This window comes from Flavobacterium sp. N3904 (genome assembly GCF_025947305.1).
Classification (GTDB): Bacteria; Bacteroidota; Bacteroidia; order Flavobacteriales; family Flavobacteriaceae; genus Flavobacterium.
Genome location: NZ_CP110009.1, coordinates 3,738,164 through 3,968,849 on the forward strand (window position 1 = coordinate 3,738,164; position 230,686 = coordinate 3,968,849).

Genomic DNA, 230,686 nt, shown 5'->3' on the forward strand with positions numbered 1-230,686 from the left:
CGATGGAAACGGGAAGCTGATAACAAATATAAAGGCTGCGAAGTTGCCCATTTTATAAAAGAAGAGTTGGAATTGATAAAAAGAACGGGAGAATCTAGAAATGCAAAAAAGGTTATGGAAACCTATTTTAAACTATCAGATACCTATCACAAAATCACGAGCAGTGTCAAAGGCTCTAAAAAGCAAGTGGCGTTACAAAAAGAAAAAATAGTCAATGCCATCGAAAAGGCAAAAGAGTTTGTGCCTATTGCAACAGCGTTAAAGATTTTCAATATTTCGAGAGCCACTTATCATAATTACAAAACAATTGTCATTAACAAATGTGATGCTTCTTATTTTTTATGGTGTATCAAACAATATCCACACCAATTATTAAAAAAGGAAATTTTCCAAATCAAAAACTATATGGAAAACAAAACGTATTCACATTGGTCAAAAGCTTCCGTTTATTTATTGGCATTACGAAATAAAGAAATTTCCTTTTGTCTGACCACTTTTTACAAATATGCCAAACTTTTAGGGTATGCCAAACCAAGGCACTTGCAACCTAAAATAAAATATTCCTCGTTTAAAAGTTTGAGACCTAATGAAATATGGTGTGCCGATGTGACAATATTAAAAACATCTGACGGTAAAAAACAGCACATTCATTTCCTGATGGACCATTATTCCAAGATGATTTTGGGTTACAGCGTTGAAAAGAGCTCCAGCCCAAAAGCCATTAAAAAGCTATTGCAAGAAGCTTATTTAAAATACAAAAACAAAGACCCTATCACTCTTGTAACTGATGGTGGAGTAGAGAATTTAAACAAAACGGTTCAAAATTTTTTACGCACTACCGATCCAGATATAAAGCACCTTATTGCTCAAAAAGATATTCCTTTCTCCAATTCTAAAATAGAAGCCTTTAACAAAATTATCAAACACCAGTTTTTATTACCTCGTAATTTAGAAGATAGAAAGCAACTTATAAATGCTTTAGCGGAAGATGTTCCTACTTACAATACAATCCGTCCACAATATTCCTTGCAGGGTAATACCCCAGCTGAAACATTCTCGGGAAAACCTTTGGATATAAGCCATTACAAATCCCATTTTGATAACCAAAGGAAATTGAGAGTAACCCAAAATCTAAAAAATAAATGCACAGGATGCAAATAATATTAAAAAACAAAACCTAATGCTAGATAATTCCAACTTTAGGTTTTTATTATTTGAACAATTTTTAGTAATGTTACTTTATTTAAAACGATTTGTAACACCCTCATCTTTAAGAACAATTCCTTATATGGGACGATTTATTATAAAAGAATCGCGTTATTAGCAGGGCACTTTTTTTTAAAAAATATTTTTTTTGATGGTTTAATTACTGCTTCAAAGTGAGACAGTGTTCCGTGAGATTTCAAAAAATGTGGAGTTTTCGATTGAAACCTCGATGGTATTGATTGGAGTGTGTAAATAATACGTTAGTACGGGGAGGTAATTTGATGTTTAAATCGGGGAATTTAGCATTGAAATAGCCGATACAGGGAGGAAGTGGGTCGTAAATTTTGATTACGATTATTTTTGACACTTCATAACAAATGCAGGAGCATCTTGCCAAATAACTCGATGTTTAGGCACAATAAAAGCACAAAAAAAACAACCCGAAGGTTGTTTTAGTTTTGACTGTGATAGTTAATAAATAGTTGTTGATTTTCAAAATGGCATAAATAATTAAGTAATAATATTACCGTTGTATCTCATCTCCATAGGTATTTCCTAACTCATCCTTTAAATAAACACTAATAGCTTCTAAATATTGTACCATTTGATTGTCATTAAGATTTAAATAATCCACAGCGTCTAAATATTCTTTAAGAATACCTTTTGGATTTGAGGCTCCATCATCTTTAAAAATATAAATTTTTTTATTATTAAAAATAAAAATTCTACGTGAAAAATGCGCACCCTGACCCTGAAAAGAAAAAACTCCATTCACAAATTTAAAGTTTTTTCTATTGATTAAATTGAATACATTTTTCCCTGCATTAACATTTTTTGTATTGTAAGCATTTTCTAAACTTAATGCGATACTATCTGGAACGTTAACTCTTTGAAAGGGATTCTTTGCTTTTTGACCTGAAACGGCAATATGAATAAGCAAAAACAATACGATAAAATTTTTTCTCATAATAATTTACAATTTAAGTAATTTTGATTGCTCAATTATCTTCTTTTCTACTTGTACAGGTTTAACTTCTCTATCTTTACTGACTTTTCCAGTTTGTTGTGCTTTTAAATCCTTATTGATTTCTGCTTTATTAGTTCCGTGTACTGCCTCATGTCCAGCGATAGCCCCAATTGCTTCATCTAGACCAAGACCTTCTAGTCTTTTTCCAGAACCTTCCTTAACTGCATCTTTTATTGAGCCTTCATAAATAGTTGTAGTAGCTTCTGTAATTCCATAAGTCCCGTCTGCATTAACTTTTCGTCCGTAATTATCACTCTCGTTTAGATTACCTTGTACCGTTTCTCCATAAGTAGTATGTACTCCATCAGACTTGGTTTCAATCTTTGCTTCGGAACAAAACTCTAGGTTTACCTTAATGTCAGATTTTGACATATTTGCAAGCTGTGAAGAGCCTTCAGCGGTAAGTGCCATTGAATTTCCAATTCTTTGCGTATCATAAGAAGCATTTGCACTCCATTTTAAAGAACCATCTGAATTAGTTGTGTAAGTAGCTTTTTTTCCATCAGTACCAACAATCCACGTTGGCGCCATCCCATCTGGGTCAATAAACCTTATAGGATTATTAAAAGCATAGTTGTAAGGACTAAATCTCCTCATTTTCTCCGCTAACGGGTCAATATTCATCCATCTACCAATTGCAGGGTCGTAATTCCTTGCCCCATAGTCGTACATGTTAAGCCCCAGCTCGTCTTGTAACTCTTTTCCGTTGTACTTATACTTATAAGGTTTTATGAATTTTCCTTAAATAGGAATTAGTGCGATTTGCCAATGATTCTATAATTCAAAGAACTTTCTTGGTTACGAAAATAGAGGTAATTCTGTAATAATCCTAACCAATGGAGCATAAAAAAGCCCTATCAAATTAATGATAGGGCTTTGAACATTATCTTCCTTTTTCGTGGTGATGAGGTTTTAACTTTGGATGCTTCGGTTATTTTATTTTGGAGTTTGGAACATCAATTCCTTTAAAAAACTCTTCCAAACTAACATCCAGCACTTTACATATTTTTATTAATGTTTTTAACTCAAAATTAGCTCCAGTTTCTAATCTCCAATATGCTGAACGACTCATTTCCAAAGCAAATGCGATGTGTTCATAATTCGAGTATCCTTTTGCTTTTCTTAGTTCTTTTAGTCGCATTGCGATTAATCTAAGCTCTTCAATATTGTCTTTTGGAGTTGAATCTTTCATACTCCAAATCTCATTATTTCGTCTGTTTTGTGGTACTCTTAAATAAAGTACACTATATAATAGAATTTTATTTATATTTGTCTGAATTTTAAACCATACTAAAAACACAAAAATGAATAAACCATTCACAATTCTTATTAGAATTTTCATACTTGGTGTAACGCTTATTTGCGCAGGAGCCTACATGTTCCGTAATCATTTAGACAATGAATACGCCAAAGACCACCCAAAAACAAAGAACATTGAAGAATTAAAAACATGGGCGCAAACAGCAATTATTCAAAAATATTGCGAAGACTACTCTTATGCAAAATCCATTCAAAATGAAACAAGCCAACAGCGAGAACTAAGCCGTGTCAATAACAGCAGATATTTATCTGTACCGCAATTAGTTCGAAATGTCATTGAGGACAATGATTTACCCGACAGTTACGCTGACGAATTATTCCATTACGTTGACAAAGAAATAGATAAATGCGAATAATCTAATTATTGAAATAAAGGAGTCTTACTATAGGCTCCTTTATTTTTTTACAACGGAAAGAACTTATTTATCATTTCCCGCTGTTGAAGACTGTCAACTTTGATATACTTTTCAGTGGTTCCAGGCCACTTATGCCCCGCTAGTTCCTGAACTTGTTCCAATGGAATTTTCTTTTCATTGAGCCAATTGCAGATAACACTGATGCGAATGGTTCTTGGGTTGAGGCTTTTATCTGGAAACAATGGCTTTAACGGCTCGATAATCGCATGGATTCCATCAACTGAAATCGGTTTCCCCAGTTTGCTCAACAGTAATTTATCGGTGTTGCATCTCAGTAATTCAGGTCTGATTTCATTGATGTATTTGGAAAAAACTATCATTTGCTTATTGAGTAATTCTAGGGTTCTGCGGTTTTGGTTCGTTGAAGCTTTGACATAGACCGTTCCTGCATCCAAATCAATGTTTTCAACTGTTAGTTCTGCCAGTTCTTCGCTGGTCAATCCCTGATAAATGAGCAGTGACAGCAGTACGCTGTTTCTGGAATCTAAGAACTGATAGCGGTTTTCACGGGTCAAAAGCAATTGCAGTTCTTCACTGCTGAACAAATCCTGAACCTGTACCGTTTGATTTTGCTTGTTTTTGATGGTCAGCTGTTTGCAGGGATGTTCGTTTCTAAGTCCTGCCATCACTAGGAAATCATAATACTTTTTGATTGCTGACAGGATTCTGACCCTGTACTGGATATTGGTCTGCTTTCGGCTCACTTCTTCCATGTAACTCACAATATTTTGAAACGTATATCTTTTGGCTTTGGGATTGGTTTTTAAAAAGTGGTTAATGGTGTACAGATAGCTGTCTGCTGTTTTGGTTGTAAAGTTTTGATTAAGATATGTTTCCAACGATAATTTTGTCATAGGCATTTTAAAATGTTGTTATTGGTTTTCTTTTTTTGTTTTTGATAGCGTATAAATAGGTGGTGTTTATTTGGGAATGTCCCAGAAAACCCCTGATAAACTCAATTCCTGCGTTATTTTCCCCTAAGTGGTACGCAATGCTGTGGCGTAGGCAATGGAGCGTTATTTCTTTTTGGATTAGGTCATATTGCTGGGTTTGTTCTATCATTCTCTTAAGGATTTCGTTCAATTGTTCACCGCTGGTGCGCTTTCCTTTGGCATTCACAAACAAAGCGTCTTCCAGTACCGTTTTTCCCGCTAATAGCTGATAACGCTCTTCAATTATGTATGTCTTTAGGTGGGCTATAATGCTGTTGCTCATGGGAACTTCACGTCTTTTGTTTCCTTTTCCCTTTCTGACAATGAGCATTCCTGAACTCAGTTGAATGTCCTTTACATCCAAAGCCTCTATCTCGGAACGTCTGAGACCACAGCCATAAGCAACCGACAGCAAAGCTCTTTCCAGTCCGCTCTGGCAATGTTGATATACCGTTTTGATTTCTTCTACAGTGAGGACATTTCTTGATTTTTGGTTTCCGTTACCATAGGTTGGAATGAAAAACCCCTTTTCAATAGCTTTGTTTTCCAATAGATTCAGAACAAACAATCCCAAAGCGAATACGTGAAATTTGATAGTCTTTTCCCCTAATGTTCCCGTGCCTCGCTTTTTGGGTCTGGTGGTCAAATACTCAAAATAGCTTACGAATTCTTTGCTGGTCACTCTTTTGATTTTAGTAATTCCCGATTCCTCCAGCCAGATAAGAAACTCCGATACTACATTCTGGTACATTTCGGTGTTTCCTGTTTTGTAATTCCTGACTTTGATAAAATGGTCGTAATCGTTGAGGTGGTTCTGAAATGCTGGGGTCTTTATCGTTTTTTTCATATTTCTTTTGGTTTTTAAATTATCATTTCAAAACTTTCCTTAAGCGCACTCTCCAAATCTGCGAACACTAGCGTTATATCACCTGTAATTACTGGGCTTCCCGTGTTCTTTTAGGTGATTTTCAACTGGTCTAACTGTTCGTTGAGGTCTTCCTTAATCTTGAATTTCAGCTTTTCCATATTGTCCCAGTAGCTAATCACATACTTAAATCCTTTGTTTGGAGAACCTTCAACAGCTTGAATGTATTCCAATTCCTGCAAGGTCTGAACGTATTTGAAAGCTGAGGTCTTGCTGATATTGAGTTCCTGTCTGATTTCACGGGTCGTAAAACGGTGCGTTGTTCCGCCCGTCTGGCTTCTAAGAAATCCTTTGAGCTGTTCGAAAAACCCTCTGGTGCTTTTATCGAGTTCGTCCACTTTGATGATGATGGGACTAAAGAATATCTCAACAGCCTTTCTTATGTCTTCTTTGGTGGCTATCAATCTGCCTTTACTGTCCTTTTTGCGTTGGTACTGATTTAAAATGGTTATTTGGGACACAAAGTTCTGGAACTGAACATTTAACCTTCTGAGCATTTTTGCCTCCAGCGGGAGCATCAGTTTATCAGCAAAGGGATTGACCACTTCGTAGGATTTCAGTACCCGCATAGCATTTCTAAGGAGCTGTTTTGCCTGCTGTTCACTGTCTGAATTGCTCACGCCTGATATTTTCAGGTTTTGCGCCTTGATAATCCTAAGGGTCTGCTCTTGGCTTTCGTCCACTCCCAAAACCACCGAACGGCTCATATTGTCATAATACACCTCTGCTTTGGTCGTGGCGGTAAGGCTTGCAAAATGGGCTTCAACCTTTTTCATCTTTCCTCTGGTGTTGCCCAGCATATCCTTTACCACCGTTGAGCTGGTCAGAAACTTAGCCGACTGCATTTCACGAAAAGCAAATTGCGCTTCTTCGTCCAATCCATCAAAATCCTGAATGACAATGAATTTGTTCATTAGTTCCTTATCCCTGTAATGGTAGAGTGATTTGCTGGTAATTCTGGTCATGTTCATTACGTCCTCCTGTGGCATGCAGTCTGCTATTGCGTTGATGAGGTGGCTTTTACCCTCTCCACTGCTTCCCTGTATCAGTCCGTGCATCAGATACGGCATTTTGTAGCTCGATGCCAGTACAAACATCAGGAGTCTGTTTTCTTCTTCCCCTACGATTCCGCTTTGTCCCAGCAGTTTGTCCACACTCTCAAAAAGACGGGGTTTGGAAAGGAATTCTATTGCTTTCTCGCTTGCTTGGGGTGTTAGCTCCTTTTGAGAAAATTGGTCGGTTACGGGGTTCATTTCAGCGTTGAAGAGTGATTCCCTGTAGTTTTCCAAAAGGTCTGTGAACTGCACCAAATCGGCTTCCAAGAGATTCCCGTCAAATCCCTGTTTCTCATTTAGTTCCCTGCACTGGTTCTGGACATTCGTAAAATCAAACAGGTCAATTTTCAATCGGTGTTTCTTTTGGCTTTCCTTTTCCACTATTTGAAGCGATACCCTGAGGTTGCCCAAATCCATCGGCAGACTGCCAATCACGTAAAAGGTTCCCGTTTTTCCTTTGAAACTGATTTTGTAATCTCCCAGAATCTCCAGCGTTGGAATAGTTTTTTCTCCTTTTGGGTTTTGCAGTAACTCGATGATTCCATCAGCTCCGTAATTCAGCCACATATCATTCATGCTGTGTCCCTCTGGGAGCTGAATCATCTGTATTGGCAGTTCTGGTCTTATGTTCTGTATTTGTGTTCTTATGTTTTTCATGGTCTTAACGTTTAATGATGATGATTTCTTCCAATTCGTGCAGGGCTTTGATGGCTTCTAGGTGCTGGGGCAGTAACTCCCCGTTGTGCAGGGCTATGACCGCCTCTCGGTTCTCCAGTGTCTTGGACTGCATCAGACTGGCGCAGTCGATTACCGTAGGGGCGATATACAGCCTTTTGGTGAGCGTATTTGGATACGTTGGATAAATGCCTTCGCTGTTGAGGTATTCTTCCTTAGGTGTTTCGAGCTTGAAGCGTAAAGCAAAATAATTTACAATCCTATTTTCTTTGTCCACCAGCGGAAAAATCAGTCCGTACCTTCCAAAAGCAGTGTACGGTGTCATTGTATCATCTCTCACGCCTGCATCGCTCTTTTTAAGCATTCCTAAAGCCTCAAACCTGTCTTTGAACTCTTGGTCTCTGTTATGATGGAATTGTCCTGAATTGAAGCCTATTCTTAGCTCTGCGTAATCCAGTCCTATGTTTTTTAAATATTCTTTTGGCTTGGTTGCCTTGGCACTTCTGATGCCAGTTTCAAAGGACTGGAACAGCATTTCTAAATTTTCCATAAACTTCATTTTTTAAGATTTTGACACGTAATTTTTTGGCACAAGAAGACACCCTCGGGTATTGCACCGAATCTGTAATCTGAAATAAAAATTTGATTTTTGAGCTTGGTTGTTCAGCTTTACAACCTACTCATTTTCCAGTCCTTAGCTTTCGGAATGGAGAAAAGATTCTTGCAATAATCTTTTCCTTTATTTTTGTTTGACAAAGGTAGGTGAATAAAATGTAACTCAAAAATATGTAAAAACTTACAAATATTGTTTTACTAATTTGCTAACTTAATTAAGTTATGAAAATTCATAAAAATTAGATAAATAGCTAATAACCAGTATTTTAACCAAAATACATAACTTAATCTAGTTATGTATTTTTCTTCTTTTGAAGAATTCTCAAAAAATAATTAAAAAGGCACTTAATTTTTGCGAATAATTTTTTGACTATATAATTAAATAATAGCCCTGCTGTACAATTGAAGAACCGTAGGAGCATAAAACTTATTGCCGTGTCTGGTTTTGAAGTTGAGTTGGTTAAGATAATCTGCAATTTGTCTATAGCTCATTTCTTTCTCTTTGCAATTAAGGATTATTGACTGAGCCTGACGATTTCTGTCGTTGTTCATGGCATTTTCCTTGATTTTATTAACTCCTTTGGCTCTCGCTTCACTAGTTAGATTTTGCGGATTCCCCAATTTTACCCCTTTTTTCTTAAGTTCTGCAAGCGCAACCTTAGTTCTGGAGCTGATAAGCTTGGCTTCCTGCTCGGCAAGTGCCGAAAAAATATGGATGGTGAAGTTATTGGCTGATGGCATGTCAACAGCCAAAAACTCGATTCCTGCATCCATTAGAGAACTTACAAAGCTTACGTTCCTTGCTAATCGGTCTAATTTTGCTATGATGAGAATTGCCCCTTCATTTTTTGCTTGTTGAATCGCTTTGTGAATTTCTACTCGTTCACGTTTGTTTGTTCCTGTCTCAATCTCAGTATATTCGTTCAAAATAATTCCTTCTTGACCAATTACGTATTTTTCAACGGAACTTTTTTGCGCTGACAACCCTAATCCAGAGATTCCTTGTTCTTTTCTGCTCACACGATAATAGGCGATAAACTTTTTCATATTGTTATGCTTGATAAAATCTTAAACGGTCGTTTGTGATTTATTACACTCCAAATGTCCAGGTCTAATTTGGATTATCCTAGAAAAATCCTGGATTTCCTGGGCTTGCGGGATTTTTGGAGAATTTGGAACACAAAAAAACGAGGGGATTAGCCTCGTTCTTTGGATTGCAATAATTTTTGAAACTCTGAAAATTCTTGGTCGGTCAAATCTTCCATTTTAAAGTGGATGGGTAATTTTAGCGGTTGGGACACCAAAATCCTTTTTAGCTGGGAAAGCTTAAGCTTAATTCTCATCGGTTGTGATGTTTTTGCTATTACTGATAAAATCCCAGTCTTCTCCAGTAAGTCCGTCCTTTGACATATAGAACAACCCAGCTTTGTATCGGTCGTATTTGCTCACATCAACTCTGTCATAGTTGAAGTAATCCTGAATATCCGTTACAATCTGCTCATGGAGCTTTTTGTCTTCAATATGGATTACAAAATGATTGTGATAGCCTTTTCTGTTTGTGAACGACTCTGTGGTAAAAAACAGTTTTATTTCGGTTGAAATACCATATTTATCAGTCAAATAATCATACAGACCGTGCATTTGCTTGAAACAGCTATTCTTGTTGCGCTCCGCTTTATAGGCTACTGTAAAGAAAAATGACCATTCCATTTCCCAAAATGTATTCTGAAAACTGTTTTTCTCTGCCAGACAATCGATAAGGTTTCTCATGGATTGGTTTTCTTGTCTTAGGATTTTGTTCTCATCGAACATGACTTCGCTGTCAAAATATCTGGCGTGGTCAACTGGAAACAATCGCTTTCCATTTGGTTTTTTAGTTTCCGCAAATAAATCTTCATTCTTTTTGTAGAATCGGTAAATCGTACTTTTGCTTGCTTTTGTGCTTTTTATAAATTTCTTTAAATCATCATATTTCATTTTATTAGTTGGTTAGTATCTCGTTATTGTCAGATACAGGAACTCCATACAAGGTAATTAGTCAAGCATCTTTACAATAAATACTATCAAACTTTGAAAAGTGTAGCCTTTTGGCACTTTTTTTTGAAAAATATTTTTTTAACTGGAAAATAAGTGTTCCAAAATGAGACACTGGTCGGTGGGATTTCAAAAATTGGGAGATATTTCATTTATCACACAGTAGGTACGGATTGAATATGTGTACATTTCGCATGGTCGGGGAGGTAATCTGAGGAACTAAATCGGGGAATTTAGTATTGAAATAGCCGATACGGGGAGGGGGTGGTCTATCAATTGTTTTCCGAATCACGTTTGAGACCACAGAACAAATACAGGAACGTCTGATTGAATAACTAGCTGTTTTGATACATTATAAAACAAAAAAACAACCCGAAGGTTGTTTAGTTTTTGACTGCGATAATAATGTAAATTATTGATTATCTACAAATGTCTTTCGAAATAATTATGTACCAACACATCTGGAACATTACCAACTCTTCGGAGAGCTATGAGTATTGAATGTATGATTATCGTTTCCAATTGTCACTTATTGTGTCAATTTGTATTAACACTATTTTTTTGTTCTTAATTTGATATCTATATAGTGGAGGAAAATCTTCTCTTGAAGAAAAATTATTGACTACAAAATTATTAACGTCTTTTCTTTTCATTTGATAGTAACTTTTTCCCAACTTATTTTTATCTAGAATCGCTAAAGGTTTAAGTGTTTCGTCTTGGTAAATCCCTGAAATACTGTCGAATTTAGAAACCCCAGGGCACCTAATAAGGTTAAACAACGTATCATTTCCTTTTTTCTCAAAATTAACTACATATAAATACGTATCATCACCTGAATTTTTTATTTCAGGCAGAGGAACTTTATTTTGATATTCTATAATAACTTTTTTAAAATCCATTGATAATTCGTCTTTTTTACATGATATCAATAGTATTTGCAAGAGTAAACAAAGTGTTATCCTTTTCATTTTTTATTTTTTTAAATCTTTAGGATTATTTATTCTTTTTATATAATTAATTGTAGTAGGAGTCACATTATACAATCTTGAAGAATTTGGAAAATATATATAATTTGGATAATTTCGCTTTTGATAGTAAGAATGACCATAATCACTATCTCCAGTATTCCCCTGAATGCTAAATTCTTCAACAGAACGATATGTTCTTATGCCAGGATGACTATGGTAACTATATATTACATCTGAATTTAGTATTCCAAAAGCATTAGGAGAAAATACTGCTCCAGTATCTGCTTTAGTTACAAATCGCATCATAGTATTCCCTTTATCATTATACGTATGTAATCCAAATTCAGCATTCGAATTATCAGATGCGTATTTAAAAAGATTTAGATATGCATCTTCATTTTCTTTACTATATTCACTTTTTGAGGAATAATAATCTTGACCATCAATTTTTCCAGAACTATTTACCATTTGTCCAATCAGTCCTGATTTTACCGTCACACCGTCATCTTTAGTAAATTGTCCATCACCATTAGTGTCTTTCATATCAAATATAGAAGTAGTGTCCTTCGTTCCACTTGAAGAAGTTATGTCGGTTATACTACTATTTTTAACAGCATACATTGTATCTGTTTTTTTATCTTTTTCTTTTAGAGCTAATATAGTTCTTCCAGATTCCGTAAGCAAATATATATCCATACCATCGGGGTCAATTGCATTAACAGGATTATCCAATACATAATTATATGGAGTAGCTCCAAAATACTTTTCCGCCAGCGGGTCAATATTCATCCAGCGACCAAGTGCAGGGTCGTAATTCCTTGCTCCATAGTCATACATGTTAAGCCCCAGCTCGTCCTGCAGTTCTTTCCCGTTGAATTTATACTTATTATCCGTTCCCAAAGCAGTAACATAACCTATATGTTTCAGCCCGAACGGATAATAATGACTTTCGTCTAAAATTTCAGAACTTACAATTACTCCGTTTTTATCTGCATCACTGTAACTCAATCTCACATTCCCCAAATGATCCGTATAGTTAAACACATAGCTGTAAGTATTGGCACTATTGACTACTGTATTTTTAATATACCCTTCAGCTGTTGGAAAAAACTGCAATGTCCAAGTTCCCAAATGGGGTTTGGTGTATTGAAAACCGCCCAGATAATTGGTACTGGTTACCGTTGTGCCTTGGGTCACAATTTTCTCTAACTTTTGCCCTGCAGCGTTGTAAATATACTCAATTGTACCTGTTGTACCAAAAGTTATTTTCGTAGGTAAATTGAGTTGGTTATATACAATGGCAGTGATGTTTTTGTTCTTGTCCGTTATCAAATTTCCGTTGGCATCATATGTATAATCATCGCCTGATTTGTTACCGTCAACAAATCCACTGATATTATTATTAGAATTGTCCAAAACATTCAATAGCATATTAGAGTTGGTCTGATAGGTATAAATCAAATTGTCAATCCCGTTTGGTGGTAGTGCACCTTCCATATCTCCAAATCTTACCAATGTACGGATATTCCCATTTTGATCATAAGTCAAATTCTCATCATAAGATTGAGGAACAGGATTTGCATTCCCCGGTTTTTGGAAAATGGCATTTTTAAGGCGATTCAAGTTGTCATATTTATACCCATATTTTCGCAAAACATTATCTGAAGAAGTACGCCAATACGTTTCACTTATATTGCCATTGTATAATTCTTTACCTGTATAACCTGTTTCGTTTTTTACGGTATTGTAGTTTATCTTAAACCCAAACAAATCTTTCTCGGTAGTATTTAAGACCAAATTGTTGGTGGGGTCATTATTGATTCCGGTCATCCATCCTCTTATATTATAGGAGTAATCTACTTTTTGCAAAGGCACACTACTGGTATTCCCCACTTTTTTACAAGTCAATTGTCCCAATTCATCATAGGTATTGTCTGCCAATAGCTGTTCTACAACAGCAGTTCCAATCTTATGGGTATGGGTACGCAAACGTCCTTGCGGTGAATAATCAAATACTTCTTTTACAACAATCTCCACATCGGCAGGGGCGCCTGTACGTTTGTGTTTGGTGATCGTAGATTTCAACTGCCCTGAAAACGCATCCAATTCACTGTCGGTGTTGGTATACCCGGTCAGATAATTGGTTACTGCACTACGTATGGGTCTGGCCTTGGCATCATAATAAATAGTGGTCGTTTCTCCCGCTATAGATGATGGAGTGGTTACGGCTCTTGTCCAAGATCCGGTGGCTAGTGTTTTAGTATTGGCCAAAACGGTTTGTCCTAGTACTGTGCTCGAAACATCGGCATTGGGAAAATCATACGTATCATAATAATTGACGGTAAGGAGTTTGATACCCGTTGGTGCTGTATCAGTAGTATAAAAAGCTGGGATCAAATCAATCACTGCATTGGTTTTTTTGCTTTCAAACAAATTTGAGGAATTGTTTTGTGCGACTTGCATTGAGCTACGGGTTGCAGAACTTGCCGCTGCGTTCAACCAGCCAGTGTAAACCGGTCTGCCAAAAGCATCGTACTTGGTAACCAACCAACCCACAGCCGTGTCGTTTTTGAAGGGTGACTTGGCTGGTCCGGTAGCCACGGGGCGATCCAATTTGTCATAAACGATAAACTCCCATTGCTTGCCCGGCAGTTTTTTCTCGGCAAGGCGGTTACGGCTGTCATATTTGTACTGGTAACACAACCCATCCAATTCTGCACTAGGATTGCTCACTAGGGGAGGCAAAACATACGTCAGGTTTCCGAATTGATCATACACATAATAGGTATCGTGCTTTGTACTGGATTCATAAGTCCGTTTCAAAACAACTTGTCCTTCTTTATTTTTAAATTCCACGGTACTCCCTAATTTTTCATCTGTGCTGCTTGGATTAGCGATAGAATTCTCATCGTAAGTAATGGTTTTGTATAATTCATTTGCCGAATAATTTCCCCCGTCTGAAAAAATAGGCTCGTACAAACCGGATGTGGGCCCTGTTGCGGTTGCTTTGTACAATTTTACTTCCGTCTCTGTATTGGTTTGGTAATCCAATTTTATTTCGTGACCGGCATCCATCGCCCAGTCAGCGCCTGGAGCGGCCTGCTTCAACACTTTATTGAGTGGCGAAGATTCTAGTTTTTTCTCCGAAAAAGGATTATCAGTATTGTCATAAATCGCTGTGTCATAATACGAAGAGGTGTTCGTTAAAGCATTTGGGTCAAAGACCATATTGCTTGCCGTACTCACAAATGGTAAATAATCCCTGATTTGTCTTCCAAAAGGATCATATTCAATATGGGTGATAATATCCTTTCCAGAATTGGACTGTTGATTGGCAATCTGCTGCATGGGTCTGCCCAATCCATCAAAATAGGTAATATTCACCTGGGCTTGAGTAGGATCGGGATTTTCATAAACAGTTGTTGTCGCTTTCTTATAAGTAGAGGTAATAACATAGTTATGATCCAGTGAAGGCGCTTTTATATTTTCGCAATTAGCAATCGACCCACTAACCAAAGGACAATTATCGGTATTGTCTAACACATAGCTACCTCCTGGATTGGTACATTGCTGCAGAAAACTGGCAGGATCTCCCAATCCATCAGCGTCAGCATCTGCATACCATTTGGTATTCGGATTTACGGTTGCAGCCGCATCATTACAGTCAGTTGAATTACGAACATACTGCACTCCGCCAGCTACGCTTGGATTGGCGCACTGTGTTTTATTTGTTGTGACGTTTGATATTCCGAAGCTATCTTTATCCGAATCAAGATACCAAACTGTATTGGGGGTCAAAGTTGCATCTCCGTCATTACAGTCATTTGAATTACGAACATACTGCACTCCGCCAGCTACGCTTGGATTGGTGCACTGTGTTTTATTAGTCGTTACGTTTGATATTCCGAAGCTATCTTTATCCGAATCAAGATACCAAACCGTGTTTGGATTTAAAGTTGCATCTCCGTCATTACAGTCATTTGAACTACGAACATACTGTACTCCGCCAGCTACGCTTGGATTGGCGCACTGTGTTTTATTAGTCGTTACGTTTGATATTCCGAAGCTATCTTTATCAGAGTCAAGATACCAAACCGTGTTTGGATTTAAAGTTGCGTCTCCGTCATTACAGTCATTTGAATTACGAACATACTGCACTCCGCCAGCTACGCTTGGATTGGCGCACTGTGTTTTATTGGTCGTTACGTTTGATATTCCGAAGCTATCTTTATCCGAATCAAGATACCAAACCGTGTTTGGATTTAAAGTTGAATCTCCGTCATTACAGTCATTTGAATTACGAACATACTGCACTCCGCCAGCTACGCTTGGATTGACGCACTGTGTTTTATTGGTCGTGACGTTGGATATTCCGAAGCTATCTTTATCCGAATCAAGATACCAAACCGTATTGGGGGTCAAAGTTGCATCTCCGTCATTACAGTCGGTTGCATTACGAACATACTGCACTCCGCCAGCGACGCTTGGATTGGCGCACTGTGTTTTATTAGTCGTTACGTTTGATATTCCGAAGCTATCTTTATCCGAATCAAGATACCAAACCGTATTGGGGGTCAAAGTTGCATCTCCGTCATTACAGTCATTTGAATTACGAACATACTGCACTCCGCCAGCTACGCTTGGATTGACGCACTGTGTTTTATTGGTCGTGACGTTGGATATTCCGTAGCTATCTTTATCTGAGTCAAGATACCAAACCGTGTTTGGATTTAAAGTTGCATCTCCGTCATTACAGTCATTTGAATTACGAACATACTGCACTCCGCCAGCTACGCTTGGATTGGCGCACTGTGTTTTATTAGTCGTTACATTTGATATTCCGAAGCTATCTTTATCCGAATCAAGATACCAAACCGTGTTTGGATTTAAAGTTGCATCTCCGTCATTACAGTCATTTGAATTACGAACATACTGCACTCCTCCAGCTACGCTTGGATTGACGCACTGTGTTTTATTAGTCGTTACGTTTGATATTCCGAAGCTATCTTTATCGGAATCAAGATACCAAACCGTGTTTGGATTTAAAGTTTTATCTCCGTCATTACAGTCAGTGTTATTGGTAGCATACCCTGTAGCAGGTTTTACACTATAATATATCGTTACGGCGGCATTTCCAAATGTATCCCCATCTGCATCCCTGTAAAAAGTTTGTGGAGCAATGTTGGTTATATTAGCATTATTGTCATCTCGATCGAGAGAATTTGCAACATAATCTGCGGGTTGTATTATAGCATATAATTCGGTATCTATATTGCCCCATCCATCCTTATCATGATCCAAATACCATGCAGTACCGCCCCCTTCTCCAGGGTCAACTATTAGTAAAGATATATTTTTATTCGGTTGCAGTTCTTCATTTGGCGTTTCAACTTGCGCATACCCAAAAAAAGAATACAGAAATAAAACGCTAAAAAATAATATTTTATTCATTGTAATTTTAATTTTGGGTTTGATAATTGTATTCAAAATGTTGTAAAATAGTATTGTCATCGTCTTTGATACTCTCTAAATGATGAAGCTTGTCATATACATAAGTTGTCTTTTTACATTTAGAATCAATAATACTACTGATCTGATTGGTTATAGCATCATAATTAAAAATGGTGACGAATGAGGTTGGATATTGATTGATAAAATCACACGGATTTGTTGAACCAATAGGATTGGCAAAAACATTTAAGGCTCCAATATAATTCTCTATTTTAACAATTATTTGATTGTAATCATTATAAAAATATTTGGTTTTTGATCCGTTGGTATACGAAACTATCGAAGGATTTCCTTTTGTATCGTACTCAGTAAAGTCCACCCTGGTTTCAAGATTTTGGCCTCCTTTTGAAATTTGAATATTCTTTTGCAAAATTTGATTCGGATTGGTTGTCGATTGTTCATATAAAAGCCTTTGAGTAGCAAGCAATTCTCTGCTTGCGCCTTTGTCTTTGTATTGACTAGTTTGAATTGGAGTTGCAACACTATTTTGTGCCAATAAAGCTGAGTACGCATTCTGTTGCAGTGTAGTCAAACCTGTCAATGTATTGGCCTGATTAACATATACGTATTCAGTACTATTTTCGATTTTTTTACTGTCTGTTGTAGTGACTTTGGTTGGTAATCCATTCAAACTTCCATATTCGTAATCCTTGTTTGCAATAACTTTTTTATAAGTTGCCTCCAATTGCTCCTGACCCACAGGATCTTCAACCGCATCATCACTATTCCATGAAATCAAATTGGCTGGTACGGGATCTACGTAAAGTATTTCTTTTTCTGCTTTTTTATTAAACAGATACGAATTGGTATAGTAACTTCCAATGAAATAATTGGATAAGGAATTGCCTCCGGTACATAAATAAACCTTTTCTTTTAGAATTATCCTAGCTGTAGTAAAATCTGATGAAAACGTATATTCGATTACATATATACCAGATCCCAGTTTAGAATTAAAATCAGCAATAATAGGGTCATTATTTGCTATTAAATAATTTGTAATTTCATTTGTCATATAATTTTTAATACGGGCATTGTACGTAGCCACACTACCCCCACAACATCTGTTGTTTTCATCTGGATTTAAGTCATCCGTATATCCATTATGATTATAATCGATCGGATAAATTTTTATCACTTTATAAACATCAGCTATAATTATCGGATTATGATAAGTCTCAAAACCAAATACATTCAATTTTTTGCTTTTCAGCGGATGTTCATATTGTGTTTGTTTTTCTTGAATTTTAAATACTGATCCATTTATATTTTTAAAAGTTCGCTCTTTGAGCAACAATCCATCCAATGAAAGTACGTTGTCTTTGGCATCTGGAATAGTATAAGGAATACTATACGCTGTAGGTGTAACAGGTACCAATTGATTAAAAGTAGATTCCTCAGAAAGCAGAAATGTTTTTTCGATACCGCCATTTTCAAAATGGTCCCCGCCATAACTCACAGTGACATTAGCATACTCTTTGGCTCTAAAATTCGAGTAAGTGTAATCCGAATAAATATAATTAGAATGGATGGTTTGTGTATAATATGGAAAGGTTTGGAAGGATACGAGACCCATAGCACAATTTTTATAACCACCACTATTACTAATGTTGATTCTGGCGGTGAAAACATCTGCAAAAAGATCCTGCATCTGATAATAAGAGGTGTAGTAAAAGCTCTTCGATGTTGCAATCGTCCCTGACGTGGCAAAATCCTTAATTCGTTTTATCCGCACTCCTGTACCCTCAACTCTATCATAACCAACATGCAAATCAAAACTAAATCCTCCCGTAGCACTATAACCAGAATAAGTGGCGGTAGGCACAGCTATATCAATTTCAATTTTATACAAATTGTTTCCTAAAAATTTAAATAAAATACTTTTACTGCCAGTCGAGCATTGGTAAGTATCAGTTACATTTGGATTCTTGGTAAGATTGGTGATTTTTAAAGTAACTGCTGCGTAATGGTTAGGTACATTATTCTCTGTATTAGCCTCCAGAGTAATAGTTACGTCCTGATCATAGAGTACTGCCATTTGAAGGATTTCATCATGCAACTTGGTTTGCGGAGTCACGCTATTATCTTCTGTAAACGAATTGATGTAAACACTGCCTGATATTGGATCATACTTTTTAACAACCGTAGGCTGTGACTCATATTCAAAATTAGTATAACCGCCTGTAGGATAATAAATATTTTTTAAAACTCCTTTACTGGCATACTCAAAATTGGCTTTTCTGTTGGGGCAAGCCAAAGGATTGTTTTGCATGTCAAGTGCCGAACACGGCACTAATGTTGAATTATTGACATTATTAAAATACCCCAATACATCAATATTTTTTGAGAACCGACCTGGCAGGAGTTCAGCATTATTATACTCCATTCTGTATTCCTCATATTTTTTGCCGGTACTTTGTGCAGGTATAAAATCTTTATTAAAAGAAATTTTATCCAAAAAAAAGCGGTTGGTATCTGTAGGGCTTTCCAATCCAATGTAGGTTAAATCTATTTTAGAGAATAAATTATTACCTTTCTTAAAATCAATTGAATTCAAAAAATATTTAAAATTGATATTATCGATGAAAGTTCGGTTAAACTCAAGAACGTCACTATTATTTAAACTATAAATCTTCTTCAAATATTTTTGATCTAAAATAGTATTCCGCATGCTCGATTGACTGCTCGATTGACTATTAGGCGTACATTCTTGATAATTTGATGTAGTAATACTCAAACTATAACTGCTGCTTAGGGGTACTTCATAAACAGGTTGACTGCCGTATTCGAATAAAACGGTGCCATTTACTGGATGCTCCATTTTATAGAGATAAAAAGAGGTAGGTCCACCTGTATTCAATTGATTTCCGGAGCCACTTATAAATCGGGACTGCGTACTTTCTGTAGCGGTAACACCCCCAAAATAATATTTCACACCATAAGGATCAGTGATCACAATAGTTTTATCGGTGTAAAATGTTTCAGTAATTTCTATTTTTAAATGCTGTTCATTTTTAACCATTTGTGCCTTAAAATTATCATCCAGATAAAAACTTCCGGAATAATTTAAAAAATGAAATTTAAAAATATCTACTTCAGTATCATAATTCTGATCAATGTAGGATCTTAATTGGCCTGCTTCCGGACTGCAGTCTTCCTTGTTCAGATTAAGTAAATCGGTATCCGTTAGATTCAGCCTTGTACCGCTGGACCAGGCCTGCTCATCACATAAATCTCTTATTTCTCTACTAATTACTCCTCCCGCATCTAGCGTCCAATTAATTCCGGTCTGGGTTGCAATATCACTTACCTTAATGCCAGAACCATAATAATTTAAGCTTACTGGAACTTTCAACTGCCCCGCCTGATATTGAAACAAAGGTATATTCAGGTTTACCTTACCGTTATATTCATCAACGGGTACATCACCATATTTTGTTATTTGAAAGGCTTCTGGTGAAGGTGGTGTGAAATTTGGCAAATCAACTTTACTAATTGGATTATCTTGTCCGTAAGCGACTATATTTATTAATACTATGAGTAACAGTATTGTCTTATTTATATTTAATTTATTCATTATACTCTTTTTAATTATTACTCCCCTTAATGACTTTCACACCATCCGTATGCACATTGGTCTTGATGCTTACGATATAAATACCTTCAGAATACATACTTAAATCAATCGGTACGGTTCTGTTATGTATTTCAAAACTTTGCAACTTCCTGCCCCGAAGGTCATAAACCGTTGCTGTACCTTGCTCAAAGTCATAGCCCACAATAATGTTGGTAAAAGTGTTAGCCGGATTTGGTATGGCTTCTATCTTAACTTTTACTTCTTCCGGTTTCTGCTTGTCTTTCAATTTGACAACCCAAAAATCGTTTCCGCCAATGGTCGAGTTTTTGTCTTTAGAAGATTTGGAGTTAGAGGTTCCGGCTAGCAAATACCCTCCATCTCGGGTTTCTATTAGTTTTCTTAGAATGTCTTCGCCTTTACTTCCTACGGTCTTTTTCCAAAGTTCTTCGCCAGAATCACTAATTTTCAAAGCGATATAATCATTTATTCCATCTTTGTCTCCAGTTACTTTTAGCAATTGCAAACCACCGTTGCCTTGCTCGCTTTCACTCTGAGCGTACCCGCCAACCAGAAAAGTATGGTCGTCATTTTCTACCAGTGAGGTCAGGATATCAACTTTACCAAAATCGTAAGTCTTGCTCCAAACCACTTTTCCGGTTTCATCCATTTTCATTACCCAGTAATCGGTTCCGTTACTGACGGTTCCACCCAGCAAAGTGAGGGCAGTAGTACTGTTGGAATTCCCCCCCGCTATATAACCGCCATCTTGGGTTTGGTGAATCACATACAGCTGATTGTCCCCATTGCCACCGTATGTTTTTTGCCACTCTATTTTGCCTTCCATGTCAATTTTCAAAATCCAGTAATCGCCAATTCCAGAATTGGCCTCCGTTTTATCACCGGAACGAGGTGAATTAGAGTAACCGCCCAAAATGTAGCCGCCATCCACCGTTTGTTCCATGCTTCGCAGTACATCGGCGTATTCGCCTCCGTATGTTTTTTGCCATACTACAGCTCCGGTATTGTCCAGCTTTACAATCCAGTAATCCATATTGCCCCTGCATTTTTCGGTCTTGCCTGTCAAATCGGGTTTCACATCTATAGTTCCTTTTTCAGTGAGGTCTTTTTGCGGAAGCAGGGTACTGCTGGAAGAACCGCCAAGCATGTAGCCGCCGTCGGTGGTTTGAAATGCACACAGCAATTCATCCTGACCGCTGCCACCAATTGTTTTTTGCCATTGTTCGTCACCTTTAGCATTGAGTTTAATCACCCAAAAATCGGTAATACCTTTGCAGTCCTCTTTTTTATTGCCTATACCGCCCTCTGGAGTTTTCGGGCTATTGGAAGTACCAGCCAAAATAAAGCCTCCATCCTTTGTATTTTTGATGCTTTGAAGCAAATCAAAACCACTGCCTCCAAGGCTTTTCTGCCAATCGAGATCGCCTTTTTCATTCATTTTCCAAATCCAATAATCCAGATCGCCACGGTTGTTCTCTTCCTTATTTCCTGTTTTTTCAGACAAGGAACTACCAGCCAGTATAAATCCATAATCGGCTGTGGGTTGTGCATCAAAAAGATAGTCGGCATGGAGTCCTCCGTATGATTTTTCCCAAAGAATATCTTGGGATTGGCCAAGACAAGAATAAAAAAGTAATAGTAGAAGTAATTTTCTTTTCATAAATTTGATTTTGAGGACGATAGCAAATTGAGCTGCTGTTTTTTAAGAGCTATAAATAATTTTGTGTTAATTTATGTTAATTTATAACAGAGCCGCCGCAATAGTAAGCTTTCAATTTCAACTGTGCAATACCCACTTTTGGTGATATTTCAATCAAAATTGTGTTTTATTTCTTATAAAAATTGTGTTTTTGGCAATTTTCCTCCGAAACTTACATTTTTTTATGAAAAAAAGATATATTTTTCAAACAGCTATAAATTCATAAAAAAAATTACGCTTCATAACCAAAATAAATTACCAAATGAATAGTATCAGGCGTTCCAAAAATAAAAATTAACTCTTTTTTATTACGCGCTAAATCTATATTTATCTATCCCCGCTCCCTATTCAATTCCCGAATCACACACCACACTTTTAGTTTCAAAAAATTATATGATATAGTTTTGTTCCTCTTTACAAAGGATATTCAACTTCCATCACTATAGTTTCATGAACAACCAGTCGATCCAACAAAAAGTAAAAAACATGTATCAGATGCTTTTCGAAATGGCTACTGGCAACCTGACATTCAGGTTGCAACGGGATGGAGAAAACAATCAGTTGGATGAACTGATAGTCATGCTCAATACTACTGCCGAAAAATTGCAATTGCTAACGGCAGACTTAGGCTACATAAACCCACATTACACTTACCAAAGTTTGGTGCAGGCAACACTAATTCTGGACAAAAATTTTACAATCAAAAGTTTCAGCGCTCCAATACCGGTTCTTTTGGGTCACGAACCCCAGATGCTCTTCGAACAGGATTTTCACAAAGTACTCGCCAAACAATCGATACCTTTATGGGAAATCGTCATAGAGCAAATAGCAACCGACAAAACAGCACTAGCCACGGTACAATTATTGTTTGTCACGTCAAGTCAGCACCTCGTACCATCCTTTTGCACTGTTTCAAGACTATTGTATAGCAACAGCATTATCATCAATTCCATAACCACTATTCTTCAGGATCTCCTTCCGGAAACAACTACCAAACCAAATACAGTAGACCAACATCAATCAGACACCGTTCTGGTTCAAAATGTTCGAGAATACATTTTAAAAAATTTAGAAGCCCCATTACCAAGCACAAACGAATTGTCAAAAATATTCAATGTAAATGAATTCAAATTAAAAGATAGTTTCAGACATTTTTTCAACACCAGCATTTATAAGTTTTATACCGAAGAAAGATTAAAAAAAGCCCATTTGATGATCCAGCAAACTGTCATTCCAATTAAGGAAATCGCTATTATCTGCGGATACATTAACTATACCAACTTCTACAAAGCATTCAAAAAACGATACAACTATTCCCCAAGCGAATTGAAGCGCGACGATGCAGTAGATAATAGCAGCGCTTAAAAACACCGCCATGGCTATAATCCACGACCAAATAAAATATTCTTCATTACCGTCCTCTCCCCGCCCTTATAGTTTTACTCCACAAAGCACGATAGAAATTTGCTCATTAGCTGGCAGAAATGATAGTTAGCATCTGAAAATGTCCACTCCCGCCCTAATATTTTTAAAGACAAAATAACGATAAGGATTTTAGCGTTGGCCGCAGGGAGCGACCCCCTAGCGAAGCGGCTGGGGTCGGGATAGGAAAATCTGTTCGATTATTTTATCTTTAAAAATATTGAGGCTTGATTTTTTGTTTCTTTTGTATCAAGACAAAAGAAAAAATATTCTTCAAATAAAATTAGTGAGGCTATTAGACAAAAAAGGCAAATCAATTCATTATTCAAAATTTATACCCGAGCGAGAACGAACAGGTGAAGCAATTCAAAATTCAAAATAAAAAACTTTTTTCTGTTTTCTGCAATCTGCCTCCTGCAATCTTCCCTCTTGCTTCTTCCCATTTGCTTCTTTCCTCTTGTCTCTTACTTCTTTCCTCTTCAGAGCGACTTCCCCTTTTGCATATCGATATTCCCAATTTGCAAACTGTTTTCATTTTAATAAACAGAACTTTACAACACAAAACCAAAGAAACAACACCATGAAACTATCTGTCTCACAAACAAATAAAATTGCAGCATGCATCAGTTATCTCTACATACTCTTATTTACTTATGCAGCAGTAAGCAAACTACTTGATTTTGAAAATTTCAGCGTGCAACTGGGACAGTCCCCATTACTAAGTGCTTTTGCTGATGTTATATCGTGGTTAATTCCCATTATAGAACTCCTCATAGTAGTAATGCTACTTTTCCCTCGATTTCGTCTTACAGCACTTTTTGCTTCTTTTAGCCTAATGCTAATGTTTACAGCTTACATTTTTATTATTCTAAATTTCAGCTCATTTATTCCTTGTTCCTGCGGGGGAATCCTCGAAAAAATGGGATGGAACGAACACTTACTATTCAATATAATATGCATTATTTTAGCTATAATAGGTATTCTGATACTACGCAACGCAACCCCAAAGGAACATCAGATTATAAGCCCTAGTAGGCTCATCATTATTTTCGCGATTTTAGCTGTAGTAGCTATAGGCATCGTATCGGGACTATTCTTAGCCTCCGAAAACATAACACACTACCACAATAAATTCACAAGACGCTTTCCCCATTTTCCAGCTGTAAAAGCGAGGGAAGCCGACATTCAGTTAAATTCCTATTACATTGCCGGTGTTGACCATCATAAAATATACCTCGGCAACACCACCGCACAACTACTGGTAACGGTACTCGATTCTACTTTAAAACAAAAAACACGATACCAAATTGAATTGGATCACAAAAACCTCCCTTTCAAATCAGTAAAGATAAAAGTCGCAGCTCCCTATTTCTACGTATACGATGGCTCCGTACCTTGTATATTCAAAGGTAACATCAAGGATTGGAAAGCAAAACTGGTTAAAAAAGGAGGCGAATACTTTTCACTAGCAGAGCCGATGGATTCCACTGTAATGGTGGTACGCACACAAAAGCGCGGTAGTGGTGAAAGCATTATGGCAGCATTGGATTTACATGACACCACCAAGACACGACTGAATCCGGCATTTTTGCAAAAACAAATCGACGGCATTTTTGACACAGATGGTCAAATGGCCTACAGTAAACAGTTGAACCGATTGGTTTATGTATATGCCTACCGCAACCAGTACACTGTGGCTGACGGTAATCTCAACATCGATTATAGAGGAAATACAATCGATACGATGAGCCATGCGAACCTCAACATTATTACAATTAAAAGTCACAACCAAAAGAAACTGGGGCGGCATCCCCTTATTGTCAATAAAAACGGTGCAGTATTCAATAACCTGCTGTTCGTCAATTCCGGGATACCGGGACGCTACGAAAATATCAAAATGTGGGAACAAGCAAGCATTATAGACTTATATGACCTTTCAGGGAATAGTTACCTATTAAGCTTTTATATCTATAATGAAGAGAATACTAAAATGAAAAACTTTATGGTACAGGATTCGACATTATATGCTCTGATTGGCAATCGCATTGTCAGGTACAAGCTAGGCAAAACAATCACCAAAAATTATCAAAACAACATAAGAGGTATAAACTAGCATACAAGACTGAATCGAATTGATAACGTAAATTAATTTGTGAAAATTTGTGCAATTTGTGGCTAATCATTTTTTTTTTAAGCTAAGACAAAATACGCTAAAGTACATAGTCAAACCCATTTAAGTCAAATAAAAATATAAAAATCTATTGGCCAAGTAGCAGGACTAAGATCGAAAACCTGTAAAAAAGAGTAGATCATCAATTCTAATTTTTTTTTATTATGAAAAGTACATTTTTAAATTTAGTAATGCCAATAGCCGCAGCTGCGGTTGGGTTGGCAGGGGCATTGACAACCAATGCCGTGGAAAACAGTAATAATAAGTTGGCTCCCGTATTGGGGTACAAACATGTAAGTGCGGCCATACCTTGTCAGCAAGTACAAATGTGTTCCAACAGCGGAACTTTTGTCTGTACATCAGACATCGATGGTGCTAATCTCTATGCAAAACCGGGTGCAACCTGTCCGAATCAGCTCTTTAGAGATACACAATAACTAAAAGCTTTTTCAATTACAATGCCGTCTGAATCAAATTCAGGCGGCATTGTTTTTTATATGCACTAACCCGTTGGCTGCAATTAGTTTTTGATGACAATTTTTCGTCAGTTCGAGTGATCCCGCTTTTGGGCGGGATCGTATCGAGAACAAGAAAAATTAGCATTAAAAACGGTTCTCGATACACGTCACTTCGAGTGCGAATCGTATAGAGAAGTTTGTTCTGTTTTACTTGTCAAAAAACACTCTTCCAATAGCAATCGGAATTGCCGTTTTTAATAATTACGCACAACGGGTTCATAATCATTTAAAGTACGAATCATCTATGAGAATCTGCACCCATCCACGCCTTCAAAGGCTCATTTTTCAAATAATACCCAAACCACTCTTCAGTGCGTTGCGTCAGGTCTTTTTGATTCGATCCATCCATCAATGCGTGACCATCCCCGGGATAAATCAATAACGTGTGTGTTTTCTCAAGCCTTCGTAAAGCAAGATAAAATTCAATGCTCTGGTAATAATTAACATGTCGATCTTCCGCACCAGTCCATGCTAATAAAGGTGTGCTTACCTTTGCGGCCTGCAGCACAGGTGAATTTCTAAGATAGCTGTCTGTACCTTCAAACAGCGATTTTCCAATCCGCAATTGGTCATATTCCGACCGCCAAAAATCAGGCTTGAGATAATTCCCGCCTATATACAGATAGGTACTGACCAAATCAGTCCATGCCGCTCCAGCTATAGCCGTGGCAAATCGATCGGTTTGGGTAATAATGAAATCCGTTTCATATCCCCCAAACGAATGCCCAATCAAACCAATCTTAGACGGATCAACTAAACCGGTTGCTAGCACCGCATCGGCTGCGGACAATACACAAGCAGTCGCCGATGCCCCCACTTCTCCCAAGTCATAAACAATATCAGGTCGCAGCACAAAATACCCCTGTGTGCTAAAATTGCTGATATTAAATCCTCCCTCTTCAAACACAGTCGGATTAACATAATCGTGCAGATACTGAAACTGACGCTGGTAAATTTGAACCACCATCGGATAGCGCTTTCCAATCTGATAATCCGCAGGATAAACAAGCACTCCAGATAGTGCTTTTCCCTTTACGATATAATCGATTCGCTCCGATTTCCCCCAGTAATAATCCTGCTGTTGTGGATTGCTTTGAACTAGTTCCCTCCCAGGAGTTTTAAAATCTGGGCGAAATACAATCCGAGGTGCGCAAGCATAACTTTGCTCCACATACAAAAACGCATCACTGTTAGCCGCTTTGAGGAATTGATTTGTTTTCTTGGCTTCCCAAACCAAAGGCTTTACACCTTCCCTCCTATTCCATGAATAATAACCACTCGATCCCGTACTTTTTTCGTGTGCTTCCAGAATCAGCGTGTCATCGGGATTAAACTGTCCAGTACTCCATTCAAACGCATCAGTTTTAGTTCCCTGCTGGGCGGTTAACGACTTAATTCTAAAGCTAATTCCCTTTTCCCTCCCACGAGTCAACCGAACGCTGGAAGAGCCGTCAGCCGAGAGTTCCCAAATATCAAACTCGTCATACAGCAGCATCGAGTGGTCATTAGCCATCCAACCCGGATTCCCATAGGCCATTGGACCACTCGGTCGATCATAATCTTGGTTAAAAAAAGATGTTGCCAAATTTTCAGTAATGTTGGTATGGGTATCTTTCTTGATGTCATACACCCACCAGTTCCCCGACTTAGGATACGAAATGTATTTCCCATTTGGAGACATTAGCAGCGTCATAATATCCCCTGAATGCTTTTCAAGGATCCGTTTTCTTTTGCCAGTCAACAATTCGGTAATAAATATATCCCGTACCCCATCATAATTAGACTGGGGCTCATAGGCAATCGGATCATAGCTTATGGCATAAGTAAAGTCCCCGTTCAAAGCACCCACTGGCAGTTGCTTATCCGTAATCTGAAAAAAACGGTTGCTTTCCGGCCACCATACCGCTAATTTATTCCGATCTGCTGGCGCACCAAAAAGCTGTTTATTGGGATAAAGCAACTTATCCGCCGCATTCCATACCTGAACCCCTGTTCCCGATGGGACTGAGTTAGCACTATTTTCCTCTAATTCAAAAAAGACGCGGGCACCATCTGGAGATAACAGTATAGTACCATTTCTCATCGAAATTTGCAGACCCCGCGGAAAATCATCCCGTCTTTCTGGATCAAAAACAATTAACTTTTTATCATCGGTACTATAGCAAAAGACTTTCGCATTACTAATATCCTGTTGCATAAAAGCAATCCGATTCCCCCTCCAGCTAAGATTCTGGAATCCATTACTGCTATCGGTGGCAATCGTTTGTTTCTCAATAGTATTTCCTAGCTGCAAAATTCCAACGGAATAATTGTCAACCGAATCCACACAAAAAACCAAAGCGTTCCCTGTATCATCCAGTTTCCAACTGCTCACATCCCCAATACGCCCTGCTATTTTCCCTTTCCTGTCTTTTATGACCAACTCGATTTTATCCTCAGCTTGCTTTAAAAACAGCAACAGGTATTTCCCATTTTTAGTAAAAACAAAACTGCTTACGTTTGAGGTATACTGTAGGTCTCCAGTCTCTAAATTTTGCATCACTAGTGTATCGTGCCTTTTACAACCAAACCACTTTTCTCCGCCAAAACGTCCTTCATACCCTCGTGGATAGGCATAGCTAATATTCCCTTTCGTACTTTTCACAAACAGCGTATCCTTCTTCGATTCATACTGCAACTGGTAACTCACCCAATGTCCTTTATCCGAAATGGTTTTGGCTCGTAACGTACTCCACAAATGGTAATCGGCATCGGTAAGTTGTCTTTTTTGTTTTTCCTGCCCCATGATGGGACAGGAAAGGAACAAAAAATAAATACCGCTAAACCACAGGACAAACTGATGATTGGTAGTTAATCTTTTTCTCATGGTATTCCTTTTAATAACCATCATTCTGTGGCGCTAGATTAGGATTTAGCAACAGTTCCGATTCAGGTATCGGAAAATTACGGTCGGTAACATTCCATCCTGCTTTTTGCGGTGATAGAACTACTTCAAGCTTCCCTGTTCTTTTCAGGTCAAAAAAACGATGCCCAAACTCCGTAAACAATTCCAGCCGTCTTTCCGCTATTACAGCCTCAATAATAGCAGCCGCGGTTATGGCTTCCGTATCCGCCAATCCCGCTGTTTGTCTGATTTTGTTAAGATCTTCCTTCGCGCCAATCAGGTCACCTTGATGCGCCCGCGCTTCTGCTCGAATCAAATATTGTTCGGCAAGTCGAAAAACAATCGGATATTCCACAGCACTTCCCGTATTAGCAATAGCTTTATACTTGCTGGCATGATACCAAACATCCGTGCCATCTGTTATGGCTGTCGTCCAATGTACTTTTCTTTGGTCGTCTGCCGTAAATGCTTCCATTAGCGTATTCGATAATGCCGACAGTGGCGGTGGCCCACTGACAAAGCTAAAGGTCGCCGCTTCCAGGGTATTGTCACCGGGTATTCTGGGCATCAGCTGCCAGATGGTTGTAGTGCTTTCTTTTAGGAATATTTTATCAAGATCGGCCTCCCAAACATACAGCCCCGTTTGGTTCAGTACCGCCGAAGCCGCATTCGAAGCTTCATCCCATGCCCCAGCATAAAGGTTCACTCTTGCCAGTAAGGCTTCGGCAGTCCATTTATTAGGGCGAACCCGCTCCGCACTGACATAATCCTCTGGCAGTAGGGCAATCGCCTCTTCAAGATCAACTTTTAGCAACGCATAGACCTCATTTTCGGGCAGACGCTTCACAACGCTATTTTGCTCATAATCGGTCGTACGAACATAGGGTATAGCGCCAAAGGAATTCATCAAATAAAAATGAAGCAAGGCGCGCACAAAAAGGGCTTCCCCTTTGAGCTGGTCTCTGTCGGCTGTGGTTAGGGAAACAGAATTTTCCACTCCCTCCACAACCGCATTGGCTGCATATATCTGGTTGTAACTGCTGTTCCATAATTCAGCAACCTCACTCCCCGAAGGCAATAAGGCATTGTTATAAAAATTGACTTCACCTCCATACAATGCAAGTTCATCGGCATAAAGTCCCAACTGGCTCGAGAGTCCCGACAAAGATCCCGTGAGCAATCCGTTATCACGAATTTTAGAATAAATTTCAACCATAGCCGCATTGGCCGTGGCTTTGTCTTCAAAAACGGCCGCAGCCGTAAGTTGCGAGGCAGGAAGACCCACTTCGGTAAATCCATCACAGCCAGTCATAAGACACGGACTGACAACCACAAACAGTGCAATTTTAAAAGTCAAGGTTTTGCATAACCTCTTGCAGCCAGATAATCTAGTAGTATTTTTCATCACGATATTTTTTTTTGGTTAAAAAGTAACTTGCAAACTGCTGGTATACATACGAAGCGGCGGCAAGTACCCCGCAGTCCGGAACTCAGGGTCAGCACCTTTATACTTCGTAAAAGTCATCAGATTCTGTCCCTGCAGACTAAACCGGAATCGCATCTTTCCACTCCACTTTTCTGGCACGTCATACGATAGCGAGATGTTTTTCAATCGGATATAAGACGCATCGCTAATCCCCGCATCACTCTGGGCATATCGGGTGTTGGCTCTTTGTATCGCCGGTGTAATGCCGCTACTATACACCTGATAAGGCCCGACATCACCTGCCTCCTGCCAATGTTCTGTCACGGCCGAGGGCTGGTTGGTCATAGTGCCAGGCATACCAAACATAAAGGTGGGATTAAAATTCTGCTGCTTCACAAACTGGAAAAGGAAATCCAGGGTAACCGGGCCATAATGCAGCTCGTTTTCCAGTCCGCCAAAAAATTGGGGATTGAGATCCTTTAGGGTTCTTCGGTCGTCAGCTGCTGTAATGACTTTGTCACCGTTCACATCTTCAAATTGATAAACACCCGTATTAGCATCCACCCCGAGCTGATGGTATACCTTGGTGATATTCAAGGGCTGTCCAATTACATATTGGTTGCGATACGGAGAGCCTTCCAAATTAGGAAACGACAAGAGTACATTTTTAGACTGGGTAAAATTCAGGTTGCTGATCCATTTAAAAGTAGCATTGCTGATATTGACAGTGCGAACAGTAATCTCCACTCCTGTATTTTGTACAGTGGCATCAAGGTTAGACTGTATCGAGGTAAACCCTGTCGTAGCCGGCAGCGGAGTTCCCACAAGCTGATTGGAAGAACGGTTGCGGTACCACCCGACAGTGGTAAAAATACGGTCATTCAGGAAGCCCGTCTCCAGCGCAAATTCCAATTTAGCATTGGTCTCCCATGCAAAATCCGGATTAAAAAGCCGTGAGGGACTCAATCCGCTTACACCTTGGTAAACTTCTCCCGAACTGCTGTAGGTATCAAGATACTGATAGTCCCCGATCTGGTCATTTCCAGTGGTACCGTAACTAGCTCGTAATTTTCCAAAACTCAAAAATCCAATAGTATTTTTTACAAAGGATTCATTCCCAAAAAGCCAGGCAGCACCCACAGCACCAAAAGTGGCGTATTGTTTGCCCGGACCAAAACGGCTCGAACCGTCTCTTCGTCCAGTAACATTGACGATATAGCGTTCCAGCCAGTTAAAATTGAGACGTCCAAAAAAGGCCTGATATTTATAGACAGTTGGATTACTGCTCAACACCGTATAACTAGCGGCAGAACCTGGATTATCCATCTGGCTGTTACTGGCAAATCCCGAACCCATCGTTACTAACTGGTCACTACTCTGCTCTAGGAAAGTACCACCCGCCAATGCTTCTATTTTACAGTCGCCAACCTTTCGGTTCCAGGACAGCTGCGGCTCAACAATCCACGATTGACGGTTAGTATTGTTTTCAAAAACAAGCGAAGCTTCACTGCCATATCCGTACGCAGGATTGTAAATGGTCGAGGGCTGGCTGTTGATTTCGGTATGCCTCAGGTCAGTGTATCCAAAATTCGATTTGACCGCCAGTCCCTCAGTCAATGCATAGGACAGCACCGCGTTGGCAATGAGGTCATGGGTAATGCTGTTAAATTTTCCGGCTAAATTCCCTAGCGGATTATTAAAAGTGTTATACTCCCAGTTCACATTTTCGGCAGCATCATACAATGCAGGCGCATTGGGAGAAAGCAGCAGTGCCTCTTTGGTAAAATCGATGGGCGGCAGAAAATTATCCTGCACAGTATAACCGCCTGTAAAATTAATTTGGAACTTCTTGTTTTCCGCAGCATGGTTTAGGTTCACATGCATATTGCCTCTTACATATTGATAATCCCCCGGATAAACAGTGGTCTCCTTATTGTAATTGCCCGACAGCAGGAATTGGGTCTGTGCCGATCCTCCAGATACCGAGGCCTGTACAGCAGTATAACGCGAAGTGCCGCCTATCAGTTCTTTTTGCCAGTCCGTATCACGGTTGGGATCCCAGCTACCGTTTACGTCATAAGCATCTGCAGGATAGTCCGTAATGCCGTCATTGGCATAAGCTTCCCTACGCATTTGCAGATATTCAGAAGTGTGCATCAAATCCACAAAACGGCTTACCTGCCCAAAACCGCTCGATACGTTGGCAATAAAACGAGTAGTCCCCTCCTTCCCTTTTTTAGTAGTAAGCAGCACTACCCCGTTGGCACCCCGAGAACCATAGATCGCTGTCGCATCCGCATCCTTGAGCACCTCAATACTTTCAATGTCACCGGGATTAATGCTGTTGAGCGGACTCGTTTGTCGTGGTGTGGTACTCGAAGTATAAAAACTTCCTATAGCGTCCGAGGCATAAGGAACACCATCAATAATGTACAGCGGCTGGTTCGCATCGGCACGCAGGCTGTTCAGTCCTCGAATCTGGATTTCAAATCCGCTTCCCGGCACCCCCGAGTTTTGGATAACATTGACCCCCGCCATACGTCCCTGCATAGTGGCAAGCACATTGATCACGGGTTGTTTCTCAATATCCTTGGCGCTAATTTTAGAAATACTCCCAGTGCGCTCGCTGTTCTTTACGGAGTAGTACCCCGCGTTGATCTTGACCTCCTGCAGTTTGGTGGTGTTTTCCTGCAGGCTGATGTTGATGGTACTGCGCCCCTGCACATAAACTGTCTGCGTTCTAAACCCTAAATAGGTAAAAACTAAAATAGCATCAGGCATTGCAGCAAGCGAGTAATGACCACTATAATCGGACACAGCGGCAGTACCCGATTTTCCTTGTATCGAAATGCTTACGCCCGCTAAAGGATTGTTGCCGTCGGTGACAATCCCTTGTATTTGATGTTGTTGTGTTGTGGCAGTAGGTTGCCGAAGAGAATTTTTGGCTTGTAAAGGTGTAAAAGACAACATCATTCCCATAAAAAACAGGAAACAAAAAGCCCTTCCACCCTTAGAAAATGAAAAATTATTCATAATATTGGGTTGGTTAAATAGATTTATATAAGTTTTGTTTAGCTACGGCTCTCTACGCAGTTGTCCAGACGGTTAGAGGGCCTTTTTTTTTTAGTTTTCTTAATTCATAGGCAATTTTTAGTTTTTAGTTAAGTATTTGTTTGTTTTACGTCATTGCGAGGAGTTGCGAGGAACGTGGCAAAGCAACCTCACTATTATCATTCAATCATAGGCACATTTTTTTAATTGTTAAATCGGTATTCTTGTTTATTGCTTCTTTGCTCTTTTTTCTTTTTTCTTTTCTGCGTTCTGAGATCTGCGTTCTGCAATCTTGCCTCTTTCTTCTTGCTTCTTTGCTCTTGTTTCTTTGTTCTGCAATCTGCTTTCTGCCTTCTGCCTTCTGCTTTCTGCCTTCTGCTTTCTGCTTTCATCAATCTTGCTTCTTGCTACTCAATCCTCCATCCAAAATTTATAATTCATCATTCAAAATAATTAAACATAGTCTGCACCGAAACACTAATTCAAAATAAAGAATCAGCACAGGCATTAATTAACAGTGATATTTCGTTTTATACCATAGGCAACGTTATTTATGAGCACTAGTTTTGAATCAATGATAAAATAAGCAATTGCGAAACTTGAAAAATGAAGAAAAAATCGCTAAGAATAAAAGCAGGAGTTTTTTACCAAAATAAGAGGCATAAAAAAATGGCATGGAACTCAGCTTACTGCCCTTGAGGTACTGGTATACCGTGCAACAATAAGTGAGCCCACGCCATGGGGCGTGAGCATCATACTTATTATCTAGTTGCAAAAATTACCAGTTTTCAAGAGCTAGATTCTAAGCGAATGCTTCAATATTTTGATATGAAGAATCGCAAATATAAAAATTCAAAACAAATATAAGAAAAGTTTTTTACAATCGGACAACAGTCCGATTGAATTTAATTGTTAGTATGTTAATTTGTTACTATGAGTGATTTAAACAGAAAAATATGTGACTATATAGCAACTGAGTGGATTGGAGAAATTCAACCTAAAACGGAGTTTGCTTTAAATCACAATATTGACGAAAAAACTGCTCGAAGAATCTCTAATGATAAAGACTATACAATAACTCTTTATACTTTGAATAAGATTTGTGAGGCAAAAAATATAAAACTTTCGGAGTTTTTTAAATTGATAGATTGTTAAAATAAATGACCAAAAATAAGATTTGACCTAAATCCAATACCACCCAAAAGATGCTTTACAGCATCTTTTTTTTGTTTGATAACAAAAAGTTGTCAAATCGGGAGTAAAAGTTGTTAATTTGGGAGTAATTAACTTTGAGATTAAAAAGTAACTTTTCATACCTTCTATATCTGAGGTATGGAATGGTATGGAATGGTATGGAATGGTATGAAATAATAATAGTGATAGTGATTATCCCAGTTGGAGTTTACATTAGAGGAAAAATATATGAGGTTAGGAAAAACTCACATTTTAATGAAAGAGGGAAAAACAGGAATAAAAAATAACAAAGACGCTATATAGTGTCTTTTTTTATGAGAAAATTTTGAAATACGGGAAACCGTAATATCTTATTAAAACTATTTTGTATGTTTGGTATTGTCTAGTAAAATGGAAACAGACCTTCGCTTTGATTCAAAAATAAAAACACATTATGGTCTGTTTCACATTATATATAAATTCAAAAATTCAGGAAAAAACTTCAAAGATATCAGTATAGAATATGTAAGTCTTAAGTATACAATAGAAATCAATCAACTTAAGACCATAAAGAATTGAAAAATTATATTATATCAAAAGTTGGGTGTTTATTTGAGTTTAAAAATTCTAGAAAGATTTTTTTAAAATTTTTCCGCTAACTTAAGCGTCCCTCTTTTTGAGAGTGTAAAGGTTGAAATAAATTTAAATTATTATAAATTTTAAAAGTAAAATAAAAAAATGATAAATTATCACGACCCATTAAAGCATATAAAATTTTTAAGACAAACTTTATCCCAAGACAAGAAACCAATTGGTTTTTTTATTTCTGCAGGTTGTCCGTTATCAGTAAATATGCCAGAAAGTCAATGGCCATTAATTGCGGATGTTGCAGGGCTTACCAAATATATAAAAGAAGAATTATCATCAAAAACTGGAGGTGAAAACACTTTTGACAAATTACTCACGGAAGTAACATTATCAAAGAAAAGTGTTGATAATATAGAAGATATTTTAAGTTTTATTAGAGGTTTAAAAGAAGTTTCAATTGGTAATACTGTTAGAGGATTTACAGAGCAAGACTTAATTACTTTAGAAAAAGATATTTGCAGTAAAATAGTAACGAAATTAGATGTAATTCTTCCAGATAGAGAATCACCATATCACAAATTAACAAAATGGATATCAATAGATAGAGAAAAACCTATTGAAGTCTTTACAACAAATTATGATTTATTAATAGAACAAGCTTTTGAAGATTTATCAGTTCCATATTTTGATGGTTTTGTAGGTTCGCGCCAATCTTTTTTTGATTTAAGAGCAGTTGAGGATAATTTGATACCAAAGCATTGGACTAGATTATGGAAAATTCACGGTTCAATAAATTGGTTTCAAAAAGAAAATAGAGAAGTTTTTCGTTCTAGTAAAACAACTGAAATTAATGCCTCTCATTTGATCTACCCTTCACATCTAAAATATGAACAAAGTAGAAAAATGCCTTATTTAGCATTAATTGATCAATTAAACCGTTTTCTTAGAAATCCAAATTCATTACTTATTCTTTCTGGATATTCATTTAATGATGAACATTTAAATGATACTATTGTTAGTGCAATGAAATCAAATCCTAATACTATGGTTCTTGCTTTAATGTATGAAACTTTGACTTATACGGATACAAGTGATAATATTATTGAACGATATCCAAAAGCTATTCAACTAGCATTGAACAGAAATAATTTAGCTTTATGGGGATTCGATGAAGCAATAATTGGAACTGTTAGAGGACAATGGAAAACATTAGCTCCAATTGAAGAAGAGGACAACTTAGCTAATTGTGTAGTTAAAAGTCCAAAAGAAAAAGTTGATGGCGAGGAACAAAAAGATTATTTAAAATTGGGTGATTTTTCAAAATTGGGTGATTTCCTGCAAGCTTTAATTGGGTTTAATCAAACAAAATTAGATGATGAAAAATAACTCTACATATTTAGGATCGGTTCAAGATGTTAGTGGAACTACTATTAGAGTAGCTATGGTTAATGATTCATTGTCAGGATTAACATATGTTGATGGAGAAGGATACAAAATTGGACAAATTGGAAGTTTTGTCAAAATTCCAATTGGATATAACTATTTATTTGGAATTATAACACAAGTTGGAGCAAGTGCTGTTCCTGAAAATCAATCTTCAAACCAACCATATGGTAATCGATGGATGACAATACAACTTGTTGGGGAAGGTCAAAGAACAGGAGAGTTTCAGAGAGGAATATCTCAATACCCTACTATAAGCGATGAAGTACATTTAGTTTCTGAAATTGATTTAAAAAGAATATATGGTCAACCCGACAAACCTTATTTTGTAAATGTTGGTCATATTGCTGGCGCTGAATCGATCCCCGCTTTAATCGACGTCAACAAACTTATAACTAGACATTCTGCTGTTGTAGGAACAACAGGTTCAGGTAAATCAACTACTGTAGCAAGTTTACTAAATGCTTTGTCAGATACTGAAAAATATCCATCATCGAGGATTTTGGTTTTTGATCTTCACGGGGAGTATGGAAAAGCACTTAAGGACAAAGCTCATATTTTTAAGGTTAATCCGGATAAGAGTGCTGGAAGTGAAGAAAAGGAATTATTAATTCCTTTCTGGGCATTGAATTTTGAAGAATTAGTTGAAATAAGTTTTGGGAAATTTAATAATGATAAAGATCAAAATGCAGTTTTAGAAAGAATACTTCAAGAGAAGCTTAAAAGTATAACTAACTACCCCAAGTCTGGAATACAATCCGATTCATTAAATGTTGATTCCCCAATTCCTTTTAGTTTAAATCATCTTTGGTATAACCTATACACAGAAACTCTTGGTAAATTTTATCGAGATAGAAACAATAACCCATTAGCTTATGAAACTAATGCAACTGGAGTCGAGATGATAGGTAATCCAACCACTGCATCACCACCCATTTTTAAAAATATTCTTACTTCAGGTACCGACAGGATTCAATATCTTCAAGATACCCCTTTAACTAGCGGACAACAATTACATTCTCTGGGCTCAAAATTAAGAGTCCCTAGATTTGATTTTATATTTAAACCTGGAGATTGGACACCTAATGAAGATGGTTCAACGGCTAAAGATTTAGATGAATTAATAAAAGACTGGATAGGAAGCGATAAACCAATAACAATATTAGATTTATCAGGTGTACCTATAACTATTTTAAATACAATTATTGGTGTATTACTACGAATAATTTATGATGGATTATTTTGGGCTAGAAATCTATCTCAAGGAGGTAAAGAACGTCCATTGTTATTGGTCATGGAAGAAGCACATAATTATTTAAATTCTGAAGGTAGTGCATTATCAATTGTTCAAAGAATAGTTAAAGAAGGTAGAAAATATGGCATTGGAACTATGATTGTCAGTCAAAGACCTTCTGAAATAAACTCAACAATTCTTTCTCAATGTGGTACTTTTTTTGCCTTAAGACTTTCAAATTCTGCTGACCGTTCACATATCACTAGTGCGGTAAGTGATAATTTAGAAGGATTAACTAGTATGTTACCCATTTTAAAAACAGGTGAAGCAATAATTATAGGAGAATCTGTAAAACTACCCATGAGAACAATAATTAAAGCACCTCCGAGAGATAAAAGACCCGATAGCCAAGATCCAATAATTTTTGATGAAGTAGATACTAATGAATCATTACTTCCAGGTGGTTGGGGTAATATGATGGAAAAAAATCCTAATTACGAAGAATTTATTGAAACATGGAGAGCTCAAAACCCTAAAATTAACAAAATAAAATAATATTATGAACAGAAAATCAGTAACATCGTCAAACATAGCTTCAATTGGCTATGATGACTCTTCAGAAACATTAGAAATTGAATTCAAAAACGGTGGAATTTACCAGTATTTTGATGTCCCTGAAAAAATTTACAACGGAATAATGTCTGCTAGCTCACATGGAGAGTATCTTGCTCAAAATATAAAAGGTTATTACAGATACTCAAAAGTATAATTTAAATGATAAGTCTAAATCAACAGCTAAAAAGAGTAGAAATTTCAAATTTTGAAATTGAAAACCAAATAGTGTTTAACTACTTTGACAACCTTCCTGCGACTGAAAGAGACGAAAAATTACTTCGTGCTGTTTACATTGGAATTTTGGCTTTAATGGAAGATCGTATTTCATCTTTTTTAGCCAAAACCAATAATGAATTAGGCACGGAGTTAGAAAGTCTGAAAATGATCTTTGAAATGAAAAAAGAACTTTTTTATAAATCCACAATAAAAGGTTCTTTGGCTGAAGATGATATTGCTGAATTTCTAAACAATTACTTTTCAGAAAAACGATTAAAAGACAAAGCATTTTTAACTGGAAATACGGCAGGAAACATACCAAAAAATAAAACCGGTGATATTATTTGCGAGATAAATGGAAATCCAGATTTGAAAATTGCCATTGAATGTAAGTTTGATAAAAGCATTCGGTTTGGTGACATTCAAACCAAAGATGTCTTTAATCGGAAATCAGATACTGCTTGGAGCCAATTAATAGAGGCCCAAGCTAATCGGGATGCTAAAGTTAGTTTAATAGTTTTCGATATTTCATTAGTCGAAAACTCTATTCTGAAGAATTTTGAGAATGTTGGTTACATTCCAGAAGTTGGTTTTGTTGCTATAATAAATTCTCAAAAAGGAGATTATTCAAACTTGGCAATTGCATATATGTTAGCCAGAGATATCGCTTTAAATTCTAAACCTGTAGAATTAGAGAAAGATTTATTAGCAATTTTAGTTAACAGAATTATCAAAGATATTAATGAAATCTTAACTATAAAATTATTAGTTCAAAATAACATCGATAACAATAAGGCTATTTTAAAACAACTTGAAAAATCAATTTTATTAATGGAATTCAATCAGGAATATTTAAAAAAATTCCTCAATGATGGTACTTTAACTAAAAGAGATTTATTAGATTACTATTTAGCTGACGAAGTAAAGGACAAGTATAAATTAATCGAAACTGAAATTAATAAAATATAATTTACTTGATGAGAACAGATTTAAATAATGAATTTGATAGTAAAATATTTAATCTCGAATTTGAAACAATTAGGCAATGGGCAAAAGATAATCTAGAAATTGGTAATGTTCTTAGAGGGCTAACAAATGAATGTTTTGCTTTATCAGCGAATTTTGAACAATCTTATGAAATTCAATTTGTGTACGTTCAATTTTCAGATGAACATCCAGGTTACATGTTAGAATTAAATTTTAAAGAAAATAATTTTTACAATATTTTACTTCTCTTTTCATTGGAAATTACCAAAATTAATAAAAAACTAGAAGTCTTATCAGTCTACAATACATTCATACATCAACTACGAACCTTCTTTGAAGCAAATGATATCATGACGGTTACCACATCTGCTCTTCAAAGATCAGGAAAAGGAATTTTGATTTCGCCTTCAGAAATAGAAATTATAAAAACATACGATCAAGTAAAATTTTACAGAAGTTTTTTAGCAACAGAAAATTATAAAAATTTGGCTACTGATTTGGAATATGTATATATAATGATGAATTGTGATGACTTTACTTTTAAAATCGGACAAAGTAAAACTCCTACATATAGAGAAAGGACATTACGGTCTAAGGAACCAAATGTTGTTCTATTAAAAGCATGGCAATGCGATAAAAAAATTGAAAAAGAACTTCATAAAATGTATCAAAAAAATCGTGTAAGAGGAGAGTGGTTTAAATTTGATTTTGGCGAATTCTGCGAAATTAATGGCAAAATACTTCGTTTAATTGAAATAAGTAAGAACAAATAAGTAAGATAAAAATTTATTGTGTAGGTGATTCAATTGCGTGGATTTGCAATCCGTTCCCGCAACGTAAATCCCCTGCCGACAAGAGCGTCCCGCTCGTGCCTCCAATGATTGGTATACACAATAATATATAAAAAAGAAATCTCGATTAAAATAACTTAGACGAGATTTTAAACAGTAAAAAAAAAATCCGCAGTATTATGTTTGTTTTTTTTATTTGAAAGAGTAGTTTAATATTGCCGCTAATCGAATGCCAGCTTTTTGAATTTGTGCTTCAATTATGATTACACTAGCATCAACATAGTTATCCTTTATTTTTGCTCCTCCTGTATTGTAAATAGTATCGAGTAAGCTTCGAGATTCTTTAGACCAAGCAATAACATCTATGGTTTGCAATTTAGTCATTGCTGCAGGAGAAAATTTATTAGCTCCCAAACAGTCCTTTAAAGTTACATTCCTGTCATATATAATGCCGGAATCCCAAAAAGAATGAAGGTTTGACCCCTGCCCTTTATAATTGACCTGCACGGTATTACCTCCTTTATCAGAACCATACCCCACATGCAAGGGTTGATGCAAGTCACCAACTAAATGAAAAACAATTAGCATTTTGGTTTTAACCTCTTGTTTAGTCAGGTTTTTATTATTTTGTAGCTCTTTAATGGTTTGATTCAAAATGAAAATAATGTTACTTCCAGATCTTTCAAACACTTCTGCTCCTTTATCAATATTAACATAATGATAGGGTTTCATAAAATCATAACTATGATCGTCCTTTATATCATCCATCCAATTGGCAGCATCTTCAATACTCATACCGTCTAAATAACCCAAAACGATATCTTTAGTTTTTTTATCCAAATAATTAAAAGCAACTTCGGCTACCAAAGCATGACCCTTTTTACCCCATGCCAAAGTTTTAGTTGGCATTACCAAAAGAGCGCATAGAATAGTAAATAAAATGTATTTTTTCATGAACATATATTTCATTAATAAATTTTAGATGCAACAAATGTATGTATTTTATTATTTTCAATAATATGGAAAACCGTAAAGAAAAATGGAAATGGTTTTGTACGTTTGATATTGGATAGCAAAAAACGAAACAAACCTTCGCTAATCAACCCAACTAAGAAATGTATACACAAAGGTTTGTTTCGCATATATACTAATTAGCCACCATTTTAAAACACCATAGCAAATAGACAATGAAAATATTTTTATCATCGACCTGTTACGACCTAGTTGACATAAGAGCGGAACTTGAAAGATTTCTAAAAGAAAAAGGGCACGAATTACTTCTAAGCGATCGAGCAACTTTTCCAGTTGAAATTGGAATTCACAGACACGATGTTTGTATAAACAACGTACAAAATTGTGACCTTTTCATCTTAATAGTTGACGGAAGATTTGGAGCCCCTTATTACAAAGACGAAAATTTATCGATTACTTGGGCAGAATTTAATGAAGCATTAAGAACAGAGAGAAAAATAATACCATTTGTCAGAAAGGATGTTTTTAATGAAAGACAATCTTATCGTCATAATTTAAAAAAAGGTAATTCATTCGAGCCTTTTTTTGCAGACACAATAAGGGTTTTTGACTTAATGGGCGAAATTCAAAGGCACGAAGGCGGATTTTGGATAGAACAATTTGAAAATTCAGTTGAAATCAAAGATAGACTTGAAAACTTAATTAAAACAGGACATTCGTTTTTAAATGTCGGTCCACAAGCAATCGTAAGTTATTACGACCAAATACCACTGACAGAAGTTAGTGGTTCAACAGCATCATATATCACCAAGTTCGTTACGAATGACAAAGTTGAAGCGATAAATGAAGAGTTACTTAATAAAGCAATTAGTTCAATACCTGAAGGAACAAAACCATTTGGTGAACTTTTAGGTTTTGAGCAAATTCCCGGTGGAAATGACTACTATTATTATAGACCAATGAAACATTCCGGAGATGAAGGGGAAATTATTATTGGTATAACCCCAACAGCATTAGGCGACGCAGTAAGAAAAGAACTGATTGACTTGAAAGCTAACCTGAAAAACAAAAACGGTGGCTAACAGCATTTTGGCAATATGGCTGGTTTTGGACTTAATTTAAAAATGGTTTTGCATAGGGATGTTTTTGCAAATCCGAAGATAAGTCTTGATTTACCCCCGCTCCATGAAGTGTTCATCTCTACGCTACGCAAATGTCTCATGACTTTGCGTATTTTTAAAAGTTCTTAAAAATCAAAAATACGATAAAAGTCTCACGACTTTTTCTGTGAATGTTTTAAGAACAAGCCTCGCTCACGCTCAACATATTTAGTAATACACCTATGACCTTCTGAGAAAAAACGAACCTAAATATAACAGGAAATACACAATGATTATGGAGTCCTAAGCTATTTACTATTAAAATAACATTTCAATTTGGTTTCTGTCATGTCAACAACCGTTGAATATACAGAACTTAAAAAATCCGTCATCTCACCATTTAATTTTTTAACGTTTACACCTGGCTGCGCAACTGCAAATTCAAACTTTACCTCGCTATATCGAAGTGCCTTTCTAATATTCTCAATATCAGCTTTAGTTCCATAATAAAACCTTCTTCCTTTTAAGACACCTGTATTATCACGCCTTTCCATATGCTTTAACAGCTCTTCTGGTTTCCATTTATATCTTAAGGACACAATAGCCTGTCCGCAGACTTCATATAAATCTAAAAGTCTGGAACCAGCAGTATTTTTTGAGTATTTACAATGAACCATTTCAAATCTGATGGTATCTGCATCATGAAATATTGCAACTATATCAGCTGACTCGCCTGAATTATCATCATTAAAAACTACTTTTGCTCCTTGGTTAACTAATCTCTTCATCATATACTCCTGCACAGAATTTTCACGCTGCAAACTGCCCTTATACATCGACTCAGCACTGTATTGGACTTCTTCCCATCCTAAGGATTCAATTCTGTCATCAGGAATCCTGACGGCAGCAACTTGGGCATATTGAGTCCAAATACATCCCGAGATAGTGTCGCCATTTAACAGGAACATCGTTGGCGGATACTTTTCAAAGAATTCTTTTAACTCCATTGGCTCGCTTCTTAATCCTTCAACAAAAAAACGACTCTTATCCAATCCCTCAATACTATGCCCTCTTTCACCTCCAAGCCTGATGCTAAACTCTATTTTCTCATTCTGTAGATAAAAAACAAACTGAGCCTTATCATCCTTAACACTTAAAAGCTTAATATATGCCTCACTAAGCAGATAAGAAATTGAACCTGAACCCACTATAACTTTATGTATTTTATCATAAAGATCCTCTGACCAATCACAAGCCATTACAATTAAGTTATCAGGATAAAGCTTTAACTCAGTCTTTTCAGCAGAATCTTCTAATAATTTATTCGAATCTATCGACTCATCAGTAATAAGCTTACCTACCTGAATGCACCATGATTTCCATTGTTTTAAATCACCAACTCTTGCCGGGCTCCAAATTTTCCCTTTAACCGAGGCGCCGACACTCACAGGAAAACCATCTCTAAACCCCACTCCTACAAAATCGGATTTCTGGCATCTTGTCCCGCTCTTCCACCTGCTTAGTTCTGTGGTAACATCTGAACCGCTTAATCTTGAATAACGATGCAAATGACTAGCCGGCTTAAAAATCCCTGCATGCACTATACTTAGTCGATTTATAGAGTCAAATGCTCTGAAAACAGGATCTCCTGACACGCGATCTGGCTTGGATCCAGTGAGGCATTCTACTACTTTATCTATTTCAAGAGTTTTTTCTGAAAATCCGATATAAAGCAATTGCGACACAGCATCAAAATAGATTACTATTAAATTCCAAGTCTGATCACGCAGCTTATCTGTTCTGGCCCATTTTACCTTCTCTCTTTTCTGAGTGGTAAAATAAAAAACGTTTTCATCAGGGTTATAATATGGTTGGGTAAGAGCGTATTTAGAAAGATTGAATGCAAGCTTAAAATTATTCCAATCAACCTTCGCTGCTCTGTAGCACATACAGCTCAAGGCAGGATAAACAAGCTTCGGGTTTAACTCTGTATCAGGAGAATCAAAACCTGAAAAAGGTTTACAGCCCTGTAAAAAAGATAACAAAGATTCCGCATCAGCTTTTCTGGCATCAGCTATTTCACTGATAACTTCTTCCCATCCAGAACCTTCCTGCAATAAATTCTCCAATTCCACAGATAAGTTTTCATCTGCAAAATTTACAACAAATGAGGCATCTCCCAAACCTTCCTGCGTTCTGGTAAATCGCCCAATAAACTGAAGCAGGACCGCCAACGATTTATGAAGCTTATGCACAGCTGCAATTTTAAAATCAGGATAGTCAAAACCCTCTTTAAGCATATCAACACATATGACAATATCATATAGGCCTCTTTTTATCTCTTCAACAATCTTTGCCTGCCCTTTCGTCTCATTGTGAACTACAACAATCCTCTCATCAGGAAACCATTCTTTGTAGCTCTTATATAGTTCTTCCGCATGTTTGCTCTTTTCTGTCCTGACCATAACCTTGTGCCTAGTCCATCCATTTGTCCTGTCTTCTTTCAGCCTTTGTATTGCGGCGTCAGCGATTGCTTTATCTTTTCTTTTAGGATGTCTTTCATCAACCGATATCAAAGAAATTTTTGAAAAACAATTATCCTTTAGTGCTCTTGCTAAAGAATAATTATAGAGAATTTTGCCCTCTATTGGCTTCTTGTCATTTCTAAATGGAGTTGCCGTAAATTGTACAATTTTTGAATCTTCAAACTGTGTTTTTATTCTTTTCCAGCCCGCCGCTGCAACATGATGCGCCTCATCAAAGAAAATATGGGAAAAAGTACCTTTCAGTGCGTCCAGTAGTGAGAAACTTGCCCTCGCAATTAATCCCGGAGTAGTGACAATTATTTCTGCTGATTGTATATCCAATATATCCTTAGAACTGGAAATAATTTTATCCAATATAAGCACCTTAGGGTTTGAAGTAGCACCGCTTATTACTCCTAGTTGTCGCAGCATACCCCAAGTTTCAAATTTTTGAGACAACTGCTTTTTTAAATCCTTTGTCGGTACGACTACCAATACCCTTTGCGCATTATCCGCTAATACCGCCACCAACATGGTTTCCGTCTTTCCAGTACCAGTTGGAAGTACGATAGTGCATGCATCATAACTTAAAGACCAATGGGATAATAGAGAATACAAAGCTCCAGACTGAGCAGGTCTTAAAGAATAACCATTTGTTCCATTCCTGTATAAATTAAAATCTTGTTTCGAATATTCAATAGAATGTTCGGCTAAGCCACTAAATTTATAAATCCCTTGTTTGAAAGTAACCGAAGCTGTAAAGGAATTTCCTTCAACATCTTGTACTAGATAAACAGAATCTTTCTTATGGGTTAATGTTAAATTATGCGATCCAGCTTTAAGGGCAACTTGGCGAAAGCTGCCGCAATCTTTAGAATCTTTAAAATAATAAAGCGGTTCATCTAATTTAAAACTTGCCTCAAATGGTATTTCGAGGCTAAACTGTTGCGGTTGGTTCATCGTTAGAAAGTTAATTGGTCCTGCTAAATTAAAAAATTATATATACTATTACTAATTAATACATTAGCCATAAAATCACTTAAAAATTCAATAAATTTATTGAATTTTTAATCTCTTCTTTAGTGAAAAGTTTATGCTTTTATCGAAAATTTGGGAGCTGAATTAGTACTGCACCATGCTGGTGCGAGCGTCCCGCTCGTACCCATAAACAGAGGATCCAGTTGTTTTGTTGAAAAAGTATAACACCTTTCAAGATGCTATACTCCTAATTACTCTCGATAAAGGAATTACTTCTCTTTACGAACTCCTTTAAAAGGACTACCATCTTGCTTAACATCCATAAAACGACCTGTGTTAGCATCACGCTTAACCCATTGCTCGGTTGTTGGATTATAAGTCTGACTTCTTTCCTTAACGGCACCATTACGATGCCCATCTCCGGGTTTACCATTTTTGGCCATGGCGATCAGATTTAGTTCAATCAAACAATTTAAGACTGAGGCGTTTGATTAAAAACCCAAGAAATAATTAGGTAAAAAATAGAAATCTATTACTTTTGCAGAAGAAATCAAATACCGTCCAAAGTTTTAATTTCAACTGACCGAAGCGCTATTCCAGTTTGCTTCGGTTATTTTTTTAGATATTTTTTATAATCTTCAATACTTTCAACACCTTTTATCAGCTTGCTGTCCTTAGATTTTACTTCCTTGATAAAATCAATACATTCTTGATCACTCATTAAATTTAGAGTATTAGCCTCTAGCAAAATATCCATTGTCGTCAAGTATTTAATATCATGCTCAGCACAATAAGACACTATATCACTAAGATTACTGCTGGCTATATAATCCTTTGAAAATCTTGCCACAGCCATACAAGCCGCTTCACCCTCACCCTTACTTTTCTTTAATACTGAATATTCTTTAATTATATCTATGCTTCTGGGCATCTCCATTATATCAATTTTAGCGTAAGCTATAAAATTATTAATAGAAACTATGTTTGACTTTCTTTTATCAAGCTCACTTTTTACCTTATCCAGTATCACCATTTGGTTTGGATATATCTTAGGTAAAAGAAGTTGCTTTCCTGCTTTTATAAAATGTATGATAACATCACAATCCAACAATATTTTGGGTAAACTAGATATCTTTGTCATCCTCATCCAAATTTAAATTGTCGATATCAATATTGATGTCGTACATTAGAGAATGATAATGACTTTCCGATATAATTCCTTTATCATACAATTCCTTTGCTTTGATGCCATAATTACCAACAACTCGCTCTTCAGAACTCTTTTTGTACAATTTGTCAGTATATCCAAACTCAACTGCACTCTTCGCTATTCCATTCAACCAATGGGAACAATCCTTTCTAATTAAGCCAATTTTATCCAGTCGTATCATTAAAGCTCTTCGGGAAACTCCAAAATACTGTTCTAATTTTATAACTGTACCTAACGAAATTTCCCCTCCCCAGGCCAATTCTTCTTCTGGTATTTGCTTTATTATTGCTGGCTCCGGCAATAACAGGTAAGAACTAAAGACATCAGCATTAAATTCCTCTTTGTCTTTTTTATCAAACTTACCGGCATTACACATTTGAAAACTAAATCCGGTTTGGATAAATAAATGATACAATTCATGTCCAATTGTAAAGTGTTGCCTTCCTCTAGAAACATTGGAATTAATAAGCATAAAATTATTGTTCTGGGTTTTCAAAGCCATCCCTGAAAAAGCACTGTTTAAAGGCCTGAAAACCGTAAGAACATCCAATGATCGCAATAGATTTTCGAAATCAATCGCAACATCAGACGCAATTCCATTTTCTCGTCTAAACTTATTCGCACGTGCTTCTAATATTTTATCATTTACTGTTACCATACAAATTATTAATCTTTAAATAATTTTTTACAATTTTGCCAAAAGCAGCCATGTTTTCCATGTCATCCCCTTCAAAATCATCCTTCCTAAAAGCAAAAACAACTTCCGCTACTGCCTCATCTATATCATCAACAAAAAAAACATCCAACTCAACACCAAATAAATCAGACAGTTTTTCTAATACTTCAAGAGGAACTTCTCTTTCTTCATTTTCATAAAAGCTAATCATTTCTCTATTTTTCAATCCTAAATAATCTGCAACTTTATCCTGCGTATATCCATATTTCTCTCGCAAACCTTTCATTACCAGTCCTGTTGTTGCTTCCATCATTTTTTAAATTATAAGGTTAAGTAATTTTTTAAAATCCTAAATATTGTTACAAATATACATATTTTTTTAAAATTACACGTAATTGTACAAAAAGTTTGTAATTCAATTAGGTAACATATATATGTTATGGAACAATTATTACCACTATGCAATTCGGGAATCAAACAGCACACCATTTGCAACCCTAAGATCCATCAAATAGATTTGCCTCGGCGGTACAATTATTGAATCAGTCCAATTGTAAATCTAAAACAGCACTAATGAAATTGTTTACTGGAATATTGCTGCCCAATCGCGGATTTACAATCCGTACTCACAAACAAAGTTAGCATCACCATCCAATATGCTCTAAATTCCTTTTAATTAAATTAAGGTTTGCAATAAATATAAACACTATCAACACCTGCTTCTTTACAGCTGTTTATAAATGATGAAATAAACCATAAAATCTGTATAATTTCATTTCTTTCAATAAAATATTCTGCATCTCGCAATTGCTGAAGTTTAATTTCTAAATTGCTCTTTGAAATAAAATTTAATACTAGGCATACTTCCCTTTGGTGATTTGGTTCTAAAATTGTATTCTTAAATTTTTCTGTGAAATCTGCTACCGAATTACCTTTACGCAACCTTGCTATTTGAGTTTGAATTCCATCATTATTGTAATTACTGCTCCAAAAATTTTGTTTGGAAGCTAATTGAAAATCTTGAGGCATCAGATTTCCTAAATTCTTCAACGCTTGTCCTACAATATCTTGAAATGCAGATGCTGAAAAATTCACTTCTTTATATTTTGAATGAATGAACTTTATTTTATTTCCACTGATACTAATATGATCAGCCCACTCTTTACCAAGATCATCACATACCACATAATCTGAATACGGTAAAAATATATCTTCGACAATATTAAAAACTGATCCAGCACTGAAATTTGAAGCTGCAGCTGTAAATATGCCTTTTTCACTACTTGCATTTTCAAGTCGTGGATCAGGACGAAATATTTTAATAAAATTATCAATGTTGCCTAAAAGTCTATTATCTTTAAATAACTTTCTGTTGGTATAAATTAGTTCACAATTGTCAAAATTAACAATGAATTGATTAGAGACATTGATATAATCTATTAACTTTTGCATTCTACCATTATCTTTAAAAAGAACAATATTTCTTAATTTTTGTGAACTAATTGAAATAGATTTTTCATTGATTTTAATTTTCAAATCTTTCGCATATGGATTTAGGATATCATAAGTATTGAGACCAACTTCATCGTTGTTAATGACCTGCAATAAAGTTTCAACCTTTGATATGTGTTTAATTAGATCAATTGTCCTTTGGCTACCATCTTCTAAAACAATTCGAGTCTCGTGAATTACATTTTGTTCCAAATCTTCATATAATTTTGAGAATACAAATAAAATTGCAATTGGCATTAGATTATGTTTATGCTCTTTAAATTCTATAGACTCCGAAAATATTGAAAGAAAAGTTTCTCTATCCGAGTGTGCCCTCAATTTCTCAACCTGAGAAAATCCCCACCTGATAGTTTCTTTTATAGAGCATTTTTTTCCTAATTTATTTATTCTTGAAGTATTAAAAGAGAGTGATGTTTTTTCCTCGTCATTTTTAACCCTCATATTATTTACCACATAATTACTTGCGCCTAAAGGAGAAAGATTCTGTTTTAAGTTAAGTGATTCAAGTGACTTTTGACGCATAGCTCTATCGGAAACATTCATATTTTGCATGTTTAATTTTTCGATTTGTGTATCTTCATCAACATATAAAATTGAAAGCACTTTGTAATCAATCGGATCAAATTTTTCAAGAAATTCTCTAAGTTTAGCTACATTACGCCTAACCATCATTATGTAATCTTTAAAATCTACTATTAGGATATATGCAAGTTTTATTTCTTCCCAATTTTCTAAATGCTCTTCAAGAATTGAAGGAATAGCAGTATAACGAAATATACAAATCGAATAATTGAAACTCTGCTCATTAATTACAATCTCTTTATTGACCACTCTTAAAAGATAGTTCCCTATTCTTCCAGTAGAAATGGTTTTAAAAAGATTTGTAATGAGAGCTCGAGATAAATTTACTTCATCTGGATTAGAATAAAAGTAAGCATTCTCGTTTAATACAATTTGATTTAAAATCTCATCTTCAGTTAGTTGCATTTTTTATCTTTAGTTATATTTATTCTTAATCAGTTCTTTTAGTTTATTGTCATTTATCCGTTTTATTAACCATGATTGTGCGGATATGTCTACGTACGATAGCGTGAATTTGCTATCCGTGCCCACACAGCAGGTTAACCAGATAACAGCAAATTACAATGCTACATGACTTTATTCAGTTGGCTCCCAAACCTTAACCAGGCTCTTAGAAGTCTCCTAGCTTAGTGTTTTATACATCTTTAGTGTTTCTATATAGTTTTAAGAAATGCTGTAAAACAAAGCCACTCCTTTTATAGAATGGCTTCTCTAAGATATTCTTAATCCTTTGGCTTATGAATATGAGGTTTTAAATCAGGATATCTAGGCTGATTTGGAGGATTTACCCTTCTTCTTTCATCTGGTGTTCCATCTGGTGTTTTGGGTTTTGGACCTGGTTTGATTGCTTGAATGTTTTCCATAATACTTGTTTTAAATTAAATGCTTTTTTGTATAGTTGGCATAAAGTCAAAATACTATCACAAATATCATTAACAAATTAATCATTTCATTACGGGAAACCATAAGGCATTCAAATAAAAAGTTAATAGAAAATGTTCATATTACAAAACTTACACATATCAATGAGTTCTACATCAATCTTCCCAACCACAGAGCGTTAGTCCGTAGCTCTGAGCTTGAGTAAGAGATGTTTTTATAGTTCCATGAGTACAGGCAGATAAACCACGGCAGTTTTCGTTATAATGGTATTTTTTTGCTCCTGTTGGCCCGCAGATATAGACTTTAGTTTCTACTGGGTGAAAATAGGTGAGAAAAATAAAAAATAGGATTATAGTAGCTTTCATTTAAATTATTTTGGCGTTAGTAGGATTAATTCACTTCTAGATGGTATTCATTTCCTTCTTTGTCAACAGCTTTTAGCATACCATAATCAATCCATTCTGCTGTGATCTCGATTTCTTCATCGTTTGTATTGGTGAGTACGCCAGCACCATATTTCCCTTGAACATTGATATTCCCATATACCGTATCCCCCATAGCATCATATCCACTTACATAATAATTATACTCATAATGACCTGGTTTACCAGTGCGGTATTCGTATTGACGATGGGTATCATTATGATACGTTTTAGCTTCTTCGGGAGTAATCGTTTTTCGATCATCCGGTTGGACAACCTCCTTATAAAACGTATTAATTTTTTGAGGAGGCTTTTCTTTTTTGCAACCAAAAATTCCAAAAGCTATTATTACAAATACAAATCTAAAATTACTGAGCATTTTCATCGAGTTAAAATAAAATATTGATATGAAATGGTTAATTTCTATTAATAAATTTGGCTTAAGCAGTAATGTGATCCACTCCGGTTATTAAGGTTCTATAAGTTTCAAAAGCATTTCCGAATTTTTCTGTAAATTCATAATTACTAAAGTGATATTTTTCATTAAGCCCAGTATTTGTGCTTAAGGAAATCTCTCCGTATCGAACAATCGGTATTTGATAATTTCCTTTGAATCTTTTATCAGGAGAACCATTTTTATTTACTTTAGCCCAAGTTTTATCTATTATTTTTGTATCTCTTGGAATAGTCCCAGTTTCTAAAAATCTGGAATAACTATGAAAAAAACGTATCTCATTTAAGCCTATAATTGCAAATTGTGATGATGAAGAATGCATTATAATAAAGTTTGGATAGATATATAAATCTGCCCCATTAGCATTTTTAAGCCACAGCACTTCGAATCTGGTTTTTATAAATGGTAATGGTTTTATACCAAATCGCACTTCTCTTTTATTAATTACTGTACTTGCGGCAGAACGAGTTACTTTTTGGTCGTTATAATGCGAACCGGTAACGTCCCATATTTTTTGTGACGTGGCCAAATTTTTGAAAGCCAAAATCATATTTTCATATTGTTTTTGTATTTCGTCTTCAAATTCAACGTCAAGTTCTACATAGGATGTGTCTATTTTTTGTTGAATTTTAACTATCACTTCTTTTTGTAAGCGAATGTTTGCCTTAATTTTTTCGGAAGTATCTTTTTTAATCAATCCATAGAGTAAAAAATAACTTGTAATTAATTTTAACTTTGTGATTCCTAAGGTTCTTTTGATTTGTATTAAATCATTCCTCAACTCTACAGTTTGTTTTTGTGTAGATAAGATTACATCTTTACCCCCTTGCAAATCTTGACTGGTTATCTCTGCTACATCAGAACTAAAAATATTGTCTTCAATATCATAAAGTATCGGATCTAAATTTTCAGGTAAATTCGGAATGGAACTATGGCCTAATTTCTGTCTATTATGCAATCCTAATCCCGGAATAGTTGTATTTAAATAAGTACCCGTTTTACCAAAATTAATATTTGCTCCACGTACTCCAATTGAAGTACTAATGCCATTCTTGCCGAAGTTCAAATGAACCCCAGGTATAATTTTTACTCTTTTATGATAACTCCATGTCATAATACTATGTGTTTATTAATGATTTTTATCCAATATAAAATCTTTTATGATTGTATCCATATTAGAAGGCAAGTCTGCTGTTTTGATTTCAAAATGCTTGATTTTCATTGCCGCAAACCAGTTACTCCAATAGGCTCTGATTACTTTTTCTTCATAAGGATTATTTTTATTTGGGTTTATTCCCAAAACGAGAACTTCAAGATTGCTTAAGTCATCGTTTGCCTTTATAAAACCATAATTCTTATTTTGAATTTTTTCACTCCAATCTTTATCATTCAATTCGTTTTTGCGAATGAGTTCCGGTGTGATATAAGTAGTCAAGTTACCTTCTATCATTCGGGTGTCTTCATAAAACAGATAGCCATCTGTTAATATGATAAGTAGGTTTCTGTGTTTGTTATCGATACACTGATCTTTCACTTTGCTCTCAAAAAAACGCCATATATCCGAGCCTATATAATTATTGTCTTTTATGGCGGACTCATAAATTTTTGAAGTCTGGGAAGCATAATTTGAAGTTATTGAATTCAAATAGTCTCTGGTCACATTGTTTTTATCAATAACAATTCTTAATTTTTTAGAAATTGAATTAATTTCGGGATCCAGAGGCTCTGGATTGAAAAACAACTGCATTTTGTCATCAATCTGTCTGATTTTTTTGGATCTCAAATGCTGTGTAAAGGCTTCAGAAATGGATTTTATATACCCCAAATCTCTTTGGTAATATTCCATTGCTACATTAGGATTTTTTTTGACACTAATTCTGTCGGATAAATCAAGAAGAATACTAATGTTATAATTATCTTGAATAGGATGATTGACAATCGTTTTATCATTCTTTTTTTCAGAATTATGTTTGCAAGAAGATACCGTAACAATACAAAAGGATACTAAAATGGTTTTTAAAATAATAGCTTTCATATAACTAGTTTTTAGAATATACCAAATGTTGAAAATCAGGATCAATTAGATTTAGTTTGTCCAAATGCTCCATTGATAAAAGATCACAGTTTTCTAGCAATGCTGTTTTTTCTTTATGAGGTAAAGCAATTTCAGTATTAATGGCTTGAAACCAGCCTTCTTTGTATTGATGATGATAATGAAGGTATTCTTTAATAGGAAAGACAAAACCATCTATTTTAGATTGCAATTCTGCAATTTTTCCTGTAATGCTAACGATCTGCTGTTTAAAATCATTGACTTTATTACTATATTCCGTTTTTAGTTTTTCTAAATCAATAAGTTTCTCTTTTTGCCCTCGAATGTAAGCCCTAATTTTATCAATGTTTTCAAATTCTTTCATTACAAAATCAAAAACAAGGCCCCAGATAACATACACTACAAATCCAGCAAATATGATCATCCAAAACTCAGCTTCGCCCAATGCTATATTCAAATTATAAGGAGAGGAATCAGGAGTTTTATTGAATTCATATATTTTCTTTTCAATTTGGTAGGCCAAAAGACCATCAAACAGAAAGGTGGTAATAAATAAAGCAATGATTCTTAAAATATTTTTTATTCCTTTCCCTTTTTGAACCATATGAATGACATAGCCCAATCCCATAAAAACAAAAGGGATAGTAATAACTAAAACACCTTCTAACCAACTTGCCTCAAAAGAATTTGTAAAAGAATTTGCATCAAAAATAGCGGCAGTCAAACTATCATTTGAAAATTCTTTAAAAAAAGCAGAATAGGAAGCCGAGATATAAAATACCAATAAATAAAGTGTTATTGGCAGGAGCAAAACCAGTCCAATATAAAAATGAGCTTTCAGACCTTTGCCGTCTTCAATTCCAAATTTATCGGGATTGCGTTTTACTTCACTTATTTCACTTTTTATCTGAGTAATATCTGCATTGATATCTTGCTCTTTTTTTTCATAAATTCCTATTGCGGCTTCACATTTTTTTAGTTCGGTTCTGCTTTTTTCTTGCTCTTCTCTGTAAGGCTGTTTTAAGCTGTCTTGTTCTAATTTTTGTTTCCGGCATTGATCTTCAAAACTCATGTATAAATTTTGTAGACATGCTTTTAATACGATTGGTTTTCCTGTTGCCTTTATTGATGCGGCAAAACCACTTTGATAGTAAGTGATTCGTATTTGTTCCCTATCATTTTCATTTTCATCAATACTCTTTTTCGGAGCTTCATCAACTTTTTTTAGACTAAATAACTGCGCAAGTGGTTTCATAATTTAAGAGTTAAGTTGATTAATAATTTCTTCCTTACTAATGCCTTTTTGTACACAATCAATGAGATAGTTGGTTAAGTCGTTGATGTTCTCATCCAAAAAATCAAATTTCCGACAGTATTTCTTGAGCATATTTACTTCATCATCTGTTATCTTTCCATCTGCCCAAATAATTCTTGCAAAATCATACAAGTACTCAATTCTGGTATCCAAATTTTCAGGAATACTCAACTCGGTATTGATTGGATTCAGAAATAGTTTATCAAGTTCTTCTTTGGGAATCCCACGTTCATCTGCAAAATGATAGAGCATTTGAAGCTCTAACACGTCAAATTGATCATCGGATAGTGCTATTTGATATAATCTCAAAAAATGGCTTTTTAATTCTAGTGTTATCATTTTTTTTTATTTTTACTTAGACAAATTTTCACATGCAATTCCATCTCCGTCGGCATCTAAATTTTTATAACATTTTTTATCGCTGTCATAAGCAGACTGCGCTTGAGCCTGAGATGAAAAATCACCACAGGTTTTTGTAGGACAGTCTGCCACTGCAGATTTTGTTTCTGATGTTTCTGAACAAGATATAATTAAACCTACCAGTAATACTGCTATGAATGCTTTCGTAGCTATTTTTTTCTTTTTCACGATTTTGACTATTTTAGTATATAAATTAAAAATGTTGCAACACCTGTAAATACAACCAACAACATACAACCACTATTTTTTGCTTTACCAAAATTATTTTGATAATTAACTCCAGATATTCCATTTCTAACAGAGAAGCCTTTGGAGCTTATCGTTCCTCTACCGGTTTTTAAACTTGGAGAAATTCCTGATTTGCTAATGTTCAATCCAAGTCCTCCTCCAAGGTTAATTCTTTTTTGAAATCGAAAGCCCATGATTTAACTAGTATGGCAATCGTCACTGCACGTTTTACAACCATTGGACTTTGAATACGTTTTCTTGGCCTCCATAACTGCTGATTTGCAGCTTGAGTGTTCTCCTAAATCTTTTCTATTGAATACACTTGGCACATAACGGCAGTCAGCAGTATGAACTTCGTGGTCTCCATTTAGTTGTGCATTTTCGTTTACATAATACTTTTTCATAATTTTTAAATTTTAATTGATTAATCTTTTCGCTATTCCCCCTCCGCTCTTCGAGCTCTCCCGACCTTAAACATGCTCTTGAACCGCATTTATTTCCATCCAAGATTAGTAAAGTTGTTTATTAGGATCAATAAAAGCAACAAATGGTACTACTTTATACTCCATTATTTCTTTCTTTTGTAGTGATCGTTTGTACTTGAATTTTTATAGGTTCCTCCTTTATGGGAACTTCCTTTTCCGTTTTTATAATGTCCGCTTTGGGCATCAATAGAAATACTTAACATAAAAAAGAAAAGGGTAAACAGTAGTGCAATTTTTTTCATAGGGGTTGTATTTTTAATTAGTAATACCCCAAACTTAAACCCAATAAAAATCAATTCCTTACGGGAATCCGTAAAGAGGCTTTTTTCGAAACATAATTAAGTAATCTTGAAAAACTAGTCTTGGAAGAAGCTAATGGTTTCTATATTTAAAGAATGGTGGGCTAGATTTTTTTGAATCTATATTTCAAAGCATTCAAGAGAAATAGGAATAAGAAAGCTACCATAAGAGGAATAAAACTGATTTTCCAATTGAGAGAGGTTAAATAATTGGTCAGCCCTAAAATGAAAAGACTTGTGATGCAACCAGCAGCTATAATAATGGACTCTAAATACGTATTGCTTTTAGATAAATGTTTAACATAGGAATTTGATTTATGAGCTACTATTTTTAGTTTGTTTTTCCTTTTGACATTGTATTTTGTAGCAGTAGGCTTTGTTTGATTATTGGCTCGCATATTAATTTGAAATATAAAGCAAACTTAAAATTGTTGCAGAGAACTCTTTTACGAGAAACCGTAAAAAAGTGAAATTTTAAACTTAGAATATATGCCTAATTTAATATCATACCAATCCTAAGTCCTTGGCTATTGCCACAAGATGTGTCGGATTGTTTGCCTTGAAGTAAATTTTGAGTTTGTTGAGGCGCTTTTCAATAGTGCTTTTGCTGTTTGGTGTAATACCAGCATTTTTAAACGTGGATTCCATATTTTCCTGGGTCACACCTATAGACAGGTATTTGAGCAGTTGAATGTCATAATTATCGATTTCGTTGACGGTTTTGTCCTGTAGAATATAGTTCAATTCGGGAGACAGATACTTTTGTTTGTCTTCATAAACAACTTCAATTGCTTTTTTGAGTTCGGCAATACTGTTACGGCCTTTCATGACAAAACCGTTGATGCTGTATTTCTCAAACAATGATTTTATGCGATAGGATTTGTCCTCGATTGAGAAAGCAATGATTTTTATTTCGGGAAACAATTGCTTTACTGACGCTATTAATTCTTCGCCAGACTTGAGGATGTTTTCCCTGTAATCGGCTTTAAACGACAAATCGGAGATCAGCAAATCATAAGGCTCGTTGTCTTTGAAGCCTTTTTTTATTTTTAACAACGCATCATCACAGTATTTGGTAAAAGCAATTTCAGGAACTCCAAGTTCTTCAAGAACTTGTACCGCTGCAATATCATTAAAATCGATGTCATCTACTATCAAAACCTTTTTGAACATACTCAGTAATTATTTAGGGATTGTTATTTTTACTTTAAAACCCGTATTGGTTTGTTTGTCAAAAGTAATAGTTCCTTTTATCGCATGAATACGGTTTTCCACATTGTGCAGCCCGTTTTTTAAAATTACTGCACTGTCTATTCCAATTCCATTATCCGAATAATTGATTTCAATACATTTGGAAGTTGATTCAAAACTAACAACGGCAAGTGAACATTGACTGTGTTTTTTCATGTTGACCATTAGTTCCTGCAAAACTCTGTGAAGGGCAATTTTCTTTTCGGATTGAATTTTTAGCCAATTGATATCACCATTATCCCTAATAATTACTTGTATTTGATCGCTGGAATAAGCCGAAATCATTTCTTTTAATTCTTCCCCAAACGTAGTGCCCGTTTCAATTTTACTGCTTTCTCTGGAAATGTTTCGGGTTCTGGCGTATATTTTGTCAAGATTGCCCAAAAGGGTTTCTTTTTTTATTGGATCTTGCAGATCTTGCGTTTCTGCAAAAGTCATTGTTTGATAAACATCGTTGGCTAGTTCATCATGCAGTTTTTTGGCCATTCGGGTTTCACTCTCGTAAATAGCCTTTTGACGCTCCTTTTTTAAATAGTAAAACACAAAGGAAGCAGATATGAATCCTATAAATATCAGAAAAGATAAAACATAATTGCCATTTTTTTGCTGCTCCAATTGCAATAAATTTTCCGTTTTTTGAGCCTTCAATTTCAGGTTTTCATTCTTTTCTTCAGTAGAATCATATTTGATTTTGGCAAATTGGTTTTTTGCTTTTTGCCTTGCCTGAGTCAAACTATCATTGATTCGGAGATAGGTCTCAGTATGTTTTTTATAATCAGTCCCCACACTATTTTGTATTAAAAGGGTCAAAGATTTCAATCGGTCGTCAACATTATTTGTTTCAGTGGCTTTATCATAAGCTTGCCTAGAATAGCGATAGGAAAGTTGTTGATCTTTGCTTTTATAAAATTCAGATAAATGGATATAACTTTTAGTTAATCCGATATTATCTTTAATGGAATCTCTTATTTGTAAAGACTGATTTAAAAAGTGCAAACTTTTTAAATTTTTCAACCGGAAATAGGAATAGCCCAAATTGTCAAGGATTCGGGCATAATTTTCCTTATTTTCTGTTGTCCCTTTTTTGAAAGTTAATGGCAAAAGTATTGAAATTGCCCGTTGGTAATTTTGTTGTTCTAAATAAACAACTGCTATATTATTTTTAAGAATTGTTTTTTGGAGTTCATCATCAGCAAGTTTTAACGATAGTCTGTAATAATAAACTGCATTTTCATAATCGTACAATCGCTGATAATTATTGGCAAGGAGGTTAAAAATGGCACATTTGTAATAGGCTTTTGTTGAGGAGTCAAAAAAAGAAATTGCTTCGGTTGCGCTAGTTTCAGTGCCCGTAAAATCACCCTGATCTTGTTGAATTATTGCTAAATTTAAGAAAGCATATATAATTTTGTTATTGTCCTGTGGAATTTCACAAATTGATTTTGCCTTATTATAATAATAAAAGGCACTATCGTAATTTTGTTTTGCGGAATATTTTTCTGCATTGTCAATAAAAGTATTGTATTGAGAATCATTTTTAGCTTCAGTCTTTTTTACCGTTTTTTTGTTGCAGGAAACGATTGCAGAAAGACAAAGCAGTATTAAAATAAAAATCGGGAAATATAACTTTTTTGTTATCATTTCCCGAAATTACATAAATAATTTAAAAACAATTAAGAATTTGTTTTTATCTTATTATTAGGGTCTGGGAACTGGTATATTTCCCGTAGAACCATCTCCTGGTGCATCTGCGCTGACTTGTTGTTTCTGGGTTTGTGGAGTTGTTTCAACATCATCACTGGTACAAGAGGTCATTGCTACACTTGCAATGATAAAACACGATACTAAAAATATTTTTTTCATGGTTTTGAATTAAAAATTAGACATAGGTTTGGCCGTTCGATTTATAATCGAATCATTACCTGAATAGGCAAGCCGTTAAAAAATGATTTTACTTGTGGGAAGTGTAGTGCGCCTAAACCGTAAAGAATATTTTATACTTCCCGGATAAATTATCAGTGCGATTCGGCTACACTATTAGGAACTAGTTTTGTACATTTGTCCATATCGCGAAATAGAACAGGAACTAATTCTGAGGCAAAGTAATGATGCATTTCCGCATATATTAACTCGGAATTCCTAGAATTCCTGCAATACCGTAACATTCCTTTATATTCCTGAAAATTCCAAAAGCGTATGGAGAAAAATACTTTAGAAGATTATAAAAAAGCTATTAAAGCAAAATATGAGATAGAAAAAAGAGGGGTAAATTCGAGTGTTTTAATGAATCCTTCTCGGGCCAGATTAAGAAGTTTGTGTTTAGAAATTTTCAAATCTAATCGGGATCAAAACGATTTAAATGTTTTTTCTTCCTTCTTTAGATTTGATTTTAATCCAACTAATAGCGGTAAATTAAGAGTCCAAACGGATAAATTCCGGCCTATAGAAACTTTCTTTAAAGGGGAAACCAATCTAGCTGATGTAGAAGCAGTAAATCTGGCTGCAATCTTGGTAGATTTTCAACCTAGACCATTTTTAAAATACTCAAAAAGTGAAGGATGTATTCCCACCGAAAAAAGTGAAGAAGTTGAAAAAGTACAGGAAATTGTTGGAGAAGTTGGTATATATACCAATACAACGCAATTTTTCAATAAGTCCTTTTACCCAAAAAAATATGAAAAAAACATATTAGTACTACTATTGTTTGTTAGCCTGATAACTACTTATTATTTTGCATTTCAAAAGAAGCAATGTATGCAGTGGTCAGGGGATCACTTTGAGAATGTTGATTGCGATTTACCCAATAATTCAGCAAAATTTAAAATAATTCCTCTAGATAAAAGTCTTTTACCTCTTAAAAAGGTTCGCGTTTGCGATACTACCACCTTTTTTAAAAATGGTGAGGCTATAATATGGTATGCCAAAACAGAAAATGGGATTGATTTTTTTAACACCCATGGCAGGCATCCTGAAAATGAGCACGCTTTAAAACCTGTAACGCATTATATTGTAAACAAATACGTAAAGTGATTTATAGCTTTGCGTTGCAGCATACTTATAGTTCTGATTCAGTAGTCAAACTTGAACGGGTTTATACCTCAAGAACCCCGAAGTCTCATGCCCTTTGTGTATTTTTTTTAAGTTATTGAAAGCCATAAGCATAATAAAAGTCTCCTGACTTTTTCCCGAAATATTTTTAGAATTCTATGTTATACCATTAGTAGATATAAAATAGACCAAAGATCCGAAGTTATTTTTTTTCAAGATGACGATAAAAATCATTGCATAGCCTTCGCTACGGAATTATTTTTTGAGGAAATATTGGAGAAAAAGAACGAGTAGATTGGTCTATTTTATATGTGCTAATGGTATTATTCCGCTACTACAACGGATTTGGGTAATTGGCTTAATGGAAAGTTGGTTTTGTATTTGAAAGTTTTGGCAAATCCAAATAATAGGCTTAATTTAGTACCTAATCACTTGTTGTACAGGAACGTAGTAGTCAGGCAAGCGGCGACTGTCATACATTGTTATCAAACCTTAAAAATATAAGATGAAATATGATAGTAACTCTGATTATCATTTCTGCTGTAATAACTAGTTTTCTAATTGTTTACCTACAATTAAAGGAAAAGAAAAAATATCAAGACACTACTTACCTATCCAACGTACAACAAATTGCTGCGTTTTTCGATACGATTCAAAGATTGGACGACTACATTACTTGGGTTCATCGTGATCACATAAAAAAACAGTTTTCTGCTGTTGGACAATACTTTAAAAACAAATCTAAATCGTATAAGAAAGAAGAAAGTATAAAAAAATTCAATGACATCTTTCAAGATTTTGACAACTACATTTTGACTTACAACAAGAACTATGTTCAATCTCAAAAAGAAAAACTAAACCTGTACTTTGACGACATTGAAGGCAAAAAATTAGACGAACAACAACGGACTGCAGTAATAACAGATGAATATTCAAACTTAATAATTGCTGGTGCAGGTTCAGGAAAAACTTTGACAATTCTTGGAAAAGTAAAATACCTAATTGAACAAAAAAATGTTGAACCGGAAAACATACTTTTGCTTTCGTTTACAAAAAAGACCGTTGAGGAATTAAATGAAAGACTAAAAAACATCGGACTTGTCGCGCGAGCAACTACTTTTCACAAATGGGGCTACGACACCATAAAAAAATACCAAGAGAGTGTTCCTGCCCTTACAAACGAAAACACATTAAGTAAAGTAATCAAAGAGTATTTAGAAAATGAAATTTTTGAGGATGCTGAAGCATTAGAAGCTTACATCGTTTACGTTTCGTGTTATATAAATATTCCGGAAGAACTGGAAAGCTACGAATCCCTTGGCGAAAAATTAGACACAGAAAAAGGCATTGATTTTCAAACTTTAAAATCCAAATGCGAACCCGAATCATTAAATAAAGTGGAAAAAAAATCGCTTGACACCATGCTAGGCGAAAAGGTAAAAAGTGTCGAAGAACTAACTATAGCAAATTTTTTGTATTTGAACGGTATAGAATACGAATATGAAAAGCCGTATCCATTTGGCAATACAATGTATCGACCTGATTTTTATCTAAAAGATTACGACATTTTTTTAGAACATTTTGGTATTGACGAAAATAATGAAGCAAAATGGCTTACCCCATTTAATGAGATTAAATATGTCGAGGAAATGGAGTTAAAAAGAGAAACTCATAGGACGTATAGGACCAAACTTTTGGAAACTTATTCCTATTACAATCGCGACCATGTTTTGCTTGACAAACTGAAAGAAATGCTGAAAAAAGAAAGTGTAGTTTTTAAACCAAGAGATGTAAAAAGTATCTACGCTCAAGTTACAGATACCGACGAGAATTTTGGAAAAGAAATTAGGAAACTCATTGAAACTTTTATCAACCTCAGCAAATCACGAAAATTAAACTATGATTCGATCACAAACTTGTTTTTAGACAGAAGTAAAAAGGGAAATGAATTTATGTATGAAAGACAAGAGATTTTCTTAAAATTTTCACTTAACATTCTAAAAAAATACGACAGTAAGCTCAAAGAATTAAACGAAATTGATTTTAATGATATGATAAATCAGGCAACTGATCTCATAAAAGAAAACAATGCATATTACACTTATAAGCATATTATCATTGACGAATATCAAGACATTTCGTATTCACGATTTAATTTAATCAAAGAGATTCGAGAACTATCTGGTGCGAGATTAATTTGCGTGGGTGATGATTGGCAATCAATTTATCGTTTCGCCGGTAGTGACATTTCATTGTTTAGCAATTTTGAAAAATATGTTGGTAAATCCGAGCAGTTGTTTATTGAACAAACGTATCGCAATTCACAATCGCTTATTGACATAACTGCTAAATACATTCAAAAGAACAAAAAACAAATCCAAAAGAATCCAAAATCTAAAAAAGAGCTATTAGAAAACCCAATCAAGTTTGTTATTTATTCTCAAGACAATGCCCAAGAGGTTTTAATCAAAGAAATTCAAGCATTAATTGACAAAAATGGCAACAAGCCTATTTTGGTTTTAGGTCGTCATAGCTTTGATATAAATGAATTTATAATGCTCAAACCAAACAGCAAAATAAAGTATTACGAACGTAGCGATAAATTAGAAATAAAAGGATTTGATGACATGGACATTAAATACTTAACGGTACACAAATCAAAAGGTTTAGAAGCAGACAATGTAATTGTACTAAACCTAAAAAACCACTTACTTGGTTTTCCAAACAAAATGACAGACGACCCGATTTTGTCGTTATTACTCAATGATGACGAAGAATATAGTTTTGCAGAAGAACGCAGGTTGTTTTATGTTGCTCTAACAAGAACCAAAAACGAAGTGGTATTACTTATTCCATCAGAAGTTTCATTATTTGCAGAAGAATTACTAAAAGATAATAATTACTTATTAACTAATGCTGACGGAGCATTAAAAACAACAAATTGTCCATACTGTAAAACAGGGAAACTTGTAATTAGGCAAAATGTATCAAATGGCACTCAATTTTTAGGGTGTTCACATTATCCTATTTGTAATCAAACATTCAGCAATATTGAAATTTTAGAAGATAAATTCCTTTGTCCTGAATGCAAGAGTGGCTTTATGACAAAGAGGGCAGGGAAATTTGGAAACTTTTTAGGGTGTACAAATTACCCTAAATGCAAGAACACGATAAATTTGAAATAATGCCAAGTGATAATACTACGCAATAACTACGCCCAATATTGTCATTCCGACGGAGTAGAAATCCCACAGGAAAGTGAAGAAGTAATCCATGCAGAAACAGTAATTAGTCAACCATGCTCCCCCTCCTTTCCGGAATCAATCCAATATAATTCTATTGTTATTTTGTAAGGATTAATACGTATATTTGATTTCAGGAAAGTGTGAAGCAAAGCACACTTTTGCACCCTTTTTTGGGTGGATATCTGTGACTCAGTCACACATATATACTAGTTAGCAGTAATTCCCCATACTCGCGCCCAAATTGACTCCTTCAGCTAACGAAAGAAAGTGAAAATTAAGGCAAATATTAAAAATACAAATTATTGATTTTCAAAACATTAAAAAAACGTTAGATAGAATTGTACCGCAGATGGGAGAAAAATCAATAAAATGACCAAATAGAAATTATCAATACTTAATTTTATCAAATAATTATATAAGATTTTATCAAACCTTTTAAACCTATTTCATCATGACCCTAAGAACAATTAAAATGTTATGTTATTTAACAGCGCTTTTGTCAAGCTTAAATTTGTCAGCTCAAGGAAAAGATATTTTAATCGGAGCTGAATATGTAGATCAATCTCAATATAAAAACAGGGAAATACTTCCTGATATTTATGGAGTTCCAGATGTGAATTTAGAAAAAAGCTTAGTTCAAGTCAAAGGAAACCTCTACAGACACACCAATGGAACTCTGCCTGCATTACATAGCGGATTGGTACTCATTACAAAAGAAGGTGCAATCGTAATCGACCCAGCACTAACACAAGCTGCTATTTGGCTAAATGAAGAAATCAAAAAGAGATTCAATGTTCCTGTAAAATATGTAATCTTAACACACGGTCATTATGACCATGCTGGAGGTTCTCAAATATTTCAACAAGCAGGAGCTAAAGTCATAATTCAAAAAAATGGATTGGAAGCCATAATTGGTGAGAAATTACCAGTGGCAGTGCCTGATATTGTTTTTGATGACCAACTAACTATGAAATTTGGAGGGGAAACTATTGTTCTCAACCATATTGCAGCAAGTCATTCAAACAGTTTGACAGTAGTAACATTACCAGATTACAAAGCAATGCAATTGACAGATATTGGAGAATCGAACACTATGCCGTACAATGATTTCCTTGATTTCTATTACGATGGATGGATTGAAACATTAGATTGGGCTCTGAAACAAGATGTAAATTATATAGATGTTGGACACTATACGCCAGCAAATCTTGAAAACATAAGAGACTTACGAGAGTACATGATTTCTTTGCACGATCAAGTATTGTCATTAGTTCGTCAAGGGCAAAGTTGGGACCAATTATACCGTAATGTCAAGTTCTCAGATAAAGTAAAAAAATGGGGAGGCTTTGAAGCAATGAATAAGCTTAATATTCTAGGTATGTATCGCTGGGTCTCTAATCACAGACGAGGAGTTTGGTAAATAATATAAAAAGGGGTATTCTTTCTGAAGAAGTAATTTTTTCACATGATTAAAACAACTACTGCTAACACACGCTACAAGCAATTTGGGCATTAGGCTTAATTTAAAAATGGTTTTATATTTGGAAGATTTGGCAAATCCGAATAATGGGCTTAATTTAGTCCCAAACTGCTTGTAGCGCGGGGACGTTGGCAGACATTTTAACCTAAAAAATTGTGAAAAGACTAATATTAAGCATTTTACTATTCAATTTTATTAATTGTAATTCTCAAATATCGAAAGAATTAGGCAGTTTTATTAAACCTTTTGAGGATTATAAAACTTTCAATGCAATGGGTTCGAAAAATGATTCAATTTCAAAATTGCTAGATAAAAAAGCAACTGAAGAAGAATTAATTTATCTTTCATTAAATGGCAAAAACACTTTTACAAAAGGAATTTCAATAGAAACGCTAATAAATAGAAAAAGTAAAAAAGTGTTTGATGTTTATGATAATTTGATTGATTCAAAATACACATTAGTTTATGCAACTGAATGTTTGTCAGATAGTACAAGTTTTCCAAACTTTATGTTTCAACGATTAACTTTTAATCGAAACTATTCAAAAGATGAAATAACCTCAAACAAAGAAATATTAATTCGTAAAATATTAAATAAAAATCCAGTAAATATAAAATTATTGGAAAGCATAAATTATTGGATTCCGCAAAATGAAGAATTCTATGAACCAATAAGAAAAATTGTGATAGAAAATAAGTCTTCTGCCCTATTAGTTACTATTGCAAAATATAAAAAAGAAAATGATATAGAATTAATTAAAAGCTTCGGAATAGATGCTTTGCCAGCAATTGAAGAATTTCCAAACGAACAATTTAGAGAAATATTAGAAACCAATATTAAGTTTGATGATTTTCAATATATGTTTGCTTTAGCAAAATCTTGTACTCCAGAAACTGTTAAAACAGTTGAAAAAGCTATTCACCTCAAAATTGAAGATTTGAAGAATAATGATTGTGGGAATTACTGTTTAAGCACAATTTACAATCAAATTGAAATGAATAAATGTGAATTATTTTATCCAGCATTAGAAAAATTATGGCTTACAAATAAGGTAATCTCATATAATATCCTAGATAATTATAAAAAAAGACATTCAAAAATAGAAACAAAAAATTTCCTATTCAATGGTTTAATGCTAAAAGGAAAAGCAGAAATTATTCATAAAAATATTTACGATGATAGTGATTTCGTAGACAATATGCAAAGTGGTTTGACTTGGAATAAAGAAGCAAAATTAATCCATATCTTAAACGAGTTAAAAAAATTATCTAACGAGGAATATTTAAAAGCTTTAGAAAGTAACATAATAGAAATCGAGGATTTAGGTTTGTCAAATTTTGTTGAAGAATTAAACGACAACAAAAGTTTATTGATCGTTAAAAATTCATTCATTGAGAAACTTAAAATAAATAAAAATGCTTATGGTTTGTTATTAATAATGGAAGCAATTAAATTATTAAAAGATAAAGAAACTTTTAACAAAGGTTTTGAGGTTATAAAAACCAGAAAAGAAGAATTTAAAAAATTCCCGGGTTGGGAAAAAGACTTGAAAGATTTTGTAAAAGAGAACAACTTATCATTAGAATAAAAAAAACGTCTGCCAACACACGCTACAAGCAATTTGGGTATTTGGCTTAATTTGAAGTTGGTTTTGTATTTGGGTCCCGATAGCTATCGGGATTGGCAAATCCGAATAATGAGCTTAATTTAGTCCCAAACTGCTTGTTGCGCGGGAACGTCGGCAACCCTGAAAAACCGAAAAGAGAAGAATATGAGAAAATTAATTTTACTTATTTCAATTATTATTTTTAGTTGTTCTCAAAAAACGAATGAAATTGATAGCATCGAAATTATGTCCTATTACTACAACCTAAATGATAGTCAAACAGAATTTAAAACGGAGCCTGTTACTTACTCCATAATTGACGGAAATGGAAATGTCGAAACACTTCAAAAAACTCCTTTTTCAAAAAATGAATATTTGAAATTTAAATCTACTGTTGACAGAAAAATAATTGACAAAATATCTTTAAATAGCCAAAATAAAAGCGAGAAGTTTTATAATGAAAAACCTAAAAATCCCATTGTGGAAATTTCTTGTGGTCCGATAATTAGAATCAGAATAAAATATAAAAATCAAAAAGAAATTACATTTAATTTTTCTGATTTTAAAACCAATTCAAAACATAAAGATTTTATAGAATTGCAAAATTTGATAAAAAATAATTACTCAGAAAAGAAATTTAATAAAATTGAAAAATCTGCCGAATTAGAAAAAAAACTGAAAACTTTTGAAAAATATTCGATGAATAAAGACACATTAGAATTACCTTTTCCATCTATGCCAATGCCAAATAAGAACCTGATAAAGTTTACTAAATAAAATTACTACTGCCAACACACGCTATAAGCAATTTGGGGATTTGGCTTAATGGAAAAATTGGTTTGTATTTGCAATGATTTGGCAAATCCGTAAACAAGTCTTAGTTTAGTCCTAAACCCGCTGATTACCAGAACGGTTTCGACAACTCTTAAAACCCTAAAGTACCTATAAACAGACGACATGAATAGAGATTTAAATTACGAGTTAATTAAACCCGACAAATCGATTACCGAATTTGTAGAAAGTTTTTGGTTGTTGCAAAATCTAACCGAAAACGACAAAGAAATTATGGTATTGCCTGACGGTAGAATTGACTTAATTTTTATAAAATCTGGAAGTGCTCCATTTCAAACTACCCTTTTAGGAATTGGGACGCATCCCGACAATGCAATTCTTAAAAGTAATACAACAATGTTAGTCGTTAGTTTCAAATTACTTGCGATTGAATATGTATTTAAAAATTCAATTTCTAACTTATTAAATAATGCCCAGAATTTATCTTCCGACTATTGGAATTTTAGTTTAACAGAATTGAATGATTTTACCCTTTTTTATAAAAAAGCGACACAAATAATCCAATTACTCTTACCCACAGAAATTGACAGTAGAAAAGAAAAACTGTTTGACTTAATTTATTCTTCAAATGGAGAAATGACTGTAAAGGAACTCTCAGAAAAAGTATTTTGGAGTAGCAGGCAAATCAATCGTTATTTCAATCAGCAATTTGGACTTTCATTAAAAGCATATTGCAATATTCTTCGGTTCCGTGCTTCTTTTCATCATATAAAAGAGGGTAAAGTTTTTCCACAACAAAATTTTGCAGACCAATCTCATTTTATTAGAGAAGTGAAAAAACTTTCTGGTGCATTGCCCAAAGAATTGAGGCAAAATCAAAACGACCGATTTATACAATTTTCTACCCTGCAATAGAAATAATTTTGCCTCATAAATTTTAAACTTAATAAAATGATGCAGAATAAAAAAACAGCAGTTGTCAACGCAAATGTGTTTGACGGTATCCAAATGCTAGGGCAAAAGAATGTAGTCTTTCAAAATGGAAAAATCATTAGTGTTTCAGATGAAGTTCCAGTTGATGCAGAAGTTATAGACGGAAAAGGATGTACATTACTTCCCGGGTTAATAGATGCACATGTACATACTTCGGAAGATTCATTAAGAGATGCTATACTTTTTGGAGTAACCACCGAATTAGAAATGCAAGGTGGTATGACAAAAAAAGGTCGTGAACTACAACTAAAAGACAAGGATAATGTTGCCGATGTTCGTTCATCTGGTATGGCGTTAACAGCACCCGGTGGACATCCAGATGAATTGATTCCTAAAGAGGATGGTATTCCCAGTTTCATCTTGAAAAAGATGGAGAAAATGACAGAGCAAGAAAAACAGGAATTCATTGCAGCCTTTGCAGAAAGGGAAAATAAAGAGGGTAATAAGCTGGATGTTACAACCAAAGATGGTGCTGTGCAGTTTGTAAGACAACAAATGGAAAACGGTGCAGACTACTTCAAAATAATGATTGAAGAAGGAACGGTTATGAATGCTCCAGGTTTGCCAATGATACAACCTGAAGTATTGAAAGCCGCAGTCGATGAAGCTCACAAGTTAGGAAAAATAGCAATAGCCCATGTTTTGACAGCCGAAGCTGCAAAAACAGCTGTTGAAGTGGGTGTAGATGGCTTGGCTCATTTATTTATCGATAGACCTGATTGGACTCCCGAACTTATTAAATCAATTGCAGATAAAGGAATTTTTGTAACACCTTGTTTAGTACTTAATTCATCAATAATAGGAAAGTCGGCTTGTCATGTAGCTAAAGATGTGCGTGTGGAATACAAACTAAATGAAGACTGGAAGATGACGATGTGTTCCTGTTTCAATACCTTTCCATCTGGCAATATGGAAGATAATTTCAATAATGTAAAAGATTTGTTCGATGCAGGTGTTAATATTCTTGTTGGAACAGATGTATCTGTTCCAATGGCACATTTAGGAGGGCTTGCACACGGAGTAAGTGTACATCATGAAATGCAATTATTAGTTGAAGCTGGTTTAACTCCTACAGATGCTTTAAAATCAGCCACATCATTAATAGCCAAAAGATTTAGCTTGACAGACAGAGGACAAATTGCAGAAGGTTTGAGAGCTGATTTAATATTAGTAAAAGGAAATCCTTCTGAAAATATTTCTGATTCGCTTTCCATTCTTAATGTATGGAAAGAAGGTGTTGCAATTAATTTGAATGGTGATATCAATAAAATTTAATATCTAAAATGGCTTTACTTAATCCAATTATTGATATTCATCATCATGCAATATTTCAAAGTCACAAAGCAAATTTGAAATTACCACAATGGAGTATAGAATCTGATCAGGAAGCGATGGAAAGAATGGGCATTAGCGGTGCCCTTCTTTCTTTGCCTATTTCTGGTCCTACTGATGTAATTAGAAAACTTAATACTTCATTGGCTGATATAAATAGTTTTAATCCCAAAAAGTATGGAATGTTGGCTTCACTACCAATGAGAGATATTGATGGTGCATTATTAGAAATTGACTTTGCAATAAATGAACTCAATGCTGATGGGTTCATTATTCCGACCAACTATCAAGGTATATATCTTGGCTCTGAAAGTTTAGTTCCAATTTTGGAGGAGTTAAATAAACGTAATGCAACAATACTTGTACATCCAACTTTGCCAGCAGGTGATAATCTGCCAACTTTTGAAAGAGATTTATCAGTTTATGAATATCCATTAGAGACAACAAGGTCAGTAATGGATATGATTTATAAAAATAGGTTGACTCAATTCCCTAACATCAATTGGATTATTTCTCATGCAGGTGGAACAATTCCTTATTTAGCATACAGATTAAGCATTGCTGGTGAATGGCAAGGTATTACACAGACAAAAGAAGAAATAATTAATTCGCTTCAGACATTGTACTTTGACCTTGCATTATCTACGTCACCGTCTGTTTTTTCAGCTTTACAACATTTGGTATCTTCTGACAATTTGCTTTTTGGCACTGACTTTCCATTGCGATATGAGGAATATGTGACAAGAAGTATTAAAGAAATTAATGATTACCAAAACTTCACAGATAGTGACAAATCTTTTATCTTTTCAAACACTGCAAAATCACTCTTTACTCGTTTTTGAGAATTTGCTGATATCTACACCAACAGAAGGGCAGCCGATAACAGCGGTTTTAAGAAATTGGGGGTTTCGGGATTAATTTAAAGTTTGTTTTGTAGTTTTGAACTTTGGGCTTAATCGAAAGTTTCGGGCTTACAAATCCCCAACTTCTTAAAGCCGCAAAACGTTAGTAGCAAGCTTCGAAAAAACTGTGCGAAAATATTACGAATGAATTTTAAATCTGATTTTATAGCATTATTAAAATACAAAAAAAACGAAGAAGGAGGACGTAATAGTTATACCTTTTCTGGATATAGACCTACAATAAAGTTTCCTTTTTCTGAAATGCAAACTTCAGGTATTCAAACTTTTATTGATAAAGAAAAAGTTTTCCCAGGTGATACAGTAATAGCTGAAATTAAAATACTTGCTGAAGAATATTTCAAATATCAACTTTGCGAAAATTTAGAATTTGACTTTCGAGAAGGACCAAATATAATTGGAACTGGAAAAATTATATCAATACTAAATCCTAAATTGAAATCAGAAAAAAATACAATTATGGATTCAAGAATAATTTATGAGGCAAATAAAACTTATCATAACAAAATAGAATGGTTAATACCATCTAATAAATCTGAAAGTGAATGGATTTACTTCGATTTCGAAGAAACCAACAGTGAAAATTTTATTCAAGAAATAATAGAAAGTTTTTTTGAAAGCGAAATATTATTCGTCTCACTTACAAGAAACGAATCTTTTCAAACAGAAAAAACTAATATTGTCGCAAAAACAAAAGAATACCTCAGAACTCACGATTTTTCAATTTGGAATCAAGAATTTAGCAAAGTTTTAGAGTTTAATAAAATTGGGATATTAAGAAAGGGAATAAAAACCAGCCACTAACACACGCTACAACGGATTTGGGCAATTGGCTTAATGGATAGTTGGTTTTGTATTTGGGAATATTTGGCAAATCCGAAAATAGGGCTTAATTTAGTCCCAAACCCGCTGTAGTAGCGGGACGTTAGGTAGCATAACACCAAAATTGCGGATATGAAGAAATTTTACTTTTTACTTTTACTTTCTATTGGACTTTCAAACTGTCATAGAAAGGAATTTGCTAAATGTGATTCTTTGAAATCTTACATTTATTCAGATGCAACCGAAAAAGAAGTTTATACATTGAAATTAACTTGCAATGACACAGTATTTCTAACAGAATATTTACCTAATCAAAAATCGTTTTTCGCTATAAATAAGACAAAACATAAAATAAAAATAGATTCTTTAGTTGACAACATTGATTTTTCCAATTTAGAAGAATCATATTCTGAATCATCTTTACAAGACAGACACGCCTTTAAATTATTGATACAAAATGGAAAAAAACTTGATTCTGTATTCGTTTATGGAAAGAAAGCTCCAACCAATATCTATAAAATATCTGCTGAATTCAGGAAAATAATTAAATCATTAAAATTTTCTCCTTACACGAAAGATATAGATTACGGAAAACATATTGTTAGATTTCCTCCACCACCACCACCGCCATCTGACAAAGAAACTGTTAATCAAACTATATTTAAAACTTGGAATTAGAAAAATGTAAAAAGTTACGCTACCTAACACACGCTACAAGCAATTTGGGTATTAGGCTTAATTTAAATATGGTTTTGTATTTGGAAGATTTGGCAAATCCGAAAATAGAGCTTAAATTAGTCCCAAACTGCTTGTAGCGCGGGGACGTTGGCGATAATGCAAATGGAACCGAAGAGAATTCAACGAATAAAATTTATTTTTGGAAATTAAAAAAATATATAATCTATTATTTTACCTTAACACTAGAGCGAAAGATCCCGATCGCGCTACACGTTTGATTTCTATCTATGAATCATTTCTATTAGTGGTAATTTGTGCAATTTTGAAGAAAGTTTTACTACCTAATTTAAAAATTAGTCTCAATTTTAGTTTTCTGGTTTTTGTTGTTATCTCTTTAATATTGAAGTATTTTAACGATAAAATATTCAAAAAAAACAACAATTATATGGTTTCACAATGGAAAAAAGAATCTTCGAAAAACAAAATAATCTATAAAATTAGTAACATCGCATTTATTATGATTGTGTTTTTGATGTGTGTCTACATTTTGAGTTGTTTAGACTAAAATGCACTATCGCCAACACACGCTACAAGCAATTTGGGGATTTGGCTTAATGGAAAAATGGTTTTGTATTTGGATCCCGATAGCTATCGGGATTGGCAAATCCGAAAATAGGGTTTAATTTAGTCCCAAACCCGCTGTAGTAGCGGGACGTTATATGATATGCTCCCACAAAAACCTGCTAAAATGAAACAAAACCTCTTAATTTTTATTTCTCTTTTGATTTTTCAACTAACATTTGGACAAAGTGCAGATGAATTAAATCAACAATCAAAAGCATTAGTGCAACAAGGAAAATATGATGAAGCTTTCCCAATTTTAAAAAAATCAGCTGAATTAGGAAATGCTGAAGCTCAATATAATTTGGGATATTTTTTGCAAAACGGAGTAGCTGGAATTAAAAACGAAAAAGAAGCTATCGAATGGTATAAAAAATCATCTGACAATGGTTTTAATGATGGACATTATGCATTGATGATGGCTTATGGTAATGGACAAGGAATCGAACAAAACTCTGAAAAGGCTTTTGAATATGCTCTGAAATGTGCAAACAATAATGACGCTACTTGTATGTGGAATATTGTAGATTGTTATCTGACAGGAAATGGAGTAAAAGCTGACACATCAAAATTCAAAGAATGGATAATAAAACTTGCCAAACTCCCCAATCCTGAAAATCTTGCGCTGAGCGGAAATATAACTTCCGCAAGATTAGAATTAGCCAACTTTTATGGAAACGGAAAATATTTTGAAAAAGATATTTATCAAAGCTATTTATGGTACTTAATCTACAATGAATCAAAAATTGATTTTAGTATTTTAAAACAGGAAGAAGCTATTAAAGACATCAAAGAACTTGAGAAAAGTTTATCTAAAGAACAAATCGAAAAAGCACCAAAAGATGCTCAAATATTGTTAGGACGAAAGCTGGACAAAGTAAGTGAACTTTACAAAAACTCTCTCTAATAAGCACATCATATAACACACGCTACAAGCAATTTGGGTATTAGGCTTAATTAAAAGTTGGTTTTGTATTTGGGTCCCGATAGCTATCGGGATTGCTTCGCCTGTTCGTCCCGATAATTATCGGGACTCGGGTGGCAAATACGAAAATAGGGCTTAATTTAGTCCCAAACCCACTGCAGTGCCAGAACGTTATATACCATTTTAGGACGACACCTCAACCATAAATCAAACAACTAAAAATAAAATTACAAATTGGACAAATTATGACAACCAAAATAAAAAAAATGCAATTTGCGAGACTTATTTTATTGACGATTATAACTTTTAGTGTTATACAAGACAGTATTGCGTGCAGTGGATATAAAATTACAATTGGCAACAGAACATTTTTCGGAAGTAATCACGATGCTTGGTTTACAACACCTCATATTTGGTTTGAAAACGCAACTATAGATAGATACGGTGCAGCATTTACAGGAGCAAGATTTGACGGAGAAAACGGATACGCACCGCAATCAGGAATGAATGAAATGGGTCTCGCATTTGAAAGACTTGTCGCATACCACCCAAAACAAAAAAGCTTTGCAAACAGAAAAACCATATCCAACCCGACAAAATATTTGAAAGACATTTTACACAATTGCAAAACAGTAGAAGAGGTACAGGAATATATCAGCAAATATGACCACAGCTATTTTATCGAAGATGTTTTTATTTACGTTGACAAATCCGGTAAATATTTAATTGTAGAGCCATACAAATTGACTATCGGTAGTAAACCAACATACGTTATATCCAACTTTTGTCCTTCCATAACTCCAGAACAAAATGCTAATAAACTTGACAGGTACCGAAACGGTGTAGCATTTCTGAAGAACGGCATTGACACTACATTAGAGTTCTGCACCGCATTGTCAGACAAAATGCACGTTTGCAGAAAAAAAATTGGAGATGGAACTTTACTCTCATCTATATGGGACTTAAATAGAGGGAAGGTGAATTTGTATTTTTATCACGACTATAAGACAACTGTGCAATTCAACCTAAGTGAAGAATTAAAAAAGGGCGACCATATTATTGCGATAGAAACACTATTCCCGAATAACCCTGAATTTGAACAATTACGCAATTACAAAACCCCAAAAGACAGCATTTTAATAGGAGTATTTATAGTTGCTTCTGCTGGATTTTTTTTACTGACTTCGATATTCTTTCTAATTCAGTATTTCAGAAAGAGAGAGAGTAAAAAGTATTCTTATGTTCAACTATTACTGTTTCCAATTGGTCTAATTTTGTTCTATTATATGTATGTATTAAGCGGACCTGTTAACGTTTTCTACTTTCCTGCACCTTATAAAGACCCGACAAATATTTTTATAAGTTTAACCTCATACATTCCATTTCTACTGCTACTACTTATACTGCCTTTTTCTATGATTAATTACAGACTAATAAAAGAGAAAAATTGGAGTGTACTTGCCAAGTGGCTACTTACCTTAAACAATCTTATTTACATTATACTAATCGGACTATTTTTCTATTGGAGATTTTATGACATTTTCAACTAACAGACAGAATGAAAAAAAAAAGGCATATAACAGCTACATCAGATTTGGGCAATAAGCTTAATGGAAAGTCGGTTTTGTACTTGTGTCCCGATAGCTATCGGGATTGTTTTGCCTATTCGCTATCGCTCGGGTGTTTCGTCTATTCATCCCGAAAATTATCAGTACTCAGGTGCCAAATTCGAAGAATGCACTTAATTTAGTCCCAAAGCCATAATACCAGAACATCGGCAGAAATTGACACTCAAAACGAAAAAAAGCGAACAATTTTCTTAAAGATCTTTAAAGTAATAATTTGAAATAAAATGGAAAACAAAATAAATATTCCAAAACCTTGCAATCAAAATTGGAATTCAATGACACCAAATAAGAATGGAAAATTTTGTAATTCTTGCAATAAAACAGTTGTGGATTTTACAAAAATGGAGAATCTTGAAATTCAAAAATATTTGATTGAAAATTCAAGTAAAGAAAGCATTTGTGGTCATTTTAAATTTAATCAAATTGAAACTAAAAATAGTATCAAATATTCTAATTTGAGAAATCGAATTAGCCGAATTAAAATTAAACCGATTAAAAAAGTTGCATTATTTTCCTTGAGTATTCTTTTTACTTTATCAAGTTGTATGGGAAAAGCAGTAATAGATGGGGAACCAGCGGTAATTGAAAATGATACAATTAATGAAAATGAAGTTATTAAAAAAGAACAGTATACAGAAAAACAGAATGATTCTATAAAAAGTAAAATTATTCAAGTAAAGAAGAAATAACGCATACAAAAGCTAGTTGAAAAGAAGTTTCAACCAAAAATTAATACAATCATTATGAAAACCAACTTAATATTCAAATCTAGTTTTATTATTTATCGATTTATATTGATAGTAAGTGTTCCTCTCTTTTTTACGGCAGAATTTCTAGTTGGAGCTGGAGGCCATAATAGTGACCCTAATAATACAAATTATCTTTTTTATCTTTTTGCAATAATCACTTCAGTTCTTTTAACAATCTTTAAACAAACTGATAAAACTAAATTTAAATTAAAAAAATCACTTTGTTATAGTAATAGTATTTTAGTTTTAATAAGTAGTGTTTATGTAATATATGAATTAATCGAAATGATTCAAGAATACAGTTTTTTAACTGAAGAGACTATAACAATAGCATTGGTGATTACATTTGCAATAATAAATTTGACACTATTATATGGATTATTTAGAGATAAAATTTAACCAACATAATACTTTTTTAGTAAACAAAAAAAGTTAGAAACGTAAAGCGAAATCTGTAAAGCAGTAGCGTGAAAGTTGAATTTTGTTGACAGAAACTTGGAAACCAAAAATAGAAATTTAAAAATAATACACCAGCTCTTCGAGGTCTCATCTAGCCTAACAACCATCCATTATGCTTGAGAATTCGTTTGTTCCTTAATTACCGAAACTTCCCGTTTCAATTCCAATAAAATTTCTCGTAAACTTTCAATTTCTGTTACTGGTTCTTTCTTATCCGTTCGTCCAATATTACATTCGAATTCCCAAATTTCTAGAATTTCAGAAAACTTAACTTCATAATTGGGGTAGAATCGATTATCCGATTCCAGAACCAAAGCATTTTTTTTATTTTTATTCAAACGCTTATAAACCATCCCTTGGTTTTTAGTAATCAATATATACGTTTTGCCGTCCTGCACCTCCCCTAGCCTTTCAACATAGCGACCAACAATAATAGAACCTTCCTCATGCGGTGGCATAGAATCGCCTTCAACTGGAAATCCTCGATGTTTTCCTGGTCCCAAAAAGGGTAAAGAAATTTGCTGTAAACTTTCAATATATTCGGGATCGGCATAGCCACTCAAATAACCGGCTTTCACTTTTTGAGTTACAATTTCAATAACATTCTCCCCAATGGTATCAACTTGAATGGGTAATATCAATCGGTTGTTTTCTAATTTAATTAAATCCTGAATGTCTATTTTACGCACATCAACAGCTAACAATAAATCAATACTGATGTGAAAATGATGAGCAATTTTCTTCAAAATATCATAAGGAGCTTCTGAGGTTCCATCTTCATATTTAACATACCTCCCTCTGGTAATTCCCAACTGCTCCGCTAATTTTTCTTGGGAGATTTTATCCTTAATGCGCAGCGTTCTGATATTGTCTGAAAATAACGACATAGTGATTTTGTTATAATTTGTAACAGCAAATATACAAAATAATGTTAGTATCTGTACTAATTTTGTAACCTATAAAATTAGTAAAATGGCTAGGGCAATTGTACATCTCGATATGAATACTTTTTTCGTTTCCTGCGAAAGAATCACTAATTCTCAATTAGAAGGTATTCCGCTAATTATAGGCGGCGGTGACCGTGGTGTAGTCGCATCCTGTTCCTATGAAGCACGCCGTTTTGGTGTGCGTTCCGCTATGCCTATAAACATGGCTTTAAAGCTTTGTCCACAAGCCAAAGTGATGAAAGGAGATATGGAATTATACTCAAAATTCTCGCATACTATTACCGAAATTATTCAAGAGAAAGCACCTATAGTGGAGAAAGCCAGTATCGATGAGTTTTATTTAGACATTACCGGAATGGATAAATTTTATGGCAGTTATAAATGGACAGATGAACTCGCTAAAACGATTACAAAAGAAACAGGTTTGCCCTTAACTTTTGCCTTATCCGTTAATAAAACGGTTTCAAAAATTGGCACTGGTGAAGGAAAGCAAAAGCAAAATCTAGAAATACCAGAGCACTTGGTAAAGGCATTTTTAAATCCATTATCCATTCAAAAAATCCCAATGGTGGGTGATGTAACTTTTAGGTTATTATCAAGAATTGGAATTCGAACAATACAAACACTCTCTGAGATGCCAGCTGAGGTCCTTCAACAAATGATTGGTAAAAACGGTGTGGAGATTTGGAAAAAAGCAAATGGAATAGACAACAATCCGGTAGAACCCTACACGGAAAGAAAATCAATATCAACCGAACATACTTTCTCTCAAGACACTATTGATTTAATCAAATTAAAATCAATTTTAATAGGAATGGTCGAAAAACTAGCTTTTCAACTGCGTTCAGAACAATGGCTAACTTCAACTATAGTGGTCAAAATACGATACGCCAATTTTGATACCGAAACGAAGCAATGCAAAATTGCTTATACTTCAGCAGATCATGTACTCACCAAAAACGTAATGGAGCTTTTCGACAAATTATACCAAAGACGAATGAGATTGCGATTAATTGGCATTCGTTTTAGCGGTCTGGTGAGAGGAACCTATCAAATCAATCTGTTTGAGGATACCGAAGAAATGTTGGCACTCTATGAAGCAATGGACAAAATGAAAAGCCGCTATGGATTTGATGCCGTAATGCGTTGTGCCGGCGCATCCTTTAAACCCAACACCAAAGACGAAATTTTAAGAAGACTCCCCAAACCCTAACCCTTAAACCTTAAACAATTAAACAAATAAACCCTTAAACATTAAACAATTTAAACCTTAAACCTTAAACCTTAAACAATTTAAAACCTTAAACCTTAAACAATTTAAAACCTTAAACCTTAAACCTTAAACAATTTAAACCCTTAAACAACTCCCATGTACCTCAACTGCCACTCCTTCCACTCCCTCCGTTACGGCACCATTCCCCTCAATGATCTTATAGGGCAAGCTGTTACTTGTGGAGTAAAAGCAATGGCATTAACGGATATTAATACCGTAACTGGCATTTATGCTTTTATCAAAAGCTGTGATGCTGTAGGGATTAAACCGCTTGTGGGTATCGAATTCCATTCTGAAAATAAAATGCGTTACATCGGTTTAGCCAAAGACGCAAGTGGACTGGCAGAAATGAATCGTTTTTTAACAGCTCATAACTTCAGCGGAGAACCATTACCAAAGCAAGCACCAGAATTCGTTTCTGTTTTTATAATCTACACCATAGAAAATGCACCACTTTCGCTACGAGAGAATGAATACATTGGTATTCGCCCCGAAGAATTGCCCAAACTTTTTGCTGCAGAACTTAAAAGTAAAATAGCCAAAATGGTCGTGTTGCAACCAGTGACTTTTAGAACAAAAAAGGAATTCAATCTACATAAAATTTTAAGGGCAATTGATTCCAATATCATTCTATCAAAACTAACAGAAGCCGACTATTGCAAAACCACTGAAGTCCTAAAACCGTTAGAAGAACTTTTAACTCATTATACGGTATATCCCGAAATTATTGCCAATACAGAAAATGTAATTGAACAATGCAATTTCAAATTTGAATTCAATACGCCTAGAAATAAAAAATACTATACCAACAATCGTCAAAGCGATATCGAATTACTAACTTCTTTGGCCCATCAGGGCATGTTATGGAGGTATGGGAAAAAAAATACAGAAGCAAAAGCAAGAGTTGCAAAAGAACTCAAAGTCATTGACCAATTAGAATTCAGTGGGTACTTTCTAATAACCTGGGATATTATTCGCTACAGCAACAGCCGCGGTTTCATGCACATTGGTCGTGGAAGCGGTGCCAACAGTATCATTGCCTATTGTTTAGGTATTACTGATATATGCCCTTTGGAACTAGATCTGTATTTTGAACGGTTTCTAAATGAAAATCGAAAAAGCCCACCTGATTTTGATATTGATTGGAGTTGGAAAGAACGGGATGTAATCCTGGAATACATCTTCAATCGGTATGGCAAAGAAAATGTGGCTTTTTGTGGTACCAATGTCGAATTCAAATACCGTTCAATTTTCAGAGAAGTGGGTAAAGTTTTCGGTCTTCCAAAAGAGGAATTAGATATGTTGGCTAAAAACCCCATGAAATTGCATGATAAGAACCACATTGTAAAGTTGGTACAAGAGTATGGAATGTTACTGGAGAAATACCCCAATCAACGAAGTATGCATTCCTGTGGCATTATAATTTCCGAAGAACCGATAACAAATTACACACCTCTTGAGTTGCCTCCAAAAGGATTTCCAATTGTGCTTTTTGATATGCATGTCGCCGAAGATATTGGTTTTGAAAAGTTCGATATTTTAAGCCAACGAGGAATTGGCCATATTGATGATACGGTCAAACTGATTGAAAAAAACAAAGGGATTCGGGTAAATATTCGCGATACATCAATTTCAAAAAATGAAGCATTAGCCAATAATTATTTGGCTCAAGGCAAAACGATTGGTTGTTTTTATATCGAAAGTCCAGCAATGCGGGGTTTATTAAGAAGACTCAAATGTGATAATTACAAAACATTGGTGGCAGCTTCTTCTATCATTCGCCCGGGAGTAGCCAAATCAGGAATGATGAAAGAATACATTTTCCGCCACAACAACCCATCTAAATTTGAGTATTTCCATGAGGTGTTCAAACAGCAATTGGGCGAAACCTACGGAATTATGGTGTACCAAGAAGATGTTATCAAAATAGCATTACACTATGGAGGTTTACCTGCTGCAGACGGAGATATTCTAAGACGTGCCATGTCTGGCAAAGGACGTTCGCTTGCAGCGTTACAAAAAGTGAAAGACAACTTCTTTGCATCATGCGCTCAAAAAGGACATCCGCCTAACCTTAGCGAAGAAATATACCGTCAGATTGAATCATTTGCAGGGTATTCATTTTGCAAAGCGCATTCAGCATCCTATGCAGTTGAAAGCTATCAAAGTTTATACTTAAAAGTCTATTATCCTGTAGAATTCATGGTAGCAGTAATTAACAACCAAGGAGGATTTTACAGAACAGAAGTCTACGTCCATGAAGCAAGAATGGCAGGTGCTACAGTTCACAATCCTTGTGTAAACAAAAGTACTTTCGAAACGAATCTCTACGGTACTGATATCTATTTAGGTTTTATGCACGTTCTTAGTTTAGATAGTAAAATGGCTCTATTTATTCAATCCGATAGAGAAAAAAACGGAAACTTTATTTCTTTAGAAGACTTTATAAATCGCATTCCAATGGGAATAGAAAGCATTAAAACATTAATATTCATTGGTGCTTTTCGGTTTACCAATCAAACGAAGAACCAACTTTTAGTAATTGCTAGTCTATTGCTTAATAATTTAAAACCGGAGAATAAAAATTTGATGCTGATACAAGAACCAGTGAAAGAGTTTAAACTCCCAAATTTGGAACGCTCCCTACTCGAAGATGCTTTTGATGAAATTGAATTATTGAGTTTTCCAGTATCATGTACTGTTTTTGAATTGCTTCAAACGAAGTATCGTGGTGATATTATGGCAAAAAATTTAGCCATTCATCACAAAAAGCAAGTCAAAATGTTAGCCTATCTCATCTCGAGAAAACAAGTGCCAACGATAAAAGGAAATATGTATTTCGGCACTTGGATAGATTATGAAGGCACGTATTTTGACACCGTACATTTTCCTGATAACCTATTACAGTTTCCTTTTCAAGGTGGTGGATGTTATTTGTTATTGGGAATTGTCGAAGTAGATTATCATTTTCCAACTGTTACGATTTCAAAAATGGCGAAGATGCCATTTGTCCCAGATCCACGTTATATGGATGCCAAAGACCAATATAGAACCCAACAACAGATAAGGGAGGATATAAGTGGAACCGACAGAGAACCATATCCACAAGCACATGAAATTAATTTGCCAAGACACCGAATGAATGCTTAAATAATGCACGAACAGGATGAAATTCACGTTATACAATAGAGATGAAAAAGATAGAATACGCTATAGTAGATATTGAAACCACGGGAGGAAATGCCCGTGGCAGTCGCATTACAGAAATTGCAATTATCATCCATAATGGTACTGAAGTAATAGAACGCTATGAAACATTGGTCAATCCACAAAAAGAAATCCCAATTGCTATTTTTGCGCTAACGGGCATCAATAACGAATTGGTAAAGAATGCACCCATATTTGATGACATTTCCGAAAGAGTTTTAGAATTACTGACAGACCGAATATTTGTAGCTCATAATGTTAATTTCGATTACTCATTCGTTCGGCACCAATTAGAAGAATCGGGCTTTAAGTGGACGGCAAGAAAATTATGTACGGTTCGCGCAGCAAGAAAGATTAAGCCAGGACTAGCATCATACAGCTTAGGCAGACTTTGTAACTCTTTAAATATAGTTTTAGAAAACAGACACCGTGCTGGTGGTGATGCAGAGGCAACAGCTATACTATTTGCACTATTATTAAAATGGGATGAAGAAAAAGTAATAGAACAAATGCTCAAAAAAACAGCACAAGACCAACGTTTACCTCCAAATCTACCTCCTGATGATTTTAATCAATTACCTGAAAAACCTGGTGTTTATTATTTCTATAATGAGTTCAAAAAAGTGATCTACGTAGGTAAAGCAATAAATATAAAAAAACGGGTGACTACACATTTCACTGGTCATAGTGTAAATGCTCAAAGACAAAACTTTTTACGTGACATTCATTCCATTTCATTTGAAATTTGTGCTACCGAACTAATGGCATTAATACTGGAATGTACCGAAATCAAAAAACTTTGGCCAGCATACAATCGAGCATTAAAAAAGTACGAACCCAAATTTGGCTTATACCAATACGAAGCCAGAAATGGATATAAATATCTAGGAATTGGCAAAGTAACAAAGTTCCAATCGAACATAGAGCATTTTAGCAGTTTGTATGAGGGTATAAATGTACTACAAAGCTTGGCAAGACAATTTGAAATTGATTATCGCTTTTGCAAATACGACACCACTACTTCCAAAGGTATAATACAGGAACAGCAGGAAATAAATTTACCTGAAATTGAAAATCATAATGAAAAAGTTGAAAACGCATTGGAGTTTTTAAAAAGCAATAAACAGAGTTTTGGTATAATAGACAAAGGCAGAACTGAAGAAGAACGCAGTTGTATTTGGGTTGAAAACGGACACTTTTACGGGATGGGATATTTTTCAATCGATGAAGCCATAACCGAACCCTCAGACTTAAAACATAACGTCACTTTATACAAAAGCAACAAATACATCATGGAGTTAATCTATAAATATGTAGAGAAAAATCCACGTAAAATGTATTTTAACCTGTAGGGTGCAATTATTAAAAACGTCAGTTCGAGTGTTTTTTGTGGAGTAAAACGCAACAAAAAATGTATTTTAACCTGTAGGGCGCAAGTATTAAAAACGTCAGTTCGAGTGTTTTTTTGTGGAGTAAACGGAACAAAAAATGTATTTTAACCTGTAAGGTGCAATTATTAAAAACGTCAGTTTGAGTGCTTTTTGTGGAGTAAACGGAACAAAAAATGTATTTTAATCTGTAGGGTGCAAGTATTAAAAACGTCAGTTCGAGTGTTTTTTTGTGGAGTAAACGGAACAAAAATTGTATTTTAACCTGTAGGGCGCAATTATTAAAAACGTCAGTTCGAGTATTTTTTGTGGAGTAAACGGAACAAAAAATGTATTTTAACCTGTAGAGCGCAAGTATTATAAACGTCAGTTCGAGTGTTTTTTGTGGAGTAAACGGAACAAAAATTGTATTTTAACCTGTAGGGCGCAAGTATTATAAACGTCAGTTCGAGTATTTTTTGTGGAGTAAAACGTAACAAAAAATGTATTTTAACTTGTAGGGCGCAATTATTATAAACGTCAGTTCGAGTGTTTTTTTGTGGAGTAAAACGTAACAAAAAATGTATTTTAACCTGTAGGGCGCAAGTATTAAAAACGTCAGTTCGAGTGTTTTTTGTGGAGTAAAACGTAACAAAAAATGTATTTTAACCTGTAGGGCGCAAGTATTAAAAACGTCAGTTCGAGTGTTTTTTGTGGAGTAAAACGGAACAAAAAATGTATTTTAACCTGTAGGGCGCAAGTATTATAAACGTCAGTTCGAGTGTTTTTTTGTGGAGTAAAACGTAACAAAAAATGTATTTTAACCTGTAGGGCGCAAGTATTAAAAACGTCAGTTCGAGTGTTTTTTTGTGGAGTAAACGGAACAAAAAATGTATTTTAACCTGTAGGGCGCAAGTATTATAAACGTCAGTTCGAGTGTTTTTTGTGGAGTAAAACGTAACAAAAAATGTATTTTAACCTGTAGGGCGCAAGTATTAAAAACGTCAGTTCGAGTGTTTTTTGTGGAGTAAAACGTAACAAAAAATGTATTTTAACCTGTAGGGCGCAAGTATTAAAAACGTCAGTTCGAGTGTTTTTTGTGGAGTAAAACGTAACAAAAAATGTATCGAGAACCGTTTTTAATGAAATAGTACTAGAATAAAATGGAATTATAACTTTTATAAAAATCAATTCTATTCACTAAATTTGACAGTATTACAATTTAATGATTTGGCATATGTGGTACCATACCGAACAAATCCCAATCGCGTATTTCTACACGAACGAAGTGAACTTACGAAGTAATCAGTGCCCATACAGTAGATCAACTATCTAAAACATCCGAGGCTTTAGTCAAACTGACAAAGTAAACCCAATCACAAGGATTTGCACTCAAACGAAGGAAAGTGAAAAAGTAATCCATGCATACACAGTAATTAGACAACCAGTACCCCCCGCTCCCTAAATCAATTCAAAATAATTCGATTTCTATTTTGTAAGGATTAATATGTATATTTGATTTCAGGAAAGAGTTTGTAAAGCACGCTTATACACCATTTTTTGGGTGGATGTGTGAGTACGTAACATATATACTGTTTATAACTCGTTGGGTGCAATTATTAAAAACGTCAGTTCGAGTGTTTTTTGTGGAGTAAAACGTAACAAAAAATGTATCGAGAACCGTTTTTAATGAAATTTTTCTTGTTCTCGATACGATTTTCTTCCGAAATTACTTGAACTGACGAAAAGTTATCATAAAGATCTAATTGCACCCAACGGGTTGTTTATAGGCAATTTTAACAGATAATACATTGCAAAATGAATACACATGCTGACAAAACATCCGATAACAAAAGCCTGGCTGTTGCTAACAGTTTACCAAAACAGCAAAGCAGTAGCGAATCTGCTATTCAGTTTGTAAACAACAGACCAGAAGCGATTGCGCAAAGAAAACTTCAAGAAGCTATTAACAATAGCCCTCGGGTACAGCAATTCAAGGCCTATCAGCAAATTGCAAATAGCAGCGCACAGGTAAAACAACTTAGAGCATATCAAGCGATGGCTGATAATTTCACCTCTCAAACTGCACAACAAAAAGAAAACGTAGAAGAAGAAACAGGGCAAGGAAAATTTGAACCCATACAGAAAAAAGAAAACAATACTGGCTTGCCTGATAATTTAAAATCAGGTATTGAAAACATTTCTGGTTATTCAATGGATGATGTAAAAGTGCATCGCAACTCAGGTAAACCTGCTCAATTACAAGCTCACGCTTATGCACAGGGAACGGATATTCATCTAGCACCTGGACAAGAAAAACACCTACCTCATGAAGCATGGCATGTGGTACAGCAGAAGCAAGGGAGAGTAAAACCCACCATACAGAAGAAGAGAGATCTTACTATTAATGATGATGCCGGTTTGGAGAAAGAAGCGGATGTGATGGGTTCGAAAGCCCAGGGTTTTAACAATTCTAATTTGGACACAAATAAAAAGTTAAGTCTCAAGACTAATTCTTCTGCGCTCAATTCAAATAGCAATTCGATACACCAAAGAGTTCGATTCTCCAATTCGAATAGTTTCTACAGAGCCCCCATCGATCCCAATCTCCTTCCATTAGAGCTTAAGAAAGATTTTATGGATCATTATAAAGCGGATCAAGATGCAATTTTTATGACAAAACTTTCACCAAAAACAAGAGCTTGGGTAGCAGAAAATTCTAGAATACCTGGTGCACCTGCACAAGTAGGCGAATTAGTATGGGTTGAAGTTGGGGCTGCTGATTGGCAAAGCATTACCACAGGAGCAGAAGCAGGCAGTTTAGAAGGAATATCAGCCCCAAAGGTGGAACAACTCTCCCAAGAACATTTTGCCTTACAATCAGATATTATGAATGAGTTGGATCACTTGGTTTCAGCGATAGATGCTCCTAATCGCAAACAAGTGTACCGTCTGGGAACCGTTGAAATAAATTTTGCTGATGGAAACCCGACTTTTACTATGGGAGCTCCTGTTTTAGTAGTTCCTTCGGGTGTTGCTAATGGATATTTTTTAGTTAGCGAAAACAATGATATTAAACAAAATATAGCTACAAATGTTCGCAACACCCTCACTACATCCGATCAGTTGAAATATATTCAACAAAATGAATTAGTTAACCAAGAATGGAAAATTATAGTCGATGTAGATTTCTATTATGAACGCCCGTCAAATTCTATTGGCTTTCATAAAGATACTGTTGGCCGATCGCTATTCGTTAACTTGAATTTCAACAATCTTGATCATGAATTGGTTGGACCAGAATACATACTTAATCCTCCCGCTATCCAAGAACACGACCAACACATTGGCAATAAGTTGCCAGATGAATTTAAAAAAGATTTGGCTAGAGAAAGAAAAAGAATTCCTACTCCTACAGAAATTCAAGGAACAAGGATACCAAAAAGGGGAATGGTAAGTTTTGTTGACGAGATGATTCACCATTCAACCCCTTTCATTGGACATCGTGGAATTTCAAAAAACAAACTTATAGATATTGCTAGAAAAGCAAAAACTTCTTATAGGCTCAAAACATTAATTCGTGGCACGTCAAAAGCCAAAGGAAACGATCGAGTTTTCTTAAGCGATTATATTGGTATGGATGCAGGGCTCATACATACGCTGTTTACCCGTGTCATAAATGACTCGGTTCCAACTGGCTATATTAGTACCAAGCTGAAAGATAATCCAGACTTTGTTGCTTTGATGAATCTAAATTGCAATAAACATGACTATGAGCTGCTTGAAAATTTATCAGCAACCGATCATCCTTTGTATTCTACAGATGAACTGTATCAAGCTGGTGTGCGCGTTCAATTTTTACAATCCATAATAAAAGTATTTAATATACATGAATTAGATACCGTTTCTTTAGCTGGTTGTGAAGATCATTGTGATCTTGATGCCAATATAGCAACTCATAAAATTATGCCGCCACATGCCCCTCGACTGACCCGAAGCATGAGTTTTGACTTAGATCATGGGTTACTTCCACCTCCCGCCCCAGTAAAGCGACAATTCCTTCGAACATGGGTTCAAGCAATTCGAAGAGTGTAGGTAGTTTGGTTCAAAGCATTACATTAACTTAAGATATTCAAAATTATAAGAAGTTTGACAAATAAAATCACCTCCTCTATATATTTATTATACCCTTCTGGCGAGAGCGTCCCGCTCGTGACCAAATGTGCTCACGAAGGAACAAAAACACAAAATTCATGGTAGATTTCTTCGGACTTACTATGTGTCTCTTTTGTAAAAAAAGTAATATAAATAATATCAAGCGATAATACTAAGCAATAACTTCCCCCAATATAGTCGTTCCGACGGACTAGGAATCTCCATTACTAGAACCCGATTGCAAATTTGCACACGAACGAAGTGAACTTACGAAGTAATCCGTGCCCTAACAGTAGATCAACTACCTAAAACACTCGGGGTTTTGCCTAACTGACAAAGCAAACCCAATCACAAGGATTTGCACTCAAACTATGTAAAGTGAAGAAGTAGTCAAAGCATACACAGTAATTAGATAACCCAGTTCCTCCTCTTTTACGGAATCATGCAATAATCCTATTGATATTTTGTAAGGATTAATATGTATATTTGATTTTAAGAAAGTATGTATCAAATACAGATATACTGGTTACCTCCATTTTAACGCACGAAACTGCTAAAATCACAATCACAAAAAAAACAATCATCACATTTAACAATCATCAAAAATCATCAATCAAAATCATCAAAATCAATGAAATCAAAAATCACTACTTTAGCATTAAGTGTGCTGACATACTTGAATGTGTCTGGACAAACAAACGAATTTATAAAAAGCGATAGCATAATTTATCCAATTCACAAATCAAATATTGGTAAAATTGTCTTTATGGGACAAGCAATTGCAATTGAAAACTTTAAAGAAACCGATTTTCAAAAATCATTTGAATTAAAAGAGAAAACCGATTTAAATATCAGAGTTTTTTTAGACAAATCTTTGACAAATTATCTTCATTTGCTGTCACCTCAATCAACAGTTGAAGAACTATCTAAAAACGGGAATTATCAATTTACATTTAGTATTGACGGCAAAAAAATTTATGTTGAAAACCTAAATAGTGGAGCTGGAAGTGCAGAAAGCAAAAATCAGAAAACAATTTTCAGAGTTCCATTAATAAGTTCTACCAACGAAGATTCCTGGGGTAAATTTCTTTGGAATAGATTTATCGGCAATGGCGGACAAGAATCATTATCAGAGGGAGAACATCTACTGAAAATTGAAATCAGACCCTATTTAAAACGGACCGAAGTGTTGACAGGAAACATAATTGCCGAAGGACAAATAAAAATTATAGTTCCAGAAATTAAAATCGATGAAAAACTGGTCAAAGTTCAATCGATAAAGCCAATTAAAGAGTGGCAGATTTCCACAGAAGAAATTGATGTCACTAAAATTGAAGAATTAAACCGAAAAATTGCAAAGAAAACCTATAAAAATATTACCAGTATTATTGTAATAAAAGAGGGGAAAGTTCTAATTGAAGAGTATTTCAATGGAGTAAATAGAAATACACTTCATGACACACGTTCTGTAAGTAAATCATTTGCATCCACTCTTTTAGGCATGGCAATCAAAGACAAATACATAAAAAGTGAAACGCAAACTTTAAAAGAATTTTACGACCTAAAATCCTTTCAAAACTATTCTACAGCAAAAGACAGTATTACTTTAAAAAGTTTACTGACAATGAGTTCAACTTTTGAAGGTTCCGATATGAATTCTGAATCACTTGGCAACGAAGAAAATATGTATCCTACCAAAAATTGGGTTGCCTTTACATTAAATCTTCCTGTTGACAAAACAAAACAGGCTGATAAACAATGGGATTACTTTACGGCAGGCTGCATAGTATTGGGGGACATAATTGATAAATCTGTACCAAATGGCTTAGAAAAATATGCTGACAAAAATTTATTTCAACCTTTGAACATAGTAAAATACAAATGGCAATTCACACCTCAAAAAGTAGCAAATACAGCAGGAAGTTTGCAATTAAGTTCATTGGATTATGCTAAATTCGGGCAATTATACAAAAATCAAGGAACTTGGAATGGAAAGCAAATTTTATCACAAGAATGGATAGAAAAAAGTTTGTCACATCAAATGACAATAGCAGAGAATGAATTTTATGGTTATCTGTTTTGGAATAAAACGTACAAAATAAATGGCTTGGATTATGAAGTTTACTATTCCAGCGGAAATGGTGGTAATAGAATTTTTATTTTCAAAGACCAACCAATTGTACTGGTAATTACCTCGATAGCATACAATACGCCATACGGTGAAAAACAAATTGAAAAGATAATGCAGGAATATTTGATACCAGCAATAACGAAATAACAAAATAACGGCAGTTAACAAAATGATTTTGCATTTGGGATGATTTACTTCGCCTATTCCCTGCTCTCCGAAGTCTCCTGACTTCGGAGTTCTTTTTTTAAGTATCGGTAATTACAATACAAACACTTCCCTAGCGATTTATAATAAAATTAGTTGGTTCTTCAAAGTCATTTTAATAAATATGGAAAATCAGCTCTTCGAGCTCTCCTGACCTCACAGCTATAATTGTTATTTCATTGCTTTTCTAATGCTATTTTAAATCCATCCCATTTTTAAAAACGGCAGGTAGCAATCTCCCACCTTCGTCAATACGTTTCAGGAGAAAGGATTGTTGGATCTAATAAGTGTAAAGTAAAAAAATACAATTTATAGGTTTAAAAAATAGTACCCCAGCGCTAAGAGACTTCAATGGTTTTAATCAATTATCTATCGATAGGAACCCCAAAACCTGATCGCGCGAATTTGTAATCCGTGCACCTGATCGCGCGGATTTGTAATCCGTGCCCAAACAGTAGATTAACTTTGATAAAAAATTAGCTCGATGACACTGAATTACATAATTTTGTAGTGCATTAAATAACTGGCTTCTTGATATCATACTATGGGTAATACATTTTCTGTCAGCAGCCAAATTGGAATAGTATCCACTTTTTCTGAACTAGTAAATATCAATTTTAATGGAGAAATGAATGCACTATGCTGGTACCGAAATTTGGAAGGCGATTTTGCAGCGATTGTAGGTAAACCGCAGATAAAAGAAAATATAACGGAAGTTTACCCTAAAAATCTATTGGCACTCCAACTATCAGAAAAGGGGATTATAGCAAGGGAAATTATCTTAAATGATTTACGATTATTAGCCGATTTCGGCGCTTCCCCCTCTCTTAATTTACTTAAATGTTATGATCGGGATGATGAATTTGATTTCATATCCACTGATGTGTATTCATACCATGTTGATCGCTCGCCCATTGCAACGGATACTTTTTTATGTACCTATCACGGTATGGCAAGTGACATTATTTCTAATGAACAAGCGGAGCAAAAAATTCTAATTCTTGCAATTCGAAAAAAGCTTAAAGAGCTACATAATGGACCATTGGAGGAATTTGAAAACTTTTTGAAGGAAAATTATTTTGATTTGCATTATCAGGCGCAACCTCATGCAGTGCCTATTAATTTAGGATTAGGCCATCTTTGGCGCCTGGCGGTGGATCATCCAAAACAACAGGTCCTACCTTGTATTCACAGAGCACCAATAGAAAATGAAGGAGAATATCGTCTATTACTGATTTGCTAAACAAGGAATTGCATACCCATGCTAGCGCGAGCGTCCCGATCGTGAACACTTTGCCTTCTTTGCTCTTTCTTCTTTACTCTTTCTTCTTTACTCTTTCTTCTTTACTCTTTCTTCTTTACTCTTTCTTCTTTTACTCCTTCGTCTTTGCTCTTTCTTCTTTGCTCTTTTTTCTTTGCTCTTTCTTATTTACTCCTTTGTCTTTACTCTTCTATGCAATTCGGGAATATCGCTATTCAATTCGGGAATCACACAGAGCAATATTTGTAACCCCAATATCCATCAAATAGATTTGCCCCCCGATTCATTTACCGAATCGGTCCATTTGTAAATCTAAAAAAGCACTAATGAAATTGTTTGCTGAATCATTGCTGTCAGAACTGGAACAACAACTAAAGTTTATCCATCTGGAAACAGAAAACCCTATAGAGGTATCGGAGCAGGCAATTAAGAGCTGCCTCGCCACCTTAGATAAATTGAAGACTTTTTCCATCAAATATAAATTCCCCAACAAGAAAGAGGAAATCGAATTCTTTCGGGATATCAAACCAAAGTTTGTTAGCAAATTAATTTACTGCAACGAAATCTATAATATAGAAATCAAAAGCCCAATGGGTTCTAAAAAAACAATACGCTCACATTACAAAAGAGAGCTCGCTAAGTTAAAAATCTTTTTCAAGGAGAACCAAGAATTTTATCGTTACTACCGCACTGGCAACAACTACCTAGATGTCAGCTATTTCACACGTTTGAAATACGACCTTAAACTAATGTTGGACATCACCTATTTTCAGGCTGATCATCGCTTCACTACATCCCATGACTACAAAGTGGCACAAATATTAGCCAACCAAGAGATAAGAATTTTTCTGGAAGAACAAATTGAAAAATTAAAAAGAAAGCCAATAAAAGCACAACTATCTTCCCTACATCATAAAGGTCCAAAATGGACAGGATCAAAAGTAGAACTGATCGAATTAATTTACGCACTTCATGCAGAAGGTGTCTTCAATAATGGTAAATCAGGACTCAAAGAAGTCGCAACAGTTTTTGCATCAGCATTCAACATTGATTTAGGACAGTTCAACAGGGTCTTTCTCGAAATCCGAAACAGAAAATCCGACAGAACAAAATTTCTGAATACACTCAAAAACAAACTCATTATCCGTATGGATGATGCAGATGAAAATTAAAAGAGGCTACTCATTTAAGTAGCCTCTTATCTTTATAAAATTTGCGCAAAGTTTTATAAACACTTAATCTTTTTGATCTGATCCTTCAATACTACAAGTAAAATGGGTTACAAATTTCAACCAATCAGGATCAATATCGATCCCCGTTTTAGTCAAATAAGGCATGTTCCGTTCCAAACTATTTGTCGCAGGATAAGACAAGAATAATTCATTCGGAATCCGACCACAGGTCACAAAGATCTTCGTGCTGTTCATTAATATTTCATTATCATTTATGGAATTATAACTGATCTTATTTTTAGAAACTATACTCGCTTGAGTAATACCCAATCCCAAAGAGGCATTGGCACTATAAGAATCAAGTAAAAATATAAAAGCAAAAAAAACTAAAGCGACTGGACATAAATTGATTTTTTTCATTGTAGTTAATGTTTTAAATGTTACTGATAATTGTTTTAATCAGTTCATTTCTCCCGGGGTAATCTGAACAGTGTTGGTGTTGGCAATGCTCATAACAAAACCATTTGAATTCAGGGCAAAACTAATAGCCAATTTTGCCTCCCACAAGCCAACAACTGTTCGATTCCGGAATCAACACTATGCAATTCTCGAATTGAATACAAACCTTTTTTGCAACAAACAGCGACAATTCAAGAAGTTAGTTTCGGAGATAAAAAAAATTATATACTAGGGTAATTCTTGCACTTAATAATTTATTTTAGCTGTTTTTATTTTACAATGAACGGAACCTTAAACCGGTAATCTTGCATTTTCAAATCAGCAAAATCCAATCTCAGAAATATGACAAAAAAATACCTACTCATACTATGGCTATGTTTGTATAATTGTACACAGGCACAACACAGGAATTTTGCCATTCCGGACAGTCTTTGCGGTAAAGGCTATGAATATTTTAGCAAAAACATACTTTATCAGGAAAAAGACAGTCTTAAAGAAAAACGGTATGCAGTATCATGGTTAGCAAAGGCCAAACTGGAAAAAAACTTCAGTCAAATGGTATTGGCCTATAAAGCCTTACTTTATATAAACAATAAAAAAGTACAGCTTATCTATGCTGATAGCATGGCAACTGCCGCAAAACAAACAGCTGATACCGAATTAATTGGGTCGGCTTACATGACAAAAGGAATAGTGTATTATGAAAATAGAGAGCATATTAAAGCACTGGAAAACTTCCTGATAGCGGACGAATACAGTTCAAAAACAAACAACAAATACCTTATTTACAAAGTAAAATACGGTATTGGTCAGATCAAATATTATCTTGGATTTTACGATGAGGCAATTTCATTATTAAAAGAATGCGTCAACTATTTCAGGCAAGAAAATGAACGGGCTTATCTGAATTCACTGCATACTTTAGGTCTTTGTTACAACCGCATAGGTAAATATGAATTGTCTAGCCAGACCAATCAGTTGGGGCTTAGCGCTGGTCAAAGCTTCAAAAATTCAGAAATGCAATCGTATTTCATCCAGTCCGAAGGAGTGAACCAATATTTTAAACACAATTATAGTGATGCCATAAAGAAATTAACAACAACATTGCCTGCAGTAAAACATAATAAAGACTATGCAAACGAAACGGTGGCCTATTTTTATATTGGTAAAAGTTACTGGTCACAGAAGTTGGAAGAAAAAGCTGTACTCTACTTTAAAAAAGTAGATGACGCTTTCCAAAAACAAAATTACATACGTCCGGATTTGAGGGAAGCATACGAAGTATTAATCGATTATTATCAGCAACGAAACGACAAGAAACAAGAGTTATACTATGTCAGTACCCTTTTAAAAGTGGACAGATTGTTGTATAAAGATTTCAGATACCTTTCTGGAAAAGTATACAAAGAGTACAATACAAAAAAATTACTGCAAATTCAAAGAGATAATGAACAACACTGGGAAGTTATAGGATGTGTTATAATTATAATAATGACAATCACTATAGCTTTATTTGTGAATAGGCATTACAGAAATAAAAGGTTGTTCAAAGAATTGATGAATCGCAAACCAGAAACAATCTCATCGCCAACTTTCGAATGCACCGGCAAAGAAATAGAGCTGGAAATCAGTCCTGAAGTAGTGACAGGAATTCTGAAAAATTTGGAAAAATTTGAGCACAAAAAAAAGTACCTCGAAAAAGACATGACTTTGGCAAAAATAGCTTCCATAGTAAACACCAATACGAAATACGTTTCAAAAATCATTGCACGCTACCGCAACAAAGGCAGCATAGAATACATCAGCGATTTAAAAATTGATCATATTGTAGAATTACTCAAAAACGAAAACAAATACCGCAATTACACCAACAAGGCACTGGGTGATGAAGCAGGCTTCGGTTCCACTTAAAACTTCACACGGGCATTCAAAAACCGAACAGGCCTCTCTCCCACTTATTTCATCACTGAATTAAAAAATCAACAATAGAAATCAACTCATAAAAATGTCTCCTTCCATGTCCCAATATTTTTGCAAAAAATATAAGGACTTGTTTTTTCTTTTAAACCAAGTTAAATCGAAGATACAGAGAACTCCACTTTTAATAAAAATTAAGTGAGCTAAATGTATCAACAAACACCTCTAATAATAGAAACCACTGACCTAATGAAAACGTCTTCCCCTCGCCCTTATATTTTTGTGCTAAAAATCACGATAAGGATTTGCGCACTGGCCGATGGGAGTGACCCCCTAGCGGAGCGGCTGGGGTCACGATAAGAAGATCCGTTCGATGATTTTTTGTGCAAAAATATTCAGGCTTGATCTTTTGTTTCTTTTGCATCAAGGCAAAAGAAAAATCTAGGGTCAAGATACGAAAATCTGTCGATGATTTTTGGAGTAAAAATATTCAGGCTTGAAATCGACGATTCATGAATACAAAAAAACAATATTAAACCATGTATATTTTTTGCTTCTTTTGAAATCAAAGATTCAGCAAACACCACTTATAAAAAATTTAAGCGAGCTAAAAAATGAAAAAACTCCAAATAAAACAACAATGACCTAATGAAAAACGTCCTCTCACCGCCCTTATATTTTTGTGCTAAAAATCACGATAAGGATTTGCGCGCTGGCAGATGGGAGTGACCCCTTAGCGGAGCAGCTGGGGCCACGATAAGAAGATCCTGTCGATGATTTTTTGTGCAAAAATATTCAGGCTTGATCTTTTGTTTCTTTTGAAATCAAAGATTCACGAACTCCATTAAATCAATAATACAGGAGTAATCAAGACAAAAGAAAAAGATTTAGAATAACAAACGGTATTTCTTATGTATCAAGACAAATCGAAGATTCAGCGAACACCACTTAGAATAAAAATTAAGTGAGCTAAAAGAAAAGTGTTCCTATTTAATTAAAAATTTAATGCTTATACTTTTAATCTTCTATTACTTTTTCATCAAGACAAATCGAGGATTCAGCGAACACCTCTTAAACAAAAATCAAGTGAGCTAAAAGAAAAAATGCGATTAATAACCGTTCCTCCGCCGCCCTTATAGTTTTACTCCAGAAAATCACGGTAAGGATTTGCGCGTTGGTCGCAGGGAGTGACCCCCTGGCGAAGCGGCTGGGGTCACGATAGAAAAATCCTTTCCGAGGATTTTTGGTGTAAAAGTATTCAGGCTTGATCTTTTGTTTCTTTTGAAATCAAAGATTCACGAACTCCATTAAATCAATAATACAGGAGTAATCAAGACAAAAGAAAAAATATGCTTAATCAACAAAAAACATACAACAACCGTAAATACTTTACTTTTTGTTTCTTTTGAAATCAAAAATTCACGAACTCCAATAAATTAGTAACACGCTATTAATCAAAACAAAACACTTCATTGTAATAAAAAAATCTTCACAACTTGTGAACCACTTGTGATATAAAAACCACCAATACCTACAATTTTGTGCCATAACACTATAAAATAAAAATTATGGCAATCGAAATTCTTACCAAAGCAGACCTCTATGAATTCCGTAAATCTCTTTTAGAAGACATTAAAGAATTATTTAATGAAAAAAATCCGCACGCCAAAAAATGGCTAAAATCAACCGAAGTCAGGAAACTACTCAATATCTCCCCTGGAACACTCCAAAACTTCCGCATTAACGGTACACTAACCTACACCAAAATCGGCGGCACTATGTACTACGACAATCAAGACATCGATAAATTGCTGGAAAACAACAAAGTCAACACCATTCCTAATTTCTTTAAATAGACACTCCCATTCTCCTCCCGATAGCTATCGGGATTGGAGAGGTGCCCGTAGGGTGGGGTGGTAAAACTAAAACCGAAAACTCACAACTCACAACTCACAACTCACAACTCACAACTCATAACTCATAACTCAAAACCAACAATGAACTACATCAAACACCTCACTGGTTTCTTCGACCGTATAATCCAGGATCCAAACCTCAACCCTACACACGTCAGTCTATACATGGCATTATTCCAATTTTGGAATCTAAACCGTTTTAACAATCCAATCAGTATAACGCGGGAAGAAGTAATGCACATCAGTAAAATTTGTTCCAAAGCAACCTACCACAAATGCATGAGGGAATTAAACGAAAAAAAATATATAAAATACATGCCCTCATTCAATCCATTTAAGGGAAGCATGGTAGTCCTTTTCGATTTTTCGGAAGACTTAAAACCAATCCTCAAAAAAGCAGGAAATAGCCAAAAAAGAAAACCAAATAATGAACAGCCTCTGAACACGCAAGGAACAAGTAGTGAAACAGGCACTGAACAAGCACTGGTATCTTCTATAAACTATATAAACAAAACAAACCATTTAAACATTTCAAACGTGGATGAGCCATCACAAAATTTTAAAATGCACGTAGCGTTCTCCAATTATGAAAAAAAGAAAAAAGAAAAAATCCACCCTACTTTTGATGAAATCAAAACCTATTTTGCACAACAAAACTTCCCCGAACTCGAAGCACAGAAATTCTTCAATTACTTCTCGAGTAACGGCTGGCTTGTTGGTGGCAAAACTCCGATGATCGATTGGACAGCAGCAGCACAAAACTGGATGTTGAATGCTAATAAATTCAACCCATCTGCAAAACCAAACAGGGCAAAACACCTCAACACCACCACCGACAAAAACTTTTCAGAACCTCTTTAGTTATCGTTGCAAATAGCACTTTGCGAACCTTGCGTCCTACCTTTGCTCTCTTTGCGGTTAAATTCTAAACTATGGAAACACAAATAAATTCACACTACAACTACGGTGAAGTAATCATCTGGCTAGAAAAAAAAGGTGTTGCATTATACGGTAATCATTTCAAAATCCTGGACAGCGACCACCCCATAATATTCAAACTAATTGCCTATTTTCTAAAAGACGAATCAACTTGCAATCAATTTAACATCGACCTAAACAAGGGAATAATGGTATCGGGTCCTGTGGGCTGTGGCAAAACGGCATTGATGAATCTAATGAAACACCTCACACCCATTGCTCACAAATTCTCCGTAAAACCATGCCGGGACATTAGTTTCGAATTCATAAAGGAGGGCTACGAAATTATCCACAAGTACAGCAAGTCTGCACCTAAAACAATATGTTTTGATGATTTAGGCACTGAAAACAATCTCAAATACTTCGGCAACGAATGCAACGTCATGGCCGAAATCCTACTATCACGTTACGACCTATTCATCAGTCGCAAACTCCAAACCCACATCACCACCAACCTATCCGCCTCAGAAATCGAACACGCCTACGGCAACCGGGTACGCTCCCGAATGCGTTCTACACTAAACCTCATAGCCTTCGACAAAGACACTAAAGACAAACGATAACATTTCACAACAATATTGTCACCTCAAAACGAGAAGTGAACGATTGAGAACTAGCAAGCAGCTTCCAAAATCGAAGTCATAGTAAACAACAGAAATAAACTAATGAAACCGTCCTCTCCCGCCCTTATAGTTTTACTCCAGAAAATCACGGTAAGGTTTTACGCGCTGGCCGCAGGGAGTGCCCCCCGAGTGAGTGCTCAGCACGAACGGCTGGGGTCACGATAGAGAAGCCGAAACGTAGTGAGGCTCATCGAACCCCGATAACAATAAGGAATAAGTGAGATAAATGCTTTCCGATGATTTTTGGTGTAAAAGTATTGAGGATTGAAATCGACGATTCATGAATACAAAAAAACAATATTAAACCATGAATATTTTTTGCTTCTTTTGAAATCAAAGATTCAGCAAACACCACTTATAAAAAATTTAAGCAAGCTAAAAAATGAAAAAACTCCAAATAAAACAACAATGACCTAATGAAAAACGTCCTCTCACCGCCCTTATATTTTTGCGCTAAAAATCACGATAAGGATTTGCGCGCTGGAAGATGGGAGTGACCCCCTAGCGGAGCGGCTGGGGTCACGATAAGAAGATCCTTTCGATGATTTTTTGTGCGAAAATATTCAGGCTTGATCTTTTGTTTCTTTTGTATCAAGACAAAAGAAAAAATCTAGGGTCAATATACGAAAATCTGTCGATGCTTTTTGGAGTAAAAATATTCAGGCTTGATCTTTTGTTTCTTTTGAAATCAAAGATTTACGAACTCCATTAAATCAATAATACAGGAGTAATCAAGACAAATTGAAGATTCAGCGAATACCAATTATAATAAAAATTAAGTGAGCTAAAAGAAAAAATGCTCTTAATCCACAAAAAATTTCTTTATTACCCTCCTCTCCCCGCCCTTATATTTTTGTGCTAAAAATCACGATAAGGATTTGCGCGCTGGAAGATGGGAGTGATCCCCTAGCGGAGCGGCTGGGGTCACGATAAGAAGATCCTTTCGATGATTTTTTGTGCGAAAATATTCAGGCTTGATCTTTTGTTTCTTTTGTATCAAGACAAAAGAAAAAATCTAGGGTCACGATAAGAAGATCCTTTCGATGATTTTTTGTGCAAAAATATTCAGGCTTGATCTTTTGTTTCTTTTGAAATCAAAGATTCACGAACTCCATTAAATCAATAATACAGGAGTAATCAAGACAAATCGAAGATTCAGCGAACACCACTTAGAATAAAAATTAAGTGAGCTAAAAGAAAAAATGCTTTTAATCCAAAAAAAATATCTTCATCTCCATCCTCTCACTGCCCTTATATTTTTGCGCTAAAAATCACGATAAGGATTTACGCGCTGGCGCAAGATAGTGACCCCTAGAATCACCAAACGACCAATCCAACAATCCAACAATCTAATAATCGAGCATCCAACAATCGAACAATAAAAAAGCCCAATCCTTTACGGTTTGGGCTTCATTTAGTTAATCGTTAAACAATTAACACCAATAACTACTTCTTCTTGTGCTTCTTGACGATAAATTTAAGAATAATCGACAATACAAAACTGACTATCGCTCCAATAGCAGCCAATAAAACAGTTTTCAAAACATCCTCCGAATGCAAATTCGGGACTATACTCAAAAAAGTACCGCCGGCAGTACCAATTAATGTTGGATTACCGCTAGTCATCCACAACTTCTTGAAGGATTCCTTCTTTAACGGTAGTAATCTGGCTCACCGCCGACAATACGCCCCCGGCAACTGCTAGATAACCTCCGATAGAACTAACTACTATTGGTAAAGCTATAGGCGCAGCCACGATAGTTCCGCCAACAGCTGCCAAAGCGAGTCCAATATTTCGAAGCACTTTGAAAAATTTTGGAGTTGGGGCTATCACCCTTTTTACTATATTCATAATTTATGAAATTAAGATTAAACAATTAATGAAACCTTTTTTGAACAATCCAAAGCTTTATAAGCCAAATTTTTAACTATAGCAAAAGCTTGTTTGGACTGCAGACCTATACCAGATACAGAAGGTTATCTTTTATAGAAGCAATACAGCCATTAATTCTTATGGATCATTATTGGCAGGATGAAGCAATATAACACTTCTGTTTTTCTCATCAAATACCGCCATATGCCGTTGCTATTTCCGACTGTAACGCTGTCTCAATAAATACTCCCCCTCTGGAATACAGGAAAACCCTTTCTCATTATTGAGTCAAGGCAATTCAATGGTATAACAAATGATTCTGTCCTCACATTTGAGTTTTCAGATAGTTCCATCAGGGAAATAAGTCTAGAAAATACTATATACAGCTACAGTCCACTGACCTGAACCAATGACAATGGATTGTAGGCACCATTTTTCAGCGTATACATTTTACCGTTCACAGCCTGATAAAACTCCAGTCCCAGAGCCAAAAACAAAGGTTTTGTGCTATTGGCAGTCACAGCATTTAAATGAGTGATGGCCGCTGTAGGGGTATTGTCCCACGGCAAAATAGCCGTTTCAGACGTGGCGGTAACGAATGTTTCTGCTTCAAAATCAATTTCAGCACCAGCCGATATGATTTTAAAATGAGTGGTACCACTTGGTGCAGCAATCATATCGGCAGGTATAAACGATTCCAAATCAACGGTGATTTCACCGCTAACACGATCAATTCCTCCCACAAAAGGAGCAAATAGCGTCGTCCCCAATTTTCCTGTGATATTAAAATCAAAGCCATTAAGTAATTCGGCTTCGCCATCGATAACGTTTCGAAGTCCACGGTCATTCGTTGCATCGGCCTGAATCACTTTTACCATCAGCTGAGTAAGTCTGCTGACCATTCTGCTGTCTGAGGAATTAAGCAGTAAGGTACGCAATGCCAAACGCAAGGTTTTTCCAGCCTTGCCCGCTCTGCCAAATTCCGACCCGTTCTCGCGGGTACGCTGAAACGCAGGATCGCTGGCAATTCGTTTGGCATCAATGCCACCTTTTTCACGGGCAATATACCCATCCTTTGATTTATAAAAAGTAATATCTCCGATAGTACCTTTCAATTTAATTATGCCTTTCTGTTTTGCCATAATTGTTTAAAATTTAAATTAAAAAATGATTGATCTACTCTTTCATCCTGAATATTCGTTGCAACTAAATCGGGAATGATCTCAGCAAATATTTCAACAATTAAAGCACATTTCAAAAGCACAGTGTCAAAAACGGTACTAAAAAGCCTATAATAACCGCTTTTAGTCAATCAAAAACAAAATATTTTTAGTATTTTTGATGTGTACAATAAGGGTACTCAAAGCCGTACCCTAAGTATAGATAGTGTATTAAAAAGAGTAATGTGATAACAGCAAACATCAGGGTATGTATTTATCCAAAAGATGTACAACGTATTACTGGTAAAACATACAGACAGGCAAGGTTGTATTTAAATAAAATTAAAGACAACTTGAATAAAGAACCACATCAGTTAATTTCGATAGAGGAATTCTGTAGCTATTCTGGCCTTCAGCTGGAACATGTTTTACGTTGTATAATCGGATAGCATATTAGGCAATAAAGCCTCTGTCCAATTCCTCTAAAATAACAATACCTGTTCAATAAGCAGTTCAAATAAACACACAAATTAGTCTGTAACAGATACAGCACCTATGGAGTGGTATTTTATTAGATAAATATTCCAGTTTAAAAAATCGAAGATTCATAAATACCCCGCTCCACAAAGAGTTCGTCAATAATCCCTCCCCACCTGCTCCGCAAAGTCAATAACTTTGTTTTTTTTTAAATAAATCTTGAAAACAGAAAACAAGTCAAAAGTCCCTCTGCTGGTGCGAGTGCTCACGAAGCAACAAAAACACAAAATTCATGGTAGATTTCTTCGCACTTGCTATGTCTCGTTTTTTCTCAAAAAAAGTAATATAAATAATATCAAGCGATAATACTACGCAATAACCTCCTCCAATATTGTCATTCCGACGGAGAAGGAATCTCAATTGTTAGAACCCAATCGCTGATTTGCACACGAACGAAGGGAACTGACAAAGTAATTCATGCTCACACAGTATATCAACTTTCTAAACTCCCGCTCATCGAGGTCTTTTTACCTCGCTATCGGTCGTATTTTCCTTCGTGAGAATGAGAAGTTTGGTTGAGTATGGTATCTCACAAGGTAATTAACTTGAAATCCTGTGTAGAAAGGAAAGGTTAGCATCCTCATTAATTTCTGATTATGTCTATCAACTACGCTTTTACTATTTTTTTTACTTTCTTTTTAAAAATATAGTGATTAACGATCAAAACAATAGGAATTAAAAAATAACAAAGACCAGCATATAATTCAAAGTCAAAATAAGCAAAGGTCAAGGCAAACAATCCAATAAAGCTGTTCAACAAAGCACCTTTAACTTCTTTTTTTGTAAATAATAATTCAAACTTAGAAAAGCCAAATTGATCAGCTAATTGTATTACGTGTTGATGCAGTAAAAAAATGATAAGCCAAATCATGAAATAACCTAAACTGAATAAAATTATTAATTGCGGAAAATCATTATTAGAAAGTATTACAAGGCCTTCATGTTTTGCTTTTGCAAATAAATCGACACCAAACCATGATGAAATAAGAAGAGAAAATAGAAATTTTAATGGATAGAGATAGAATATGACTATTGCCAAATAGGCCAAATTTAATATAATAGTAATTAAATCATTAAGTCCATATCTTCGAAAAAATATATATTGGCGATACCAAAAAAGAAAAACGAGGGCCACGGTTAAGAAAAAGGGAATAGCTCCTTTGGTGATTTCTTTTAGCTCATAAAAAGTTTGTGGAACTTCTAGCGAAGCGACCAAAAGCGAGACAGAAAAAGCAAAAACAGCATCACTTAGGCCTTCAATACGAAATATTTCTTTGCCCCGATAACGAAATTCACGCTGCTGTAATGACGAATTTAGAAACTTTCGTACCATGACAGTTATTTTTAAAACTATAAAGCAATTTGATTTGTTTCTCGATAGATGGTAAATAAATTATATAACAAAGATAAAAAATACCAGTAAGAAAACGGCTTATAACAGCTAATAATCGCCAATATTTGCTATCGGTTTCGGTAACTTATATTTTCTTAACCTCGTTTTTCGTTAGTGGAGAAACTCCGTTCTCCTAAGTGCCCACCCTACCGCACGTATTCTTTCGTGTAATAAGCTATTGCCAAATCGCAAACATCCTGAAAACTATCACATCGTAAATTACCTCGGCGAACAAAACTTCTAAAGTACAGAATGTTTTAAATATAGTTACCCCAGATTACTTATTTGTTTTTTATGCAAGTGCGCAACCTTAATTTCACTAACGCTCCTCTTTGCACAATGAACTTTTAATCTTTAGTTTAAGGATTTAAGAAAGGTAAAACTTAACTTTAGATGCTCCAGAACCCTATTTTTTAATAGTCTGTTTTCTTTTTTCAATTTTCATATAATCACTAATTGTCTTTTCAGAAATCTTTGGATTTGCTCCTTCTTCCCCAGCTACTAAAGCCCCAATTGCACAAGCATAATTCAATGACTTTTGAGGTGACTTCCCTCTTAATAATCTTACTATTAAGGAAGCCAAAAATGAATCCCCTGCACCAACAGTATCAACAACTTTAATAAAGTAACCACTATTATAATAAAATTTTTCATTATAATACAAAACAGCTCCAAATGCACCTTTGGTAACACATACTTGTTTTGTATTTGTTTGGTCTGCAATAAATTTAATATTTTGCTCAAATGAATTATAAGGAGAATTTAATTTTCTGCTTATTTCAAATAGTTCTTCATCGTTAAGCTTGATGAAATCAGCTTTAATCATAAGTTCTATTAAGACATCAGTTGTATAATAAGGTGCTCTTAAATTGGCATCAAAAACTTTATATTTTGCTTCTTCCAATAAAACATTTAAAGTTGACCTAGATTCTTCATCCCTACAGATTAAACTTCCGAAAATAAAAACATCGGCTTCAGAAACTTTTGTCATAACATCATCATTCAGTCCTATTTTATCCCATGCAGAAGGATATAGAATATCATACGATGCATTCCCCTTTTCATTGATCATTACATTAACTACACCCGTTTTATACTCTTCACTAATTTGAATTACATTCGTATCAATCCCCTTTTCAGTTAAAAAAGAAACAATTTCCTTACCATCAGTATCAGAACCAACTTTACTAATTATTGTTGAATCTGCGCCAAAGGATTTCATTCTAAGTGCTACGTTCAATGGTGCTCCTCCTATTTTCTTATGAGTAGGAAATACATCCCACAACACCTCTCCATACGTTACCGCTTTCACTTTAAATAATTTAATCATTTTTCTTTATTTTAATAAATTAAAGGGTAAGAGCAACAGTCTTACCCTTTTAAACAAACTTAACTTAATCTAACATTATTTTGTACCCAAATAATCAATGAATTAGGATAAATCCCTTTGTTATTCTGGTTTTGTTACCTGAAGATCTGAAACAGTAAAGTTTTGTCCTTCAGCTATAATACCCCATTTATTTTTATCTCTTCCATAAATACGATTACTTAATGCTGCTTTCCCGTTAATGTAAAGAATACAAACACTTCCTTCAGCAACAATTTCAAAATCATATTTCACGCCCGATTGAAATTTAAACGGAATCCTGGTTACTTCTTGCGAAGCAGAATTATATCCTACAATTTTACCTTGGCTAGGCTCAAAAGCAATTTTATAATAGCTTCCGCCATCATTGGTCTGAAATACAAAACCAGCTGAACCAGTTGCATTTCCAAGAGTGAATTGTCCTTTTATCTTAACTTTTTTCTCAACATTTTTAAATAACACCATCGCCTTCTCCGATGTACCATCTAAATTATAAGTACTATTACTTTCTGTTACATTCCCTATAGTAGTGGATGTTTCAACCTTGATACTTTGAGCAAATAAGTCTTTTACCGACTGTGGTGCTTGAGCTCCAAGAGTTCCGTCTGTATTTTGTATCAACTCATGAATAACCATATTTCCAGCCCACTCTTTATTTCCAGTATCATTATCCGGTGATTTTCTGGCATTCCAGCCAAAAACGTAACGTTTATTTCCATCTGAGGCTGTTTTTCCTGCATAGAAATATTCACCGTCAATCCTATCATTTTCAGGAGTGATCCAAGGTCCATTGATTGAAGATGCGATTCTGTAATGTGTTCCTTTTGAACCACCCCAGTTTTCTGAGAAAAACAAGTACCAATAATTACCCATTTTAAAAATATCCGCACATTCCATCATCAGATAATTTTCCTCTGCAGTAGTTGTATAAATCGGCAGTTGAACAGTCCAATTACCGGATACTAGATCATCACTTGTAAAATGCAATAAAACAGCTTTCCTTCCTGGCTCAGTTTGGGTGCTTACAATCATTGAGTATTTTTTTAATTCCTCATTATAAAACACATGAGGATCTCTAAAATCATAATTGTAGTATCCTGCTGGAGCTGTGATTTTAAACGAAGGAACTTTTGTCCAGTTTTTCAAATCGGTGCTTGTGGCGCATAACACGCTTTCTCTGGCATTAGATTGTATAAAAGCTGGCGTTTCATTGTGGCCTGTATAATAAAAGTAATATACATTACCCAATTTAACAACTGAACCTGTTCCTATGGCAAAATCCGGATCGGTAGCATCTCCGAATGGAATCATTTGACCCTCATATGAAAATTTAACTAAATCGGCACTTTGAAATTCATGGATATCATGAAATCCTTTTCCGGCAGGTTTATTCTGGGCATCATGCAGAAAAAAGATATGGAATTTTCCGTTATCAAAATAAGGCATTATGTCTCCTGTATAACCTGCACTATAGTAAGGGTCTGTACCACCCATCCATTGGGATGGTGGTACAGGATAAATACTTGTCATTTCTACGGGACCTCCAGAAATGGAACCGCCAATATAGGTATCATCATTTTGACTGCAGGAAACCAGCGAAAAAAAGATTGATGATACAATCATTATTTTTTTATAATTCATTTTCATTGTATGATTATTTTTTAACTAAATAATTAATACTGTTTTGCGTCAAAAGTTTAATGTTATTCAAAAATTCATTAGCCTGACTTGGAACACCGCTACTATTTGTTTCATTATACCAGTCGTATGCACCCATTGAAATAACAATTACGTTTTTATCTGTGGCATTATTAGGCCACTCAGCAATAGTTACTCGACCATCAAGTGAATTATCCCATGACTCACTCGCAAGATTGGTACCGCCCGTTTGATTTCTCCAACCTTCACCATTAACATAACCTCCCCATTCTGGAACAAACCACCAAGCAGTATGATTCAACCTAAAAGTACCACTCTGCAATAAATTTGCTTTTCCGGTTTCATAAGTAGTTAACCCTTCGAAAATTGGGTGGGTTTCATGTCCAACAAAAGACATTCCCCACGAATTCCCATCTACAAACCCATTAGGAGGAAAATCTCCAAAAACGTTGTTAGGTCCTTTTCCAGAAGGAACTATACCTAAAGCATCAACATATTGGGATGCAAAAGTGGTCAATAGCAGATTACCTCCGGTGGCACGGTAATTCTTCAAGGCATTCGTTACAACAGGATTGTAAGCTACGGCAGGCAAATTTGTGGCAGAATCAAAATGCCACCATATTACATCCACATCACTTAAATCAGCACCGCTAAGTATATTGTCAAATGATATGTATTTTGCTCCTGGAAAATTTTGGAAAAGCCAGTCTGAAGCGGTTTTTTCATCCATATTTGTAATTCCTGCTCTATCTGGCGCCATTCCTAAGAATGCAACCACTAAACCAGTTACAGGTACGCCTACATTTGCGGTATAGTTAACGCTTTTTCCGTTAGAAGTAACTACGAATATAACTGGGTTAGTAAAGTCAATGGTAGTTCCCGATGCTGGAGAAATTGAAACTCCTTCCGTTAATTCAATTATAGGTTGCAAAGCCGTCAAATTGGTGTTTTCTGGCAAAGTCATTGTAATGGTTTTACTCACATCATTGATAACTGCAGCAACAGTGTTGATTTTGAAACTCTTAATCGGACTCAAGACAACCACCGTAACTGTATAATCTTTATACAAATTACCATTCACAACTCTAAACTTAACCGGGTTCGTAAAATTTATCGGTTTTGTCGAATCCAAATTTGTTGTAGCCTCTTCTTCTAAAGTCATTTCAGGTGTGACAGCAGTAATTTCGGAACCGTAAGGCATCGTAACACTAATTTTTCCTGTCTTTTGATCAATGGCTCCATTTACTCCATTTATTTTAAAAGAAGTAACATTTGAGGGAGAATCAACCTCAAAACCACCATTTTCAAAACTGTCTTCGCAAGCTGAAATCACGAAAATCAATGCCAAAGCCATAAAGGCTTTGGTCATATTTTTATATATTAATTTTTTCATATTTTTCGTTTTATAAATGATTAATAACCTGGATTTTGTTTGTATAATCCTTGACTGAAATTAATTTGCTTCAATGGAATTGGACAATACTCTTCTTTATTTTTATCAAAAAAGGCTTCTTGATAATAAGTTCGTTTTGTTTTTTCCTTCGCATAAAAGTCATTCATCACCTGTTCAGTAACGCCCCAACGAACTAAATCAAAAAATCGATTTCCTTCCATTGCCAGTTCCAAACGTCTTTCCCAACGCAATGCCTTGCGAGCAAAATCTTGCGTCCAAGAACAATTTGTTCCATTGATATAAGGGCTTATTTTAAAATTAGTAACATAAGTAAGTCTCCCAGTACTTGCCGATGCTCTATTTCTAATTTCATTGATCAATGGTAAAGCTTCATCTTGTCTTCCTAATTCGATTAAAGCTTCAGCACGCATCAGTATTACATCCGCATAACGAATTTGTATTCTATTTTTTGAATTTCCGTAGAAGGGATCAATGTTTACTACACAACTGCAGCTTGGAGCCACATTTTCTTTTAAAGAGGCATAATAGCCGTATGTTCCAGGAGATCTTACCCAAGCTTCAACGTAGAGAAATTCAGGGTCGTATTTATAAGGCAAACCAGGCATTGCAACAGTGTGATATAATCTTGGATCTACAGTGAAATCATCTAACTTTTTATAATCAAAGTCTGTGTCATTATAGGTGTCAAATTCTGGCAAACCGTTTGATCCCGTTTTAAATGCATTAACCAAATTCTGACTTGGTTTGTGAAAATCACAACATCCTAATCCCTGTGGAGTGGAAAGTACATCTGAAAAATTCAATCTTCCATATAGAGTACCGTCACTGTCAGAAAATTGAATGGAGAAAATTGATTCAGGACCATTTTCAAAACTGCCCGGTAAAAAATTATTTGCAAAATCAGGCTCTAAAGAAGCTGAACCCACAACTTTATCAGTAGCAGCAATAACTTCTTGCAGATGCTGTTGATTTATACCTGTTACCGTAAAATTATCATCTTGGGTATAGGCTTGATACAAGCGAGTTTTAGCCAAATAAGCATAGGCTGCCTTCTTTGTGGCTCTTCCAACTTGCGTTTGAGTATCTGGCAAAACAGCTGCTGCCGCCTCAAAATCTTCGGCAATTTTGTTCCATAGTTCCTCATTTGATAAATCATGATTGGAAATAGTATTATACTTTTCAACTGGAATATCTTCTGTAATGTAAGGAACATTTCGGAACATGATTTTAAGCATAAAATAAAAATGGCCTCTCAAGAAACGCATTTCGGCAATTCGTGTCTTTTTCAAAGGATAATCCGCTTCGTTAAGTTGTTCCAAAGCATGCAAAGCTTTATTCGCTCTGGAAACTCCAACATAACTGATGTACCAAAATGAGTCTAATTCTCCAAAATCTGGTCTTATGTTATTAGACACTTCAAAAAAATGGAAATCCTGAATATCGTTTGTACCACTTCCTCCTTTATAGGCATCATCGGATCGAACATTCCCAAAAGGCCATAAACTATATGGCGAATCATAATGATCATTCCCCAATTGTGCATAAGCCGCATTCATGTAGCCATCTATAGTGGCAGGTGTAATGATATCCTTTTCAGACAGAACCCCTCGTGGCTCATTTTCTAGAAAATCAGAGCAGGAAGAGAATATTCCCAACAACAAAATTCCTGTTATATAAAGTATTTTTTTCATGTTTTTTTATTTAATGATTAGTTATAGTGCCAAATTGAGTCCAAGTGTGAATGTCATTGGAATTGGATATCCAAATGCAGGACTTTCAGGATCAACACCAGTGAATTTTTTAGCATCTAGTATTATTAAATTTTGCCCGCTTAAATAAATACGGAAATTATCTATACCCGTTTTTTTCAAAAAATCTATCGGCATAGTGTATCCCAATTGCAGTACGCGAAGTTTTAAATAATTTCCATTTTCAACATAGTAAGTAGAAAATCTGGACTCTGCATTTTTATCAACTGTTGTCAAAGCTGGAATTGTAGAATTCGGATTATCCAATGACCACGCATTAAGTAAACGAGTTCCTTTGTTAGACCCTACGTCGTCAACACTCCAAAAATCAGTCTGATACTTTGTTGTATTGATTACATCAACGTCATTCACACCCTCCCAAAACATAGTGAAGTCAAAATCTTTATACTTCAAATCTAAATTAAATCCATAAAGATATCCTGCATTCGGGTTCCCTATCCAAGTACGATCTTTATCAGTAATAGTTCCATCACCATTCAAATCCTGATAACGAATGCGTCCAAGGCCTTTCCCTTCCTGATTGGCCGAATTATCAACTTCGTCTTGGTTTTTAAATAGTCCATCAGCAACATATCCGTACATTGAATTTATTGGACGACCCAAAATATTGTCATTTAAACCATCTCCTCCGTAATTATTTTTAACTTCAGCAGGCAATTCCGTAATTTTATTTTTATTGGACGATAAATTAACCGATACACCGTATTTAAGCCCAAATGAAGTTTCATCTTGATAGCCTAAAGTAAATTCCCAACCTTTATTTTCCATAGAAGCTCCATTTACCCAGCGATTTCCTCCTTCACCAATTACTCCCAAATAAGGAGGCAATACCAAAATATCATTAGTCTCTTTTACATAAAAATCTACCGAACCATTTAATTTTTGATTAAAAAATCCAAAATCTAAACCTATATTCGTTTGGGTTGTAGTCTCCCATTTTAAATCATCATTCCCCGATTGCGTCGCGATAAATCCCGATGGCAATAATCCGTTTCCGTTTCCAGCTATATCATAAGCCGTTCCGAATGAAGTTGCCCAGGTCGGGCTACCGCCTGCATAATTGGCAACATACAATGAATACACTGCTGTATTACTGATTTCCTGATTTCCGGTTTGACCCCAGCCTGCACGCAGTTTTAAATCAGAAATTACAGGAACACTATTTACTATAAAGTTTTCCTTACTAATTCTCCATCCGGCAGAAACTGCAGGAAAAGTACCAAATTGGTTGTTTTTTCCAAAACGAGAAGAACCATCATAACGTATTGTAGCCGAAACTAAATAACGACCATCATACTCATAATCTGCCTTTCCAAAATAAGAAAGCAAAGAATAAGCAGTTGAAGTACCGCTCGTAAACGATTCACCGGTTCCTGCATCAGGATACATATAATCGGGTGTTTCAATTAAAAAATCATTTTTACGTAAAGTATTGGTATCAAAAACATCTTGATACATTTCAGTTCCTGCCAGCAAACTCAAATTACTCTTTCCTGATTTCAAACTGTAATTTAATGTATTTGTCCATGTCCACTTATCACTTATCGATTGATCAATGGTAACTGAGTTTTGGTCGTTTTGTAGATATCCTGATTTATAACTTCTTTGTAAAGTGCGCTTGTTATAAGACCCGTAATCAATACCAAAACTGGTTCTGATATGCAGATTTTTAATGATTTCCAAATCGGCAAAAGCATTCCCAAAAAGTCTCAAATAATTGTATTTATTATCTTTATTATAGTCTAATAGTCTTACAGGATTTTGTCTGTCGTTCATACCTCCAACTGGTCCTCCCCACCCTTTTCCGTCCACAGTATGAACCGGAATTAAAGGCAAAGCACGAAGTGCAGGATCAAGAACTCCAGGATCCGTTATTTCATTGGTTCTGTTAAAACTGAAGTTTTCCCCTATAACTAGTTTTCCGTCAAAATATTTATACGAGCCATTCATCCTGGCTGTAATTCTTTGGAATTCCGTTGTTTTTACAACACCTTCATTGTCATAATAGCCAAGAGAAAATAAATAATTCCCTCTTTCAGTACCATTGGAAACTTCCAAATCATAGGATTTTGCAATTCCGGTTTGTGCAATTTCTTCATACCAGTCGGTATTCGCAGATTTTAATGTTTGTCCAGAATCTAAATACTCAGGAACCAAAACTTTATTCAATTGCGGCTTGTTATTTACAACAGACCAATCAAATTGATAACTTAAATTATTGTTATTGGGATTTAATCCATCATTGATATTAGCCTGCCAGAGTGCTTGACCAAATTGATTACTATTTAAAACTTCCAGTTTTCGCGAATAATTTGAAAAAGAAGTGTACTGATTAAAATTAATTCTAGTTTTACCTTCTTTTCCTTTTTTGGTAGTAATAATAATTACACCATTCGAAGCGCGGGAGCCATAAATACTGGCCGAAGACGCATCTTTTAAGACCTGCATCGATTCAATATCGTTAGGATTTAATTCATGCATCCCTGATTTGGTAGGTACACCGTCAATTACATAAAGTGGATCTGTATTATTTAAAGTTCCAACTCCACGTATCACAACTTTTGTGTTTCCCCCGCTCGGAGAACCATCAGCTGAAACTTTTACCCCAGCTATTCTTCCTTGTAAAGCTATGATTGGGTTTGGTGTCGGTTGTTTCATTAATTCTTTCATATCAACAACAGCTACTGCTCCTGTAATATCTTTTTTCTTTTGTTTAGTATAACCTACTACAACAACTTCATTCAATTGCTTATTTTCTGGTTTTAATGAAATTTTTAATACCTTTTGTCCATTGACCGCAATCGTTTGAGAGGTATAACCCATAAAAGAGATTGTGAAAGTAGCATCAGGAGAAACATTCTTGGCAGAAAATTTTCCATCAAAGTCAGTCATAACATTTATATTACTTCCTGAAATAAGTATGTTAGCCCCCGGAATCGGCATTCCGTCATTAGATGAAATTACGGTACCGTTTACTGCTATTTCCTGAGCTGTCGCAGCGAGCAGCGGAAAAAATAAAAACAGTAAATAAAAAATTTTACTTTTCATAAGTTTGTGGTTTTAGTTAATATTTATTTGGTTAGTGATTAAATTATTGATTTCAATGTCTTCATTTGAAGAGGCTGAAAAACGGGTAAATGGTTGGGTTGTAAAAAACAATTCTGTCATTACTTTTTCGCCATTGTTATAAAATATTTCAATTGAAGTTTTATCAAGTACAATTTTAAGGTCAACTGCTTTTTGATTTTTATTCAAAAGTGCTTTTGAAATGGTTGAAGCAAATTTTTCAGAGAATTCTATTTTTCCAGATTTTGAACGATCAAGAAATAAGAAGTTTTCCGAATTATTAATTCCAAAAGTTAACGATTCGCCTTTTTCATTTGATAATGTAAAATTGTAAACAGCATTTTTCAAGTTTTCCAATCTAAAAGAGATTACGGCTTTGGTCAGATCAATTTTTCCAGATGGAACAATTTCAATATTTTGTTTAGCAGTGGGCTTTTTCCTTTTTTCAGATTTAGAATAATACTTCTCCAATTCTGAAACAGGATTACTGATCAAACTATAGTCATTATCCTTTTTGATCAATTGAATTTCACGCGGGATTGTCATACTGCTTCTCCAGCCAGTTGTTGGAACTTGTTGCGCATAATCCCAATTTGACATCCAACCGATAAATAATTTTCTTCCGTCAGAACTTGGAATATTGTTCCAGGTAACTCCTGCATAGTTATCTTTGCCATAGTCCAACCACACCGCTTTTTCATTGGCAACTCTTTGTGCAAAATTGGCATCTAAAGTAAAAGTCGTTCCATCAAAATCACCAATAAAATATTGTGTCCCCGAACCTCCATTTGCTCCTCCCGGATTCAAACTTTGAATTAAAACCCATTTGGTTTCATTAGTTCCTTTGACCTTCATCTGAAAGAAGTCTGGACATTCCCAAACTCCACCATGTGCACCAATATCCTTACCAAAATCGGATGCATATTCCCAGTTTTTAAGGTTCTTAGATTTGTAAAACTGAGCTCGGTCTTGTGCCGCCAAAATCATTATCCATTGCTTATGGGTATCATCCCAAGTCACTTTTGGATCACGAAAATCACGAATTCCAGGATTTTTCACGACAGGATTTCCTTCCTCAAATTTCTGCCATGTAAAACCATTGTTATTCGAATAAGCCATATCCTGCTGTTCGACATCGATTTTATTTTCCTTTTCCTTTGTCATATTGTGCAAAGTATAAATTGCCACAATTGGAGCTGTTTTACCGATACCCAAACCCGAAGTATTATTGACATCAACAACCGCACTTCCAGAAAAAATATATTTGTCTTTATCCGGATAAATTGCTATTGGCTGCTCTTCCCATTTAATTAAATCTTTACTGATTGCATGTCCCCAATGCATCGGTCCCCAAGTGTTTCCATCTGGATAGTATTGATAAAACAAATGATAGTTTCCATCGGCAAAGAACATTCCGTTAGGATCATTCATCCACCCTTTTTTAGGGCTGTAGTGAAAATTAGGACGATACATTTGTTCTTCTGTAGCAATTGAAGCGGAGACGGCAGCAGTTTGTGCAAAAGCTGGTTTACAACCTCCTATCGATAATAATGCAGCACTATACAATGCCAGCGGCAGATGTTTCTTTGATTTCATTTTTTTTGATTTTTTTTCTAGTTAGATTTTCACTTAATACTTCTAAAGAAATTCCTTTGGTTTCAGGCATAATAAAAATCACAAACAGTAATTGCAATACCATCATTAATGCAAAAATTAAGAATACGGTAGCCGTCCCTATTTCAGAGAACAACATTGGAATCAATGATGGAATTATTGCTGCCAAAACCCAATGCACGGAACTTCCGAAAGCTTGTCCTGAAGCTCGAATATGATTTGGAAAAATTTCTGAGATGAAAACCCATATAACTGCCCCTTGACCAATGGCATGTGAAGCAATAAATAAGAAAAGAAAAACAGGTACCGATAAACCTCCCCAGTTGTAATAAAAAGAGGCGGATACTAAACCCAACGAAATGATATACCCAACAGAACCAAAGTACATTAACAACTTTCTTCCTAATTTGTCAATTAATGCAACTCCGATTAAAGTAAATATAAGATTTGTGATTCCGATCCCGATGCTGCTTAATAAAGCGGTATTTTGTCCTAAACCTGCTTCTTCAAAAATTCTTGGAGCATAATACAAAAAGGCATTTATTCCTGAAAACTGATTGAAAAACGCAATCAAAAAAGCTAAAATTAATGGAAAACGATACTTCTTCATGAAAATATTTTCATGTTTTTTAGCACGATTCTCATTGCTGTCATCTATTAAACTCTTAATATCTGCAGCAGGATCAATTTTGAAAAGTATCAAACGTGCTTCATCAATACGGTTCTTAGACAGAAGCCATCTTGGACTTTCTGGAATAACCAATATAAAAAGAAGGTAAATAAATGATGGGAAAGCCTGAACTCCAATCATCCATCGCCAGGAATTCTCACCAATATCTTTCAAGAAAAAATTAGAAACAAATGCAACCAGAATTCCCAAAACGATATTAAACTGATACAAAGCAACCAAACGCCCACGCTTGTCAGCAGGTGCTATTTCAGAAACATAAGCAGGTGCAGCTATCGTTGATGCCCCAACCCCAATGCCTCCTAAAAATCTAAAAGCAGCAAAAACATAAGGATTGTTTGCAAATGCCGCCCCTATAGCAGAAACAAGAAACAAAACCCCTATCCAGAATAATGTCTTTTTTCTACCAATTTTATTTGTTGGAATCCCTCCAAAAATGGCACCAATCACAGTTCCCCAAAGCGCCATTGCCATAACAACAGATCCATGAAAAGCATCAGATGAATGCCAAAGAAGCTGCAATTGTTTATCAGCTCCAGAAATAACTACGGTATCAAAACCGAATAGAAAACCTGCCAGTGCAGCAGTAACAGACCAAAGTAATATCTTATTCATTGTACATGTATTAAAAACTTGTTGCTAAGATATCCGCAAAAAAAACAACTTATTTTTAACGATGTTACAATTTAATTCCTCAATTATTATTGGTTTCGCATTTTAAGATTAAGACCTTTATTTTCAAGTGTTTACGTTAATTTTTAATTATTTACGAAAACCTTGTAGTTTCGATTCTGTTACATAACGTTCAAAATTGATACCTAAAATGATATCAATTTTGTAACTAATTAATTTGAAGATTTGTATTCTTTAGGTGATATTCCAAATTTATTCTTAAAAGCAGTAGAAAAGTAGTTTGGAGAAGAGAATCCAAGAGAGTATGCAATTTCAGAAATATTCATTGTATTTGACTTTAAGAGCTCTGCTGCTTTCTCCAGTTTTACATTATTAATATGATCACTTATATTAATGCCAATTATAGCTTTTACTTTACGATACAATTGTACTCTGGAAACATTAAGCTTTTCTGCTAGGTCTTCAACTGAAAATTTTGGATTTTCGACATTTAAATTAATGATATCATTCATCTTAGTGATAAATGATTGTTCTTGATTTCCAAATTTTGATTCCGGTTCTACTCTATATATATTGTTGGTATAATAATATCTTAGTTTTTCTCTATTAAAAAGTAAACTCGAAATAGATTGTCTTAAAACAGAAAGACTGAATGGCTTGGTAAGATATTGATCTACCCCACTTTCTAATCCTTTCAAAACGGACTCCTTATTGCTTTGTGCCGTTAAAATAATAATTGGAATGTGTGATGTCCTTAAATCTTTCTTTAATTCCTTACTAATTTCATAACCATTTTTATCTACCAAATTGATATCACAAATAATAATATCAGGTATAATTTCCATTGCTTTCTCGACTGCATCACTTCCATCCGACAAGTAAACAGAATATTCATTTGAGAGCTTTACTTTTAAAAATGCAACTAATTCGACATTATCTTCAATAATCAACAATGTGTGCTTTTCTGATTCCGAATGTGCTTTGGCAATTTCTATATCAGCCTCTGAATTTATATTGTCAATTAAAAAATTAGATGTATTATTTTGATTGTCAATTTTATCAACAATTTCCGAAGCCTTTAAATGCTTATTTCCTTTAAGTAATGTAACTATAAATTCACATCCTTGCTTTGATTTCAATTCAATCTTACCGTGATGCAACTCCACGAACTCTTCTGATAAATACAATCCAATTCCTGAACTGTTTTTATTGTTATTTGACGCGCGAAAAAAAGGATTAAATACCATATCCAATTCATTTTCAGGAATTCCTATTCCGGAATCCTTAAAACAAATCTTTACCGTATTATCCGAGTTTTCAATAATTGCAATAATTATTTTTCCGTTGTCCGGAGTAAATTTAAAGGCATTTGAAAGTAGATTAAAATAAACCTTATCCATCAAACCTCTATCAATAAACAACTCAAGGTTTTTGTTTTTGCAAGTCAATTGAAAATCAATATTTCTCCGGGCCGCTTCACCCTTAAAATTCGCCATTACGTCAATGCTGAAATTGTAAATTTTGGTATTTGATGCTCTTAAAGTAAACTTTTGCTCTTCTATTTTTCTAAAATCCAGCAACTGATTAATCAATCTCAATAATCGATTGGAGTTTTTATGAATTAACTTTACTTCTTCTATAAGTGCTGTACCTTTAATTTTGTCGTTTTCAATCAAAGACTCCACATAACTCATTATCAAAGTAATAGGTGTTTTAAATTCATGCGATAATCCTGTAAAGAAATTTAATTTTGCTTCGTTACTTTTTTTAGCAATTTCAGATATCTTCTGAATTTCATTGTTTTGATCAATTACAGTTTGGTTAATAAGTTCCAATTTTTTTTTATTCCTCGAAATAGAAATTGTTGAATATATACTATATATAGCAAGGCTTAAAATGATAATCAGGAAAAAACTTAACAATCGCACTAAATTATTCTGAGAAGCATATTCTTTTTCTTGTACTTTAATTGCTCCTTGTTGCGATTCGATAACTTTTTGCTGCTGATCCACTTTATCCATTTGATTTTCAATAATTTCAGCATTTACCTGATCAATCACAATCGTTTTTAATATATTGTTTTTAGCAATTGGTTCATTATTGTATATTTTTAATGCAAGTTTTAAAGCCTCATTCCCACCTGTCGGGTACAATATTGTCCCATCCAAAATGCCGTTTTTAACTAGTTCAATCCCCCCATTTATAGAATTTAATCCGTCTACTCCAATAAATTTTATTTTTTTTTCAAGCCCCAATGTTTTTGCTGTTTCCCATGCACTCAAAGCCATCCTGTCATTATGAGCAAAAATATATTCGACATCATGATTTTGTAATAAGATTTTTCTCAAAGGTTCTTTAACTGATTCTTTTTCCCAGTCACCCTGTATTGTATTTATGATTTTAAATCGAGGATTATCTTGAATAATTTGATTAAAACCAATACTGCGTTCGTATGCAGGTGAAGAGCCACTTGCTCCCATAATTTCAATTATCTTTCCAGATCCCCGACTTTTGGATATAATATACTTTGCCGCAATTCGACCTACTTCAATATTATCAGCTCCAAGATAAGCTGTATATTTTTCACTGTCAATTTTTCTATCAACTACCAATACTGGAATACCGGCTTTTATTGATTTTTCTACAACTGCAGTAAGTGGTTTAGATTCAATTGGAGATACAATAATGACATCTACTTTATTTGAAATAAACCTTTCAATGTCTTCAATTTGTTTATCTACATTATTATTGGCATCCCTTATGGTAAGATTAACTTCAGGTCGTAAAGAGGCCTCAACTTTTATGGAACTATTCATTTGTTTACGCCAATCATCTGTAGTCATAGCTTGCGAAAAACCAACTTTTATTTTATTACCACTTTCTTGTTTACAAGATACTAAACTGAGTGAAGCTAAAAATAATAGCAATGTATATTTGATAATAGGATTCATAACACAATAAAATTTTGGTAAATAGATTTGTTTTCGAAATAAAGTATTTTAAATTACTATTATCAAAAATAATTAGGAAGGATTTTTTAATTATGATAAGGAAGGAAGTAGTAATAATTAAAAAGTAAAATTAAACTTTTATTTTATGTCTTCAAAATTGTAACTACACATAATTAAATTAATTACAAAATATATTTTTACATTGATGTGCAGTATTATTTTTTCTTGTCCACTAATACGGCTTGAAAAAAAATACATCTCCAATTTAAGATTCTCTGGTGTTACTTCAAATGATTGAATGGTACTATATTGTTCCTAACTTCAAAGTAATAATATTCTAGGCATAATCTTTTGTTTCTTTTGCATCAAGACAAATCGAAGATTCAACGAACACCACTTATAAAAAATTTAAAGGAGCTAAAAGAAAAAATCTGGGGTCACAATAAGAAGATCCGTTCGATGATTTTTAAAAATAATATATTGATTACTAATATTTTATTTGTTTTGCGCCGAGGCAAATCGAAGATTCAGCGAACACTGATTATAATAAAATTTACGTGAGTTTAAAGAAAAAACTCTCTTATACTCGACAAGTTCCAGATGCATTTTCAGAGGGAGATAATGGCCGTAACGAGGTTATCCTTGTTTTTACACATTATTCGTGCTTTCAATTAATTTATCATCAAAGCTTTAGTTATTACAGAAAGGCCTTTCTTCCTTTTTTATTTCTCCACTTGTGTTAAGAAAACTTTTATTGTTCCTAAATTAATTGCAAACCTTGTGCATTCGTCAAACTAATAGCATCACGTTTATCTACCCAATTGATGTCATTTATTTCTCTAAATATATAAGTTCTTCCAGTGAAGTCTCCGTTTAATACAATAGGTTTGTTTTTAACCAATTTCACCTTAACCATTCCTTTTGGAATTTGACTATTGGCTGCTGAATACGTAGAGCGTTGCTGATTACAATTGCACATATTAATTAAAATTTTTGTTGGTTAATTTTTCCAGTAAAATAGAAGCACCTGAATAATATAGCGTTAAAACTACTATTTCCTGCCAGCATCGCGAAACAAAACAGGCACACAGTAGCCCAATCCAAATACTAAGACAATAAAAACAATCCATCAATGTTCCGAAAAAAGAATTGCCTGCAAACTTTCTGATTTTGATGATGAAATCAAAAGGACCGTCCTCTGAGCTGATCAAATGGGTTAGTCGCCAAACAATAATTACAACAATAAAATATTTTTCCAAATCATTCATGTTTTTTAAGAATAAAAAAAAGCTGCCGAAAGGAATCCCGGCAACTTTTATATTGTTATGCTATTTTTTTTCTTTTAAACAAATATTGTAAGAGGCTGGCGTATAATGTCCAACACCCTGACTATCTACAATGGTTTTATCAACTGCATATAAGGATATGCTTCCGCAAGGATAAGCATTTGCCAGTGTAACGATACTAAAACTGGTGCCGGGCAATGCAGGCGTATTAGTGGTACCCGATGGATCAGCTGTACCTGTTCCCCATGTACTACCAAAACTCCAGTAATAAAGGTTTTTGTCATACACATAGAAAGTTCCATTTATGGTGTCTCCTTTGGCGTAATGCGTACAATCTCCTTGATCATCTATTTGCAATTGAATTACCGGAGCGGTATTATCCATTTGTATGGTTTTAGAAAATACCCCTGGTATGGTATCTACTTCCATCTCAATCAAAAATTTATCTTCTGTACCCGGCGTAAATCGTGCCAAAACATTTAAAGTATTTTTTGAAACATCCAAAAATGGATAATAACCTCCTGAGTCAGGGGTTTGCGTGGTGTATTGCACCCAAGGTGAAAAAGGAAGCGAACCTACTACAGTAAATGAATCACTGGCATAAGTAAATGTTCCGTCTACCAGATTTGTGATTTTTATTTTGTAACGATACCCCGGGAATGAAGGGCCGTTTAATACTACGATACCTCCAAACGGCGCTCCGGTTGGTACAGGAACACCATTGAATGCAAAAAATGCACCTGTAGATGTTAGACCCGTTGCATCGTTTACGTGAGCAACATCGATTCCTCCGATGATATTAAACAACGGAATCACATCGCCGGGATTTAATTCGATACCCGGTTTAATTTGCACATGGCTATCGATTCTGTTGCCATAATATTCCAATTTATTTGGATTCGTTGTTGATGGTGCCAAATTCCATGACAATACACCACGCACTTTTATTACGTTTGGATTACTGCATAATTTTCTATGAAAAGTTGCATCCAATGGCAAAGAAACAGAATAAGACAAGTGATCTCCTTTCATATCAATATCATGAACTTTCAACTCAACTGTATTTACATATTGCCAGGCGCAACTATCGTCCCAATCTACCCAAAAAGAAATATATTCCTTGCTTCCAGGGTCGCAAAGATCACCTATGAAACCAGTTTTCTTTTTAATTTTCAAGGTAGCCACCAAACTTTCCGTAGCATAATCCAATCCAACACATTCCAATTCTTCAAAGTCAACATTGGCTTTGGATGTGTCTATTGGGAGGGCAATGATTTGATCTATAATTGAATTAATATTAATGTTCAATTTTTCTAACATTGATTTATCCATAATCGTCAATTCGGATGTTGGATATTTAATCATGTTGTACACCTTTTTGTAAACAGTTCGGGATGCAGGAACTTTTAATTTATCGTATTTGGCAACCAAATCGCTTAATGAAAGTGTTGGTGCAATTGTCGCAAGCTGATCAATATCAAACCCTGTAATATCTTTCAACTGTTTTGTGGTTAGATTAGGAGATGCTTTTGCAATTTCAAAATAGTGAGACCAGTCAATCTCAAAATCTTTTGGATTAAATTTCCAAGATGGTTTAAACTGAACATCACTATCCATCCTACTTCCCCATACAGGCAACCAATTTGGTGAAGCTGCTGGTGGATCAACGCTCCAAGATAGAATGGCCCGCAAAGTGGGCAATAAAGGAGAACTGCAACCCGAAAATCTATTGGTTTTTTTCTTTAATGTAGCCACATATTGAATTGGGAAAATATATTTTCCGTTGCAATCTTTGTGGTTCGGTATGTCATGCACGTTGACAGCCACAGACCCTTGATCTATAAAACCGGCTCCATCGTGAAAATCCAAATAAAACCTTACGTGTTCAAATGAACCAAAATGACATAAATTACCAGAATACCCCGATGGTCTTTTGATAGAAAAGGTAGCTTCCATGTTTGTTGTGTCAGGATTATAACCAACACAGGTAAGTTGTTCATAACCCGTATCGGATACGAGTTGCATAATTGGTTTTAGCTTGCTTCCCACAATATTGCCAAAATAATTAGGATTTTTTGCAAGCATGTGACTAAAATGTGAACGCTCTGGTTTCACAATTAAATCTGGACTTTTCTCTGAATTTTCTATTTTCATTTTCTTAATTAATTTTATGTGCCAACTCTTTGATTGGATTTTCGGCTTACTCCATTAATTATTTTTCTATTGCTAAATATTACAAAAAGAGATATTACTAAAATGCTATAAAAGAGGCAAGAAAATCAATTACTAAAAAAATACAAATCATTTTTTGGGGCTTATTTCACAAATAATGAAAACTAATAATCAAAATTATTATTTTTATAAAAATTCAATTAACGTATAAATACTTGTTTTTAAGATACTTATGTTAAATAATAAAATAAATTAAATTGAACCTCAATTTCTCTTACAATAAAATTTACAACTACTCTATGCATCATTAAAATAAAATCTTGAAGCTATTGACTCCACAAAAACATTTCTATATTTGCATTCTAGCACAGTATTTCATGGATTACGATCAATTTATTTTCTGTCTCGAAGCCGTTGTCGATGTAGAAACGAGCACCATTACCGAAGTTGTTAAAAATCTGGAACAATTAGCCGCAGAAGAAGGTATTGCCAGCATTTATAAAACCTGCGATACTATAGAAGGATTGGAAGAAAGCTTGAATGCCTTGCTCTATGATGATCACAATTTTAAAGATTATGAAATCATTTACATGGTCATGCAGGGTGAAGAAAACAATATTTGTCTTAATGAATATTACTATAGTTTTGAAGAATTAGCCGAACTATTTGAAGGAAAAATGAAAGGTAAGATTATACATTTTGCCAATGCCAAAGTTGTAAACTTAAGCGAAGAAGAAGCACAATATTTTCTGGATGTTACAGGAGCGCGGGCAGTTTCAGGTTATGGAACTGCATTTCGCGACCTAAACAGTTATCCAATAGACAAAGCTTTCTTCAGCCTCTATCAAGATAATAATGATGTGGTTGAGATTGTGGAAGAGTTATTTCAAAAACACTATGCGCTTTGCAAACTGCTCGATTTCAGACTGTATTATTAGTTGGTGAGCCTCAGTAATTCCTACTTTAAACTATACTTTTTCTTTTGTCGAAAAAGTGAATTGGTTTTCTGCTCATTGGGTTAAAAATTAACGATTTTAAAGCTTCATTGGTCGTAAACTCAATTTTTGGTGATACCCGCAACTTGGCTCTGAAATGGTCTTTTAATTCTTGTAAAAAAGCATCTGAAGGTTCTTTTACAGCTATTTTTATCATAATTTCATCTGTACCCAATTCGTTTGTTGAAATTTCGATAATGTGGCTTTCTATAGCATCAAAATCATTCAAAACATCATTCATTGCTGGCGGATACAAGGTTGTTCCTTTGTATTTTATCATTTGCTGTTTTCTTCCAATAACAGGACCAACACGCATTGTATTACGCCCGCACAAACAAGGATCTGAATACAATTGTACAATATCACCAGTTTTGAAACGAACCAATGGCATCGCTTCTATCCCTAAAGTAGTAAAAGTCAGTTCTCCGGCTTCTCCGTTTTTTACCCGATTATTTTGTTCGTCCAATACTTCGACTATAATCAATTCGGGATGATGATGTCCTCCTACTCCATGTTGGCATTCGGTAAAAGCTGTACTCATTTCGGTAGAAGCATAGGTAGAAAACAACTTAATATTCCATTTATCCGTAATTTTTTTAGACAACACATTCATACTAAAATCTTGATTTCTCAAAGATTCTCCTATACAAATAGCGCCTTTTATACTCGAATTATTAAAATCGATTTTATGATTTTCGGCATATTCAATCAACTTCAAAAGGAAAGAAGGGACGGTTATCAAATAGGTAGGTTTGTATTTTAGGATTGAATCCCATTGCAGTTCGGGAATTCCGGCGCCAACCCGAATGACTCCAACTTTCATTTTTCTAAGACCCAAAAAATAAGCCAAACCTGCCATAAAACGCCTATCTATAGTAGTCATTAACTGTACAATATCACCTTCTTTGATACCGGCACAATCAAACGAAATGGCTTCATTATAGGCCAATCGATCCAAGTCTTTGTCTGTTAATCCAAAGGTTACTGGATCACCCAAAGTTCCTGATGTAGTGGCATAATCAATAATTGCATTTGCAGGAACACACAAAAAATCATCATTGTATTTTTGTAAATCTTCCTTTAAGGTAACAGGTAAAAGTGACAAATCCTCCAGTGTTTTTATACGGCTAATATCAATATTCTTGCTGGCATACAATTTTTTGTAAAAAGGAGAATGGGTGTTTACATACTTCAAAAGTTCGGATAACTTTTCCTCTTGAAAGGTTTTAATTTCGTCTGAAGTAGCGGTCTCTATCTTTGGAATCATTGTAGTTTTCTTTTAATTTTCTTTAGGTATTTTTCTATTGCTTCTTTTTGAGGCAGTGTTGTAATCTCTTTGGTCAAGGCTTTATTGAATTGTTCCTGCGCCAATGCATATTCTCCTTTTTGATAATAATAAACACCCACTTTATTATAAACCACCCAATAATCCGGATTCAACGATTGATAATTGGCAATAAAATTCTCAGGTAACTCTTTTTTGTTTTCTAAAAAAATGTCCATTTTACGATCTTCGATTCGGAACAACTCATAATTTTTATATTGGGTAGTTTCCAGAAAAGGATCTTTGGCAATATTTAATTTTTCGTCTTCCAATGAAACTATTGAATCATTCTGTTTTCTATATTTAAAAACTGTATTCAAATCGTAACACACAAATTCTCCCATCTGATAAGGATTTGCAGAAACCCAAACCAACAATTGAGCCGGTTTGAAAACAATTCCGTGATGGGATAACAACTGATTTATTGCTTTTTCATTACCATATCCCAAAGGTAAATCATTTAACCCGTCTTTGTTTCTAAGAATATCAACAGCAATCTGAGGTGTTATTTTTGGACTTTTATCCAATAATTGGGTCATTCTGTCAAAACGATATTGCGAATGGCTGTCCTTAATTTGTTTTAGATTTCGCTCATTATTCTTCAACCCCTCACTCTGAAAATGATTGGAACAAATTAATTCATTGCCATCGTTTACCTCAAACACTTCCAGTCTATCTGGTGCAATTTCTATTAAAACGGCCTTATTATCTTTGGCGCTTCCGACCATTATAGATTCAGAAACAAAAACTTTTTTACTTTTGGCAATTTCGACTGCTTCGTCTATTGTTGATGCATACTGAATAATTTCGCGTGTCAAAATAGAAATGGGTGTTTTTGCAACTAATGGAATCTTAGATTTCCCGGCATTGATGGTAACGGTCAACCCTTCCATATTCATACCAGAACATACTCCAATCATTCCAGGCCAGGTAACCATCATAAAAGGATGTCCTTCTTTCGGTTTTATAAACGTGACTATTTTATCTTTCGCGAAAGCGTCTCCCGCATAAAAATCAAAATTCCTACCCAAAATTAAGCTACCGTCTTCGGATTTATCACCCCAAACTGCAAATGAAGTGCAGCCTACCAAAGCCAAATCCTGTACTGCATGCCCTATATCATGAGCACCATGCAAATACAAATCCCTTAAAAAATTTGGCGCTATATAGTCTAAATCTTTTGGTGCATAACGGGAAATACCAAAAATCTCAGATTGATATTCATTGGCAACATTGAGATATAATTTTCGATTATACCATTTTAAAAAGTTTCTCAATACTTGCTTTTTGAAATTTGAAGGAACAATTTGATTTATCTTATCAAAAAAAACATATTCCTGTTTCTTTAATAGAGAATCCGACAAACTTCCGATCATCAGGCCTCTTTCCAAAGGATCGCCTTCTACATAAAGTTCCCAAAGATTCTGTTTGTTCTTTAGCAAAAAATTATTGCCAGAATAAAAAACAGTATTCGATTGTTTTTTTACAGTTGGAAGCGATTTATCATATGCTGTCAAGTCAGGTTGATGATGCATTGAATTGGATGTACCACAAGAAGTCACTAAAAAAACAGAAACAACTAAAATAATATATCGAATTTGCTTTTTCATTTGCTAAATCTCGCCTGAACTATTGCTTGAATTAATTTTGTTCACTAAGTACTCTTTCCCAACGATTTCAGAGCAGGTGACCACTGCCCCAATTGTTACTCCCAGAACACCGTGCATGTTTATACTTTGACCTGTTAGATAAAGGTTATCCAGCTTTGTTTTTGATGCTATAAAGGTTTTCATTGGGTTATTCGAATCCTTTTCGTAACCATACATATTGCCGTTGTGACCACCAATATAATCTCTATACGAAAGTGGTGTCGAACTATGAACCGACTTGATACAATCCTTTATACCCGGGAATTTGAGTTCAATTTCTTCCAGAAAACGTTCTGTTTTTCTAGTTTTAAAAGCATCGTAACTTTCTCCCCTGTCTTCTTTTTCGGCAGTAGTATTATACGTTTGTTCCCAGGGTTTTAAATCCTCAAATTTCATGTAGGTTATAAAAGTCATTCCCTCTGCCCAGCCATCGTTCTTTTTGGAAGCATTCATTGATGCCATAAAAGCTTTAGGCCAAGTTTCATCGGTATATTCATGGGCAGTCCAAACTTCAGCACTATTCTTAAAATGGTAATAGTTTCGGTTTAAATATTTGAATGATTCCGGTTTAAAAACAATGTACAGACTAAATGCAGAAACACCTCCTTCCAGACTGGAAATTCTATTTACAAAAGCCTTTCTGAAATTATCTTCCCCTGCCATTTTTAAAGTAGCCTTCGGATCTATATTGGATATAAAGTATTGGCCAAAAACGACAGAACCATCTTTCATTTTGGCGCATTTCACTGCATTTTTTTCTACTTCAAGCTCTACAACTTCTTTGTATTTATAAACTTCGCCACCGTGCTTTTTGAGTTGTTTTATCAACTGCTTAGTAATCTGGCTTCCTCCATTTATACAACGCCAGGCACTTTGGATATACGAATTAACAGAAAGAGCATGAACATAAAAAGGAGATTTATCGGCAATTCCGGCATACAAAAAATTGGTTCCGCCAAGCACTGCTCTCAGCATCTCATTTGTTGTCAGTTCGTCTATAAACTGTTTGGCATTGACAGAGAGAATCGAATTATCATATTGACCTTCTGCTTTTAAATTATAAAGAGGAAACGAATCACAGGTGGCAATTATCGCATCACAATATTTTTGAATCGTTTCCCTTTCTTCCGGAAACGACTTGACTAATTGATTTATAAAATTATCATAACCCTGAGCATGTGGAAATTCTTGATTTTTATCTTCAAAAGAAACGATATCAAATCCGTCCAGATCTAATTGCTTTAGTTTCAAATCGTCCATAATACCCAGATATTTAAAATATCGGTACAGATTCTGGCCTTCACTTAAACCGCCGATATAATGAATTCCTGTATCAAAAATAGTTTTATCACGCACAAACGTTTGCAGATTTCCTCCAAACTGATTGTTTTTTTCAAGCACACAAACCTTGTAGCCTTCTTTGGCCAGGATTATAGCAGAGACCAATCCGCCCAATCCGCTTCCAATTATTACTACATCATAATGCTCTTTCATTACTGTATTTTTTTCTTTAACACGATTAAATTAAGTATTTCCTCTTCTATTTCAAAACCCAAAGCTAAAATACTATCTTTTAGAGTATTCACATTCAATAAAATAATTGTAGTTACCAAATTACATATTTCATCAAAATTAATCTCCAATTCATTATTTGAAATCAAAACAACATTGTATTTTTTTTGAACCAATTCCTTTACATTTTCAATGTAATGAATGTTCCTTTTCTTTAAGATATAATTGGTTTTGGCAACGGCTCTATTCCATTCATTCGAAATAAATGAATCGATTTTTCTTTGTGGTTCCTGCAAAGAAAGCAAGATATCCAATTGTCCAAAATCATTGGCTATATGCAGTATTTTGGCTTTAGAATCAATATATATATTCAATTCATGATATAATTCTAAATTTGTGGCCAAATCCTTTTTCACAACCTTAATCACTTCAGATTCTTTATAATCAAAACTATTGAGAATCATTTTTTTGAAATAATTTGGTCCTTCCAGATCCAGACGCATTTTTTTATAATGTGCTTTAAAAAACGAACTTAATTTCTTTGTCCGTTCACCATAGTCATTCCCAAAAGTCAAATCATTTGGAGTAATTCTGTCTAAAATTTCAACCGTAGTTTGTCCACCGTTAATGATAAAATCACCCTTTGGCAATACCTCTGAATAACCATGAATTATAACTGGTACAATATCCAATTCCAATTGTTCGGCCAAATAAAAAGCACCCTTATGAAATCTGTTTATCAAATTGGTATCGGAGCGGCTGCCCTCAGGAAATACCATAATTGAAAAACCTTGCTCTACTTTGTCCCGCAAATGTTCGACTCCGTTACCAACTCCGCTTGACACAGGGTAAAAACCAGCCAAACGAACCCCTTTTCCAAAAACAGGAGAATTATATACCCAATCACTAACCAAAAATACAATCTTAGGACTCAGCATCCCGACAGCCAAAATATCGAGGAATGAACTATGATTGGCAATAATGACAGCTGGTTTATCAAATTTTTCGTTGGATACATTACTTATTTTTCGCTTTAAAGAAGGGTAGGTCAATAATACCGAATACATGAATTTTGATAATACGAAATGAAAAACATTCAGTTTTTTACTTTTCGAAAAAGGCAAAACTGTCATAAGAACTACACTTACAATAGACAGCAAAAAACCACCTAATCCAAAATAAATAAAGGAAAGAGTAGAATGAATCAATCTTTTTATTTCAAAAGGAGCTTGCCCTTTCTTGACCCTATGGGTTACAAAGAAAGCAAAAACTAAAGGCTGAATGATAAACGTAATCAACAAAGCCGAAAATATTCCTATTATAGCAATTAAAGAAATAGATTTTAATGCCGGATGTTTTGCGAAAATGAGCACGCCAATCCCAAGAATTGTCGTAGCCACCGAAAGCAATATCGAAGTACGGTAACTTGGCAATTCTATTTTTCCAAAAGTATATTCCTTTTGTAAAGCAGAGGTCATAAAGATGCTATAATCTACTCCTATTCCAAAAATTAATGTACATACAATGATATTAACAACATTAAATTGCAATCCAAAAATTCCCATTAATCCGGTTGTAAAAATCCAACTGATTAGGATTGGAATAATAGTAACAATAACCAATTCTATTTTTCGAAAAGCAAACAAAAGAATGAAAAATACAGCAATAAAAGAATAATTTACCAAATCTTCAAAGTTGGTTTTTAGTGTTCCCAAGAAAGTTTCGTTGGTTTGCTGTCTGTCTATAACCACTAGATTGGGCTGCTTTTTTATTGCATTTACAAAGGCATCTCTTTTTTCACCAGGCACTTTTACCAAGGTGGAAATGGTGTAGAAACCATTCTTTTGAGTTACAAATTCATCAAGAAAAAAAGATTTTACTTTAAGGTATTCTTCTATTTTTATAGGAGCAAAATTTTTATTAATCAATTCATAAAAACCCGAAAATGTATTGGCTTTAAAACCAAATTGATTTCCTTCCTGAATTAAGGCATTCGCAAGATTTGATTTTTTTGAAGCGTTCCAAAAAGTATTCCATTCCTCTATTTTTTGTTTTTGAACGTCTGCCGCAAAAACAATACCGCCAATTGAACTAAAATTCAATATTTCCTTTGAATTTTTATTTTTGTCTAAAGCTTTAAAAAGGCTATTGTTATTGGCTACGACTTCATCATAGCTTTTGCCGTAAGTTGCCAAATAAATAGATTTTGAATCATTATTGGCAATATGATCTAATTGTTTTTCAGCCGATTTTAGCTCCGGACTCATGAAATTCAAGGCCGAAAGATCATTGTTAAAAGTTACTTTTGAATAAGTAAAAAGTGATACAATTAATAGAAGAAAAACCGATGCCAGCAAAAATTTATTTTTATGGTAGGAATAGGCACCAAGCGAATCAATGAAATTAGGTTTTGGAACAAATATTTTGGTATTTGTCCGATACAAAATTGGAATTAAAACCAATGAAAAAACAGAAGTGGAAACCACACTCAATGCAGCAAAAATACCTAAATCCTGCAAAGCTTCCGATTTTATAAAAAACAAACACAAAAACGTGATAGAGGTTGTAATTCCGCAAAGTAACAATGGCTTAGTAATGTCTTTATAAAGCAGTTTTACATTTTTGTTGTTTCGCAAATGCGTTAAAACATAAATAGAATAATCTGTAGTTTCTCCCAATAAAATGGAACTTATTCCCAAAGAAATTGCAGAAATAGTTCCCTTAAAAAAATACAAACAGGCAAGGGCAAACAATGCCCCAAACAATGAGGGAATAAAAATAATTATCGGAGTGGATACACTTCTGTAGAAAAAAGCCAAAATCAAAATTAATGTTACACCGGCAAATATCGATGTATTCTTCACATCAGCTTTCATTTGGGTAGCATTGGCAACAGCAACCGGAGTAGCACCAAAATAAATCATTCCAACCCTACCCTTAAATTTAGCGTTTAAGTTGTTTTTAATTTTTTCCAAATTCTCAATAAACAAAGTATTATTATCTGTTTCATTGGTTTCCAATTTAGGAGTTACAAAAAGCAGTAAATTTTTCCTGTCTTTGGTTAAAACAAATCCATTTTGCAATTCAAAGTCATCTCCTACACTAAGTTGCTGTAATTTCTTTAAAGCAATAAAAGAAATTCCAAGTGGATCTTTTAGGATAAAATCTTTAGAAATAAGTCCAGTGGGAGAAATTAGCGACTTATAATTGGCCGCAACGCCAGCTGCGATACTATCTCGCTTTAATTTATTCTCAATAACAGCATAATCTTTTTGATCCAGAAAAAGAGGCAAATTTGCATATACAAAATCATAGGTTTCTTGTATATTTTCATCTTCAATTTTGCCTTGCACCTTTTTTACAAACGGCTTGCAATCTGTATTCAAACTATCAATAAAAGCATTGGCATATTCCGTTAAATCATCTGTAGTACCACCCTTTTTCTTGGAAACAAGAATGGTAATTTTATCTGCAAAATTGACTTGTTCCAGCACTTTTGTTGTTACACCAGACGCATCATTTGAAGGTATTAATTGATTTATATTTTCCTGAAAAGAAATACGGGTTGCAAAGAAACCCAGCAAAAACAGTAAAGTAAAGCCAATACCTATCGAAAGGAATTTATTATTTGTAATAAATGAATATAAATCAAATAAACGGTTGCGCATGCTGCTATTTTTTATGTTTAAAATTATTTACAAAAGTCAACAGCAAATAACTGGTTGTACCAAAAAGCAACGCCATAAGAGTCGCCAAAACAAAACTTCCCACCAAATATTGACTTATGTTTTTTTGAATATCAGCAAAAGTCATTTCCGTATTTAAAAGTAATGGTTTGTCACTTATAATAAAGTAACTCCCAATTTTCAAAGATCCGTAAATTACAAAAGGAATTAACGGCGGAAAACTAATGTTAGAAAATGCAAAAGCTATAGCTTTATTCAACTTAAATAATACAGCCAAAGCAATAACTATAATGGTTTGAAAACCCCAAAAAGGCGATATACCTATAAAAACGCCCAAGGCAATTGATGTTGCTTTTCGGGCATTCGAATCATTGCTTTCCAATACATTTTCCAAGAAAAATTTCTTAATTCCTTTTTTTTTTAGTTTTTGAAAAAAATGGCGAGGTTTGATATAAAACAAAGCGATTGTAACCAAAACCGTGTTTAAAATACTGATTCTTGTAAAATCTTTGAAAGGACGAAAATGAGAAACACGTTCTGACGGATCGTACAAAACTTGGATTGGAATGTTTTTTACCGGAACATTATTCCATGCAGCACGCACAATTACTTCAATCTCAAACTCAAATTTATTGGTAAAATAACGACTTGGAATTTTATCTAAAGGGTACAATCTAAAACCCGATTGTGTGTCTTCCAGTTTGTTTCCGGTTTCGAACCAAAACCAAAAATTGGAAAATTTATTGCCAAAACTACTTTTTTTAGGCACATTTTCATGCGTCATATTACGGCTTCCTATCAAAAGTACATCTCCTTCGTTTTTAAGAGCCTCAATAAAACCGGGAATATCTGAGGCAAAATGTTGCCCGTCGGAATCAATTGTTATGGCATAATTGTAATTTAATTCGATTGCCTTTTTAAAACCATTTCGAATAGCAGTTCCTTTGCCTGAATTTTTATGATGATGAATTTGAACAACATTTTGATACTTTTCAAGAATTTGAAAAGTTGTATCCGTAGAACCGTCATTGACTACAATAACATCTGAAGTATGGACCAAAATGGAATCTAAAACGCGTTTCAAGGTTTTGTGATTATTGTATGTAGGTACAATAACACAAATTTTAGCTTCTTTTATACTTTTATCTTCATAAAAATTAGACTCCATTTTGACGTATTCGTTTACTAATTTACCAACAGCTTTTCGGCTGATGTAAAGCTTTTGGATTGCGTTATAAAATTACCTATATATTCTTTTAAAATTCCAGTTTGCTCCTTATAATGGTCCAACAGAAACTTTTTATCTTCCTTTTTATCTCCTCTATAATTAACAATTTTAGGAACATTTTCCTGAATGCTTAGCCGAACCAAACGGATTTCAATGTTATTGGGTTCGCTGGCAACCGCAAATTCAATTAAATCTGCTCCTTCTTTGAATTTTTTGGATTTGTTCGAAATCTTCTTTTCCAATTTTGATAGTATGACAATAGAAGCACCTTTGTAAGCAACTAAGGTCTTATTGTCTTCTTTAGAAACATCGGCAAGTTTTGCTGAAAATTCTTTGGCATTAGTTTCAGAATTATTGGCGGTAGCGTATAATTTTCTAACTTCGGCAATAGTAGGATTACCATTAAAAGTAAAAAAAAGAATGCAGGCAAAAAATGTTTTCATCAAAAATGAAATTAAAAATTAATTATTTTAAGATTCTATTTTTCGGTAGACACTGCTCAATTTTAAGGCAACAGTTTCATTAAAATAACTGATATTTTTCACTTTTACCAAATCGTCCTCAGTTGTTGTAATATCCAGTTCCAAGCGCAATTCCGGAGTGTTGAATGGGTTAATTAATGCCATGAATTTAACATTCGATAGGGATTGCATAAACAAAGAACTTTCGGTAATTTGCTCCGTAAGTTCTTTAATAATTTGCATCATACATACCCCTGGCATTATAGGATTACCTGGAAAATGTCCATTGAAAACATCATGCTCTTCATTTATTAAAATCATTGCCAAATATTTTGATTCAGCGGTTTTTTCTAATGAAGTTATTGTATAAAAATCTTGTAATAACATGTTTTTTTTATTTTACATCAAAAGTATACGTTCCACCAATTGAGAAAACTACATTGGTGTGATTACTGTCAAAGTCAATAACCGGAATAATACCCTTTTTTACTCTTGCTTCTATTCCAAAATTTGGCGTGAGATTTACACCCATTCCCAATACAAAAGCCATATCAACATTGGTATCGGTATCAAAGTTTTTGTTCACCACAAAATCAAGAGTTGGGCCTAAATGAACATTAAACTTATCGTTGAAAGTAAATTTATTCATGATCTCGAAAGACAAATAATCCACATTTAAATCAACATTTCTATTGGTTGATGAACTATAATTTGAGCCTTGAGATGAATAATCAATTTCTGGTTGCAGCGTATAATATTTAGAGAGTTTCAAAGCGCCATAAAATCCGATATAAAAACTTGTTTTTGTACTGTAATCTATATTGTTTGAACTAGAATTGCTATTTGGATTATAAGGATCATAATAATAATTATTCCCTTTGGTAAAATGAGAAAAATTGGCTCCTGCCCTTAACCCTGGTCTAAAAGTAACCTGAGCCTGAGTTTGCAAGCTTGCAAAAAAAGTAAAAAGGATTATAACTATTCCTGCGACACTTTGATTATTTAATTTCATGATGGATTAATTTGTAGGTTCTTCATTCGTAGGCTCTTCATTTACAGGCGCTTCGGTGGATTGTTCTTTAGCACCGTCTTCCTTAAAATAATTTAATTCAATTTTTAATGGTATGCCCTTATGCTTAATGACAATTCTCGAGGCAAAAATATTGTTTTCTGAAGCAAAAAAGAGGGTTATTTTTTCTTTTCTTTTCGAAGCATGAATAATTTTGTTTAAACTGTTATCGGATTTGAAAACAAAAAGATAATTCAACATCTTGCCCTGTTTGGAGAGATAGATTTTATTTTGTTGGTTTTCAAACTGAGCTTTAGTCACATAATGACTTCGCAACAGTAATCTAAAATCTGATTTCAATGTATTAATCAGTATTTTTTTATTCAATTCATCTACAATTGAATTTACTTTAAAATCAGTTTCTGATATTTCAAAATCCAATAATTTATTACCAAATTCGGTTGTAAAAGCGACTCTGTGTGTCGTTTCATTAATTTTCTTGGCAATAAAAATACCCGTCAATTCTTTTCCATAAACCGTGATATTGGCTTTGTAAACATAATCGATATCTGGGTTTGAAAAATAAGGAACTTCAAAAGAAGTTTTTTCTAAATTAGTGGGCTGGTAGCCCTTTACAACTTTGTTTGTAGTGCATGAAATTAAAAAAAGCAGCAATAAATAGCTAATTCGTAAAGGCAGATTCGTCGATTTTTGCATTGATTATTTTGTTTTTAAAAACAATTCGGGTATAATCTGACGATGATTCCAACAATTTAACTTGAACCACGGTAGCCTCCTCTTTGTCAAAAGTTAATTCAATTTGCTTGATATATTTCTTTAAAGTTGCATCTTTTGGAATAAATTTACTAATATTTTGCTCTTTATTTTTAAAATATGTTATAGAAAATTCATTATCATCAAATAAATCGCCACTTACACTGCCAACGATCAGCTTATTTATTTTCCCGAAAAGCTTACTATTCCCAATATCTACGGCACTTTTTTTACCTTCATCGTTAATCAATATTTTTCCATTCTTAAAAATAATAGAATAACTGTATGGCTTTTTATATTGCCAAAGCAAAGTATTCGGCTCCTTAAAAATCATTTTTCCGGAAGTTTCAATATCTTTCGATAAGAAATCCAAATGCTTGTATTGTACAAAATCTGTATTCAAACTCTTGATTTTTTTTGCCATTACAGCAACAGACTGTTTAAAAGCAACAATTTCGCTTTCAACCATTTTTTGCTCTTGCGCTAATGCTTTAAATTGAAAACCAATTAGAAACAGCACTATTATATAAATTTTAATCTTCATAAGCTTTGATATGCAACAGTTGCTCTAGTGAAACAACCGTATAATTATTTTTTTGTAAAAATTGCAATATTTGTTCCAATACAATTACCGTTTGCAGGGATGTATCATGCAAAAGTACAATTCCTCCGGGTTTAATCCTTTTAATAACTCTTTCAAAAATAAATTTTTCGTTTTTTATAATACCATCCAATGACCTAATATTCCAACCAATTGTTTTGTGTTTGGTAACGGCCAGAGCTCTTCGAATTGAAGGATTGGTAACTCCATACGGCGGTCTAAACAGTGTTGTTTTTTTTCCTGTAACCGATTCAATCAAGGCATCCGTTTTTTTAATTTCGGCTATCACGCGGTCTTTTCTATAAAAATCAAAAACCGACGAATGACTATACGAATGATTTCCAATCACATGACCTTCGTCAATAATTTTTTTTAAGTTTTCCGGATGTGATTCGACATTTTTTCCGATGCAAAAAAAAGTAGCTTTAACATTGTACTTCTTTAAAACATCAAGAACTGGCAGAGTAAAATCATGGGGGCCATCATCAAATGTAATTGCAATTTTCTTGTCAGTTTCTGTTGGATTATTGCAGTAGGCATTGACATGATAATTTAATGAAATAAAAGAGGAACCAATCAAAACTACCAAGAACCAAAGACAAGCAACCATTATAAAGTACTTGATTTCAATAGCTACAAAAAAACTAAAAAAAGTGAGTAGCATCAAAATCGAAATAAAAAAAACAGCTGTTATTTTGTGTTTTAGCATTTTGTTATTAAAGTAAAACTATGGTCAATTCCGTTACGCTGATTGTATAAAAGAATGGTTTTATATTCTGATTTTTCCAAAGTATTCACTTTTATTATTTCGGGAATAGTTTGGGTTTTAATGATTTTTACTGCAACCCACAACCCGAATGCCGAGGCAGTATCATATTCGCCAATCAAATGCTTGTAGTACATTTGCGGTGTATTTGCAAAACTTCTTTCAGATAGGTTTTTATAATACAAATCAGATTCTACATCACCATTATATCCAAGAACTACAGCATCAATCGTTTCTGGATTCAAATTATTCGAATTTAAAAACTCTATGATTTTATTTTCAACTTCAGAAATATCTAATGCATTAATGATTTCAATATCCAAAATTTCAACCTGCGAATTTTCTTTTTTTTCATTCTCTAAAACAAAAAAAGTGGATCCTTCACTAAAAACAACCCCCTTTGTAGTGGATCCCAAAACAGAAAAAGGTTTTTCATTTTCTTTTTTTATAAATCCTGCCAACTTAAAAAGTGAAGCCGTGTAATCGGCAATTTCATCAATTCCTCCAACTAAAACAGAAGTTGCATCATGCTCTTCGATCTTCATTTTGGCGTCGAGTAATGCAGATTCAAACGAAATCGATCCGTTTACATAAGTCAAATTATACGATTTACACTGTAAACCCAATGCAATCTGACCACCAACTGTATTGTGTGTCGATTGAATAAAAGATGTTGGTGTTAAAAACTGTTCGTCATTATCGAGAATGGCTTTTAAAAATTTCTCCGAATCTTCAATGCAACCCATTCCAGTTCCTGTAATAATTGCATCAACAGACTCCAATTTTGCTTCTCTCAAAGCAAGTATCGAAGCTACAATACCATTTTTAACTCCTTTTGCCATTCTTCGAATAGCAACCGGAGGAATAAAATCCTTATAAACAGGTGTTTTTAATGGTAAAAAAATATCATTGTTATTAACTTCGGCCTCTTCCAAAAAAACAGTATCGAATGTTTTTTGAGCAGAAATACAACCTAATCCGTTGATATATGTCTTTTTCATAAAATTCTATTCGCTTTTTGAAAATATAAGAGTCGAACAATTACCCCCAAAACCAAAAGAATTGGATAATACATGTTCAATATTTTTGTGCTTCAAGGTTGTTTGCGGAATCAAATTAAATTCTGTCATTGGTGTTTTGAAATTCAAATTAGGAAAAACCACATTATGCTGAATTGCCAACACACTAAAGACCGCCTCAATTGCTGCAGCAGCTGCCAAAGTATGTCCCGTAAAAGGTTTGGTGGAACTAAAATCTGGTGCATTGTTTTCTCCAAAAATGCGAACCATCGCTCGACCTTCGGACAAATCATTATTGGGCGTTGCAGTACCGTGAACATTGATATAATCAATTTGCTCTCGCTTTAATTGTGCTACCTGAAAAGCTTTTTCCATCGCTAAAAAAGCACCATCTCCATTCTCTGAAGAGGCCGTTTGATGAAAAGCATCATTTGCATTGCCATAACCAGAAACTCTGGCCAGTACTTTCTTGTTTTCTTTTTTTACAATTTCATCTGATTCAAGGACCAGATAAGCAGCAGCTTCACCCAGATTCAGCCCTTTACGATCGTTATCAAACGGAGTATTATATCCATCTGATAAAATCATTAAGGTCTTAAACCCATTGATTGTAAATTTTGACAAAGCATCTGTTCCACCAACAATAACGCGATCCAGTTTGCCCGATTTTATCAAACGGGCACCCAGCATAATGGCGTTCGCCGCCGAAGAACAGGCAGTGCTGATGGTGGTAACCATTCCAATTAGCCCCAATTCACTTGCAATTTTATCGGTAACATCCCCGGCATTATGGCTACTGATGTATTTTATAGTCTCTGGATTTTCAAAATATTCATAGTAGAAGCGTTCCGTCATATCCATTCCGCCCACACTAGTTGCCGAAACCAAACCTGTTTTATATTCGTTAATCGAAGTAATACCCGCATTTTTTACGGCTTGTTTTGCTGCAATTGCACCAAGCATAGCTGTTCTGGAAAAATTATTATCTCGATCTAACTTCAATTCTTCAATTAATTCCTGATTGTTTTTTTTAATTTCCCCTACTTTAATGACATCAGCATGTACTGTCGAAATATTTTCGATGGTTGTAATTGCTACCTGGCTGTTCAGCAAGGCGTTAAAATTTTCTTCAACGGTATTTCCGATGGAAGAAATTATACCCATACCCGTTATGGCGACTCCTTTATTCATTTTAGATTGCTAGATTATTAGACTTCTTGGATTATTTAGATTGCTTAAATTATTAGATGATTAAAATACTCCTGTTTTATAAACGTTTTAATATCTAAAAGTCTAAATTCTAAAATTATTTCACCCTATTGGCAGCAATATAGGCAGCCATGGTTTCTATAGATTGAAAAATAGTTTTTCCTTCTTTTGGGTCAATTAATTTTATTCCGTAATCCTTGTCCAACATAACAATAAGTTCTAATGCATCGATAGAATCAAGTCCTAGCCCATCGCCAAATAAGGCATCATCATCATTGATATCTTCTATTGTTATATCTTCAAGGTTCAAAACTTCAATGATTTTACTTTTTAATTCTTGTTTTAATGCTTCCATAATTTATTGATTGTATAGTTTTTTTAATAGTTCTTGTTCGTGTACTAATTCTCCTTTTTTATCTACTAAATACAAAAAGGCATTATATTCTTCATTGTAATATTCAACCCATCCACATAATACTTTATCTGCTTTATTCGTTTTTAAAAGTAAATTGGAATATTTCTCCATAAAAATAGGATTATAATCCGCAAATATAAAGAAAGAATTTTCGCTTTTCAATTGATGCCTGATACTTATTTCGCCAAGGCAAATATTTGGCAAAGTATAGACAAAGACCGCTGGACTCGGATAAAAATTATCTGGATCTGAAATAGAATTTTGATATTTCATATCAGTATCCAGGCTTGATGATGTGTTGGCAAAAACCAATGCAATATTGTTTTCCACATCAGCTTCATACTCTGTTTTCAAAAGCAGTTCTGCACCCAAAAAAGCCAATTTACTCAAATTATCCATTTTAAAAAACTTGGGATAATTCATTTCAAAACTTTGATAGGTTTTCTTTGAAAAATCAGAAAAAGTAGTTGGTTCCAACTTTAAAATAGATTCTCCATTCAGTATAACCTCGTTATTCCGAATCGTACAATAGGACTGAATATAGGTTTTATTTATTCCCATTACTTAACTTTTTCGAATAAAACTGCTGTGTTGCAACCTCCAAAACCAGAAGCGGTTTTCAAAAAGCAAGTAATATCTTTACCCTCTGTTTCTTGTATCACATTAATCTCCTGACTCACTCCTATTTGATCAAAACCCAATGAAACAAAGAGTTTACTTTCCTGAACCGATTGAATTCCAATTACGGTTTCCAATAATCCGGATGCGCCTAATGTATGCCCATAAAAGCCTTTTAGACTATTTACCGGAACTTTTTCGAGTCCCAATCTATTGAACGCAATGGCTTCCATTTCATCATTAAACGGAGTGGCTGTACCGTGTGCCGAAATATAATCAATTTGATTGCTGTTTATTTTGGCTTCCGCCAAAGCACTTTCGATACTTCTATAAAGTCCTTCTCCAGTTCTGGAAGGGCCTGAAATATGATTGGCATCGTTGATTGAGCCGTCACCGATTATTATAATTTTGGCATTTTTTTTGTCTTTAGAAACCAAAACTGCTGCGGCCGCCTCGCCTAGTGTAACTCCGGTCCTGTTTATAGAATACGGTTTGCACGGCAAATCACTCATCGCCTGAAACGAATTAAACCCCGACACAACAAAGTCTGAAACTTCATCGCCAGCAACAACAAATACAGCATCATACACTTCAGCCTGGATTAACCGTTTGGCTACCGACACCGCTAAAATACCAGAAACACAGGCATTTGAAACTACAATCGGTTCCGTTTTAAATCCAAAAAAATCAGCAATGGTATTTGCTAGTTGATGTAAATATACCTGTTCAGGAATGTTTTCAGTATTCTTTTTTAAATCAGAAACATTACCTTTGGTTGTCGAAAGTATAAAACCTATTTTTGAGTCTAATGCTAATTTTGCTTTATTGACAATTGGGTCCAGAGCCAGAATCATCATTTTTTCCAATCTGGAGTAATTCCCTTTAGGAGCCACTTTTTCAAAAGCCAAATCCAGATCCTCGTCCTTAATGATCGAAGCATAAAATGGCGTATTCATCAAATCGGTATTGTTATGCAATTGTATACCGGAAACTTTATTTTCAATATTTTTTATATTGGCAGCAACATCAAACCCAATGGGTGTAATGCAGTTTGTTTCGGTTATATAAACTTCTCTTAACATATTAATTTATCAATCCCACTTTACGTTTCCATTCTTCATAAAATGGAGGATTAGTCAACATCAATTCTCCTTTCGCATCCAAAAAAACCTGAACTGTTTCTCCTGTACAGGCAATTTCGTTTTTTGCATCGAATATTTTGTATCTGTAAATCATTTTTGCAGCTGGAGTGTCTACAATCGTTGTTTCTATACGGGCAATATCACCATATCGCAACGATAACTTGTGTTCACAAGTCGATTTTACAATAGGTGTTGTAAACCCACTATCAAAAATATCCAAATAAGAAATCCCGTGATGACGACCAAAAGCCTCTCTCCCATCTTCAAAATAAGTGATATAATTACCATGCCAAACAATTCCAAGCGGATCAGTTTCATTAAATCGCACTCTAATTTCTTGGGTGATGGTCAAAGCGGTTGCTTCGTTATACAGCTCTTTTCTTCTTTTCATACAGCAATGCAATGGTTGTGGTAACAATAAAAAATAAAAATAATAAACTTAATTCGGGAACCAAGTCCAACAGACTTGCATTGCGCAAAAGTACATCATAAAAAGCTTCCAATCCCCAGTTCATTGGTGAGGATTGTGCTATGATCTGCATTATTTTTGGCATCGCAAATACTGGAACCCAAACACCCCCAATAGCCGCCAAAATAATTACTGCAGTTGCACCAAACGGAGCCGATTGTTCTTGTGTTTTGGCAATGGTCCCCAATAAAATTCCAAAACCTATTGCCGCTAAACCTGAAAATAAAGCAACAACAGTCATTAACATCAGATTTCCTTCGACATTGAGCGCTGGCAAACCTAAATGTGGAAACAAGAATATAGCTACTCCAACCATCATGTAAAACTGAATCAAACAAATGATTAGATACATAACTGTTTTTCCAGCCAAAACAATACTATTCGATACAGGATTAGTACGTAAACGTATAAAAGTTCCTTGTGTTTTCTCTTTTACAATATTAATAGACAAAGGAATTACTATAAAAAATATAGCAAAAAGTGTCCATGCGGGAACATTGTGTTGTACTGAATTTGGTGTTATATCTTTGTTGTTTACTCTAGGCACAATTTCTTTGAAAGTAATAAAACTCTTTTGCTCAAAACTTGTGTCTCCTTCGCCAAGTTGTTCTTGAAAAGTAGTATAGATTGATTTTGTTTCTATTTGAGAAATCATTTTGTCAATAGCATTCATAACGCCACTTTTAAAACTCAATTGTACCGCTGGATCAAAATATAATTTCACCTCTTTTTGGTTTACAATTTTAACTTTAGATTGAGTTGACAAAGAATCTGCAAATCCAAGACTGCTTACAATTTTTTGAACATTTTGATCAATCTTTGCCTGCAAATCGACACTTAAATGTGATGGGATAATTATTGCCAGCTGATATTTCCCTTTAAAAACAGCTTCTTTGGCAATAGCCTCCGTAATAGCTTGGTTGTCTATTTTGGTAATAACCGAAAAAACATTGCTTTTTTGTAAATTATCATAAACCGTTTTAGAAACATTTCCCTTGTCATAATCAACCAAAAGAATAGGTATTTTCGAATCGTTTTTGGTTTTAAAAGTACTGTCCTGAATGAGTGTCACTGTTATAATTAATACTAATGGCATCAAAAATAACGTTACTACGCCGCCCATATCTCGTTTTAACAACAAGAATTCTTTAAATACAGATCTAAAAAGTTTATATATCATCTCTCAATTCTTTTCCGGTTAATGAAATAAAAACATCTTCCAGATTTCTGGCATTTGCGGTAGCTGAAATCAAATCGTTTGGCGTTCCCTCTGCATAAATTATTCCTCTATCGATAATAGCAATATTAGTACAAAAATCCTGTGCTTCAGATAAATGGTGTGAAGTATATATAATGGTGGTTCCGGTTTTATTAAGTTCCTTTAAGTACTCTATGATAACATTTTTCGAATGTACATCAACACCTACTGTTGGTTCATCTAGGAAAAGCACTTTAGGATTATGCAAAATTCCAGCAATCAAATTGACACGACGTTTCATACCTCCCGAAAAGGTTTCGATACGCTTATCTGCAAACTTTAAAAGTCCAAGAAATTCGAGGCTGTCAATCACTTTTTCTTTGAGATCGGCTCCCTTTAAACCATACATACTTCCAAAATACAATAAATTTTCTCTAGCAGTTAAAGTTGGGTATAAAGCATATTCTTGCGGAACAACTCCAATTATTTCTTTAATTTTGAAAGCATTTTTGGCATACGTCAAACCATCTATGGTAAAACTTCCGGAAGTGGGCTTAACCAAGCCACAAAGTATGGAAATCAATGTTGTTTTTCCGGCTCCATTGGGACCTAACAAACCAAAAATTTGGCCTTCTTTTATATCCAAAGTAAAATTATCCAAAGAATACGTTTCGGCATCTTTGTACATTTTGGACAGATTTGATATTTGAATAATAGATTTCAAAATGGCTTTTTTTTTTAGCTTATAGCTTTTTTTAATTTCTTAAAAAATGCTTCTTCTTTATCGGCAATAACCAAAAGTTCATCCGAAAGGGTATTGTAAACATCAACTTTAGTGCTTCTATTTTTATAAACTCGAGAAGCTTCTACAGCAAAATCTCGCCATAAATCACCAATAGCAGTCATTTCAAGTGAAAGCGTTTGCAGTTCTTTATTTTCTAAAATTACAGAAGCCTCTTGTAAAAAGGCTGCATATATAAATCGGAAACCTCCGCCACCTGTTCCTATTTCTTCCTGCATTCTAACAATTTGAGCCAAATAATGATTGGCTTTCTTGATTCCTTCTTTTACAGGCCATTTTTTTATGAGTTTGGCTACGTAACGAATTCCGCGCACTCCGATAATCGGCATGGGTGCCAACATGTCCCTACATGTATTTTTTATTCCTTTTATAATTGCTCCTTTCAAATCGACATTGGCAGGAACCTGAATTGGATAATACATTTGACCTCTTGGCGCAAAAGCCCCTCTGGCAAAACGCACTTTATTCAATTCGGCATGTGTAAGCGTCGTTACGTTTTCCATAACGGGATCACTGATTAAATAATCGGTTTCCGTTTTTCCATAAACCACTAGGTTATGAGCGTTAAAATGAAAACGATATTCATCAGGAAAATAGGTAAGATTATAAACGCCTACTTGCAATCCGGAAGGAATATTATTTTTTAAATTTTCATCTAATGCTTTAATGGCATTGGCTTCACTGGAAAATTTTTGTCTTTTTATTTTTAATCCCAATCGCTTGGCCAACTTATTAAAAATAGAACCCGGCATAGGCCTGTAACTGATTGCCGGCGCATAATTCACTTTTAAAAAAGGCAAATAAACAAAGAAAAGTCCAGAACCGATTCCAAAAACCATAGGTTCGCTAATGTTCAATCCATTATGTTTTAACAAATTGGAAGCAACTCCATTCTCACAATGAGCCGATTGATGATGTGTAAAATTGGTTTCCATTAATTCGTTTTAAAATTTTTCAATTCTTCGATAGTGATGTTGAACGATTCAGCATATTTACCCAAAATTTTATCGCTTAATCCTATAAAAACTCTAGGTTTAAAATGTCTTTTCACCCTCCATTGCCACATTCCCACATAACTAGAAAGCACGCCAATATCCATTCTGCACAATTCCATATAATAACAAATGGGGCTCACTTCATTATTCTCAACCTGAGCCTTTGCAATAGCAATTCTCTCGCTTATTTCATCAATTGAATTAGAAAGCGCAATAGTTTTGGGCTCCCAACCGGTACTCAAAGCTGTGGTGTAATTACCTTTTTCATCCGTTGCGTACACTAGCTCTTTCATATTTTTATTGGAAAGATTGCCTTTATCTTGTGGAACTTCTTCTTTTTTCATTTTTATAAAACTAAAATTTATTTTCTTGAATAAACAGTGTAATTTCTCCTTCCAACAAAAGAACAGTGTTGCCAAATGTTTGACATTTCATAGTACACAAACTATACGAATCTGTAATAAATTTGGATATCAATAACGCTTTGGTATCAATTACAGTACCTACTGCCGGTAAAGAATGAATTTTTAAACTTTTAATTCCGCTTATAAAACCAACAACATTTACACCAGATTTATCTTTATTGTTTTCATCCACAAAATAGTCTTTTGCAACCACCGAGGAACAGGTTTGTGCCATGTTTTCTATTAGACCGGTTTCTGTAAAAAAAATATCCTTCAAAAAAATATTATCCGATTTAATTTCAAAAATGGTTTCTACTCTTTCGTCATCCATTTCCAAAATCATATCTACCATAAGCATAGGTGCCCGATGTGGCAAATAGCGTTGTATATCGATTGGGTTTGTATTTTCTTGTGAGTTCACGGTGTTTTGTTATTTGGCCAGAATAGTCTTCATTTGACCTCTAGCGATTTCAACATCGTTTATTTCTGAAACAATATCTACCAAAGTTATACCCGCAAATTCATGAAGAATATTTACTGTAGTTTTTATTTCATCATTTAAAGTTGGAAGTTTTTTTATCTCGATTTCTTTGATTGAGCCAATATATCCAGTAGGAGCTTTTTCTTTTCTTAAAAAAAATTGATATCCGGTATGCAATGCTACAGATTGCGCCATATGTTCAATTATACCCGACTCAACAAAATTTCCATTCTTAAAAAAAAGAGCATTTTCTTTTATTTTAAATCCAGAAACCAAAGTTGTTTCAGTGAAAGAATACAACTTGTCCACCATCACAAACGGAAATCTTTGCGGAATTAAGCTTCCGACAAAATCACTATCTCCAATTGAGTTATTGATAAGATTTGGCATTAACAAACAGTTAGATAAGCATAAGCATAAGAAAAACGACCACTTTCAGGAACTGACAATAATACTTTATTACCTTTTTTGAGTTTACCCGAGTTCATTAACTCTTCTAAAGCCAAATATATAGAAGCTGCACCAACATTACCAACATTTGCCAAATTCATAAACCATTTTTCCATTGGAATATCCATTCCATTTTCAGCCAATGCTTTATGTAATCCATCAACAAAATAATGAGAAGAAACGTGCGGAAGAAAATAATCAATCTGATCTGCTGTAACATTATTTTTAGACAATGCATCTCCCATACTTTGTGATCCCTTAACCAAAATAAATTGATCTAATAATTTTACATCTTGTTTGAAAGCAAATAAGGATTCATTCAACCATTGTTCTGGTTTATAATCATTCCAAGGTTTAATTTCTCCATTTTCTAATTTATCACCACCGGCATACATACATGTTTCGAGTTCATAAGCATAAGAAAAAGCCTCCATCCATTCTATCTTTAATGAAACAGAACCACTTGGTTTATTTTCCAATAAAAAAGCTCCGGCACCATCAGACAACATCCAACGCAAAAAATCCTTTTTGAAAGCTAAAATAGGCTGCTCTTCTAATTTTTTTAGATTAACAACTTCATTTTCAAATTTTTCTGATTGCATCCAGGTAGATAACTTTTCTGATCCCGCACAAACTGCATTTTTAGTACTTCCTGATTTTATTGACAAAAAACCAAACTTCAATGCATTCATTCCCGCGCAACAAACTCCTGAGGAAGAATTTAATTCTAACGTTTTGTTTTTTAATAATCCATGAACCATAGCTGCATGTGAAGGCACTAAAATATCCGGTGTTGTAGTCCCGCAGGATAATAACTCCATATCTTGAGCAGTAAAAGTATCATCAAATAATTCTTTTATGGCATTACTTGTCAATTCTGCATTACTGTGGGTACTTTTCCCGTTTTTATCTATGGCATAATATCGACTTACGATTTTGTTGTTTCTTAAAATTAGCCTTCTTGCTTTGGATTCCGTTTCATTTATTAAACCTAAATAATCTTCCATTTCATCGTTAGAAATAGGCTCATTTGGCATAAACTTAGCCGCTTTTGTAATATAAACATCAAACATAATAATCTAATTTATTCCTTTATAATATTCTATTTCTTTCTTTATTTTTTGAATCTTGAACGGATACAATAGAAGGTGCAAGATATAAACTATTGGCGAGATTAACCATATTGCAAGCAACAAATACACTTTAAAAACTTTTGTCCATGACTTTCTGGATTCTGTTTTTGTAATGATAAAATTAGACCATTTATTAAATATTTTATTGGCAGTTCTATCAACAGTAACTAAATATGAACTGATTCTTACTGCGTCAATGCCCAATAATTTTTGTTGCAAGGTATCCAAACTATTTTCTAATAAGCTTGAAAGAATTACATTTCCGAATTTTGAAGATTCATTTATATCTTTTTCGGAAACACCCGGTAGTGGAAAAATACCCAAATATTTCTTTTTTACTCCTGAAAACATCCACTCGACAATCGTGATTACACTAATTAAATTGCCAACCCTGTCAACCAATGCAATATTCCCTTTCAAAAGTGCTTTGTTTTCTTTCAACAAAACTTTCACTTTTTCCTGAGCCATAATCCACATGTTTCTAGATCCGCTTATGGTCACAACAGGAGTTTCATTCATTAAAATTTTAGCTTCAGGACTTTTCAAAAAAGAATTAACCGGAATTGAAGGTGTCAAGTACCAAACTTGGTAATTCAAAAGAATTAAATCAAATTTAGTTTTCATTATCTCTTCCGAAACAGGTTTCAATGCAGCTGGAATCTGCAAAAAAGATTCAGGGAAACAGCCAAAAAATGCGTCATTATTCCACGGAAATGGAAACGATTTTTCTAATTTAATTTCATGAAATTGAACCTTAATTTCATTCGAATTTAAAAGTGGGGTTGCTATTTTTCTGGCAATATTTTCTAATTGTCCCGATTGAGAATAGTAGATTACAAGGACGTTCTTCATTTTTTATTTGGTTTAAAAAGCGAATTTAACTTAAAATTATAATTTATACTAATAGACTTTAAAATCTTTGAAATTTCTTAATTTATGATCTCTTTTTACGTGAATCCAATCGGGCCAAGTCGAAACATCTTCGGCATCATAAATCCGTAATTTTTGATTGATTTTGTCTTGTAATAATTCGTCGGTTGTACATTTCAAAATTAATGCGGCTGCAGCAACGCCAGAATGTGTAGCTCCTCCCACCCCATGAGAAAGTGTGCTCGCTCCGCAAAGAAATAGATTTTCAATCTCTGATTTGTTTTTATAGGAGAAAGGACCAACTTGATTTAATGTTTTTTCTGTTCCATAAACATTTCCTCTAGTCGAATTAACATAGAATTCATTCGTTTTTGGAGTTCCTAATGCAACCTGAACAATATTTTTTTTCGCACCGGGAATAATTTTTTCAATATTATTCATCAATTTATCAATCACTTTTTCCTTAAAAATTGTATATTCAGGACTGTGATAATCTTCCAAACCATTAAAATCACTCAAATTATCATAATTTACATAAGTCACAACTTCAAAATTATGATACCTCCCGTTGAAACTAACTGGGTCCTTGATTGTTGTACAACTGATAAATACTGCCGGAAATGAATCTCCATCGGCTATTTCATTATTCATTAAATCATCAAAATTGGCATCGTCGTTCTCATCTTTCATCATCCAAATATTTCCAGAATCAATCCCAAACTGAGTGACATCCATATCCAATGTCAAAAATAAAATCAAGGAAGTTACCGAGTATTTCGTTTTTTCTAATTTCTTAACCAAGCCCTTACTTAAGTTTGGTTTACCAACAAGATTTAAATAAGTAATCGATGGATCGGCATTTGAAATGATATTCTTTGCAAATATTTTTTGCCCGTTTTTAAGTTGAACTCCTATTGCTTTTTTGTCTTCAATTATAATTTTATCAACATCTTGTTTTACACGAACTTCACCACCATGTCTTTTTACTCCATTGGTCATTGCCTTTACAATACCGCCACCGCCACCCATGGGATAAAAGCCACCATCAAAATAGTGATTCATAACCGAACAGTGTACTGGAAAACAAGCCTTTTTAGGTGAAAGCCCATGATCTCCACATTGTATATTCAAAACAGCCTTTAGTAAAGGATCTTTAATGTGCCAACCGATCACTCTTTTTAATGGAAATAATGAAAATTTACCAAAGTGTTTGGTTCTAAAAGGAACCGTAATATTTTGCCAAAAACCCTTCAAAGTTGGGATTAATTGCAGTTCCTTATTTACTCTTTGCACAAGAGTCAAGTATTCTTTTATATTTTTTTCTTCATTTGGAAATCGGGCGACAAGAGTATCTGTTAAATTATTTACTCCCGATGGAAAATGAAATGTTTCGTTTCCAATAACACCATGTTCGTAAGCGTATTTATTCATTCGAAAAAAAACCATGTCATTTGCAATTCCAAGGCCTCTGTACAATTCGTTAGTAGATTGGCCCTCATCGATAAGTCCCACATAATGAACTCCCGGACTAAAACGTTGCCCATTTAAAGTAAAACTATGACTCCAGCCGCCAGGAACATAATGTTGCTCCAAAACCAAAACTTTTTGACCGGCTCTCGCCAAACATATTGCGGTGGCTAACCCTCCAACACCAGAACCTATAATAACTGAATCGTATTCTTCCATAGTTTATTTTTAATAAATCAAAGTAAAAAATAAAGAATTTTTTCGTTACGATTACAGTATTTAACAATCCTTCAATGCTACAAAAAACTGCTTTTAATGGGTATTAGATTCCCAAAAATCAAAATAATTAAACCATTGCAAAGGATATTTTTCCAACATGCCTTCTAGATTTTCTGTATATGCTTTTAGCAATCCTTTTTCATCACGATGTTTAAAATCGGTTTTTCTGGTATATAAATGATAATGCAAATTAGGCTCTTTCATTACATAAACAAAAACTACGGGTACCTTCAATCGGGATGCAATTAAGAAAGGGCCTGCAGGAAATTGTGCCTCTTTATTCAAAAGTTTTTCGGTCAATGATTTTACACCCTCAAAATAACGGTCTCCTGTAAAACAAACCAATTCGTTTCGAGCCAAAGCAGCATTTATTTCAAAAATATGCGACAAATCATTTTGGATAATAATGAATTTTACGCTCGATTTTTTTGAAATGCTTTCGAGGTAGTTTTTTATAGAGGAATGCTCTAAATCAGTAGTAACCAAGTTTATTTGAAAATCAAGATCAATCTCTTCAAAAAAATATTCTGCAATTTCAAAATTGCCAATATGGGCGCTGATAAGAACTCCGCCCTGTTTATTGGATAATAACTCTTTTAAAATTTCGGCGCCATCAAATTCATAGGTAAATCTATTTCGCATTCCTGCAGCAATGGCGATTTTATCAATAATCGTTTGTCCAAAAGTCAGATAACTTTTGAATACATAACATTTGGCTTTTAGGTAGGAGTATCCCTGTCTTTTATTAAAATAATAAAAAATGGATTGATTGCTTTTTTTTAGAAATAAAAAATAATAGGAGGCAACAAAATAAAGTAAAAGATAGGCCGATTTTATACCTGCTTTTTTAATTAAAAATACAAAAATTTGATATCCAAAAACCGTTCCTTTAGACTTGCCATCCCATTGACTCATGAATTAGGCTTTAACTTTTAATTTATTTTCAATTAAATCATAAAAAGTTTGAAATGTAGAAATACCCACAAAATCAACCTCTACCAGTTTAACACCAAAATTAGATTCTATAGAAACTACTAAATCTACATAATCCAAACTATCCAATTGCAAAGTATCTTTCAAGATTGCATCTGGTTGAATATCATCTCCATCTACCTCAAATTCCTCAATTAGGAATCCGTTAATTTTTTCTATTATTGCTGCTTTATTCATGGGGGTTATTTTATATTCTTTTAATGAACAAGTGTGATTTGCATATTATTGGGGTTTCTGACCAATCTTGTTATATGCCAATTTCGTTGTCTTTATTATATTTCTTAATTATTAATGCCGAATTTGTTCCTCCAAATCCAAAAGAATTCGACAAAAATATATCAATTTTTTTGTTTATTGTGGTTTTAACTAAATTTAATTTTGCAGCCTCATCATCGGGGTTTTCCAAATTAATATTTGGTGCAATAAAATCATTTTGCATCATCAATACAGAATAGATAACTTCACTCGCCCCTGCCATCCAGCATTCATGACCAGTCATTGATTTTGTAGAACTTACATATGGGTTACTTTCGCCAAACACCTCAAAGATGGCCTTAGCTTCATTTCCGTCACCAACAGGAGTTGATGTAGCATGAGCATTAATATAATCAACTTCGCTTGGTGTAATTCCTGCATCATCAAGTGCTCTTTGCATTGCCAATGAAGGCCCTTCTACATTTGGTGTGGAAATATGTCCTCCATTGGATGAAAATCCATACCCTGTAACTTCGGCGATTATTGTTGCGCCTCTTTTTATGGCAGATTCGTAAGATTCCAAAATCAAAGTAGCACCACCGCCACTCGGAATTAATCCATCGCGAGTGCTGTCAAAGGGTCTTGACGCCGTTTCTGGTTCTTCTTCTCTGGTAGAAAAAACGCCTAATCCGTCAAAACTACTCATAGCATATTTGTTGATTTCCTGCGCGCCTCCGCAAATAATGATGTCCTGAAAACCGCTTTTGATTAAAAAGTAAGCCAACCCTATAGAATGAGATCCACTGGCGCAAGCTGCACTAATGGTCAAATTAATCCCTCTCAGTTTAAAAATCGTAGAAAGATTCATCGTAACAGTAGAATTCATGGATTTAAAAATGGCTCCAGAACCTATCAAAGCAGTATCTTTTTTTTCACGTATAATATCGGTCGCCTCAATTATTGCTTTAGAAACGCTATCGTTTCCATACATGATTCCAACTTCATTTTCATCAAAAAAAGAATCCTCAATATTGGCATTTTTCAAAGCTTCAATTGTAGCCATGTATGCATATTCCGTTTCTTCTCCAAGACTAATCCGTTGCCTTCTTGAAAGTAAATTTTTTAAATCCGGTTTGGGAACCATTCCTGTTAATGCAGAACGAAAACCAAATTCTTTTCGTTCTGGATCCAATACAATTCCAGATTTTCCATTGTACAAGGAATCTTTTACTTCGTCTAAATTTAAACCGATACACGAATAAATTCCCATTCCTGTAATGACAACTCTCTTATTCATTTTCTTTTGAGTAATTTTTATGAATAAATTCCACCATTTATATTAATAACCTCACCTGTAATATAGCTCGATTTTTTTGAAACTAAGAAACTAACCAAATCAGCAACCTCTTCTGCTTCTCCAAAACGATTTACAGGAACCATTTTTATAAGTTCCTTTTCGTCAAGATCGCTGGTCATATCTGTTTTTATAAAACCGGGAGCAACAGCATTTACAGTAATTTTCCTTTTGGCCACTTCTTGTGCCAAAGCTTTTGTAGCTGCTACAACAGCCCCTTTCGCTGCTGAATAATTAGTTTGTCCTGCAGTTCCTTTTACACCCGAAAGCGAAACGATATTTACAATTCTTCCGTATTTATTGCGTAACATTTTTTGAATAAAAAAATTGGTCACATTAAAAAAACCGTTCAAACTTGTATTCACCACACTCGACCAATCATCCGGGCTCATCCACATAAACAATCCGTCTTTTGTAATTCCTGCATTATTGACAATTGCTTCTACAATGGCAGTAGGATTGGCTTCTTGCCAGGAAGTAAGCACTCGTTGCACTTCTTCAAAATCAGCAACATTAAATTGTATAATCTCTCCTGTGGCCCCGTTTTCTATTACTTTTTGTAATGTTTGTTCGGCAGCCTCTTTGTTATTTTGATAATTGATCAAAATATGGTAGTCACTATCTTGGGCTAATTTTTCGCAAATTGCTCTTCCAATCCCCCTTGAACCTCCCGTTACTAATGCACACTTCATACTTAAATTTTAGATTGTAGATTTTAGATTGTAGATTATGTACAATTTAAAAAAAATTATTTTTGAAAAGGCTCTGCATTCTCAAACCATTGATTTCCTAAAACGGAACCATCCGGTTTTAAAAAGCCCCATTTATTTTCGTTTTTCACTCTTGCCAAACCGTTTACGAATCCTTTTTCGTCATCTTTGAAAATCGAAAAAATACCGCCGGCAGTTATCCCATACTGAGTCGGAATAACCAATTTTCCTGTAGTGTTGATAAACCCCCAATTTTTATCTTTTATAGGAGCTAAACCATCTGCACTAAAAACCTCAGCATCATTAAAATTCGGTTCTATTACAACCGCTCCTTTCAAATCAATATACCCCCATTTTTTTCCAACTAATACTGGGGCCAAATTTTTGGAGAATGCTTTTGCTTTATCAAATTTTGGTTCAATAACCCAATTCCCTTTCAAATCTATGAACCCGATTTTATCGTTCTTTCTCGCATAAGTAAGATCTTGAATCAAAAAATCCCAAATTTTATCTGCCCCATCGATAGCAACAAATTTACCTCCAACTACCAAACCAAATGCGGTTCCACTTTTTGCCCAAGTGACATTTTTAAAATAATTTCCAACCTCGTCATAAATTATTTCGACAACCACTTTTCCTGTATTGTCAATTATTCCCCAACGATCATTATTTTTTACTCTTGCAAAACCATTTTCAAATGATTTAATGACATCATATTTTGGTTCTAAAACAATAGCCATTTTATTGTTTATTAAACCGACCTTATCCCCTTGTTTGATAAAAGTGACTCCATCTCCAAAATCATATATTTTATCAGTGTCCGGTGCTTTTTGAACTTCTCCTTTTTTATTGATATAAACCCATTTTTTGTCTTTAGAAACTACACATATTCCATCATGAAAATATTTTGCATCGTCTAATGTTGCCGGTATTGTCAATTCTCCTTTAGTATTGATAAATCCCCATTTTCCGTTATCCTCTATAGCTGCCAATCCATCAGAAAAATTCTTGGCTGTCTTATATTTAGGCTGAATTACAAAATCACCTGTTCTTGAAATGTAACCAAATTTTTCGTCTTTTTTACCAATGCCAATTCTTGTGCGCTGATAAATTGAACCAATAATACTGAAAACAAAACCAATCTCTTCATACCTCTAAATTTATAAGATTAATAAAAAAAACAACTAATTATGTATCAAATAATCTTTTACTTTTTGTACAAAAGGATACATTACCTGATCTTTTTCAAATCTTGGAATAATCACCCGAATATCATCAAATAATTTTCTGGTAGTTGATGATACTTGGTCTTTTTGTTCCAAATAGTCAATAGCTTGAACAATTGTAATCAATTCAATCGCCAATACTTCAAATGCATTTTCTATCACTTTTGCAGTGATTACGGCTGCATTTGTGCCCATACTTACAATATCCTGATTGTCATTATTGTTTGGAATACTGTGAACATACATCGGATTGGATAACATTTGACTCTCGGCAGTTGTTGAAGTCGCTGTAAACTGTACCCCTTGCATCCCAAAATTGAACCCCAAAGTTCCCAAATTTACAAATGGAGGAAGGATTTCGTTTATTTTTGAATTCAATAAATAATTCAGCTGGCGTTCGGCAAGCATCGTTAATTTTGTAATTACGATTTTCAGTTTATCCATTTCCAACGAAATATAATCACCGTGAAAATTACCACCATGATACACATGCTGATTTTTTACATCAATAATCGGATTATCGTTTGCCGAATTAAATTCTTCTTCCAATATAGAAGCCACATTATTTATAGTTTCCAAAACAGGTCCCAAAATTTGTGGCACACAACGCAATGAGTAATACTCTTGCACTTTTTCTTTAAAAATATCTTCGGTGTTCTCTCCAGAATACAAGTGATCTTCTCTTTTTCTAATCAAAGTACTGTCCGCAAGATTTGTTCGCATTCTTTCGGCCACTTCACGTTGTCCTTTGTGACGTTTGGTGTTGTTTAATTCTTCCGAAAAATGATCGTCATAAGCCTGAACAATTTCGTTTATTGCACATGAAAATTTCAATGACCAATCCAAAAGTTTTGCAGCATAATGCACATTCACAACCCCAATTCCTGTCATAACCGAAGTACCATTCATTAATGCAAGGCCTTCGCGAATTTCTACTTGTATAGGCTCTAATTTTTCAATTTCAAAAACTTCTTGAGTTGATCTTCTTTCTCCTTTATAAAAAACCTCTCCTTCACCAATAAGAACTAAAGCCAAATGTGCCAATTGCACTAAATCTCCACTAGCGCCAACTCCACCATGTTCAAAAATTAAAGGAGTAATATCTCTATTAATTAATTCTTTCATCAAGCTTATCAAAGATGGGTGAACTCCGGAATTACCCAATGATAACGTATTTAATCGTGCCAATATGGCGGCTTTAACACACAAGGCGTTTAATGGTTTCCCAGTACCCGAAGCATGGCTTCGAATTAAATTGTATTGCAATTGCAAACGGTCTTCGTCCTTGATTCTGTATTGAGCCATTGGACCGAAACCTGTATTTACACCGTATATAATTTTATTAATCGAAAAGTTTTTCAAGAATTCAAAACTCTCATTTACCCTGTCGATTACAACAGGACTAATGTCTATTTTTTTATTTCCAAAAATTACTGCTTCAAACTCTTTTAAACTTAAAAATTCCTTAATTGTATTCATTCTAACTAGTGTTATTTCTCACTAAATAAATCAAAAATTAATTTTTATTTAGGATATATTGTGGTTAATTTGACGGTAGCAAATGTAATATAATATCACATATAAATGAATTCCAAAGCTGTTTTTGTTTGACATTCCATTTCATTTCATAAACCATAGAAATTCAAATACTTGTACTAAAAATAAGCATAAAAAATAATTAGAAATATATAAAAAAAACTGGAATGAAAGATTTTGGTTCTGACAAAAAGAATGTAGTTCAAGCGAACTTAGACGCACAAAAAATTGCTTTTGCCCCAATTATGTTTCAAGCGGCAAAATCGCTACGTAATTTAGGAATTTTAGAATACCTGTTTAATCATAACAAAGCCGATGCAAAAACTATTGCAACCACATTGAACTTATCCATCTACGGGGTAAAAGTCCTACTTGAAGCCGGATTAAGTCTCGAAATGGTTTATTTAAAAAACAATGAATTTCTACTTACAAAAACAGGATATTTTATTTTACGAGATAAAATGACCAACATCAATATGAATTTTACACAAGATGTAAATTATCTTGCAATGAATCACCTTGAGGAATCAATTGTAAACGGAAAACCTGAAGGATTAAAAGAATTAGGAAATTGGGATACCGTTTATATGGGGTTATCCGAGTTACCCGAAAAAGCTCAAAAAAGCTGGTTTGATTTTGACCATTTTTATTCCGATTATACCTTTCCGGATGTCATGCCTATTTTGTTTGGAAATAATCCCAAATCGTTTTTGGATGTAGGAGGAAATACAGGAAAATTCTCCATGGAATGCGCCAAATACGATCCTACAGTAAAAATCACTATTTTAGATTTGCCCGGTCAAACCAAAATGGCCCGTAAGAATATTGCAGATGCTGGTCTCGAAAACAGAATTTCGGCTATAGACATCAATTTATTGAACAACAATGACCCATTCCCAAAAGGGTTTGACATTATTTGGATGAGTCAGTTTATTGATTGTTTTTCTTTAGAGGAAATTAACGGTATATTTAAAAGAGTGTATGATGCCATGACCCCGGATTCCAGTTTTTATATTTTGGAAACCTTTTGGGATTTACAAAAATTTCCGGCATCAACTTATAGTTTGCACGCTACTTCTTTGTATTTTACAGCGGTTGCAAATGGCAACAGCCAAATGTTTCATTCCAAAGATATTCTTAAAGTTATCGAAAAGGCTGGATTTGTGGTCGATGAAATACATGAAATGATCGGAATGAGCCACACATTGATTAAATGTAAAAAAAAGGTTTTATAAATTTATAAAACTTTAAATTTGCACAGTCAATGAATTAGGCAGGTTCTTTATATAAAATTAAATTCCAATAAATAATGTTACAAGAATTCGTAGATGTTCTAATTATAGGTGCAGGACCTTCTGGCTGTGTATCCGCCTCTTACCTTCACAAAAAAGGAGTTAAAATAAAAGTAGTCGAAAAGACTAAGTTTCCAAGAATCGTCGTTGGCGAAAGTTTGATTCCCCGTGTAATGGATCATTTTGCCGAAGCCGAATTATTTGATTGTTTGGATGCCATGAATTTCGAGAAAAAACTGGGCGCCCGATTTATAAGAGGCGAAGAAATTTGTGTTTTTGATTTCAGCAATAAATTTTCCGAAGGCTGGGATTGGACCTGGCAAGTGCCAAGAGCCGATTTTGACAACACTATGGCTCAGGAAGTGATTCGAAAAGGAATTGATTTAGAATTCGAATCTGAAGTTATTTCTGTTTCGTTTGAAGGAAAAAATTCGACTACAGTTGTAAAAGACAAAGATGGCAATTTTAAAGAAATTCATGCTAAATTTATAATTGATTCCAGCGGATATGGAAGGGTTTTACCCAGACTTTTGGATTTGGATACTCCTTCACAACTGGATCCTCATTCTTCTATTTTTACACATGTTATTGATGTTAATAGAACGCCAGGAGTTGAAGGAACTATGATTTCGTTTGACATACTGGAAACCGAAGTTTGGTTATGGGTTATTCCTTTCTCTAATGGAAACACAAGTCTTGGAGTAGTTGGACCAACGGATTTTATCAACTCACTTTCGGAGAACAAAGACAATGCAGAGGCGCTAAAAAATGCGATACAGCTATCAGATTATTATATCAAACGATTTGCTGGGGTTGAATTTCTATTCGAACCCATCAAGCTGGAAAACTATTCCCGTTCTGTAAAGAAAATGTATGGAGACGGTTTTGCACTGACCGGAAACAGTTCTGAATTTTTAGATCCTGTATTTTCTTCGGGGGTTGCCTTTGCGACCGAATCGGGTATGCTGGCGGCTAAATTATACTTAAAAGAATCACAAGGAACTGCCGTAGATTGGGAAACCGAATTTACCGGATATATGAAAAAAGGAATTGCCGTTTTTACAACCTATGTAAAAGAATGGTATACCGGAAACCTTCAAACCTTGTTTTTTCATCAGCCTGAAAATCAAGATGTAAAGAGAAAAATATGCGCCGTTCTGGCCGGTTATGTTTGGGATGAAAACAATCCTTTTGTAAAAAAACATGACAATCTAATCAAAAATATGGCCCATTTACTAAAAATGGAAAGCGAACAAAAAAAATCCTAGTTGTAAAACTAGGATTTTTGTTTTAAAGAAATCTTTTAAGCTGCATCACCATATTTTTAGCCAATTTTTGATAAGCTCCTGCAATTCGGTATCCTTGATCAAAGTCAAATGTGCCCTGTGCCAGTCCAATCGATTTGTCAAATTCCATTTCTACTAAAACATTCTTGGGATTTGCCGTTTCCACAACTGTAATAATAGCACTGATTTTTGCAGGTTGAGCAACAGCAACAACACTATAGCCAGGATAAATCCAAGTTGTTTTAATGTTCATTGTGTATTTCAGCTCACTATTCTTCTCACATTTAATTTCTCCTTTTTCAAATCGTTTGTTGAAATATTCAATAAATTTAGGCTCATATTTATTTTCTCTGTCATTAAACCAATCCTTTCTGAATTTTTCTGATTCTCCTGCCACTTCTTTCCTTTTATCCATTTTATCTTTCAGAAAGTCTTCTTCAGTTTCAAAACCTTGTACTTTTTGATCCGTATAATCAAATGTTACATTGTATTCTGAAATACCCTTTAAGTTATTGAGTTTACCAGAAACAATATCAAATCGCTGTGCAGAAACAACAGATATAAAGAATAAAAACAATAAAACTATTTTTCCTTTCATAATTAAGATACCTTAAATAATTTGGTTAATTTCTTGTGCATAAAAAAGCCCCGTTAAAAGGGCTCTTTATATTCTGCAACAAATTAGTATTAGTACGCTTTTTTCAAAATCAGTTTGGCCAATGATTTTGCCGTTTTTGCAAATCCTTCTCCAATTCGGGTTTCATTGCTGAAATTATTTCCCCATTGATCGCCCGGTGCATTCTCGCTCGAAATTTCCAAAACAACATTCGATTTATTACTGGTTTCAACAAATTTTAATTGGGTTGTCACTTTTGCTGGCTGCTTCATGATTCCAGCATCCCAACCTGGATATATCCACAGCACTTCAACTATTAAAGTATATTTTGCAGTTGCCAATCCTTCTTGAAAATTAACATCTTTACTGTCTTTCACAAAAACAACATTCATCAATTCCAAAAACTTTGGGTTCCAAATAAGCTCTTTGCTCGAATCCCATTTCTTTTTCCAAATGTCACCCGTATTTTTTGTTTTATCATTTAATTCTTTGGTTCTGTTAGCAACATACTGAGCTTCGGTTAATTTCTCTTTCAAAAGAGTCAATTTCGAATAATCAAATTCAACATTTATTTCTTTTTGATCCTTCAAGAATCCAAAATCTCCTTTTACAACATCCATATCTTGGGCTGTCATGATAGAAGAAACAAACAAAAGTGCAAAAACAATTTTTTTCATTTTTTAAATTTTAATATTATCATATAAATACTTACAAATCAAAAATAGTGTAAATAATTTAAAATCAAATCTCAAATCGAAAAAAAAATCTCCAAAACAAAATTTAATCCATTTTGCTTTTTTATTATAAATCTATATCGTAATATTGCAATATAAAAATACAACAATGGGAATTACTAAAACAGAACATTTTACAGACGAGCAAAACGAATTGGCAATCTTGACCAAAGCATTGGGCCATCCAGCACGAATTGCCATTATACAATACTTAATCAAAGTAGAAAGTTGTATTTGTGGTGACATTGTAAACGAATTGCCGCTTGCTCAACCCACAATCTCTCAACACCTGAAAGAATTAAAAAACGCTGGCTTGATAAAAGGAAACTTTGAAGGAAATGCAATTTGTTATTGCCTCAACGAAGTAGGATTCGACAAAATAAAAGGATTCTTTCAGCATGTAAATACTTATCTCAATAAAAGAAAAGACAGTTGTTGCTAAAAAATAATTAAACTTTAAACTTTTAAACACTTAAACTATTAAACTCTTTTCATCATGAAACTATCAGAAATTAAAAAACACTTAAGTACTGCTACAGGAGTGACTTTTCAGTTGCCAAACGGCACATTTGTTCCCGAACATTTCCATGTTACCGAAGTTGGAATGATAACCAAAAACTTTATTGATTGTGGCGGAACTGTTCGAAAAGAATCGGTTGTGAATTTTCAATTGTGGGATGCCAATGATTTTGAACACCGTTTGAAAGCACAAAAACTTTTAAATATCATCGCTCTTTCTGAAAAAGTATTGGGACTTGAAGATCTTGAAATCGAAGTAGAATATCAAGATACTACTATCGGAAAATACGATTTGGATTACAATGGTGAGACTTTTATACTCTTGAACAAACAAACCGCTTGCTTGGCATTAGACCAATGCTGTTCGCCACAGGAAAAACAAAAAGTACAACTATCCGAAATAGCAAACAAAGCCAACTGTTGCACACCTGGTGCAGGCTGTTGCTAGTCTAATAGAATATTTTTCTCCTGCAAGGGCTTTTTTAGACCTTGCGGGTATTATAACCAAACACCCATTTTAAAAATGACCCAAACCAATAACAATCTTTTTGCCGATATCAAAAGCACCGTCGATACTTTAAATTTCACAAGCATTTCGCCGGAACGCAAAGTTATTTTGCAACCGCTTATCGATTATATCCAATCCAAAACAACGGCAGAACAGGACATTCGGCTCAATTTTATCTGCACCCATAATTCCCGCCGAAGTCATTTGTCTCAAATATGGGCGCAAACCGCAGCCGCCTATTATAACATTAAAAACGTGTTTTGCTATTCGGGCGGAACCGAAGCCACCGCTTTATTCCCCATGGTAGCCCAAACATTGCAGCAAACTGGTTTCCAAATCGAAACCCTTTCCGAAGGAAAAAATCCCGTTTATAGTATAAAATACAACGAAAACGATCATCCGCTGATTTGCTTTTCCAAAACCTATGATAACGCTTTCAACCCACAAAGTGAATTTGCAGCCATTCTAACTTGCTCTTCCGCCGATAGCGGTTGCCCATTCATAGCAGGAGCCGAAAAACGAATCCCAATCACCTTCGAAGACCCAAAAGCCTTTGATAACAGCCCGCAACAGACTGAGAAGTATCAGGAACGCAGCATCCAAATTGCAACCGAACTGTTTTATGTTTTCTCCCAAGTAAAAAAATAAAATCAAAATTTGAACCATTAAGAAAAATAAGTTTTAGAGTATTGCAAAACAATACTTAACTAATCTTAATCCCTTAATGGTTCAAAAAAAAATAAATGGTAAAATCAAATTAAATTATGTCAGCAAATAATTGTGCCCCTGCTTTAGAGCGAAAAAAATTAGGCTTCCTCGACCGCAATCTCACCCTATGGATATTTCTGGCCATGGCAATAGGCGTCTCCATCGGATATTTCATTCCGTCGAGCAGTGGATTCATCAACTCGTTTTCGAGCGGAACCACCAATATTCCACTAGCTATCGGACTAATCCTGATGATGTACCCGCCACTGGCAAAAGTCAAATATGAGCAAATGGGCGAAGTATTCAAAAACACCAAAGTACTGGGCGCCTCCCTGTTTCTCAACTGGGTTGTCGGTCCCATTTTAATGTTTACCCTCGCCTTGCTATTCTTAAACGGTTACCCCGAATACATGATTGGCGTTATCCTAATCGGACTTGCGCGTTGCATCGCTATGGTAGTGGTCTGGAACGACCTCGCCGACGGAAACCGAGAATACGCTGCTGGATTAATCGCCCTCAACAGCATCTTCCAAGTATTGCTTTATAGTGTTTATGCCTATGTTTTTATCACCATACTCCCTCCCTATTTTGGGTACCACGGTTTTGAAGTCAACATCAGCATTGGGCAAATTGCCGAAAGTGTGGGCATCTACCTCGGAATCCCTTTCGCACTTGGAATCATCAGCCGTTACACCTTAATCGCGACCAAAGGAGCCGAGTGGTTCGAGACCAAATACGTGCCATTCATCTCTCCTATCACCTTAATATCGTTGTTGTTCACCATCGTATTAATGTTCAGCCTCAAAGGCGAATTAATCGTTCAAATCCCAATGGATGTGGTGCGCATCGCGATTCCGTTAGTGATTTATTTCGTCATTATGTTCGTCATGAGTTTCTTCATCGGCAAGTACTTTGGTGCCGATTATTCCAAGTCAACCGCCATTGCATTTACGGCAACCGGAAACAATTTTGAGTTGGCCATCGCCGTAGCCATTGGCGTTTTCGGAATCAATAGCGGTCAGGCCTTTGCGGGTGTCATAGGCCCATTGGTCGAAGTTCCCGCTTTAATTGCCTTGGTCAATGTCGCCTTTTGGTTCAGAAAAAAATACTACGGAGGTAAGTAGCATTATAAGAAGCTATTTACTTCTTCAGTTCGCTTCGCTCGTGTCCTGCTATCCGTTTCAATCTTATGAGCCGAACACCGGCTCACAAGGATTTTCTCTTCCATCAGCGCTAAGGCATCCGTTTTCATAAGAATATTTATTTTCAAAAATCATACAAACTGCAATTCCATAAATTTTTGGGGTTGCAGTTTGTTTTTTAAAACCAAACAAATGCAAAGCCATATAATTTACTAATCTAATTACAACTGTTTCGGAGTAACATATTGAGACAGTTTCACACCTATTGTCAATTCATTAAGATACGTTTCGCAAATTCCAGAAGCCTTCATAATTTCCTCCTTAGAGTAATTACCCTGATTAATCTCAGCAGCATATCGTATCCCAAACAAACGTATCATTCGTATTGCCTTATCTTTTGGTGCGTTATTATACATATCGCTCAATTTTGCTCCTAATTCTGCTACGCACATTTGTGTTTTTTTAGTTATAATTAAAACACCAACATCCATGCCAAATATCTATAAACAAGCACATTATACCGTTAAATTAACACTAAAACAAAATATTGAAGCTATTAGATTATAAAATATAAATAGTACCACCTATAATGTCATCACTGGCAGTTCTTTGTTGGCACAAAGATGCTTCAAAGCAGCAATTAGGTGACTAAACCCATTGCTTTTGGTACTTTATACCAAAACTAGTGGTAGTAAACACCAATGGTTTTTGGTAGTCATTACCATTACCCCCCAATAGCACGAGCTAAATCTTAGAGCAAACTCCAAGTCTCCTAACCTACTTAAAATTCTCGCTAGAATTAATAGAATAACAGATCAAAATACACATCCCAATACCATCAAAAAAGACACAACAGATAAAAACTCTTTTATGAATTGTAGTTCTTTTTTTATACATTTGAAAAGACACAATACCTTAGGTTTCTCATACCAAGCCAGCTGTATTGGGCAGGATTAGTATGATTGTAACAGCTATAAACAAATTACCAGTAATTTTAATACATTTTTATGGAAAGAATTTACAACCCAAATATCCGAGAAAATGATTCAGTATATCTTTTGCGTCAAGTTCAAGAATTGGTTTTGATTGCTGAACAAAATAAAAGTTCATCGCCTTTAATATATGCCTGTCTTGATTCTCGTATTGCTCTTGAAGTTCTTGATCTTAATATGGTATTACATTCTGTAAGTTTAGATGAGAGAAAACAAATCGTTGAAGATTCAAAACCTAAAAATGGAATTGACCGAGTAAACAAAAAAGAAGGAAGTTTAAAAGAAAAATATCAACAGTTCTTTCAAGCTGTGTGTGAAGTTCTTGACGTAGAAGGAAAGTTTTACGACTTTAAAAAATCAAAAGAAATTCAGTACAAGCTTAGCACATATATACATTCTTATTACATGTCAAATAATGACTTGAATTATAATTCTCCCTTAATGCAAAATGCAATCACAATAATCAAAGAATTTGAACAGTTTTTAAAAACAGGTGTTCCCATTAAAGATGGTTTCATGATAATTATTGGAATGAATTGTAAAACTATGCCTGAAAATGACAAAGAGTTATTAGTAGAGTGGAAAACATCCACGACAATGAAATATGAAGATCTAAAAGCAAAGTTAGAGCAAAACCAAAATTTGAGAAAAAACTACCGGTAACAGCTACAACGGATTTGGGCATTTGGCTTAATGGAAAGATGGTTTTGTATTTGGGATGATTTGTCAAATCCGAAAATAAGGCTTAATTTAACCCCAAACCCGCTGATTACTATGAAATTACCAAATAAAAATTCATAAAAAAAGCCATCTATTTTTTGCGAATAATTAATAACTTTGGTTTAGAAAAAACAAAAAAGTCTTGCGAAGGGGAAGAGCATTTTTTTCTCTTTCCTTTCAAAAGAAATTTTATTTAATGTTTTTTTTACGCTACTTGTCTTTTTTCAAACATTTTGTTTTCTCTTATGCATGCACATACTCTATGTACAAGTTTGTTCCTAACATTGTTTATGATAAGCATCTTGTTTTTACCTTCTTCCACCTTTCGATTAAAATAATTTTTTAATTCTGGATCACTGGTAATTGCTGACAAGGCACACATATGAAGCTGTTTTTTTAATTTTTTGTTAGCCACATAATGGACTTTTGGTTTTGAGCGAATACTTTTCCCCGAGGTATGTTCAAAAGGTACAACACCTGCATAACAAGCCAGTTGGCGAGGAGTTGTATACATTGTAAATTCGTTTGTAAAACAAATCAAAAACAAAGCCGTTACTTTTCCTATGCCAATAACAGATGTGACAAGAGTGAAAATTCTAGAAATATTTTCATCGTCACTTATTGTTTTGTCCAATTGTTTTTCAATGTTTTTTAGATCCAAATCAATTCCCTTGATGGTGCTTTTCTGTAGTTTTTCAGAGAGTCTGGCTACTTCCAAATCAAAGGCTTTGAGTTCTTTTACATTTCGCAACAAAGAAGCTTTTGTTGCAACTAATTTTTCCCGCAGGGACAAAAGATTTCTCATTTTGTTGATTTCCATTCTGGGAGCATTAAAAATAACTGCTTCCTCCACATTTTTCATGGCATAAAAAGCAATTCTTTGGGCATCAACTTTGTCGTTTTTGCCTCTTTGAACCCCAATGCTGCGAATAATTTTCAGTGACATTTCGACCCAAAGTGAGAACTTTTCAATCATTAGACATTTGATTATTAACTTACCGTACATTCCTGTGTGTTCTAAACAAACAAGCGTGTTTTCAAACGTCGAACCTTGTTCCTTGAGCCATTTGCAAAGGGACTTGATTCCTTTGTAATCATTTACAAACTGGCTGTGAATTGATTTTTCTTTATTTCTATCCAAAATTACTACGGCATCAAAATATTCTTTTGACACATCAATACCTAAAAAATGTTTAAATTTACTCATAAGAAAAGATTTTAAGGATTAGCAACCAAATTATTGAACACACTCGTAACCTTGAAAATAGGCCTTAAAACCTGAATTACTATTTGATGCTTGCTCAATATAAACTGACAAAGTCCTAATCAGCGGATAAGTCTAAAAACTTTGTAGTACCAATGGTGTACTTTGTCAGTTTGGTTGTTAATTTAAATTTACGAATAATTTATTATGCAAATCTAAAGGTAGTAGCTGAACGTTACACACAATTGTAAATAAATAAGAACTAGATGAATCGAGTAAATACTATAAGTAGTACCGTAATTGGATTTGTATTAATTTTTCAAGTGCTTACATCCTGTAATTCTAAAAATGTTGATGAAGATAATAATTTGACATTATCTTTTGAATATGTTCCTGAAGGAGGCCAAGGCATATTACAATCTAATGATATGAATGAGAAAATAATTAAAACAAAGAAAAATCAGGATAATATTGAGATTAGCGTTTATAAATGGATTGGTTTACCTATTGATACCTACAACGGGAAATGCGAATTAAAATCAGATACACTTTATTTATATTATTGGAGGGAGATAAAAGAATCCTATAAGGACTCAGCCCAAGTTGCATTGACACTAGAAAGTCAATTAAAATATAAGATTAGAAAAGTCAAATATAGACGTATAGTTGTAGAATTAAAGGATAATAAATATATAAAATAAACAATTGCGCATAACAGCTAAAACAGATTAAAACAATTGTCTTAATGATAAGTTGGTTTTGTATTTGGGATAATTTGCTTCCCCCGCTCGTTCCCACAAAAATGTCTGTCTCGTCCTGAAAAAAAAGTTTACCTATTTACATTTCATCCTAAAATAGATTTACAATTCATTTTTAAATCTCTGCTCTCGTAACAGAACCTAGCGCCAATTATAAAAATACAATGATGAAACAGGATTTTAGAAATACAATCTTTAATGTTTTAGCAATACTTTTTGTGGTTGTTTTTCCACATTTTGTCCCATTGCCTTTTTACTCCTATGCAATAGTTTGCTTGGGGGTCGTTGTACTTATGCTGCGCAAAAAAAACAAAACACTTAGGGATTTAGGATTAAAACAAAAAGGCATTTCGTTTCAAACTTTCGCTGTAGGAATGGTATCAGCGGTAATTTGGGTTGCCTTTATGAGATGGGTTTATCTCCCGGTGATCTCCTACTTTTTTACCGTTCCCGATTATACCGAATATAATTTTATACAAAACCACTTATCAAACCTTATCATTACCACAATCGCGGCCTGGGTAATTGGCGGTTTTTATGAAGAAATCATTTTTAGAGGTTTTATTCAAAAAACCATCCAAAATTGGTTCAAAAGCAATCATGCATTTTTATTTTCGGGACTGATAACAAGCGTACTATTCGGACTCTATCATTTTCAGCAAGGGTTTTTAGGTGTTATTTCAGCTACTTTGAGTGGCCTCTTTTGGACTTTTTTATTGAAACGGTTTGGCAAAAATCTGTGGTACCCCATTATTTCCCATGCAATTTTTGACACCATAACTTTGACTCTTATTTATCTAGGATGGTTTGGTAAATAGCCTCTCCGTTAGCATGAGCGTCCCACACGTGTCCACACAGTAAAAAAGAGGACCAAAAGCCCTCTTCTTTCAAACATTACAGTACGTGCCTAAACGGTTTCGGCTACATACTCGGGATCAAACTCCATAGTATCCTCTACCTCAACTGTGGCAGTTTTTGAAGCTTTTAGCGCATTGAATCGTTCCAATTGTTCTGTTTCACCTTCTTCCCCACTGAAATAAGGAAAAACATCCATAATTGGCGATTCCATAATAGCGGGAATACTGTATTCTCCCATCGTAGTACTCATAACATGGGTGGTGTTGTCAAAAGCTTCTTTTACATCATTGGCCTGTACCAGAAGATACATGTTTGAGCGACGCTCTTTCCCACTTTCCTCGTCATACGCCATCAACGAAACTTTCGATTTAAACCAACGATCGGCATTCTCAAAAGGGTGAATCTCGGCATAATTGGCCACTTTTATGTTCGTAATTTTAAACTCTTCACTAATGTAAGCAGACATCTCTTCATTGATTCTGCTCTCGGCTTCTGTATAAGACAAAGCATCTACCAAATAAGGTTCTGTCGTAACCTTTTGTCCACCCGTTTCATCCGTTTTTCTATATTTTACTTTGCATTCGTACCAAATTGTGCTCATCTGTGTCTTTTTTTTAAGGAAGTCAAAGATAGATTTTAAAGAAAATAAAAATCACAATTCAGGAAATAGATATTCACAATTTATTTTTGCAGAACGCAACATTCTGTAATTCAAATAGGTCTTCAAATTCCACAAAGCTTCCTCTTATGCAGGGACTAGCGCGAAGGATGGAAGCGACATCCTTTTCTTTTTTCCTTTAAAAAAGAAAAGATACAGTCCCGATAGCTATCGGGAGCCCTGACCTCGTTGTTCCAAAATTGTTGTTGTAAACCCAAATGTTCTGCAACGAGGATGCGCCCAAATAAAGTCACTTATTCAATTCTGCTTTGGTAATGTAAAAATCCTCTCTATCTTTGTTTGTAAAACTTGAACAAAAATTAAAACCCTATGGCTACATTTAGCAAACAACTTTCTTTTCGTTGGTCTGATTTAGACCCCAATTTTCACTTGCGTCACAGTGCGTATTATGATTTTGGAGCACAACACCGTGTGGAGATTCTAGCACAATTGGGATTGACCCTGAAAGTGATGCAAAAAGAACATGTTGGTCCGATATTATTTAGGGAAGAATGTGTTTTCAGAAAAGAAATCAATCTCTCTGACGAAATTACCATGCAAACCAAACTATCCAAGATGAAAGCGGATGCTTCGCGCTGGTCTATTGTACATGAGTTTTACAGAGAAGAGGTATTGTGCGCCGTGATCACTGTTGATGGGGCTTGGATGGATACCAAACTTAGAAAACTAGCTAGTCCTACTCCACAAATTGTTGTTGATGCGTTGAGCACTTTTCCTAAAACAGCCGATTTTATTGCCTTATAATTAATCCAAATTTTATCTCATTATGTTTACCATTGCTCAAATAAAAGAAGCCCATTCTAGAGTTCAATCTGGAGCCGACTTCCCTATTTATATTCAGGAATTAATTGTATTAGGAGTTCAAGGCTACGATACCTTTGTCAATGACGGTCATGTAGAATATTTTGGTGCCGATAATTTTCGAGCGGTAGCAACTGACACCTATGCCAACATCATTATTGCTCCGTTTGCCAACAAGGAACGATTCATCGAATTTCTGATAATGCACCAAGACGGACAAACCAATTACCTCACTTTTTGCAATCATGCCGGACAATGTGGTATTGCCAAATGGAGCGTGAATATTATAGAAATGACCTGCACATATACCGATCAATCGGGTGCTGCCATTTTGATTGAAAAAATCCCAGGCTAGGTTATAAGAACAGGAATCCTATTTAGAAAGATTTCAACACAGAAAAATGTGCCTTTTGTTTCATTCGACCTTAAGGCATATTTTAGTCACGAATATATTGCTCTAAATTATTCAATCTCATAGCGACAACGAAAGTACGGAGAAGCTGAAAACCGAAAAGAGTAAGCAATCAATTAAATCAAATTGACAATGAAAAAAATAAAACTTTTAGCATTATTTCTTTTGCTTACTCACCTGATTCAAGCCCAAAAAAGCAACTCGTTTGATTTGACTTTTAATCATGCTGCCTTATCTGTAAAAGACGTTAACATTTCGGCTGCTTTTTACAAGGACGTACTGAACTTAAAGGAAATTACAAACAGAACCAAAATGGAGGGCATTCGATGGTTTTCTTTAGGAGATAACAAAGAATTGCATCTAGTATCCACTGTAAAAGAAAACGTTACCATCAATAAAGCGGTACACCTTGCTCTTACTACATCTAATTTTGACGATTTTATAATCACTCTGGACAAATTTAAAATCATGTATTCTGATTGGCCTGGAACAGCGCATAAAATAAACATTAGAGCGGATGGTATTAAGCAGGTGTATTTTCAGGATCCAGACGGCTATTGGATTGAAGTGAATAGCGTTGCACAAAAATAATAACCAAAGTAAAACTTGAATAACTAAAAAAGGTGATCTGTTTCCATATCACCTTTTTACTCTTATAAAATTATATTTTTAATTTAAATCGAAACGATCCAAGTTCATCACTTTGTTCCAAGTGGCTACAAAGTCTTTTATGAATTTCTCTTGCGAATCTGCACATCCATACACCTCAGCGATAGCGCGAAGTTCAGAGTTGGAACCAAAGATAAGATCTACACGAGTTCCTATCCACTTCAATGCACCTGTCTTGCGATCACGTCCTTCAAATAATTCTTTAGATTCCGAAGACGCTTTCCATGTTGTGGCATAATCTAGTAAATTAACAAAGAAATCATTTGTCAATGTCTCTGGACGGTTTGTAAATACTCCATGTCTAGACTGATCGAAGTTTGCATTAAGAACACGCAAACCACCTACGAGTACTGTCATTTCGGGAGCTGTAAGTGTCAAAAGCTGTGCCTTGTCCACCAACATTTCCTCTGCCGAAACCGTGTATTGGGTTTTCATATAATTGCGAAATCCATCAGCCTCTGGTTCTAGAACGGCGAAAGATTCCACGTCTGTTTTTTCCTGTGTAGTATCTGCTCTGCCCGGTGTAAAAGGTACGGTAATATTTTGCCCCGCTTGTTGAGCTGCTTTCTCTATTCCTACACCTCCAGCCAGAACTATTAAGTCAGCCAGCGATACTTGCTTTCCTCCAGATTGAGCACTATTGAAAGCGGATTGAATTCCTTCAAGAGTTGCTAATACTGTCGAAAGTTGAGCCGGATTATTCACTTTCCAATCTTTTTGGGGAGCAAGACGGATACGAGCACCATTGGCACCGCCACGTTTATCTGACCCACGGAATGTTGATGCAGAAGCCCAAGCTATAGATACCAGTTGAGATACAGACAATCCTGAAGCCTGAATTTTAGTTTTCAAGTCATTAATATCATTATAATCTATTAACTGATGTGTCACTGCAGGAATAGGATCTTGCCAAATCAGTTCTTCGTTAGGCACTTCTGGACCTAGATAACGTGTGATAGGTCCCATATCACGATGCGTCAATTTGAACCAAGCACGAGCAAAAGCATCGGCGAAGACATCAGGATTTTCGTGATAGTGTCTTGAAATTTTCTCATAAATAGGATCTGCTCTCAAGGCAAGATCAGCGGTAAGCATAGTCGGTGCGTGACTTTTTGCCGGGCTGTGGGCATCTGGTACAGTACCTGCTCCTGCTCCATCTTTGGGTTTCCACTGATGTGCTCCAGCTGGACTTTTAGATAATTCCCATTCGAATTTAAATAGGTTTTCAAAATAATTATTGCTCCACTTGTTTGGTGTAGTTGTCCAAGCGCCTTCAAGACCGCTACTAATGGTATATTCGCCATTTCCGGTACCAAAAGTATTTTTCCATCCAAGACCTTGCTCCTCAATTCCAGCAGCTGCAGGTTCTGGGCCTACATATACGTTCGGATCGGCAGCACCGTGAGTTTTACCAAAAGTGTGTCCACCTGCAGTAAGTGCAACGGTTTCTTCATCATTCATCGCCATACGCTTGAAAGTCTCCCGAATGTCAAGAGCTGATGCAGCTGGGTCAGGATTACCGTTAGGACCTTCTGGATTTACATAAATAAGCCCCATCTGTACGGCAGCCAAAGGATTCTCTAATTCACGATTACCCGAATAACGGTTGTCGTCCAACCATTTCCCTTCGGATCCCCAATAAATATCTTCTGCAGGTTCCCAAACATCGGCACGACCACCAGCGAAACCAAAAGTCTTAAAACCCATAGACTCCAATGCACAGTTTCCTGTAAGAATCAATAAGTCAGCCCAAGAAATTTTCTTTCCATATTTTTGTTTAATTGGCCATAACAACAACCGAGCCTTGTCCAAATTCACATTGTCCGGCCAACTGTTTAATGGTTCAAATCGTTGGGTTCCAAAACCTGCTCCTCCACGTCCGTCCGCAATACGATACGTACCAGCGCTGTGCCATGCCATCCGAATGAAAAACGGTCCATAGTGACCATAATCTGCTGGCCACCAATCTTGGGAATCAGTCATTAAATCGAAAAGATCTTTCTTTACGGCTGCGAGGTCAAGACTCTTGAAAGCTTCGGCATAGTCAAACTCCGCTCCCATTGGGTTTGACAGTGAAGAGTGCTGGCGAAGAATCCCTAGTTTCAACTGATTCGGCCACCAGTCATTGTTTCTTGTGCCAAATCCTGCAGTTTTCTTTGAGCCAGCTCCTGAGAATGGACATTTGTTTGCCCCTTCAGCATTGACATCAAATGCTTCGTTGTGATTTTCATTATTTTCCATAATATGATGATTTTTAAAAACTTACATACGAATTTACCAAATTAATTCTTATCTAAATTATTTTTTCTATAGATAAATTCTATAGTTTCAATCGAAAACCGCAGTTTAGAATAATTCTTTACTTGACTAAAATATCTTTTTTTATTCGTATTTTCGTTATACAGAAAACATTCAATTTATAACGCATCAAATTTTAAAAAGAAGAAATAGTACCACTATACAAATTCAAAGGAAACCTATGAAAACTGACATTAAAACCGTTGACGAATACATCGCAACTTTCCCAAAAGACATTCAAATTCTTTTGAAAAATGTTCGCGAGACAATTAGAAACAAAGCCCCTGAATCCATTGAAAGCATTTCCTATGGGATGCCGGCATACAAGACATACGGGAAACCATTGGTGTATTTTGCAGGCTATAAAAAACATATAGGATTTTATGCCACACCAACAGGACATAGCGAGTTTGCCAATGAACTGTCGAATTACAAACAAGGTAAAGGTTCGGTTCAGTTTCCTGTTGATCACCCCATTCCTTACTGGCTGATAGAGCATATCGTTGTATTTAGAGTGAAAGAAAATGAACAGAAATTTAAAAAATAAGAAACAAAATGGAGCATAAAGCCAAATCAATCAGACCATTTATCGGTTCCAAAGACTTTGGAATTTCACGACGTTTTTATCAAGACTTGTGTTTTAAGGAAATTATTTTGGCACCTAATTTTTCTTATTTCGAAACCGAAGGAATTGGGTTTTATCTACAAGATTACTATGCCAAAGATTGGGTAGATAACACTATGCTTTTTCTAGAAGTCGAAGATGTCAATCGGTATTGGAAAGCACTTTTGGAGTTAAACTTGACCGACAAATATAAAGACATAAAATTAGTTCCTGTCCGAGAAATGGATTGGGGCAAAGAGTGTTTTATTCATGATCCCTCTGGAATTCTTTGGCATATTGGGGAGTTTTATAAATAATCGAAATCTTATACACTTAGGTCGTGTCCAATTTGCACACTACTTTTTTTTATAAAACTTTCAAAGGCCATTTGAATCCTAAACTTAATAACATTGAGAGCTCCTTGCCACAATACAGTTGTTGCAAATCAATATGTTCTACAACAAGGAAACACAATCTATACTTATTCAGAATCGAATTACTGATTATTAAAAATAATTTTATTTTAGAAAAAAAAATAAAAAATTAAGTATTTAAATTAAGTATTTATACGTATGTTTGCGTAGTAATACTTAATTAATAGATTATGATTAATGTGATAGTAGTCGGAAACGGCATGGTAGGTTATAAATTTTGCGAGAAATTCATTTCGAAATCTGGGCAAGAAAAATATCAAATTACCGTATTTGGAGAAGAACCAAGACGCGCGTACGACCGAGTTCACCTCAGTGAATACTTTGCAGGAAAGACCGCCGATGACTTATCACTATCCACCACATCATGGTATGAAGAGAATAATATCATATTAAACACGGCTGAATTAGTTTTAAAAATTGACACTGCAAACAAAACCGTAAGTACGCACTTAGACAAAACGCATGCGTATGATTACTTAGTTTTGGCTACGGGATCTTCTGCTTTTGTTCCTCCAATCAAAGGAGTCGAAAAAGAAGGTGTTTTTGTATACCGAACCATAGAGGATTTGGATGCCATTATGGGTTACGCCAAAAAAATAAGAGCCAACGGTGCTACCGAAGCTGCCGTTCTTGGTGGTGGTTTGTTGGGACTTGAGGCAGCCAAAGCGGTTCGTGATTTGGGTCTTAATGCTCACGTGGTGGAATTTGCCCCTCGCTTGATGCCAAGACAATTGGATCAAGCAGCAAGCAACATGCTTCAATCCAAAATAGAAGAATTGAATATCGGAATCCATCTCAATAAAGCAACACAATATATCGATGGTGAAGAAAGTATAAAGGGAATGATGTTTGCCAATGATGACTTGTTGAAGGTTGATATGTTGGTTATATCGGCAGGAATTAAACCGCGTGACGAACTCGCTAGAGTTTCAGGATTAGTTGTCGGAGAACGTGGTGGCGTAGTTGTGAACAATCAAATGCTAACATCAGACCCTTACATTTATGCCATAGGCGAAGTGGCCTTGTATACCGGTATGATTTACGGACTTGTGGCTCCTGGCTACGAAATGGCCGATGTCGCTGCCGAACAAATCTTGAATGGGGATAAAACGATGAGAGAAACCATCGATATGTCTACTCAATTGAAATTAATTGGAGTTGAAGTGGCGAGTTTTGGTGATCCTTTTATCGAAAATGAAAATGTGACCGCCATTGTTTACGAAAACAAATTTAGCGGCATTTACAAAAGAATCAATGTCACCAAAGACGGAAAAAAACTCTTGGGAGGAATTCTTGTTGGCGATTCATCGGATTACAATGGGTTGTTCCAAATTTATGCCAATGCACTCGCCTTGCCTTCAAATCCAGAAGATTTAATTTTAGGTTCTCGCGGTGGAGAAGGATCAACTTTGGGTAGCGCAGCCGATTTGCCAGACACTGCTGTAATTTGTTCTTGTGAAAACGTAACCAAAGGTGCTCTTTGTTGCTCGATTATTGATGGAACAGCAAGTACTTTTGGCGATGTGGTAAAACTGACCAAAGCCACAACAGGATGTGGTGGTTGTAAACCAATGGTAGTTGACATTGTAAAAGCCACTCAAAAATCACTCGGGAAAGAAATCAAAGACACCATCTGCGAGCACTTTCAGTATACCAGACAAGAATTATTTGATATTGTAAAAATCAATAAATACACCAATTATTACGAAGTAATCGATTATCACGGAAATGGCGATGGTTGCGAAGTATGTAAGCCAGTTATAGCTTCTATTTTTTCCAGTATATACAACGACACAGCCAACAAACACGTTACAACACAAGATACCAATGACCGATTCTTGGCCAATATTCAAAGAAACGGAACATACTCGGTAGTCCCAAGAGTTGCCGGTGGAGAAATCACAGCCGAAAAATTAATCGCAATTGGTGAAGTGGCCAAACAATTTGATTTATATACTAAAATCACAGGGGCGCAACGTGTGGATTTATTTGGTGCTCACTTAGACGATTTACCTAAAATCTGGAAAATATTAATCGACAATGGTTTTGAAAGCGGTCACGCTTACGGAAAATCATTGAGAGCTGTAAAAAGCTGTGTGGGTAACGCTTGGTGCCGCTACGGAATGGACGATAGCGCTGGTTTTGCCATCGAACTGGAAGATCGTTACAAAGGGATTCGCGCGCCTCACAAAATAAAAGGCGGTGTTTCGGCTTGTATCCGTGAATGTGCAGAAGCTCGAGGAAAAGATTTTGGTTTGATTGCGGTAGAAGGTGGTTGGAATCTTTACATCTGTGGAAACGGTGGAGCCAATCCAAAACATGCTGTTTTATTGGCCGAACAAATCGACAAAGCAACTGTTATCAAATATTTAGACCGTTTCTTGATGTATTACATTCGTACTGCTGGACCATTGGTACGAACTGCCACTTGGTTGGATAAACTAGAAGGCGGAATGGATTACCTGAAAGAAGTCATCATCTTTGACCGATTGGGTATCTGTGAAACACTAGAAACTGAGATGCAATCTCTAGTAGGCACTTTTGAATGTGAATGGAAACAAGTATTGGAAAAACCAAGATTAATGAAACGTTTCAACCACTTTGTCAACACAGATGAGAAAGATGATAACATTGAATTTGTCCCTTTAAGAGAACAAAAAATGCCAAGACCTTGGTAAAGGAAGGATTTAACGAAGATTCACAAAGTATGCACAGAGACTCGCAAAGAATATAAACTTTTAAAATCAGCAAAAAACAACAGTAAGCAAAAATTATCTTCGTGCGCCTTTGCGAATTCTTTGCAAATCTTTGCGAAATAACAACTAATTAAAAATATAATGGAAGAACTATTAAACCAATACGAAACCGTAAACGTAAGCGCAGTAAAAATTTGGTTCAAAGCAGGAACCATAAAAGATTTTCCAAGCAATAGAGGCGGTTGCATCAAATACAGAAACAAGCAAATTGCTATTTTTAACTTCGAAAGGCGAAACGAATGGTACGCTTGCCAAAATGCATGCCCGCACAAAATGGAAATGGTTTTATCAAGAGGAATGACAGGATCTGCAGATGGAGTTCCAAAAATTGCCTGTCCGATGCACAAAAAAACATTTTCATTGGTCGATGGATCCAATCTAAACGGTGATGATTATAAAATTGCAACTTATCCCGTAAAAATTGAAGGAGATGAAGTATTCGTTGGCTTTTTAGAATAATGTATGTATATTTGAGCATATACTTTTTCAAATGAAAACAATACCTTTTTTAAACGCCAGCGCGTGGATTGATGCCGAAAACGAAGCCGATCCAAACAACGAAATATACCAAGACATAACGTATCCGAAAGAATTATTATATTCGGATAGAATGTATGAAAGATTAATGACCTTTCAACCTTCTGCTTCAGAAGCTGTACAAATAGCAGCCAAGGCACAACACATTTGCCGCTGGAAAATGCCAAGAGAAACGTATCCAATGGATCGTGTGGGTTATTTGAAATGGAGAGAGGATTTAAAAAAATTCCACGCCAAAACCACTGCCGAAATCTTGAAAAAAGCAGGTTATGAAGACACCTTTATAGATCGAGTTTCTTTCCTTATTGAAAAAAAATTACTCAAAAAAGACGAAGAAACCCAGCTTTTGGAAGATGTTATCTGTTTAGTATTTTTAGAATTTTATTTTGATGCTTTTGCCAGCAAACATGATGCCGAAAAAATGAAAAACATTATTTTAAAAACTTGGAATAAAATGTCGGATAAAGGGCATCAGGAAGCTTTAAAAATAAACTTCACTCCAGAAAATCTTCAATTGATAAAAGACGCTTTGGGATTGTAAATTGGTTTAAGATTATTCTTTTAAGTTTAACTAAAAGTATTTGCAAAAAACGAACAGAATTCGGGTTTGAAAATAGTTTCTCTTCTATGAAAAAAAAATCCAAGGTATCTTTTAACAAACTCTCTTTTATAAAATTAAGGCGAATGTACTTATTCGCCTTAATTACTATTGCCGTAACCGTGGTTTTGAGTCAGCTCCTTATTCAATACAACTTGTACAGCCAACTCAGCGATTCCAGAATCATAAACATTTCGGGAAAGCAAAGAATGCTTAGCCAAAAACTTACAAAAGAAGTTTTAATCCTGAATTTTATTACTGATTCTTTACAAAAAGAGAATCAAATAAATGCCATCTCCAAAACCATTTCACTATGGAAATTCAACCATTATTCGTTAGTAAACGGAAATGACAGTTTGGGTTTCCCCAAAGAAAAAAATGCTATTCTCACTGAATATTTTGAAAAATTAAAGCCCAATTTTGACATTATAATTGCGACTACCAATTCTTTTTTAGCCAACAAAAAAGAAAATAAAAACGAGCAGGAAAATCAAAAATTGGTTCAAACTATTCTCGAAAACGAAACTATTTTTCTTTCGAAAATGAACCAAATTGTTAGTGAATATGATAGAGAAGCACTTGAAAAAGTAACCCTGCAGCGCAAAACAGAATATGGTATTCTTGCTTTTACTTTATTGGTTTTATTACTGGAATTTTTATTCATTTTTAAACCGACCAACAAAAGGATTGAATTACTCATACACAACCTTTTATCTTCCGAACGGAAAGCATTAAAATTGGCTCAAGACACTGAAATCATCAGCGAAGCAAAAGAAAATTCGGTTAAAGAATTGAAATCCCTCAATTATGCGATGGAGAACACCCTACTCTATTGCCGAATTGCAACAGACGGAACCATCATTCATATTGGTGAAAAATTCTCCAAACTACTACAATACAACCCTTTTCTTTCGGATAAAAAATTTGGACAAGTACTAACACCTATAGAAAAAGAGCAACTCCTTATCGATCGAATCGTCCTCGAAAACCACGGCAGAGGCTGGCAAGGCGAACTGAATATAACCACCAGAAATGCACAATCGCTTTGGCTGGATTTGTCGATGGTGCCTGTTACGATTAAAAAAGACGAATCAGAACTTTTGATTATCTGTTTTGACATCACCGAACGCAAAAAAGCCGTTCAGGAAGTAGAGCGTTTGAATGCTGCTAACATTGCCGACAAATTAAGCCAACAGAAAATAATATCAAGTAAAATTGTCGAAAACCAGGAAAACGAACAAAACCGAATTGCCAGAGAAATTCACGACGGAATTGGACAAATGTTGACTGGGTTAAAATTCAGCCTCGAAAGTATCAATCTGGATGACAAAGAAAAATCAGCTCAAAAAATTGAGTACCTAAAACAACTTTCGCTTGATATTATAAAAGGAGTTCGTACAGCCACTTTCAACCTCATGCCACCGGAATTGAGCGATCACGGAATCAATTCGGCTCTTTCAAAATTAACCTCAGAGCTTTCTAAACTTACTGGAAAGAACATTCTTTTTTACAATAAAACCGATTTTAACAGCCGTTTGGACTCTTTAATCGAAATCAACATTTATCGATTGACTCAAGAAGCCATAAACAATGCCATCAAATATGCTGATTCTAGTCATATCATCGTACAACTTTCACATAGCGCGACACTCTTGAGCATCACAGTTGACGACAACGGAAAAGGATTTGACATTAATGCCGTTGAAAAAAAGCGAAACAGCGAATCTGGAATGGGATTACTATTTATGAAAGAGAGAATTCAGTACATTAATGGTCGTGTTTTCTTTAATTCTATTCCAAACGAAGGAACGAGAATCACGTTTAATGTTCCTATCTAAAAAAATCAATACCAATTTCAATGGCAATGAAAAGAATAAGTAGGAATTAAGTACAATAATTTGAAATACAATTCAAGAATGGAAATACCGTAATATACCATCCTATCCAGCAAAACTTTCTAGTAACATTCTTCCGATCAGAATCAATAAAAACATTTAGCCAGTTATTCGTTTTAAATTTTCTTTGTGAAATTGATTTTTGACATTGAAATTGTTTATTGAAATTGAAAATTACGTATCTTAGCATCTAAATTAGATGAATCTACTTAAAAAGTAGTATTGAACAATACGTATATTATGAATAATACAATTCGAGTAGTTCTTGCAGATGACCACGTATTTGTGAGAGATGGCATAAAATCATTGTTGGAAAATGAAGCCAACATTACTGTTGTAGGTGAAGCTACAGATGGTCTTGAGGCCTTAACTTTAATAAACAATCTCCAACCCGATTTATTAATTCTTGATATTAGAATGCCAAACCTAACAGGTATTGAGGTGGTTGAACAACTACGAAGCAAAAACAATTTGGTAAAAATTGTAATGCTTTCTATGCATGAATCCGAAGAATACGTATTGAAATCCATACAAGCAGGAGCCGACGGATACTTACTTAAAGGATCCAGCAAAGAAGAATTTTTGAAAGCATTGCATACCGTTGCCAATGGCGGAAAATATTTTAGTGGAGACATTTCATCCATATTGATTGGCCAATTGACTAATCCAACATTTACAGCCGAAACGAAACAATCTTTGGGCGAAGACCAAGTAATTACCAAAAGAGAAAAAGAAATTCTAAGACTTCTACTAACAGGAAAAGGAAACAAAGAAATTGCAGAAGCATTGGACATCAGTAAAAGAACTGCCGAAGTGCATCGATTTAATTTGATGAAAAAATTAAAAGTAAAAAACCTGATGGAGCTTTCGAACAAAGCCACAGAGTATTCGCTTTTATAAAGATGCTAAGAAACTATCCCGATAGCTATCGGGACTAATATTTTTTTAGTTTAAAGGTTTAAAAAATATAAACGCCAGATCAGTACTTAGTGATTTGGCGTTTTCTATTTTAAAAACTTAGCAACTTAGTAACTTAGTAATTTCAAAAAAATACGTATAAATACTTAATTATTTTAAAAAAACTGCGAAAACGCAGTTTTTAAATACGACATACTACTTAGTTTTGTAAAAAATATAAGTATTATGTCAACAACACACTCTCTTTCGCAATCGCACCGCATTTTATTTTTAAACACATTGGCCTTTACGGTGTGCTTCGCTTGTTGGACGCTCAACGGCGTTTTGGTAACATTCTTAGTAGATAACGGAATCTTCAAATGGGACGTTGTACAAGTTGGATGGCTATTGGGAATTCCAATTTTAACTGGATCAATCATGCGATTGCCAATAGGTATGCTAACCGATAAATTTGGTGGTAAATACGTATTCTCGTTATTGCTTCTCCTCTGCTCTATTCCCTTATTTCTATTACCCTTTGCAGATAGTTTTTTTATGTTCGCCTTTTTAAGTTTTCTATTTGGTATGGTTGGAACCAGTTTTGCAGTTGGTATCGGCTTCACCTCTATTTGGTATCCAAAAGAATGGCAAGGAAGAGCCTTGGGAATCTTTGGAATGGGTAATGCGGGTGCCGCTATCACAACATTTATGGCACCATCCTTATTAAACGAATTCTCTATAGCTGACCCTCAAAATGGATGGAAACTACTGCCTGTTCTGTATGGAGCGGCACTGGTTGTAATTGGCATTATCTTTTTACTTTTTACCAAAAACAAAAAAATGGAAAACCAAACCAAAAGTGTTCCTCAAATGCTACAATCCTTAAAAAATGTAAGGGTTTGGAGATTTGGAGCCTATTATTTCTTGGTCTTTGGCTGTTTTGTTGCCTATTCTCAATGGTTATTGCCGAACTTTATGAATGTCTATCAAACGAGTTTGGTCATGGGCGGAATGTTTGCCACCATGTTCAGTTTGCCGTCGGGAGTGATTCGAGCATTTGGAGGGTTTTTGTCTGATAAATTTGGTGCTAGAAAAGTGATGTATTGGGTATTAAGCTCTTCAGTAATCCTGAGTGCTTTATTAATGGTACCGAAAATGGACATCACCACCTCTGGACCAGGCGTTATGGCAACCAAAAAAGGAATCATCACTGCCGTAACAAAGACACTGGTGAAAGTGGGAGAAAAAAAATTTCCAATCAATTTAAAAATAAATAAACCTATTGAAAATACTATATTCCCAACACGTAATTCTTGGCAACAAGTTGTTGTGACAAAAAATCAAGAAGTAAAGAAAAAAGAATTAATTGCCAAAGGAGTCACCGCTATTCACTTTAGTGCCAATATGTGGGTGTATCTCGTATTGGTAATCCTTATTGGAATATCTTGGGGAATTGGTAAAGCTGCTGTTTATAAACACATCCCAGAATATTTTCCAACCGAAGTAGGAGTTGTTGGCGGAATGGTTGGAATGATTGGTGGTCTTGGCGGTTTCTTTGGACCAATCATCTTTGGCTATTTACTGACTTGCACCGGAATTTGGTCCAGCTCATGGATTTTTATATTGTTATTGTCAGTGTTATGCTTGATTTGGATGCACATGACTGTTACCAAAATCATGAACGAAAAACAACCTATTTTATCCAAAGAAATGGATCGAAAATAATATTTATTTTTAGTTACTTGCAGCTAGCTGTTCCCAAAAATGCCATTTTGGGAGCAGTTTTTTTTTAATAAAAATCCAAACTATTTATTTTTCACGAATCAGTTGAATGTTTACGGTTTTGCGTGAGTGATGGCAGTGGAGCTCTTTTTTGAGAGGCTTTTTTCTAGCCTTTCAAAAAAAGCGGGAACGTACAGCACGACCCGCAGGGGCACGCCCGAAAACAGTATTCAGTACTCAGTATTCAGTCTCAGGTTGCAGTCTAAAAGGTACTGTTTTAAAATAATACCAAAAAAACATTTATTATTCCGCTATGGCATACAATTCTTGTAATAATTCAAAAAAGAGAACTGATTTTTAACATTCCAATTTTAATACCTTAAACATCAAAATAAAATTAGATTTATACGTATTTATACGTAATTATTACTTATTTTTGTTTTCATACAATGTACATTTCATACATTCAAAACTACTTTACCAATAAAGACAAACCTAATGCAAAATACAGAAATCAAAACTACGTGTTCCTATTGTGGAGTAGGATGCGGAATTATTGTAAAAAATGATTCTAAAAATGGAGTGACGGTTGCCGGCGACAAAGACCATCCCGTAAATAGAGGAATGCTTTGTTCTAAAGGGATGAATCTGCATTATGTGGTGAATGATACTTCGGATAGGATACTGTATCCCGAAATGAGATGGAGTAAATCGCATCCGAAAGAAAGAGTAAGTTGGGATGCCGCTCTGGATCGTGCTGCCGCGGTTTTTTCCTCCATTATAAAAAAACACGGACCAGACAGCGTAGGGTTTTACATCTCAGGACAATGTTTGACCGAAGAATATTATCTCGTAAACAAATTGGTTAAAGGTTTCTTGAAAACCAACAATATAGACACCAACTCCAGACTTTGCATGAGTTCGGCGGTGGCGGGTTACAAAAAGACCTTTGGGGAAGACTCGGTTCCTGTTGCTTATGCCGATATCGAACTTGCCGATACTTTCTTGATCACTGGAGCCAATCCTGCTTTTTGTCACCCGATTCTTTTCAGACGAATGGAACAACACAAAGAAAAAAATCCAAAAACAAAAATCATAGTTGTTGATCCGAGACGCACCGACTCGGCTATCGCGGCTGATTTGCACTTACAAATACTTCCGGGAACGGACATTGTTTTATACCATGCTATCGGGAAACGCTTGATCGAAAAAGGCTATGTCGATTCGGATTTTGTGAAAAACCATACCGAAAATTACCAACTGTACAAAGAGATGGTATGCAACAGTTCTTTCGAAAGAGCGTCTAAATTATGCGGTGTACCGGTAACTGACATTCACTTAGCAGCCGATATTATTGGCAAAGCCAAAGGATTTATATCCATGTGGGCTATGGGGCTAAACCAAAGTGCCATTGGTGTTGACAAAAACACCGCTTTACTAAATCTCTCATTAGTGACTGGACAAATAGGTAAACCAGGATCAGGCCCTTTCTCTTTAACTGGACAACCCAACGCTATGGGAGGTCGCGAAGTGGGTGGAATGGCCAATTTACTAGCAGTTCACAAAGAGTTAAACAATGCGGAACACCGCAAGGAAGTGGCCGATTTTTGGGGAGTGGAATCCATTTCTGAAAAACCAGGACTGACGGCAACCGAAATGTTTGACGCCTTAGAATCTGGAAAAATGAAAGCCATTTGGATAATTTGCACCAATCCTATAGTGAGTTTACCCGATTCCCGAAGAGTCGAAAAAGCCTTGCAAAACGCCAAATTCGTAGTCGTTCAAGACATCTCCCACAATGCTGATACGGCTAAGTTTGCCGATTTACTATTGCCTGCAGCTGGCTGGTTGGAAAAAGAAGGAACGATGACCAACTCGGAACGTCGCATTTCTTATTTACCAAAAGGGATTAATGCTCCAGGAGAAGCGTTATCGGATGTGGAAATTTTATTGCGTTTTGCCAAAAAAATGAAATTTTCCGGTTTCAATTTTAATAACATAGAAGCCGTTTACAAAGAATACTGCCTGATGACCAAAGGCACCAATATGGATATTTCGTATCTAAATTATTCCAGATTGAAAAACGAAGGGACTTTCCAGTGGCCCGTTCCCGATTATGGGCACCCGGGCACTCCCCGATTATTTGCCGACAAAAAATTCTATACACCTTCGCAAAAAGCGATTTTCAATATTCCGACGAGTATCGAAAACACATCCGCACTGCCTTCCGAAAAATATCCATTTATATTGACCACGGGACGTATTCGGGATCAATGGCACACGATGACCAAAACGGGAAAAGTGTCTCGATTGATGACGCACACTCCTAGCCCAGTACTAGAAATCAATCCTATTGATGCGTACAAATGGGATATAAAAAATGGCAATATTGTTGTGGTAAGCAGCAAAAACGGCGAAGTTCGCGTAAAAGCCAAAGTAACAGAAACGATCAAAGAAGGCGTTTTATTTTTGCCAATGCATTGGGGAAAACAATTGGACAACGATTTGAACAGAACCAACAATCTAACGAATACCATTGTCGATCCAATATCCAAAGAACCTGATTTCAAATACACCACGGTTGCAGTTGCCAAATACGTAAAACCGTTTCAAAAGATCGCAGTTATTGGTGCTGGAGCAGCGGCTTTTCGCTTTATACAGAATTACAGAGAAATCAATACTACCGATGAAATTATTGTATTTTCCAATGAGGAAAATCCATTCTACAATCGTGTTTTATTGCCCGAATATGTAACAGCCGAATTGTCTTGGGAAAGTCTGCTGAAAATAAAAGACGAAGCATTAGGTCAACTGAATATCACCATGAAATCGGGCGTTGCTATCGAAAATGTAAATACAACTGACAAAGTAATAACAGACAGCAACGGAACCGTTCATCAGTTTGACACCTTGATCATGGCAACGGGAAGTCGTCCTTTTATACCCGAAAATGCCCAGTTGCATCTTCCGGGACGTTTTACCATCCGAAAGAAAAATGATGCTGATAGATTAAAAGACTACTTAGACGGAACCAATTTACCCGCCGAAGAACAGCATGTAGTGATTGTGGGTGGTGGATTATTAGGATTAGAATTAGCTGCAGCACTCAAACACAAAAAAGTCAAAATTACGATTATTCAACGAGCGTCTCGATTGATGGAGCGTCAATTAGACAGAATCTCGAGTAAATTATTGGCCGAAGAAGTGCAACTGCGAGACATTCAAATTTATTTTGATAATGAAGTCAGCACCGTATTTGAAACTGACAATGCCAACGAACTCGAAATCGCCTTGAAAAGCGGTCGAATCATTACCGCCAATACCATTGTGTATACCATTGGAACCATTCCGAACATCGAATTGGCCAAGGAAACCGGGCTGGCATGCGGACGTGGCGTAAAAGTCAATCAGTATTTGCAAACCTCCAATCCAGATGTATTTGCCATTGGTGAAATTGCCGAGTTCAACAATATGTTATTCGGAATTACTTCTGCCGCCGAAGAACAAGCCGATGTTTTGGCTAATTTTATTGCCGGCGATATCAGCAGTTTTTACAAAGGATCGGTGTTGATGAATATCCTGAAACTGGAAGACATCAATCTGTGTTCGATTGGTCAAATCGAAGTGCCCGAAAATGACGATTCCTACGAAGAAATTGTTTTTGCCGACTTAGGAAAACGTTATTACAAAAAATGCATCGTCAAGAACGATTTACTCATAGGCGCCATCCTGATGGGGGACAAAAATGAGTTTGCCGAATTCAAAACGATGATCGAAAGCAAAATCGAATTGGCCGACAAGCGAAACACACTATTAAGGGGAAGCAGTGCCGAAGCCAAACCAGTATTGGGAAAACTCGTTTGTTCTTGTAGTCAGGTTGGAAGTGGAAACATAGAAGATTGCATCAAAAGCGGCGTTACCAACTTTACCGAATTGTGCAAAACCACCGGAGCGGGACTCGGCTGTGGCAGCTGCAAAACCGAAGTGAAGGAGATATTGGCGAAGGTGAAATAGAGTTTAAATTGTTTAAAGTTTAAAATTGTTTAATAGTCTCATCCTGCTAAAAAACAACATCAACATCAAAACAACAAACCTTGAACAATTTCAAACGATTAAACATTTAAAAAAATTCAAACCTTTAAACAACCAACAATAAAAGCTAAAAGACATGGAATTAACAAGACTCATAGTAAAAGGTGGAGTACTATCTCCGGGAGAATTGCGAGAAATTGTAAATATGGGAATCGAGCAAGGACTTGACGCCATCTCTTTTGGTTCCAGACAAGACATCATTTTCCCAAAAGGATTCAAAACTAGTATGCCCGAAAAATTAGGCAAACATCATTTTGTTTTACCCAACGAAAAAAGCGGCAATAACATTGTTTCCTCTTATGTTTCGACCGATATTTTCAGGAACACCCCTTGGCTGACCGGAAACAAATTCCTGTATATCTTGGAACAATTTAAGGAACAACCCAAACTCAAAGTCAACATAACCGACCCGAAACAGCAACTCGTTCCGCTATTTACGGGGCATATCAACTTTATAGCTTCGCACCACGAGGATTATTGGTTCCTGTATGTTCGTTTGCCGAAATGGGACAAAATGGAACTTTTCCCCGTATTGATCTACAGTTGGGACATTGGAAAAGTGTATTACGAAATCGAAAAAATCCTGCAAGAAGAACCCGATACGGTCGATATGATTTTCCAGCTCATCAGTGATTTGGACACCAACAACAGAACCATTGACCAACCGTTAAACATTCCGTTCTACCCTTTTCCCTATTATGAAGGAATGAACCGACTCGGCATCGATCAATACTGGCTTGGGCTTTATTGGCGCAACAACCTTTACGATCTGGAATTCCTAAAAGAAATGTGTGATTTGTGTTTCGACTGCAAAATCGGAAAAATATGCATCACCCCCTGGAAATCCTTCATCGTCAAAGGAATCCCCAAAGACCGCAAACTCGATTGGGAAAAATTCCTGGGCAAAAAAGGAATCAACGTTCGTCATTCGCTGCTCGAACTCAACTGGCATTTACCTGTCGCTACAGAATGGGCTCTCAACCTCAAAACCTTCCTCGTGCGTACCCTCGATCAGTTTGACATCAGCACCTATGGACTCACCTTCGGGCTATCCGACTACAATCGGGACGGTCACTATTTTACCTCGGTAGTCATCGAAAAAAACGAATCGCCAAAGGATCTCGAATCCATCAAAATCCGAGACACCTTCAACGTTTTGTACGCCAAAAATTTTGACCCCAACACCAAGGAATACATCGTACATGCACAAGATGTCGACAAACTCGAATTGCCCAATATCCTAATAGAATTGAGTAAAAAATACTTCGAAGAACTCGGTACCAGCGTACTAGAATTCCAAAACACTACCGCCAAAAAAGAAACCAAAGCGCAAGACATTCATCAATGTCAAGAATGCTTAACGGTCTATAACTCGGATTACGGCGATGTCATTCAAGGTGTCGAAAAAGGCACTCTTTTCAAAGATTTACCTGTAGATTACTGCTGTTCGTTATGCGAAGCGCCCAAAAGCAGTTTCATTGCATTGACAGAAGCTCCGGTTTAATAAAAATTATTGGGGCGAGCCACCATCCCGACAAAAAGGGCTATTCTCTTTGCGGGTATTCGCCCTATTATCGGGATGCTGTCGGGTCATCCGTGCTACTTCGGTAGCTAACTCCTACCCCTCTCGCGGGCTTCCCGTTATTGCGAGAACTGAATTCAATTTCAATGGCAATTTCAAAAGTCAATAAAAAATAACCTAGTCAATCATTTCATAATCCCCTTTTTACAATAGTCAATCAAGGAACTAGACTAGAGCAAAAGAAATTTATTTCAAAAATAAATTTTCTTATGAAAACGGATGCCCTAGCCCTGATAGAAGGGAAAATCCTTTTTTGTCCCGATTTTTCTTCGGGACAAAAAAGATTGGAATGATAGCAGGGAAAAGCTCCTCCGTCAAATACACTCAAAATGACAATATCTCTATAATTATTTGCGATGGAACTTTGCGTTAATTATTTGATCTAAAATTTTGTGTTATATTTTCTCTATTTTCTATTTTCTGTAATCTAAAATATGCAATCTTTTCCTTATCTTTATCCCTCAAATATACGCCTTTACATTAATTATACGCCTTATGAACTGGAAAGCACAACTCATCAAACACCGTGGTGAAAGCCGAATCGCCATTTATTTCGAAAAAAACCAAGATTGGATTGATCGTATTAAGCAACAAGAAGGATCGCGATGGAGTCAAACATTAGGCATTTGGCACTTACCGGACACCTTCGAGAACCGAATGTTATTTCAAATTGCTGAGGTCCCAATCCAACTACCTTCGGCTGAGGGAATCGCACAAATCCAAAAATTCAAATGCTGGTTATTGTCCCGCCGTTATAGCGATAGCACCATAACAACCTACACCGAAGCTTTACGATATTTTCTGACCTTTTACAACGAAAAACCGGTTGCCGAAATTGACAATAATGATGTCATTCGCTATAATAACGAATACATTTTAAACAATAAATTATCCGGTTCTTTTCAAAATCAGATGGTTAGCTCCATAAAATTATTTTTTTCGACGGTAAGAGAAACCAAAATAGAACTAGACAAAATTCACCGTCCGAAACGAGAAAAAGTACTCCCCAACGTTTTGAGCAAGGAAGAAGTAAAATTGATATTGAATGCCCACATCAACCTCAAACACAAAACGATGCTGAGTCTGATTTATGCCTGCGGATTGCGGAGAAGCGAACTTTTGCATCTAAAACCCACCGATATCGACTCCAAAAGAGGAATTGTAATTATCAGACAAAGCAAGGGCAAGAAAGACCGGATTGCTCCATTATCGGGCAAAATTTTGCTAATGCTTCGGGATTATTATTTGGCATTCAAACCAACAACCTGGTTGTTTGAAGGCAACACAGTTGGAGAAACCTACTCCGAAAAAAGCTTGCAATCGGTCTTAAAACATGCCCTACACAAAGCAGGAATAACAAAACCCGTCAGCCTTCATTGGTTGCGCCACAGTTTTGCCACACATTTGCTAGAAAACGGTACCGATTTGAGATACATACAAGAATTACTGGGTCACAACAGCAGTAAGACAACCGAAATTTACACCCACGTAAGTACGAAAAATATTCAACAAATAAAAAGTCCCTTTGATGATTTATAAGTATTTTTTTCTATTTTAGCATATCAAAAGGGATGATACTTATCAGACCTATCTACCCGATTTTGGGTATATAGGTCTGACATCGTCAGACCTATATACTAGTTAGGGTGTATAGCTGTTGACGATCAAAAGTCGATTATAATCAGAAACTTTAGTTCGGAAAATACATAACGAAGCAGAAACCGAGCTGGCCGAAATCTGAACTCAAATCTGAACCGAAATTCGAACCGAAATCTGAAACTTAATTGTTGCGGACAAAGAAACGTGAACTGCTTTATGGAAAACCGAAAGCGGAATATTTTTGTCGATTTTACTTGAGGTTTAACTGAAACTTGAAGTTCAAAAACGGAAACTATTTGGAACGGAAATCGGAAGGCGGAAAAGTTACCGAAATCGGAATCGACAATTGGGAAGTCTAATCGTTCGTGCTCAGCATCGTCAAGCTACACACCCTAACACACGCTACAAGCAATTTGGGCATTTGGCTTAAAGCAAAAATTGATTTGTATTTGGAAGATTTGGCAAATCCGAAAATAGGGCTTAATTTAGTCCCAAACTGCTTGTAGCGCGGGGACGTTGGCGGTCAGCTTGCCACAGAACAGAAAAACCGAAGAATGAAAGATATAAAATCAATTACAATATTTTTAATCCCATATTTTACCATTTGTGGTGGAATTTATCATATTACTTATTGGGATACTTTCAATATTAATGGATTATCATACCTTGGAGTTTCAGAAATTTTAAAATCTTTTATTTATCCTTTCATTGGTTCAGTTTTCATTTTCTTATTAAATCATATTCTACTAAATTCATTTTATAATTACAATAATTTACTTCCAAATGGGGAAGGAAGAAATTCTACTATTGGAAAAAAATTGAACTCAAAAATTTCGATAAACATTCTGTTATTATTGTGGGTTGGGATAACAATTTACTTATACAAAGTATGTAAAACATACGATTGGCTATATTTTGGTATTTATTTTTCTTTTACAACATCAATAATTATTGAAAGAATAGCGGAAGCTAATAATTATATAGAAAAACACACATCGTTAATAATTAAAATTTTAGTTTACATTCCTGTTTTTTCATTTGTTGCAGGAAAATACCAAAGTGAATTAATTCAAAATAACATTAAATACCAATACACGATTAACCAACAAATAATCCCAAATAATAAATTAGAAAAAATTGATACTCTTAAACTAATTGGAAATTCAGAAAAACAGTATTTTTTTACTGATTTAAATAATTCAACTATATATATATTACGATCTGACATAATTGACACATTAGTAATAAAACAACACGGATATAAATAAAAAGCCGAACCGCCAACACACGCTACAAGCAATTTGGGTATTAGACTTAATTTGAAATTGGTTTTGTATTTGAACGATTTGGCAAATCCGAAAATAGGGCTTAATTTAGTCCCAAACTACTTGTAGCGCGGGGACGTTAGGCATTATTTAAAACACCAAAATGCTAAATATAGAATTATGAAGATTATAATTTTTTCCTTTTTTCTCCTTTTTTTCTGTTACTGCTCAACGAAAGATAAACAACCATCAAATATTCTCATTGTAGACAAAACTCTAAGAGAAAATTTCCAAATCAAAAAGTTAAACAATCAAAGAGAGGTTTTTAATTTTTATGAAAAAATGAATAATGATACTTTAAGAAAAAAGACAAGTGGAGTCATTTACCAAAGTTACAAAGATGAAAGCTTAGAGTCCTCAAAAATGAATAATTGTAGGAGTTTGATTGATGATGGATTTTTTGGACAAAAAGGGAATTTAATCATAATAATAGGTTCATTCAATGGAGTTGGAAGTAGAGGTTTTAATATTGTTCTAAATAAAAGTATTTATACAATCAAACCTTATTTATCCGAATGTTCACCAGATCCTAAAAACAAAAAAACTTACAAAACTATTTACCAAGAACTTGTACTTGACAAACTAAAATATAAGAGTGGAGATAGTTTGTTTGGTAAAATTAAATTTAAAATTATCGAACAAAATATGGATGAAAAAAAGGAGCATATTGCCGAAGGATATTTTAGAAGTTTAGTGAAATAATAAACAATGCCTAACACACGCTACAAGCAATTTGGGCAATAGGCTTAATTTGAAATTGGTTTTGTATTTCGAAGATTTGGCAAATCCGAATAATGGGCTTAATTTAGTCCCAAACTACTTGTAGCGCGGGGACGTTATGGGTTACTTGTGCCGAAATGACGCTGGAGAAAACAATCAGGAAGTTGTATTCACTAAAAAAAAACTATCTAAATGAAGGACTACGTTTGTCTATTATTATTCATATTTCCATTTATAATGAATGGACAAAATTTATCAGATAAAATTGAAAAATCTACTTTAAGTTTTCGAGAATTGTTTCTAGAAAAAGATTTTGAAACACTTTCAGATTTTGCAACACCAAAACTAATCGAATATTTGAAAACAAAACAAGATTTAGTTTTCTTACTAACGGAATTGAGTAAAAATTATGAAGCAAAAGGAGTTAAAGTCACAAACATTTCATTCGGGAAAAACTCTGAAATAATTAGTTATAAAAATCAACTACAATGTAGTATTCCTTTCAGTTTGGAAATGGAGGACGCTAAAAAGAAAGTGAAATTTACAGCTGGTTTAGCACTGATTTCGTTTGACAAAGGAGAAACTTGGTTTTATACTTTTAAAGTCGAAAAAGACCCAATAACAAATAATGAAATATTAGATTTGGATGCCAGAATAATTATTGACGAAAGAAATCAAATTATCTTTAACAAATAAAAAAAGTTGGCATCTGACAATAGAAACTTAAAAAGTTTACGGTTTAATTGTAATTTCGACTAAAACAAGCAACCCATAACACACGCTACAAGCAATTTGGGTTTTAGGCTTAATTTGAAATTGGTTTTGTATTTGGGAGATTTGGCAAATCCGAAAATAGGGCTTAATTTAGTCCCAAACTACTTGTAGCGCGGGAACGTTGGCGGTCAGCTTGCAGAATCGAAACTGCCGAAAGAGAAATATTTTCATAATAATTTAAATTTTAAAACTTTGAGTAATTCAACCCCTAAACAACCAGTTACTAAAGGAGGCATAGTATTTATGTGCATCTTTTTTTTCATTATTTTTTTAATATTTAAGTGTTCTTGTTCACAAACAGACGAAGAAAAAGCAATTAGTAATGAACAGAATTTGAAAACGAAAGCAATTGTGTATTCTCACAATTGTGTTGAGCAACAATTAAAATCTCCTTCAAGTGCTGAATTCCCATTCGGTGAAGGTTCGGTTACCCAAGTTGACAATGATACATTTATAGTCACTAGTTATGTAGATTCTCAAAACAGCTTTGGAGCAATGATAAGAACTAATTACAGTTGCCAAGTAACATTAACAGGAGAAGATAATTACACTTGTGATAACGTAGAATTATTTGAGCAATAAATTATCTAAACAAAAGATCAAACTAAAAAATGAATTTTAAAGACATTAAATAATTAAATTTTATAAGTAATGAGAATAACTGTAAAAGAATTAATAGAGCAATTAAAAGTTGAAAACCAAGATTTAGAAGTTGATTTTGGCGGACTTGATTTTTACCGATTAAAAGATCGAGGTGGTTTTTTACACATTGAATTTAGTCAGACAGTTTATCTAGATGACGAAGGTTTCGTGGTGGTTGAAAACCATTTAAAATCGAAACAACATAAATCTGAATAGTTTCATTTGTTTGTGGACTATATTGTTCTTTTACTTTTCCGTTTTCATAACAAGATAAAAAATATTTACCATCTATAATTTTAATTTTAATTTCTTGATTTTCTAATAATCTAATAAATTAATTTAAACTTGCACTTCATTTGATAACTGTGGAAATGCGAAACAGAAAATATTGTGGCTAAAAAGCCGAACCGCCAACACACGCTACAAGCAATTTGGGTATTAGGCTTATTTTGAAATTGGTTTTGTATTTGGGATGATTTGGCAAATCCGAATAATGGGCTTAATTTAGTCCCAAACTACTTGTAGCGCGGGAACGTTACCAGCTATATTCTCTAAAAAACGAAAGATAAATGAATACCAATTTACAGAATGGAAAATAATTTTACGAAAATAATGTCAAATAGAACTGACGAAGAATTAATCAAAATTGTAACAGTTGATAGTGGGAAATATCAAGAATTAGCACTTGAAACTGCAAAAAAAGAAATTGAACTGCGAAATATTGACCAAGATCGATTCAAAGAAGTTGCTGAAAAAGTGGAAGTAGAAAAACAGAAACTTGAAAAAGTAGAGAATAAAACTGTACACTCAAAAATTAGATTTCTGAACTTCTTAATTGACTTCATTTTAATTTTTATACTTTATAACTTAATTATTCCAAATCTTGAAACTTTATTGCCACTAACAAATCAAATTTCAAGAGCAATATACAGATTGACTTCATTCATAATTTTTGTCACAACTTATTATATATTTTTTGAACATAAATATCAAAAAACAATAGGAAAAATTATAACGAAAACAAAAGTTGTAAATCTAGAAGGCGAAAAAGCAGAACTTGGAGATATAATAAGTCGAACATTTTGCAGATTTATTCCTTTTGATAGATTTTCATTCTTTTTTACAAGAAATGGATTTCACGATGCAATATCAAATACGAAAGTGATAAAAGACAACTGAATAAAAAATACAGCTGGTAACACACGCTACAAGCAATTTGGGTATTAGGCTTAATTTGAAATTGGTTTTGTATTTGGAAGATTTGGCAAACCCGAAAATAGAGCTTAATTTAGTCCCAAACTGCTTGTAGCGCGGGAACGTTGGCGGTAATAATCCCTCGAAATCGCGAAAAATAAGAATTTATGAAAATGTTAAAACTCTTTTTTTTACTATTTCCTTTAATCGCAATGAGTCAAAAAAAATTTGACTACATAAGAGAAAAGTTAGAACAAAATCACAAATATGAATATGTTTATAATTTTGAAAATAATTATGCTGTCTTCAGAACTTTCGACAATAAAATGGGAGTTATTGATAGCACCGAAAAAATAGTTATCAGACCTGTGTTTTCATTTATTTATAACAAAAAAGAACTCCAAAACCTATTCGAAGTTGGAAACGAAATAAATAACAAATTCAAGCGGGGATTTATCGATTTAAAAGGTAATGTTAAAATCCCAATTATATACGACGATGTTTTTTACATTGAAAAAGGTTTAATCAGAGTTTCAAAAGACAATAAATTCGGAGTTATAGATACTTTAAATAATATTATTTTACCAACTAAATTTGACTACATATCAACAGATAATAATTTAATCATTGCCGAAATTAAAGGACTAAATAATCTTTATGATTATCAAGGAAAACAAATAAGCAATTTGCAATTTACAGAGATTTCAAATTTCAGTAATAATAAAGCAATTATCGCCTTTCAGAATAAGTCAAATTCAATTATTGATAATCTTGGAAATATTGTTTTAAAACCTATTAAAGATTATTATTTCGAAAGAGTTTTAAATAATGATTTATATTTAATTAAAAATAATCAAAATGCTAAAGTTGGCGTAATGAATTCAAAAGGAGAATTTATTATTGAATGTAAATATGATGAAATAAAACAAGTAAAGTCTTTCTTTATTGCTAAAAGCAATAATAAAAAAGGATTTATTTCATTAACAGATTCTATAATAAAACCTTTTGTTTACGATGAAATTTATTTCAGCTATTTTGATGATGCAGTTTCTTTTGGAGACAACAATCTTGGAGATAATTACATTGTCCAAAAAGACAAATTATATGGCGTAATTAATCCTAACATTGAAAATGATATAATTCCATTGCGTTATAAAAATATTAGAACTTTATTTGATAAGTATTTTATAGTTCAGAATACTAAAAATGAAAATGGTTTGTTTTTTGAAAACGGTGAAAAAGTTCTAAATGAAGAATATATATTTTTTAATGTATTTGAAAAGAGAATCTTTGCATCTAGAAACAACAAACACTTTTTGGTTCACTTAAAAGAAACAAAATATACTGAAAACGAAGCATTTGTAGATGAGTTTGTAAAATTTAAAGATGAACAAGAATTTCCAAAAAATGCAAATCAAATATTTAAATCAAAAGGAAAATTTGGAGTTATAAATTATGAAAACAACATAATTATTCCTTGCGAATATGAATTAATAGAAAACATTTATCTTTCAAAAGAATTTATTGTTAAGAAAAACAACAAATTTGGAATAGTCAATTCAGAAAATAAAATTGTTGTAGACATTGGATATGATGAATTCAAAAAGTTAAAAGAATCTATATTATTTACAAAAGAGAATAAAAAAATTAAAAAGTATCACGAGATAACATACAAATAATTACTACCGCCAACACACGCTACAAGCAATTTGGGGATTAGGATTAATGGAAAATGGTTTTGTATTTGGAAGATTTGGCAAATCCGAAAATTGGGCTTAATTTAGTCCCAAACTGCTTGTAGCGCGGGAACGTTATAGGTAACCGTAAAAACTGACAAATCCTGAAATAGGTTGACTAAAAATTAAACACTTTTAGTAAACTATGGAACCCACAAAAAAAGAACACTGTCCAAAAATTGAGTACAAAAAAATCGGTTTTGACTTAAAACTTTCCATCATTGACCAAATTTCTAACGGTCAAATTTCCCTAAATCATGCTTCAAAATTACATGGAATTTCTCGCTCTTCAATAACGTATTGGATGAAAAAATTACGTTCCTTTGAACAAAACTCCAAAACTATGAGCAAAAATCAAGAACTAAAAAAACTTAAAGAGCGTATCGAAGAACTGGAATTCATTAAAGACTTTCAACAAATGATAATTGCTGATTTTGAAGTAAGTACTAATCTTGATTTTGCAAAAAAGTCATTGCCCGAAGCATTGCTAAAAGAAGTGGAGAAAAAGAAAAAAGACCTTTTAAAATCAAATGGTTCTCCAGGTGCTTCGGAATAAGCACTCAGGCTTATTACAAACGAATTAATAAACAGAATATTGAGGATTTAGAGGCTCAAAAAATCAAAAAACTCATCACTCCTATTCGCCAAAAAATGGCTCGATATGGAGCCAAAAAACTCTATCTTGACTTGAAAGATGACTTTAAAAAAAATGATATAAAAATAGGTAGAGACAAGTTCTTTCATTTTTTAAGATATCACAATTTATTAATACCAAAAACAAAGCTTTATCACATTACAACCGACTCTAAACATGGATTTTACAAATCAAAAGACTTACTTGTCAACCTTGAAATAAAACATGCTGAACAGGTATTTGTCAGTGATATAACTTACATTAAACTCACATCTCAGCATGCCTATTTAGCCTTAGTCACAGACGTTTATTCAAAGAAAATCATGGGTTATAAAATTGATACAAATATGCGCGTACAATTGGTCAAAGATGCTTTAGTAATGGCTGTTAAAAATAGACGTTACATCAATATAAATCTAATCCATCATTCCGATAGAGGGATGCAATATTGTTGTCCAGATTTTGCTGAATTTGCTAAATCTAAGAACATTATTTTAAGTACAACACAAAATTCCAGCCCATATGAAAATGCTGTTGCAGAAAGAATTAATGGAATATTAAAACACGAATTTGGATTAAATAAAACAATTCCAAACTTAAAAACAGCTCAAAAAATGGTAAAACAAGCAATAGAAATTTACAACAACGAACGTAGACATTGCTCTCTGGGAATGAAAACACCTGAATTTGCACACGTGAATCAAATCCACAAATACAAATCCTATAAGAAGAATAAAATCGCTATTTTAGTTGCGTAGGAATGTTGACAAGTTTGGAAAAAAATCCCTTCAAAGATTTTTTCTAAACTTATCAATATTACGTCTACAATCACCTATTTTTGAAATTATAAAACAACCAAAAATAGTCAACCAATATCAGGACAAGACAAACGAAAACAATGATATTAACACAAGAACATTTGGACTTTGAAAAATTCAGCCGACACCTCCTTGGGCTGACAATTATTAAAGTTGAATATTCTGAAATTAATTACGAGCCGACAAACCCTAGACCAAACTATCCGACAAAATACAAAAACCTTGACTCAGTTGACTTCTCAATCTTTCTTCATACCGACAGTGAAAAATTGGTTGAGATTTATTGGGATGACAAATTTTTTCAATTTGGTATTGGCATTAAAATAAACGAGCAATCTGATTTTTCTGGAAATATAAAATGGAATGTTTCGCCGAACGACCTTTGGAAAAAATTTATTGGAACAAAAATTACAAACATAAATATTACTTGGGAAACAGTTACAACAACAGAAGAAAAGACACAGAAGACTAAGAAATTTATATATCCGCAAGACATAAAAATTACTTTTTCAAATGACAAGAATTTGTTTGTAAGTGTAGCTGGTTTTTTAGACCAAAACGACGAAGAAGTTTATGGGATGCTTGACAATTTAACCGTGACGGACAACGAAGAATTGGCAAAACAAGTAAAAATGATAAATTGAGTATCTAAACGGCCAAAACGGCTACCTATAACACACGCTACAAGCAATTTGGGTATTAGGCATAATGGAAAAATTGGTTTGTATTTGGAAGATTTGGCAAATCCGAATAATGGGCTTAATTTAGTCCCAAACTGCTTGTAGCGCGGGGACGTTAGGTAGCATAACACAAAAAAATCAGGAAAAATGAAGACATTTTATTATTTAATATTATTCTCTTTTCTAATTTCAGCTTGCCATAAAAAAGAAAACGAATGTGATTCTTTAAAATCCTATATTTATTCAGACGCAACAGAAGCAAGAGTGTGTACGTCAAAACTTACATGTGGAGACACAGTATTTCGAACTGAATATTATCCAACTCAGAAATCTTACTTTGCACTAAATGGACAAAAGCAAAAACTTAAAATAGATTCATTAATAAAGCAAGTCGATTTTACAAATCTAGAAAAAGAATATATTGAAGAATCCTTACAAGATGGACACGCATTTAAAATAATCATTCACAATCAAAACAAATTTGATTCTATATTTGTTTATGGAAAAAAAGCACCAAAGAATATCTATCAAATTTCGAATGAATTTAATAAAATACTTAAATCATTAACGTTCGTTCCATATACAAAAGATATAGATTATGGTAAACATCAAATAAGACTCCTTCCGCCACCTCCGCCACCTAAAAATATGGACAAAATAATTTTTAAAAAGAACTCACAATAATCATTTTTAAAATAGCTAAGTTTATCATCACGGAATCTGACAAACTTTGCCTAATTCGATGTGGAAAACAAGCGGAAATGGAAAAGAATTGCGCATAAAGTTACGCTACCTAACACACGCTACAAGCAATTTGGGGATTTGGCTAAATTTGAAATTGGTTTTGTATTTGGAAGATTTGGCAAATCCGAAGAATGGTCTTAATTTAGTCCCAAACTGCTTGTAGCGCGAGAACGTTGGTGGCAAGCAAAACAGTGACAAATCCTGAAATAGGTTGACTAAAAATTAAACACTTTTAGTAAACTATGGAACCCACAAAAAAAGAACACTGTCCAAAAATTGAGTACAAAAAAATCGGTTTTGACTTAAAACTTTCCATCATTGACCAAATTTCTAACGGTCAAATTTCCCTAAATCATGCTTCAAAATTACATGGAATTTCTCGCTCTTCAATAACGTATTGGATGAAAAAATTACGTTCCTTTGAACAAAACTCCAAAACTATGAGCAAAAATCAAGAACTAAAAAAACTTAAAGAGCGTATCGAAGAACTGGAATTCATTAAAGACTTTCAACAAATGATAATTGCTGATTTTGAAGTAAGTACTAATCTTGATTTTGCAAAAAAGTCATTGCCCGAAGCATTGCTAAAAGAAGTGGAGAAAAAGAAAAAAGACCTTTTAAAATCAAATGGTTCTCCAGGTGCTTCGGAATAAGCACTCAGGCTTATTACAAACGAATTAATAAACAGAATATTGAGGATTTAGAGGCTCAAAAAATCAAAAAACTCATCACTCCTATTCGCCAAAAAATGGCTCGATATGGAGCCAAAAAACTCTATCTTGACTTGAAAGATGACTTTAAAAAAAATGATATAAAAATAGGTAGAGACAAGTTCTTTCATTTTTTAAGATATCACAATTTATTAATACCAAAAACAAAGCTTTATCACATTACAACCGACTCTAAACATGGATTTTACAAATCAAAAGACTTACTTGTCAACCTTGAAATAAAACATGCTGAACAGGTATTTGTCAGTGATATAACTTACATTAAACTCACATCTCAGCATGCCTATTTAGCCTTAGTCACAGACGTTTATTCAAAGAAAATCATGGGTTATAAAATTGATACAAATATGCGCGTACAATTGGTCAAAGATGCTTTAGTAATGGCTGTTAAAAATAGACGTTACATCAATATAAATCTAATCCATCATTCCGATAGAGGGATGCAATATTGTTGTCCAGATTTTGCTGAATTTGCTAAATCTAAGAACATTATTTTAAGTACAACACAAAATTCCAGCCCATATGAAAATGCTGTTGCAGAAAGAATTAATGGAATATTAAAACACGAATTTGGATTAAATAAAACAATTCCAAACTTAAAAACAGCTCAAAAAATGGTAAAACAAGCAATAGAAATTTACAACAACGAACGTAGACATTGCTCTCTGGGAATGAAAACACCTGAATTTGCACACGTGAATCAAATCCACAAATACAAATCCTATAAGAAGAATAAAATCGCTATTTTAGTTGCGTAGGAATGTTGACAAGTTTGGAAAAAAATCCCTTCAAAGATTTTTTCTAAACTTATCAATATTACGGCTACAATCACCTATTTTTGAAATTATAAAACAACCAAAAATAGTCAACCTATATCAGGACAAGACACAGAAATCGTGAAACTGACAAAAATTACAGACAAAGGCAAGACGGGAAACTTTGACGTTGGACAGGGTGAAATATTGATTTGCAGTTGGAATGACGGAGCAAATCCTGACTTCTATGCTTTTGACAATTCCAAAATTATAAAACAAGTAAACGAAGAGTATTTTGCAAAAGCAGTTGTTGGAGAAAATCATAAGAAAATAGCTGAAATATTGCCTGAAAAAATTCATAATTATAGAATTACAAAAAGTAATAATGGAGAAATATACTTTTGTACATTTCAAGAAGGAATAATTTATGGCTTTGACAAATTGGGAAATTCAATTTTAAATTGGAATATAGAAGTTGGCGAAGGACATCCAATCTATGACATAAAATATCAAGAACCTGATTTTTTATGGCTTGCCTTCCCGACAGGACAAACCGTTACACAAGTATGTCTAACTAGTCGAAAAGAAGTTTTTAAAATTGGCGAATATAGTTGGGACGACAATTGTGAGCCACTTAGCTATCCTGAAAGTATTTTTATTGGTGACAATAATTTATACATTCCCAATATGGGTAACAAAAAACTTTTCAAAGTTGACCTATTAACAAAAAATATTGACTTGATAACGACATTTGAAGAGAGAATTTGGCAATATGGAGAAACCGAAATTGGAACTTTTTTAGTAACAGACACAGGAATTTATGAACTTGAAAAAAACACAGAATAAATTGCCTGCCACCAACACACGCTACAAGCAATTTGGGTATTAGGCTTAATTTGAAATTGGTTTTGTATTTGGGAGATTTGGCAAATCCGAAAATAGGGCTTAATTTAGTCCCAAACTACTTGTAGCGCCAGGACGTTAGCGGTAATATAAATCAAAAATGAGTTTAAAAGAAAAATTTTTAGAAGCTAAAACTATCTTATTTCAAAAATATTGGGTTGACCCAGTATGGAGTAAAGTTATATCTGCAATTATCATTGCGATTGGAACAGCTTTATACATTATAGTGAAAAGCATCTATAATAAAATTTCATTTTTATCAACAACACAACAAGTAGTTTCCTATTTTCAATCCTCTACAAAACTAAATAACTTAGTTATATGGATAAGTTTATTTATAATTTGTTGGGCGCTAATTATCTTTACACAATCAATATTAAAAAAGCTAAATACAAATAAAGAGAAAACCAATTCAACAAATGATGCTGAAGAACTTCCTGTAATTTATGACCACTCTACAACTTTTTTTGCATATCGGTTAGCAAGTGCATTTCCAGGTCAAAGAGGTTTAGAATGGTATGATTCCAAAACAGCTGTAAATAGATTGAAAATTGTTTTTCAAGATCCAATTGATTTTAAGCCCAATATTAATTCTGAGTATGTTTCAGATCCATTATGGTGGTTTAGAGGACATCGATCAATGTTCATTAAAAAATTTAAGCAATTATCGAAAACAAAAATCTTATTAGGAATTGATGAATTAGAAATTAACCGTATTGCAGTTTTTGTAAGTGATTCATATTACAAATGCTTTATTTATATAGAGACCAAAGGAGAAAAGCAAATCGGATTATATAATAGAACTGAGGAAGAAATAAAAAATTCTGTAGGCCATTTTGGATATTGTTGGGAAGAATATGCTTTAATGGGGAAAAGACCAATCAGTCGAGAACATTATGATGATGGAGCAACAATTATAAATGGTAAAGTTGTAGAGACATCCCAAACAGAACTGCGAGTTAGATATTTATCAAATTATAATTTTCTACTTACAGCTAAAGAATCTCCTTATAATTCAAGAAAATTTGATAGAGAATCTCAAGATTATTTTGATAAAATATTAAAAGATGAAATAGCTCCTGAAACCTTTTTTGATTATTTAGATACATTTAGAAAACACGAGGAATAGATACTACCGCTAACACACGCTACAAGCAATTTGGGTATTAGGCTTAATTTGAAATTGGTTTTGTATTTGGCAGATTTGGCAAATCCGAATAATGGGCTTAATTTAGTCCCAAACTACTTGTAGCGCGGGGACGTTATGCGGGAGTTGGGCGAAAAAAAAAAACATTTCAGTTAAAATCACGTTTTTAAAAAGCATATAGTTGCGCTGAAAATCGAAATATAGAAACTTAAAATTGGAGTTTTAGTCTGGAATTTGAAAAGCTTAAACTAGAATTTTGGAGTTTCTAAACTGAATTCTAAATGTAAAACTTGAAATGTAGAAACTTGAAAAGCAAACTTGAGTTTCAGACTTTACAAACTGAATCTGAAAAGCAGAACTTGAAAATTGGAGTTTTAAATTGGATTGCAAAAATTGAAACTTAAATATTGAAGTTTCATCGAAAATAAAAATAAATAATCGTTTTGGTTTTTAAACTGAAACGAAAAACGGGAATAAAATTTAGCAAAGATTTGGGCAAGAATTAGGTTTTTAGTCGGCCAAAATTAGGCTGAAAATCGATTAATAATTGAGAATATCAGCTAGAAACAACCCCCGCATAACACTTGCTACTAGTGATTTGGGCAATTGGTTTAAGGGGAAAATGGTTTTGTATTTGGGATTTTTAGGCAAATCCGAAAATAAGGCTTAATTTAGTCCCAAACCACTAGTAGCAAGGGAACGTTAGGGTGTATAGCTGTTGACGATCAAAAGTCGATTATAATCAGAAACTTTAGTTCGGAAAATACATAACGAAGCAGAAACCGAGCTGGCCGAAATCTGAACTCAAATCTGAACCGAAATTCGAACCGAAATCTGAAACTTAATTGTTGCGGACAAAGAAACGTGAACTGCTTTATGGAAAACCGAAAGCGGAATATTTTTGTCGATTTTACTTGAGGTTTAACTGAAACTTGAAGTTCAAAAACGGAAACTATTTGGAACGGAAATCGGAAGGCGGAAAAGTTACCGAAATCGGAATCGACAATTGGGAAGTCTAATCGTTCGTGCTCAGCATCGTCAAGCTACACACCCTAACACACGCTACAAGCAATTTGGGCATTTGGCTTAAAGCAAAAATTGATTTGTATTTGGAAGATTTGGCAAATCCGAAAATAGGGCTTAATTTAGTCCCAAACTGCTTGTAGCGCGGGGACGTTAGTGGCAAGCTTACCGCAGAAACGAAAAAAACTTCAATAAAATCTACTAAAACTGAATGGCAATTTATCAATATTATTTAGCATTTATTCCGAAAGTCGGTTTGCTAAAAAAACACGGAGTAATTCCAACAGAAATAAATGTAAATACAGAAGATGGATATTTTGATGCCAATACTGAACAATATTGGGAATTGGCTGAAATAAATTTCGACAACGTTAAACTTGAAATTGACAAGTTAATCGAGAAAGCGGATTGGGGAAACGATGAAGAATGTTTCATTTGGAAGACAGAAACAAATGTATTGGATAATGATGCATCAATGTCTATAAATGCAGAAACTAAAAAGATTGAACATCTTTCGTTTAGAGCAGATTTAAGAGAACCCCAATTGAAATTTTTAAATGGAATGTTAGATTTGGCTAAAAAAAAGGAAATGTTGCTTATGGACAGAAAAGGAAAAATCTTCTCACCTCAATACAATGAAATTGAAAATTATATAAAAAACTCAAACTCCTTTAAATTTATTGAAAATCCTGAAAAATTTTTAGACGATTTGAGTAAAGGAAAAATAACTATTGAATAAAAAGCCAGCCACTAACACACGCTACAAGCAATTTGGGTATTTGGTTTAATTTGAAATTGGTTTTGTATTTGGAAGATTTGGCAAATCCGAAAAATGGGCTTAATTTAGTCCCAAACTACTTGTAGCGCGGGAACGTTAGCAGTAATACTCTCAAAAATCACAGAAAATTTGAACTTAACCAGAATTAATCAAAACATCAAAAAAATCCATTTCTTAATTTTAGGATTTGTATTTCTGAATTTTACTATTCAACTAACAACTAATTATGGATTGAATACAAAACTGATATTCATTCTTAAATGCATAATTTATCTTTCAGGATTTACATTGTTTTTTTTAAATAGAAAACCAATAAAAAAAATTACTTTCTATTACTCTTACTATTTGTTTTCCCTTATCATACTAATTTTGTTCAGAATTTTTGGTGGAATATTTTTAGGATTATTATCATCTTTAATTTTGTTTCCAATATATCCTAAGGAGGTCAAATATGAAAAAGACAACTTAAAAGTATATGAAAAATTTACTGGCTTTTTAGGTGCGTGTTGTCAATATGAAATAGTTGAAAACAAACTTCTAATCTTTGAAAAAAAATATGGGTTTATAAAACTTGAAGGACAAATAGAAGCCGAAAAAAGTGAAATAAAGTTGGTTAATAATATTGTAGAATATAAACACAAAGTAAGAAATTACAATTATGAATATCAAAAGGAAATTGAAACTGACACTTTAGAGAAAATTGAAGTAAGCGAATAAGTACTACTGCTAACACACGCTACAAGCAATTTGGGTATTAGGCTTAATTTGAAGTTGGTCTTGTATTTGGAAGATTTGGCAAATCCGAAAATAGGACTTAATTTAGTCCCAAACTGCTTGTAGCGCGGGAACGTTATAGGTAACCGTAAAAACTGACAAATCCTGAAATAGGTTGACTAAAAATTAAACACTTTTAGTAAACTATGGAACCCACAAAAAAAGAACACTGTCCAAAAATTGAGTACAAAAAAATCGGTTTTGACTTAAAACTTTCCATCATTGACCAAATTTCTAACGGTCAAATTTCCCTAAATCATGCTTCAAAATTACATGGAATTTCTCGCTCTTCAATAACGTATTGGATGAAAAAATTACGTTCCTTTGAACAAAACTCCAAAACTATGAGCAAAAATCAAGAACTAAAAAAACTTAAAGAGCGTATCGAAGAACTGGAATTCATTAAAGACTTTCAACAAATGATAATTGCTGATTTTGAAGTAAGTACTAATCTTGATTTTGCAAAAAAGTCATTGCCCGAAGCATTGCTAAAAGAAGTGGAGAAAAAGAAAAAAGACCTTTTAAAATCAAATGGTTCTCCAGGTGCTTCGGAATAAGCACTCAGGCTTATTACAAACGAATTAATAAACAGAATATTGAGGATTTAGAGGCTCAAAAAATCAAAAAACTCATCACTCCTATTCGCCAAAAAATGGCTCGATATGGAGCCAAAAAACTCTATCTTGACTTGAAAGATGACTTTAAAAAAAATGATATAAAAATAGGTAGAGACAAGTTCTTTCATTTTTTAAGATATCACAATTTATTAATACCAAAAACAAAGCTTTATCACATTACAACCGACTCTAAACATGGATTTTACAAATCAAAAGACTTACTTGTCAACCTTGAAATAAAACATGCTGAACAGGTATTTGTCAGTGATATAACTTACATTAAACTCACATCTCAGCATGCCTATTTAGCCTTAGTCACAGACGTTTATTCAAAGAAAATCATGGGTTATAAAATTGATACAAATATGCGCGTACAATTGGTCAAAGATGCTTTAGTAATGGCTGTTAAAAATAGACGTTACATCAATATAAATCTAATCCATCATTCCGATAGAGGGATGCAATATTGTTGTCCAGATTTTGCTGAATTTGCTAAATCTAAGAACATTATTTTAAGTACAACACAAAATTCCAGCCCATATGAAAATGCTGTTGCAGAAAGAATTAATGGAATATTAAAACACGAATTTGGATTAAATAAAACAATTCCAAACTTAAAAACAGCTCAAAAAATGGTAAAACAAGCAATAGAAATTTACAACAACGAACGTAGACATTGCTCTCTGGGAATGAAAACACCTGAATTTGCACACGTGAATCAAATCCACAAATACAAATCCTATAAGAAGAATAAAATCGCTATTTTAGTTGCGTAGGAATGTTGACAAGTTTGGAAAAAAATCCCTTCAAAGATTTTTTCTAAACTTATCAATATTACGTCTACAATCACCTATTTTTGAAATTATAAAACAACCAAAAATAGTCAACCAATATCAGGACAAGACAGAAAATCAGAACTTAAGAAACAAACTTCCAATACTAAATACAAATATTCACAATTACAAAAATGGATTTAGAAAAATTTTTCTCATCTGAATTGATTCTTGAAAACGAATCAATTTTATTGCGCCCATTATCTTTTGATGATATCGACAAAATAGAATCTATAAGCTATAATAAAGAATTAGGCGAATTTGGAGCAAAAGTAAAAAACAGAGATGATTTAATGAATTATTTTAAATTCTGTCTAAATTCAAAAAAGGAAAAAGAACTTTACCCTCTAATAATTATTAGGAAAGAAGATAATAGTCCAATAGGATTGACAATGTTTGGAAATTTTAGTTTTCAAAATAAGAGATTAGAAATAGGATGGACTTGGATTGGTGAAAAGTTTCAGGGAACAGGTATAAATGCAATTTGTAAAGCACTTCTCTTAGATTATTGTTTTAATACTCTAAATTTAAGAAGAGTAGAATTTAAGATTGATGTAAAAAACCTAAAATCACAAAAGGCAATAGAAAAAATCGGAGCCATTAAAGAGGGATTTTTAAGAAATTACAACATTCAATCTTACGGAGATAGTGATGGAACGTATGTTTATAGTATTTTAAAAGAAGAATGGAAAAATTGATTGTTGCAAAACGTAGATAAGAAAGAAATCGTAAAGTAGAAAACACTCAAGCCAATCATTGTCTAAAAAAAAGCAATAGAAACGGAAATGGTTTGCGCATATTGTTACGCCCTACAACACACGCTACAAGCAATTTGGGCATTTGGCTTAAAGGAAAAATTGGTTTGTATTAGGAAGATTTGGCAAATCCGAAAATAGGGCTTAATTTAGTCCCAAACTGCTTGTAGCGCGGGGACGTTATGGGCAAGTCCAACACGAAATGAAAAAACGACAACACTTTAAGAGAATTTTAACATTACTTTGCTGTTCATTTAGCTTACAAAGTTGTTTTTTAGATTGTTCATATCACGAGAAAGTTGAATTTGACAACTCTCGTAAGTTTGTAAAAGTGCTTTCCGAAAATTATTGTATTATCTCAATCAAACTAACAGAATATGAGCCTATGGAAGGTTATATCAGAGAAATTGAAAATAATACTGTGAAAATAGATTTTGACAAAAGCAAACTTGTAAAAAATATTGAATTGCCTGAGTTACTTAATGTGAAGGAAAACGATTTTAACCAAGCGTTAATTGATAAGAAATTCATTGAATATGAAATCGTGTTAGAGGAAATTGAGCCGAGAAAACACTCCGAAGACACAAAGTATATTCAATTTGTAAGTGAACAAGTTGACAAAGGAGAAAAAATCTTTGAAAGTGAAGGATGTAAATAAGCCCTGCCCATAACACACGCTACAAGCAATTTGGGCATTAGGCTTAATTTTAAATTGGTTTTGTATTTGGAAGATTTGGCAAATCCGAAGAATGGGCTTAATTTAGTCCCAAACTACTTGTAGCGCGGGGACGTTAGGGTGTATAGCTGTTGACGATCAAAAGTCGATTATAATCAGAAACTTTAGTTCGGAAAATACATAACGAAGCAGAAACCGAGCTGGCCGAAATCTGAACTCAAATCTGAACCGAAATTCGAACCGAAATCTGAAACTTAATTGTTGCGGACAAAGAAACGTGAACTGCTTTATGGAAAACCGAAAGCGGAATATTTTTGTCGATTTTACTTGAGGTTTAACTGAAACTTGAAGTTCAAAAACGGAAACTATTTGGAACGGAAATCGGAAGGCGGAAAAGTTACCGAAATCGGAATCGACAATTGGGAAGTCTAATCGTTCGTGCTCAGCATCGTCAAGCTACACACCCTAACACACGCTACAAGCAATTTGGGCATTTGGCTTAAAGCAAAAATTGATTTGTATTTGGAAGATTTGGCAAATCCGAAAATAGGGCTTAATTTAGTCCCAAACTGCTTGTAGCGCGGGGACGTTAGCCGTCAGTTTACCAGAACGTAGAAAAAACCGAACATAATGAAAAAATATAATTATTTCTTTTACTTTTTTCTCTTCATATTAATAAGTAGTTGTTCTAAAAAGAATGACAAAAATATTGAAAAATCAATTCAAAATGCAATTGAAAGATTTCCTCAATTAAAAACTACTAAAAAAACCTGTGGAAATGATTACAAACTTGTTAAAAGTGTAAAAAATGGAGAATTTGATTTTGAAATTCAATTATTTTCTGAACCAGACAGCATAAAAGATAAACAGCAAATAATTGTTCTGATTAATTCAAAAAAGAATGTTCATCAATTCCATTCTTTAACAATAAATACAAAGACTTTTGGGAATTTCCATTTGATAAACCAATAAAAAACGTAAGTAAAATAGCATCAACTTTCAAAGTTGAATTAAATAATGCTTTGAGCATATTCCCAGAGCCAAAAAATCCTAGAAAAGACAAAAATGTAAAGTATGAAGTGGTAAATGAAATGTTGCAATCGTTGTTGATTACAAAAAATTTAGAAGAAAAAGACAGCGTACTTATTTATAGAACGTTAATTTCAAATTCAAATATACCAGAAGAAGTTTCTGATTCTGCAATTGTAAGACTTCGTAAAAATTATGAAAAAATGAAAAGAGAATGGCATCCAAAAGATTTCATAAGTCATTATAATTGTTATTTTGATAGAAGAAATGCGAGAATATATCAACTAAACTATAACAAAAAAACTAAAGGTTTTGATGTGAAAAGTTACAGACAAGATTGGGGATTTACTCAATTGAATTTATAAAACCGAACGGCTAACACACGCTACAAGCAATTTGGGTATTAGGCTTAATTTAAAATTGGTTTTGTATTTGGAAGATTTGGCAAATCCGAATAATGGGCTTAATTTAGTCCCAAACTACTTGTAGCGCGGGAACGTTATGCGGGAGTTGGGCGGAAAAAAAACATTTCAGTTAAAATCACGTTTTTAAAAAGCATATAGTTGCGCTGAAAATCGAAATATAGAAACTTAAAATTGGAGTTTTAGTCTGGAATTTGAAAAGCTTAAACTAGAATTTTGAAGTTTCTAAACTGAATTCTAAATGTAAAACTTGAAATGTAGAAACTTGAAAAGCAAACTTGAGTTTCAGACTTTACAAACTGAATCTGAAAAGCAGAACTAGAAAATTGGAGTTTTAAATTGGATTGCAAAAATTGAAACTTAAATATTGAAGTTTCATCGAAAATAAAAATAAATAATCGTTTTGGTTTTTAAACTGAAACGAAAAAAGGGAATAAAATTTAGCAAAGATTTGGGCAAGAATTAGGTTTTTAGTCGGCCAAAATTAGGCTGAAAATCAATTAATAATAGGGAATATCAGCTAGAAACAACCCCCGCATAACACTTGCTACTAGTGATTTGGGCAATTGGTTTAAGGGGAAAATGGTTTTGTATTTGGGATGTTTAGGCAAATCCGAAAATAAGGCTTAATTTAGTCCCAAACCACTAGTAGCAAGGGAACGTTGGCGGTAATGTTAGCGTACCAGAGAATTAAAGTAATTATTTATTAAAATCAAATAAATGAATATAGTCGAAAAAGAAGCATTAGAATTTTATAAATATGACTTTTTAAATAGTAGTGAGAATTTAGAAGGCTTAAAATCAGCTTTGGATTCTAAACTTTATAGTTTTAATAGAGATCGAGATAGATTAGATTTTCTGAAAATCATAAGAGATACTTGTTCTGTAGAATTAGAAAATCACAAAAAAGATTGTAACGGATGTGATTACGATAGACAAAGGAATAAGGCAATATTTGTAGTTGAACAAGAAATTGAAAGTATCAATAAATATTATAGTTTTGAACCCAAAAAAGAGGAAGAATTTACTACCGAAGAAGAATCAAAACTGCACAGTAAATTGAATAAAATCCTAAATGATTTAGAAAAGCAAAACTTCGGACAGCAAATTATTTTTGAAGAAATAGAAGAACTTAAAAACCATTTTAATTTAGGAAAAAAGACTTGGTTCCAGCTTGCAAAAGGAAAACTTATTGAACTAACGGTTGATAAAGTAATTGATAAAGTTGTTTGCATTGAAATTTTTGATACTCTAAGTGACGGATTTGAACACGTAAACAAAATCCTAATTAAATAAAAACACTACCGCCAACACACGCTACAAGCGATTTGGGCATTTGGCTTAAGGGGAAAATTGGTTTGTATTTGGAAGTTTTGGCTTATCCGAAAATTAACTCTAATTTAGTCCCAAACCGCGTGTAGCGCGGGAACGTTATGCGGGAGTTGGGCGGAAAAAAAACATTTCAGTTAAAATCACGTTTTTAAAAAGCATATAGTTGCGCTGAAAATCGAAATATAGAAACTTAAAATTGGAGTTTTAGTCTGGAATTTGAAAAGCTTAAACTAGAATTTTGAAGTTTCTAAACTGAATTCTAAATGTAAAACTTGAAATGTAGAAACTTGAAAAGCAAACTTGAGTTTCAGACTTTACAAACTGAATCTGAAAAGCAGAACTAGAAAATTGGAGTTTTAAATTGGATTGCAAAAATTGAAACTTAAATATTGAAGTTTCATCGAAAATAAAAATAAATAATCGTTTTGGTTTTTAAACTGAAACGAAAAAAGGGAATAAAATTTAGCAAAGATTTGGGCAAGAATTAGGTTTTTAGTCGGCCAAAATTAGGCTGAAAATCAATTAATAATAGGGAATATCAGCTAGAAACAACCCCCGCATAACACTTGCTACTAGTGATTTGGGCAATTGGTTTAAGGGGAAAATGGTTTTGTATTTGGGATGTTTAGGCAAATCCGAAAATAAGGCTTAATTTAGTCCCAAACCACTAGTAGCAAGGGAACGTTATGCGGGAGTTGGGCGAAAAAAAAAACATTTCAGTTAAAATCACGTTTTTAAAAAGCATATAGTTGCGCTGAAAATCGAAATATAGAAACTTAAAATTGGAGTTTTAGTCTGGAATTTGAAAAGCTTAAACTAGAATTTTGGAGTTTCTAAACTGAATTCTAAATGTAAAACTTGAAATGTAGAAACTTGAAAAGCAAACTTGAGTTTCAGACTTTACAAACTGAATCTGAAAAGCAGAACTTGAAAATTGGAGTTTTAAATTGGATTGCAAAAATTGAAACTTAAATATTGAAGTTTCATCGAAAATAAAAATAAATAATCGTTTTGGTTTTTAAACTGAAACGAAAAACGGGAATAAAATTTAGCAAAGATTTGGGCAAGAATTAGGTTTTTAGTCGGCCAAAATTAGGCTGAAAATCGATTAATAATTGAGAATATCAGCTAGAAACAACCCCCGCATAACACTTGCTACTAGTGATTTGGGCAATTGGTTTAAGGGGAAAATGGTTTTGTATTTGGGATTTTTAGGCAAATCCGAAAATAAGGCTTAATTTAGTCCCAAACCACTAGTAGCAAGGGAACGTTGTAGGCAATGTTACAAAAAAACGAATTAGATGAAAAAAACATTAATTTTCTTATTTTTAGTTTTTATTGGTTGTAATTCAACCAAGGAAATTTCGAATTCAGAAAAAGAAAATATAACTACCGAATTGGATTACATATTCAATATTGACCAAAAATATGCAGGAGCTCCTTTTGAATACCTATTCAAAAAATATGAGAAAAAAGAAGCATGGAAAATTTTTGAAATAAAAAGAGACAGTGTTGGCCTTGAAAATCAAAAAAAATTAAAAAATTATACTCAGAATATGGATATTTAGGATATGATAAGATTGGAAAAGAATACTCGCGAAAATTTTGGATTACTATCCAACACGCAGACAATGATATTAAGTTCCAACAAAAAATGCTTAAAGAATTAGCAAAAGAAATCGATAAAAATAACGCAGAAAAATCTAATTATGCAATGCTCGAAGACAGAATTGCAATTAACCTAAACCAAAAGCAGAGATTTGGTTCGCAAGTTACTTACAATAAAGTAGGACAAGCAGTTCCAAAAAACGGATTAATTGACTCATTAAATGTTGACAATTTGAGAATTAAATATAATTTACCTCCTTTTAAAGAATATTATAATTCGATGACAACTGATCATTTTGAAATGAACAAAGATTATTTTTTAAAGCAAGGAATGAAAGAACCAAAACTATATGAATAAAAACACTGCCTACAACACACGCTACAAGCAATTTGGGCATTTGGCTTAATGGAAAAATTGGTTTGTATTTGGAAGATTTGGCAAATCCGAAAGATGACGCTTAATTTAATCCCAAACTGCTTGTAGCGCGGGGACGTTGGCAGACATATTATGAAAAAACTTCAAAAAATAACATTTATCTTAATAATTCTTCTTTTTGCGAGTTGTAAAAAGAATGAGGCTAATATTGAATTTGACAAGGATATTGAATTTAACAGAAAAGTATTAGCTGAAATTTTGCCAAGCATAGTTGACTCAACTTGTGTTGATGCAAGAATTTTTTCAAACCCTCCACCTAGATATGGAAAATCAATATTTGACAAAGAAGGTCACTATGTTAAAACTGATTCGACGAAAGCAACTCCAGAAGAAATTAAAAATTTTAAAGAATGGAAACAACAAATTTCTGATGCCGAAAAAGACACTTCTAAAATAATTATTGCTTTTGATCCAAATTTACCTTATTTTATTGATTTTAAAGACATTAAATTGAATGGTAAATTCAAGCTAAAAAATATAAATGAATTTGACAAAGAAAATATTTTTGAAAGAAAATATAAATTTAACTTTTCAGGAATATTAAGAGTTTCAGAAATAAAATTTGACAAAAAACTTGAAAGCGGAATTCTTGATGTTGGATTTACTTGTGGTAGATTATGTGGTTATGGAAATAAAGTTTTTATTAAGAAAGTAAAGAATAAATGGAAAATAATTAAAATGGAAGAAACTTGGATTTCATAAAAATACGCCTGCCAACACACGCTACAAGCAATTTGGGGATTAGGCTTAATGGAAAAATTGGTTTGTATTTGGAAGATTTGGTAAATCCGAATAATGGGCTTAATTTAGTCCCAAACTGCTTGTAGCGCGGGAACGTTATGTGCTATTTTCGAGCACCAGAAAACTTAATCTAAAACTTTGTAAATGAAGAAAATATTATCAATAATTATCCTTTTAATCGTCACATTGAGTTGTAATAATATTCAAAAAGGAAAAGTAGAAAGAGAAAACGAACCTGACATTATTGGAGTTGAAAGTGATGATTCAGAAATGAATTTTGCTACAGAAAAAGCGAAACTGAATATTGAAAATTTTGATTCAGCATTAAAAAGCAATAATCCGAAATTTATAAATTTTTCTGTAAAAAAGCCGTATAAAACTGAAAGTGGAAATGAACATATTTGGATAACCGATGTTGTTTTGAAAGGAGATAAATATTTAGGTATAATTGGGAATACCCCCGAATACACAAGTGAAATAAAATTAGGAGATACGGTTTTAATAGAGAAAAGCGAAATTTCAGATTGGATGTATATTGAAGAAAATAAATTAAGAGGAGGATATACAATTCGAGCATTGAGAAATAAAATGTCGGAATCTGAAAAGAAACAATTTGACAATGAAAACGGAATGATAATAGAAGACGAAAAATAAAAACAGCACATAACAGCCGTTTGGCGTGATTGGGGTTTTAGGCTGAATTTAAAGATGGTGTTGTATTTGATAAATTTGTGTTCAACCGAAAAATCTCGCATCTTTATTCCCCAACCACGCCAAGCGCCAGGACGTTAGTGGCTATTTTGACGAAATCACTTATAAATCATAAACATTAATTCATGACTAACGAGGAAAAAATTGGAGATTTGATGAATAAATTTAATAATCTGGAAATTTTTGTTAATCATACAATTGGATTATATTTCAGTCCAGCCAAACATGAAACTGAATTTTACAATATTTTATTAAATGGTACTGTCGTTGGATTTGGGCAGAAGATGAAAATCTTAGCCAATATGGAAAACATCGAAAACAAACTACTTTCAATGTTAACGGATCTTATGAGTATCAGAAATGCTGTTGCTCATAATAATCCATACATGAAGAGTCTCGATAGTGAAAGAAACTTTGATGCTCCAATATTTCAACCTGTTCCTAAAAAGTATTTTATCAAACACATAAATGTCATGAATTCTTCAGGGAAAATTAAAACAAAAGACTTTGAAGAAGAATACGATAAATTCAATAATCTATTAGATGAAGTAATTCCAACATTACAGAAATTTAATTTGGCTTTAGCTACAAATTAATAAAACAGCCACTAAAAGCTATTAAAATGACAGAAAACATATTTAACGATTGGTTAGACCAGATTCTAAAAACAGAAAAACCAAATGAAGACATTCAAGCATATTATTTTGGGATTCTCGAAACAATGGATGGTTATGAAACTTACTTAGTAGGCTCAAAAGAATTTGATGAAGAAGACGAAGATTGGGCTTGTAATACGGATTTTGAACCGAAAAATAAATATTTAACACTAGGACAAAATGGAGTTGGTTGGGAATTGATTCTTGCCGACGTTAAAAAAAATATTGAAAACTATATACAGTCGCCAAACTTTAAAAATAGCTTTCTTGAAAAAGCAAAAGCAATCGCAACAGGATTTGATGGTGGAGATTTATTCATACTAAAGTAACAGCCACTAACACACGCTACAAGCAATTTGGGTAATTGGCTTAATTTGAAATTAGTCTTGTATTTGGAAGATTTGGCAAATCCGAAAATAGAGCTTAATTTAGTCCCAAACTACTTGTAGCGCGGGAACGTTGGCGGTAATAATCCCTCGAAATCGCGAAAAATAAGAATTTATGAAAATGTTAAAACTCTTTTTTTTACTATTTCCTTTAATCGCAATGAGTCAAAAAAAATTTGACTACATAAGAGAAAAGTTAGAACAAAATCACAAATATGAATATGTTTATAATTTTGAAAATAATTATGCTGTCTTCAGAACTTTCGACAATAAAATGGGAGTTATTGATAGCACCGAAAAAATAGTTATCAGACCTGTGTTTTCATTTATTTATAACAAAAAAGAACTCCAAAACCTATTCGAAGTTGGAAACGAAATAAATAACAAATTCAAGCGGGGATTTATCGATTTAAAAGGTAATGTTAAAATCCCAATTATATACGACGATGTTTTTTACATTGAAAAAGGTTTAATCAGAGTTTCAAAAGACAATAAATTCGGAGTTATAGATACTTTAAATAATATTATTTTACCAACTAAATTTGACTACATATCAACAGATAATAATTTAATCATTGCCGAAATTAAAGGACTAAATAATCTTTATGATTATCAAGGAAAACAAATAAGCAATTTGCAATTTACAGAGATTTCAAATTTCAGTAATAATAAAGCAATTATCGCCTTTCAGAATAAGTCAAATTCAATTATTGATAATCTTGGAAATATTGTTTTAAAACCTATTAAAGATTATTATTTCGAAAGAGTTTTAAATAATGATTTATATTTAATTAAAAATAATCAAAATGCTAAAGTTGGCGTAATGAATTCAAAAGGAGAATTTATTATTGAATGTAAATATGATGAAATAAAACAAGTAAAGTCTTTCTTTATTGCTAAAAGCAATAATAAAAAAGGATTTATTTCATTAACAGATTCTATAATAAAACCTTTTGTTTACGATGAAATTTATTTCAGCTATTTTGATGATGCAGTTTCTTTTGGAGACAACAATCTTGGAGATAATTACATTGTCCAAAAAGACAAATTATATGGCGTAATTAATCCTAACATTGAAAATGATATAATTCCATTGCGTTATAAAAATATTAGAACTTTATTTGATAAGTATTTTATAGTTCAGAATACTAAAAATGAAAATGGTTTGTTTTTTGAAAACGGTGAAAAAGTTCTAAATGAAGAATATATATTTTTTAATGTATTTGAAAAGAGAATCTTTGCATCTAGAAACAACAAACACTTTTTGGTTCACTTAAAAGAAACAAAATATACTGAAAACGAAGCATTTGTAGATGAGTTTGTAAAATTTAAAGATGAACAAGAATTTCCAAAAAATGCAAATCAAATATTTAAATCAAAAGGAAAATTTGGAGTTATAAATTATGAAAACAACATAATTATTCCTTGCGAATATGAATTAATAGAAAACATTTATCTTTCAAAAGAATTTATTGTTAAGAAAAACAACAAATTTGGAATAGTCAATTCAGAAAATAAAATTGTTGTAGACATTGGATATGATGAATTCAAAAAGTTAAAAGAATCTATATTATTTACAAAAGAGAATAAAAAAATTAAAAAGTATCACGAGATAACATACAAATAATTACTACCGCCAACACACGCTACAAGCAATTTGGGGATTAGGATTAATGGAAAATGGTTTTGTATTTGGAAGATTTGGCAAATCCGAAAATTGGGCTTAATTTAGTCCCAAACTGCTTGTAGCGCGGGAACGTTATAGGTAACCGTAAAAACGAAAACAATGATATTAACACAAGAACATTTGGACTTTGAAAAATTCAGCCGACACCTCCTTGGGCTGACAATTATTAAAGTTGAATATTCTGAAATTAATTACGAGCCGACAAACCCTAGACCAAACTATCCGACAAAATACAAAAACCTTGACTCAGTTGACTTCTCAATCTTTCTTCATACCGACAGTGAAAAATTGGTTGAGATTTATTGGGATGACAAATTTTTTCAATTTGGTATTGGCATTAAAATAAACGAGCAATCTGATTTTTCTGGAAATATAAAATGGAATGTTTCGCCGAACGACCTTTGGAAAAAATTTATTGGAACAAAAATTACAAACATAAATATTACTTGGGAAACAGTTACAACAACAGAAGAAAAGACACAGAAGACTAAGAAATTTATATATCCGCAAGACATAAAAATTACTTTTTCAAATGACAAGAATTTGTTTGTAAGTGTAGCTGGTTTTTTAGACCAAAACGACGAAGAAGTTTATGGGATGCTTGACAATTTAACCGTGACGGACAACGAAGAATTGGCAAAACAAGTAAAAATGATAAATTGAGTATCTAAACGGCCAAAACGGCTACCTATAACACACGCTACAAGCAATTTGGGTATTAGGCATAATGGAAAAATTGGTTTGTATTTGGAAGATTTGGCAAATCCGAATAATGGGCTTAATTTAGTCCCAAACTGCTTGTAGCGCGGGGACGTTACCAGCTATATTCTCTAAAAAACGAAAGATAAATGAATACCAATTTACAGAATGGAAAATAATTTTACGAAAATAATGTCAAATAGAACTGACGAAGAATTAATCAAAATTGTAACAGTTGATAGTGGGAAATATCAAGAATTAGCACTTGAAACTGCAAAAAAAGAAATTGAACTGCGAAATATTGACCAAGATCGATTCAAAGAAGTTGCTGAAAAAGTGGAAGTAGAAAAACAGAAACTTGAAAAAGTAGAGAATAAAACTGTACACTCAAAAATTAGATTTCTGAACTTCTTAATTGACTTCATTTTAATTTTTATACTTTATAACTTAATTATTCCAAATCTTGAAACTTTATTGCCACTAACAAATCAAATTTCAAGAGCAATATACAGATTGACTTCATTCATAATTTTTGTCACAACTTATTATATATTTTTTGAACATAAATATCAAAAAACAATAGGAAAAATTATAACGAAAACAAAAGTTGTAAATCTAGAAGGCGAAAAAGCAGAACTTGGAGATATAATAAGTCGAACATTTTGCAGATTTATTCCTTTTGATAGATTTTCATTCTTTTTTACAAGAAATGGATTTCACGATGCAATATCAAATACGAAAGTGATAAAAGACAACTGAATAAAAAATACAGCTGGTAACACACGCTACAAGCAATTTGGGTATTAGGCTTAATTTGAAATTGGTTTTGTATTTGGAAGATTTGGCAAACCCGAAAATAGAGCTTAATTTAGTCCCAAACTGCTTGTAGCGCGGGAACGTTAGCCGTAATATTAACTCAAAAACGTAAAAAAACGAAAAGATGAAATTAAAAATTACTTTGTCATTATTATTACTGAATTTATTAATTGTTGGTTGCGGTAATTCACAAAACAAAGAAGAAGTTACGTATTACGAACAAAAATTAAACTCCCCTACAAAAAGCGCCGAAGCATTAAAATACTATACGAAAGGATATAATGAATTTCATAGTGAGAATTATGAAGAAGCAATTAAAAACTACAAAAAGGCTATACAGATAGATTCTAATTATACAGATGCAATTGATAATTGTGCATTGTCGTTTCGTAAATTAAATAAATTAGATGATGCTGAATATTATTACAAACTATCATTGAAAAAATTACCAAAAAATGAACTTGCAATGCATAATTTAGGATTAGTTTATATGTTTAAAAATGATTTTAAATCAGCAAAAGAGACATTTAAAAAGCTATTAAAAAACAATCCAAATTACGGAGATGGATTATATAGTTTATCTGAGGTTTATCTAAGAGAAAACAATAATGATTCTGCAATAGTTTATAGTAAAAAGGCTTATGAAGTTTGGAAAGATAATAATCCTGAATTTTCGGCAGACGCTTTATATTACACGGGACTTGGTTATCTTCAAAAAGGAGATAAGAAAAAAGCAATGGAATATTTTTTACTTGCTAATAAACTTGGAAAAAATATTAGTCCTGAAATACAAGCCAAACTAAAATAAAAATACTACGGCTAACACACGCTACAAGCAATTTGGGGATTTGGCTTAATTTGAAATTAGTCTTGTATTTGGAAGATTTGGCAAATCCGAAAATAGGGCTTAATTTAGTCCCAAACTACTTGTAGCGCGGGAACGTTAGCCGTTATTTTATCAGAAAACAGAAAATCAGCAACAGAAAATCAACAACAGAAAACCAAAAAATGAAAATGAATTATTTAATTATTGCCTTATTAATTTGCGGAATTGTATTTATAATTTCTAGTTGCAATAAAAAACCGAAAAGTAATAGCCAAACCGAAAACAAAACTGAACTAAAGAAAGTTGATCCAAATAACAATCCATATAATGATATGAGAAATATGGCATTTGGAATCACAGAAAAAGAACTTGGAATTGAACTTGAAGAAAATAAAACCAAAATTTACGGTGTAATTATGGATTGGAGTATTGGAAACGGTACTGCAACTTTAGTTTCTTTTATATCTGGAGATGCAAGTTTATATTTAAGTTCTGGTGGAGGAATGATTGGTGGACAATCACACGAAAATATTTCAAAAGCGTCAAAATATTTTATTGAAAAAGCAGAAAATTATATTTCGAAAGGAACAAAAACAGAAATTAATCCTTTACCAAATAATGATGAAGTATTATTCTATTTTTTAACTAACAAAGGAAAATTTGTAGTTAAAGAAAAAATGGAAAATATAGAAAATAATAAATCTGAATTACTAGATTTATTTGAAGAAGGAAACAAAGTTATAAGTGAAATAAGAATTGTAACAGAAAAACAACAAAACTGAAATTAAACCATTTCGTAAAAAAACAACGGCTAACACACGCTACAAGCAATTTGGGTATTAGGCTTAATTTGAAATTGGTTTTGTATTTGGAAGATTTGGCAAATCCGAAGAATGGGCTTAATTTAGTCCCAAACTACTTATAGCGCGGGAACGTTATGGGTAAATTGCGAAGAAAATCAGATTTTAAAAAGGCATTTATGTTGAGAAGATGTAGAAATTCATAAACTTTGAAACTTGAATTTTATGTTTAGAAGCCGAAAAGCAAAACTTGAAATACAGAACTTGAATATTGGAGTTTCTAACCGAATCTGAAATATAGAACTTGAAATTGAAAACTTGAGTTTCGGAGTTTATAAACTGAATCTGAAATACAGAATTTGAAAAGCAAACTTGAATTTCGCCGTTTCTAAACTGAATCTGAAAAGCGAACTTGAATATTGGAGTTTTACTGGAATTTTAATTCTTAAATTGAGATGAAAAAATAAGAATAAAAATTGGTTGAAATTTAGATTCGAACTTGGCTTTTAATTTGTCAATAATTGGATGAAAATCGATAATAAAAAGGAACAAAATTAGCTAGAATTTGGGCAAGAATTAGGTTTTAAGCCTGCCAATAATTGGTTTAAAATCGATTAATAATTAGGAATATCTGCCAGAAACAATCTACCCATAACACACGCTACAAGCAATTTGGGTTTTAGGCTTAATTTGAAATTGGTTTTATATTTGGAAGATTTGGCAAATCCGAATAATGGGCTTAATTTAGTCCCAAACTGCTTGTAGCGCGGGGACGTTACAAGACAGTTTGAGAACTATCACACTCAAAAACATCTTCTAATTTGTGTAAGGCAAACAGGTCAAAAACATTTCTAACTCTATTTTTTGGAAAAAGTTGATTAATAAAGTTTTCATTCTCTTTTTTGTAAACATCAAACATTTTTGAACGTTCTTTTTTTGAATGTTTTACATTTGCAATTCTATCACATAGTTTTACAAAACAAGCATATTCAGTTTCTCTTATTCCTTTATAATATTTTTCATTAGCTCTTTCTTTTCTGTTTTTTCCTTTCTCATTCGATAAAGCATAAACAATCTCAGCTACTTTTAGTCCCGCAACTTCTTTCACATCATTATAAGTCAATCTACAATCTTCAATTGTGTCGTGCATCCAACAAGCAGATAAAATCATTTCTCTATCTTCTTCTGGAATAGAATCAATAAATTCTTTAGCCACATCTACAACCATTGATAAATGATATGAATAAGGATAAACCCCATATTTATGGTTTACATCTTCGTGTGATTTAATAGCAAATTCTTTAATTAAGTTTAGCATAATATTTTGTGTTAAAAAACCGTCTTGTAACAATGCATTGTAGCAATTGTGGTATTTGGCTTGATTGATAAATAGTTTTGTACTTGGTTGGTTAGGTTTTAAATCGATAATTTGGCAGTCCTAACCACAACTGCAACAATGCTTCAACGTTAGCACCAATTTTATGAAACGACAACTAATAATCTACATAGGACTAATATTGACAATGACAAGCTGTTCTATGTTCAATGTTGATTCACGATATAAGCCGAACTCAACAAATGAATATTATTTTCCTTTATTAAGCGCTGAATTTACAAAACGACAAAATGACTGTATAAAGAAAAAGGAATTTCCGTGTAATTTTCCTGAACCAAATGACACTTTAAATAAATTTGTAAACCAATGGTATTCAAAGCATTTAAAAAGTATGAAAGAACCAATACTTTACAAATTACATAATGATGATAAAAAAACAATCAGGTTTACACATTTAGGAACTTGGTCAAATCCTGTTTCATATAGAATAGAAAACAGCAATGGACAAGTAACTTTAACATACTGCAAGACAAAAGGACTTGGTGGTTATGACGCTGGACGGAGAATTAAACACGAACGAAAAATAATAAAATCAGAAACTTGGGATAAGATATTGGAGAAAATTGATAGTGTAAAATTTTGGCGTATAGAAACCCACGACCCAAATATGGCACTTGATGGTGAAGAATGGATTTTAGAAGTGTTGATAGATAGACAGTATCACTTTGTGACACGAAATAGTCCAGAAAATTATGGCGAACAAGAGTATGCTGAATTGTGTAAACTTATGCTGAATACATACAAAGAATAGAAAAACTGGTGCTAACAGCTACTACAACGGATTTGGGCAATTGGCTTAATGGGAAAATGGTTTTGTATTTGGATATTTAGTGATAACCGAAAAATAAATCTTAATTTAGAACCCAAACCCGCTGATTACTATGAAATTACCAAATAAAAATTCATAAAAAAAGCCATCTATTTTTTGCGAATAATTAATAACTTTGGTTTAGAAAAAACAAAAAAGTCTTGCGAAGGGGAAGAGCATTTTTTTCTCTTTCCTTTCAAAAGAAATTTTATTTAATGTTTTTTTTACGCTACTTGTCTTTTTTCAAACATTTTGTTTTCTCTTATGCATGCACATACTCTATGTACAAGTTTGTTCCTAACATTGTTTATGATAAGCATCTTGTTTTTACCTTCTTCCACCTTTCGATTAAAATAATTTTTTAATTCTGGATCACTGGTAATTGCTGACAAGGCACACATATGAAGCTGTTTTTTTAATTTTTTGTTAGCCACATAATGGACTTTTGGTTTTGAGCGAATACTTTTCCCCGAGGTATGTTCAAAAGGTACAACACCTGCATAACAAGCCAGTTGGCGAGGAGTTGTATACATTGTAAATTCGTTTGTAAAACAAATCAAAAACAAAGCCGTTACTTTTCCTATGCCAATAACAGATGTGACAAGAGTGAAAATTCTAGAAATATTTTCATCGTCACTTATTGTTTTGTCCAATTGTTTTTCAATGTTTTTTAGATCCAAATCAATTCCCTTGATGGTGCTTTTCTGTAGTTTTTCAGAGAGTCTGGCTACTTCCAAATCAAAGGCTTTGAGTTCTTTTACATTTCGCAACAAAGAAGCTTTTGTTGCAACTAATTTTTCCCGCAGGGACAAAAGATTTCTCATTTTGTTGATTTCCATTCTGGGAGCATTAAAAATAACTGCTTCCTCCACATTTTTCATGGCATAAAAAGCAATTCTTTGGGCATCAACTTTGTCGTTTTTGCCTCTTTGAACCCCAATGCTGCGAATAATTTTCAGTGACATTTCGACCCAAAGTGAGAACTTTTCAATCATTAGACATTTGATTATTAACTTACCGTACATTCCTGTGTGTTCTAAACAAACAAGCGTGTTTTCAAACGTCGAACCTTGTTCCTTGAGCCATTTGCAAAGGGACTTGATTCCTTTGTAATCATTTACAAACTGGCTGTGAATTGATTTTTCTTTATTTCTATCCAAAATTACTACGGCATCAAAATATTCTTTTGACACATCAATACCTAAAAAATGTTTAAATTTACTCATAAGAAAAGATTTTAAGGATTAGCAACCAAATTATTGAACACACTCGTAACCTTGAAAATAGGCCTTAAAACCTGAATTACTATTTGATGCTTGCTCAATATAAACTGACAAAGTCCTAATCAGCGGATAAGTCTAAAAACTTTGTAGTACCAATGGTGTACTTTGTCAGTTTGGTTGTTAATTTAAATTTACGAATAATTTATTATGCAAATCTAAAGGTAGTAGCGGGACGTTAGCGGTCAGGCTAAAACGCGGAAACAAAAAGACAATTATCCCATAATTGACAATTAAAATGACAAACTTAATTACAATAAGAGAATTCGAAACAAAGGACAAAAATGAAGTCATTAATTTAATAAGGTTAAATACACCCGAGTATTTTGCAGTTGACGAAGAAGAAGACTTAAACAAATATTTGGAAATGGAAAGGGAACTTTATTATGTTTTACTATATGACCAAAAAATAGTTGGATGTGGTGGAATTAACTTTGCTGACAACAATACAACAGGAAAAATTAGTTGGGACATACTTCACCCTGAATATCAAGGAAAATCTTTGGGAACAAAACTATTGAAGCACCGAATAGACAAATTAAATTCTATTGACGGAATACAAAAAATTACTGTAAGGACTTCACAAGTCGTATACAAATTCTATGAGAAACAAGGTTTTGAACTATTTGAAATTAAAAAAGATTATTGGGCAGAAGGATTTGATATGTACAATATGGAATATAAACAAAAATGAAAACTATAACGGCAAAAGAAGCCCGAACCGCTAACACACGCTACAAGCAATTTGGGCATTTGGCTTAATGGAAAAATTGGTCTTGTCTTTGGAAGATTTGGCAAATCCGAAAATAGGGCTTAATTTAGTCCCAAACTACTTGTAGCGCGGGAACGTTACCAGCTATATTCAATGATGACAAATCCTGAAATAGGTTGACTAAAAATTAAACACTTTTAGTAAACTATGGAACCCACAAAAAAAGGACACTGTCCAAAAATTGAGTACAAAAAAATCGGTTTTGACTTAAAACTTTCCATCATTGACCAAATTTCAAACGGTCAAATTTCCCTAAATCATGCTTCTAAGTTGCATGGAATTTCTCGGTCTTCAATAACGTATTGGATGAAAAAATTGCGTTCCTTTGAGCAAAACTCCAAAACTATGAGCAAGAATCAAGAACTAAAAAAACTTAAAGAGCGTATCGAAGAATTGGAATTCATTAAAGACTTTCAACAAATGATAATTGCTGATTTTGAAGTAAGTACTAATCTTGATTTTGCAAAAAAGTCATTGCCCGAAGCATTGCTAAAAGAAGTGGAGAAAAAGAAAAAAGACCTTTTAAAATCAAATGGTTCTCCAGGTGCTTCGGAATAAGCTCCCAGGCTTATTACAAACGAATTAACAAACAGAAAATTGAGGATTTAGAGAGTCTAAAAATCAAAAAACTCATTACTCCCATTCGCCAAAAAATGGCTCGATATGGTGCCAAAAAACTATACCTTGATCTGAAAGATGATTTTGAAAAAAATGACATAAAAATGGGTAGAGACAAGTTCATGCATTTTTTAAAATATCATAATTTATTAATACGAAAAACAAAGCTTTATCACATTACAACCGATTCTAAACATGGGTTTTATAAGTCAAAAGACTTACTTGTTAACCTTGAAATAAAACATGCGGAACAGGTCTTTGTAAGTGATATAACTTATATTAAACTTGCCTCTCAGCATGCCTATTTAGCCTTAGTTACGGACGTTTATTCAAAGAAAATTATGGGTTATAAATTGATACAAATATGCGCGTACAACTGGTCAAAGATGCTTTAGAAATGGCTGTTAAAAGCAGACGATACAAGCATGAAAATTTAATCCATCATTCCGATAGAGGGATGCAATATTGTTGTCCAGATTTTGCTGAATTTGCTAAATCTAAGAACATTATTTTAAGTACAACACAAAATTCAAGCCCATATGAAAATGCAGTTGCAGAAAGAATTAATGGAATATTAAAACATGAATTTGGTCTAAATAAAACAATTCCTGACTTAAAAACAGCTCAAAAAATGGTTAAACAAGCAATAGAAATTTATAACAACGAACGTAGACATTGCTCTTTGGGAATGAAAACACCTGAATTTGCACATGTGAATCAAATTCACAAATACAAATCCTATAAGAAGAATAAAATCGCTATTTTAGTTGCGTAGTAATGTTGACAAGTTTGGAAAAAAATCCCCTCAAAGATTTTTTCTAAACTTATCAATATTACGGCTACAATCACCTATTTTTGAAATTATAAAACAACCAAAAATAGTCAACCTATATCAGGACAAGACATCACCACGTTAAAAATCGATCTTTAATAAAAAAGCAAAATAAATGTTGTACTTTTGTGCAACATTTATAATTTTATGGAGTGGAAGAAAAAAGAAAAACTAGAACAATAATATTTTACAAAGATTACTTTGAAGAATTCTTTGTGAAGCAAAGGGAAAAAGTAAGAGCCAAAATAATTTGGACTTTTGACTTGATAGAGGAAGTTGACAAAGTACCTGAAACGTATCTTAAACATATTGAAAGCACGGACGGGCTTTACGAAATTAGAATTCAACAATCGAGCGATATTTTTAGAATATTTTGCTTTTTTGACAAAGGAAAAATTGTGGTCTTAGCAAATGGTTTTCAAAAGAAAACGCAAAAGACACCGAAAAAAGAAATTGAAAAGGCTCTTAAAATAATGGAGGAATATAAAAATGAAAAATAACAACATAAAAACGCTATCAGAGTTTAAGGATAAACACTATGGCAAAGTAGGAACCACAGAACGTGACCAATTAGATTCGGGTTACGAACAGTTTAAACTTGGTGTTTTAATACACGAAGCACGACTTGAAAAAGGAATGACACAAGAACAACTCGCAATAAAATGTGGCACTACTAAGTCATATATTTCAAGAATTGAAAACAATGTAAAAGAGGTGCGTTTATCAACATTGCAAAAAATTGTTGAACTTGGATTGGGTGGACATTTGGAACTTTCAATAAAGCTTTAAAAGCCACAGCCCATAACACACGCTACAAGCAATTTGGGTTTTAGGCTTAATGGAAGGTTGGTTTTGTATTTGGGATGATTTGGCAAATCCGAAAATAGGGCTTAATTTAGTCCCAAACCCGCTGATTACTATGGAATTACCAAATAAAAATTCGTAAAAAAAGCCATTTATTTTTTGCGAATAATTAATAACTTTGGTTTAGGAAAAACAAAAAAATCTTGCGAAGGGGAAGAGCATTTTTTTCTCTTTCCTTTCAAAAGAAATTTTATTTAATGTTTTTTTTACGCTACTTGTCTTTTTTCAAACATTTTGTTTTCTCTTATGCATGCACATACTCTATGTACAAGTTTGTTCCTAACATTGTTTATGATAAGCATCTTGTTTTTAACTTCTTCCACCTTTCGATTAAAATAATTTTTTAATTCAGGATCGCTGGTAATTGCTGACAAGGCACACATATGAAGCTGTTTTTTTAATTTTTTGTTAGCCACATAATGGACTTTTGGTTTTGAGCGAATACTTTTCCCCGAGGTATGTTCAAAAGGTACAACACCTGCATAACAAGCCAGTTGGCGAGGAGTTGTATACATTGTAAATTCGTTTGTAAAACAAATCAAAAACAAAGCCGTTACTTTTCCGATGCCAATAACAGATGAGACAAGAGTGAAAATTCTAGAAATATTTTCATCCTCATTTATTGTTTTGTCCAATTGTTTTTCAATGTTTTTTAGATCCAAATCAATTCCCTTGATGGTGCTTTTCTGTAGTTTTTCAGAGAGTCTGGCTACTTCCAAATCAAAGGCTTTGAGTTCTTTTACATTTCGCAACAAAGAAGCTTTTGTTGCAACTAATTTTTCCCGCAGGGACAAAAGATTTCTCATTTTGTTGATTTCCATTCTGGGAGCATTAAAAATAACTGCTTCCTCCACATTTTTCATGGCATAAAAAGCAATTCTTTGGGCATCAACTTTGTCGTTTTTGCCTCTTTGAACCCCAATGCTGCGAATAATTTTCAGTGACATTTCGACCCAAAGTGAGAACTTTTCAATCATTAGACATTTGATTATTAACTTACCGTACATTCCTGTGTGTTCTAAACAAACAAGTGTGTTTTCAAACGTCGAACCTTGTTCCTTGAGCCATTTGCAAAGGGACTTGATTCCTTTGTAATCATTTACAAACTGGCTGTGAATTGATTTTTCTTTATTTCTATCCAAAATTACTACGGCATCAAAATATTCTTTTGACACATCAACACCTAAAAAATGTTTAAATTTGCTCATAAGAAAAGATTTTAAGGATTAGCAACCAAATTATTGAACACACTCGTAACCTTGATAATAGGCCTTAAAACCTGAATTACTATTTGATACTTGCTCAATATAAACTGACAAAGTCCTAATCAGCGGATAAGTCTAAAAACTTTGTAGTACCAATGGTGTACTTTGTCAGTTTGGTTATTAATTTAAATTTACGAATAATTTATTATGCAAATCTAAAGTTAGTGCCAAGACGTTAGCAGTAACTTTTGCGCAAAAAATCGAAAAAATTTGACTTTAATACCAATTATTGGTATATTTGGTAAAAATAAAAAATATGGCACGGAATACATCAATATTATTAGGAGACTATTTTGAAAACTTTATTAATGAACAAATTTCTACAGGAAAATATAGTTCAGTAAGTGAAGTTGTTAGAACTGCTTTAAGAGTTTTTGAGCAAGAAGAAACTAAAACAAAATCTCTAATCAATGAATTAAAAATTGGTGAAAAGAGTAGTAAAATCAGAAATTTTGACCGCAATAAAAATCTTGAAATGCTAAAAGCTAATTTTCAAAAATAATGCCAGAGTATATAATTAGTGAAAAGGCATTAGAAGATATTAATAACATTTGGATTTATACGGCGGAAAATTGGTCTTTTGAACAAGCAGATCGATATTATAACTTAATCATTGACGAAATTGAATATATCGTCGATAATTTAGATATGGCTCGTGACTTTGGGAAAATTAGAAAATCATATAGATACTCAAAAGTAAAATCACATTTAATTTTCTTTAAAAAAGACAAAGCAAATGAAATTGAAGTCGTTAGAATTTTACACGAAAGAATGGATATTGAAAACCGATTAGCGGAATAAATAAAAAAGCTACTGCTAACACTTGCTACTAGTAATTTGGGCATTTGGCTTAATGGAAAGTTGGTTTTGCATTTGGGATGATTTGGCAAATCCGAAAATAGGGCTTAATTTAGTCCCAAACCCGCTGATTACTATGAAATTACCAAATAAAAATTCATAAAAAAAGCCATCTATTTTTTGCGAATAATTAATAACTTTGGTTTAGAAAAAACAAAAAAGTCTTGCGAAGGGGAAGAGCATTTTTTTCTCTTTCCTTTCAAAAGAAATTTTATTTAATGTTTTTTTTACGCTACTTGTCTTTTTTCAAACATTTTGTTTTCTCTTATGCATGCACATACTCTATGTACAAGTTTGTTCCTAACATTGTTTATGATAAGCATCTTGTTTTTACCTTCTTCCACCTTTCGATTAAAATAATTTTTTAATTCTGGATCACTGGTAATTGCTGACAAGGCACACATATGAAGCTGTTTTTTTAATTTTTTGTTAGCCACATAATGGACTTTTGGTTTTGAGCGAATACTTTTCCCCGAGGTATGTTCAAAAGGTACAACACCTGCATAACAAGCCAGTTGGCGAGGAGTTGTATACATTGTAAATTCGTTTGTAAAACAAATCAAAAACAAAGCCGTTACTTTTCCTATGCCAATAACAGATGTGACAAGAGTGAAAATTCTAGAAATATTTTCATCGTCACTTATTGTTTTGTCCAATTGTTTTTCAATGTTTTTTAGATCCAAATCAATTCCCTTGATGGTGCTTTTCTGTAGTTTTTCAGAGAGTCTGGCTACTTCCAAATCAAAGGCTTTGAGTTCTTTTACATTTCGCAACAAAGAAGCTTTTGTTGCAACTAATTTTTCCCGCAGGGACAAAAGATTTCTCATTTTGTTGATTTCCATTCTGGGAGCATTAAAAATAACTGCTTCCTCCACATTTTTCATGGCATAAAAAGCAATTCTTTGGGCATCAACTTTGTCGTTTTTGCCTCTTTGAACCCCAATGCTGCGAATAATTTTCAGTGACATTTCGACCCAAAGTGAGAACTTTTCAATCATTAGACATTTGATTATTAACTTACCGTACATTCCTGTGTGTTCTAAACAAACAAGCGTGTTTTCAAACGTCGAACCTTGTTCCTTGAGCCATTTGCAAAGGGACTTGATTCCTTTGTAATCATTTACAAACTGGCTGTGAATTGATTTTTCTTTATTTCTATCCAAAATTACTACGGCATCAAAATATTCTTTTGACACATCAATACCTAAAAAATGTTTAAATTTACTCATAAGAAAAGATTTTAAGGATTAGCAACCAAATTATTGAACACACTCGTAACCTTGAAAATAGGCCTTAAAACCTGAATTACTATTTGATGCTTGCTCAATATAAACTGACAAAGTCCTAATCAGCGGATAAGTCTAAAAACTTTGTAGTACCAATGGTGTACTTTGTCAGTTTGGTTGTTAATTTAAATTTACGAATAATTTATTATGCAAATCTAAAGGTAGTACCAAGGGAACGTCGAACTGCCTAAAAATCTAAAACAAATTCTCTGAGAATCGTATATTTAATGTTCTTTTAAAGAACTAGGATTCTAAAACAAAATGTAAAAAAGGACCTTACTAGACATCACGCTTTTTAAAGAAAATATAAAATAGAAAAAATGACAAAAATTACTTTAATAACAGGTGCAACTTCAGGAATAGGAAAAGCTACCGCAATTAAATTAGCCGAAAACGGATATAATTTAATACTGTGCGGACGCCGCGAGGAGAAACTGAAAAAATTGAAAAATGTATTATCAAAGACTATAAAAATTCACAGTTTGATTTTTGATGTTCGCGACAGAAAAGAAGTTGAACTTCAAATTAATTCTTTACCAAATGAATGGAAAAATATTGACGTACTAGTGAATAGTGCCGGTAATGCTCACGGACTCTCTTCTATCCAAAATGGAGAAATTGACGATTGGGACGCGATGATTGACGGAAATGTAAAAGGACTGTTGTATGTTTCAAGAGCAATAATTCCACAAATGGTAGAAAGAAAAAAAGGCCATATCATAAATTTGAGTTCAGTCGCGGGAAAACAAACCTATGCCAACGGTGCCGTTTATTGTGCTTCAAAAAAAGCAGTAGAAGCCATAAGCGAAGGAATGAGACTCGACTTAACCGAACATGGAATCAAAATAACCAATATCGCGCCGGGTGCAGTTGCAACAGAATTTTCGGAAATTAGATTCAAAGGAGATAAAGAAAAAGCTCAAAAAGTGTATGAAGGCTACGACCCATTATTAGCGGAAGATATAGCCGATTTTATATCTTATGCAGTCAATGCTCCCGATAGAGTAACCATTGCAGATGTGACAATATATTCTAAAGCACAATCTGCACCTACGACCATTTATAAAAAATAAAAGTGAATGTATAACTCAATAGTATTTGCACACTACTTCTAAAGTTTAAATTTCATAAAATTATAATAACCTCGTTTAAATCATTTTTAAACGAGGTTATTTTTTGTATTTAACCTAAAGACAATAAAATTATAATTTATAAATAAATTTGTATATTATAAGTACACTTACTATATTTGTACTTATTAAAAAATAAATTCTTAAAAATAATATTTATGTGGACAAAATCATATTCAATAGTGACTAATGACGTTAGTAAAGAACAAATGTGGAAACTCTTTTCCGATGTAAATAATTGGCATACTTGGGATACAGGTATTGAATTTCCGAAATTAGAAGGCAAATTTGAAAAAGGGAATCATTTTATGTTTCAACCCAAAGGAGGTCCAAAATTAAAAATTGAAATAATTGAAGCAATAGAAAATCAAAATTTCACTGACTTTACAAAATTTCCATTAGCAAAAATGTATGGAGAACATACATTTGTAGACACACCAGACGGGCTAGAAATCACAACAACCATGAAAGTGGAAGGGATTTTGAGTTTTCTTTGGATAAAATTAGTCGCACAAAAAATTGTAGATACATTAGCAACGGATATGGAAGTACAAATAAAAACAGCTTCAAAACTATGAGTAAAGTAAAATATTGGATAGCCACAATCTCCAAAGAACATACAATGAGAGGTATTGCAGGTGGTTTTATGCAAGTGTGTCATGGCAAAGAAGCTCCTTTAAAACGAATGAGAAAAGGGGATTACTTACTTATTTATTCTTCAAAAATCACAATGGAAGGAAACGAAAAGTGCCAAGCGTTTACGGCAATCGGAAGAATAAAGGACGATGAAGTGTATCAATTTCAAATGTCAGAAACCTTCAAACCCTTTAGAAAAAACATTGAATTTTTAGAATGTGAAGAAACCTCAATCATTCCGTTAATTGATGATCTTGAATTTATTCCAAACAAAAAATCTTGGGGATATCCATTTCGCTTCGGT

Annotated in this window: 204 protein-coding genes and 1 pseudogene (2 of these 205 cut by a window edge); 108 read left to right on the forward strand and 97 right to left on the reverse strand. The window is 34.2% G+C overall.

Annotation, left to right across the window (positions count from 1 at the left end; all coding sequences use genetic code 11):
- A protein-coding gene (locus OLM57_RS15865; protein WP_264564666.1) for a DDE-type integrase/transposase/recombinase crosses the window boundary here: on the forward strand, positions 1-1,161 show its 3' portion. It extends 120 nt beyond the left edge of the window; 1,161 of the gene's 1,281 nt are visible here — the last part of the coding sequence; its start codon lies beyond the left edge, outside the window; the stop codon is at positions 1,159-1,161.
- A 568-nt stretch (positions 1,162-1,729) separates the two neighbouring features.
- Here the strand turns inward: OLM57_RS15865 and OLM57_RS15870 are convergent.
- The 3 genes and pseudogenes from OLM57_RS15870 to OLM57_RS15880 all read right to left on the reverse strand — a co-directional run bounded on the left by OLM57_RS15870 (position 1,730) and on the right by OLM57_RS15880 (position 3,425).
- The gene (locus OLM57_RS15870; protein ID WP_264564667.1) at positions 1,730-2,173 is read right to left on the reverse strand and encodes a hypothetical protein; all 444 of its coding nucleotides are present in this window, start codon (positions 2,171-2,173) and stop codon (positions 1,730-1,732) included.
- A gap of 588 nt (positions 2,174-2,761) precedes the next feature.
- Positions 2,762-2,956: pseudogene (locus tag OLM57_RS18720) on the reverse strand (RHS repeat domain-containing protein); the annotation flags it as partial.
- Positions 2,957-3,164: 208 nt separating this feature from the next.
- Positions 3,165-3,425 (reverse strand): helix-turn-helix domain-containing protein, encoded by a 261-nt coding sequence (locus tag OLM57_RS15880; RefSeq protein WP_264564669.1) that lies wholly within the window; start codon positions 3,423-3,425, stop codon positions 3,165-3,167.
- A gap of 112 nt (positions 3,426-3,537) precedes the next feature.
- Here OLM57_RS15880 and OLM57_RS15885 point away from each other — a divergent pair, with 112 nt between their 5' ends.
- Positions 3,538-3,909 carry a hypothetical protein gene (locus OLM57_RS15885; RefSeq protein WP_264564670.1) on the forward strand — a complete coding sequence of 124 codons (372 nt, stop codon included), beginning with the start codon at positions 3,538-3,540 and terminating at the stop codon, positions 3,907-3,909.
- A 47-nt stretch (positions 3,910-3,956) separates the two neighbouring features.
- On the opposite strand, the gene OLM57_RS15890 is transcribed toward OLM57_RS15885, so the two are convergent.
- The 10 genes from OLM57_RS15890 to OLM57_RS15935 all read right to left on the reverse strand — a co-directional run bounded on the left by OLM57_RS15890 (position 3,957) and on the right by OLM57_RS15935 (position 21,936).
- The gene (locus OLM57_RS15890; RefSeq protein WP_264564671.1) at positions 3,957-4,823 is read right to left on the reverse strand and encodes a tyrosine-type recombinase/integrase; all 867 of its coding nucleotides are present in this window, start codon (positions 4,821-4,823) and stop codon (positions 3,957-3,959) included.
- A 7-nt stretch (positions 4,824-4,830) separates the two neighbouring features.
- Positions 4,831-5,748, reverse strand: coding sequence for a tyrosine-type recombinase/integrase (locus OLM57_RS15895; protein ID WP_264564672.1), 918 nt, complete (start codon positions 5,746-5,748; stop codon positions 4,831-4,833).
- A gap of 110 nt (positions 5,749-5,858) precedes the next feature.
- Positions 5,859-7,538, reverse strand: coding sequence for a hypothetical protein (locus OLM57_RS15900; RefSeq protein ID WP_264564673.1), 1,680 nt, complete (start codon positions 7,536-7,538; stop codon positions 5,859-5,861).
- 4 nt (positions 7,539-7,542) lie between these two features.
- Complete coding sequence (locus OLM57_RS15905) at positions 7,543-8,106, reverse strand: hypothetical protein (protein WP_264564674.1); 564 nt, start codon at positions 8,104-8,106, stop codon at positions 7,543-7,545.
- A gap of 443 nt (positions 8,107-8,549) precedes the next feature.
- The gene (locus tag OLM57_RS15910) at positions 8,550-9,218 is read right to left on the reverse strand and encodes a recombinase family protein (RefSeq protein WP_264564675.1); all 669 of its coding nucleotides are present in this window, start codon (positions 9,216-9,218) and stop codon (positions 8,550-8,552) included.
- A 285-nt stretch (positions 9,219-9,503) separates the two neighbouring features.
- On the reverse strand, positions 9,504-10,148 hold the full coding sequence (locus OLM57_RS15915) for a hypothetical protein (RefSeq protein WP_264564676.1): 645 nt from the start codon (positions 10,146-10,148) through the stop codon (positions 9,504-9,506).
- 566 nt (positions 10,149-10,714) lie between these two features.
- Complete coding sequence (locus OLM57_RS15920; RefSeq protein ID WP_264564677.1) at positions 10,715-11,173, reverse strand: hypothetical protein; 459 nt, start codon at positions 11,171-11,173, stop codon at positions 10,715-10,717.
- Positions 11,174-11,176: 3 nt separating this feature from the next.
- Positions 11,177-16,624: a DUF6443 domain-containing protein gene (locus tag OLM57_RS15925; protein ID WP_264564678.1), complete on the reverse strand. Its 5,448-nt coding sequence runs from the start codon at positions 16,622-16,624 to the stop codon at positions 11,177-11,179.
- A gap of 7 nt (positions 16,625-16,631) precedes the next feature.
- The gene (locus tag OLM57_RS15930) at positions 16,632-20,258 is read right to left on the reverse strand and encodes a hypothetical protein (protein WP_264564679.1); all 3,627 of its coding nucleotides are present in this window, start codon (positions 20,256-20,258) and stop codon (positions 16,632-16,634) included.
- A 10-nt stretch (positions 20,259-20,268) separates the two neighbouring features.
- Complete coding sequence (locus OLM57_RS15935) at positions 20,269-21,936, reverse strand: T9SS type A sorting domain-containing protein (RefSeq protein WP_264564680.1); 1,668 nt, start codon at positions 21,934-21,936, stop codon at positions 20,269-20,271.
- Positions 21,937-22,461: 525 nt separating this feature from the next.
- Here OLM57_RS15935 and OLM57_RS15940 point away from each other — a divergent pair.
- Complete coding sequence (locus OLM57_RS15940) at positions 22,462-23,340, forward strand: AraC family transcriptional regulator (RefSeq protein ID WP_264564681.1); 879 nt, start codon at positions 22,462-22,464, stop codon at positions 23,338-23,340.
- 430 nt (positions 23,341-23,770) lie between these two features.
- Here the strand turns inward: OLM57_RS15940 and OLM57_RS15945 are convergent, their stop codons facing one another.
- The gene (locus OLM57_RS15945; protein ID WP_264564682.1) at positions 23,771-23,932 is read right to left on the reverse strand and encodes a hypothetical protein; all 162 of its coding nucleotides are present in this window, start codon (positions 23,930-23,932) and stop codon (positions 23,771-23,773) included.
- A gap of 45 nt (positions 23,933-23,977) precedes the next feature.
- Between OLM57_RS15945 and OLM57_RS15950 the strand changes: the two genes are divergently transcribed.
- Positions 23,978-25,510, forward strand: coding sequence for a MauE/DoxX family redox-associated membrane protein (locus tag OLM57_RS15950; RefSeq protein ID WP_264564683.1), 1,533 nt, complete (start codon positions 23,978-23,980; stop codon positions 25,508-25,510).
- Between the two features lie 221 nt (positions 25,511-25,731).
- Complete coding sequence (locus OLM57_RS15955; protein WP_264564684.1) at positions 25,732-26,004, forward strand: DUF6520 family protein; 273 nt, start codon at positions 25,732-25,734, stop codon at positions 26,002-26,004.
- Positions 26,005-26,323: 319 nt separating this feature from the next.
- Here OLM57_RS15955 and OLM57_RS15960 read toward each other — a convergent pair whose 3' ends face one another.
- The 4 genes from OLM57_RS15960 to OLM57_RS15975 all read right to left on the reverse strand — a co-directional run bounded on the left by OLM57_RS15960 (position 26,324) and on the right by OLM57_RS15975 (position 33,838).
- Positions 26,324-28,951, reverse strand: coding sequence for a prolyl oligopeptidase family serine peptidase (locus OLM57_RS15960; RefSeq protein ID WP_264564685.1), 2,628 nt, complete (start codon positions 28,949-28,951; stop codon positions 26,324-26,326).
- A gap of 10 nt (positions 28,952-28,961) precedes the next feature.
- Positions 28,962-30,374: a RagB/SusD family nutrient uptake outer membrane protein gene (locus OLM57_RS15965; protein ID WP_264564686.1), complete on the reverse strand. Its 1,413-nt coding sequence runs from the start codon at positions 30,372-30,374 to the stop codon at positions 28,962-28,964.
- An 18-nt stretch (positions 30,375-30,392) separates the two neighbouring features.
- A complete protein-coding gene (locus tag OLM57_RS15970) occupies positions 30,393-33,428 on the reverse strand; it encodes a SusC/RagA family TonB-linked outer membrane protein (protein ID WP_264564687.1) in 3,036 nt (1,011 codons plus the stop codon).
- 221 nt (positions 33,429-33,649) lie between these two features.
- Positions 33,650-33,838, reverse strand: a complete 189-nt coding sequence (locus OLM57_RS15975; protein ID WP_264564688.1) for a hypothetical protein — start codon at positions 33,836-33,838, stop codon at positions 33,650-33,652.
- A 541-nt stretch (positions 33,839-34,379) separates the two neighbouring features.
- On the opposite strand from OLM57_RS15975, the gene OLM57_RS18725 reads away from it, so the two are divergent.
- The 6 genes from OLM57_RS18725 to OLM57_RS16000 all read left to right on the forward strand — a co-directional run bounded on the left by OLM57_RS18725 (position 34,380) and on the right by OLM57_RS16000 (position 40,475).
- The gene (locus tag OLM57_RS18725) at positions 34,380-34,601 is read left to right on the forward strand and encodes a helix-turn-helix domain-containing protein (protein ID WP_413614331.1); all 222 of its coding nucleotides are present in this window, start codon (positions 34,380-34,382) and stop codon (positions 34,599-34,601) included.
- 756 nt (positions 34,602-35,357) lie between these two features.
- The gene (locus OLM57_RS15980; RefSeq protein WP_264564689.1) at positions 35,358-36,593 is read left to right on the forward strand and encodes an SIR2 family protein; all 1,236 of its coding nucleotides are present in this window, start codon (positions 35,358-35,360) and stop codon (positions 36,591-36,593) included.
- Positions 36,580-38,439 carry an ATP-binding protein gene (locus tag OLM57_RS15985; protein ID WP_264564690.1) on the forward strand — a complete coding sequence of 620 codons (1,860 nt, stop codon included), beginning with the start codon at positions 36,580-36,582 and terminating at the stop codon, positions 38,437-38,439. Before OLM57_RS15980 ends, OLM57_RS15985 begins: the two co-directional genes overlap by 14 nt.
- Positions 38,440-38,443: 4 nt before the next feature.
- A complete protein-coding gene (locus tag OLM57_RS15990; RefSeq protein WP_264564691.1) occupies positions 38,444-38,653 on the forward strand; it encodes a KTSC domain-containing protein in 210 nt (69 codons plus the stop codon).
- Between the two features lie 5 nt (positions 38,654-38,658).
- The gene (locus OLM57_RS15995) at positions 38,659-39,684 is read left to right on the forward strand and encodes a hypothetical protein (protein WP_264564692.1); all 1,026 of its coding nucleotides are present in this window, start codon (positions 38,659-38,661) and stop codon (positions 39,682-39,684) included.
- A gap of 8 nt (positions 39,685-39,692) precedes the next feature.
- Positions 39,693-40,475: a GIY-YIG nuclease family protein gene (locus OLM57_RS16000; protein ID WP_264564693.1), complete on the forward strand. Its 783-nt coding sequence runs from the start codon at positions 39,693-39,695 to the stop codon at positions 40,473-40,475.
- Between the two features lie 210 nt (positions 40,476-40,685).
- On the opposite strand, the gene OLM57_RS16005 is transcribed toward OLM57_RS16000, so the two are convergent.
- The gene (locus tag OLM57_RS16005; RefSeq protein ID WP_264564694.1) at positions 40,686-41,447 is read right to left on the reverse strand and encodes a S1/P1 nuclease; all 762 of its coding nucleotides are present in this window, start codon (positions 41,445-41,447) and stop codon (positions 40,686-40,688) included.
- 233 nt (positions 41,448-41,680) lie between these two features.
- Between OLM57_RS16005 and OLM57_RS16010 the strand changes: the two genes are divergently transcribed.
- Positions 41,681-42,547 (forward strand): DUF4062 domain-containing protein, encoded by an 867-nt coding sequence (locus OLM57_RS16010; protein ID WP_264564695.1) that lies wholly within the window; start codon positions 41,681-41,683, stop codon positions 42,545-42,547.
- A 326-nt stretch (positions 42,548-42,873) separates the two neighbouring features.
- Here OLM57_RS16010 and OLM57_RS16015 read toward each other — a convergent pair whose 3' ends face one another.
- The 19 genes from OLM57_RS16015 to OLM57_RS16105 all read right to left on the reverse strand — a co-directional run bounded on the left by OLM57_RS16015 (position 42,874) and on the right by OLM57_RS16105 (position 59,498).
- The gene (locus OLM57_RS16015; protein WP_264564696.1) at positions 42,874-46,050 is read right to left on the reverse strand and encodes a DEAD/DEAH box helicase; all 3,177 of its coding nucleotides are present in this window, start codon (positions 46,048-46,050) and stop codon (positions 42,874-42,876) included.
- Between the two features lie 287 nt (positions 46,051-46,337).
- Positions 46,338-46,535 (reverse strand): hypothetical protein, encoded by a 198-nt coding sequence (locus tag OLM57_RS16020; RefSeq protein ID WP_264564697.1) that lies wholly within the window; start codon positions 46,533-46,535, stop codon positions 46,338-46,340.
- A 143-nt stretch (positions 46,536-46,678) separates the two neighbouring features.
- Positions 46,679-47,209, reverse strand: coding sequence for a hypothetical protein (locus OLM57_RS16025; protein ID WP_264564698.1), 531 nt, complete (start codon positions 47,207-47,209; stop codon positions 46,679-46,681).
- A complete protein-coding gene (locus tag OLM57_RS16030) occupies positions 47,193-47,936 on the reverse strand; it encodes an ImmA/IrrE family metallo-endopeptidase (RefSeq protein WP_264564699.1) in 744 nt (247 codons plus the stop codon). Before OLM57_RS16030 ends, OLM57_RS16025 begins: the two co-directional genes overlap by 17 nt.
- Positions 47,920-48,267 carry a helix-turn-helix domain-containing protein gene (locus tag OLM57_RS16035; RefSeq protein ID WP_264564700.1) on the reverse strand — a complete coding sequence of 116 codons (348 nt, stop codon included), beginning with the start codon at positions 48,265-48,267 and terminating at the stop codon, positions 47,920-47,922. Before OLM57_RS16035 ends, OLM57_RS16030 begins: the two co-directional genes overlap by 17 nt.
- A gap of 368 nt (positions 48,268-48,635) precedes the next feature.
- The gene (locus OLM57_RS16040) at positions 48,636-50,453 is read right to left on the reverse strand and encodes a hypothetical protein (protein ID WP_264564701.1); all 1,818 of its coding nucleotides are present in this window, start codon (positions 50,451-50,453) and stop codon (positions 48,636-48,638) included.
- Between the two features lie 317 nt (positions 50,454-50,770).
- Positions 50,771-50,911, reverse strand: a complete 141-nt coding sequence (locus OLM57_RS16045) for a hypothetical protein (protein WP_264564702.1) — start codon at positions 50,909-50,911, stop codon at positions 50,771-50,773.
- Between the two features lie 174 nt (positions 50,912-51,085).
- Positions 51,086-51,295, reverse strand: coding sequence for a hypothetical protein (locus tag OLM57_RS16050; RefSeq protein ID WP_264564703.1), 210 nt, complete (start codon positions 51,293-51,295; stop codon positions 51,086-51,088).
- A gap of 25 nt (positions 51,296-51,320) precedes the next feature.
- Positions 51,321-51,731 (reverse strand): hypothetical protein, encoded by a 411-nt coding sequence (locus OLM57_RS16055; RefSeq protein ID WP_264564704.1) that lies wholly within the window; start codon positions 51,729-51,731, stop codon positions 51,321-51,323.
- Between the two features lie 61 nt (positions 51,732-51,792).
- On the reverse strand, positions 51,793-52,920 hold the full coding sequence (locus OLM57_RS16060; protein WP_264564705.1) for a DUF4236 domain-containing protein: 1,128 nt from the start codon (positions 52,918-52,920) through the stop codon (positions 51,793-51,795).
- Positions 52,921-52,935: 15 nt separating this feature from the next.
- Complete coding sequence (locus OLM57_RS16065) at positions 52,936-53,841, reverse strand: hypothetical protein (protein WP_264564706.1); 906 nt, start codon at positions 53,839-53,841, stop codon at positions 52,936-52,938.
- A 4-nt stretch (positions 53,842-53,845) separates the two neighbouring features.
- Positions 53,846-55,114 carry an ABC transporter permease gene (locus OLM57_RS16070; RefSeq protein ID WP_264564707.1) on the reverse strand — a complete coding sequence of 423 codons (1,269 nt, stop codon included), beginning with the start codon at positions 55,112-55,114 and terminating at the stop codon, positions 53,846-53,848.
- Positions 55,115-55,117: 3 nt separating this feature from the next.
- Positions 55,118-55,513 carry a hypothetical protein gene (locus OLM57_RS16075; RefSeq protein ID WP_264564708.1) on the reverse strand — a complete coding sequence of 132 codons (396 nt, stop codon included), beginning with the start codon at positions 55,511-55,513 and terminating at the stop codon, positions 55,118-55,120.
- A gap of 12 nt (positions 55,514-55,525) precedes the next feature.
- Positions 55,526-55,762, reverse strand: coding sequence for an excalibur calcium-binding domain-containing protein (locus tag OLM57_RS16080; protein WP_264564709.1), 237 nt, complete (start codon positions 55,760-55,762; stop codon positions 55,526-55,528).
- 8 nt (positions 55,763-55,770) lie between these two features.
- The gene (locus OLM57_RS16085) at positions 55,771-56,016 is read right to left on the reverse strand and encodes a DUF4236 domain-containing protein (RefSeq protein ID WP_264564710.1); all 246 of its coding nucleotides are present in this window, start codon (positions 56,014-56,016) and stop codon (positions 55,771-55,773) included.
- A 3-nt stretch (positions 56,017-56,019) separates the two neighbouring features.
- The gene (locus OLM57_RS16090) at positions 56,020-56,226 is read right to left on the reverse strand and encodes a hypothetical protein (RefSeq protein WP_264564711.1); all 207 of its coding nucleotides are present in this window, start codon (positions 56,224-56,226) and stop codon (positions 56,020-56,022) included.
- Positions 56,227-56,390: 164 nt separating this feature from the next.
- Entirely contained in the window at positions 56,391-56,549 is a 159-nt protein-coding gene (locus tag OLM57_RS16095) for a hypothetical protein (protein WP_264564712.1), read from the reverse strand.
- 561 nt (positions 56,550-57,110) lie between these two features.
- Positions 57,111-57,779 carry a response regulator gene (locus OLM57_RS16100; RefSeq protein ID WP_264564713.1) on the reverse strand — a complete coding sequence of 223 codons (669 nt, stop codon included), beginning with the start codon at positions 57,777-57,779 and terminating at the stop codon, positions 57,111-57,113.
- Positions 57,780-57,788: 9 nt separating this feature from the next.
- A complete protein-coding gene (locus OLM57_RS16105) occupies positions 57,789-59,498 on the reverse strand; it encodes a tetratricopeptide repeat-containing sensor histidine kinase (RefSeq protein ID WP_264564714.1) in 1,710 nt (569 codons plus the stop codon).
- Between the two features lie 555 nt (positions 59,499-60,053).
- Here OLM57_RS16105 and OLM57_RS16110 point away from each other — a divergent pair.
- From OLM57_RS16110 to OLM57_RS16175, 14 genes are all read left to right on the forward strand, one after another.
- Positions 60,054-60,887, forward strand: a complete 834-nt coding sequence (locus tag OLM57_RS16110) for a hypothetical protein (RefSeq protein WP_264564715.1) — start codon at positions 60,054-60,056, stop codon at positions 60,885-60,887.
- A 530-nt stretch (positions 60,888-61,417) separates the two neighbouring features.
- Complete coding sequence (locus OLM57_RS16115; RefSeq protein WP_264564716.1) at positions 61,418-64,090, forward strand: UvrD-helicase domain-containing protein; 2,673 nt, start codon at positions 61,418-61,420, stop codon at positions 64,088-64,090.
- Between the two features lie 511 nt (positions 64,091-64,601).
- Positions 64,602-65,570 carry an MBL fold metallo-hydrolase gene (locus OLM57_RS16120; RefSeq protein WP_264564717.1) on the forward strand — a complete coding sequence of 323 codons (969 nt, stop codon included), beginning with the start codon at positions 64,602-64,604 and terminating at the stop codon, positions 65,568-65,570.
- Positions 65,571-66,046: 476 nt separating this feature from the next.
- On the forward strand, positions 66,047-67,219 hold the full coding sequence (locus OLM57_RS16125) for a hypothetical protein (RefSeq protein ID WP_264564718.1): 1,173 nt from the start codon (positions 66,047-66,049) through the stop codon (positions 67,217-67,219).
- A 183-nt stretch (positions 67,220-67,402) separates the two neighbouring features.
- On the forward strand, positions 67,403-68,014 hold the full coding sequence (locus tag OLM57_RS16130) for a hypothetical protein (RefSeq protein WP_264564719.1): 612 nt from the start codon (positions 67,403-67,405) through the stop codon (positions 68,012-68,014).
- A 180-nt stretch (positions 68,015-68,194) separates the two neighbouring features.
- Positions 68,195-68,944 carry a helix-turn-helix domain-containing protein gene (locus OLM57_RS16135; RefSeq protein ID WP_264564720.1) on the forward strand — a complete coding sequence of 250 codons (750 nt, stop codon included), beginning with the start codon at positions 68,195-68,197 and terminating at the stop codon, positions 68,942-68,944.
- 36 nt (positions 68,945-68,980) lie between these two features.
- Positions 68,981-70,297, forward strand: coding sequence for an amidohydrolase family protein (locus OLM57_RS16140; protein ID WP_264564721.1), 1,317 nt, complete (start codon positions 68,981-68,983; stop codon positions 70,295-70,297).
- Positions 70,298-70,305: 8 nt separating this feature from the next.
- Positions 70,306-71,196 (forward strand): amidohydrolase family protein, encoded by an 891-nt coding sequence (locus OLM57_RS16145; RefSeq protein WP_264564722.1) that lies wholly within the window; start codon positions 70,306-70,308, stop codon positions 71,194-71,196.
- Positions 71,197-71,400: 204 nt separating this feature from the next.
- Complete coding sequence (locus OLM57_RS16150; protein ID WP_264564723.1) at positions 71,401-72,078, forward strand: hypothetical protein; 678 nt, start codon at positions 71,401-71,403, stop codon at positions 72,076-72,078.
- A gap of 150 nt (positions 72,079-72,228) precedes the next feature.
- Entirely contained in the window at positions 72,229-72,774 is a 546-nt protein-coding gene (locus OLM57_RS16155; RefSeq protein WP_264564724.1) for a hypothetical protein, read from the forward strand.
- Positions 72,775-73,522: 748 nt separating this feature from the next.
- Positions 73,523-74,302, forward strand: coding sequence for a tetratricopeptide repeat protein (locus OLM57_RS16160; RefSeq protein WP_264564725.1), 780 nt, complete (start codon positions 73,523-73,525; stop codon positions 74,300-74,302).
- 263 nt (positions 74,303-74,565) lie between these two features.
- Positions 74,566-75,870 (forward strand): hypothetical protein, encoded by a 1,305-nt coding sequence (locus tag OLM57_RS16165; protein WP_264564726.1) that lies wholly within the window; start codon positions 74,566-74,568, stop codon positions 75,868-75,870.
- 302 nt (positions 75,871-76,172) lie between these two features.
- On the forward strand, positions 76,173-76,637 hold the full coding sequence (locus OLM57_RS16170; protein ID WP_264564727.1) for a hypothetical protein: 465 nt from the start codon (positions 76,173-76,175) through the stop codon (positions 76,635-76,637).
- Between the two features lie 54 nt (positions 76,638-76,691).
- Positions 76,692-77,096, forward strand: a complete 405-nt coding sequence (locus OLM57_RS16175; protein ID WP_264564728.1) for a hypothetical protein — start codon at positions 76,692-76,694, stop codon at positions 77,094-77,096.
- A gap of 170 nt (positions 77,097-77,266) precedes the next feature.
- On the opposite strand, the gene OLM57_RS16180 is transcribed toward OLM57_RS16175, so the two are convergent.
- Positions 77,267-78,043: an XRE family transcriptional regulator gene (locus OLM57_RS16180; protein ID WP_264564729.1), complete on the reverse strand. Its 777-nt coding sequence runs from the start codon at positions 78,041-78,043 to the stop codon at positions 77,267-77,269.
- An 85-nt stretch (positions 78,044-78,128) separates the two neighbouring features.
- Between OLM57_RS16180 and dinB the strand changes: the two genes are divergently transcribed.
- The 7 genes from dinB (at position 78,129) to OLM57_RS16215 (ending at position 92,873) form a co-directional block, all read left to right on the forward strand.
- Entirely contained in the window at positions 78,129-79,316 is a 1,188-nt protein-coding gene (gene dinB / locus OLM57_RS16185; protein ID WP_264564730.1) for a DNA polymerase IV, read from the forward strand.
- Positions 79,317-79,472: 156 nt separating this feature from the next.
- Complete coding sequence (locus tag OLM57_RS16190; RefSeq protein ID WP_264564731.1) at positions 79,473-82,526, forward strand: DNA polymerase III subunit alpha; 3,054 nt, start codon at positions 79,473-79,475, stop codon at positions 82,524-82,526.
- 41 nt (positions 82,527-82,567) lie between these two features.
- Positions 82,568-83,935 carry an exonuclease domain-containing protein gene (locus OLM57_RS16195; RefSeq protein WP_264564732.1) on the forward strand — a complete coding sequence of 456 codons (1,368 nt, stop codon included), beginning with the start codon at positions 82,568-82,570 and terminating at the stop codon, positions 83,933-83,935.
- Positions 83,936-85,768: 1,833 nt separating this feature from the next.
- A complete protein-coding gene (locus OLM57_RS16200; protein ID WP_264564733.1) occupies positions 85,769-88,045 on the forward strand; it encodes a DUF4157 domain-containing protein in 2,277 nt (758 codons plus the stop codon).
- Positions 88,046-88,736: 691 nt separating this feature from the next.
- Entirely contained in the window at positions 88,737-90,383 is a 1,647-nt protein-coding gene (locus OLM57_RS16205) for a serine hydrolase domain-containing protein (protein ID WP_264564734.1), read from the forward strand.
- 601 nt (positions 90,384-90,984) lie between these two features.
- The gene (locus OLM57_RS16210; RefSeq protein ID WP_264564735.1) at positions 90,985-91,683 is read left to right on the forward strand and encodes a DUF1826 domain-containing protein; all 699 of its coding nucleotides are present in this window, start codon (positions 90,985-90,987) and stop codon (positions 91,681-91,683) included.
- A gap of 344 nt (positions 91,684-92,027) precedes the next feature.
- A complete protein-coding gene (locus OLM57_RS16215) occupies positions 92,028-92,873 on the forward strand; it encodes an RteC domain-containing protein (protein ID WP_264564736.1) in 846 nt (281 codons plus the stop codon).
- Between the two features lie 63 nt (positions 92,874-92,936).
- Here OLM57_RS16215 and OLM57_RS16220 read toward each other — a convergent pair whose 3' ends face one another.
- Positions 92,937-93,293 (reverse strand): hypothetical protein, encoded by a 357-nt coding sequence (locus OLM57_RS16220; protein WP_264564737.1) that lies wholly within the window; start codon positions 93,291-93,293, stop codon positions 92,937-92,939.
- A 381-nt stretch (positions 93,294-93,674) separates the two neighbouring features.
- Here OLM57_RS16220 and OLM57_RS16225 point away from each other — a divergent pair, with 381 nt between their 5' ends.
- The 4 genes from OLM57_RS16225 (at position 93,675) to OLM57_RS16240 (ending at position 98,706) form a co-directional block, all read left to right on the forward strand.
- On the forward strand, positions 93,675-95,243 hold the full coding sequence (locus OLM57_RS16225; RefSeq protein WP_264564738.1) for a tetratricopeptide repeat protein: 1,569 nt from the start codon (positions 93,675-93,677) through the stop codon (positions 95,241-95,243).
- 1,574 nt (positions 95,244-96,817) lie between these two features.
- The gene (locus OLM57_RS16230; protein ID WP_264564739.1) at positions 96,818-97,105 is read left to right on the forward strand and encodes a helix-turn-helix domain-containing protein; all 288 of its coding nucleotides are present in this window, start codon (positions 96,818-96,820) and stop codon (positions 97,103-97,105) included.
- A gap of 141 nt (positions 97,106-97,246) precedes the next feature.
- On the forward strand, positions 97,247-98,026 hold the full coding sequence (locus OLM57_RS16235; RefSeq protein ID WP_264564740.1) for a transcriptional regulator: 780 nt from the start codon (positions 97,247-97,249) through the stop codon (positions 98,024-98,026).
- A 71-nt stretch (positions 98,027-98,097) separates the two neighbouring features.
- On the forward strand, positions 98,098-98,706 hold the full coding sequence (locus tag OLM57_RS16240) for an ATPase (protein ID WP_264564741.1): 609 nt from the start codon (positions 98,098-98,100) through the stop codon (positions 98,704-98,706).
- Positions 98,707-100,212: 1,506 nt separating this feature from the next.
- Here the strand turns inward: OLM57_RS16240 and OLM57_RS16245 are convergent.
- The 15 genes from OLM57_RS16245 to OLM57_RS16320 all read right to left on the reverse strand — a co-directional run bounded on the left by OLM57_RS16245 (position 100,213) and on the right by OLM57_RS16320 (position 122,329).
- Positions 100,213-100,392, reverse strand: a complete 180-nt coding sequence (locus tag OLM57_RS16245) for a hypothetical protein (protein ID WP_264564742.1) — start codon at positions 100,390-100,392, stop codon at positions 100,213-100,215.
- A complete protein-coding gene (locus OLM57_RS16250; protein WP_264564743.1) occupies positions 100,385-100,618 on the reverse strand; it encodes a hypothetical protein in 234 nt (77 codons plus the stop codon). Before OLM57_RS16250 ends, OLM57_RS16245 begins: the two co-directional genes overlap by 8 nt.
- Before the next feature lie 407 nt (positions 100,619-101,025).
- On the reverse strand, positions 101,026-101,781 hold the full coding sequence (locus OLM57_RS16255; protein WP_264564744.1) for a hypothetical protein: 756 nt from the start codon (positions 101,779-101,781) through the stop codon (positions 101,026-101,028).
- A 1,162-nt stretch (positions 101,782-102,943) separates the two neighbouring features.
- Positions 102,944-103,669, reverse strand: a complete 726-nt coding sequence (locus OLM57_RS16265; protein WP_264564746.1) for a TMEM175 family protein — start codon at positions 103,667-103,669, stop codon at positions 102,944-102,946.
- Between the two features lie 466 nt (positions 103,670-104,135).
- The gene (locus OLM57_RS16270) at positions 104,136-105,059 is read right to left on the reverse strand and encodes a carbohydrate kinase family protein (RefSeq protein WP_264564747.1); all 924 of its coding nucleotides are present in this window, start codon (positions 105,057-105,059) and stop codon (positions 104,136-104,138) included.
- 120 nt (positions 105,060-105,179) lie between these two features.
- Positions 105,180-106,742 carry a glycoside hydrolase family 32 protein gene (locus OLM57_RS16275; RefSeq protein ID WP_264564748.1) on the reverse strand — a complete coding sequence of 521 codons (1,563 nt, stop codon included), beginning with the start codon at positions 106,740-106,742 and terminating at the stop codon, positions 105,180-105,182.
- A 7-nt stretch (positions 106,743-106,749) separates the two neighbouring features.
- The gene (locus OLM57_RS16280) at positions 106,750-108,147 is read right to left on the reverse strand and encodes a DUF4960 domain-containing protein (RefSeq protein WP_264564749.1); all 1,398 of its coding nucleotides are present in this window, start codon (positions 108,145-108,147) and stop codon (positions 106,750-106,752) included.
- 20 nt (positions 108,148-108,167) lie between these two features.
- The gene (locus OLM57_RS16285) at positions 108,168-109,859 is read right to left on the reverse strand and encodes a RagB/SusD family nutrient uptake outer membrane protein (RefSeq protein WP_264564750.1); all 1,692 of its coding nucleotides are present in this window, start codon (positions 109,857-109,859) and stop codon (positions 108,168-108,170) included.
- 21 nt (positions 109,860-109,880) lie between these two features.
- Entirely contained in the window at positions 109,881-112,985 is a 3,105-nt protein-coding gene (locus tag OLM57_RS16290; RefSeq protein ID WP_264564751.1) for a SusC/RagA family TonB-linked outer membrane protein, read from the reverse strand.
- A 12-nt stretch (positions 112,986-112,997) separates the two neighbouring features.
- Entirely contained in the window at positions 112,998-114,599 is a 1,602-nt protein-coding gene (locus OLM57_RS16295; RefSeq protein ID WP_264564752.1) for a glycoside hydrolase family 32 protein, read from the reverse strand.
- Positions 114,562-115,920, reverse strand: coding sequence for a sugar porter family MFS transporter (locus tag OLM57_RS16300; RefSeq protein WP_264564753.1), 1,359 nt, complete (start codon positions 115,918-115,920; stop codon positions 114,562-114,564). The genes OLM57_RS16295 and OLM57_RS16300 overlap by 38 nt, the downstream gene beginning before the upstream one ends.
- 230 nt (positions 115,921-116,150) lie before the next feature.
- Positions 116,151-118,889, reverse strand: a complete 2,739-nt coding sequence (locus tag OLM57_RS16305) for a substrate-binding domain-containing protein (protein WP_264564754.1) — start codon at positions 118,887-118,889, stop codon at positions 116,151-116,153.
- 760 nt (positions 118,890-119,649) lie between these two features.
- Entirely contained in the window at positions 119,650-119,868 is a 219-nt protein-coding gene (locus OLM57_RS16310; RefSeq protein WP_264564755.1) for a hypothetical protein, read from the reverse strand.
- 1 nt (position 119,869) lies between these two features.
- On the reverse strand, positions 119,870-120,157 hold the full coding sequence (locus OLM57_RS16315; RefSeq protein ID WP_264564756.1) for a DUF1360 domain-containing protein: 288 nt from the start codon (positions 120,155-120,157) through the stop codon (positions 119,870-119,872).
- 60 nt (positions 120,158-120,217) lie between these two features.
- Complete coding sequence (locus tag OLM57_RS16320; protein ID WP_264564757.1) at positions 120,218-122,329, reverse strand: hypothetical protein; 2,112 nt, start codon at positions 122,327-122,329, stop codon at positions 120,218-120,220.
- Between the two features lie 395 nt (positions 122,330-122,724).
- On the opposite strand from OLM57_RS16320, the gene OLM57_RS16325 reads away from it, so the two are divergent.
- Complete coding sequence (locus tag OLM57_RS16325; protein WP_264566919.1) at positions 122,725-123,285, forward strand: DUF6642 family protein; 561 nt, start codon at positions 122,725-122,727, stop codon at positions 123,283-123,285.
- Between the two features lie 25 nt (positions 123,286-123,310).
- Here the strand turns inward: OLM57_RS16325 and OLM57_RS16330 are convergent, their stop codons facing one another.
- The 32 genes from OLM57_RS16330 to OLM57_RS16485 all read right to left on the reverse strand — a co-directional run bounded on the left by OLM57_RS16330 (position 123,311) and on the right by OLM57_RS16485 (position 155,260).
- Entirely contained in the window at positions 123,311-124,609 is a 1,299-nt protein-coding gene (locus tag OLM57_RS16330) for an AMP-binding protein (protein WP_264564758.1), read from the reverse strand.
- The gene (locus tag OLM57_RS16335) at positions 124,606-126,276 is read right to left on the reverse strand and encodes a C45 family autoproteolytic acyltransferase/hydolase (protein WP_264564759.1); all 1,671 of its coding nucleotides are present in this window, start codon (positions 126,274-126,276) and stop codon (positions 124,606-124,608) included. Before OLM57_RS16335 ends, OLM57_RS16330 begins: the two co-directional genes overlap by 4 nt.
- A gap of 3 nt (positions 126,277-126,279) precedes the next feature.
- The gene (locus tag OLM57_RS16340) at positions 126,280-127,809 is read right to left on the reverse strand and encodes a phytoene desaturase family protein (RefSeq protein ID WP_264564760.1); all 1,530 of its coding nucleotides are present in this window, start codon (positions 127,807-127,809) and stop codon (positions 126,280-126,282) included.
- The gene (locus OLM57_RS16345) at positions 127,809-131,495 is read right to left on the reverse strand and encodes a 1-acyl-sn-glycerol-3-phosphate acyltransferase (protein WP_264564761.1); all 3,687 of its coding nucleotides are present in this window, start codon (positions 131,493-131,495) and stop codon (positions 127,809-127,811) included. The genes OLM57_RS16340 and OLM57_RS16345 overlap by 1 nt, the downstream gene beginning before the upstream one ends.
- Positions 131,496-131,499: 4 nt before the next feature.
- Entirely contained in the window at positions 131,500-132,681 is a 1,182-nt protein-coding gene (locus tag OLM57_RS16350) for a DUF2062 domain-containing protein (protein WP_264564762.1), read from the reverse strand.
- A 17-nt stretch (positions 132,682-132,698) separates the two neighbouring features.
- Entirely contained in the window at positions 132,699-133,184 is a 486-nt protein-coding gene (locus OLM57_RS16355; protein ID WP_264564763.1) for a hypothetical protein, read from the reverse strand.
- Positions 133,185-133,211: 27 nt separating this feature from the next.
- Positions 133,212-133,589 (reverse strand): 3-hydroxyacyl-ACP dehydratase, encoded by a 378-nt coding sequence (locus tag OLM57_RS16360; RefSeq protein WP_264564764.1) that lies wholly within the window; start codon positions 133,587-133,589, stop codon positions 133,212-133,214.
- 7 nt (positions 133,590-133,596) lie between these two features.
- Positions 133,597-134,214: an outer membrane beta-barrel protein gene (locus OLM57_RS16365; RefSeq protein ID WP_264564765.1), complete on the reverse strand. Its 618-nt coding sequence runs from the start codon at positions 134,212-134,214 to the stop codon at positions 133,597-133,599.
- Between the two features lie 6 nt (positions 134,215-134,220).
- Entirely contained in the window at positions 134,221-134,928 is a 708-nt protein-coding gene (locus OLM57_RS16370) for a hypothetical protein (RefSeq protein WP_264564766.1), read from the reverse strand.
- Entirely contained in the window at positions 134,894-135,529 is a 636-nt protein-coding gene (locus OLM57_RS16375) for an outer membrane lipoprotein carrier protein LolA (RefSeq protein WP_264564767.1), read from the reverse strand. Before OLM57_RS16375 ends, OLM57_RS16370 begins: the two co-directional genes overlap by 35 nt.
- The gene (locus OLM57_RS16380) at positions 135,519-136,295 is read right to left on the reverse strand and encodes a polysaccharide deacetylase family protein (protein WP_264564768.1); all 777 of its coding nucleotides are present in this window, start codon (positions 136,293-136,295) and stop codon (positions 135,519-135,521) included. Before OLM57_RS16380 ends, OLM57_RS16375 begins: the two co-directional genes overlap by 11 nt.
- Complete coding sequence (locus OLM57_RS16385) at positions 136,289-137,353, reverse strand: beta-ketoacyl synthase chain length factor (RefSeq protein WP_264564769.1); 1,065 nt, start codon at positions 137,351-137,353, stop codon at positions 136,289-136,291. Before OLM57_RS16385 ends, OLM57_RS16380 begins: the two co-directional genes overlap by 7 nt.
- A 6-nt stretch (positions 137,354-137,359) precedes the next feature.
- Positions 137,360-138,562, reverse strand: a complete 1,203-nt coding sequence (locus tag OLM57_RS16390; protein WP_264564770.1) for a beta-ketoacyl-[acyl-carrier-protein] synthase family protein — start codon at positions 138,560-138,562, stop codon at positions 137,360-137,362.
- A gap of 115 nt (positions 138,563-138,677) precedes the next feature.
- Positions 138,678-138,935, reverse strand: coding sequence for a phosphopantetheine-binding protein (locus OLM57_RS16395; protein WP_264564771.1), 258 nt, complete (start codon positions 138,933-138,935; stop codon positions 138,678-138,680).
- A gap of 3 nt (positions 138,936-138,938) precedes the next feature.
- Positions 138,939-139,556, reverse strand: coding sequence for a 3-oxoacyl-ACP synthase (locus tag OLM57_RS16400; protein WP_264564772.1), 618 nt, complete (start codon positions 139,554-139,556; stop codon positions 138,939-138,941).
- On the reverse strand, positions 139,556-140,695 hold the full coding sequence (locus tag OLM57_RS16405; RefSeq protein ID WP_264564773.1) for a beta-ketoacyl-[acyl-carrier-protein] synthase family protein: 1,140 nt from the start codon (positions 140,693-140,695) through the stop codon (positions 139,556-139,558). The genes OLM57_RS16400 and OLM57_RS16405 overlap by 1 nt, the downstream gene beginning before the upstream one ends.
- A 1-nt stretch (position 140,696) precedes the next feature.
- The gene (locus OLM57_RS16410) at positions 140,697-141,146 is read right to left on the reverse strand and encodes an acyl-CoA thioesterase (protein ID WP_264564774.1); all 450 of its coding nucleotides are present in this window, start codon (positions 141,144-141,146) and stop codon (positions 140,697-140,699) included.
- Positions 141,121-142,404, reverse strand: coding sequence for an ABC transporter permease (locus tag OLM57_RS16415; protein WP_264564775.1), 1,284 nt, complete (start codon positions 142,402-142,404; stop codon positions 141,121-141,123). Before OLM57_RS16415 ends, OLM57_RS16410 begins: the two co-directional genes overlap by 26 nt.
- Positions 142,394-143,146 carry an ABC transporter ATP-binding protein gene (locus tag OLM57_RS16420; RefSeq protein ID WP_264564776.1) on the reverse strand — a complete coding sequence of 251 codons (753 nt, stop codon included), beginning with the start codon at positions 143,144-143,146 and terminating at the stop codon, positions 142,394-142,396. Before OLM57_RS16420 ends, OLM57_RS16415 begins: the two co-directional genes overlap by 11 nt.
- Before the next feature lie 14 nt (positions 143,147-143,160).
- Positions 143,161-144,159 (reverse strand): BtrH N-terminal domain-containing protein, encoded by a 999-nt coding sequence (locus OLM57_RS16425; RefSeq protein ID WP_264564777.1) that lies wholly within the window; start codon positions 144,157-144,159, stop codon positions 143,161-143,163.
- Positions 144,159-144,563, reverse strand: a complete 405-nt coding sequence (locus OLM57_RS16430; RefSeq protein WP_264564778.1) for a hypothetical protein — start codon at positions 144,561-144,563, stop codon at positions 144,159-144,161. Before OLM57_RS16430 ends, OLM57_RS16425 begins: the two co-directional genes overlap by 1 nt.
- A gap of 10 nt (positions 144,564-144,573) precedes the next feature.
- On the reverse strand, positions 144,574-145,044 hold the full coding sequence (locus OLM57_RS16435; RefSeq protein ID WP_319800253.1) for an ABC transporter permease: 471 nt from the start codon (positions 145,042-145,044) through the stop codon (positions 144,574-144,576).
- Between the two features lie 9 nt (positions 145,045-145,053).
- A complete protein-coding gene (locus OLM57_RS16440) occupies positions 145,054-145,494 on the reverse strand; it encodes a hypothetical protein (protein ID WP_264564779.1) in 441 nt (146 codons plus the stop codon).
- Positions 145,494-146,627: a beta-ketoacyl-ACP synthase III gene (locus OLM57_RS16445; RefSeq protein ID WP_264564780.1), complete on the reverse strand. Its 1,134-nt coding sequence runs from the start codon at positions 146,625-146,627 to the stop codon at positions 145,494-145,496. The genes OLM57_RS16440 and OLM57_RS16445 overlap by 1 nt, the downstream gene beginning before the upstream one ends.
- A gap of 6 nt (positions 146,628-146,633) precedes the next feature.
- The gene (locus OLM57_RS16450) at positions 146,634-147,539 is read right to left on the reverse strand and encodes a dialkylrecorsinol condensing enzyme DarA (RefSeq protein ID WP_264564781.1); all 906 of its coding nucleotides are present in this window, start codon (positions 147,537-147,539) and stop codon (positions 146,634-146,636) included.
- A gap of 48 nt (positions 147,540-147,587) precedes the next feature.
- A complete protein-coding gene (locus OLM57_RS16455) occupies positions 147,588-149,243 on the reverse strand; it encodes a phytoene desaturase family protein (protein WP_264564782.1) in 1,656 nt (551 codons plus the stop codon).
- A 93-nt stretch (positions 149,244-149,336) separates the two neighbouring features.
- On the reverse strand, positions 149,337-150,218 hold the full coding sequence (locus OLM57_RS16460) for a lipid A biosynthesis acyltransferase (protein WP_264564783.1): 882 nt from the start codon (positions 150,216-150,218) through the stop codon (positions 149,337-149,339).
- A gap of 3 nt (positions 150,219-150,221) precedes the next feature.
- Complete coding sequence (locus OLM57_RS16465; RefSeq protein WP_264564784.1) at positions 150,222-150,473, reverse strand: phosphopantetheine-binding protein; 252 nt, start codon at positions 150,471-150,473, stop codon at positions 150,222-150,224.
- A 70-nt stretch (positions 150,474-150,543) separates the two neighbouring features.
- Positions 150,544-151,788: a beta-ketoacyl-[acyl-carrier-protein] synthase family protein gene (locus OLM57_RS16470; protein ID WP_264564785.1), complete on the reverse strand. Its 1,245-nt coding sequence runs from the start codon at positions 151,786-151,788 to the stop codon at positions 150,544-150,546.
- Between the two features lie 17 nt (positions 151,789-151,805).
- The gene (fabG, locus tag OLM57_RS16475; RefSeq protein ID WP_264564786.1) at positions 151,806-152,537 is read right to left on the reverse strand and encodes a 3-oxoacyl-ACP reductase FabG; all 732 of its coding nucleotides are present in this window, start codon (positions 152,535-152,537) and stop codon (positions 151,806-151,808) included.
- A 56-nt stretch (positions 152,538-152,593) separates the two neighbouring features.
- Positions 152,594-153,697, reverse strand: a complete 1,104-nt coding sequence (locus OLM57_RS16480) for a WG repeat-containing protein (RefSeq protein ID WP_413614354.1) — start codon at positions 153,695-153,697, stop codon at positions 152,594-152,596.
- 42 nt (positions 153,698-153,739) lie between these two features.
- Positions 153,740-155,260: an HAL/PAL/TAL family ammonia-lyase gene (locus OLM57_RS16485; protein WP_264564788.1), complete on the reverse strand. Its 1,521-nt coding sequence runs from the start codon at positions 155,258-155,260 to the stop codon at positions 153,740-153,742.
- A 224-nt stretch (positions 155,261-155,484) separates the two neighbouring features.
- Between OLM57_RS16485 and OLM57_RS16490 the strand changes: the two genes are divergently transcribed.
- Both OLM57_RS16490 and OLM57_RS16495 read left to right on the forward strand, forming a co-directional pair.
- The gene (locus OLM57_RS16490; RefSeq protein ID WP_264564789.1) at positions 155,485-156,552 is read left to right on the forward strand and encodes a class I SAM-dependent methyltransferase; all 1,068 of its coding nucleotides are present in this window, start codon (positions 155,485-155,487) and stop codon (positions 156,550-156,552) included.
- Between the two features lie 74 nt (positions 156,553-156,626).
- On the forward strand, positions 156,627-157,877 hold the full coding sequence (locus tag OLM57_RS16495) for an NAD(P)/FAD-dependent oxidoreductase (protein ID WP_264564790.1): 1,251 nt from the start codon (positions 156,627-156,629) through the stop codon (positions 157,875-157,877).
- Positions 157,878-157,899: 22 nt separating this feature from the next.
- On the opposite strand, the gene OLM57_RS16500 is transcribed toward OLM57_RS16495, so the two are convergent.
- Both OLM57_RS16500 and OLM57_RS16505 read right to left on the reverse strand, forming a co-directional pair.
- Complete coding sequence (locus OLM57_RS16500) at positions 157,900-158,493, reverse strand: hypothetical protein (RefSeq protein WP_264564791.1); 594 nt, start codon at positions 158,491-158,493, stop codon at positions 157,900-157,902.
- Positions 158,494-158,582: 89 nt separating this feature from the next.
- Entirely contained in the window at positions 158,583-159,188 is a 606-nt protein-coding gene (locus tag OLM57_RS16505; protein WP_264564792.1) for a hypothetical protein, read from the reverse strand.
- A 166-nt stretch (positions 159,189-159,354) separates the two neighbouring features.
- On the opposite strand from OLM57_RS16505, the gene OLM57_RS16510 reads away from it, so the two are divergent.
- From OLM57_RS16510 to arsB, 4 genes are all read left to right on the forward strand, one after another.
- Complete coding sequence (locus OLM57_RS16510) at positions 159,355-159,687, forward strand: ArsR/SmtB family transcription factor (RefSeq protein ID WP_264564793.1); 333 nt, start codon at positions 159,355-159,357, stop codon at positions 159,685-159,687.
- 54 nt (positions 159,688-159,741) lie between these two features.
- Positions 159,742-160,212: a DUF6428 family protein gene (locus tag OLM57_RS16515; protein WP_264564794.1), complete on the forward strand. Its 471-nt coding sequence runs from the start codon at positions 159,742-159,744 to the stop codon at positions 160,210-160,212.
- 75 nt (positions 160,213-160,287) lie between these two features.
- Complete coding sequence (locus OLM57_RS16520; protein WP_264564795.1) at positions 160,288-160,920, forward strand: low molecular weight phosphatase family protein; 633 nt, start codon at positions 160,288-160,290, stop codon at positions 160,918-160,920.
- 116 nt (positions 160,921-161,036) lie between these two features.
- On the forward strand, positions 161,037-162,104 hold the full coding sequence (gene arsB, locus OLM57_RS16525) for an ACR3 family arsenite efflux transporter (RefSeq protein WP_264564796.1): 1,068 nt from the start codon (positions 161,037-161,039) through the stop codon (positions 162,102-162,104).
- A 239-nt stretch (positions 162,105-162,343) separates the two neighbouring features.
- On the opposite strand, the gene OLM57_RS16530 is transcribed toward arsB, so the two are convergent.
- Complete coding sequence (locus OLM57_RS16530; RefSeq protein WP_264564797.1) at positions 162,344-162,574, reverse strand: hypothetical protein; 231 nt, start codon at positions 162,572-162,574, stop codon at positions 162,344-162,346.
- Between the two features lie 555 nt (positions 162,575-163,129).
- Between OLM57_RS16530 and OLM57_RS16535 the strand changes: the two genes are divergently transcribed.
- Entirely contained in the window at positions 163,130-163,777 is a 648-nt protein-coding gene (locus OLM57_RS16535; protein ID WP_264564798.1) for a hypothetical protein, read from the forward strand.
- Positions 163,778-164,039: 262 nt separating this feature from the next.
- Here OLM57_RS16535 and OLM57_RS16540 read toward each other — a convergent pair whose 3' ends face one another.
- Positions 164,040-165,041 (reverse strand): IS110 family transposase, encoded by a 1,002-nt coding sequence (locus OLM57_RS16540; protein WP_264563942.1) that lies wholly within the window; start codon positions 165,039-165,041, stop codon positions 164,040-164,042.
- Positions 165,042-165,304: 263 nt separating this feature from the next.
- On the opposite strand from OLM57_RS16540, the gene OLM57_RS16545 reads away from it, so the two are divergent.
- Together OLM57_RS16545 and OLM57_RS16550 are read left to right on the forward strand one after the other, a co-directional pair.
- Positions 165,305-165,739, forward strand: a complete 435-nt coding sequence (locus tag OLM57_RS16545; protein WP_264564799.1) for a hypothetical protein — start codon at positions 165,305-165,307, stop codon at positions 165,737-165,739.
- Positions 165,740-165,960: 221 nt separating this feature from the next.
- Positions 165,961-166,614, forward strand: coding sequence for a CPBP family intramembrane glutamic endopeptidase (locus OLM57_RS16550; protein ID WP_264564800.1), 654 nt, complete (start codon positions 165,961-165,963; stop codon positions 166,612-166,614).
- An 89-nt stretch (positions 166,615-166,703) separates the two neighbouring features.
- Here the strand turns inward: OLM57_RS16550 and OLM57_RS16555 are convergent, their stop codons facing one another.
- The gene (locus tag OLM57_RS16555) at positions 166,704-167,255 is read right to left on the reverse strand and encodes a DUF4494 domain-containing protein (protein ID WP_264564801.1); all 552 of its coding nucleotides are present in this window, start codon (positions 167,253-167,255) and stop codon (positions 166,704-166,706) included.
- 387 nt (positions 167,256-167,642) lie between these two features.
- On the opposite strand from OLM57_RS16555, the gene OLM57_RS16560 reads away from it, so the two are divergent.
- The 3 genes from OLM57_RS16560 to OLM57_RS16570 all read left to right on the forward strand — a co-directional run bounded on the left by OLM57_RS16560 (position 167,643) and on the right by OLM57_RS16570 (position 169,137).
- Positions 167,643-168,077 carry an acyl-CoA thioesterase gene (locus OLM57_RS16560; protein ID WP_264564802.1) on the forward strand — a complete coding sequence of 145 codons (435 nt, stop codon included), beginning with the start codon at positions 167,643-167,645 and terminating at the stop codon, positions 168,075-168,077.
- A gap of 22 nt (positions 168,078-168,099) precedes the next feature.
- A complete protein-coding gene (locus OLM57_RS16565; RefSeq protein ID WP_264564803.1) occupies positions 168,100-168,489 on the forward strand; it encodes a DUF1398 domain-containing protein in 390 nt (129 codons plus the stop codon).
- A 189-nt stretch (positions 168,490-168,678) separates the two neighbouring features.
- Entirely contained in the window at positions 168,679-169,137 is a 459-nt protein-coding gene (locus tag OLM57_RS16570; RefSeq protein WP_264564804.1) for a VOC family protein, read from the forward strand.
- Between the two features lie 78 nt (positions 169,138-169,215).
- Here OLM57_RS16570 and katG read toward each other — a convergent pair whose 3' ends face one another.
- Complete coding sequence (katG, locus tag OLM57_RS16575; protein ID WP_264564805.1) at positions 169,216-171,456, reverse strand: catalase/peroxidase HPI; 2,241 nt, start codon at positions 171,454-171,456, stop codon at positions 169,216-169,218.
- A gap of 238 nt (positions 171,457-171,694) precedes the next feature.
- Between katG and OLM57_RS16580 the strand changes: the two genes are divergently transcribed.
- The 46 genes from OLM57_RS16580 (at position 171,695) to OLM57_RS16805 (ending at position 218,619) form a co-directional block, all read left to right on the forward strand.
- Positions 171,695-172,060 (forward strand): iron chaperone, encoded by a 366-nt coding sequence (locus OLM57_RS16580; RefSeq protein WP_264564806.1) that lies wholly within the window; start codon positions 171,695-171,697, stop codon positions 172,058-172,060.
- A gap of 8 nt (positions 172,061-172,068) precedes the next feature.
- Positions 172,069-172,434 (forward strand): glyoxalase, encoded by a 366-nt coding sequence (locus OLM57_RS16585; RefSeq protein ID WP_264564807.1) that lies wholly within the window; start codon positions 172,069-172,071, stop codon positions 172,432-172,434.
- 287 nt (positions 172,435-172,721) lie between these two features.
- Complete coding sequence (gene nirB, locus OLM57_RS16590) at positions 172,722-175,229, forward strand: nitrite reductase large subunit NirB (RefSeq protein WP_264564808.1); 2,508 nt, start codon at positions 172,722-172,724, stop codon at positions 175,227-175,229.
- Positions 175,230-175,388: 159 nt separating this feature from the next.
- Entirely contained in the window at positions 175,389-175,766 is a 378-nt protein-coding gene (nirD, locus tag OLM57_RS16595) for a nitrite reductase small subunit NirD (RefSeq protein ID WP_264564809.1), read from the forward strand.
- 31 nt (positions 175,767-175,797) lie between these two features.
- On the forward strand, positions 175,798-176,385 hold the full coding sequence (locus OLM57_RS16600; protein ID WP_264564810.1) for a DUF4202 domain-containing protein: 588 nt from the start codon (positions 175,798-175,800) through the stop codon (positions 176,383-176,385).
- A gap of 143 nt (positions 176,386-176,528) precedes the next feature.
- Positions 176,529-178,280 carry an ATP-binding protein gene (locus tag OLM57_RS16605; RefSeq protein ID WP_264564811.1) on the forward strand — a complete coding sequence of 584 codons (1,752 nt, stop codon included), beginning with the start codon at positions 176,529-176,531 and terminating at the stop codon, positions 178,278-178,280.
- Positions 178,281-178,577: 297 nt separating this feature from the next.
- Entirely contained in the window at positions 178,578-179,237 is a 660-nt protein-coding gene (locus OLM57_RS16610) for a response regulator transcription factor (protein ID WP_264564812.1), read from the forward strand.
- 243 nt (positions 179,238-179,480) lie between these two features.
- On the forward strand, positions 179,481-180,959 hold the full coding sequence (locus OLM57_RS16615) for an MFS transporter (protein WP_264564813.1): 1,479 nt from the start codon (positions 179,481-179,483) through the stop codon (positions 180,957-180,959).
- 495 nt (positions 180,960-181,454) lie between these two features.
- Complete coding sequence (locus tag OLM57_RS16620; RefSeq protein ID WP_264564814.1) at positions 181,455-184,970, forward strand: nitrate reductase; 3,516 nt, start codon at positions 181,455-181,457, stop codon at positions 184,968-184,970.
- Between the two features lie 154 nt (positions 184,971-185,124).
- A complete protein-coding gene (locus OLM57_RS16625; RefSeq protein ID WP_264564815.1) occupies positions 185,125-186,552 on the forward strand; it encodes a rubredoxin in 1,428 nt (475 codons plus the stop codon).
- Positions 186,553-187,125: 573 nt separating this feature from the next.
- Positions 187,126-188,169: a tyrosine-type recombinase/integrase gene (locus tag OLM57_RS16630; RefSeq protein WP_264564816.1), complete on the forward strand. Its 1,044-nt coding sequence runs from the start codon at positions 187,126-187,128 to the stop codon at positions 188,167-188,169.
- 614 nt (positions 188,170-188,783) lie between these two features.
- Positions 188,784-189,497 (forward strand): hypothetical protein, encoded by a 714-nt coding sequence (locus OLM57_RS16635; protein WP_264564817.1) that lies wholly within the window; start codon positions 188,784-188,786, stop codon positions 189,495-189,497.
- A gap of 177 nt (positions 189,498-189,674) precedes the next feature.
- Positions 189,675-190,256: a hypothetical protein gene (locus tag OLM57_RS16640; protein ID WP_264564818.1), complete on the forward strand. Its 582-nt coding sequence runs from the start codon at positions 189,675-189,677 to the stop codon at positions 190,254-190,256.
- Between the two features lie 210 nt (positions 190,257-190,466).
- On the forward strand, positions 190,467-190,970 hold the full coding sequence (locus tag OLM57_RS16645) for a hypothetical protein (protein ID WP_264564819.1): 504 nt from the start codon (positions 190,467-190,469) through the stop codon (positions 190,968-190,970).
- 411 nt (positions 190,971-191,381) lie between these two features.
- A complete protein-coding gene (locus tag OLM57_RS16650) occupies positions 191,382-191,630 on the forward strand; it encodes a hypothetical protein (RefSeq protein WP_264564820.1) in 249 nt (82 codons plus the stop codon).
- Positions 191,631-191,699: 69 nt separating this feature from the next.
- Complete coding sequence (locus OLM57_RS16655; protein WP_264564821.1) at positions 191,700-191,906, forward strand: hypothetical protein; 207 nt, start codon at positions 191,700-191,702, stop codon at positions 191,904-191,906.
- Between the two features lie 396 nt (positions 191,907-192,302).
- Entirely contained in the window at positions 192,303-192,869 is a 567-nt protein-coding gene (locus OLM57_RS16660; protein ID WP_264564822.1) for an RDD family protein, read from the forward strand.
- A 182-nt stretch (positions 192,870-193,051) separates the two neighbouring features.
- The gene (locus tag OLM57_RS16665; RefSeq protein WP_264564823.1) at positions 193,052-194,563 is read left to right on the forward strand and encodes a WG repeat-containing protein; all 1,512 of its coding nucleotides are present in this window, start codon (positions 193,052-193,054) and stop codon (positions 194,561-194,563) included.
- A gap of 202 nt (positions 194,564-194,765) precedes the next feature.
- Entirely contained in the window at positions 194,766-195,176 is a 411-nt protein-coding gene (locus OLM57_RS16670) for a helix-turn-helix domain-containing protein (protein ID WP_264564824.1), read from the forward strand.
- The gene (locus OLM57_RS16675; RefSeq protein ID WP_264566895.1) at positions 195,173-196,012 is read left to right on the forward strand and encodes an IS3 family transposase; all 840 of its coding nucleotides are present in this window, start codon (positions 195,173-195,175) and stop codon (positions 196,010-196,012) included. Before OLM57_RS16670 ends, OLM57_RS16675 begins: the two co-directional genes overlap by 4 nt.
- Before the next feature lie 140 nt (positions 196,013-196,152).
- Entirely contained in the window at positions 196,153-196,716 is a 564-nt protein-coding gene (locus tag OLM57_RS16680; protein ID WP_264564825.1) for a hypothetical protein, read from the forward strand.
- Positions 196,717-196,899: 183 nt separating this feature from the next.
- On the forward strand, positions 196,900-197,436 hold the full coding sequence (locus tag OLM57_RS16685; RefSeq protein ID WP_264564826.1) for a hypothetical protein: 537 nt from the start codon (positions 196,900-196,902) through the stop codon (positions 197,434-197,436).
- Positions 197,437-197,738: 302 nt separating this feature from the next.
- On the forward strand, positions 197,739-198,149 hold the full coding sequence (locus OLM57_RS16690; RefSeq protein WP_264564824.1) for a helix-turn-helix domain-containing protein: 411 nt from the start codon (positions 197,739-197,741) through the stop codon (positions 198,147-198,149).
- On the forward strand, positions 198,146-198,985 hold the full coding sequence (locus tag OLM57_RS16695) for an IS3 family transposase (RefSeq protein ID WP_264566895.1): 840 nt from the start codon (positions 198,146-198,148) through the stop codon (positions 198,983-198,985). Before OLM57_RS16690 ends, OLM57_RS16695 begins: the two co-directional genes overlap by 4 nt.
- Positions 198,986-199,123: 138 nt before the next feature.
- Positions 199,124-199,828: a hypothetical protein gene (locus tag OLM57_RS16700; RefSeq protein ID WP_264564827.1), complete on the forward strand. Its 705-nt coding sequence runs from the start codon at positions 199,124-199,126 to the stop codon at positions 199,826-199,828.
- 157 nt (positions 199,829-199,985) lie between these two features.
- Positions 199,986-201,014: a hypothetical protein gene (locus OLM57_RS16705; RefSeq protein WP_264564828.1), complete on the forward strand. Its 1,029-nt coding sequence runs from the start codon at positions 199,986-199,988 to the stop codon at positions 201,012-201,014.
- 1,252 nt (positions 201,015-202,266) lie between these two features.
- Positions 202,267-202,794: a hypothetical protein gene (locus tag OLM57_RS16710; protein WP_264564829.1), complete on the forward strand. Its 528-nt coding sequence runs from the start codon at positions 202,267-202,269 to the stop codon at positions 202,792-202,794.
- Between the two features lie 270 nt (positions 202,795-203,064).
- Positions 203,065-203,550: a hypothetical protein gene (locus tag OLM57_RS16715; RefSeq protein WP_264564830.1), complete on the forward strand. Its 486-nt coding sequence runs from the start codon at positions 203,065-203,067 to the stop codon at positions 203,548-203,550.
- 203 nt (positions 203,551-203,753) lie between these two features.
- Positions 203,754-204,164 carry a helix-turn-helix domain-containing protein gene (locus OLM57_RS16720; RefSeq protein WP_264564824.1) on the forward strand — a complete coding sequence of 137 codons (411 nt, stop codon included), beginning with the start codon at positions 203,754-203,756 and terminating at the stop codon, positions 204,162-204,164.
- Entirely contained in the window at positions 204,161-205,000 is an 840-nt protein-coding gene (locus OLM57_RS16725; RefSeq protein ID WP_264566895.1) for an IS3 family transposase, read from the forward strand. Before OLM57_RS16720 ends, OLM57_RS16725 begins: the two co-directional genes overlap by 4 nt.
- 191 nt (positions 205,001-205,191) lie before the next feature.
- Positions 205,192-205,755, forward strand: coding sequence for a GNAT family N-acetyltransferase (locus OLM57_RS16730; protein WP_264564831.1), 564 nt, complete (start codon positions 205,192-205,194; stop codon positions 205,753-205,755).
- Between the two features lie 259 nt (positions 205,756-206,014).
- Positions 206,015-206,470, forward strand: coding sequence for a hypothetical protein (locus tag OLM57_RS16735; protein WP_264564832.1), 456 nt, complete (start codon positions 206,015-206,017; stop codon positions 206,468-206,470).
- A gap of 648 nt (positions 206,471-207,118) precedes the next feature.
- Positions 207,119-207,460 carry a hypothetical protein gene (locus OLM57_RS16740; RefSeq protein WP_264564833.1) on the forward strand — a complete coding sequence of 114 codons (342 nt, stop codon included), beginning with the start codon at positions 207,119-207,121 and terminating at the stop codon, positions 207,458-207,460.
- 50 nt (positions 207,461-207,510) lie between these two features.
- Positions 207,511-207,882: a hypothetical protein gene (locus OLM57_RS16745; protein ID WP_264564834.1), complete on the forward strand. Its 372-nt coding sequence runs from the start codon at positions 207,511-207,513 to the stop codon at positions 207,880-207,882.
- 777 nt (positions 207,883-208,659) lie between these two features.
- Positions 208,660-209,235 carry a hypothetical protein gene (locus OLM57_RS16750; protein WP_264564835.1) on the forward strand — a complete coding sequence of 192 codons (576 nt, stop codon included), beginning with the start codon at positions 208,660-208,662 and terminating at the stop codon, positions 209,233-209,235.
- A 1,337-nt stretch (positions 209,236-210,572) separates the two neighbouring features.
- Positions 210,573-210,839, forward strand: a complete 267-nt coding sequence (locus OLM57_RS16755; protein ID WP_264564836.1) for a hypothetical protein — start codon at positions 210,573-210,575, stop codon at positions 210,837-210,839.
- 11 nt (positions 210,840-210,850) lie between these two features.
- Entirely contained in the window at positions 210,851-211,237 is a 387-nt protein-coding gene (locus tag OLM57_RS16760) for a DUF6624 domain-containing protein (protein ID WP_319800278.1), read from the forward strand.
- Between the two features lie 150 nt (positions 211,238-211,387).
- Positions 211,388-212,017, forward strand: a complete 630-nt coding sequence (locus tag OLM57_RS16765) for a hypothetical protein (protein WP_264564838.1) — start codon at positions 211,388-211,390, stop codon at positions 212,015-212,017.
- 183 nt (positions 212,018-212,200) lie between these two features.
- On the forward strand, positions 212,201-212,710 hold the full coding sequence (locus tag OLM57_RS16770; RefSeq protein ID WP_264564839.1) for a DUF2314 domain-containing protein: 510 nt from the start codon (positions 212,201-212,203) through the stop codon (positions 212,708-212,710).
- A gap of 182 nt (positions 212,711-212,892) precedes the next feature.
- Positions 212,893-213,363 (forward strand): hypothetical protein, encoded by a 471-nt coding sequence (locus OLM57_RS16775; RefSeq protein WP_264564840.1) that lies wholly within the window; start codon positions 212,893-212,895, stop codon positions 213,361-213,363.
- Positions 213,364-213,389: 26 nt separating this feature from the next.
- Positions 213,390-213,752, forward strand: coding sequence for a hypothetical protein (locus OLM57_RS16780; RefSeq protein ID WP_264564841.1), 363 nt, complete (start codon positions 213,390-213,392; stop codon positions 213,750-213,752).
- Between the two features lie 172 nt (positions 213,753-213,924).
- Positions 213,925-215,436, forward strand: coding sequence for a WG repeat-containing protein (locus OLM57_RS16785; RefSeq protein WP_264564823.1), 1,512 nt, complete (start codon positions 213,925-213,927; stop codon positions 215,434-215,436).
- 159 nt (positions 215,437-215,595) lie between these two features.
- On the forward strand, positions 215,596-216,159 hold the full coding sequence (locus tag OLM57_RS16790; protein ID WP_264564825.1) for a hypothetical protein: 564 nt from the start codon (positions 215,596-215,598) through the stop codon (positions 216,157-216,159).
- Positions 216,160-216,387: 228 nt separating this feature from the next.
- Positions 216,388-216,954, forward strand: a complete 567-nt coding sequence (locus OLM57_RS16795; protein WP_264564822.1) for an RDD family protein — start codon at positions 216,388-216,390, stop codon at positions 216,952-216,954.
- A gap of 181 nt (positions 216,955-217,135) precedes the next feature.
- The gene (locus OLM57_RS16800) at positions 217,136-217,819 is read left to right on the forward strand and encodes a tetratricopeptide repeat protein (protein ID WP_264564842.1); all 684 of its coding nucleotides are present in this window, start codon (positions 217,136-217,138) and stop codon (positions 217,817-217,819) included.
- Between the two features lie 206 nt (positions 217,820-218,025).
- Complete coding sequence (locus OLM57_RS16805) at positions 218,026-218,619, forward strand: hypothetical protein (RefSeq protein ID WP_264564843.1); 594 nt, start codon at positions 218,026-218,028, stop codon at positions 218,617-218,619.
- A 793-nt stretch (positions 218,620-219,412) separates the two neighbouring features.
- Here the strand turns inward: OLM57_RS16805 and OLM57_RS16810 are convergent.
- Positions 219,413-219,955 carry a phosphohydrolase gene (locus OLM57_RS16810; protein ID WP_264564844.1) on the reverse strand — a complete coding sequence of 181 codons (543 nt, stop codon included), beginning with the start codon at positions 219,953-219,955 and terminating at the stop codon, positions 219,413-219,415.
- Between the two features lie 163 nt (positions 219,956-220,118).
- On the opposite strand from OLM57_RS16810, the gene OLM57_RS16815 reads away from it, so the two are divergent.
- Positions 220,119-220,784 carry a hypothetical protein gene (locus tag OLM57_RS16815; protein ID WP_264564845.1) on the forward strand — a complete coding sequence of 222 codons (666 nt, stop codon included), beginning with the start codon at positions 220,119-220,121 and terminating at the stop codon, positions 220,782-220,784.
- 281 nt (positions 220,785-221,065) lie between these two features.
- Here OLM57_RS16815 and OLM57_RS16820 read toward each other — a convergent pair whose 3' ends face one another.
- Positions 221,066-222,067 carry an IS110 family transposase gene (locus OLM57_RS16820; protein ID WP_264563942.1) on the reverse strand — a complete coding sequence of 334 codons (1,002 nt, stop codon included), beginning with the start codon at positions 222,065-222,067 and terminating at the stop codon, positions 221,066-221,068.
- A gap of 292 nt (positions 222,068-222,359) precedes the next feature.
- Between OLM57_RS16820 and OLM57_RS16825 the strand changes: the two genes are divergently transcribed.
- The 6 genes from OLM57_RS16825 to OLM57_RS16850 all read left to right on the forward strand — a co-directional run bounded on the left by OLM57_RS16825 (position 222,360) and on the right by OLM57_RS16850 (position 225,132).
- A complete protein-coding gene (locus OLM57_RS16825) occupies positions 222,360-222,815 on the forward strand; it encodes a GNAT family N-acetyltransferase (RefSeq protein ID WP_264564846.1) in 456 nt (151 codons plus the stop codon).
- Between the two features lie 225 nt (positions 222,816-223,040).
- Positions 223,041-223,451, forward strand: a complete 411-nt coding sequence (locus OLM57_RS16830) for a helix-turn-helix domain-containing protein (RefSeq protein WP_264564847.1) — start codon at positions 223,041-223,043, stop codon at positions 223,449-223,451.
- 95 nt (positions 223,452-223,546) lie between these two features.
- On the forward strand, positions 223,547-223,906 hold the full coding sequence (locus tag OLM57_RS16835) for a hypothetical protein (RefSeq protein WP_264564848.1): 360 nt from the start codon (positions 223,547-223,549) through the stop codon (positions 223,904-223,906).
- The gene (locus OLM57_RS16840) at positions 223,876-224,286 is read left to right on the forward strand and encodes an integrase core domain-containing protein (RefSeq protein ID WP_264564849.1); all 411 of its coding nucleotides are present in this window, start codon (positions 223,876-223,878) and stop codon (positions 224,284-224,286) included. Before OLM57_RS16835 ends, OLM57_RS16840 begins: the two co-directional genes overlap by 31 nt.
- A gap of 209 nt (positions 224,287-224,495) precedes the next feature.
- Positions 224,496-224,843 (forward strand): type II toxin-antitoxin system RelE/ParE family toxin, encoded by a 348-nt coding sequence (locus tag OLM57_RS16845; RefSeq protein ID WP_264564850.1) that lies wholly within the window; start codon positions 224,496-224,498, stop codon positions 224,841-224,843.
- Positions 224,833-225,132: a helix-turn-helix domain-containing protein gene (locus tag OLM57_RS16850; protein WP_264564851.1), complete on the forward strand. Its 300-nt coding sequence runs from the start codon at positions 224,833-224,835 to the stop codon at positions 225,130-225,132. Before OLM57_RS16845 ends, OLM57_RS16850 begins: the two co-directional genes overlap by 11 nt.
- 281 nt (positions 225,133-225,413) lie before the next feature.
- On the opposite strand, the gene OLM57_RS16855 is transcribed toward OLM57_RS16850, so the two are convergent.
- Complete coding sequence (locus OLM57_RS16855) at positions 225,414-226,415, reverse strand: IS110 family transposase (RefSeq protein WP_264564852.1); 1,002 nt, start codon at positions 226,413-226,415, stop codon at positions 225,414-225,416.
- Positions 226,416-226,728: 313 nt separating this feature from the next.
- Between OLM57_RS16855 and OLM57_RS16860 the strand changes: the two genes are divergently transcribed.
- Together OLM57_RS16860 and OLM57_RS16865 are read left to right on the forward strand one after the other, a co-directional pair.
- Positions 226,729-226,974, forward strand: coding sequence for a type II toxin-antitoxin system ParD family antitoxin (locus OLM57_RS16860; RefSeq protein WP_100433598.1), 246 nt, complete (start codon positions 226,729-226,731; stop codon positions 226,972-226,974).
- Entirely contained in the window at positions 226,974-227,273 is a 300-nt protein-coding gene (locus tag OLM57_RS16865) for a type II toxin-antitoxin system RelE/ParE family toxin (RefSeq protein ID WP_264564853.1), read from the forward strand. Before OLM57_RS16860 ends, OLM57_RS16865 begins: the two co-directional genes overlap by 1 nt.
- A 284-nt stretch (positions 227,274-227,557) precedes the next feature.
- Here OLM57_RS16865 and OLM57_RS16870 read toward each other — a convergent pair whose 3' ends face one another.
- A complete protein-coding gene (locus tag OLM57_RS16870; RefSeq protein ID WP_264563942.1) occupies positions 227,558-228,559 on the reverse strand; it encodes an IS110 family transposase in 1,002 nt (333 codons plus the stop codon).
- Positions 228,560-228,936: 377 nt separating this feature from the next.
- On the opposite strand from OLM57_RS16870, the gene OLM57_RS16875 reads away from it, so the two are divergent.
- From OLM57_RS16875 to OLM57_RS16885, 3 genes are all read left to right on the forward strand, one after another.
- Positions 228,937-229,689 carry an SDR family NAD(P)-dependent oxidoreductase gene (locus OLM57_RS16875; protein ID WP_264564854.1) on the forward strand — a complete coding sequence of 251 codons (753 nt, stop codon included), beginning with the start codon at positions 228,937-228,939 and terminating at the stop codon, positions 229,687-229,689.
- A gap of 215 nt (positions 229,690-229,904) precedes the next feature.
- On the forward strand, positions 229,905-230,324 hold the full coding sequence (locus tag OLM57_RS16880) for an SRPBCC family protein (protein WP_264564855.1): 420 nt from the start codon (positions 229,905-229,907) through the stop codon (positions 230,322-230,324).
- Positions 230,321-230,686 carry the 5' portion of an EVE domain-containing protein gene (locus tag OLM57_RS16885; RefSeq protein ID WP_264564856.1) on the forward strand. Its footprint extends 90 nt past the window's final position, so 366 of the gene's 456 nt are visible here — the first part of the coding sequence; the start codon lies at positions 230,321-230,323; its stop codon lies beyond the right edge, outside the window. Before OLM57_RS16880 ends, OLM57_RS16885 begins: the two co-directional genes overlap by 4 nt.

What these genes read in the sequence shown, in the direction of transcription:
- OLM57_RS15870 (WP_264564667.1), bottom strand. Translation starts at nt 2,173, where the DNA reads ATGAGAAAAAATTTTATCGTATTGTTTTTGCTTATTCATATTGCCGTT.
- OLM57_RS15880 (WP_264564669.1), bottom strand. Translation starts at nt 3,425, where the DNA reads ATGAAAGATTCAACTCCAAAAGACAATATTGAAGAGCTTAGATTAATC.
- OLM57_RS15885 (WP_264564670.1), top strand. Translation starts at nt 3,538, where the DNA reads ATGAATAAACCATTCACAATTCTTATTAGAATTTTCATACTTGGTGTA.
- OLM57_RS15890 (WP_264564671.1), bottom strand. Translation starts at nt 4,823, where the DNA reads ATGACAAAATTATCGTTGGAAACATATCTTAATCAAAACTTTACAACC.
- OLM57_RS15895 (WP_264564672.1), bottom strand. Translation starts at nt 5,748, where the DNA reads ATGAAAAAAACGATAAAGACCCCAGCATTTCAGAACCACCTCAACGAT.
- OLM57_RS15900 (WP_264564673.1), bottom strand. Translation starts at nt 7,538, where the DNA reads ATGAAAAACATAAGAACACAAATACAGAACATAAGACCAGAACTGCCA.
- OLM57_RS15905 (WP_264564674.1), bottom strand. Translation starts at nt 8,106, where the DNA reads ATGGAAAATTTAGAAATGCTGTTCCAGTCCTTTGAAACTGGCATCAGA.
- OLM57_RS15910 (WP_264564675.1), bottom strand. Translation starts at nt 9,218, where the DNA reads ATGAAAAAGTTTATCGCCTATTATCGTGTGAGCAGAAAAGAACAAGGA.
- OLM57_RS15915 (WP_264564676.1), bottom strand. Translation starts at nt 10,148, where the DNA reads ATGAAATATGATGATTTAAAGAAATTTATAAAAAGCACAAAAGCAAGC.
- OLM57_RS15920 (WP_264564677.1), bottom strand. Translation starts at nt 11,173, where the DNA reads ATGAAAAGGATAACACTTTGTTTACTCTTGCAAATACTATTGATATCA.
- OLM57_RS15925 (WP_264564678.1), bottom strand. Translation starts at nt 16,624, where the DNA reads ATGAATAAAATATTATTTTTTAGCGTTTTATTTCTGTATTCTTTTTTT.
- OLM57_RS15930 (WP_264564679.1), bottom strand. Translation starts at nt 20,258, where the DNA reads ATGAATAAATTAAATATAAATAAGACAATACTGTTACTCATAGTATTA.
- OLM57_RS15935 (WP_264564680.1), bottom strand. Translation starts at nt 21,936, where the DNA reads ATGAAAAGAAAATTACTTCTACTATTACTTTTTTATTCTTGTCTTGGC.
- OLM57_RS15940 (WP_264564681.1), top strand. Translation starts at nt 22,462, where the DNA reads ATGTATCAGATGCTTTTCGAAATGGCTACTGGCAACCTGACATTCAGG.
- OLM57_RS15945 (WP_264564682.1), bottom strand. Translation starts at nt 23,932, where the DNA reads ATGAAAACAGTTTGCAAATTGGGAATATCGATATGCAAAAGGGGAAGT.
- OLM57_RS15950 (WP_264564683.1), top strand. Translation starts at nt 23,978, where the DNA reads ATGAAACTATCTGTCTCACAAACAAATAAAATTGCAGCATGCATCAGT.
- OLM57_RS15955 (WP_264564684.1), top strand. Translation starts at nt 25,732, where the DNA reads ATGAAAAGTACATTTTTAAATTTAGTAATGCCAATAGCCGCAGCTGCG.
- OLM57_RS15960 (WP_264564685.1), bottom strand. Translation starts at nt 28,951, where the DNA reads ATGAGAAAAAGATTAACTACCAATCATCAGTTTGTCCTGTGGTTTAGC.
- OLM57_RS15965 (WP_264564686.1), bottom strand. Translation starts at nt 30,374, where the DNA reads ATGAAAAATACTACTAGATTATCTGGCTGCAAGAGGTTATGCAAAACC.
- OLM57_RS15970 (WP_264564687.1), bottom strand. Translation starts at nt 33,428, where the DNA reads ATGAATAATTTTTCATTTTCTAAGGGTGGAAGGGCTTTTTGTTTCCTG.
- OLM57_RS15975 (WP_264564688.1), bottom strand. Translation starts at nt 33,838, where the DNA reads ATGAAAGCAGAAAGCAGAAGGCAGAAAGCAGAAGGCAGAAGGCAGAAA.
- OLM57_RS18725 (WP_413614331.1), top strand. Translation starts at nt 34,380, where the DNA reads ATGAGTGATTTAAACAGAAAAATATGTGACTATATAGCAACTGAGTGG.
- OLM57_RS15980 (WP_264564689.1), top strand. Translation starts at nt 35,358, where the DNA reads ATGATAAATTATCACGACCCATTAAAGCATATAAAATTTTTAAGACAA.
- OLM57_RS15985 (WP_264564690.1), top strand. Translation starts at nt 36,580, where the DNA reads ATGATGAAAAATAACTCTACATATTTAGGATCGGTTCAAGATGTTAGT.
- OLM57_RS15990 (WP_264564691.1), top strand. Translation starts at nt 38,444, where the DNA reads ATGAACAGAAAATCAGTAACATCGTCAAACATAGCTTCAATTGGCTAT.
- OLM57_RS15995 (WP_264564692.1), top strand. Translation starts at nt 38,659, where the DNA reads ATGATAAGTCTAAATCAACAGCTAAAAAGAGTAGAAATTTCAAATTTT.
- OLM57_RS16000 (WP_264564693.1), top strand. Translation starts at nt 39,693, where the DNA reads ATGAGAACAGATTTAAATAATGAATTTGATAGTAAAATATTTAATCTC.
- OLM57_RS16005 (WP_264564694.1), bottom strand. Translation starts at nt 41,447, where the DNA reads ATGAAAAAATACATTTTATTTACTATTCTATGCGCTCTTTTGGTAATG.
- OLM57_RS16010 (WP_264564695.1), top strand. Translation starts at nt 41,681, where the DNA reads ATGAAAATATTTTTATCATCGACCTGTTACGACCTAGTTGACATAAGA.
- OLM57_RS16015 (WP_264564696.1), bottom strand. Translation starts at nt 46,050, where the DNA reads ATGAACCAACCGCAACAGTTTAGCCTCGAAATACCATTTGAGGCAAGT.
- OLM57_RS16025 (WP_264564698.1), bottom strand. Translation starts at nt 47,209, where the DNA reads ATGACAAAGATATCTAGTTTACCCAAAATATTGTTGGATTGTGATGTT.
- OLM57_RS16030 (WP_264564699.1), bottom strand. Translation starts at nt 47,936, where the DNA reads ATGGTAACAGTAAATGATAAAATATTAGAAGCACGTGCGAATAAGTTT.
- OLM57_RS16035 (WP_264564700.1), bottom strand. Translation starts at nt 48,267, where the DNA reads ATGATGGAAGCAACAACAGGACTGGTAATGAAAGGTTTGCGAGAGAAA.
- OLM57_RS16040 (WP_264564701.1), bottom strand. Translation starts at nt 50,453, where the DNA reads ATGCAACTAACTGAAGATGAGATTTTAAATCAAATTGTATTAAACGAG.
- OLM57_RS16045 (WP_264564702.1), bottom strand. Translation starts at nt 50,911, where the DNA reads ATGGAAAACATTCAAGCAATCAAACCAGGTCCAAAACCCAAAACACCA.
- OLM57_RS16050 (WP_264564703.1), bottom strand. Translation starts at nt 51,295, where the DNA reads ATGAAAGCTACTATAATCCTATTTTTTATTTTTCTCACCTATTTTCAC.
- OLM57_RS16055 (WP_264564704.1), bottom strand. Translation starts at nt 51,731, where the DNA reads ATGCTCAGTAATTTTAGATTTGTATTTGTAATAATAGCTTTTGGAATT.
- OLM57_RS16060 (WP_264564705.1), bottom strand. Translation starts at nt 52,920, where the DNA reads ATGACATGGAGTTATCATAAAAGAGTAAAAATTATACCTGGGGTTCAT.
- OLM57_RS16065 (WP_264564706.1), bottom strand. Translation starts at nt 53,841, where the DNA reads ATGAAAGCTATTATTTTAAAAACCATTTTAGTATCCTTTTGTATTGTT.
- OLM57_RS16070 (WP_264564707.1), bottom strand. Translation starts at nt 55,114, where the DNA reads ATGAAACCACTTGCGCAGTTATTTAGTCTAAAAAAAGTTGATGAAGCT.
- OLM57_RS16075 (WP_264564708.1), bottom strand. Translation starts at nt 55,513, where the DNA reads ATGATAACACTAGAATTAAAAAGCCATTTTTTGAGATTATATCAAATA.
- OLM57_RS16085 (WP_264564710.1), bottom strand. Translation starts at nt 56,016, where the DNA reads ATGGGCTTTCGATTTCAAAAAAGAATTAACCTTGGAGGAGGACTTGGA.
- OLM57_RS16090 (WP_264564711.1), bottom strand. Translation starts at nt 56,226, where the DNA reads ATGAAAAAGTATTATGTAAACGAAAATGCACAACTAAATGGAGACCAC.
- OLM57_RS16095 (WP_264564712.1), bottom strand. Translation starts at nt 56,549, where the DNA reads ATGAAAAAAATTGCACTACTGTTTACCCTTTTCTTTTTTATGTTAAGT.
- OLM57_RS16100 (WP_264564713.1), bottom strand. Translation starts at nt 57,779, where the DNA reads ATGTTCAAAAAGGTTTTGATAGTAGATGACATCGATTTTAATGATATT.
- OLM57_RS16105 (WP_264564714.1), bottom strand. Translation starts at nt 59,498, where the DNA reads ATGATAACAAAAAAGTTATATTTCCCGATTTTTATTTTAATACTGCTT.
- OLM57_RS16110 (WP_264564715.1), top strand. Translation starts at nt 60,054, where the DNA reads ATGGAGAAAAATACTTTAGAAGATTATAAAAAAGCTATTAAAGCAAAA.
- OLM57_RS16115 (WP_264564716.1), top strand. Translation starts at nt 61,418, where the DNA reads ATGATAGTAACTCTGATTATCATTTCTGCTGTAATAACTAGTTTTCTA.
- OLM57_RS16120 (WP_264564717.1), top strand. Translation starts at nt 64,602, where the DNA reads ATGACCCTAAGAACAATTAAAATGTTATGTTATTTAACAGCGCTTTTG.
- OLM57_RS16130 (WP_264564719.1), top strand. Translation starts at nt 67,403, where the DNA reads ATGAGAAAATTAATTTTACTTATTTCAATTATTATTTTTAGTTGTTCT.
- OLM57_RS16135 (WP_264564720.1), top strand. Translation starts at nt 68,195, where the DNA reads ATGAATAGAGATTTAAATTACGAGTTAATTAAACCCGACAAATCGATT.
- OLM57_RS16140 (WP_264564721.1), top strand. Translation starts at nt 68,981, where the DNA reads ATGATGCAGAATAAAAAAACAGCAGTTGTCAACGCAAATGTGTTTGAC.
- OLM57_RS16145 (WP_264564722.1), top strand. Translation starts at nt 70,306, where the DNA reads ATGGCTTTACTTAATCCAATTATTGATATTCATCATCATGCAATATTT.
- OLM57_RS16150 (WP_264564723.1), top strand. Translation starts at nt 71,401, where the DNA reads ATGAATTTTAAATCTGATTTTATAGCATTATTAAAATACAAAAAAAAC.
- OLM57_RS16155 (WP_264564724.1), top strand. Translation starts at nt 72,229, where the DNA reads ATGAAGAAATTTTACTTTTTACTTTTACTTTCTATTGGACTTTCAAAC.
- OLM57_RS16160 (WP_264564725.1), top strand. Translation starts at nt 73,523, where the DNA reads ATGAAACAAAACCTCTTAATTTTTATTTCTCTTTTGATTTTTCAACTA.
- OLM57_RS16165 (WP_264564726.1), top strand. Translation starts at nt 74,566, where the DNA reads ATGACAACCAAAATAAAAAAAATGCAATTTGCGAGACTTATTTTATTG.
- OLM57_RS16170 (WP_264564727.1), top strand. Translation starts at nt 76,173, where the DNA reads ATGGAAAACAAAATAAATATTCCAAAACCTTGCAATCAAAATTGGAAT.
- OLM57_RS16175 (WP_264564728.1), top strand. Translation starts at nt 76,692, where the DNA reads ATGAAAACCAACTTAATATTCAAATCTAGTTTTATTATTTATCGATTT.
- OLM57_RS16180 (WP_264564729.1), bottom strand. Translation starts at nt 78,043, where the DNA reads ATGTCGTTATTTTCAGACAATATCAGAACGCTGCGCATTAAGGATAAA.
- dinB (WP_264564730.1), top strand. Translation starts at nt 78,129, where the DNA reads ATGGCTAGGGCAATTGTACATCTCGATATGAATACTTTTTTCGTTTCC.
- OLM57_RS16190 (WP_264564731.1), top strand. Translation starts at nt 79,473, where the DNA reads ATGTACCTCAACTGCCACTCCTTCCACTCCCTCCGTTACGGCACCATT.
- OLM57_RS16195 (WP_264564732.1), top strand. Translation starts at nt 82,568, where the DNA reads ATGAAAAAGATAGAATACGCTATAGTAGATATTGAAACCACGGGAGGA.
- OLM57_RS16200 (WP_264564733.1), top strand. Translation starts at nt 85,769, where the DNA reads ATGAATACACATGCTGACAAAACATCCGATAACAAAAGCCTGGCTGTT.
- OLM57_RS16205 (WP_264564734.1), top strand. Translation starts at nt 88,737, where the DNA reads ATGAAATCAAAAATCACTACTTTAGCATTAAGTGTGCTGACATACTTG.
- OLM57_RS16210 (WP_264564735.1), top strand. Translation starts at nt 90,985, where the DNA reads ATGGGTAATACATTTTCTGTCAGCAGCCAAATTGGAATAGTATCCACT.
- OLM57_RS16215 (WP_264564736.1), top strand. Translation starts at nt 92,028, where the DNA reads ATGAAATTGTTTGCTGAATCATTGCTGTCAGAACTGGAACAACAACTA.
- OLM57_RS16220 (WP_264564737.1), bottom strand. Translation starts at nt 93,293, where the DNA reads ATGAAAAAAATCAATTTATGTCCAGTCGCTTTAGTTTTTTTTGCTTTT.
- OLM57_RS16225 (WP_264564738.1), top strand. Translation starts at nt 93,675, where the DNA reads ATGACAAAAAAATACCTACTCATACTATGGCTATGTTTGTATAATTGT.
- OLM57_RS16230 (WP_264564739.1), top strand. Translation starts at nt 96,818, where the DNA reads ATGGCAATCGAAATTCTTACCAAAGCAGACCTCTATGAATTCCGTAAA.
- OLM57_RS16235 (WP_264564740.1), top strand. Translation starts at nt 97,247, where the DNA reads ATGAACTACATCAAACACCTCACTGGTTTCTTCGACCGTATAATCCAG.
- OLM57_RS16240 (WP_264564741.1), top strand. Translation starts at nt 98,098, where the DNA reads ATGGAAACACAAATAAATTCACACTACAACTACGGTGAAGTAATCATC.
- OLM57_RS16245 (WP_264564742.1), bottom strand. Translation starts at nt 100,392, where the DNA reads ATGACTAGCGGTAATCCAACATTAATTGGTACTGCCGGCGGTACTTTT.
- OLM57_RS16250 (WP_264564743.1), bottom strand. Translation starts at nt 100,618, where the DNA reads ATGAATATAGTAAAAAGGGTGATAGCCCCAACTCCAAAATTTTTCAAA.
- OLM57_RS16255 (WP_264564744.1), bottom strand. Translation starts at nt 101,781, where the DNA reads ATGGCAAAACAGAAAGGCATAATTAAATTGAAAGGTACTATCGGAGAT.
- OLM57_RS16265 (WP_264564746.1), bottom strand. Translation starts at nt 103,669, where the DNA reads ATGGTACGAAAGTTTCTAAATTCGTCATTACAGCAGCGTGAATTTCGT.
- OLM57_RS16270 (WP_264564747.1), bottom strand. Translation starts at nt 105,059, where the DNA reads ATGATTAAATTATTTAAAGTGAAAGCGGTAACGTATGGAGAGGTGTTG.
- OLM57_RS16275 (WP_264564748.1), bottom strand. Translation starts at nt 106,742, where the DNA reads ATGAAAATGAATTATAAAAAAATAATGATTGTATCATCAATCTTTTTT.
- OLM57_RS16280 (WP_264564749.1), bottom strand. Translation starts at nt 108,147, where the DNA reads ATGAAAAAATTAATATATAAAAATATGACCAAAGCCTTTATGGCTTTG.
- OLM57_RS16285 (WP_264564750.1), bottom strand. Translation starts at nt 109,859, where the DNA reads ATGAAAAAAATACTTTATATAACAGGAATTTTGTTGTTGGGAATATTC.
- OLM57_RS16290 (WP_264564751.1), bottom strand. Translation starts at nt 112,985, where the DNA reads ATGAAAAGTAAAATTTTTTATTTACTGTTTTTATTTTTTCCGCTGCTC.
- OLM57_RS16295 (WP_264564752.1), bottom strand. Translation starts at nt 114,599, where the DNA reads ATGAAATCAAAGAAACATCTGCCGCTGGCATTGTATAGTGCTGCATTA.
- OLM57_RS16300 (WP_264564753.1), bottom strand. Translation starts at nt 115,920, where the DNA reads ATGAATAAGATATTACTTTGGTCTGTTACTGCTGCACTGGCAGGTTTT.
- OLM57_RS16305 (WP_264564754.1), bottom strand. Translation starts at nt 118,889, where the DNA reads ATGAATCCTATTATCAAATATACATTGCTATTATTTTTAGCTTCACTC.
- OLM57_RS16310 (WP_264564755.1), bottom strand. Translation starts at nt 119,868, where the DNA reads ATGTGCAATTGTAATCAGCAACGCTCTACGTATTCAGCAGCCAATAGT.
- OLM57_RS16315 (WP_264564756.1), bottom strand. Translation starts at nt 120,157, where the DNA reads ATGAATGATTTGGAAAAATATTTTATTGTTGTAATTATTGTTTGGCGA.
- OLM57_RS16320 (WP_264564757.1), bottom strand. Translation starts at nt 122,329, where the DNA reads ATGAAAATAGAAAATTCAGAGAAAAGTCCAGATTTAATTGTGAAACCA.
- OLM57_RS16325 (WP_264566919.1), top strand. Translation starts at nt 122,725, where the DNA reads ATGGATTACGATCAATTTATTTTCTGTCTCGAAGCCGTTGTCGATGTA.
- OLM57_RS16330 (WP_264564758.1), bottom strand. Translation starts at nt 124,609, where the DNA reads ATGATTCCAAAGATAGAGACCGCTACTTCAGACGAAATTAAAACCTTT.
- OLM57_RS16335 (WP_264564759.1), bottom strand. Translation starts at nt 126,276, where the DNA reads ATGAAAAAGCAAATTCGATATATTATTTTAGTTGTTTCTGTTTTTTTA.
- OLM57_RS16340 (WP_264564760.1), bottom strand. Translation starts at nt 127,809, where the DNA reads ATGAAAGAGCATTATGATGTAGTAATAATTGGAAGCGGATTGGGCGGA.
- OLM57_RS16345 (WP_264564761.1), bottom strand. Translation starts at nt 131,495, where the DNA reads ATGCGCAACCGTTTATTTGATTTATATTCATTTATTACAAATAATAAA.
- OLM57_RS16350 (WP_264564762.1), bottom strand. Translation starts at nt 132,681, where the DNA reads ATGGAGTCTAATTTTTATGAAGATAAAAGTATAAAAGAAGCTAAAATT.
- OLM57_RS16355 (WP_264564763.1), bottom strand. Translation starts at nt 133,184, where the DNA reads ATGAAAACATTTTTTGCCTGCATTCTTTTTTTTACTTTTAATGGTAAT.
- OLM57_RS16360 (WP_264564764.1), bottom strand. Translation starts at nt 133,589, where the DNA reads ATGTTATTACAAGATTTTTATACAATAACTTCATTAGAAAAAACCGCT.
- OLM57_RS16365 (WP_264564765.1), bottom strand. Translation starts at nt 134,214, where the DNA reads ATGAAATTAAATAATCAAAGTGTCGCAGGAATAGTTATAATCCTTTTT.
- OLM57_RS16370 (WP_264564766.1), bottom strand. Translation starts at nt 134,928, where the DNA reads ATGCAAAAATCGACGAATCTGCCTTTACGAATTAGCTATTTATTGCTG.
- OLM57_RS16375 (WP_264564767.1), bottom strand. Translation starts at nt 135,529, where the DNA reads ATGAAGATTAAAATTTATATAATAGTGCTGTTTCTAATTGGTTTTCAA.
- OLM57_RS16380 (WP_264564768.1), bottom strand. Translation starts at nt 136,295, where the DNA reads ATGCTAAAACACAAAATAACAGCTGTTTTTTTTATTTCGATTTTGATG.
- OLM57_RS16385 (WP_264564769.1), bottom strand. Translation starts at nt 137,353, where the DNA reads ATGAAAAAGACATATATCAACGGATTAGGTTGTATTTCTGCTCAAAAA.
- OLM57_RS16390 (WP_264564770.1), bottom strand. Translation starts at nt 138,562, where the DNA reads ATGAATAAAGGAGTCGCCATAACGGGTATGGGTATAATTTCTTCCATC.
- OLM57_RS16395 (WP_264564771.1), bottom strand. Translation starts at nt 138,935, where the DNA reads ATGGAAGCATTAAAACAAGAATTAAAAAGTAAAATCATTGAAGTTTTG.
- OLM57_RS16400 (WP_264564772.1), bottom strand. Translation starts at nt 139,556, where the DNA reads ATGGGAATAAATAAAACCTATATTCAGTCCTATTGTACGATTCGGAAT.
- OLM57_RS16405 (WP_264564773.1), bottom strand. Translation starts at nt 140,695, where the DNA reads ATGTTAAGAGAAGTTTATATAACCGAAACAAACTGCATTACACCCATT.
- OLM57_RS16410 (WP_264564774.1), bottom strand. Translation starts at nt 141,146, where the DNA reads ATGAAAAGAAGAAAAGAGCTGTATAACGAAGCAACCGCTTTGACCATC.
- OLM57_RS16415 (WP_264564775.1), bottom strand. Translation starts at nt 142,404, where the DNA reads ATGATATATAAACTTTTTAGATCTGTATTTAAAGAATTCTTGTTGTTA.
- OLM57_RS16425 (WP_264564777.1), bottom strand. Translation starts at nt 144,159, where the DNA reads ATGGAAACCAATTTTACACATCATCAATCGGCTCATTGTGAGAATGGA.
- OLM57_RS16430 (WP_264564778.1), bottom strand. Translation starts at nt 144,563, where the DNA reads ATGAAAAAAGAAGAAGTTCCACAAGATAAAGGCAATCTTTCCAATAAA.
- OLM57_RS16440 (WP_264564779.1), bottom strand. Translation starts at nt 145,494, where the DNA reads ATGCCAAATCTTATCAATAACTCAATTGGAGATAGTGATTTTGTCGGA.
- OLM57_RS16445 (WP_264564780.1), bottom strand. Translation starts at nt 146,627, where the DNA reads ATGTTTGATGTTTATATTACAAAAGCGGCTAAGTTTATGCCAAATGAG.
- OLM57_RS16450 (WP_264564781.1), bottom strand. Translation starts at nt 147,539, where the DNA reads ATGAAGAACGTCCTTGTAATCTACTATTCTCAATCGGGACAATTAGAA.
- OLM57_RS16455 (WP_264564782.1), bottom strand. Translation starts at nt 149,243, where the DNA reads ATGGAAGAATACGATTCAGTTATTATAGGTTCTGGTGTTGGAGGGTTA.
- OLM57_RS16460 (WP_264564783.1), bottom strand. Translation starts at nt 150,218, where the DNA reads ATGAGTCAATGGGATGGCAAGTCTAAAGGAACGGTTTTTGGATATCAA.
- OLM57_RS16465 (WP_264564784.1), bottom strand. Translation starts at nt 150,473, where the DNA reads ATGAATAAAGCAGCAATAATAGAAAAAATTAACGGATTCCTAATTGAG.
- OLM57_RS16470 (WP_264564785.1), bottom strand. Translation starts at nt 151,788, where the DNA reads ATGAATAAGAGAGTTGTCATTACAGGAATGGGAATTTATTCGTGTATC.
- fabG (WP_264564786.1), bottom strand. Translation starts at nt 152,537, where the DNA reads ATGAAGTGTGCATTAGTAACGGGAGGTTCAAGGGGGATTGGAAGAGCA.
- OLM57_RS16485 (WP_264564788.1), bottom strand. Translation starts at nt 155,260, where the DNA reads ATGAATACAATTAAGGAATTTTTAAGTTTAAAAGAGTTTGAAGCAGTA.
- OLM57_RS16490 (WP_264564789.1), top strand. Translation starts at nt 155,485, where the DNA reads ATGAAAGATTTTGGTTCTGACAAAAAGAATGTAGTTCAAGCGAACTTA.
- OLM57_RS16495 (WP_264564790.1), top strand. Translation starts at nt 156,627, where the DNA reads ATGTTACAAGAATTCGTAGATGTTCTAATTATAGGTGCAGGACCTTCT.
- OLM57_RS16500 (WP_264564791.1), bottom strand. Translation starts at nt 158,493, where the DNA reads ATGAAAGGAAAAATAGTTTTATTGTTTTTATTCTTTATATCTGTTGTT.
- OLM57_RS16505 (WP_264564792.1), bottom strand. Translation starts at nt 159,188, where the DNA reads ATGAAAAAAATTGTTTTTGCACTTTTGTTTGTTTCTTCTATCATGACA.
- OLM57_RS16510 (WP_264564793.1), top strand. Translation starts at nt 159,355, where the DNA reads ATGGGAATTACTAAAACAGAACATTTTACAGACGAGCAAAACGAATTG.
- OLM57_RS16515 (WP_264564794.1), top strand. Translation starts at nt 159,742, where the DNA reads ATGAAACTATCAGAAATTAAAAAACACTTAAGTACTGCTACAGGAGTG.
- OLM57_RS16520 (WP_264564795.1), top strand. Translation starts at nt 160,288, where the DNA reads ATGACCCAAACCAATAACAATCTTTTTGCCGATATCAAAAGCACCGTC.
- arsB (WP_264564796.1), top strand. Translation starts at nt 161,037, where the DNA reads ATGTCAGCAAATAATTGTGCCCCTGCTTTAGAGCGAAAAAAATTAGGC.
- OLM57_RS16530 (WP_264564797.1), bottom strand. Translation starts at nt 162,574, where the DNA reads ATGTGCGTAGCAGAATTAGGAGCAAAATTGAGCGATATGTATAATAAC.
- OLM57_RS16535 (WP_264564798.1), top strand. Translation starts at nt 163,130, where the DNA reads ATGGAAAGAATTTACAACCCAAATATCCGAGAAAATGATTCAGTATAT.
- OLM57_RS16540 (WP_264563942.1), bottom strand. Translation starts at nt 165,041, where the DNA reads ATGAGTAAATTTAAACATTTTTTAGGTATTGATGTGTCAAAAGAATAT.
- OLM57_RS16545 (WP_264564799.1), top strand. Translation starts at nt 165,305, where the DNA reads ATGAATCGAGTAAATACTATAAGTAGTACCGTAATTGGATTTGTATTA.
- OLM57_RS16550 (WP_264564800.1), top strand. Translation starts at nt 165,961, where the DNA reads ATGATGAAACAGGATTTTAGAAATACAATCTTTAATGTTTTAGCAATA.
- OLM57_RS16555 (WP_264564801.1), bottom strand. Translation starts at nt 167,255, where the DNA reads ATGAGCACAATTTGGTACGAATGCAAAGTAAAATATAGAAAAACGGAT.
- OLM57_RS16560 (WP_264564802.1), top strand. Translation starts at nt 167,643, where the DNA reads ATGGCTACATTTAGCAAACAACTTTCTTTTCGTTGGTCTGATTTAGAC.
- OLM57_RS16565 (WP_264564803.1), top strand. Translation starts at nt 168,100, where the DNA reads ATGTTTACCATTGCTCAAATAAAAGAAGCCCATTCTAGAGTTCAATCT.
- OLM57_RS16570 (WP_264564804.1), top strand. Translation starts at nt 168,679, where the DNA reads ATGAAAAAAATAAAACTTTTAGCATTATTTCTTTTGCTTACTCACCTG.
- katG (WP_264564805.1), bottom strand. Translation starts at nt 171,456, where the DNA reads ATGGAAAATAATGAAAATCACAACGAAGCATTTGATGTCAATGCTGAA.
- OLM57_RS16580 (WP_264564806.1), top strand. Translation starts at nt 171,695, where the DNA reads ATGAAAACTGACATTAAAACCGTTGACGAATACATCGCAACTTTCCCA.
- OLM57_RS16585 (WP_264564807.1), top strand. Translation starts at nt 172,069, where the DNA reads ATGGAGCATAAAGCCAAATCAATCAGACCATTTATCGGTTCCAAAGAC.
- nirB (WP_264564808.1), top strand. Translation starts at nt 172,722, where the DNA reads ATGATTAATGTGATAGTAGTCGGAAACGGCATGGTAGGTTATAAATTT.
- nirD (WP_264564809.1), top strand. Translation starts at nt 175,389, where the DNA reads ATGGAAGAACTATTAAACCAATACGAAACCGTAAACGTAAGCGCAGTA.
- OLM57_RS16600 (WP_264564810.1), top strand. Translation starts at nt 175,798, where the DNA reads ATGAAAACAATACCTTTTTTAAACGCCAGCGCGTGGATTGATGCCGAA.
- OLM57_RS16605 (WP_264564811.1), top strand. Translation starts at nt 176,529, where the DNA reads ATGTACTTATTCGCCTTAATTACTATTGCCGTAACCGTGGTTTTGAGT.
- OLM57_RS16610 (WP_264564812.1), top strand. Translation starts at nt 178,578, where the DNA reads ATGAATAATACAATTCGAGTAGTTCTTGCAGATGACCACGTATTTGTG.
- OLM57_RS16615 (WP_264564813.1), top strand. Translation starts at nt 179,481, where the DNA reads ATGTCAACAACACACTCTCTTTCGCAATCGCACCGCATTTTATTTTTA.
- OLM57_RS16620 (WP_264564814.1), top strand. Translation starts at nt 181,455, where the DNA reads ATGCAAAATACAGAAATCAAAACTACGTGTTCCTATTGTGGAGTAGGA.
- OLM57_RS16625 (WP_264564815.1), top strand. Translation starts at nt 185,125, where the DNA reads ATGGAATTAACAAGACTCATAGTAAAAGGTGGAGTACTATCTCCGGGA.
- OLM57_RS16630 (WP_264564816.1), top strand. Translation starts at nt 187,126, where the DNA reads ATGAACTGGAAAGCACAACTCATCAAACACCGTGGTGAAAGCCGAATC.
- OLM57_RS16635 (WP_264564817.1), top strand. Translation starts at nt 188,784, where the DNA reads ATGAAAGATATAAAATCAATTACAATATTTTTAATCCCATATTTTACC.
- OLM57_RS16640 (WP_264564818.1), top strand. Translation starts at nt 189,675, where the DNA reads ATGAAGATTATAATTTTTTCCTTTTTTCTCCTTTTTTTCTGTTACTGC.
- OLM57_RS16645 (WP_264564819.1), top strand. Translation starts at nt 190,467, where the DNA reads ATGAAGGACTACGTTTGTCTATTATTATTCATATTTCCATTTATAATG.
- OLM57_RS16655 (WP_264564821.1), top strand. Translation starts at nt 191,700, where the DNA reads ATGAGAATAACTGTAAAAGAATTAATAGAGCAATTAAAAGTTGAAAAC.
- OLM57_RS16660 (WP_264564822.1), top strand. Translation starts at nt 192,303, where the DNA reads ATGTCAAATAGAACTGACGAAGAATTAATCAAAATTGTAACAGTTGAT.
- OLM57_RS16665 (WP_264564823.1), top strand. Translation starts at nt 193,052, where the DNA reads ATGAAAATGTTAAAACTCTTTTTTTTACTATTTCCTTTAATCGCAATG.
- OLM57_RS16670 (WP_264564824.1), top strand. Translation starts at nt 194,766, where the DNA reads ATGGAACCCACAAAAAAAGAACACTGTCCAAAAATTGAGTACAAAAAA.
- OLM57_RS16680 (WP_264564825.1), top strand. Translation starts at nt 196,153, where the DNA reads ATGATATTAACACAAGAACATTTGGACTTTGAAAAATTCAGCCGACAC.
- OLM57_RS16685 (WP_264564826.1), top strand. Translation starts at nt 196,900, where the DNA reads ATGAAGACATTTTATTATTTAATATTATTCTCTTTTCTAATTTCAGCT.
- OLM57_RS16690 (WP_264564824.1), top strand. Translation starts at nt 197,739, where the DNA reads ATGGAACCCACAAAAAAAGAACACTGTCCAAAAATTGAGTACAAAAAA.
- OLM57_RS16705 (WP_264564828.1), top strand. Translation starts at nt 199,986, where the DNA reads ATGAGTTTAAAAGAAAAATTTTTAGAAGCTAAAACTATCTTATTTCAA.
- OLM57_RS16710 (WP_264564829.1), top strand. Translation starts at nt 202,267, where the DNA reads ATGGCAATTTATCAATATTATTTAGCATTTATTCCGAAAGTCGGTTTG.
- OLM57_RS16720 (WP_264564824.1), top strand. Translation starts at nt 203,754, where the DNA reads ATGGAACCCACAAAAAAAGAACACTGTCCAAAAATTGAGTACAAAAAA.
- OLM57_RS16730 (WP_264564831.1), top strand. Translation starts at nt 205,192, where the DNA reads ATGGATTTAGAAAAATTTTTCTCATCTGAATTGATTCTTGAAAACGAA.
- OLM57_RS16735 (WP_264564832.1), top strand. Translation starts at nt 206,015, where the DNA reads ATGAAAAAACGACAACACTTTAAGAGAATTTTAACATTACTTTGCTGT.
- OLM57_RS16740 (WP_264564833.1), top strand. Translation starts at nt 207,119, where the DNA reads ATGAAAAAATATAATTATTTCTTTTACTTTTTTCTCTTCATATTAATA.
- OLM57_RS16750 (WP_264564835.1), top strand. Translation starts at nt 208,660, where the DNA reads ATGAATATAGTCGAAAAAGAAGCATTAGAATTTTATAAATATGACTTT.
- OLM57_RS16755 (WP_264564836.1), top strand. Translation starts at nt 210,573, where the DNA reads ATGAAAAAAACATTAATTTTCTTATTTTTAGTTTTTATTGGTTGTAAT.
- OLM57_RS16765 (WP_264564838.1), top strand. Translation starts at nt 211,388, where the DNA reads ATGAAAAAACTTCAAAAAATAACATTTATCTTAATAATTCTTCTTTTT.
- OLM57_RS16770 (WP_264564839.1), top strand. Translation starts at nt 212,201, where the DNA reads ATGAAGAAAATATTATCAATAATTATCCTTTTAATCGTCACATTGAGT.
- OLM57_RS16775 (WP_264564840.1), top strand. Translation starts at nt 212,893, where the DNA reads ATGACTAACGAGGAAAAAATTGGAGATTTGATGAATAAATTTAATAAT.
- OLM57_RS16780 (WP_264564841.1), top strand. Translation starts at nt 213,390, where the DNA reads ATGACAGAAAACATATTTAACGATTGGTTAGACCAGATTCTAAAAACA.
- OLM57_RS16785 (WP_264564823.1), top strand. Translation starts at nt 213,925, where the DNA reads ATGAAAATGTTAAAACTCTTTTTTTTACTATTTCCTTTAATCGCAATG.
- OLM57_RS16790 (WP_264564825.1), top strand. Translation starts at nt 215,596, where the DNA reads ATGATATTAACACAAGAACATTTGGACTTTGAAAAATTCAGCCGACAC.
- OLM57_RS16795 (WP_264564822.1), top strand. Translation starts at nt 216,388, where the DNA reads ATGTCAAATAGAACTGACGAAGAATTAATCAAAATTGTAACAGTTGAT.
- OLM57_RS16800 (WP_264564842.1), top strand. Translation starts at nt 217,136, where the DNA reads ATGAAATTAAAAATTACTTTGTCATTATTATTACTGAATTTATTAATT.
- OLM57_RS16805 (WP_264564843.1), top strand. Translation starts at nt 218,026, where the DNA reads ATGAATTATTTAATTATTGCCTTATTAATTTGCGGAATTGTATTTATA.
- OLM57_RS16810 (WP_264564844.1), bottom strand. Translation starts at nt 219,955, where the DNA reads ATGCTAAACTTAATTAAAGAATTTGCTATTAAATCACACGAAGATGTA.
- OLM57_RS16815 (WP_264564845.1), top strand. Translation starts at nt 220,119, where the DNA reads ATGAAACGACAACTAATAATCTACATAGGACTAATATTGACAATGACA.
- OLM57_RS16820 (WP_264563942.1), bottom strand. Translation starts at nt 222,067, where the DNA reads ATGAGTAAATTTAAACATTTTTTAGGTATTGATGTGTCAAAAGAATAT.
- OLM57_RS16825 (WP_264564846.1), top strand. Translation starts at nt 222,360, where the DNA reads ATGACAAACTTAATTACAATAAGAGAATTCGAAACAAAGGACAAAAAT.
- OLM57_RS16830 (WP_264564847.1), top strand. Translation starts at nt 223,041, where the DNA reads ATGGAACCCACAAAAAAAGGACACTGTCCAAAAATTGAGTACAAAAAA.
- OLM57_RS16835 (WP_264564848.1), top strand. Translation starts at nt 223,547, where the DNA reads ATGGCTCGATATGGTGCCAAAAAACTATACCTTGATCTGAAAGATGAT.
- OLM57_RS16840 (WP_264564849.1), top strand. Translation starts at nt 223,876, where the DNA reads ATGCGCGTACAACTGGTCAAAGATGCTTTAGAAATGGCTGTTAAAAGC.
- OLM57_RS16850 (WP_264564851.1), top strand. Translation starts at nt 224,833, where the DNA reads ATGAAAAATAACAACATAAAAACGCTATCAGAGTTTAAGGATAAACAC.
- OLM57_RS16855 (WP_264564852.1), bottom strand. Translation starts at nt 226,415, where the DNA reads ATGAGCAAATTTAAACATTTTTTAGGTGTTGATGTGTCAAAAGAATAT.
- OLM57_RS16860 (WP_100433598.1), top strand. Translation starts at nt 226,729, where the DNA reads ATGGCACGGAATACATCAATATTATTAGGAGACTATTTTGAAAACTTT.
- OLM57_RS16865 (WP_264564853.1), top strand. Translation starts at nt 226,974, where the DNA reads ATGCCAGAGTATATAATTAGTGAAAAGGCATTAGAAGATATTAATAAC.
- OLM57_RS16870 (WP_264563942.1), bottom strand. Translation starts at nt 228,559, where the DNA reads ATGAGTAAATTTAAACATTTTTTAGGTATTGATGTGTCAAAAGAATAT.
- OLM57_RS16875 (WP_264564854.1), top strand. Translation starts at nt 228,937, where the DNA reads ATGACAAAAATTACTTTAATAACAGGTGCAACTTCAGGAATAGGAAAA.
- OLM57_RS16880 (WP_264564855.1), top strand. Translation starts at nt 229,905, where the DNA reads ATGTGGACAAAATCATATTCAATAGTGACTAATGACGTTAGTAAAGAA.